The organism is Pseudomonas sp. BO3-4 (assembly GCF_034044115.1).
GTDB lineage: Bacteria > Pseudomonadota > Gammaproteobacteria > Pseudomonadales > Pseudomonadaceae > Aquipseudomonas > Aquipseudomonas alloputida.
Genome location: NZ_CP139018.1, coordinates 125,001 through 355,686, shown reverse-complemented (window position 1 = coordinate 355,686; position 230,686 = coordinate 125,001). Strand labels below are relative to the sequence as shown.

Annotated in this window: 185 protein-coding genes, 5 tRNA genes, 6 rRNA genes and 6 pseudogenes (2 of these 202 only partly in view); 97 read left to right on the top strand and 105 right to left on the bottom strand. The window is 60.6% G+C overall.

All coding sequences use genetic code 11. The features are described from left to right. The 3 genes from REH59_RS01590 to REH59_RS01580 form a co-directional block, all read left to right on the top strand. Positions 1-838, top strand: partial view of a putative bifunctional diguanylate cyclase/phosphodiesterase gene (locus tag REH59_RS01590; protein WP_014860927.1) — the 3' end only. 1,853 nt of this gene lie to the left of the window's left edge; only the last 838 of its 2,691 coding nucleotides appear in the window; the start codon falls outside the window, past its left edge; its stop codon occupies positions 836-838. 168 nt (positions 839-1,006) lie between these two features. Then, positions 1,007-1,675: a peptide-methionine (S)-S-oxide reductase MsrA gene (gene msrA / locus REH59_RS01585; RefSeq protein ID WP_003255654.1), complete on the top strand. Its 669-nt coding sequence runs from the start codon at positions 1,007-1,009 to the stop codon at positions 1,673-1,675. Between the two features lie 3 nt (positions 1,676-1,678). Continuing rightward, positions 1,679-2,302, top strand: coding sequence for a glutathione S-transferase (locus REH59_RS01580; RefSeq protein ID WP_003255655.1), 624 nt, complete (start codon positions 1,679-1,681; stop codon positions 2,300-2,302). A 165-nt stretch (positions 2,303-2,467) separates the two neighbouring features. On the opposite strand, the gene creD is transcribed toward REH59_RS01580, so the two are convergent. The 4 genes from creD to REH59_RS01560 form a co-directional block, all read right to left on the bottom strand. Beyond that, positions 2,468-3,796: a cell envelope integrity protein CreD gene (creD, locus tag REH59_RS01575; protein WP_003255657.1), complete on the bottom strand. Its 1,329-nt coding sequence runs from the start codon at positions 3,794-3,796 to the stop codon at positions 2,468-2,470. A 107-nt stretch (positions 3,797-3,903) separates the two neighbouring features. Then, positions 3,904-5,340, bottom strand: coding sequence for a two-component system sensor histidine kinase CreC (gene creC / locus REH59_RS01570; RefSeq protein WP_003255662.1), 1,437 nt, complete (start codon positions 5,338-5,340; stop codon positions 3,904-3,906). Then, positions 5,340-6,020, bottom strand: a complete 681-nt coding sequence (creB, locus tag REH59_RS01565; protein WP_014860929.1) for a two-component system response regulator CreB — start codon at positions 6,018-6,020, stop codon at positions 5,340-5,342. Before creB ends, creC begins: the two co-directional genes overlap by 1 nt. A 147-nt stretch (positions 6,021-6,167) precedes the next feature. Then, on the bottom strand, positions 6,168-6,668 hold the full coding sequence (locus tag REH59_RS01560; protein WP_014860930.1) for an ATP-dependent zinc protease: 501 nt from the start codon (positions 6,666-6,668) through the stop codon (positions 6,168-6,170). A 181-nt stretch (positions 6,669-6,849) separates the two neighbouring features. Here REH59_RS01560 and REH59_RS01555 point away from each other — a divergent pair, with 181 nt between their 5' ends. Both REH59_RS01555 and REH59_RS01550 read left to right on the top strand, forming a co-directional pair. Beyond that, a complete protein-coding gene (locus REH59_RS01555) occupies positions 6,850-7,737 on the top strand; it encodes an acyltransferase (protein WP_014860931.1) in 888 nt (295 codons plus the stop codon). A 211-nt stretch (positions 7,738-7,948) separates the two neighbouring features. Next, the gene (locus REH59_RS01550) at positions 7,949-8,698 is read left to right on the top strand and encodes an RHS repeat-associated core domain-containing protein (protein WP_128573748.1); all 750 of its coding nucleotides are present in this window, start codon (positions 7,949-7,951) and stop codon (positions 8,696-8,698) included. A gap of 20 nt (positions 8,699-8,718) precedes the next feature. Here REH59_RS01550 and REH59_RS01545 read toward each other — a convergent pair whose 3' ends face one another. Beyond that, positions 8,719-9,294 (bottom strand): DUF2780 domain-containing protein, encoded by a 576-nt coding sequence (locus tag REH59_RS01545; RefSeq protein ID WP_014860933.1) that lies wholly within the window; start codon positions 9,292-9,294, stop codon positions 8,719-8,721. 193 nt (positions 9,295-9,487) lie between these two features. On the opposite strand from REH59_RS01545, the gene REH59_RS01540 reads away from it, so the two are divergent. Then, positions 9,488-10,411 (top strand): RHS repeat-associated core domain-containing protein, encoded by a 924-nt coding sequence (locus tag REH59_RS01540; protein WP_320450382.1) that lies wholly within the window; start codon positions 9,488-9,490, stop codon positions 10,409-10,411. Positions 10,412-10,614: 203 nt separating this feature from the next. On the opposite strand, the pseudogene REH59_RS01535 reads toward REH59_RS01540, so the two are convergent. Next, positions 10,615-10,863 (bottom strand): annotated as a pseudogene (locus tag REH59_RS01535) (formaldehyde dehydrogenase, glutathione-independent); the annotation flags it as partial. Between the two features lie 256 nt (positions 10,864-11,119). Between REH59_RS01535 and REH59_RS01530 the strand changes: the two are divergent. Beyond that, complete coding sequence (locus REH59_RS01530) at positions 11,120-12,094, top strand: RHS repeat-associated core domain-containing protein (protein ID WP_320450381.1); 975 nt, start codon at positions 11,120-11,122, stop codon at positions 12,092-12,094. A gap of 55 nt (positions 12,095-12,149) precedes the next feature. On the opposite strand, the gene fdhA is transcribed toward REH59_RS01530, so the two are convergent. From fdhA to REH59_RS01495, 7 genes are all read right to left on the bottom strand, one after another. Next, positions 12,150-13,349: a formaldehyde dehydrogenase, glutathione-independent gene (fdhA, locus tag REH59_RS01525; protein WP_003255673.1), complete on the bottom strand. Its 1,200-nt coding sequence runs from the start codon at positions 13,347-13,349 to the stop codon at positions 12,150-12,152. A 296-nt stretch (positions 13,350-13,645) separates the two neighbouring features. Beyond that, positions 13,646-14,503, bottom strand: coding sequence for a formyltetrahydrofolate deformylase (purU, locus tag REH59_RS01520; protein ID WP_003255675.1), 858 nt, complete (start codon positions 14,501-14,503; stop codon positions 13,646-13,648). 11 nt (positions 14,504-14,514) lie between these two features. Next, the gene (locus REH59_RS01515; RefSeq protein ID WP_003255677.1) at positions 14,515-15,147 is read right to left on the bottom strand and encodes a sarcosine oxidase subunit gamma; all 633 of its coding nucleotides are present in this window, start codon (positions 15,145-15,147) and stop codon (positions 14,515-14,517) included. Positions 15,148-15,317: 170 nt separating this feature from the next. Beyond that, positions 15,318-18,332, bottom strand: a complete 3,015-nt coding sequence (locus REH59_RS01510) for a sarcosine oxidase subunit alpha (protein ID WP_003255678.1) — start codon at positions 18,330-18,332, stop codon at positions 15,318-15,320. Further along, positions 18,329-18,664 (bottom strand): sarcosine oxidase subunit delta, encoded by a 336-nt coding sequence (locus REH59_RS01505; protein WP_003255679.1) that lies wholly within the window; start codon positions 18,662-18,664, stop codon positions 18,329-18,331. Before REH59_RS01505 ends, REH59_RS01510 begins: the two co-directional genes overlap by 4 nt. A 14-nt stretch (positions 18,665-18,678) precedes the next feature. After that, positions 18,679-19,929 carry a sarcosine oxidase subunit beta family protein gene (locus REH59_RS01500; protein ID WP_003255680.1) on the bottom strand — a complete coding sequence of 417 codons (1,251 nt, stop codon included), beginning with the start codon at positions 19,927-19,929 and terminating at the stop codon, positions 18,679-18,681. Positions 19,930-19,944: 15 nt separating this feature from the next. After that, positions 19,945-21,198: a serine hydroxymethyltransferase gene (locus tag REH59_RS01495; protein WP_003255681.1), complete on the bottom strand. Its 1,254-nt coding sequence runs from the start codon at positions 21,196-21,198 to the stop codon at positions 19,945-19,947. Positions 21,199-21,522: 324 nt separating this feature from the next. Between REH59_RS01495 and REH59_RS01490 the strand changes: the two genes are divergently transcribed. Further along, positions 21,523-22,563: a low specificity L-threonine aldolase gene (locus REH59_RS01490; RefSeq protein ID WP_014860938.1), complete on the top strand. Its 1,041-nt coding sequence runs from the start codon at positions 21,523-21,525 to the stop codon at positions 22,561-22,563. 34 nt (positions 22,564-22,597) lie between these two features. Here the strand turns inward: REH59_RS01490 and REH59_RS28695 are convergent, their stop codons facing one another. From REH59_RS28695 to REH59_RS01470, 4 genes and pseudogenes are all read right to left on the bottom strand, one after another. Next, the gene (locus tag REH59_RS28695; protein ID WP_370688745.1) at positions 22,598-23,302 is read right to left on the bottom strand and encodes a methyl-accepting chemotaxis protein; all 705 of its coding nucleotides are present in this window, start codon (positions 23,300-23,302) and stop codon (positions 22,598-22,600) included. A 207-nt stretch (positions 23,303-23,509) separates the two neighbouring features. Further along, positions 23,510-24,352 (bottom strand): annotated as a pseudogene (gene mcpH, locus REH59_RS28690) (methyl-accepting chemotaxis protein McpH); the annotation flags it as partial. Between the two features lie 524 nt (positions 24,353-24,876). Continuing rightward, a complete protein-coding gene (locus REH59_RS01475) occupies positions 24,877-25,179 on the bottom strand; it encodes a cell division protein ZapA (protein WP_003255684.1) in 303 nt (100 codons plus the stop codon). Next, positions 25,176-25,406 (bottom strand): hypothetical protein, encoded by a 231-nt coding sequence (locus REH59_RS01470; protein ID WP_003255686.1) that lies wholly within the window; start codon positions 25,404-25,406, stop codon positions 25,176-25,178. Before REH59_RS01470 ends, REH59_RS01475 begins: the two co-directional genes overlap by 4 nt. Before the next feature lie 266 nt (positions 25,407-25,672). Here REH59_RS01470 and REH59_RS28685 point away from each other — a divergent pair. Beyond that, positions 25,673-26,395, top strand: a pseudogene (locus REH59_RS28685) (MCP four helix bundle domain-containing protein); the annotation flags it as partial. Between the two features lie 30 nt (positions 26,396-26,425). Then, positions 26,426-27,298, top strand: a complete 873-nt coding sequence (locus REH59_RS28680; protein ID WP_414003953.1) for a methyl-accepting chemotaxis protein — start codon at positions 26,426-26,428, stop codon at positions 27,296-27,298. A 108-nt stretch (positions 27,299-27,406) separates the two neighbouring features. On the opposite strand, the gene gbcB is transcribed toward REH59_RS28680, so the two are convergent. Continuing rightward, positions 27,407-28,507, bottom strand: coding sequence for a glycine-betaine demethylase subunit GbcB (gene gbcB, locus REH59_RS01460; protein ID WP_003255691.1), 1,101 nt, complete (start codon positions 28,505-28,507; stop codon positions 27,407-27,409). A 295-nt stretch (positions 28,508-28,802) separates the two neighbouring features. Here gbcB and gbcA point away from each other — a divergent pair, with 295 nt between their 5' ends. Further along, positions 28,803-30,095, top strand: coding sequence for a glycine-betaine demethylase subunit GbcA (gbcA, locus tag REH59_RS01455; RefSeq protein WP_014589386.1), 1,293 nt, complete (start codon positions 28,803-28,805; stop codon positions 30,093-30,095). Between the two features lie 43 nt (positions 30,096-30,138). On the opposite strand, the gene REH59_RS01450 is transcribed toward gbcA, so the two are convergent. The 7 genes from REH59_RS01450 to REH59_RS01420 form a co-directional block, all read right to left on the bottom strand. Next, on the bottom strand, positions 30,139-30,918 hold the full coding sequence (locus REH59_RS01450; protein WP_245150136.1) for an RHS repeat-associated core domain-containing protein: 780 nt from the start codon (positions 30,916-30,918) through the stop codon (positions 30,139-30,141). Positions 30,919-31,651: 733 nt separating this feature from the next. Further along, positions 31,652-32,422, bottom strand: coding sequence for an electron transfer flavoprotein subunit beta (locus REH59_RS01445; RefSeq protein ID WP_003255694.1), 771 nt, complete (start codon positions 32,420-32,422; stop codon positions 31,652-31,654). Positions 32,423-32,432: 10 nt separating this feature from the next. Next, positions 32,433-33,665, bottom strand: a complete 1,233-nt coding sequence (locus tag REH59_RS01440; protein WP_265536583.1) for an electron transfer flavoprotein subunit alpha/FixB family protein — start codon at positions 33,663-33,665, stop codon at positions 32,433-32,435. Then, entirely contained in the window at positions 33,665-35,617 is a 1,953-nt protein-coding gene (gene dgcB, locus REH59_RS01435; protein WP_004575952.1) for a dimethylglycine demethylation protein DgcB, read from the bottom strand. Before dgcB ends, REH59_RS01440 begins: the two co-directional genes overlap by 1 nt. Before the next feature lie 178 nt (positions 35,618-35,795). Further along, entirely contained in the window at positions 35,796-37,856 is a 2,061-nt protein-coding gene (gene dgcA, locus REH59_RS01430; protein WP_003255697.1) for a dimethylglycine demethylation protein DgcA, read from the bottom strand. A 15-nt stretch (positions 37,857-37,871) separates the two neighbouring features. After that, complete coding sequence (locus tag REH59_RS01425; protein WP_003255698.1) at positions 37,872-38,402, bottom strand: DUF5943 domain-containing protein; 531 nt, start codon at positions 38,400-38,402, stop codon at positions 37,872-37,874. Positions 38,403-38,478: 76 nt separating this feature from the next. Next, positions 38,479-39,456 (bottom strand): dipeptidase, encoded by a 978-nt coding sequence (locus REH59_RS01420; protein WP_003255700.1) that lies wholly within the window; start codon positions 39,454-39,456, stop codon positions 38,479-38,481. Between the two features lie 285 nt (positions 39,457-39,741). Between REH59_RS01420 and REH59_RS01415 the strand changes: the two genes are divergently transcribed. The 3 genes from REH59_RS01415 to REH59_RS01405 all read left to right on the top strand — a co-directional run bounded on the left by REH59_RS01415 (position 39,742) and on the right by REH59_RS01405 (position 41,678). After that, entirely contained in the window at positions 39,742-40,158 is a 417-nt protein-coding gene (locus REH59_RS01415) for a lysozyme inhibitor LprI family protein (RefSeq protein WP_014860397.1), read from the top strand. 138 nt (positions 40,159-40,296) lie between these two features. Next, positions 40,297-40,989 carry a hypothetical protein gene (locus REH59_RS01410; protein ID WP_003255705.1) on the top strand — a complete coding sequence of 231 codons (693 nt, stop codon included), beginning with the start codon at positions 40,297-40,299 and terminating at the stop codon, positions 40,987-40,989. Between the two features lie 71 nt (positions 40,990-41,060). Further along, positions 41,061-41,678 carry a hypothetical protein gene (locus REH59_RS01405; protein ID WP_014860396.1) on the top strand — a complete coding sequence of 206 codons (618 nt, stop codon included), beginning with the start codon at positions 41,061-41,063 and terminating at the stop codon, positions 41,676-41,678. 3 nt (positions 41,679-41,681) lie between these two features. Here REH59_RS01405 and REH59_RS01400 read toward each other — a convergent pair whose 3' ends face one another. Further along, positions 41,682-42,629, bottom strand: a complete 948-nt coding sequence (locus REH59_RS01400; protein ID WP_128573673.1) for a GlxA family transcriptional regulator — start codon at positions 42,627-42,629, stop codon at positions 41,682-41,684. Between the two features lie 144 nt (positions 42,630-42,773). Here REH59_RS01400 and choX point away from each other — a divergent pair, with 144 nt between their 5' ends. From choX to REH59_RS01380, 4 genes are all read left to right on the top strand, one after another. After that, the gene (gene choX, locus REH59_RS01395; protein WP_003255708.1) at positions 42,774-43,718 is read left to right on the top strand and encodes a choline ABC transporter substrate-binding protein; all 945 of its coding nucleotides are present in this window, start codon (positions 42,774-42,776) and stop codon (positions 43,716-43,718) included. Positions 43,719-43,841: 123 nt separating this feature from the next. Then, the gene (locus REH59_RS01390) at positions 43,842-44,726 is read left to right on the top strand and encodes a 3-keto-5-aminohexanoate cleavage protein (protein WP_003255710.1); all 885 of its coding nucleotides are present in this window, start codon (positions 43,842-43,844) and stop codon (positions 44,724-44,726) included. Between the two features lie 162 nt (positions 44,727-44,888). Next, on the top strand, positions 44,889-45,854 hold the full coding sequence (locus REH59_RS01385) for an L-carnitine dehydrogenase (RefSeq protein ID WP_014755071.1): 966 nt from the start codon (positions 44,889-44,891) through the stop codon (positions 45,852-45,854). Between the two features lie 10 nt (positions 45,855-45,864). Beyond that, positions 45,865-46,335, top strand: coding sequence for a thioesterase family protein (locus REH59_RS01380; protein WP_014860394.1), 471 nt, complete (start codon positions 45,865-45,867; stop codon positions 46,333-46,335). Between the two features lie 99 nt (positions 46,336-46,434). On the opposite strand, the gene REH59_RS01375 is transcribed toward REH59_RS01380, so the two are convergent. After that, positions 46,435-48,015, bottom strand: coding sequence for a zinc-dependent metalloprotease family protein (locus REH59_RS01375; RefSeq protein WP_014860393.1), 1,581 nt, complete (start codon positions 48,013-48,015; stop codon positions 46,435-46,437). Positions 48,016-48,353: 338 nt separating this feature from the next. Here REH59_RS01375 and REH59_RS01370 point away from each other — a divergent pair, with 338 nt between their 5' ends. Then, complete coding sequence (locus REH59_RS01370) at positions 48,354-48,611, top strand: hypothetical protein (protein ID WP_003255717.1); 258 nt, start codon at positions 48,354-48,356, stop codon at positions 48,609-48,611. 119 nt (positions 48,612-48,730) lie between these two features. Here REH59_RS01370 and REH59_RS01365 read toward each other — a convergent pair whose 3' ends face one another. Further along, positions 48,731-49,837 carry a GlxA family transcriptional regulator gene (locus REH59_RS01365; protein ID WP_003255719.1) on the bottom strand — a complete coding sequence of 369 codons (1,107 nt, stop codon included), beginning with the start codon at positions 49,835-49,837 and terminating at the stop codon, positions 48,731-48,733. 493 nt (positions 49,838-50,330) lie between these two features. Continuing rightward, on the bottom strand, positions 50,331-51,707 hold the full coding sequence (locus REH59_RS01360; RefSeq protein ID WP_003255722.1) for an L-serine ammonia-lyase: 1,377 nt from the start codon (positions 51,705-51,707) through the stop codon (positions 50,331-50,333). Between the two features lie 452 nt (positions 51,708-52,159). Here REH59_RS01360 and REH59_RS01355 point away from each other — a divergent pair, with 452 nt between their 5' ends. The 3 genes from REH59_RS01355 (at position 52,160) to choV (ending at position 55,212) form a co-directional block, all read left to right on the top strand. Continuing rightward, positions 52,160-53,107 carry a choline ABC transporter substrate-binding protein gene (locus REH59_RS01355; protein WP_010951661.1) on the top strand — a complete coding sequence of 316 codons (948 nt, stop codon included), beginning with the start codon at positions 52,160-52,162 and terminating at the stop codon, positions 53,105-53,107. An 81-nt stretch (positions 53,108-53,188) separates the two neighbouring features. Continuing rightward, positions 53,189-54,037: a choline ABC transporter permease subunit gene (choW, locus tag REH59_RS01350; protein WP_172830946.1), complete on the top strand. Its 849-nt coding sequence runs from the start codon at positions 53,189-53,191 to the stop codon at positions 54,035-54,037. Further along, on the top strand, positions 54,034-55,212 hold the full coding sequence (choV, locus tag REH59_RS01345) for a choline ABC transporter ATP-binding protein (RefSeq protein WP_003255727.1): 1,179 nt from the start codon (positions 54,034-54,036) through the stop codon (positions 55,210-55,212). Before choW ends, choV begins: the two co-directional genes overlap by 4 nt. 175 nt (positions 55,213-55,387) lie before the next feature. Here choV and hisF read toward each other — a convergent pair whose 3' ends face one another. The 6 genes from hisF to REH59_RS01315 form a co-directional block, all read right to left on the bottom strand. Then, positions 55,388-56,158, bottom strand: a complete 771-nt coding sequence (gene hisF / locus REH59_RS01340; protein ID WP_003255729.1) for an imidazole glycerol phosphate synthase subunit HisF — start codon at positions 56,156-56,158, stop codon at positions 55,388-55,390. Between the two features lie 10 nt (positions 56,159-56,168). Next, positions 56,169-56,906, bottom strand: a complete 738-nt coding sequence (gene hisA, locus REH59_RS01335) for a 1-(5-phosphoribosyl)-5-[(5-phosphoribosylamino)methylideneamino]imidazole-4-carboxamide isomerase (protein ID WP_003255731.1) — start codon at positions 56,904-56,906, stop codon at positions 56,169-56,171. A 27-nt stretch (positions 56,907-56,933) separates the two neighbouring features. Then, positions 56,934-57,194, bottom strand: coding sequence for a DUF2164 domain-containing protein (locus REH59_RS01330; RefSeq protein ID WP_003255734.1), 261 nt, complete (start codon positions 57,192-57,194; stop codon positions 56,934-56,936). Then, positions 57,195-57,833, bottom strand: coding sequence for an imidazole glycerol phosphate synthase subunit HisH (gene hisH, locus REH59_RS01325; RefSeq protein ID WP_003255735.1), 639 nt, complete (start codon positions 57,831-57,833; stop codon positions 57,195-57,197). Continuing rightward, the gene (gene hisB, locus REH59_RS01320) at positions 57,834-58,427 is read right to left on the bottom strand and encodes an imidazoleglycerol-phosphate dehydratase HisB (RefSeq protein ID WP_003255736.1); all 594 of its coding nucleotides are present in this window, start codon (positions 58,425-58,427) and stop codon (positions 57,834-57,836) included. Between the two features lie 271 nt (positions 58,428-58,698). Further along, on the bottom strand, positions 58,699-60,360 hold the full coding sequence (locus REH59_RS01315; RefSeq protein WP_014860392.1) for an OFA family MFS transporter: 1,662 nt from the start codon (positions 60,358-60,360) through the stop codon (positions 58,699-58,701). 268 nt (positions 60,361-60,628) lie between these two features. On the opposite strand from REH59_RS01315, the gene REH59_RS01310 reads away from it, so the two are divergent. The 4 genes from REH59_RS01310 (at position 60,629) to REH59_RS01295 (ending at position 64,374) form a co-directional block, all read left to right on the top strand. Continuing rightward, positions 60,629-62,875 (top strand): AsmA family protein, encoded by a 2,247-nt coding sequence (locus tag REH59_RS01310; protein ID WP_014860391.1) that lies wholly within the window; start codon positions 60,629-60,631, stop codon positions 62,873-62,875. Next, positions 62,872-63,939, top strand: coding sequence for an A/G-specific adenine glycosylase (mutY, locus tag REH59_RS01305; RefSeq protein ID WP_003255741.1), 1,068 nt, complete (start codon positions 62,872-62,874; stop codon positions 63,937-63,939). Before REH59_RS01310 ends, mutY begins: the two co-directional genes overlap by 4 nt. Then, complete coding sequence (locus tag REH59_RS01300; RefSeq protein WP_003255742.1) at positions 63,936-64,208, top strand: oxidative damage protection protein; 273 nt, start codon at positions 63,936-63,938, stop codon at positions 64,206-64,208. Before mutY ends, REH59_RS01300 begins: the two co-directional genes overlap by 4 nt. Before the next feature lie 90 nt (positions 64,209-64,298). Beyond that, positions 64,299-64,374: transfer RNA gene (locus REH59_RS01295), tRNA-Phe, on the top strand. 187 nt (positions 64,375-64,561) lie between these two features. Here the strand turns inward: REH59_RS01295 and REH59_RS01290 are convergent. Further along, the gene (locus REH59_RS01290) at positions 64,562-64,789 is read right to left on the bottom strand and encodes a hypothetical protein (RefSeq protein WP_003255743.1); all 228 of its coding nucleotides are present in this window, start codon (positions 64,787-64,789) and stop codon (positions 64,562-64,564) included. Positions 64,790-65,028: 239 nt separating this feature from the next. Between REH59_RS01290 and REH59_RS01285 the strand changes: the two genes are divergently transcribed. After that, positions 65,029-65,466 (top strand): hypothetical protein, encoded by a 438-nt coding sequence (locus REH59_RS01285; protein ID WP_003255744.1) that lies wholly within the window; start codon positions 65,029-65,031, stop codon positions 65,464-65,466. Positions 65,467-65,715: 249 nt separating this feature from the next. Here the strand turns inward: REH59_RS01285 and gabP are convergent, their stop codons facing one another. Next, entirely contained in the window at positions 65,716-67,101 is a 1,386-nt protein-coding gene (gabP, locus tag REH59_RS01280; RefSeq protein WP_003255745.1) for a GABA permease, read from the bottom strand. Positions 67,102-67,732: 631 nt separating this feature from the next. Here gabP and REH59_RS01275 point away from each other — a divergent pair. The 5 genes from REH59_RS01275 to REH59_RS01255 all read left to right on the top strand — a co-directional run bounded on the left by REH59_RS01275 (position 67,733) and on the right by REH59_RS01255 (position 72,023). After that, positions 67,733-68,506, top strand: a complete 774-nt coding sequence (locus tag REH59_RS01275) for an ABC transporter ATP-binding protein (RefSeq protein ID WP_003255746.1) — start codon at positions 67,733-67,735, stop codon at positions 68,504-68,506. Positions 68,507-68,517: 11 nt separating this feature from the next. Then, on the top strand, positions 68,518-69,270 hold the full coding sequence (locus REH59_RS01270; RefSeq protein ID WP_003255747.1) for an ABC transporter substrate-binding protein: 753 nt from the start codon (positions 68,518-68,520) through the stop codon (positions 69,268-69,270). 54 nt (positions 69,271-69,324) lie between these two features. Continuing rightward, complete coding sequence (locus REH59_RS01265; RefSeq protein ID WP_003255749.1) at positions 69,325-70,017, top strand: ABC transporter permease; 693 nt, start codon at positions 69,325-69,327, stop codon at positions 70,015-70,017. Next, a complete protein-coding gene (locus REH59_RS01260; protein WP_014589362.1) occupies positions 70,017-70,706 on the top strand; it encodes an ABC transporter permease in 690 nt (229 codons plus the stop codon). Before REH59_RS01265 ends, REH59_RS01260 begins: the two co-directional genes overlap by 1 nt. A 111-nt stretch (positions 70,707-70,817) precedes the next feature. After that, positions 70,818-72,023 (top strand): methyltransferase, encoded by a 1,206-nt coding sequence (locus REH59_RS01255; RefSeq protein WP_004577127.1) that lies wholly within the window; start codon positions 70,818-70,820, stop codon positions 72,021-72,023. Between the two features lie 352 nt (positions 72,024-72,375). Here REH59_RS01255 and REH59_RS01250 read toward each other — a convergent pair whose 3' ends face one another. After that, positions 72,376-72,666 (bottom strand): DUF3077 domain-containing protein, encoded by a 291-nt coding sequence (locus REH59_RS01250; RefSeq protein ID WP_003255753.1) that lies wholly within the window; start codon positions 72,664-72,666, stop codon positions 72,376-72,378. A 525-nt stretch (positions 72,667-73,191) separates the two neighbouring features. Here REH59_RS01250 and REH59_RS01245 point away from each other — a divergent pair. The 3 genes from REH59_RS01245 to REH59_RS01235 all read left to right on the top strand — a co-directional run bounded on the left by REH59_RS01245 (position 73,192) and on the right by REH59_RS01235 (position 74,229). Continuing rightward, the gene (locus REH59_RS01245; protein WP_014860386.1) at positions 73,192-73,440 is read left to right on the top strand and encodes a hypothetical protein; all 249 of its coding nucleotides are present in this window, start codon (positions 73,192-73,194) and stop codon (positions 73,438-73,440) included. Between the two features lie 98 nt (positions 73,441-73,538). Continuing rightward, positions 73,539-73,614 (top strand) — tRNA-Thr (locus REH59_RS01240). Positions 73,615-73,905: 291 nt separating this feature from the next. After that, a complete protein-coding gene (locus tag REH59_RS01235; RefSeq protein WP_011953230.1) occupies positions 73,906-74,229 on the top strand; it encodes a helix-turn-helix domain-containing protein in 324 nt (107 codons plus the stop codon). Here the strand turns inward: REH59_RS01235 and REH59_RS01230 are convergent. After that, positions 74,226-74,576: a type II toxin-antitoxin system RelE/ParE family toxin gene (locus REH59_RS01230; protein ID WP_128573919.1), complete on the bottom strand. Its 351-nt coding sequence runs from the start codon at positions 74,574-74,576 to the stop codon at positions 74,226-74,228. The genes REH59_RS01235 and REH59_RS01230 overlap by 4 nt on opposite strands. 173 nt (positions 74,577-74,749) lie before the next feature. Between REH59_RS01230 and REH59_RS01225 the strand changes: the two are divergent. From REH59_RS01225 to REH59_RS01190, 8 genes and pseudogenes are all read left to right on the top strand, one after another. Further along, positions 74,750-75,070 (top strand): annotated as a pseudogene (locus tag REH59_RS01225) (tyrosine-type recombinase/integrase); the annotation flags it as partial. 261 nt (positions 75,071-75,331) lie between these two features. Further along, positions 75,332-75,709 (top strand): hypothetical protein, encoded by a 378-nt coding sequence (locus REH59_RS01220; RefSeq protein WP_245150127.1) that lies wholly within the window; start codon positions 75,332-75,334, stop codon positions 75,707-75,709. Between the two features lie 499 nt (positions 75,710-76,208). Next, the gene (locus REH59_RS01215) at positions 76,209-77,414 is read left to right on the top strand and encodes an ABC-three component system protein (RefSeq protein WP_265536580.1); all 1,206 of its coding nucleotides are present in this window, start codon (positions 76,209-76,211) and stop codon (positions 77,412-77,414) included. A 2-nt stretch (positions 77,415-77,416) separates the two neighbouring features. Further along, complete coding sequence (locus REH59_RS01210; RefSeq protein ID WP_209019177.1) at positions 77,417-77,989, top strand: ABC-three component system middle component 4; 573 nt, start codon at positions 77,417-77,419, stop codon at positions 77,987-77,989. A gap of 2 nt (positions 77,990-77,991) precedes the next feature. Beyond that, positions 77,992-79,971 carry an ATP-binding protein gene (locus REH59_RS01205; protein ID WP_014860382.1) on the top strand — a complete coding sequence of 660 codons (1,980 nt, stop codon included), beginning with the start codon at positions 77,992-77,994 and terminating at the stop codon, positions 79,969-79,971. 272 nt (positions 79,972-80,243) lie between these two features. Next, positions 80,244-81,149: a putative phage abortive infection protein gene (locus REH59_RS01200; RefSeq protein WP_128573672.1), complete on the top strand. Its 906-nt coding sequence runs from the start codon at positions 80,244-80,246 to the stop codon at positions 81,147-81,149. An 89-nt stretch (positions 81,150-81,238) separates the two neighbouring features. Next, entirely contained in the window at positions 81,239-81,673 is a 435-nt protein-coding gene (locus REH59_RS01195) for a hypothetical protein (RefSeq protein WP_135007153.1), read from the top strand. A gap of 97 nt (positions 81,674-81,770) precedes the next feature. After that, complete coding sequence (locus tag REH59_RS01190) at positions 81,771-82,403, top strand: hypothetical protein (RefSeq protein WP_128573671.1); 633 nt, start codon at positions 81,771-81,773, stop codon at positions 82,401-82,403. 559 nt (positions 82,404-82,962) lie between these two features. Here the strand turns inward: REH59_RS01190 and REH59_RS01185 are convergent. From REH59_RS01185 to REH59_RS01175, 3 genes are all read right to left on the bottom strand, one after another. Continuing rightward, positions 82,963-83,415, bottom strand: a complete 453-nt coding sequence (locus REH59_RS01185; protein ID WP_014860380.1) for a DUF2442 domain-containing protein — start codon at positions 83,413-83,415, stop codon at positions 82,963-82,965. Between the two features lie 50 nt (positions 83,416-83,465). Further along, complete coding sequence (locus tag REH59_RS01180; protein ID WP_135007152.1) at positions 83,466-83,630, bottom strand: DUF4160 domain-containing protein; 165 nt, start codon at positions 83,628-83,630, stop codon at positions 83,466-83,468. 107 nt (positions 83,631-83,737) lie between these two features. Further along, the gene (locus tag REH59_RS01175; RefSeq protein WP_014860379.1) at positions 83,738-85,345 is read right to left on the bottom strand and encodes a GGDEF domain-containing protein; all 1,608 of its coding nucleotides are present in this window, start codon (positions 85,343-85,345) and stop codon (positions 83,738-83,740) included. Positions 85,346-85,528: 183 nt separating this feature from the next. Here REH59_RS01175 and REH59_RS01170 point away from each other — a divergent pair, with 183 nt between their 5' ends. After that, positions 85,529-85,735, top strand: coding sequence for a DUF3079 domain-containing protein (locus REH59_RS01170; RefSeq protein WP_014860378.1), 207 nt, complete (start codon positions 85,529-85,531; stop codon positions 85,733-85,735). Positions 85,736-85,885: 150 nt separating this feature from the next. Here REH59_RS01170 and REH59_RS01165 read toward each other — a convergent pair whose 3' ends face one another. Further along, positions 85,886-88,183 (bottom strand): TonB-dependent siderophore receptor, encoded by a 2,298-nt coding sequence (locus REH59_RS01165; protein WP_014860377.1) that lies wholly within the window; start codon positions 88,181-88,183, stop codon positions 85,886-85,888. A 140-nt stretch (positions 88,184-88,323) separates the two neighbouring features. On the opposite strand from REH59_RS01165, the gene REH59_RS01160 reads away from it, so the two are divergent. The 3 genes from REH59_RS01160 (at position 88,324) to REH59_RS01150 (ending at position 92,234) form a co-directional block, all read left to right on the top strand. Continuing rightward, on the top strand, positions 88,324-89,043 hold the full coding sequence (locus REH59_RS01160; protein ID WP_014860376.1) for a response regulator: 720 nt from the start codon (positions 88,324-88,326) through the stop codon (positions 89,041-89,043). A gap of 1 nt (position 89,044) precedes the next feature. Continuing rightward, on the top strand, positions 89,045-90,412 hold the full coding sequence (locus REH59_RS01155) for an ATP-binding protein (RefSeq protein ID WP_014860375.1): 1,368 nt from the start codon (positions 89,045-89,047) through the stop codon (positions 90,410-90,412). A gap of 151 nt (positions 90,413-90,563) precedes the next feature. Continuing rightward, on the top strand, positions 90,564-92,234 hold the full coding sequence (locus REH59_RS01150) for an FMN-binding glutamate synthase family protein (protein WP_014755044.1): 1,671 nt from the start codon (positions 90,564-90,566) through the stop codon (positions 92,232-92,234). A gap of 153 nt (positions 92,235-92,387) precedes the next feature. Here the strand turns inward: REH59_RS01150 and REH59_RS01145 are convergent, their stop codons facing one another. After that, a complete protein-coding gene (locus REH59_RS01145) occupies positions 92,388-93,707 on the bottom strand; it encodes an OprD family porin (RefSeq protein WP_003255784.1) in 1,320 nt (439 codons plus the stop codon). 474 nt (positions 93,708-94,181) lie between these two features. Between REH59_RS01145 and REH59_RS01140 the strand changes: the two genes are divergently transcribed. Further along, positions 94,182-96,251 (top strand): TonB-dependent receptor, encoded by a 2,070-nt coding sequence (locus REH59_RS01140; RefSeq protein WP_014860374.1) that lies wholly within the window; start codon positions 94,182-94,184, stop codon positions 96,249-96,251. Between the two features lie 133 nt (positions 96,252-96,384). On the opposite strand, the gene REH59_RS01135 is transcribed toward REH59_RS01140, so the two are convergent. Next, positions 96,385-96,582 carry a hypothetical protein gene (locus tag REH59_RS01135; RefSeq protein WP_128573669.1) on the bottom strand — a complete coding sequence of 66 codons (198 nt, stop codon included), beginning with the start codon at positions 96,580-96,582 and terminating at the stop codon, positions 96,385-96,387. A gap of 194 nt (positions 96,583-96,776) precedes the next feature. Then, positions 96,777-97,883 carry an agmatine deiminase gene (gene aguA, locus REH59_RS01130; protein ID WP_014860373.1) on the bottom strand — a complete coding sequence of 369 codons (1,107 nt, stop codon included), beginning with the start codon at positions 97,881-97,883 and terminating at the stop codon, positions 96,777-96,779. A 277-nt stretch (positions 97,884-98,160) separates the two neighbouring features. On the opposite strand from aguA, the gene rfbC reads away from it, so the two are divergent. Genes rfbC through REH59_RS01110 form a run of 4 tightly spaced genes read left to right on the top strand, consistent with a single transcriptional unit; the run spans position 98,161 to position 102,421 of the window. Continuing rightward, positions 98,161-98,706, top strand: a complete 546-nt coding sequence (gene rfbC / locus REH59_RS01125; protein ID WP_003255787.1) for a dTDP-4-dehydrorhamnose 3,5-epimerase — start codon at positions 98,161-98,163, stop codon at positions 98,704-98,706. A 42-nt stretch (positions 98,707-98,748) separates the two neighbouring features. Further along, a complete protein-coding gene (locus REH59_RS01120) occupies positions 98,749-100,563 on the top strand; it encodes a sensor histidine kinase (protein ID WP_004575931.1) in 1,815 nt (604 codons plus the stop codon). After that, positions 100,560-101,966, top strand: a complete 1,407-nt coding sequence (locus REH59_RS01115; RefSeq protein WP_014589347.1) for a sigma-54-dependent transcriptional regulator — start codon at positions 100,560-100,562, stop codon at positions 101,964-101,966. Before REH59_RS01120 ends, REH59_RS01115 begins: the two co-directional genes overlap by 4 nt. Further along, positions 101,966-102,421, top strand: coding sequence for a YiiD C-terminal domain-containing protein (locus tag REH59_RS01110; RefSeq protein ID WP_014860372.1), 456 nt, complete (start codon positions 101,966-101,968; stop codon positions 102,419-102,421). Before REH59_RS01115 ends, REH59_RS01110 begins: the two co-directional genes overlap by 1 nt. Before the next feature lie 151 nt (positions 102,422-102,572). Here REH59_RS01110 and cysQ read toward each other — a convergent pair whose 3' ends face one another. Both cysQ and nudE read right to left on the bottom strand, forming a co-directional pair. Continuing rightward, a complete protein-coding gene (gene cysQ / locus REH59_RS01105; RefSeq protein ID WP_003255792.1) occupies positions 102,573-103,391 on the bottom strand; it encodes a 3'(2'),5'-bisphosphate nucleotidase CysQ in 819 nt (272 codons plus the stop codon). Next, entirely contained in the window at positions 103,388-103,954 is a 567-nt protein-coding gene (nudE, locus tag REH59_RS01100; RefSeq protein WP_003255794.1) for an ADP compounds hydrolase NudE, read from the bottom strand. The genes cysQ and nudE overlap by 4 nt, the downstream gene beginning before the upstream one ends. A gap of 64 nt (positions 103,955-104,018) precedes the next feature. Here nudE and yrfG point away from each other — a divergent pair, with 64 nt between their 5' ends. Next, positions 104,019-104,681 (top strand): GMP/IMP nucleotidase, encoded by a 663-nt coding sequence (yrfG, locus tag REH59_RS01095; RefSeq protein WP_003255795.1) that lies wholly within the window; start codon positions 104,019-104,021, stop codon positions 104,679-104,681. A gap of 111 nt (positions 104,682-104,792) precedes the next feature. Here the strand turns inward: yrfG and lysM are convergent, their stop codons facing one another. Beyond that, positions 104,793-105,233 (bottom strand): peptidoglycan-binding protein LysM, encoded by a 441-nt coding sequence (gene lysM, locus REH59_RS01090; protein ID WP_004575933.1) that lies wholly within the window; start codon positions 105,231-105,233, stop codon positions 104,793-104,795. A gap of 175 nt (positions 105,234-105,408) precedes the next feature. On the opposite strand from lysM, the gene fdhD reads away from it, so the two are divergent. From fdhD to REH59_RS01075, 3 genes are all read left to right on the top strand, one after another. Continuing rightward, positions 105,409-106,239: a formate dehydrogenase accessory sulfurtransferase FdhD gene (gene fdhD / locus REH59_RS01085; protein ID WP_003255800.1), complete on the top strand. Its 831-nt coding sequence runs from the start codon at positions 105,409-105,411 to the stop codon at positions 106,237-106,239. 5 nt (positions 106,240-106,244) lie between these two features. Next, a complete protein-coding gene (locus REH59_RS01080; protein WP_003255801.1) occupies positions 106,245-108,590 on the top strand; it encodes an FdhF/YdeP family oxidoreductase in 2,346 nt (781 codons plus the stop codon). Between the two features lie 196 nt (positions 108,591-108,786). Continuing rightward, entirely contained in the window at positions 108,787-109,269 is a 483-nt protein-coding gene (locus tag REH59_RS01075; protein ID WP_003255803.1) for a glycine zipper domain-containing protein, read from the top strand. A gap of 55 nt (positions 109,270-109,324) precedes the next feature. Here the strand turns inward: REH59_RS01075 and REH59_RS01070 are convergent, their stop codons facing one another. Next, positions 109,325-109,765: an acyl-CoA thioesterase gene (locus REH59_RS01070; RefSeq protein WP_003255804.1), complete on the bottom strand. Its 441-nt coding sequence runs from the start codon at positions 109,763-109,765 to the stop codon at positions 109,325-109,327. Positions 109,766-109,920: 155 nt separating this feature from the next. Here REH59_RS01070 and REH59_RS01065 point away from each other — a divergent pair. After that, positions 109,921-111,290, top strand: a protein-coding gene (locus tag REH59_RS01065; protein ID WP_128573916.1) for an IS3 family transposase whose coding sequence is annotated in 2 segments (ribosomal slippage) — positions 109,921-110,400 and positions 110,403-111,290 — 1,368 coding nt in all. Because the reading frame shifts where the segments join, the coding sequence is not laid out codon by codon here. A gap of 344 nt (positions 111,291-111,634) precedes the next feature. Here the strand turns inward: REH59_RS01065 and REH59_RS01060 are convergent. Beyond that, the gene (locus tag REH59_RS01060; RefSeq protein ID WP_003255806.1) at positions 111,635-113,176 is read right to left on the bottom strand and encodes a phosphoenolpyruvate carboxykinase; all 1,542 of its coding nucleotides are present in this window, start codon (positions 113,174-113,176) and stop codon (positions 111,635-111,637) included. A 179-nt stretch (positions 113,177-113,355) separates the two neighbouring features. Then, complete coding sequence (gene hslO, locus REH59_RS01055; protein WP_003255808.1) at positions 113,356-114,255, bottom strand: Hsp33 family molecular chaperone HslO; 900 nt, start codon at positions 114,253-114,255, stop codon at positions 113,356-113,358. Between the two features lie 120 nt (positions 114,256-114,375). Between hslO and REH59_RS01050 the strand changes: the two genes are divergently transcribed. Then, complete coding sequence (locus REH59_RS01050; protein ID WP_004576368.1) at positions 114,376-115,170, top strand: phosphatase PAP2 family protein; 795 nt, start codon at positions 114,376-114,378, stop codon at positions 115,168-115,170. Positions 115,171-115,197: 27 nt separating this feature from the next. Here the strand turns inward: REH59_RS01050 and REH59_RS01045 are convergent, their stop codons facing one another. After that, positions 115,198-115,599: an RNA-binding S4 domain-containing protein gene (locus REH59_RS01045; protein WP_014755033.1), complete on the bottom strand. Its 402-nt coding sequence runs from the start codon at positions 115,597-115,599 to the stop codon at positions 115,198-115,200. 175 nt (positions 115,600-115,774) lie between these two features. Here REH59_RS01045 and REH59_RS01040 point away from each other — a divergent pair, with 175 nt between their 5' ends. Both REH59_RS01040 and rimK read left to right on the top strand, forming a co-directional pair. Beyond that, positions 115,775-116,191, top strand: coding sequence for an ATP-dependent zinc protease (locus REH59_RS01040; RefSeq protein WP_371321092.1), 417 nt, complete (start codon positions 115,775-115,777; stop codon positions 116,189-116,191). Then, entirely contained in the window at positions 116,188-117,093 is a 906-nt protein-coding gene (gene rimK, locus REH59_RS01035) for a 30S ribosomal protein S6--L-glutamate ligase (RefSeq protein WP_003255817.1), read from the top strand. The genes REH59_RS01040 and rimK overlap by 4 nt, the downstream gene beginning before the upstream one ends. 97 nt (positions 117,094-117,190) lie before the next feature. On the opposite strand, the gene REH59_RS01030 is transcribed toward rimK, so the two are convergent. Together REH59_RS01030 and ompR are read right to left on the bottom strand one after the other, a co-directional pair. After that, positions 117,191-118,504 (bottom strand): ATP-binding protein, encoded by a 1,314-nt coding sequence (locus REH59_RS01030; protein WP_003255819.1) that lies wholly within the window; start codon positions 118,502-118,504, stop codon positions 117,191-117,193. Positions 118,505-118,517: 13 nt separating this feature from the next. Further along, entirely contained in the window at positions 118,518-119,258 is a 741-nt protein-coding gene (ompR, locus tag REH59_RS01025; protein WP_003255821.1) for a two-component system response regulator OmpR, read from the bottom strand. Positions 119,259-119,475: 217 nt separating this feature from the next. Between ompR and REH59_RS01020 the strand changes: the two genes are divergently transcribed. The 4 genes from REH59_RS01020 (at position 119,476) to REH59_RS01005 (ending at position 124,546) form a co-directional block, all read left to right on the top strand. Beyond that, positions 119,476-121,800, top strand: coding sequence for a Tex family protein (locus REH59_RS01020; RefSeq protein ID WP_014860602.1), 2,325 nt, complete (start codon positions 119,476-119,478; stop codon positions 121,798-121,800). Further along, on the top strand, positions 121,800-122,183 hold the full coding sequence (locus REH59_RS01015; protein WP_003255824.1) for a PaaI family thioesterase: 384 nt from the start codon (positions 121,800-121,802) through the stop codon (positions 122,181-122,183). Before REH59_RS01020 ends, REH59_RS01015 begins: the two co-directional genes overlap by 1 nt. 153 nt (positions 122,184-122,336) lie before the next feature. Beyond that, positions 122,337-123,914: a glutamate--cysteine ligase gene (gene gshA, locus REH59_RS01010; protein ID WP_029380490.1), complete on the top strand. Its 1,578-nt coding sequence runs from the start codon at positions 122,337-122,339 to the stop codon at positions 123,912-123,914. Next, positions 123,914-124,546: a TetR/AcrR family transcriptional regulator gene (locus tag REH59_RS01005; protein ID WP_014860604.1), complete on the top strand. Its 633-nt coding sequence runs from the start codon at positions 123,914-123,916 to the stop codon at positions 124,544-124,546. Before gshA ends, REH59_RS01005 begins: the two co-directional genes overlap by 1 nt. Before the next feature lie 142 nt (positions 124,547-124,688). Here REH59_RS01005 and REH59_RS01000 read toward each other — a convergent pair whose 3' ends face one another. From REH59_RS01000 to REH59_RS00965, 8 genes are all read right to left on the bottom strand, one after another. After that, positions 124,689-124,904, bottom strand: a complete 216-nt coding sequence (locus REH59_RS01000) for a TOBE domain-containing protein (protein ID WP_003255829.1) — start codon at positions 124,902-124,904, stop codon at positions 124,689-124,691. Between the two features lie 27 nt (positions 124,905-124,931). Further along, positions 124,932-125,744: an aliphatic sulfonates ABC transporter ATP-binding protein gene (ssuB, locus tag REH59_RS00995; protein ID WP_010951617.1), complete on the bottom strand. Its 813-nt coding sequence runs from the start codon at positions 125,742-125,744 to the stop codon at positions 124,932-124,934. Continuing rightward, a complete protein-coding gene (gene ssuC / locus REH59_RS00990) occupies positions 125,741-126,538 on the bottom strand; it encodes an aliphatic sulfonate ABC transporter permease SsuC (protein ID WP_003255831.1) in 798 nt (265 codons plus the stop codon). The genes ssuB and ssuC overlap by 4 nt, the downstream gene beginning before the upstream one ends. Positions 126,539-126,548: 10 nt before the next feature. Beyond that, a complete protein-coding gene (ssuD, locus tag REH59_RS00985; protein WP_004576374.1) occupies positions 126,549-127,697 on the bottom strand; it encodes an FMNH2-dependent alkanesulfonate monooxygenase in 1,149 nt (382 codons plus the stop codon). Positions 127,698-127,756: 59 nt separating this feature from the next. Next, a complete protein-coding gene (locus tag REH59_RS00980; protein WP_010951615.1) occupies positions 127,757-128,722 on the bottom strand; it encodes a sulfonate ABC transporter substrate-binding protein in 966 nt (321 codons plus the stop codon). 85 nt (positions 128,723-128,807) lie between these two features. Beyond that, complete coding sequence (ssuE, locus tag REH59_RS00975; RefSeq protein WP_128573703.1) at positions 128,808-129,401, bottom strand: NADPH-dependent FMN reductase; 594 nt, start codon at positions 129,399-129,401, stop codon at positions 128,808-128,810. Positions 129,402-129,619: 218 nt separating this feature from the next. Next, positions 129,620-130,258: a peroxiredoxin gene (locus REH59_RS00970; RefSeq protein ID WP_003255836.1), complete on the bottom strand. Its 639-nt coding sequence runs from the start codon at positions 130,256-130,258 to the stop codon at positions 129,620-129,622. A 165-nt stretch (positions 130,259-130,423) separates the two neighbouring features. Continuing rightward, positions 130,424-131,758, bottom strand: coding sequence for an OprD family porin (locus REH59_RS00965; RefSeq protein WP_014861471.1), 1,335 nt, complete (start codon positions 131,756-131,758; stop codon positions 130,424-130,426). Between the two features lie 518 nt (positions 131,759-132,276). Between REH59_RS00965 and tauA the strand changes: the two genes are divergently transcribed. From tauA to tauD, 4 genes are read left to right on the top strand one after another with little or no spacing between them, the layout of a single operon-like run. Beyond that, a complete protein-coding gene (gene tauA, locus REH59_RS00960) occupies positions 132,277-133,248 on the top strand; it encodes a taurine ABC transporter substrate-binding protein (protein WP_003255840.1) in 972 nt (323 codons plus the stop codon). Positions 133,249-133,261: 13 nt separating this feature from the next. Beyond that, positions 133,262-134,050: a taurine ABC transporter ATP-binding subunit gene (gene tauB / locus REH59_RS00955; RefSeq protein ID WP_010951613.1), complete on the top strand. Its 789-nt coding sequence runs from the start codon at positions 133,262-133,264 to the stop codon at positions 134,048-134,050. Then, positions 134,047-134,886 (top strand): taurine ABC transporter permease TauC, encoded by an 840-nt coding sequence (tauC, locus tag REH59_RS00950; RefSeq protein ID WP_003255842.1) that lies wholly within the window; start codon positions 134,047-134,049, stop codon positions 134,884-134,886. The genes tauB and tauC overlap by 4 nt, the downstream gene beginning before the upstream one ends. Before the next feature lie 48 nt (positions 134,887-134,934). Then, complete coding sequence (gene tauD / locus REH59_RS00945) at positions 134,935-135,768, top strand: taurine dioxygenase (protein ID WP_014861472.1); 834 nt, start codon at positions 134,935-134,937, stop codon at positions 135,766-135,768. Positions 135,769-135,888: 120 nt separating this feature from the next. Here the strand turns inward: tauD and betT are convergent, their stop codons facing one another. Both betT and epsC read right to left on the bottom strand, forming a co-directional pair. Next, positions 135,889-137,850, bottom strand: coding sequence for a choline transporter BetT (gene betT / locus REH59_RS00940; protein ID WP_010951610.1), 1,962 nt, complete (start codon positions 137,848-137,850; stop codon positions 135,889-135,891). 310 nt (positions 137,851-138,160) lie between these two features. Continuing rightward, positions 138,161-139,093 carry a serine O-acetyltransferase EpsC gene (gene epsC, locus REH59_RS00935; protein WP_003255846.1) on the bottom strand — a complete coding sequence of 311 codons (933 nt, stop codon included), beginning with the start codon at positions 139,091-139,093 and terminating at the stop codon, positions 138,161-138,163. Positions 139,094-139,400: 307 nt separating this feature from the next. Between epsC and tcyJ the strand changes: the two genes are divergently transcribed. The 9 genes from tcyJ to REH59_RS00890 all read left to right on the top strand — a co-directional run bounded on the left by tcyJ (position 139,401) and on the right by REH59_RS00890 (position 148,426). Beyond that, positions 139,401-140,195 carry a cystine ABC transporter substrate-binding protein gene (tcyJ, locus tag REH59_RS00930; protein WP_003255847.1) on the top strand — a complete coding sequence of 265 codons (795 nt, stop codon included), beginning with the start codon at positions 139,401-139,403 and terminating at the stop codon, positions 140,193-140,195. Continuing rightward, a complete protein-coding gene (gene tcyL, locus REH59_RS00925; protein WP_003255849.1) occupies positions 140,192-140,860 on the top strand; it encodes a cystine ABC transporter permease in 669 nt (222 codons plus the stop codon). Before tcyJ ends, tcyL begins: the two co-directional genes overlap by 4 nt. 2 nt (positions 140,861-140,862) lie before the next feature. Then, positions 140,863-141,621, top strand: coding sequence for an L-cystine ABC transporter ATP-binding protein TcyN (gene tcyN / locus REH59_RS00920; protein WP_003255850.1), 759 nt, complete (start codon positions 140,863-140,865; stop codon positions 141,619-141,621). 317 nt (positions 141,622-141,938) lie between these two features. Then, positions 141,939-143,180: an SfnB family sulfur acquisition oxidoreductase gene (locus REH59_RS00915; RefSeq protein ID WP_014861473.1), complete on the top strand. Its 1,242-nt coding sequence runs from the start codon at positions 141,939-141,941 to the stop codon at positions 143,178-143,180. 141 nt (positions 143,181-143,321) lie between these two features. Continuing rightward, complete coding sequence (locus tag REH59_RS00910; RefSeq protein ID WP_014861474.1) at positions 143,322-144,503, top strand: SfnB family sulfur acquisition oxidoreductase; 1,182 nt, start codon at positions 143,322-143,324, stop codon at positions 144,501-144,503. Beyond that, positions 144,503-145,888, top strand: a complete 1,386-nt coding sequence (locus tag REH59_RS00905; RefSeq protein WP_014861475.1) for an LLM class flavin-dependent oxidoreductase — start codon at positions 144,503-144,505, stop codon at positions 145,886-145,888. The genes REH59_RS00910 and REH59_RS00905 overlap by 1 nt, the downstream gene beginning before the upstream one ends. Next, entirely contained in the window at positions 145,881-146,681 is an 801-nt protein-coding gene (locus REH59_RS00900) for a MetQ/NlpA family ABC transporter substrate-binding protein (protein WP_014861476.1), read from the top strand. Before REH59_RS00905 ends, REH59_RS00900 begins: the two co-directional genes overlap by 8 nt. Before the next feature lies 1 nt (position 146,682). Continuing rightward, positions 146,683-147,792: a methionine ABC transporter ATP-binding protein gene (locus tag REH59_RS00895; protein WP_014861477.1), complete on the top strand. Its 1,110-nt coding sequence runs from the start codon at positions 146,683-146,685 to the stop codon at positions 147,790-147,792. Next, the gene (locus tag REH59_RS00890) at positions 147,782-148,426 is read left to right on the top strand and encodes a methionine ABC transporter permease (protein ID WP_014861478.1); all 645 of its coding nucleotides are present in this window, start codon (positions 147,782-147,784) and stop codon (positions 148,424-148,426) included. Before REH59_RS00895 ends, REH59_RS00890 begins: the two co-directional genes overlap by 11 nt. A gap of 28 nt (positions 148,427-148,454) precedes the next feature. On the opposite strand, the gene dibA is transcribed toward REH59_RS00890, so the two are convergent. Beyond that, positions 148,455-150,350 (bottom strand): phosphodiesterase DibA, encoded by a 1,896-nt coding sequence (gene dibA / locus REH59_RS00885; RefSeq protein WP_014861479.1) that lies wholly within the window; start codon positions 150,348-150,350, stop codon positions 148,455-148,457. Between the two features lie 146 nt (positions 150,351-150,496). On the opposite strand from dibA, the gene desA reads away from it, so the two are divergent. Then, the gene (gene desA, locus REH59_RS00880) at positions 150,497-151,681 is read left to right on the top strand and encodes a delta-9 fatty acid desaturase DesA (RefSeq protein WP_014861480.1); all 1,185 of its coding nucleotides are present in this window, start codon (positions 150,497-150,499) and stop codon (positions 151,679-151,681) included. Between the two features lie 99 nt (positions 151,682-151,780). Then, on the top strand, positions 151,781-152,809 hold the full coding sequence (locus tag REH59_RS00875; RefSeq protein ID WP_003255864.1) for a GGDEF domain-containing protein: 1,029 nt from the start codon (positions 151,781-151,783) through the stop codon (positions 152,807-152,809). Positions 152,810-152,911: 102 nt separating this feature from the next. Here the strand turns inward: REH59_RS00875 and REH59_RS00870 are convergent, their stop codons facing one another. The 4 genes and pseudogenes from REH59_RS00870 to REH59_RS00855 form a co-directional block, all read right to left on the bottom strand. Then, on the bottom strand, positions 152,912-154,171 hold the full coding sequence (locus REH59_RS00870; protein ID WP_003255865.1) for a response regulator: 1,260 nt from the start codon (positions 154,169-154,171) through the stop codon (positions 152,912-152,914). A gap of 137 nt (positions 154,172-154,308) precedes the next feature. After that, on the bottom strand, positions 154,309-155,586 hold the full coding sequence (gene gabT / locus REH59_RS00865) for a 4-aminobutyrate--2-oxoglutarate transaminase (protein ID WP_003255866.1): 1,278 nt from the start codon (positions 155,584-155,586) through the stop codon (positions 154,309-154,311). Positions 155,587-155,768: 182 nt separating this feature from the next. After that, positions 155,769-157,211, bottom strand: a complete 1,443-nt coding sequence (gene gabD / locus REH59_RS00860; RefSeq protein WP_003255867.1) for an NADP-dependent succinate-semialdehyde dehydrogenase — start codon at positions 157,209-157,211, stop codon at positions 155,769-155,771. 222 nt (positions 157,212-157,433) lie between these two features. After that, positions 157,434-157,547 (bottom strand): annotated as a pseudogene (locus REH59_RS00855) (aryl-sulfate sulfotransferase); the annotation flags it as partial. A 132-nt stretch (positions 157,548-157,679) separates the two neighbouring features. Here REH59_RS00855 and REH59_RS00850 point away from each other — a divergent pair. The 3 genes from REH59_RS00850 (at position 157,680) to REH59_RS00840 (ending at position 160,257) form a co-directional block, all read left to right on the top strand. Further along, positions 157,680-157,756: transfer RNA gene (locus REH59_RS00850), tRNA-Arg, on the top strand. A gap of 162 nt (positions 157,757-157,918) precedes the next feature. Continuing rightward, the gene (locus REH59_RS00845) at positions 157,919-159,649 is read left to right on the top strand and encodes a dipeptidase (protein ID WP_320450380.1); all 1,731 of its coding nucleotides are present in this window, start codon (positions 157,919-157,921) and stop codon (positions 159,647-159,649) included. A gap of 170 nt (positions 159,650-159,819) precedes the next feature. Continuing rightward, the gene (locus REH59_RS00840; protein WP_003255870.1) at positions 159,820-160,257 is read left to right on the top strand and encodes a CBS domain-containing protein; all 438 of its coding nucleotides are present in this window, start codon (positions 159,820-159,822) and stop codon (positions 160,255-160,257) included. Positions 160,258-160,263: 6 nt separating this feature from the next. Here REH59_RS00840 and REH59_RS00835 read toward each other — a convergent pair whose 3' ends face one another. The 3 genes from REH59_RS00835 to REH59_RS00825 form a co-directional block, all read right to left on the bottom strand. Next, positions 160,264-160,902, bottom strand: a complete 639-nt coding sequence (locus REH59_RS00835) for a hypothetical protein (protein ID WP_003255871.1) — start codon at positions 160,900-160,902, stop codon at positions 160,264-160,266. Between the two features lie 69 nt (positions 160,903-160,971). Continuing rightward, entirely contained in the window at positions 160,972-161,214 is a 243-nt protein-coding gene (locus tag REH59_RS00830) for a DUF2789 domain-containing protein (protein WP_014861484.1), read from the bottom strand. 61 nt (positions 161,215-161,275) lie between these two features. After that, positions 161,276-161,734, bottom strand: coding sequence for an aminoacyl-tRNA deacylase (locus REH59_RS00825; protein ID WP_014861485.1), 459 nt, complete (start codon positions 161,732-161,734; stop codon positions 161,276-161,278). Positions 161,735-161,832: 98 nt separating this feature from the next. Between REH59_RS00825 and REH59_RS00820 the strand changes: the two genes are divergently transcribed. Together REH59_RS00820 and REH59_RS00815 are read left to right on the top strand one after the other, a co-directional pair. Next, entirely contained in the window at positions 161,833-163,179 is a 1,347-nt protein-coding gene (locus tag REH59_RS00820; RefSeq protein WP_014861486.1) for an NfeD family protein, read from the top strand. Between the two features lie 2 nt (positions 163,180-163,181). Further along, a complete protein-coding gene (locus tag REH59_RS00815; protein ID WP_014861487.1) occupies positions 163,182-163,937 on the top strand; it encodes a slipin family protein in 756 nt (251 codons plus the stop codon). 45 nt (positions 163,938-163,982) lie between these two features. On the opposite strand, the gene REH59_RS00810 is transcribed toward REH59_RS00815, so the two are convergent. From REH59_RS00810 to REH59_RS00800, 3 genes are all read right to left on the bottom strand, one after another. Continuing rightward, a complete protein-coding gene (locus REH59_RS00810) occupies positions 163,983-164,615 on the bottom strand; it encodes a LysE family transporter (protein WP_003255879.1) in 633 nt (210 codons plus the stop codon). Between the two features lie 198 nt (positions 164,616-164,813). Beyond that, positions 164,814-165,401, bottom strand: a complete 588-nt coding sequence (locus REH59_RS00805; protein WP_003255880.1) for a mechanosensitive ion channel family protein — start codon at positions 165,399-165,401, stop codon at positions 164,814-164,816. Next, positions 165,401-167,311, bottom strand: a complete 1,911-nt coding sequence (locus tag REH59_RS00800; protein ID WP_320450379.1) for an ATP-binding cassette domain-containing protein — start codon at positions 167,309-167,311, stop codon at positions 165,401-165,403. The genes REH59_RS00805 and REH59_RS00800 overlap by 1 nt, the downstream gene beginning before the upstream one ends. 50 nt (positions 167,312-167,361) lie before the next feature. Here REH59_RS00800 and REH59_RS00795 point away from each other — a divergent pair, with 50 nt between their 5' ends. Continuing rightward, positions 167,362-167,841 carry a TIGR02444 family protein gene (locus tag REH59_RS00795; RefSeq protein WP_014861489.1) on the top strand — a complete coding sequence of 160 codons (480 nt, stop codon included), beginning with the start codon at positions 167,362-167,364 and terminating at the stop codon, positions 167,839-167,841. Here the strand turns inward: REH59_RS00795 and REH59_RS00790 are convergent. Further along, positions 167,820-168,848 carry an AlgP family protein gene (locus REH59_RS00790; protein ID WP_265536578.1) on the bottom strand — a complete coding sequence of 343 codons (1,029 nt, stop codon included), beginning with the start codon at positions 168,846-168,848 and terminating at the stop codon, positions 167,820-167,822. The two genes, REH59_RS00795 and REH59_RS00790, sit on opposite strands and share 22 nt — an antisense overlap. Positions 168,849-169,026: 178 nt before the next feature. On the opposite strand from REH59_RS00790, the gene REH59_RS00785 reads away from it, so the two are divergent. After that, positions 169,027-169,665 carry an FKBP-type peptidyl-prolyl cis-trans isomerase gene (locus REH59_RS00785; protein ID WP_004576399.1) on the top strand — a complete coding sequence of 213 codons (639 nt, stop codon included), beginning with the start codon at positions 169,027-169,029 and terminating at the stop codon, positions 169,663-169,665. Positions 169,666-169,673: 8 nt separating this feature from the next. Here REH59_RS00785 and REH59_RS00780 read toward each other — a convergent pair whose 3' ends face one another. The 7 genes from REH59_RS00780 to REH59_RS00750 form a co-directional block, all read right to left on the bottom strand. Then, positions 169,674-170,144: an Rsd/AlgQ family anti-sigma factor gene (locus REH59_RS00780; RefSeq protein ID WP_003255887.1), complete on the bottom strand. Its 471-nt coding sequence runs from the start codon at positions 170,142-170,144 to the stop codon at positions 169,674-169,676. A 231-nt stretch (positions 170,145-170,375) separates the two neighbouring features. Further along, positions 170,376-170,882: a disulfide bond formation protein B gene (locus REH59_RS00775; RefSeq protein ID WP_004576400.1), complete on the bottom strand. Its 507-nt coding sequence runs from the start codon at positions 170,880-170,882 to the stop codon at positions 170,376-170,378. 222 nt (positions 170,883-171,104) lie between these two features. Then, positions 171,105-172,343 (bottom strand): heme biosynthesis protein HemY, encoded by a 1,239-nt coding sequence (locus REH59_RS00770; RefSeq protein WP_003255891.1) that lies wholly within the window; start codon positions 172,341-172,343, stop codon positions 171,105-171,107. Beyond that, complete coding sequence (locus REH59_RS00765; RefSeq protein ID WP_004576401.1) at positions 172,340-173,440, bottom strand: uroporphyrinogen-III C-methyltransferase; 1,101 nt, start codon at positions 173,438-173,440, stop codon at positions 172,340-172,342. The genes REH59_RS00770 and REH59_RS00765 overlap by 4 nt, the downstream gene beginning before the upstream one ends. A 45-nt stretch (positions 173,441-173,485) precedes the next feature. Next, positions 173,486-174,253 carry a uroporphyrinogen-III synthase gene (locus tag REH59_RS00760; RefSeq protein ID WP_003255894.1) on the bottom strand — a complete coding sequence of 256 codons (768 nt, stop codon included), beginning with the start codon at positions 174,251-174,253 and terminating at the stop codon, positions 173,486-173,488. Then, on the bottom strand, positions 174,250-175,191 hold the full coding sequence (hemC, locus tag REH59_RS00755) for a hydroxymethylbilane synthase (RefSeq protein WP_014861055.1): 942 nt from the start codon (positions 175,189-175,191) through the stop codon (positions 174,250-174,252). The genes REH59_RS00760 and hemC overlap by 4 nt, the downstream gene beginning before the upstream one ends. Positions 175,192-175,309: 118 nt before the next feature. After that, positions 175,310-176,053, bottom strand: a complete 744-nt coding sequence (locus tag REH59_RS00750) for a LytR/AlgR family response regulator transcription factor (RefSeq protein ID WP_010951571.1) — start codon at positions 176,051-176,053, stop codon at positions 175,310-175,312. Positions 176,054-176,350: 297 nt separating this feature from the next. On the opposite strand from REH59_RS00750, the gene argH reads away from it, so the two are divergent. Further along, positions 176,351-177,745, top strand: a complete 1,395-nt coding sequence (gene argH / locus REH59_RS00745; RefSeq protein ID WP_014861057.1) for an argininosuccinate lyase — start codon at positions 176,351-176,353, stop codon at positions 177,743-177,745. A 106-nt stretch (positions 177,746-177,851) separates the two neighbouring features. On the opposite strand, the gene REH59_RS00740 is transcribed toward argH, so the two are convergent. Beyond that, positions 177,852-178,514 (bottom strand): glutathione S-transferase, encoded by a 663-nt coding sequence (locus REH59_RS00740; RefSeq protein WP_014861058.1) that lies wholly within the window; start codon positions 178,512-178,514, stop codon positions 177,852-177,854. Between the two features lie 148 nt (positions 178,515-178,662). Between REH59_RS00740 and REH59_RS00735 the strand changes: the two genes are divergently transcribed. Then, positions 178,663-178,965: a hypothetical protein gene (locus tag REH59_RS00735; protein WP_010951568.1), complete on the top strand. Its 303-nt coding sequence runs from the start codon at positions 178,663-178,665 to the stop codon at positions 178,963-178,965. Positions 178,966-179,034: 69 nt separating this feature from the next. Then, a complete protein-coding gene (locus REH59_RS00730; protein ID WP_003255900.1) occupies positions 179,035-179,280 on the top strand; it encodes a TIGR02647 family protein in 246 nt (81 codons plus the stop codon). A 62-nt stretch (positions 179,281-179,342) separates the two neighbouring features. Here the strand turns inward: REH59_RS00730 and REH59_RS00725 are convergent, their stop codons facing one another. The 7 genes from REH59_RS00725 to REH59_RS00695 all read right to left on the bottom strand — a co-directional run bounded on the left by REH59_RS00725 (position 179,343) and on the right by REH59_RS00695 (position 187,431). Beyond that, on the bottom strand, positions 179,343-181,286 hold the full coding sequence (locus REH59_RS00725; RefSeq protein ID WP_014861059.1) for an FTR1 family protein: 1,944 nt from the start codon (positions 181,284-181,286) through the stop codon (positions 179,343-179,345). Between the two features lie 110 nt (positions 181,287-181,396). Next, entirely contained in the window at positions 181,397-182,815 is a 1,419-nt protein-coding gene (locus tag REH59_RS00720; RefSeq protein WP_014861060.1) for an efflux transporter outer membrane subunit, read from the bottom strand. After that, entirely contained in the window at positions 182,812-183,687 is an 876-nt protein-coding gene (locus REH59_RS00715) for an HlyD family secretion protein (RefSeq protein ID WP_003255903.1), read from the bottom strand. Before REH59_RS00715 ends, REH59_RS00720 begins: the two co-directional genes overlap by 4 nt. After that, on the bottom strand, positions 183,684-183,896 hold the full coding sequence (locus tag REH59_RS00710; RefSeq protein ID WP_003255905.1) for a DUF1656 domain-containing protein: 213 nt from the start codon (positions 183,894-183,896) through the stop codon (positions 183,684-183,686). Before REH59_RS00710 ends, REH59_RS00715 begins: the two co-directional genes overlap by 4 nt. Then, a complete protein-coding gene (locus REH59_RS00705) occupies positions 183,893-185,980 on the bottom strand; it encodes an FUSC family protein (protein WP_004576404.1) in 2,088 nt (695 codons plus the stop codon). The genes REH59_RS00710 and REH59_RS00705 overlap by 4 nt, the downstream gene beginning before the upstream one ends. Further along, on the bottom strand, positions 185,977-186,429 hold the full coding sequence (locus REH59_RS00700) for a MarR family winged helix-turn-helix transcriptional regulator (RefSeq protein WP_003255908.1): 453 nt from the start codon (positions 186,427-186,429) through the stop codon (positions 185,977-185,979). Before REH59_RS00700 ends, REH59_RS00705 begins: the two co-directional genes overlap by 4 nt. 207 nt (positions 186,430-186,636) lie before the next feature. Continuing rightward, positions 186,637-187,431: a tetratricopeptide repeat protein gene (locus REH59_RS00695; protein WP_003255910.1), complete on the bottom strand. Its 795-nt coding sequence runs from the start codon at positions 187,429-187,431 to the stop codon at positions 186,637-186,639. Between the two features lie 207 nt (positions 187,432-187,638). On the opposite strand from REH59_RS00695, the gene REH59_RS00690 reads away from it, so the two are divergent. Further along, positions 187,639-188,199: a WYL domain-containing protein gene (locus REH59_RS00690; RefSeq protein WP_003255912.1), complete on the top strand. Its 561-nt coding sequence runs from the start codon at positions 187,639-187,641 to the stop codon at positions 188,197-188,199. Between the two features lie 282 nt (positions 188,200-188,481). After that, positions 188,482-189,432: an RHS repeat-associated core domain-containing protein gene (locus REH59_RS00685; RefSeq protein WP_128573761.1), complete on the top strand. Its 951-nt coding sequence runs from the start codon at positions 188,482-188,484 to the stop codon at positions 189,430-189,432. A 187-nt stretch (positions 189,433-189,619) separates the two neighbouring features. On the opposite strand, the pseudogene REH59_RS00680 reads toward REH59_RS00685, so the two are convergent. The 3 genes and pseudogenes from REH59_RS00680 to REH59_RS00670 all read right to left on the bottom strand — a co-directional run. Then, positions 189,620-189,732 (bottom strand): annotated as a pseudogene (locus REH59_RS00680) (ABC transporter permease); the annotation flags it as partial. A 79-nt stretch (positions 189,733-189,811) separates the two neighbouring features. Continuing rightward, on the bottom strand, positions 189,812-190,153 hold the full coding sequence (locus REH59_RS00675; RefSeq protein ID WP_003255921.1) for a hypothetical protein: 342 nt from the start codon (positions 190,151-190,153) through the stop codon (positions 189,812-189,814). 324 nt (positions 190,154-190,477) lie between these two features. Then, complete coding sequence (locus REH59_RS00670; protein WP_320450378.1) at positions 190,478-211,183, bottom strand: retention module-containing protein; 20,706 nt, start codon at positions 211,181-211,183, stop codon at positions 190,478-190,480. A 997-nt stretch (positions 211,184-212,180) separates the two neighbouring features. On the opposite strand from REH59_RS00670, the gene REH59_RS00665 reads away from it, so the two are divergent. Further along, the gene (locus tag REH59_RS00665; protein WP_003256004.1) at positions 212,181-214,337 is read left to right on the top strand and encodes a type I secretion system permease/ATPase; all 2,157 of its coding nucleotides are present in this window, start codon (positions 212,181-212,183) and stop codon (positions 214,335-214,337) included. A gap of 7 nt (positions 214,338-214,344) precedes the next feature. Beyond that, on the top strand, positions 214,345-215,703 hold the full coding sequence (locus tag REH59_RS00660; protein WP_014859068.1) for an HlyD family type I secretion periplasmic adaptor subunit: 1,359 nt from the start codon (positions 214,345-214,347) through the stop codon (positions 215,701-215,703). Between the two features lie 155 nt (positions 215,704-215,858). On the opposite strand, the gene lapD is transcribed toward REH59_RS00660, so the two are convergent. Next, positions 215,859-217,805, bottom strand: coding sequence for a cyclic di-GMP receptor LapD (gene lapD, locus REH59_RS00655; protein ID WP_014859069.1), 1,947 nt, complete (start codon positions 217,803-217,805; stop codon positions 215,859-215,861). Between the two features lie 10 nt (positions 217,806-217,815). After that, positions 217,816-218,577, bottom strand: a complete 762-nt coding sequence (lapG, locus tag REH59_RS00650; protein ID WP_011953175.1) for a cysteine protease LapG — start codon at positions 218,575-218,577, stop codon at positions 217,816-217,818. Positions 218,578-218,780: 203 nt separating this feature from the next. Here lapG and REH59_RS00645 point away from each other — a divergent pair, with 203 nt between their 5' ends. From REH59_RS00645 to REH59_RS00630, 4 genes are all read left to right on the top strand, one after another. Further along, positions 218,781-219,470 (top strand): GntR family transcriptional regulator, encoded by a 690-nt coding sequence (locus tag REH59_RS00645; RefSeq protein ID WP_003256010.1) that lies wholly within the window; start codon positions 218,781-218,783, stop codon positions 219,468-219,470. 106 nt (positions 219,471-219,576) lie between these two features. Then, positions 219,577-220,080 (top strand): sigma-70 family RNA polymerase sigma factor, encoded by a 504-nt coding sequence (locus tag REH59_RS00640; RefSeq protein WP_014859071.1) that lies wholly within the window; start codon positions 219,577-219,579, stop codon positions 220,078-220,080. Positions 220,081-220,084: 4 nt separating this feature from the next. Further along, complete coding sequence (locus REH59_RS00635) at positions 220,085-221,041, top strand: FecR family protein (RefSeq protein ID WP_080637304.1); 957 nt, start codon at positions 220,085-220,087, stop codon at positions 221,039-221,041. 165 nt (positions 221,042-221,206) lie between these two features. Further along, on the top strand, positions 221,207-223,621 hold the full coding sequence (locus REH59_RS00630) for a TonB-dependent siderophore receptor (protein ID WP_128573549.1): 2,415 nt from the start codon (positions 221,207-221,209) through the stop codon (positions 223,619-223,621). Between the two features lie 66 nt (positions 223,622-223,687). Here REH59_RS00630 and rrf (REH59_RS00625) read toward each other — a convergent pair. From rrf (REH59_RS00625) to REH59_RS00590, 8 genes are all read right to left on the bottom strand, one after another. Beyond that, a 5S ribosomal RNA gene (gene rrf / locus REH59_RS00625) occupies positions 223,688-223,803 on the bottom strand. 109 nt (positions 223,804-223,912) lie between these two features. Next, positions 223,913-224,028: ribosomal RNA gene (gene rrf / locus REH59_RS00620) — 5S ribosomal RNA — on the bottom strand. 130 nt (positions 224,029-224,158) lie between these two features. After that, positions 224,159-227,051, bottom strand: a 23S ribosomal RNA gene (locus REH59_RS00615). A 243-nt stretch (positions 227,052-227,294) separates the two neighbouring features. Beyond that, a tRNA-Ala gene (locus tag REH59_RS00610) sits at positions 227,295-227,370 on the bottom strand. A 24-nt stretch (positions 227,371-227,394) separates the two neighbouring features. Then, positions 227,395-227,471, bottom strand: a tRNA-Ile gene (locus REH59_RS00605). An 85-nt stretch (positions 227,472-227,556) separates the two neighbouring features. Continuing rightward, positions 227,557-229,093 (bottom strand): 16S ribosomal RNA (locus REH59_RS00600). A 446-nt stretch (positions 229,094-229,539) separates the two neighbouring features. After that, positions 229,540-229,655 (bottom strand): 5S ribosomal RNA (gene rrf / locus REH59_RS00595). Positions 229,656-229,786: 131 nt separating this feature from the next. Further along, positions 229,787-230,686: ribosomal RNA gene (locus REH59_RS00590) — 23S ribosomal RNA — on the bottom strand (it continues 1,993 nt past the right edge of the window). Together the 16S, 23S and 5S rRNA genes with 2 tRNA genes alongside form the textbook arrangement of a ribosomal RNA operon.

The following is a 230,686-nucleotide window of genomic DNA, read 5'->3' as shown; positions in this document are numbered from 1 at the left end:
CGGTAAACACCAGGTACAGGTGTTTACCGAAGTGCTCAACGCCGAAGCCAGCTACAAGCTGTTCGTCGAGAACAACCTGCGCCGTGCCCTGACCCAGAATGAGCTGGACGTGTTCTACCAGCCCAAGCTGTGCCTGCGCAGCGGTCGCCTGCTGGGCCTGGAAGCGCTGCTGCGCTGGAACCACCCCGAACGCGGCATGATCCGCCCGGACCAGTTCATCAGCGTGGCCGAGGAAACCGGCCTGATCATCCCTATCGGCAAATGGGTAGTGCGCCAGGCGTGCTGCATGAGCCAGCAACTGCGCAAGGCCGGCCTGGGCAACCTGCATGTAGCCATCAACCTGTCGCCCAAACAGTTCTCCGACCCGGACCTGGTGGCGTCGATCAGCACCATCCTCAAGGAAGAAGCCCTGCCCCCGCACCTGCTGGAGCTGGAGTTGACCGAAGGCCTGCTGCTGGAAGCCAGCGAAGACACCCACCGCCAGCTGGACGAGCTGAAGGCCCTGGGCCTGACCTTGGCCATGGACGACTTTGGCACCGGTTATTCGTCGCTGAGCTACCTGAAGAAGTTTCCGATCGACATCCTCAAGATCGATCGCAGCTTCATCAACGAAATCCCCGACAACCAGGACGACATGGAAATCACCTCGGCGGTGGTGGCCATGGCCCACAACCTGAAGCTGAAGGTGGTGGCCGAAGGGATCGAGACGCCGGAGCAACTGGCGTTCCTGCGCCGCCACCGCTGCGACGTGGGCCAGGGCTACCTGTTCGACCGGCCAATTCCCGGGCGCGAGCTGGCCGAGCGGCTGAAGCGCTATCCGCGTGGCCCGGTGGCCTGACAGCTGCGTAATCCTCGGGCACTATAGAAGCCATTCGGGCCCTTTCGCGGGCACGCCCGCTCCCACAGAAACACCACAACCTTTGAAACCTGTGCTGTACCTGTGGGAGCGGGCATGCCCGCGAAGGCCCAACCCCCTACCCCACTGAATAAACACAGAGGAACGGCCATGGTCCTGCGTTCGGAAATCCTGGTGAACAAAAACGTCATGCCAACTGCGGAACAGGCCCTGCCTGGCCGCGAAACGCCAATGAGCCTGCCCGAGTTCCACTACGTCTTCAAAGACACCCCGCTGCTCGGCCCGTTCTTCGAAGGCGCCATCGACTTCGCCATCTTCGGCCTGGGTTGCTTCTGGGGCGCGGAGCGCCGCTTCTGGCAGCGTGAAGGTGTGGTCAGCACCGTGGTCGGCTACGCCGGCGGCTTCACCCCGCACCCTACCTACGAAGAAGTCTGCTCGGGCCTGACTGGCCACACCGAAGTGGTGCTGGTGGTGTTCGACAAGGACAAGGTCAGCTACCGCGAACTGCTGGCAATGTTCTGGGAGCTGCACAACCCGACCCAAGGCATGCGCCAGGGCAACGACATCGGCACCCAGTACCGCTCGGCCATCTACTGCACCAGCCCGGAACAGCTGGAACAGGCCAAGGCCAGCCGCGACGCCTTCCAGGCCGAGCTGAGCAAGGCCGGCTTCGGTGAAATCACCACCGAAATCGACCAGGCACCGACCGTCTATTTCGCCGAGGCCTACCACCAGCAGTACCTGGCCAAGAACCCGGACGGCTACTGCGGCATCGGCGGCACCGGCGTGTGCCTGCCACCCAGCCTGCAAGGTAACTGAAGCATGAGCACGATGACCCTGTTCCACTCGCCGTTGTCGCCTTTCGTGCGCAAGGTCATGGTGGTGTTGCACGAGACCGGCCAGCTTGAGCGTGTGCAGCTGCAGCCGGTGAACATCAGCCCGGTGAGCGGCGACCCGCAGCTCAACCAGGACAACCCGATCGGCAAGATCCCGGCCCTGCGCCTGGAAGACGGCACCGTGCTGCACGACAGCCGGGTGATCTGCGAGTACCTCGACCTGCAGCACGTTGGCCTGCCGCTGCTGCCGCGTGAAGGTTCGGCGCGCTGGCGGCGCATGACCTTGGTATCACAGGCCGATGCGATCATGGATGCGGCGGTGTCGAGCCGGTATGAGAGCTTCCTGCGGCCAGAGGACAAGCGCTGGGATGGCTGGCTGCAAGCGCAGGGTGACAAGATCCGCCGTAGCCTGGCCAACCTGGAGCAGGAGCACTTGCCGGAGCTGATCTCCGGCTTCGACCTGGCGGCGATTGGTGTGGCCTGTGCGCTGGGCTATCTGGATTTGCGTCAGCCCGGGTTTGGCTGGCGTGAGCGCCAGCCTGGGTTGGCGGCGTGGTATGCCGAGGTGGTCAAGCGGCCATCGATGGTCGCTACAGCGCCAGTGGCCTGAGGGCCCCTTCGCGGGTAAACCCGCTCCTACAAGGTTTTCCACAGTGTGCGCTATCTGTGGTGGGCTTGTGGGAGCGGGCGTGCCCGCGAAGGCCTCACCTCGGTATCACAGGAAACAACAGCCCGATCCTGAGCGCCAACCAGCGCCCGATCTCTCTATCCTCCCTCATGCCGCCCTCCCCACACGCGCCCAGTCCAGCCGCCGGGTCAGCACCATGAACACCCCAAGCAAGCCGAAACACAACAGCGACCCCATCAGCAGCGCATAGTCTTCGGCACTCAGCAGCCCGAAGAGCAGCGCGTACAACGCCGCCAAACCCGCTGCAAAACCCACCCCTCGCACCAGGCTGCGCAACACATGGCTCAGGTAGAAGCCGATCAGCAGCACACAGGCTGAAGCCGACAGCCCATACGCCAGACCAAAGCCAATGTGCTCGGACAACGACAGCAGCAGCAGATAGAAGAACGCCAGCGCCACGCCAACCAGGATGTACTGCACGGGGTGCACGCTCAGGTTCTTCATTACCTCGAACAGGAAGAAGCCGGCAAAGGTCAGGGCAATGAACAACAACGCGTATTTGATTGCCCGCTCGCTTTTCAGGTACTGGTCCACCGGGTCTATAAAACTCACGCCAAAGCTACGCTCACTGAAATCCGTACACTGCCCGGCGTTAGCGCACTGGCGTATGGCATCCTCAAGGTTGGTGGCAAAGAACGAGGTTTGCCAATGGGCACTGAAGCCTTGAGCATCGATTTCGCGGCGGTTGGGCAAGTAGTTGCCGACGAAGCTCGGGTGCGGCCAGTTGGCGCGCATGTCCACGCTGCTGGTACGGCCCACGGGGACCACGTGCAACTGGCCGGTACCTTGCAGCGCCAGGTCAAAGCCATAACTGAACGCTCGCGCCTGTAGCCCGTCCAGCCCCGGCAGGCTGGCGTGTACGCCGCCGCGCATCCAGTCGAGCTGGGTGCCGGGCTCGAACGGCACTTTTTGCTCGTCCATGCTCAGCTCCAGAGCACTTTCGATACCGCGGATATCACTGATGCCCACCACCAGGAACGGCGTGTCGAAGCGGTAGTCGTCAAAGTCCTTGTCGATGCCCCAATGCGCCGGGAGCTTGAAGCGGCCGCTGATACGGCCTTTGGTGTGAAACAACCGCGCCTGGTAGATGCCTCGGGCGCGCAGTTCGGTGTCCACACCCAGGTCGGCGTCGAAGGTTTCCGGCAGGAAGTACAGGTGGCCGGCGATGGTGCTGGTTTCCTGGGTACGCTCACCGTCCTTTTCGATCCAGCGGCGCTGGTACTTGCGGTACGGCACCACCAGCAGCGGGCCGCTGAGTTGCTGGTCGAAGCTGGTGCTCTGGGCAATATCGCGCAACACGCCGTCGCGCATGGCCTGGCGTTCGTCGATCAGGCCGTTGATCAGCAGTAGCGGGATGAGCAGCAGCAACATCAGCATGGCGATCATGCCGAGTTTGAAACCGAGGGTCTTGTTCATGTGGCCTCCTGTGGCAGTGGGCGCAGTGTCTGCGCCTTGCGTGGAGGCTTTGTGGAGCGCGTGTGTGATTTACGTGTATTTGGGGCTGCTGTGCAGCCCCGGCTGTCTCAGCTGATGCGCCGCACCGGCAGCCACAACCGCACCCGCACCCCGCCATCGACGTTGTCCACCGCCAAGGCTCCGCCATGCAGCTGCATCACCTCGGCCACGAAGTTCAGCCCCAGCCCGGTACTCTTGCGCCCGCTCCCGGGCCGCGGCAGCGAGTAGAACCGCTCGCTGACCCGCCCGATGGCGTAGGCCGGTATCGCTTGCCCCTGGTTGAACAAGCTCAACGCCACCCGTTCGCCATCGCGCTCCAGGTCGAACAGCAGCGTGCCACCTTCCGGAGTGAAGTCCAGTGCGTTGTCGAGCAGATTGGCCAACGCCTGGCGCATCAGAAACGGATCGCAGAGCAAGCGCAAAGTGGCAGGCACCCGCTGACGTACCTGCAAACGGGCGCCTTCGATACGCGCCGCATGGGCCAGCAGCAACTCATCGACCAACGCCGCCAGCGCCACCTGCTGCTCGTCCTCCAGCGCCTGCATCTGCTCGACCCTGGCCAGGTTGAGCAGCCGCTCGATCATCTGTTGCAACCGCTCGCTCTCGCGCTCGATATTGCCGGCAAAGCGTGCCCGCTGATCAGCGGGCATATCCTCGCCCTGCAACAGCTCGGAAGCACCACGGATGGCCGCCAGCGGGCTTTTCAGCTCGTGAGTCAGGGTGTGCACGTAGCGCTCGACATAGGCCTTGCCTTCCAGCTGGGTGCGCATGCGTTCCACTGCCTGTGCCAGGTTCGCCAGCTCGCCGCCCTTGTAATGCGGAAGCTCCGCACGTTCCCCTTCGCTGACCGCCTGCGCATAACCTGCCAACTTGCGCAGCGAGCGCGCAAGCCACCACGACAGAGCCGCGCCGATCAGCAAGCCCAGGCCGATCAGCCCTAGCCCCAGGGTGAGCAGGCGCCGCTCGGAGCGGTCGATGTAGGGTTGCAATGAGCTATTGGGCTTGGCGACGGTGACAACCCCGATGATCTTGCCGTTGTCGATGATCGGCGCGCCAACGTGCATCACCGAGGTGCTTTCGTCGTTGGGGTCGCTGCGGGTGGAGCGGGCGCCATACTGGCCTCGCAGGGTCAGCAGCACGTCATTCCACTGCGAGTAATCCTTGCCCAGGGCCTCGCCACTGGAGTCCAGCAACACGATGCCCTTGGCGTCAGTGACGTAGATGCGGTGGCTGACCTGGTTCTTGGCCAGCCCCCAGATCTGTGCACCCGGGCTGCGCGAGCCGTAGGCCTCGAGCACCTCAGGCAGGCGGCCCTGGTTCAGGGTGCCGGCCTTGACGTCATCACGCAGGATTTCTGCCAGCAGGTTGGCAGTGTCTACCAAGGTTTCTTCGGAGGATTGGCGCACTACCGGGCGAATCTGTTCGCGTACAGTATTGAGCAAGAAGTAACCGGCCAAACCGACGAACAGGAAGTACACCAGAAAGATGCGAATACCCAAGCGCATCAGGCGTGCTCCGGGCTATAGCTGTAACCGAGGCCGCGATGGGTCTGGATCGGCTCGGCATCACCCGCTACCCGGCGCAGTTTGGCGCGCAGGCTCTTGATATGGCTGTCGATGGTGCGCTCATAGCCCACGTCGGAGGCCACGCCCAAAGCGTCGAGCAGCTGTTCGCGGCTGAACACCCGCTGCGGTTGTTCGAGCAGGCTTTGCAGCAAGCGGAACTCATGCCGGGTCAGCGTGAGCGGCTGGCTGCGGTAGGTAATCTGCATGCGCAAGGTGTCGAGCTGGAACAAGGTGGTTCCGCCGACAACCTCGGCCCTCGGGGCCATGCGTTTGAGGATCGCCCGAACGCGCGCTGCCACTTCACGAGGGCTGAATGGTTTTACCACGTAGTCGTCGGCACCGATTTCCAGGCCCACGACGCGGTCGATTTCACCGTCCCGCGCGCTGAGAAACATCACCGGCACCTCGGTGAACCGACGCAGCTGGCGACAGGTTTCGAAGCCACTGATGTCGGGCAGGCCGATGTCGAGGATGACCAGATCGGCCGGGCGCTGGCGCTGCTGGTCGAGGGCGGCACTGCCCAGGGTTACCCACTCGGTGCTGTGACCGTCGGCCTGCAGGGCGTAGACCAGGGTGTCGGCGATGGCGGCTTCGTCTTCGACGATGAGGATATGAGGCATGGCGTCCGGCCTTGCGGTTTTGAAGGTTGGCACATTTCAGTGTAGGAGCGGGCTTGCCCGCGAACACCGGCGAAGCCGGTGCCTGACACCCCATTATGTGTGTTCGCGGGCAAGCCCGCTCCTACATTGTATGGCGCACGCTTCAGATCAGCAGCCTGGCTTGCCAGCAGTGAACTTCTTCGCCGGGTTGACCGCCGCCTTGAACTCGCGCAGCGCCTTGGAACCCACCAGCAGCGGGTAGTTGAAGTTGCTGCGGTCCACCAGATTCACCTCGACGGTGCGCTTCACATCCCCCAGGCACAACTCCAGGTCGACCACCGGGCGCTTGGAGATCTCTGGCGCATCCCCTTCGTCCTCTTCATCGGCACGGCCCTTGATCTTGCTGATGCGCGAGACCTTGTGCTCGTACACCTTGCCGTCCGATTCCTTGGTCGCCAGGCGGAAGCGCACCCACTCGTCCCCATCGCGGGTGAACAGCTCGATATCCTTGGCCGACAGCGACGCGGTGAAGGCGCCAGTGTCCATCTTGGCTTTCAGGGTTTCGCCCAGTTCAGGCAGGGCAATATTCTCGTAACGGCCGTAGATAGTGGGTTCGGCGGCCATCACCGGCAGCGCCAACAGCGACAACATGGCTAAAAGAGATTTCACAAGCAGGCTTCCTTGAGAGGGTCAATGCTTAGACTGCACTGGGCAGATAGGTTCGCTGTCACGAGCCTAACCAACATAATGTGAAACATTTGTCCCCGCCGTCGGGCATTGGACATTTGGCGTAGGCCACCGCCCTGCTTATCATTGCCAACCGTTTATCTCCCACAACAAGAGTCTCTTTATGCGTCGCCTGCTGACCGGCATTCTCACTACCACCCTGCTGCTGCTCAACACCGTGGTGTTGATCTGCCCGCTGCTGGTCTTCGCCCTGCTCAAGCTGGTGCTGCCAGGCCGTGGGCGTGACTATGCCTCGTGGGCAGTGATGTGGGTGGCCGAAACCTGGTCGGAAATCGACAAAGCCATCTTCGCCCTGTGCATCCCTACCCAGTGGGACATCCGCGGTGTGGAAAACCTGCGCAAGGACACCTCGTACCTGGCCGTGAGCAACCACCAGACCTGGGTCGACATCCCGGCGCTGATCGAAAGCCTCAACCGCCGTACACCGTTCTTCAAGTTCTTCCTGAAAAAGGAGCTGATCTGGGTGCCGTTGCTGGGCCTGGCCTGGTGGGGGCTGGATTACCCGTTCATGAAGCGCTACAGCAAGGCGTTTCTGGAAAAGCACCCGGAGCTCAAGGGCAAGGACCTGGAAATCACCAAGGCGGCCTGCGAGCTGTTCAAGCGCCAGCCGGTGACCGTGGTCAATTACCTGGAGGGCACGCGGTTTACTGAAGCCAAGCGCCTGGAACAGCAGTCGCCGTATCGCTACCTGCTCAAGCCCAAGGCGGGTGGTGTGGCGTTTGTGCTCGCGGCATTGGGCGAACAGCTGGATGCCCTGCTGGATGTGACCATCGTGTACCCCGGCAACAAGGCGCCGGGGTTCTGGGACTTGCTCAATGGCAGCATCAGCCGGGTGATTATCGACATTCAGGTGCGGGAGCTGGACCCGGCGTTGTGGGCGGGGGATTACGAGAATGATCCCGAGTTTCGTCAGGCGGTGCAGGCTTGGGTGAACCAGCTGTGGGTGGCGAAGGACCAGCGGATCGAGCAGCTGCGGGCGGAGATGGGCTGAGACCTCTGCCGCCTGAACTGGCCTCTTCGCGGGTAAACCCGCTGCTACGCGGATTACCACATCCCCAAGGATAGGCTCTACCTGTGTAGGAGCGGGTTTACCCGCGAAGAGGCCGAAGCAGGCAGCCGGTTGACATCAGCACAGTTACGTTGCGCCCCCTGATAATACTGCTAGTTGTGCGCGGTGTCGCAAAGACGAAGACTTGAGCAGCATGTCGCTTGCGAGCCGCTCTCAAGTGAAAATCACCGCCCTGGTCTACAGCCCTTACGGGCACATCGGCAGCCAAGCAGGTAGAGCCACGATAATAGGCTTCAAGGATGAACTATTTGATCCGCTCCTTGGCACCTATGCATTGGGGCGAGGATACCGAAGCTATAGTCCAGCCTTGATGCGCTTCCTCAAGCCCGATGATCTCAGCCCGTTCAGCGACGGTGGCTATAACGCCTACGCATACTGTGCCTGTGACCCCATCAATTACCGTGATGATACAGGGCAACAGCGGGAATTCGCCAATTTACAAAAATTTTGGGAGCAAAAGTCTAACCCGAAACCTCAACGAACAGCACCGCTGACAAAAAAGCCTGCGGCGCAGGTAATAGAGCCCCCTCTGTTGAACGCCAGGCACTCGGTCTCACACCATCTGGCGAAAAAGAAGACTGTTGCCTTTCACAAAGACATAACGATCAAGAGGTACCCGAAGGAACAGGTCACCCACAAAAACAGCCTTCTCAAAGAAAGACGATCATTAGCCATCTATGTAAAAAATCTTACGAAACGCGCAGCACGAAAAAAGCAAGACTACGACGAACTTTTGGAACCTTCTTCGAAAGCCTTTGCCAGAAGCCAAGGGATCAGTGACCAACAATACCTTACAGAAGTGGAATCACTCCGAGACTGGCTGACTGAAGCACAATATCGAATCAGAGCCCTGGAAGTGACGCTCAAGACCTTCGATGTATGACGTCTGGCCTTGTGATAATCTCAAACCGATGGCGTGCTCACTGGCGCTGGGGTGGTCCACAGGCTACCCAGGTTCTGCAGCAACGACCCGGCGATGCCCTGCTGGCCGAGGTACTGCAGGATCAGCGGGGCAAACTGGCCGATCATTCCGGTGTCCATACCCAGTGCCTTGAACGCATTGTCCAAGTCATTACGGCTCTCCACGTGGTTGCCCAGCGCGTTGCTCAATGCCGACTGACTTTCGCTGTTCTTGCCTAGCAAATCGCCCAACCCGCTCAAACTACCGAGCATATTGGCACCGGACAACAGGTCCAGACCCGGCACGGCCTTGGTCAATTGGCCATAGTCCTCACTGCTCAGGTTGTTGCGCGCCAACCCCAACATCGCCCCTGCGCCGCCCACGGCCTGTTCGGGGGTGATCTTCAATTCGCTGCCCAAGGTGTTGAGCAGATTGGCCTGCGCCTCGGGGGCCTGCACCTGGCCTTGCTGTTTCGGGTTCTGCATGGCGGACACGGCATTGGCGGCGTCGCTGAGGTTGAAGGCGAACACCGGGCTGGCGGCCAGGGTCATCAGGGTTGCCAAGGTGAGTGCTTTCATCGGAAGGGACCTCGTCGGCCGGGATGGCCTGGAAAACGAAGGGTTTGACTGGAAATCTGAGGGATTGTTCCGGGCCCCAACAGGCGCATACCTGATATTTCTGCCAGTAGTCAATTGCTCAAGACACTCCAGATAATCGTAGTGCCCACGCCATCCATTTCCGGGGCCAACTGCAGACAACGGGAGCACGTCGGTGAAAAACAGTCCTGATACCCCTAAATATTTCTACCAGACCAACAAACTGACCACTGTCATTGGAAACGATCAGAAGCGTTCAATCCTGCGGATTGGAACGCTCCCTCTTGCTGAATCCGCTGGCAAAGAAGCAAAAAGCTCCCAGCTTCTCGCAACGGATGAGATGGACTCAGTGCTTGTCGTGAGCACGCCTGACGGAAAGCAAAACAATCACAACTATACCCCCTTCGGATACAACGACAAACTGCCATCAGGATCCACAGCGATGGGATTCAACGGCGAGTTCATATTGGAAAACATGCACCTTTATCTTCTGGGCCAAGGACACCGTGGCTTTAGCACCGAGATGAGACGGTTCATCGGACCGGACAATGCTGAAAGCCCATTCGCCCGAGGCGGGGTCAATGCTTTCGCGTATTGTGTGAACGACCCAGTCAATCGGAAAGACGAAACGGGGATGTGGGGTATTTTCAAGCCTAGAACGTGGTTTCGTAGTAACCAAGCAAAAATGGACCAGCGCCTGACAAGCATAAAGATCATTAATAAATCAATGCAAGAGCAAACCGACAAACTCAATGCATTAGTCAAGAAAAGAGAACACGGAGGAAAAACAGTCGCCCCAAGAATTGAGGCCACTAGAAAAACCCTCCAAAAAACGCTTGACAGGGGTTTGAGAAAGGCACGCGGCATAAATAAATACGTAGAAAGTAAAGATCACGCATACATTTTCTCCGAACATTACTACGCCAAAGAAGCTATACAAAATTCAAAACCTGATACTTACCGCCCAACGAGCGGGAACACCGATACTGAAAACATATTCTACGCTCCCAAAAAACATGACGATCCTTATGACGACAGAAACTACCAATTCGGGGCAACCGACGCAAACAATGAGACGCGCCGGCCACAATCGAAGTAATTAACTGTCTGCATGAAAATGACTGCGCAGTGGCCCTTCGCTCCAGGGCCACTCACCAGGCTTCGGAACTGATGAGGTATGTGCGGGCGGCGCTCGATTTCAAAAGCGATGAAAGGCTTATGACAAGCACCTCCGGCCGAGATGCCTTATCAGAATGGACAAAAAGCCCCTCGATGCGAGGGGCTCTTTTTACTCGACGCTGATTACGCCGCACCCCACATTTTGTGCGGGTCGATAACGAATTTCTTCGGCACACCTGCATCAAACTCGCCATACCCTTCCGGCGCCTGATCCAGGTTGATCACCTGCACCCCCACCAATTCAGCAATGTTGATGCGGTCCCACATGATCGCCTGCATCAGCTGGCGGTTGTAATGCTTGGTCGCTATCTGGCCGGTGTGGGAGCTGTGCAATTTGCTCCGGCTCAGGCCGAAGCGGATGCTCAGCGCGCGAATTTTGCTAAGACTTTCAGGCTTTTACATCGGGGCGACCGCTGCGAAATCAGCGACCGGTTTTGACAGGCTGCCTTGGTATGAATCACAAGGCTTCGCCTTCATGGCAGCTGTGCATGGGGCACTTCGTGTGCGCCGGGTTTTGGTTCACCTACCGATCTAAGACTGTTATTTCTGCCAGTATCCAAATTCCTGTGGCAATTCAGAATGGGTTGCATGCCGCCTTCATTCATCCAGCACGGTAGGGATTTGAATCATGAGCAAAGCATCGAACAGTTCCCTTTTCTTCTATTACGACAACAAGCTCGTAACTGTGAAACACGGGGACCAGCATCGCGCCATCTTGCGAAATGCAGAACAACCGCTGGCAGAGCTGAGCACAATCGACACCCACACCTGCAGCTTGCTGGCCACCGATGACAAAGGCTCGGTGCTGTCGGTACAACAAGCGGATGAAGACGGGCAGCACACTTATTCGGCGTATGGACACGATCCAGGATTGCCTTCCTCGCGTACGCAGCTGGGCTTCAATGGCGAGGTTTTGCTTGCGGCGCCGAACAGCTACCTGCTGGGCAACGGCTATCGGGCCTACCACCCAGCCTTGAGGCGGTTTGGTTCCCCTGACAGCTGGAGCCCCTTTGAAGGTGGTGGCGTAAACGCTTATGCCTATTGCAGCGGGGATCCGATCAACCGCATCGACCCAAGCGGACATGTAGTGGCGCTTGTTCAACCTGCTAGCCAGCAGCTACTCATCCCTAAGCCTAAGCTACCCGCACACATCTTCACCACGCAAAAGTCGCCCATCGTGCGGCGTTATGAGGTCGAACACTATGAAACCGCAAGCAATACCGTCATCCAGACTGTGGGAACACAGCGCAACAGCAAAACCATGGCCGTCACCTCGACGCGCCGAACGTTGCGCACAACCGAGCTTATTGAGGTAGTTGCTGATCCGCACAAGGGACCAGCAACGGTGCATGTCACTCGTACCAGCCTCGATAGCTATCTGGAGGCCAGCAGGAATTTGCATGCCGCCGAAGCGGCGAACGCGCTCGGGGATCCAACGTTCGCAGCGGACCCGGCTATTATCAACAATCTGCAAAAACGTCGCGAGGGGCTGGTAATGATAGGTGAGTGGTTGGCCCGCAGGGCGGCAGATCCGTCCGACCTGACTGCGTACGATAAAGGCACGTTTCGGGTGAGCAGTGGGGCATCGGCAGTGCGCCGCTAGCCCCACAGCCCCAAAAAAAAACGCCCCTCTCAGCGAGGGGCATCATGGGCTGCGATCAAGCCGCGCCCCACATCTTGTGCGGGTCAATCACAAACTTCTTAGGCACACCCGCATCAAACTCGCCATACCCTTCCGGCGCCTGATCCAGGTTGATCACCTGCACACCCACCACTTCAGCAATGTTGATGCGGTCCCACATGATCGCCTGCATCAGCTGGCGGTTGTATTTCATGGTCGGGGTCTGGCCGGTGTGGAAGCTGTGCGACTTGGCCCAGCCCAGGCCAAAGCGGATGCTCAGCGCGCCGATCTTGGCAGCGGCATCCACTGCGCCTGGGTCTTCGGTTACATACAGGCCCGGGATACCGATGTTGCCGGCCACGCGGGTCACTTGCATCAGCGAGTTCAACACGGTGGCCGGGGCCTCGTGCTTGGCACCTTCATGGCCGTGGCCACGGGCCTCGAAGCCTACGGCGTCGACAGCGCAGTCCACTTCCGGCTCGCCGAGGATGTCGACGATCTGCTCGTGCAGCGGGGTGTCCTTGGACAGGTCGACCACTTCGAAGCCCTGCGACTTGGCGTGTGCCAGTCGGGCCGGGTTGAGGTCACCGACGATTACGCAGGCGGCGCCCAGCAGGCGCGCCGAGGCAGCGGCGGCCAGGCCGACCGGGCCGGCACCGGCAACGTAGACAGTGCTGCCTGGGCCGACGCCAGCGGTTACGGCACCGTGGTAGCCGGTGGGCAGGATGTCGGACAGGCAGGTCAGGTCACGGATCTTTTCCATGGCCTTGTCGCGCTCAGGCAGCTTCAGCAGGTTGAAGTCGGCGTACGGCACCAGCACGTATTCGGCCTGGCCGCCGGTCCAGTCGCCCATGTCGACGTAGCCGTAAGCACCGCCGGCGCGGGCCGGGTTGACGGTGAGGCAGACACCGGTGTGCATCTCTTTGCAGGAACGGCAGCGGCCGCAGGCGACGTTGAACGGGACCGATACCAGGTCGCCGATCTGCATGCGCTCGACATCGCGGCCCTTCTCGACGATTTCACCGGTGATTTCGTGACCCAGGACCAGGCCGACCTGGGCAGTGGTGCGGCCACGGACCATGTGCTGGTCAGAACCGCAGATGTTGGTGGAGACCACCTTCAGGATGACGCCGTGTTCGATTTTCTTGCCGCGCGGGTCCTGCATTTTCGGGTAGTCGATCTTCTGTACTTCGACCTTGCCAGCGCCGAGATACACCACTCCACGATTGCCAGACATGCTCTTACCTCGCTTGATTTTTATTTATGCAGCGGTGGTTGAACGCGCCGCCATCCGTGGGCGGCATGTGTTTCTGGAATGAGGGAATTGTGGGCCGGATGGGGAGATCTGCACTGACTGGGAGCGACAGAGAGATGCCTTTTAGCGGCAGGAGTGTCGTTGGGGAATTTGGGCAAACAGAGCGGCGGCTTGTGCGGGTCTCTTCGCGGCTAACGCCGCGCCTACAGGGACCGCACCCATCCAAGGGCCAGTACCTGTAGGCGCGGCTTTAGCCGCGAAGAGGCCGGTACTGGTTATTACAGAACGACAGTCCGGTTGGCGTTCAGGAACACCCGCCGCTCGATGTGATACCCCACCGCCCGCGCCAGTGTCAGGCATTCGATATCCCGCCCTTTGGCAATCAGGTCTTCGGGATAGTGGCTGTGATCCACCACCTCGACACCCTGGGCAATGATCGGCCCTTCATCCAGGTCGTTGTTGATGTAGTGCGCCGTGGCACCGACCATTTTCACGCCCTTGTTGTAGGCCTGGTGATAAGGCTTGGCGCCTTTGAAACCCGGCAACAGCGAGTGGTGAATATTGATCGCCCAACCATCCAGACGGCGGCAAAGCTCGGGCGACAGTACCTGCATATAGCGGGCAAGAATGACCAGTTCGGCGCCAGTCTCCTCAATTACCTGCAGTACCTTGCGCTCTTGCCCAGGCTTGTCCTTGGGGTCGAGGGCGAAGTGGTAATAAGGAATCTTGTGCCAATGCGCCAAGGGTTCGAGGTCCGGGTGGTTCGACACCACCGCGACCACATCCATACCCAGTTGCCCAATACGCTGACGATACAGCAGGTCATTCAGGCAATGGTCAGCCTTGGACACCATGATCACCACCTTGGGGCGGTGGTTGGGCGCGGTCAGCTCGAAGGCCATGCCGAACGCTTCGCTGCGCTCGGCGAGGCCGGCCCGGAAGCCCGCCTCGTCAAAATCGTCCGGCTGACGGAACTCGACGCGAATGAAGAAGCGTCCCGACTGCCGGTCATCGAAGGAGTGGTGCTCCGTCACGTAGCAGCGCTGCTCGAAGAGGTAACGCGTCACCACGTCGACGGTGCCGAGCATGCTCGGGCAGTCGGCGGTGAGAATCCAGGTATCCGGTGCCCGACTCATGTTCTTGCTCCTTAGGCTTCGATGCTCAGGCCGTATTCGGCAGAAGCGTCCTGCAGCCACAGCCACCAGTAATCGGCGAAGCTGCGGCGAATTACCAACTCCCAAGTGTCTTCTGCAGTGCGGCGGATCACCAGTTGCGACTTGGCGAACACGGTGCCCACGGCCTTGCCCACCGGGAAGTTGTTCGGGTGAACATCATAGCTGGTGGACTTCATCAGCACGTCGCGCACGTTCGGGCCGCGCAGTTCCAGCAGGCTTTGCCCGCCACTGACATTGACGACCTGAATGTGCTGGCCTTCAAGGGCCGCGCGCAGCTTTTGCTCCGCTGCCAGCTCCTGGCCGCCGGGTACGATCAGCAGCCACTCATCTGGGCCGACCCATTGCAGCGACATGTCCTTGTTGGCGACCACGGTCAGCGCCACGGGCAGCTCCAGGCCAAGGGCCTTGTGCACGCCAGCGGCGAATTCCGGGTTGTGGCCATCACCACGCAGGGTGAGGTGACCGAGGAACTTGCGTTCACGCAGGGTCACGCCTGCGTTCTTGCGGCCTTTGCCTACCAGGCTGGCCAGGTCGGCATGGTGCAGTGGCGACTGGGCTTTGGCCTCGGCGCCGGGGTTTTGCTGGAAGACGTTGATAGCGCTCATTTCTTACCTGCCTTGAATTCTGGATTCGACCACGATGCCTGCGGGAGACGGCCATCCTGTGGGAGCGGGCATGCCCGCGAATGCGATGTTGAATTCACCGCCCTCTTCGCGGGCACGCCCGCTCCCACAGAGACCTCATTCCACGCTTGGCACCGGTTGGACCGGGGGCCTTAGACGTTCTGCCGCTCACCCTTCGGATCGAAGAACACCGAAGACACGATTTCCGCCTCGATCACGCTGCCATCCGCCTGCGGCGAGTAGACACGCTCGCCCATGCGCTTGAGGCCGCCTTTGACCACACCCATGGCGAACGAGTAGCCCAGGGAGTTGGACGCGTAGCTGGAGGTGACGTGGCCGACCATGTCCATCGGGATCGGCTGTTTCGGGTCGAACACCAGTTGGGCGCCTTCCGGCAGCCACTTGGTCGGGTCGACCGGTTTCAGGCCCACCAGCTGCTTGCGGTTCTCACGTACGCAGTCTTCGCGGTTCATGCCACGCAGGCCGATCCACGAGAACGGCTTGTTGCGGCCAACGCACCAGCTCATGTTCAGGTCGTCCGGGTTCATCGAACCATCGGTGTCCTGGCCCACGATGATGAAGCCCTTCTCTGCACGCAGTACGTGCATGGTCTCGGTGCCGTACGGGGTCAGGTTGTACTTCTTGCCGGCCTCGATGATCTGTTCCAGCACGCCCATCGCGTAGTTGGCCTGCACGTTCACTTCGTACGACAGCTCGCCGGTGAACGAGATACGGAACACACGGGCCGGCACGCCACCGACGTTGCCTTCCTTCCAGGTCATGAACGGGAAGGCTTCCTTGTCCATGTCGATGTCGGTCAGCTCGCTCAGCAGCTTGCGGCTGTTAGGGCCGGACAGGGTCATGGTGGCCCAGTGGTCGGTGACCGAAGTGAAGTACACCTTCAGCTCTGGCCATTCGGTCTGGTGATACAGCTCCATCCACTGCAGCACGCGGGCAGCGCCGCCGGTGGTGGTGGTCATGATGAAGTGGTTGTCGCCGACGCAGGCGGTTACGCCGTCGTCGAAGACCATGCCGTCTTCCTTGCACATCAGGCCGTAGCGGGCCTTGCCCACGTCGAGCTTGGTCCAGGCGTTGGTGTAGATGCGGTTGAGGAACTCGCGCGCGTCCGGGCCCTGGATGTCGATCTTGCCCAGGGTCGAGGCGTCCAGCAGGCCCACGCTGTCGCGTACGGCCTTGCACTCGCGAGTCACGGCAGCATGGATGTCTTCACCGGCTTTCGGGAAGTACCACGGGCGCTTCCACTGGCCGACGTCTTCGAACTCGGCGCCGTTCTTCACGTGCCAGGCATGCAGGGCAGTGAAGCGCACGGGCTCGAACAGGTGACCACAGTGACGGCCCGCTACCGCGCCGAACGTCACCGGCGTGTAGTTGGGGCGGAACATGGTGGTACCCATTTCCGGGATGGTGATGCCGATCGAACGGGCGGCGATGGCCAGGCCGTTGATGTTGCCCAGTTTGCCCTGGTCGGTACCGAAGCCCAGCGCGGTGTAGCGCTTGACGTGCTCGACCGACTCGAAGCCTTCACGGGTGGCCAGCTCGATACCGGCTGCGGTCACGTCGTTCTGCTGGTCGACGAACTGCTTCGGCCCCTTGGTGCCTTTGTCGTGCGGTACCAGGAACAGTGCCACGGTGGCCTCTTCCTTGCGCGCCACGGTTTTTGGCAGGGTGCCGACAGTGGCCTTGAAACCGGCCTCGGTGGCTGCGCGGACGCCGCCTTCGAAGCCATCGGCAATCACATCGCCCAAGGCATACACGCCGTTGATACCACCGACGCACTCACGCTTCTGCGGCGCATCGCCCGGCACGAAGCCAAGGATATCGTCACGCCATACCGGGCGACCGCCCAAGTGCGAAGCCAGGTGCACGATCGGGCTGTAACCGCCCGAGGACGCGATCAGGTCGCACTCGAGGACTTCGCCTGGGCTGGTGACTTTGTGTGCCTGCACATCAATCGCCGCCACACGGGCGCCGGTGACGTGCTTGCTGCCTTTGGCCTCGACCACGGCGCTGGAGGTGAGGATGCGAATGCCTTTGGCACGCGCTTCTTCAACCAGCGAGCCACGTGGGTTGTGGCGGGCGTCGGCGATGGCGACCACTTGCAGGCCCGCGTCGTGCCAGTCCAGCGCGGCGCGATAGGCGTGGTCGTTGTTGGTCGACAGTACCAGCTTGCGACCCGGGGCCACGCCATAGCGGCGAACATAGGTGGAAACAGCACCGGCCAGCATGTTGCCCGGCACGTCGTTGTTGCCGTACACCAGCGGGCGCTCGTGGGCGCCGGCAGCCAGTACCACGCGCTTGGCGCGAACGCGGTGCACGCGGTGGCGAACCTGGCCGATCGGGGCGCGGTCGCCGAGGTGGTCGGTGAGGCGCTCGTGAATGGTCAGGAAGTTATGGTCGTGGTAGCCGTTGACCGTGGCACGTGGCAGCAGGGTCACTTCCGGCAGGCCTTCCAGCTCTTTGACCACGGCGTTGACCCACTCGGCAGCAGGCTTGCCATCGAGGGTTTCGCGGGTGTCGAGCAGGCTGCCGCCGAACTCTTCCTGCTCGTCAGCCAGGATCACGCGGGCACCGCTGCGCGCAGCGGCCAGTGCGGCAGCCAGGCCAGCAGGGCCGGCGCCGACGATCAGCACGTCGCAGTGCCGGTTCATGTAGTCGTAGCTGTCAGGGTCGTTCTGCAGCGGCGCACGGCCCAGGCCGGCGGCTTTACGGATGTACTTCTCGTAAGTCATCCAGAACGATTTGGGGTACATGAAGGTTTTGTAGTAGAAGCCCGGCGGCATCATGCTGCCGCCAACCTTGCCGAGGATGCCCATGACGTCGTTGTTGACGTTCGGCCAGCCGTTGGTGCTGGTGGCGACAAGGCCCGCGTACAGTGCCTGCTGGGTAGCGCGCACGTTGGGGATCTGGGTTGCTTCGCTGGAGCCGATCTGCAGGATGGCGTTCGGCTCTTCGGTACCGGCGGCGATGATGCCGCGCGGGCGCGAGTACTTGAAGCTACGGCCGACAATGTCGACGCCGTTGGCCAGCAACGCGGCGGCCAGGCTGTCACCGGCATAACCCTGGTAGGTCTTGCCGTTGAAGGTGAAGTTCAGGACCTTGCTGCGGTCGATACGGCCGCCGCTGGCGAGGCGATAGGTCTGGCTCATACTTTTTCCCCTTGGCCTTTGACGGTCGACGTGGCGCTGGCGGCTTTGCCATTGGCGGTCACTTGCGGCTTCTCGCCAATCTTGTAGGTTTCCAGAATTTCGTAGGTCACGGTGTCACGGGTGACGTTGAAGTACTGGCGGCAGCCGGCAACGTGGTCCCACAGTTCATGGTGAATACCGCGTGGGTTGTCACGGTAGAACATGTAGGTACCCCACTCCTCGTCGGAGCAGGCGTTAGGGTCCAGCGGGCGGGCGATGTGTGCCTGGCCAGAGGCGTGGAACTCTTCTTCGGAGCGCAGCTCGCCGCAGTGGGGACAGAAAATATGCAACATGACGGTGTCTCCGGTTAGTGGGCGACGGCGGCGGCGCCGTGTTCGTCGATCAGTGCGCCGTTGTAGAAACGGTCCATGGAGAACGGCGCGGCCAGTGGGTGCATTTCGCCCTTGGCCAGGCTCGCGGCGAAGACGTTGCCCGAACCGGGGGTCGCCTTGAAGCCGCCAGTACCCCAACCGCAGTTGAAGAACATGTTCTTGACCGGGGTTTTGGTGATGATCGGGCAGGCGTCCGGCGAGGTGTCTACGATGCCGCCCCACTGGCGGTTCATGCGAACACGCGAAAGGTTGGGGAACATCTCGACGATGGCCTGCAGGGTGTGCTCGATCACCGGGTACGAACCGCGCTGGCCGTAGCCGACCCAGCCGTCGATACCGGCACCGATCACCAGGTCGCCTTTGTCGGACTGGCTGATGTAGCCGTGCACGGCGTTGGACATGATCACGCTGTCGATGATCGGCTTGATCGGCTCGGATACCAGCGCTTGGAGCGGGTGCGATTCCAGCGGCAGGCGGAAGCCGGCCAGCTTGGCCATGTGCCCGGAGTTACCGGCGGTGACCACGCCGACGCGCTTGGCGCCGATGAAGCCTTTGTTGGTTTCCACGCCGATGACCGCGCCGTTTTCCTTGCGGAAGCCGATCACTTCGGTTTGCTGGATCAGGTCGACGCCCAGGGCGTCGGCAGCGCGGGCGAAGCCCCAGGCCACGGCATCGTGACGGGCAACGCCACCACGGCGCTGTACGGTGGCGCCGAGGATCGGGTAGCGGGTGTTCTTCGAGCAGTCCAGGTACGGGATTTCGGCCGCAACCTGGGCAGTGTTCAGCAGCTCGCCATCCACGCCGTTGAGGCGGTTGGCGCTGACCCGACGCTCGGAGTCACGCATGTCCTGCAGGGTGTGGCACAGGTTGTAAACGCCGCGCTGGGAGAACATCACGTTGTAGTTCAGGTCCTGGGACAGGCCCTCCCACAGCTTCATGGCGTGCTCGTACAGGTGCGCCGACTCGTCCCACAGGTAGTTGGAACGCACGATGGTGGTGTTACGGGCGGTGTTGCCGCCGCCCAGGTAGCCCTTCTCGATCACGGCAACGTTGGTGATGCCGTGCTCTTTGGCCAGGTAATAGGCCGTGGCCAGGCCATGACCGCCACCGCCGACGATGACCACGTCGTAAACCTTTTTAGGGGTTGGCGTGCGCCACATGCGCTGCCAGTTTTCGTGGTGGCTGAGGGAGTGCTTGAAAAGGCCGAAGCCCGAGTAACGTTGCATGGTGTGTGACTCCACTCAGCGGTAGACAGGGAAATCTGCGCACAGGGCCGCGACGTTCTTCGCCACATCGGCTTCGACGTCTGCGTCACCGAGGTTGTCGAGGATGTCGCAAATCCAGCCAGCCAATGCCACACACTGAGCGACCTTGAAGCCGCGGGTGGTGACGGCCGGGGTGCCGATACGCAGGCCCGACGTGACGAACGGCGACTGCGGGTCGTTCGGCACGGCGTTCTTGTTGACGGTGATATGCGCACGACCCAGGGCGGCGTCGGCGTCTTTGCCAGTCAGGCCCTGACGGATCAGGCTGACCAGGAACAGGTGGTTGTCGGTGCCACCGGAAACCACATCGTAGCCACGGTCGATGAACACCTGGGCCATGGCCTGGGCGTTTTCGATCACTTGCTGCTGGTAGGCCTTGAATCCGGGCTCCAGCGCTTCCTTGAAGCACACCGCCTTGGCAGCGATCACGTGCATCAGCGGGCCACCCTGGGCACCCGGGAATACAGCGGCGTTCAGCTTTTTCTCGATCTCTTCGTTCGACTTGGCCAGGATCAGGCCGCCACGCGGACCGCGCAGGGTCTTGTGGGTGGTGGTGGTGACCACATCGGCGAACGGGATCGGGTTCGGGTACAGGCCAGCGGCAACCAGGCCGGCAACGTGGGCCATGTCGACGAACAGCAGTGCGCCCACTTTGTCGGCGATGGCGCGGAAGCGTGGGAAGTCGAGGGTCTTGGAGTAGGCCGAGAAACCGGCAACGATCATTTTCGGCTTGTGCTCGACCGCCAGGCGCTCGACTTCGTCATAGTCGATCAGGCCGGTGTTGGTGTCGATGCCGTACTGGACAGCGTTGTACAGCTTGCCCGAGGACGACACTTTGGCGCCGTGGGTCAGGTGGCCACCGTGGGCCAGGCTCATGCCCAGGATGGTGTCACCGGCTTGCAGCAGGGCCAGGTAGACGGCGCCGTTGGCCGACGAGCCGGAGTGTGGCTGGACGTTTGCGTAGTCGGCACCGAACAGCTGCTTGGCGCGCTCGATGGCCAGGGCTTCTACCTTGTCTACGTGCTCGCAGCCACCGTAGTAACGCTTGCCAGGGTAGCCTTCAGCGTACTTGTTGGTCAGGCCGCTGCCTTGGGCCTGCATGACGCGCTTGCTGGTGTAGTTCTCCGAGGCGATCAGCTCGATGTGATCTTCCTGGCGCTGTTCTTCGGCATTCATCGCCGCCAGCAGTGCATCGTCGTAACCCTGGATCTGGTCTTGCTTGCTGAACATTGTGTATCTCCCGGCAGCGATCGTTTTTTGTCGTGGGGCACTGTGGCCCTTTGTGGCGATGTTATGACTGGCGGGGCCGGGTCAGATGCCTGCGCACGCCTTGCAATGGCGCGTTTACGACATTCTCTTTGTGCCACCCATGCGGGCCCCTTCGCGGGCGCGCCCGCTCCCACAGTGATTGGCGTTTGCAGGACCATTGTGGGAGCGGGCGTGCCCGCGAATAGGCCGGCACAGTAATGAACAGAAATCGCTGCACGGGTTGTATAGGCAAGTGCTGAATCGATGGTTTAGAGTGCTGATCTGCGTCGTTCACAGGACCGTGCCATGACAGACAAGAGCCAACAATTCGCCAGCGACAACTATTCCGGCATCTGCCCCGAAGCCTGGGCGGCGATGGAAAAAGCCAACCGCGGCCACGACCGCGCCTACGGCGACGACCAGTGGACCGAGCGTGCATCGGAGTACTTCCGCAAGCTGTTCGAAACCGACTGCGAAGTGTTCTTCGCCTTCAACGGCACCGCGGCCAACTCCCTGGCCCTGGCGTCGCTGTGCCAGAGCTATCACAGCGTGATCTGCTCCGAGACCGCCCACGTCGAAACCGACGAATGCGGTGCGCCGGAGTTTTTCTCCAACGGCTCCAAGCTGCTGACAGCGGCCAGCGTCAACGGCAAGCTGACGCCACAGTCTATTCGTGAAGTGGCGCTCAAACGCCAGGATATCCACTACCCCAAGCCGCGCGTGGTGACCATTACCCAGGCCACCGAAGTCGGCACGGTGTACCGCCCCGACGAGCTGAAGGCGATCAGCGCCACCTGCAAGGAGCTGGGCCTGAACCTGCACATGGACGGCGCACGCTTTACCAACGCCTGTGCTTTCCTGGGCTGCAGCCCGGCCGAACTGACCTGGAAGGCCGGTGTGGATGTGCTGTGCTTTGGCGGCACCAAGAACGGTATGGCGGTGGGCGAGGCGATTCTGTTCTTCAACCGCCAGCTGGCCGAAGACTTCGATTATCGCTGCAAGCAGGCCGGGCAACTGGCGTCGAAAATGCGCTTCTTGTCGGCGCCATGGGTCGGGCTGCTGGAAGATGGCGCCTGGTTACGCCATGGCAACCACGCCAATCATTGCGCGCAGCTGCTGGCATCGTTGGTCAGTGACCTGCCGGGGGTAGAGCTGATGTTCCCGGTGGAGGCGAACGGGGTATTCCTGCAGATGCCGGAGCACGCCATCGAGGCGCTGCGGGGCAAGGGCTGGCGCTTCTATACCTTTATCGGCAGCGGTGGCGCGCGCTTCATGTGCTCGTGGGATACCGAAGAAGCGCGGGTGCGTGAGCTGGCGGCGGATATCCGCGCGATCATTGGTGGCTGAGCGAGAGCCGGGGCCGCCTTGCGGCCCCCGCGATCTAGAGCCTGAACCCACCCATCTGCCGCGCCAGGTCATCAGCCAACCCACGCAACGCCTGACACTCCTCGCGGCACCCTTGCACCTCCGCCGCCGTCTCACGCGCCAAATCGGAAATCCCCTGCACCGTCCGATTGATTTCCTCGGTCACCGCCGACTGCTCCTCGGTAGCCGTGGCCACCTGGTGGTTCATGTCACTGATGTGCTCTACCTGGTCGGTAATCGCGCTCAGTGATGCCCCGGTGCGCTGGCTCGATTCCACGCCACTGCCGGTCGCCTGCTGCCCTGCCTGCATTGAACTCACCGCCGAACCTGCACCCAGCTTCAGGCGCTGGATCATCTGCTGCACTTCATCGGTGGACAGCTGTGTGCGCCGGGCCAGCGTACGTACTTCATCGGCCACCACAGCGAACCCGCGCCCCATCTCCCCTGCCCGCGCGGCCTCGATGGCAGCGTTCAACGCAAGCAGGTTGGTTTGCTCGGAAATGCTGCGGATTACCGCGAGCACTTCATCGACCGAGGCGACTTCGTCGGCCAGCTGGCTGACCGCATCGGCCGCCTTGCCGATGTCGCCCGACATGCCCTCGATGCCACGAATGGATCGTTGTACCACCTCGCGGGCCTGCAACGCCTCGTCTCGTGCCGACTGCGACGCCTGGGCCGCATCGCCGGCATTGCGGGCGATGTCCTGCACGGTCAGGCCCATCTCGTGTACAGCAGTGGCGACCATCTCGGTCATCTCCTGCTGGCGCCCGGAGCGCTCAGCGGTATTGTCCACCACCTGGGTTACCTGCTCCACGGCCCGCCGTAGCCGCTCGGAGGTACTCAACACCTCGCCGATCAGGCTGCGCTGGCTGTCCAGGAAGCGGTTGAAACCACGGGCCAGGTCACCCAGCTCATCCTGACGCGAATCGTCCAGCCGATGGCTGAGATCACCCGCTCCCCCGCCAATCTGAACCAATGCGGCGGTAACGCGGCGGATCGGCCGCACCAGGCCACGCGCCAGCAGTACCACCAACAGCAGCGACACCAACGCGACGGCGCCACCGATCAGGCTGGTCAGCCAGACGGCCTGATGCATTTGCGCGTAAATTTCCGACTCTGGCACTTCGGCCACAAGGGTCCAGTTGAGGTCGCGCAGCGGCAGGCCCAGCGCCAGGTAGCGCTCACCGTCACGGCTGAAGCGGCTGCTACGCAGGCTCTCGCCTCCGGTCATGACGCCTTTGGCTGCGTCCGCGCCAAGCTGTTCGGCAAGCTGACGCTTGCCACTGAAGGCAGCATCGGGATGCACCTGGATCAGGCCATCGTTGCGCACCAGAAACACCTTGCCGTGCTCGCCAAAGCTGAAGTCGTGGATCAGCTTCGATAATTCGGTCATGCGCAGGCCCATGCCGGCCACACCCACCAGCTTGCCTTCCTTTTCCACGCGATAGTCGATGAACAGAGCCAGTTCGCCGGTGGCACCATCGATGTCGATGTTGATGAAACGCTCGGCGCCGCTGTCGATGTAACCGTAAAACCACTTGTCCTTGGGGTTGCTGCGGCTGAGGGTGCGGTCCAGGCCGTTCTCGTTGTAGTAGTGGCCGGTTTCAGTCGAGGCGAACAGCGTAGTAAAGGCGTGGTTGCGCTGTTTGGCGGCGGTCAGGTATTCGATGAATTGGGGCGCCTGCGCGGGATCTTCACCGGCAGCAAGCCAGTCGCGCAGCAGGGTGTTACCGGCAATGTCCGCGGCAGCGACCAACGGTTGGCCCAGCATACGCTCGATGTCGTTGCGGATGGCTTCGATGCTGGCTGGCAGGGCAGTGTCGACCAGGTAGCGGTCGGTGAGGCGGTTGAGCGCCACGGTGAAGATAATGACCACCACCAGGATGCTCGCCAGCAAGGCAGCACCCATGCTGGTGATCAATTGCAACTGGATGCTCTTACGCCAGATACGCATGCCCTACTCCCCGCACATTATTGTTTTGCGGAAAGTGTATACACTTGCGTATCCAGTTAATCCAGTGATCTGAAGCAATCAGATGCACCCTGTAGGAGCGGGTTTACCCGCGAATGCGGTATTGAAGCCTCTGACGCATTCGCGGGTGAACCCGCTCCTACGGGGGGGACGGTGTACGGCCTTATTGCTCAGCGATGGTCCGCACCGTGGCGTCGATCTGCGCTTGAGTTCGCGCAAGGGTCTGCTGATGCCTGTAGGAGCGGGTTTACCCGCGAATGCGGTGTTGAAGCCACTGACGCATTCGCGGGTGAACCCGCTCCTACAGGGGAAGGTGTGCGGTCTTATTGCTCTGCAATGGTCCGCACGATGGCATCCACCGTGGCGTCGATCTGCGCTTGAGTTCGCGCAAGGGTCTGCTGATGCTCTTTCTGCAGTTCAACCTGTTTGGAGCACAGGTTAAGGGCAGCCAGCACCAGCAGTTTGTCACCGATCAAGGTCGGGTACTGACGCTTGGTCTCGTTAAGGGCTTTGTTGAGCATCCGTACCGCCTGGGCCAGGGTTTCTTCCTGGCCTTCGGGCGCCTTGATCGAATAGTCGATGCCGAGAATCGACACGACATTGATCGGCTGCTCTTGCAGTCTCATGCGCCAACAACGCCCGCGCTGGCGCGCTCGACCAGGGCCTGGATGCGTGCTGCGGTAGCGCCGTTCTTCTCTTCCTGTTCCATCAGCGACAGCTGCAGGGTTTCGTTCTCTTCCTTGGCCTGGGCCAGCTCCTGGCCAAGGGCGGTGTTCTGCTCGATGAGTTGAGCGTTTTTCTGCATCAGGTCGCTGACCAGTTGCTCGATTTGATTCAGGGAAGCTTCCAGCATGGGTCTATCTCAGGTTGTTGCGAGGGGCGCACACGATAAAGAAAAGTGCGGCCCATCGCCATTAAATATCGGATTCATAAGGTGTCTGACCCGCAGATTGACAGGGTAATCGACCCCTTGTTCCGACCTGGATCAACCGCCGGTCAGGAAAAGGTTCGCGGTTGCACAATTTTCCCCGGTCCCATTCAAGACTAACCAGTCACGACCGATAGCCCGGCAAGTCATGTTTTGTCGCTCTTTCCCCACTTGCCTGGATCCTGCTCTCCATGTCCCTACGCAACATGAATATCGCCCCGCGCGCGCTTCTCGGCTTCGCGCTCATCGGCCTGCTGATGCTCGGCCTTGGTATCTTCTCCCTGGTACAAATGGGCAACATCCGCCAGGCGGGCGTTGCCATCGAGCAAGTCAGCGTGCCCAGCATCAAGATCCTCGACGAACTCACCGCGCTGAACCTGCGCATGCGCACGCTTTCCTACCGCCTGCTGCTCAACCGCGAGCCGGCAACCCAACGCGATACCCTCGATCTGCTGGACCAGCGCAACAGCCAGATCGACCGTGCACGCCAGGCCTACCTGCCAATGATCGTCGCCGCCGACGAACAGGCAGCATTCGACCAGTACGGTCAGTTGCTCAACCAATACCGCCAGCTGGAATCGCGCATGCGCACACTGAGCCAGGCCGATCGCCTGGACGAATTGCGTGACCTGCTCAACCGCGACCTGCTGGCCAACTCCGAGCAGATCAACAAGGTCATGGACACCTTGGTACGCATCAACACTGACCAGACTCGCGCCACCAACGAAAAAGCCGCCAACCAGTATGCCGGCGCTTTCGCCCTGGTGATCGGCCTGCTGGTTGCCGCCACCGTACTGACCTTCACCTGTGCTTTCCTGCTGACCCGCAGTATCGTCAAGCCGATCGAAGAAGCACTCAAATGCGCCGAGCAAGTCGCCGACGGCGACCTGACCCACGTCATCCGCGCAGAGGGCACCGACGAAGCCGCCCGGCTGTTGCGCGCCATGGCGCGCATGCAGGACAAGCTGCGCGACACCTTGCAGCAGATCGCCGGCTCCGCCACCCAGCTGGCCTCGGCGGCAGAAGAGTTGAATGCCGTCACCGACGAAAGTGCCCGTGGCCTGCAGCAGCAGAACAATGAGATTGAACAGGCCGCCACTGCTGTCACCGAAATGACCAGCGCAGTGGAAGAAGTGGCGCGCAATGCCGTGAGCACATCAGAAGCGTCCAGTGAAGCCAGCCGCTCCACCGGCGATGGTCGTGACCTGGTGATGGAAACCGTGGGTGCGATCGAGCGCATGAGCGGTGATGTGCAGGCCACCGCCAAGCTGATTACTCACCTGGCCGAACAGTCGCGCGACATTGGCAAGGTGTTGGACGTGATCCGTGGCCTGGCCGACCAGACCAACCTGCTGGCGCTCAACGCAGCCATCGAAGCCGCGCGGGCCGGTGAAGCGGGCCGTGGTTTTGCCGTGGTCGCCGATGAAGTGCGGGCATTGGCCCATCGTACACAACAGTCGACCAGCGAAATCGAGCGCATGATCGGCAGCATCCAGGGCGGTACGGAAGAGGCGGTAGAATCGATGCGCACCAGTACCGAGCGCGCGGAGTCGACACTGAACATCGCCCGTGGCGCGGGCATGGCACTGGACACCATCGCCGGCGCGGTGGCGCAGATCAACGAGCGCAACCTGGTGATCGCCAGCGCAGCGGAAGAGCAGGCGCAAGTGGCGCGAGAGGTGGACCGTAACCTGGTCAACATCAATGACCTGTCGGTGCAGAGTGCTACCGGGGCGCATCAGACCAGCGCGGCGAGTGCCGAGCTGTCGCGCTTGGCGGTAGACCTCAATAGCCTGGTAGCCCGGTTCCGCACCTAGAAGCATTCGCGGGCACGCCCGCTCCCACAAGGTTCACCGCAGTCCTGAAGATAGCGATGGCCCTGTGGGAGCGGGCGTGCCCGCGAAGAATCCAGACTGGCCACTGGATCAGTAATCGATCCGCACATCCCCTTTCGGCACACTGCAGCACGACAGGATGTAGCCCTCGGCCTCGTCATCTTCGGTGATGCCGCCGTTGTGCTCCATCTCTACTTCGCCGCCCAGCTTGAGCACTTTGCACGTCCCGCAAATGCCCATGCCACAGGCTTTCGGGATCATCAGGCCGACCTTGGCCGCGGCCGCATGCACGGTCTCGCCCGGGGCGATGCGGATGCTCTTCTCGCTGCCGATGAACTCCACCAGATTGAGGTCGGAAACGTCCAGCTCAGGTGCATCGGCCGCCTGCTCGGCGTGCTCCACGGCGTCGGCTTTGGCTTCCGCCGGCGTCGCGCCGAACGACTCTTCGTGATAATTCTTCATGTCGAAGCCGACCGCTTCAAGCATGCGCTTGACCGCCGTCATGTACGGCGTCGGGCCGCAGCAGAACACAACGCGCTCCATGTAGTCGGGCGCAATCAACTCCATTAGCCGCTGGTTCAGGTAACCGCGGTAACCCGCCCACGGCTCGCCCAGGCCATGCTTTTCGCAAATGATGTGCAGGCTGAAGTTGGGGATGCGCGAAGCCATCTGTTCCAGCTCGCGGTGGTAGATGATGTCTTTCGGCGAACGGGCGCTGTGGACGAACACCATGTCGACGTTGGCATTGGTGTCGTAGAACCAGCGCGCCATCGACATCACTGGGGTAATACCGACGCCGCCCGACAGGTACAGCACCTTGCCAGCAGGGAAGTCGATGGCGTTGAACAGCCCCACCGGGCCGTGCACCGGCAGCTCGGCGCCTTCGTGCATGGTGTCGTGCAGGAAGTTCGACACCAGGCCACCCGGCACGCGCTTGACGGTGATCGAGAAGCTGTAGGGCACTGACGGCGAACTGGAGATGGTGTAGGACCGCATCACGGGCTTGCCTTCGATCTCCAGCTCCAGGGTGACGAACTGCCCCGGCTTGAAGAAGAACATGATCGGCTGGTCGGCCATGAAGCAGAAGGTGCGCACGTCCCAGGTCTCCTGGATGACCTTGACGCAGCGCACGATGTGGCGGCCGTTGGCCCAGGTCTGGGTAGTGACCGGATTGAGGAAGGTATCGGACATGTTCATCTCCAGCGGCCGACTATGGCCCTTTTCATGGCTGCGATAATGCGCAAGCTGAAGACGACGTACATTCCTGCCTGCGACATCGACGTGCTTATCGCGACCAGCCCCGTGGCACAAGGGCTGGCGCGTCGTTATTCAAATCGGCCATGTCGCCCATGGATACGGTTCGCGGCGTCTTCGGACGCACACTCCACGGCAAAAGAACTAGCTGTTTTATCTGAAGCAGCCTTGCGGCACCACAACAACGATTAGCCACCTTTTGCCGGCCGCATACGGCCCCGAGGAATACACGATGGACGTCACCGCAACCCTGAGCCTGGGCGATCCACTTGAACCTGCACGCAAGGCTACCGCCGAGATGTTGCAGACCCGCGAGCGCACCTACTCGCTGCCCCAGCCTTTCTACACCGACGAGCGTCTGTTCCAGATCGACATGCAGGAGATCTTCCATAAAGAATGGCTGATCGCCGGCATGACCTGCGAGATCCCGGCCAAGGGCAACTACATCACCCTGCAGATCGGCAAGAACCCGATCATTGTGGTGCGCGGTGCCGAAGGCAAGGTGCATGCCTTCCACAACGTCTGCCGCCACCGCGGTTCGCGCCTGTGCGTCAGCGAGAAAGGCAAGGTGGCCAAACTGGTGTGCCCATATCACCAGTGGACTTACGAGCTGGACGGCCGCCTGCTATTCGCCGGCACCGAGATGGGTGCTGACTTCGATATGAACCAGTACGGCCTCAAGCCCGTGAACGTGAAGGTCGCCGGCGGCTACATCTTCATCAGCCTGGCGGAAAACCCGCCTGCCATCGACGAGTTCCTGGCCACGCTGGACCATTACATGGAACCGTACGACATGGAGAACACCAAGGTGGCGGTGCAAACCACCTTGATGGAAAAGGCCAACTGGAAGCTGGTGCTGGAAAACAACCGCGAGTGCTACCACTGCAACGGTTCGCACCCGGAACTGCTGCAAACCCTGCTGGAGTGGGACGACACCAACGACCCGCGTGCCAGCCAGGAATTCAAGGACCACGTGGCCGCCTCCGCCGCTGCCTGGGAAGCCGAGAAGATCCCTTACCTGCACAAGAGCCACGGCCTGCGTAACCGCATCGTGCGCATGCCGCTGCTCAAGGGCACCGTGTCGATGACCATGGACGGCAAGCAGGCCTGCCAGAAGCTGATGGGTCGCATCAAGAACCCGGACCTGGGCTCGATGCGCATCCTGCACCTGCCGCACTCGTGGAACCACTGCATGGGCGACCACATGATCGTGTTCACGGTGTGGCCGATCAGCGCCCAGGAGACCATGGTCACCACCAAGTGGCTGGTGCACAAGGATGCCGTCGAAGGTGTGGACTACAACCCCGAGAACATGCGCAAGGTGTGGGACGCCACCAACGACCAGGACCGCCGTCTGGCGGAAGAGAACCAGCGTGGGATCAACTCCACGGCGTATCAGCCTGGCCCTTACTCGAAGACTTACGAGTTTGGTGTGGTGAACTTCATTGACTGGTACAGCGGGCGGCTACTGAACAACCTGGGAGCAGAGCCTGCGCCGTATCTGAAGGAAGTGCAGGCGCAGTAACCCGTACCCCCCACTGGCACGGCAAATTGCCGTGCCAGTGGGTTTATGGTCGCCTTATGTCCCGATTCGGAGACGGAGGCGGCGCACTGGGTTCAGTGCCCCAGCGACGCCACGCATCCGCAGCTGCTCGACCTGCCGAAGCGATCCTGGCCCCGAGTGCCGTGCCTCTGCCCCACACGTACGAAGCCCCTTCGACGACCATGCGCACACCGGTGACTTCATAGAATGTCTCCCAGGCTACCCTTACCCCCGACACTCCGGGCTGTCCTACCCCCCTCCACACAGCCTGTGCCGCCTCGGCGTTGGAGAACAAGCCACCGCTGATGTTCCCAATTGCGTTGCCCAGCCCCAGGCGACGGCCGTGACTGGTCAGTACATTACCAATCCACCCTTGTTCGACTCCGCTCATTGCGGTGCCTGCAACCCCCATTACTCCTGTGTAGAAAAGGCTAGTATTACCAATCCGGGCTCTTAGGCTCGGCGCGGTATATTCCGGACCGGAATGCGGTCTTTGCAACTCGGCGACCACGTTTCTGGCCGTTCGCGCGATAGCCCCGCCCAGCGTCACCGAACTTGAAAACATGCTTATGCCACTGATCGCCGGGCTAATCACGTCGACCTGGGGGCGGGCGGACTGGGTGGCCGGGACGGCGCCACTGGGGTCGACCCGGTTGATCGGGTCGCCACCGCAGTAGGCATAGGCATTCAGCCCACCCTCCGAGAAAGGGCTGAGTGAGTCGGCAGAGTGAAAGCGCATCAGCACAGGGTTGTAGGTTCGCCGGCCATTGCCCAGGTGATAGCAACCCGTCAGGCGATCGACCATCTGCCCGGCGAAGGCAATATTTCTTGCACCAGCATAGGCCCCGTATGCTGAATACGACCTTGGAATCCCGCCCATGTGGGTAGGGATAACGGGTTGCAGCATGCCATGCATGATGAACGCTCAGCCGATAGTGAGCGCTCATTCTACCCGCCTGAAACAGGACTGCTAACTGATAGAAATGATAGGTTCTTGGTACTTATTCACAGGTTTTGACTTGGGTGATCCTGAGTTTTTACCTGCACTCACCAAGAACGTAAGCCAGAGCAGCGTTAGAGCCCGATTGGCTGTTTTCTGATCAAAGCATTCGAAGACAGGAACGGCGGGGCCTACAGCCGCTCTCAAACAGATTATCCACAGAGCGGCTAACAGAGATTGTGGGAAAGCCCCGACAAGAACCAGCATCGACCGCATCAAGCGAAGCCGACGGAAGCTGATCACTTTATGATCTAAACCGTGTAAGCACCGTTATATAAGGCTCCCAGCCATGAACCAACAATTTATCCACACCTTGGCGAACAGATTCCGTGGGCAAAACGGAGCGTACCTGACGGTTCGTCCAGTTTGCTGGAATCCAGGCATGTGACGGGGGAAATGAATAACTTATACACAGGGGACTGGGCTATGGATTGTGTCGCAGGGGCCGCAGCGGGCCCCAGGATCTCGAGTCTGGCTCAGGATTGTCAGGGGGCTGCCAAGCGGCCCATCGCGTCACACAGGCCGCTCCCAGGGGGACTCAGCGCAGTACGCCCTCTTCCACCAGCAGCTTGAGGATCGCCTCAGCGCCTTCCTGCGGCGAAACGTCCTTCAGCACCTTGCCACCACCGCCACTGGCCTTGGCCGTCGCGGCCTTCATGCGGTCGGCGCCACTCTTGGCCTTGATCACCTTCAAGCGCTTGGGCCGTGGACGGGCCGGTTGCAGCTCGGCTTCAGCCAACAGCTCATCTTCGACAATAGCCACGTTACGCGCCGCCAATACCCCCCGACGCGCAGGCCCAAAAGCGCTCTGGCGCGGCTTGGGCGCCGCGTTATCCACAGTCGCCAGCAATGGCAGACGCACCTTCAAGCGACGCCGCTGACCACGCGGCAGAGCCTGCAACACCTGGGCGGTACCGTTGTCGATCGACTCCACCTCAGCCAACCCGACAATCAGCGGCCAACCGAGCTTTTCGGCCAGCAGGAACGGCAACATGCCCGAACCCTCGCCAGTCTCGGCCTGGCTGCCGGTCAGCACCAGCTGGGCCCCGGCGTCGCGCAGATAATCGCCCAGCACGCCCAGCACATCGGCACCGGCCGGTTGCTCCAGCACGTCCAGGTGGTCCAGGCCCATGCCCAGGTAAGCGCGCAACGCCTCTTCCTGTGGATCGCCAGCATGCACCACCTGCAAGTTATCCCCAGCCAGCTGCAAACCCAACTCCACGGCACGGGCATCCTGCTCGGCGCGGCGGGCGCGGCCAGAGCTGGGGTGGGCACCAATGGAAACCAGGCTGATCACTTTCGTACTCATGCTCGTGCCCTTATGCCGCGTCGCGCTGGCCGCCGCTGCGGTAGTTGTCCACAGCCTCGATCAGCGCCTTGAGAATCGCCGAGCTGTCGCCAATCACCGACAGGTCAGCCCGTTTGATCATGTCGCAGCCCGGATCCATATTGATCGCCACCACCTTGTCGCAGGCACCGATACCCTGCAGGTGCTGGATCGCGCCCGAGATACCCACAGCCACGTAGACACGCGCGGTAACCCAGGTGCCGGTAGCCCCCACCTGGCGGTTGCGCGGCATGAAGCCATCGTCCACTGCCACCCGCGAGGCACCTTCGGTCGCGCCGAGGGCTGCGGTGGCCTTGTGGTAAAGGTCCCAGTCCTTGACACCGTTGCCGCCCGAGACGATGAACTCCGCTTCGGCCATGGCAATGGTGGCCGGGTCGACGGCCACCGAGCCAAGGTCTTCGATGCGCGGCAGGCTGCGTACCACGCTTGTGGACAACTCCACCGGCAGCGCTTCGTGACGGGTTTCGCTGACCGGCTCGGCGCACTCGGCCGCCGCCAGGATCAGGCGCGGCACAGTGCGTTGCAGGTCTTGCTGGCCGGCGCCGGCGCGGCCGATGCACTGGCCGTCCTTGACCTGCCATACCCGCGTTGCCGGGCGCTCGCCCAGCGCGGCGCTCAGGCGCCGACCCAGTTCGCCGCCACCGGTGCGGCTGTCGGGCAGCAGCCAGTGGCGCGGCGTGAACTGGTTATCCACAGCCCGCAGGCCTTGCACCAGTTGCTCCGGTGCATAACCTTCAAAGGCCTCGCCTTCGATAACCAGCAGCCGATCGACACCGGCTGTGGAAAAGTTGCTTTCCTTGTGCTCGTTGAACACCACGGCCAGCACCGCCCCGTCGTTGCCGGCCAGGCTGTGGGCCAGGCCAAGCAGGTCGCGGTCGTGGCTGCTCAGGCGGCCGCCAACCATGTCCGGCACGACGGCAATGTAGAACGCCGGCGCCGCCACCTGGTGCAGGGGCAACTTGACCTCGGCTGCTGCCGGGCGCCGCCCGCCCGCGCCGGTGCCCTGCTGGGCGCCGCTGCGGTCGATGCGCTTGATGCCGGCCGGGCCGACAAAGCCCGCGGCAATCGCATGTGGGTTCTTGCGGATGATGCCGTTAGGCCCCATCCAGCTGGTCTGTTGCGTCTGCATCGCGGCATGCAGCGGGTGCAGACGGTTACGGGCGATCCACTCGGCGCGTGGGTCGCGGCGGATAATGTCGCTCATCAGTGCACCTCCGCAGGTTCACGTTTAGCCGTTTGCGGCTTTGGGACAGTGGATGCGTCCTCCTCGATCAGCACGTCGGCCACCAGTTCGGCCAAGTCCTTGATCTGTGGGCGCGGCTCGACCACGCCTTCAAGCATGGCGGTGCACTGCGGGCAACCCACGGCTACCAGCTCGGCCTCGGTCTCACGAATGTCGTCCATGCGCATATCGGGAATACGCTGCTTGCCAGGGATGTCAGTGATCGGCGCACCGCCACCACCACCGCAGCAACGGGAACGGAAGCCCGAACGCTGCATCTCGCGCACCTCGATACCCAGCGCCTTGAGCACTTCGCGCGGGGCTTCGTACTCGCCGTTGTAGCGGCCCAGGTAGCACGGATCGTGGTAGGTGACGCTGCCGCCCTTGTGTTGGCCCAGGTTGAGCTTCTTGGCCGCGATCAGTTCGGCGATGTAGGTGCTGTGGTGCTGCACCTGGTAGTCACCACCCAGAGCGCCGTACTCGTTCTTCAGCACATGGAAGCTGTGCGGGTCGCAGGTGACGATGCGCTGGAACTTGTACTTGGCCAAGGTCTGGATGTTGCGCTTGGCCAGTTGCTGGAAGGTCGCCTCATCGCCCAGGCGACGCGCCACGTCGCCGCTGTCGCGCTCTTCCAGGCCGAGTACGGCGAAGTCCACACCCGAGGCTTTCAATACTTTGACAAACGAACGCAAAGTGCGTTGGTTACGCATGTCGAAGGCACCATCACCGACCCAGAACAACACTTCGGTCGCTTTCACTTCAGACAGCAGCCGCAGGTTAAGGTCGGCAGCCCAGTTCATGCGCCCGCCGGGGGCGAAGCCGCCGGGGTTGTCGGTGGCGATCAGGTTGTCCAGCACCTCGGCGCCCTTGTTCGGGGTTGCGCCCTTTTCCAGGGTGAGGTGGCGGCGCATGTCGACGATGGCATCGACGTGCTCGATCATCATCGGGCACTCCTCGACGCAGGCACGGCAGGTGGTGCAGGACCACAGCGTTTCGGCGTCGACCAGGCCATTGACGATCGGCTGGTGTGGATTGCCACCGTGTTCGCCGATTGGTTTGCCAGGGTATGGGCTACCGGCAAATTGCGCGTCAGTGCCACCGGCAAGGCCGATGACCATGTCCTGGATGAGTTTTTTCGGGTTCAGCGGCTGGCCAGCGGCAAAGGCCGGGCACATGGCTTCACATTTACCGCACTGCACGCAGGCATCGAAGCCCAGCAGCTGGTTCCAGGTGAAGTCCACCGGCTTTTCCACGCCAAGGGGTGCGTTCGGGTCTTCCAGGTCCAACGGCTTGAGGCCGGTGGAGCGGCCGCCGCCGAAGCGATCGGCACGGCGGTGCCAGGCCAGGTGCAAGGCACCGGCGAAGGCGTGCTTCATCGGGCCGCCCCAGGTCATGCCAAAGAACAGCTCCGACACACCCCACAGCACGCCCAGGCCCAGAACGGCGACCATCACCCAACCACCCGTGTTGGCCGGCAGGATACCGGCGACCGGCAGGGTGGCAATGAAGAAGCTCACGGCGAACGCCAGCAAACTCTTCGGCAGGCGCATCCACGGGCCCTTGGACAGACGAGAGGGCGGGTTCAGGCGGCGTTTGAAGACAAAGATGGCACCGGTGAACATGATCACCGTGGCTACCAGCAGTGCATAGCCGAGGATCTTGCTCTGCAGGCCAAAACCATGCACCAGAATGGCCAGCACAGCAGACAGCACAAAGCCGCCCGCAGTGGCCACGTGGGTCTTGGACATGTATTTGTCGCGCTCAACCACATGGTGCAGGTCCACCAGGTAGCGGCGCGGCATGGCCAGCAGGCCGCCGATCAGGTTGACCTTGGACGGCCGGCCACGGCGCCACATGCGCACCCGGCGCAAGGCACCGAGCACTGCCAGGCCAAGGGCAGCGAACAGCAGGATGGGTAGAAGGGTGTTCAACATGGGAGACTCCCACAAACAGCTGGATTCTTGCGCCGACCAGAGGGCGGGACTGGCCCCATGTAGGAGCAGGCTCACCCGCGAATGCGTCCGGTCAGGCAACAGTGTTGTCAGTGCTGACGCATTCGCGGGTAAACCCGCTCCTACAGGGATCGCGCCCGATGGCGGCGACTGTTAACGATCAGAAGTCCTTGCAGAGGCGCAAGGCGTCGTAGATCGCCGCATGCACGTTGCGCTGGGCCACGCAGTCGCCGATGCGGTACAGCAGGTAGCCTTCGCCCGGCTGGCTCAGGATCGGCTGTGGCTTGATGGCGAACAGCGCCTCCACGTCGATCTGGCCCTTGTTGCGCGAACCTTCCTTGAGCGCGTAGTACAGCTCTTCGTCAGGCCGCACGCCGTTCTCGACCACTACCTGATCGACCACGCGCTCTTCCTTGGCGCCGGTGTATTCGTTCTCCAGTACCGCCACCAGCTTGTCGCCTTCGCGGTAGACCTTTTCCAGCATCATGTCGCCGGTCATGATCACTTCTTTGGGGTACATGCTGCGGTAGTAGGTGGGGAAGGTGGTCCCCCCCATGGCCACGCCTGGCTTGATGTCGTCGGTGACGATCTCGACCTGGCTGCCCTTGTCAGCGATGAAGTCGGCGACCGACATACCGGTGAATTCGCAGATGGTGTCGTACACCAGCACGTTCTTGCCCGGCGCTACCTTGCCATCGAGCACATCCCAGCTGCTGACCACCAGCCCTTCAGCGGCGCCCCAGTGCTCGTTCTGCTCCAGGAACGAGTGCCCACCTACCGCCAGCACGATGACGTCCGGGCGCAGGTCCTGAATGGCGGCCACATCAGCGGCAGTGCCCAGGCGCAAGTCGACTTTCAGGCGAGCCAGCTCAAGCTGGTACCAGCGGGTGATACCGGCAATCTGGTCACGCTGCGGGGCCTTGGCGGCAATGGTGATCTGCCCGCCAATCTGGTCCCTCTTCTCGAACAGGGTCACGTCGTGGCCGCGTTCAGCAGCCACGCGGGCCGCTTCCATGCCGGCAGGGCCTGCGCCAACCACCACCACCTTGCGCTTGACGCCGGTGGTCTTCTCGATGATGTGCGGCACACCCATGTACTCACGGGAGGTCGCGGCGTTCTGGATGCACAGCACATCCAGGCCTTGGTACTGGCGGTCGATGCAGTAGTTGGCACCGACGCACTGCTTGATCTGGTCGATCTGGCCCATCTTGATCTTGGCGATCAGGTGCGGGTCGGCCATGTGCGCACGGGTCATGCCGACCATGTCCACGTAGCCGCCTTCAAGGATGCGCGTGGCCTGGTTCGGGTCTTTGATGTTCTGCGCGTGCAGCACCGGGACCTTGACCACTTCCTTGATACCGGCTGCCAGGTGCAGGAACGGCTCCGGCGGGTAGCTCATGTTGGGGATGACGTTGGCCAGGGTGTTGTGGGTATCGCAACCCGAGCCGACCACGCCGATGAAGTCGAGCATGCCGGTGGCGTCGTAGTAGGCAGCGATCTGCTTCATGTCCTCGTGGCTGAGGCCATCAGGGTGGAACTCGTCACCACAGATACGCATGCCCACGCAGAAGTCGTCACCCACTTCGGCGCGCACAGCTTTCAGTACTTCCAGGCCGAATTTCATGCGGCCTTCAAAGGTACCGCCCCATTCGTCGGTACGTTTGTTGACCCGTGGGCTCCAGAACTGGTCGATCATGTGCTGGTGCACCGCCGACAATTCCACGCCGTCCAGGCCGCCCTCTTTGGCGCGACGCGCAGCCTGCGCGTAGTTGCCGATTACCCGCCAGATCTCTTCCACCTCGATGGTTTTGCAGGTGGCGCGGTGCACAGGTTCGCGAATGCCCGATGGCGACATCAGCGTCGGCCAGTTGAAGCCGTCCCAGCGCGAGCGACGGCCCATGTGGGTAATCTGGATCATGATCTTGGCGCCATGCTTGTGCATGGCGTCGGCAAGGTTCTGGAAGTGCGGGATGATGCGGTCGGTCGACAAGTTGACCGATGCCCACCATTCCTGCGGGCTGTCGATGGCAACCACCGACGAGCCGCCACAGATGGCCAGGCCGATGCCGCCCTTGGCCTTCTCTTCGTAGTACTTCACATAGCGGTCGGTCGTCATGCCGCCGTCAGTGGCGTAGACCTCGGCGTGCGCGGTGCTGAGCACACGGTTGCGGATGGTCAGTTTGCCGATCTGGATCGGCTGGAACATTGCTTCGAATGCCATGACGCTATCTCCGGCTTACAACGGCTTTGTAACGAACAGGCCATCTTCGTGGCCTTCTTCCGACCCGCCATAGACCTGTTCGGCCACGGTGCGGATCTTGCTGCCGCGGGCAGCGAGAATCTGGTCCATCGCGCCAGCGAACCAGCCGGTGAACATGTAGTCGACCTTGCGGCCGCACTTGCCATAGACGTACACGAACGCAGAGTGCTTGAGCTTGACGCTGCAGGTACCTTTATCCAGGTCGATATCCTGGATCTCGAACAGCCCCCAGCCACGCTGGCTCAGGCGCTTCATGTAGTGCTCGAACACCGCGACGCCTTCCAGGCCATGGCACTCGGCCTCTTTTTCACACCAGTGCCAGGCGGACTTGTAGCCAGCCTTGTAGAGGATTTCGGCATAGGCGTCGGCGCCCAGCACTTCCTCGATGCCCATATGGTTATTGACGAAGAAATGACGAGGCACATACAGCATCGGCAAGGCGTCGCTGGTCCAGACACCGGTCTCGCTGTCGACTTCGATTGGCAATTGCGGGGCGATTTTGGCCATGGAAACTCAACTCCATAAAATTTTTTTGTGGGTGCCCCGGCGTTGCTGGCAGGGGCTATCAGGCTTGGAGAGCGGCTTACTCGCCCCAGACATCCTTGAGGACGTTGACCCAGTTCTCGCCCATGATCTTGCGCACCACACGCTCGGAGTGGCCGCGTTTCAGCAAGGTCTCGGTGAGGTTGGGGAATTCGCCGACAGTGCGAATGCCCAGCGGGTTGATGATCTTGCCGAAGTTGGTCAGGCGGCGGGCGTAGCCCTTGTCATGGGTCAGGTATTCGAAGAAGTCCTGGCCGTGCCCCTGGGTGAAGTCGGTACCGATACCGATGGCGTCTTCACCGACGATATTCATGGTGTACTCGATGGCCTCGGCGTAGTCATCGATGGTCGAGTCAATGCCTTTGGCCAGGAACGGCGCGAACATGGTGACGCCAACGAAACCGCCGTGATCGGCGATGAACTTCAGCTCTTCGTCCGACTTGTTGCGCGGGTGCTCTTTCAGGCCCGAGGGCAGGCAGTGCGAGTAGCACACCGGCTTTTTCGATTCGAGGATGACTTCTTCGGAAGTCTTGGAGCCGACGTGGGACAGGTCGCACATGATGCCGACACGGTTCATCTCGGCAACGATCTCGCGACCGAAGCCGGACAGCCCGCCGTCACGCTCGTAGCAGCCGGTGCCCACCAGGTTCTGGGTGTTGTAGCACATCTGCACGATGCCCACGCCCAGCTGCTTGAACACGTCCACATAAGCGATCTGGTCCTCGAACGCATGGGCGTTCTGGAAGCCGAAGAGGATGCCGGTCTTGCCCAGTTCCTTGGCCTTGCGGATGTCGGCGGTGGTGCGCACCGGCATCACCAGGTCGCTGTTGTCGCGGATCAGCTTCTGGCTGGACGCGATGTTGTCGACGGTAGCCTTGAACCCTTCCCAGACCGACACCGTGCAGTTGGCTGCAGTGAGACCGCCTTTGCGCATGTCTTCGAACAGCTCGCGGTTCCATTTGGCGATGATCAGGCCATCGATGACGATGCTGTCGGCGTGTAATTCGGCTGGGCTCATCAGGCTGTCCCCTTTTATAGAGTTGGGTCGCGCCAAACCTTCTGCCGGCGCTTTGAGGCCAGCATATGCCTGTGCCCCGAGGCGCCCCGGTGCAAAAACGACAGGGGGTTTGCCGAAAGCGTCAATGCGCGACAAGAGCGCGTTTGGCGCGTGTTCCGGGGATGCGAGACAGTCTCGATAACGACATTTGCGGCCGGTACATGAACATTTGGTCAGGGAGCTACCACCTGGCCTCTGGCTGAGCGAGAATCCTTGCGATTCGACAGCCTGTTGAGGAGAAAACGGATGAAATCAATGGCATGGCTGGTGCTGCTGGCCATCGTGAGCGGGGCCCAGGCCAGTGAGGACGAAAGCACACCTTGCGACAATGTGGAGACCGACCAGCAAACCTTCGCCTGTGCAGCATTCAACAAGCAGGTCGCCGAGCGTGAGCTGCAGTCGGCCTACGAAGACCTGGTCGCGCGCATGCGTGATCAGTTCGGCGACGAGGCAGGCCTGATGTCGCGAATAGAGGCAGCCGAGAAAGTCTGGAGCCAACTGCGCGATGCAGACTGCAAGGTCGAAACCCATGCTGACCAACCCGGCAGCAGGGCCTACCAGATCGCCTGGAACAGCTGCATTGCACAGCGCAGCGATGAGCGAGCCGAGTATTTGCGCAGCCTGGGCGCGCAAAACGGTGACGAGCCAGCACCCGAAGATTGATCAGCACGTGCGAGTGAAGGATCAACTCCAGAGGAACAACATGCCGCTGATGCCCCCTGCGTCATTGCTCGATAGTGCCCCCAGACCACGTGCTCACCATGTGTGTCTTGGAACTCACAACTATCAAGGAATTACAAAGTGGCTGACATCAAAGTTGAAATGGAAAAAATCCGCAAAGAGGGTCAAGAGCGCGTAGCCGCTACCGGCCAGACCATCTGCGTCTTCGCTGACAATGTCCCTGCCAACATTGCAGAAGACATCCTGGCCGGCATGCGTTTGATGACCGAACTGGCCAACAAGAAGTTCGACAAGGAGACCCAGCAGCGCGAGTGGTACAACTTCTACAACGATGGCCTGATCAAGTTTGGCTGGACCATGACGGGCGCAGCACATGCCGAAGATGCCATTGATGAGGACAACCTGACCCTGGCAGAGCTGATTACCAAGTCCGTCACCATCAGCGTCTCCGCGGACCCTCGTCGCGCCGCCTGCGCCAGGCGTGTTCTGCAAATTGTCGTGCAGAAGCCGGAAGTCAAGGCGCACCTGGAAAAGCACAGCCATAGCGAATCCGGCAAATCGAGCAACTTCGTGGTCGCCCAGTGCGAAATGACGCCACAAGGCCTGCCGGCGATGCACATGACCAGCTTCCAGGCCAGCTACGACTCGAAAGTCGAGCGTGAAGGCGCCCTGACCCGCAAGGTCGACAAAACCTCTACCCGCGTTTATCGCGCGTCGCAACAAGGCACGTTCAGCGTTCGTCACTTCGACGCTGCACGTGATCTTGTGAATGAGAAGATAAAAGGCGACATCGCCGCGTTTCTCGCTATCTGATTAGCGAGACCGGGTACCAGCTCTCTGGTACCCGGTTCTGGTCATCTGCATCCATCAAGGAGCAATGCCACATGGGCGATACGAACCTGGATACCCGTGTATTCGAGGAGCGGCTAAGCATCAAGCCTGCGCCCTGGCTGACACTTGAGACATGGGAAAACTTGCAGCTATGCCTGCGTTATTCACAAGCAGTGGCCAATGAAAAATTCTCGATGGAGACCCAGCCTCAGCAATGGTTCACTGTCGCTCTCGCCACCTTGCAATCATTGAAATTCACCCTGTTCGAACACACTCATAAAACCATCGTGTATGAGCCGCACTTGCTTGCATTAAGCGATGTTTACAGTGGCTATCTACCCCCGCCCCGCGAGAAAGGACCTTGGTTCAAGAGCCTAGAAGAAAATGTTCAAGCCGCTCTGCAGTCGGCCGGTACGCGTACCTTCACCGTCATGAACGCCTCTTCACATCTCAGTATCGAAATGGACCATGAAGGGGACCAGGTCCCGGTTGCGATCCTGTTTTATGCCTATTGCGTTACCGACCCGGTCGAGCCCACCAGAAAGTTGAACCTGATATTTGACCACCTGGGTGCACGCTTCAATGCAGCGGATTTCGCCCCGCTTCGCAAAGATCTGCAAACAAGGAATCGCGAAAAGCTAAGGGCCATCCTCGAGCGTGAACTGGATTGAAGCTCATTTTGTACCGCTGGGCCGTCGCTCCTCCCGCGGGCACCGTCCAAACCTCAGCTTGTAGCGCCGCGTGAAATAGGATGGCAGTTCAAACCCGCACGCAAGGCTGACTTCAGTCACCGACATGTCGGTCTGGGCCAACAGCTGGCGCGCCTTGTCCAGCCGTAACCCGAGATAGAAACCGCTCGGGGTTGCATCAAGGTGCATGCGAAACAAACGCTCCAGTTGACGCCGTGTCACCTTGATCGCGGCAGCCAGTTCCAGCGTACTCAACGGTGGCTCGATGTGTTTTTCCATTTCGCCAATGGCATGGACCAGCTTCTTGTTGCTGATGCCATAACGCGCACCGATCTGCATGCGCTGGTGGTCCTGGCGCTGACGGATACGACCCAGCACGAACTGCTCCGACACCTTGACCGCCAGTTCGCTGCCGTGAGACTGGGCAATCAGGTGCAGCATCAAATCGATCGAGGCGGTTCCGCCGGCACAGGTGATACGGCTGCGGTCAATCTCGAACAGCTCCTGGGTGGTTTGAAGGCCTGGATAGCGTTCCTTGAATGCCTCAAGCGCCTCCCAATGCAATGTCGCCCGGTAGCCCTCGAGCAGCCCTGCCTCGGCCAGCACCATTGCGCCCGTGTCGATGCCACCGAGCATGACAGCTTCGTGGTTGAGCCGGCGCAGCGCATGCAGCAGTTTGGGTGCGACATTGGCCAGTGGCTCAAAGCCCGCAACCACCAGCAGGATGTTGGCCGGCTCTCCTTCCCCCAGGGCGGCATCGGCATTGATCGACATGCCATTGCTCGCCAGCACCGCCTCACCGTCCAGGCTAAGCACCTGCCACCGGTACAACTGCCCACCAAAACGATTGGCCACCCGCAGGGGCTCCACTGCCGAAATGAACCCCATGGCAGAAAAGCCGGGCACCAACAGAAAGGCAATCGTCTCCATCATCCCCTCCTCCACAGAAACTGGTCGCCCCGGTGCTAATTCCTGTCGCTAGCGTGCGCTTGGGCAAGGTAGCGCCAGCGTAGCGTATTCACACGGTCCGCAGAGGCCGCCCTCAATAACAATATGCACTGCCGATGGAGAGCCACCATGCACAGCTTGATCCGCCGCAGCCTGTTGTCCCTTGCCCTGAGCAGCATCGTTGCCACCCCGCTTTTCGCCGCCGAGCCCGCCGCCTGCAAAAACGTGCGCCTTGGCGTGGTCAACTGGACCGACGTCATTGCCACCAGCGCCATGGCCCAGGTACTGCTCGACGGCCTGGGGTACCAGACCAAACAGACCAGTGCCTCGCAACAGATCATCTTCGCCGGCATACGCGACAAACGCCTGGACATGTTCCTGGGTTACTGGAACCCGATCATGACCCAGACCATTACCCCGTTCGTCGATGCCAACCAGGTCAAGGTGCTGGACAAGCCAAGCCTGGAGGACGCGCGCGCCACCTTGGCCGTGCCGAAATACCTCTACGACAAGGGCCTGAAGACGTTCGCCGACATCCACAAGTTCGAGAAAGAGCTGGGCGGCAAGATCTATGGCATCGAACCGGGTTCCGGCGCCAATACGCAGATCAAAGCGATGATCACCAAGAACCAGTTCGACCTGGGCAAATTCCAGCTGGTCGAGTCCAGCGAGGCCGGCATGCTCGCCGCCGTCGACCGCGCGGTGCGGCGCAAGGAGGCCGTGGTGTTCTTCGGCTGGGCGCCACACCCGATGAACGTGAACATCGACATGGCCTACCTGGGTGACAGCCAGGATGCACTCGGCCCTGACGAAGGCCGCGCGACGGTGTGGACGGTGACGGCGCCGGACTATGCCGAACGCTGCCCCAATGCCCACCGCCTGCTGGCCAACCTGAAGTTCAGCGCCGAGGACGAGAGTCGCATGATGCAGCCACTGCTCGACCACAAGGACGCGCTGGAATCGGCCCGCCAGTGGCTCAAGGACCACCCCGAGGACAAGGCGCGCTGGCTTGAGGGTGTGACCACCTTCGATGGCAAGCCGGCCGCGGACAACCTCAAGCTTACCGCCAACTGACAGGGCCCTTTCGCGGGCACGCCCGCTCCCACAGGTACAGCGCCACACTCGGGATCACATTGATCCTGTGGGAGCGGGCATGCCCGCGAAAAAGCCAACACCGACATCACAAGGAACTGCACCATGAACCACGACGTCATCATCACCTGCGCCCTGACCGGCGCCGGCGACACCGCCTCGAAAAGCCACCTGGTCCCGGTCACCCCCAAACAGATCGCCGAATCCGCCGTAGAGGCCGCCAAGGCCGGCGCCACCGTGGTCCACTGCCACGTCCGCGACCCGCAGACCGGCCGTTTCAGCCGTGATGTAAACCTCTATCGCGAAGTCATGGAGCGTATCCGCGAAGCTGACGTGGACATCATCGTCAACCTCACCGCCGGCATGGGCGGCGACCTGGAAATCGGCCCGGGTGAAACGCCGCTGGCGTTCGGCCCGGGCACCGACCTGATCGGCCCGCTGGAGCGCCTGGCCCATGTCGAAGCACTGTTGCCGGAAATCTGCACCCTCGACTGCGGCACCCTCAACTTCGGCGATGGCAACTCGATCTACGTGTCCACCCCGGCCCAACTGCGCGCCGGCGCCAAGCGCATTACCGAACTGGGGGTGAAGGCCGAGCTGGAAATCTTCGACACCGGCCACCTGTGGTTCGCCAAGCAAATGATGAAGGAAGGCCTGCTCGAAGACCCGTTGTTCCAGCTGTGCCTGGGCATCCCGTGGGGCGCACCGGCCGACACCACCACCATGAAGGCCATGGTCGACAACCTGCCTGCCAACGTCACCTGGGCCGGCTTCGGCATCGGCCGCATGCAGATGCCCATGGCCGCCCAGGCCGTGTTGCTCGGCGGCAATGTGCGGGTGGGCCTGGAAGACAACTTGTATCTGGACCGTGGCGTGCTGGCCAGCAATGGCCAACTGGTGGAACGCGCAAGCGAGATCATCACCCGCATGGGTGGCCGCGTGCTCAGCCCGGCAGAAGGCCGGGAAAAAATGAACCTCAAGCGCCGCTGATTCAACGATCGCAAATGCGCCGAAGACCCGGTGGGAGCGGGCGTGCCCGCGAAGCAGGCAACGCGATGGATGGCACCGGCCGCGCCGGTGTTCGCGGGCATGCCCGCTCCCACAGGGTTAGCCATGAACCCTGATGACTGTGTTTTACCCTGAGGACTAGCTATGCCCTTTATCACTGAAATCAAGACCTTCGCCGCCCTGGGTAGCGGCGTGATCGGCAGCGGCTGGGTCGCCCGCGCCCTGGCCCATGGCCTGGATGTGGTGGCCTGGGACCCGGCGCCCGGCGCCGAACAGGCACTGCGCAAACGTGTCGCCAACGCCTGGCCGGCACTGGAAAAACAAGGCCTGGCCCCTGGCGCATCGCAAGACCGCCTGAAGTTCGTGGCAACCATCGAGGAATGCGTGCGCAACGCCGATTTCATCCAGGAAAGCGCACCAGAGCGCCTGGACCTCAAGCTCGACCTGCACGCCAAAATCAGCGCCGCAGCCAAGCCTGATGCAATCATCGGCTCAAGCACTTCGGGCCTGTTACCCAGCGAGTTCTACGAGTCGTCGACTCACCCTGAACGCTGCGTTGTCGGCCACCCGTTCAACCCGGTGTACCTGCTGCCGCTGGTGGAGATCGTCGGCGGTAGCCGCACCTCACCCGAGGCTATTGAAGCTGCCAAAACCATCTACACCGCACTCGGCATGCGCCCACTGCATGTGCGCAAGGAAGTGCCAGGCTTCATCGCCGACCGCCTGCTAGAAGCGCTCTGGCGCGAGGCCTTGCACCTGGTCAACGACGGCGTTGCCACCACGGGCGAAATCGACGACGCGATCCGCTTCGGCGCAGGCTTGCGCTGGTCGTTCATGGGCACATTCCTTACCTATACCCTGGCCGGTGGCGATGCCGGCATGCGCCACTTCATGTCACAGTTCGGCCCTGCCCTGAAGCTGCCCTGGACGTACCTGCCAGCACCGGAACTGACCGACAAGCTGATCGACGATGTGGTGAGCGGCACTTCCGAGCAACAGGGCGAGCGCAGCATCGCTGCACTGGAGCGCTACCGTGACGACACCCTGCTGGCGGTACTGGAAGCGGTGAAGTCCAGCAAGGCCAGCCACGGCATGTCGTTCAGCGATTAAGGAGACCAAGATGCCTGCTCTGATCACCTACCGCACCCCGGTCCAGGAGGACTGGGTCGATTACAACGGCCACCTGCGGGATGCCTTCTACCTGCTGATTTTCAGCTACGCGACCGATGCCCTGATGGAGCGCATTGGCCTGGACGCCGACAGCCGCGGGCAAAGCGGTAATTCACTGTTCACGCTGGAGGCGCATATTAATTATCTGCACGAGGTGAAGCTGGGCACCGAGGTGTGGGTGCAGACGCAGATCATCGGCTTTGATCGCAAGCGTCTTCACGTGTATCACAGCCTGCACCGGGCAGGGTTCGACGAGGTGCTGGCGGCAAGCGAGCAGATGTTACTGCACGTGGACCTTGCGGGTCCGAAGTCAGCGCCTTTTGGGCACACGACTGTTTGCCGATTGAATCAATTGGTAGAGCAACAGGAGGGGGCGCAGGCGCCGCAATATATGGGGCGTACGATAAAATTTTCTGCTTGAAGAGCCAGAGAACCGGCGCCAAGGTCTCCATAGATACGAAGCACCTTGGCGCCTTCACTCGCAACAATCAGACAGCGTAGAAGTGGACAATCATAACGATCACTCGTATGACACCCTATAGACTGGCCCTATCAGTCTTCTTGTAAACTTGAACCCTTCTGGTTTACCACCGCCAGTATGTACACTCGTTATGACGAAATCCCCAGAAAAGTTACTTCCCGTATAGCAGCTATTTACCGTGTAAAAAATATTGGCGAAGCATAATTTTCTCGGGGTCGAACCACTGTAGAAGTCCTTTACCTCTACCCTTACGGGATTGACATCATTATCCTTGCATTCCGTAAACCATGAGAGCAGGGCTTGTTCACCCGGCTTCAAATCAATGAAGCAACCCCGGTTCGCCCCGTACAACCACAAACGAACGCGATGAGCAGGGTCCGGATAAAAATTGGCAACAGTGTCTCGATTTTCATTGAAAGTCCGCGCCACATCATTTTTATCTACCGTACCCATAGGAACCCCTTGATACTGCAACCGTGGGTTGGAAAAATACGGTATGGCGCCATGCGACGTCCGCATCTGCGTATGGAAATTTGGTGCTGTATGCTTGTAGCCATGAGCGTAAGGGAATACGCCCTGATCGGGAGACTCGTCACTATGCATAGCCCCCATGTTATGCCCTAATTCGTGGCCTAACGAACCAAAACAACTAATGGAAGAGAAAGCCGTCTCCCTGTACGCTGGCATGTTCGCTATACCGCAGTAAATACTATACGTGGCAAGCATCGAAACCAGATCGGCGCGCCCCTTTTCACGTTCGATATGAATTTTCGCCCCGAATGGTTTATCAGCTTTCATATCGCTGAGCTGTGTCTGTGGAGACTTGCCTGTCTCGTCGTAGTCAGAATCGTAAATATCAGACAGCTCGTACACGGCATCGACTTTACTATTGATCAAGTATTGGTTGGCGTTCTGTAACGCCTGAGCCAATTCGAGCTTGTAATTCGGAAACGTGGCCCTCGACTGCTGCGTTGTAACGAATAGCACCCTAATAGTGCTTTTTGGCGACTGAGACGTACTGAGTGACTTGGTTTTTGCCTGCGCTTGCACAGGAACAGCTATCGGCGCTGCTTCTGGTGGTAATTTTGATTCATCAACCTTGACCAAAACTTGCTGGCCTTTGCCAACCGTCGTTAATCGGTAGAGCTGCCCCTCCACCCGGATATCCCCAACGACCAGGTTGCCGTCGCTCACCAACGAAACCCAGTTGAGTGGATCCATATCGATTTCCGCAGGTGAGGGGTAGAGTTGTCTGCGATTGGAAGGCATATCGCCAACCCACCCTACCATTCCCGAAGCAACATTATCGCTTCTTGACAACTTGAAACTCACCGTTCGGCCGTCAGTCAGCGGCATTGATAGCATCGCCGTATCTTTCGATACAAGCCCCGGCTTGACCTGCACTTCTTTAACTTCAGCGTCTTCTGCCACATTCAACAAAAGCTTCAAATACTGGTCAGTACCCGACTGCCTCTCAAGGGCGGCGCGGTTCTGGTCTGGCTTGATCTGAAACAGCGTATCCGCCGAACTGTCGAGATGGTTTGTAGGGTCCGAAGCTGTGCATCCTCCAAATAGAAACACAGCACCTAGCAAGCAGAATTTCAATTGTTCCCGGTTCATGTTCATGCTCCAGATATCGGAGCCTTACTGGACCATGGGCATCGATCCCCAACAACTGACATAAATAACAGTTGCAAAAAAATAACCCCGGGAAGCCGTGAGCTACCGGGGCCAAGAGCGAGCAACATCCACTGCGTGTGAGCGAGGGTGACCAAACCCTCTGTACCGTGAATGGCCTCAGTGTGCGTGCTTGCCTGGCAGGGGATTTAGTCGTAAACGACCTGTTCTTAGCCAAAGCAGCCATGGCGGCATTCTGTCCTTGCGAGGCTGTCGCACACGTCACAGAATCGGTCGTAAATCACAGCAGCACTCTCTTAGCGATAAAAGGGACAACAGCCATGATGCATGCGGATTTGATTGATCAGGACGACCTCGCCGGCCATTTGCGCGCGCGCGGTTTCGATATTCCGGCCGGGGCCAGCGCCGAACAGGCGTGTGAAGCGGTGGTTCGTGGGCTGACCGAGCCCAATGCGCGGGCGCTGAAGGGGATGGTGGAGCAGATGTACACCGGCAGTGCGACGATCCTGCCGGCAGTGCGCCAGGCCATCGACAAGCAACTGTTGCCGGCATTGGCGCAGTTCAACAAACGCGCGTAATTCTTTTACCCAGGACCGACCCCTTCGCGGGACAAGCCCACTCCCACAGGTCACCGCTGACTCAGTTCAGCGGGTGACCTGTGGGAGTGGGCTTGTCCCGCGAAAAAGTCGACTCGGTATCAGAGCCTTACACTGGCAAATGTCGACTCGTTGCGTGCCTGGCTCAGGGCCGCCATCGGCCCGCTGTGCGGCGACAGGGTCATGGCCTGAGGAATCGGCATCATGGCCACCTGCTGCGCGGTGTTGGAGCCCACGCGCTCGTCACGCGGCGGAATGCCAAAGTACTCGCGATAGCACTTGGAGAAGTGCGGGGTCGACACGAAGCCGCACACCGATGCCACTTCGATGATCGACATCGGCGTCTGCTTCAGCAACTGCCGCGCACGGATCAGGCGCAACTTCAGGTAGTAGCGCGAAGGTGAGCAGTGCAGGTACTTCTGGAACAGGCGCTCCAGCTGACGCCGCGAAACCGCCACATAGACCGCCAGTTCGTCCAGGTCGATCGGTTCCTCCAGATTGGCCTCCATCAACGCGACGATTTCCTGCAACTTCGGCTGGTTGGTGCCAAGCATGTGCTTGAGCGGCACACGCTGGTGGTCCTGCTCGTTGCGAATACGCTCGTAGACGAACATCTCGGAGATCGCCGCCGACAACTCGCGGCCGTGATCACGGCTGATCAGGTGCAGCATCATGTCCAGCGGCGCGGTGCCACCGGAGCTGGTGAAGCGGTTGCGGTCAAGGGTGAACAGGCGGGTACTCATGTTCACCCGCGGGAAGGCTTCCTGCATCGCGGCCAGGCATTCCCAGTGCACGCTGCAATCGAAGCCGTCGAGCAGGCCAGCGCAGGCCAGTGCCCAACTGCCGGTGCACACGGCGCCCAGCCTGCGCGACTGACGGGCCTGGGCTTGCAGCCAGGTGACGTGTTCACGGGTGACGGAACGCTGGATGCCAACACCACCACAGACAATCACGGTGTCGATAGGCGGAGCATTGCTGATGGCAGCATCCGGTGTGATTTGCAGACCATCGCTGGCCCACACCTGGCCGCCATCGATGGTCAGCGTGTGCCAGCGATACAGCTCACGACCAGACAGCTGGTTGGCCATGCGCAGCGGCTCGACCGCCGATGCCAGGGAAATCAGGGTGAAATTGTCCAATAGAAGAAACCCGATGGACTGGGGTGCTGTGCGGTTCTGGGTTGGATTCCCGGAGGTGTACGACGTCATCGCGATTTCTCCTCACACAAATGCAGGGTGTGCCTCAGGCGGGCACTTACTTCTTGTTATGACCCCTCGGTCATTTTCCGGGGGTAGGCTTGCCAATCTCAACGCAAACGCCGTGCCTAAACTTGAACGGCCATCCAAAAAAACCTGAAAACGACGCCTTTATGGGGCAATTCAAGTGCTTGCATCGTGTTGGCCAGTCGTCCAGAACAGGCGAGCTAGCGCGTTGCCTGTAACGGTTGAGCAGTTTAGTGACACGCGCCGCGTGGGTTTCCCAGAAGCGACACCTTTAAGTGTCACCGACAACCCTCACACTGATCGCGACATCCGACGATCGGTAGCGTGGCGCCGCACCATAAAGAGGCATTGGCGGTTGTGTTGCACCTGCATCAGCCTCAAGGGCCTCTTCGCGGGCAAGCCCGCTCCTACAGGGATTGCACAGTTCCTGTAGGAGCGGGCTTGCCCGCGAAGAGGCCCAGAAGGTCAGTTCAGGAAATCAGCACTCGATAGCGCTGACCGCCAGGCCGCCGCGCGAGGTCTCTTTGTACTTGTCGTGCATATCGGCCCCGGTATCGCGCATGGTGCGGATTACCTGGTCGAGGGAAATGAAGTGCTCACCATCGCCGCGCAACGCCATCTGCACCGCGTTGATGGCCTTCACCGCAGCAATCGCGTTGCGCTCGATGCAGGGCACTTGCACCAACCCGCCAACCGGGTCGCAGGTCAGGCCGAGGTTGTGTTCCAGGGCAATTTCAGCGGCGTTCTCAACCTGTGGCGGGGTGGCGCCGAGCACTTCGGCAAGCCCCGCTGCGGCCATCGCGCAGGCCGAGCCGACTTCCCCCTGGCAACCCACTTCGGCACCGGAGATCGAAGCGTTCTTCTTGCACAGGATGCCCACAGCGGCGGCAGCCAGGAAGTAATCGACAACGCTGGACTCATCCACCGCATCGCTGAATCGCATGTAGTAATGCAGCACCGCCGGGATGATGCCTGCCGCGCCGTTGGTAGGCGCGGTCACCATGCGCCCGCCGGCGGCGTTTTCTTCATTGACCGCCAAGGCGAACAGGTTGACCCATTCCATGGCACTCATGGTCGAGCCGATCACGTTGGGCTTGCCGATTTCCTGCAGGCTGCGGTGCAGCTTGGCGGCACGGCGGCGCACGTTCAGCCCGCCGGGTAGCGTGCCCTCGTACTTGAGGCCGTTGTTGACGCATTCCTGCATGGCTTCCCAGAGCTTGTGCAGGCCAGCGCGGATGTCTTCCTCGCTGCGCCAGACCTTCTCGTTGGCCATCATCAATTGCGACACGCTGAGGTCGTTTTGCTTGCACAGGCGCAGCAGTTCAGCGGCGCTGTTGAAGTCGTACGGCAACACTGTCTGGTCAGCATCCAGCACACCGCTGGCGGCTTGGGCTGCATCGACCACAAAGCCGCCGCCCACCGAGTAATAGGTGTCGCGGTGCAACTCACCCTGCTCGCCTTCGGCAATCAGGGTCATGGCGTTAGGGTGATACGGCAGGTTCTCGTCCAGCAGCAGCATGTCGCGGGCCCAGACGAACTCGACAGGCAAGCGGCTATCCAGCTGCAGGGTGTTGGTTTCGCGCAGGTCAGCGATACGCGGCACGATCTGGGTCGGGTCAATGGCGTCCGGCCACTCGCCCATCAGGCCCATGATGGTGGCGTTGTCGGTGCCATGACCAATACCGGTGGCCGACAGCGAGCCATACAGGCGCACTTCGATCCGTTTTACACGCTCCAGCTCACCGCGTTCGCGCAGGCCCTGAACGAACAGGGCGCCAGCACGCATGGGGCCGACGGTGTGGGAGCTGGAGGGCCCGACACCGATCTTGAACAGGTCGAACACGCTGATGGCCATTGTCGAATCACCTCTTGCTGGGCTTGTCTCTGCGCGCCATGCGCAGGGCGGGGTAGCTGCTAGGCTCAAACAGCGGGCCGCCTTGAATGCCAGCATCATCGGGCTTTTACCGCCCACCTCGCCGTCTGCAACCGACGTACTTTTGTCCAGCAGCGCCGCGCTGTTCTCAACCAGAAACTGCGCCCACCGCGCCGTTTTCCAGCGGCCTGGTGACGCAAAAATGCGCGCGAGGGGGTGGAAAAATCCATAAGCGACATCGCCCATACTGGATACGACCCGTTCCGTACTGGATACGACCCAACCAGTAGGCGATTGCCCGGCGCTGGAGGATTATCGAAAGCGACTCGTAAAGCACGGCCACGCATCCTGCCCTCTGCAGGCCTGGTCGACCGGACCCTCAGAAAGCCCGGCGACCCACGCGAACCCGAAGACAATATCTCAGGAGTCCATCCATGAAAGGTTCACCCTCGCTGTTACTGGTTGCGTTGCTGTCCGCGCCATTGCTGGCCCAAGCAGCCGAACCCGAGCAATGTCAGACTGTACGCTTCTCCGATGTCGGCTGGACCGACATCACAGTCACGACCGCGACCACCAGCGTTGTGCTCGAAGCACTGGGTTACAAGACCCACACCACCATGATCTCGGTACCGGTGACCTACAAGTCGCTGGCCACCGGCAAGGACCTGGACGTGTTTCTCGGCAACTGGATGCCGACCATGGAGAACGACATCAAGCAGTACCGCGACGCCGGCACGGTAGAAACCGTGCGCGCCAACCTGGAGAACGCCAAGTACACCCTGGCAGTCCCCCAGGCGCTGTACGACAAGGGCCTGAAGGATTTCAGCGACATACCCAAGTTCAAGAAGGAACTGGACGGCAAGATCTACGGCATCGAACCGGGTAACGACGGTAACCGCACCATCCAGAGCATGATCGACAAGAACGCCTTTGGCTTGAAGGACGCCGGTTTCAAGATCGTGCAGTCCAGCGAGGCGGGCATGCTGTCGCAAGTTGACCGCGCGCAGAAACGCGGCGAGGCATTGGTGTTCCTGGGCTGGGAGCCACACCCGATGAACACCCGCTTCAAGATGCAGTACCTGACCGGCGGGGACGACTTCTTCGGCCCCGACTTCGGCAAGGCGACCGTGCTGACAAACACCCGCAAAGGATACACGCAGGAATGCAGCAACGTTGGCCAACTGCTTAAGAACCTGTCGTTCGAGCTCAAGGATGAAAGCACCATGATGGGCTATGTCCTGGACGACAAGATGAAACCCGAGGCCGCCGCCAAGAAATGGATCAAGGACAACCCAGGCAAGCTGGATGCCTGGCTGGCCGGCGTTACCACCGTTGATGGCAAGCCTGGCCTGGAGGCGGTCAAGGCCAAGCTTACGCAATAACGAACTACGCAGTAGCGCTACCTCGGGGCAGGACCGTGCCTGCCCCGGGTTGATTTCAATCTATGCAGGTGGAAGCTCGCTATCATGCTTATCGATCAGAAAATACCTCTGGGCCAGTACATCGCGTCGTTCGTCGAATGGCTGACCCAGAACGGCGCGAATTACTTCGACGCCATCGCGCAAGGCCTGGAGTTCATGATCCATGGCGTCACCAGCGCCCTGACTTTCTTCAACCCGTTCGTGCTTATCGCCCTGTTCGCCGCCCTGGCGCACTTCATCCAGCGCAAGTGGGCCCTGACCGCATTTGTCGCCCTGTCGTTCCTGCTGATCCTCAACCTGGGATACTGGCAGGAAACCATGGAAACCCTGGCGCAGGTCACCTTCGCCACGGTGGTATGTGTGGTGATCGGCGTGCCACTGGGCATCCTCGCCGCGCACAAGCCGATGTTCTATACCGCCATGCGCCCGGTGCTCGACCTGATGCAGACGGTGCCCACATTCGTCTACCTGATCCCTACCCTGACCCTGTTCGGCCTGGGCGTGGTGCCGGGGCTGATTTCCACCGTGGTGTTCGCCATCGCCGCGCCCATTCGCCTGACCTACCTGGGCATCTGCGACGTGCCACAAGAGTTGATGGACGCCGGCAAGGCCTTTGGCTGCTCGCGTCGTCAACTGCTTACCCGTATCGAACTGCCGCACGCGATGCCAAGCATCGCCGCCGGTGTCACTCAATGCATCATGCTGTCGCTGTCGATGGTGGTGATTGCCGCCCTGGTTGGCGCTGACGGCCTGGGCAAACCTGTGGTCAACGCACTGAACACCGCCGATATCTCCCTGGGCTTCGAAGCGGGCCTGGCGATCGTGCTGCTGGCAATCATGCTCGACCGTATCTGCAAGCAACCGGAACTGCCGGTAAGGGGTGAGGCATGAGTATCATTCGTTTCGAAGACGTCGACGTCATCTTCTCCAACAAGCCGCGCGAGGCACTGGCGCTGCTGGACCAAGGCCAGACCCGCGAGCAGATCCTCAAGCAGACCGGCCTGGTGGTGGGTGTCGAAAAGGCCAACCTCGATATCAACAAAGGCGAGATCTGCGTGCTGATGGGCTTGTCTGGCTCGGGCAAGTCGAGCCTGCTGCGCTGCATCAACGGCCTCAACACTGTCAGCCGTGGCAAGTTGTTCGTCGAGCACGAAGGCAAGCACATCGACATTGCCAACTGCTCCGCGGCCGAGCTGAAGATGATGCGCACCAAGCGCATTGCCATGGTGTTCCAGAAGTTTGCCCTGATGCCTTGGCTGACGGTGCGCGAGAACATCAGCTTTGGCCTGGAAATGCAGGGTCGCCCGGAAAAGGAACGGCGCAAGCTGGTCGACGAGAAGCTTGAGCTGGTGGGCCTGACCCAGTGGCGCAACAAGAAGCCGGATGAGCTGTCTGGCGGCATGCAGCAGCGCGTGGGCCTGGCCCGGGCGCTGGCGATGGATGCCGACATCTTGCTGATGGACGAACCGTTCTCGGCACTGGATCCACTGATCCGCCAGGGCCTGCAAGATGAGCTGCTTGGCCTGCAGGCCAAGTTGAGCAAAACCATCGTGTTCGTCAGCCACGACCTGGACGAGGCGCTGAAACTGGGTACCCGGATCGCGATCATGAAGGACGGGCGGATCATCCAGTACAGCAAGCCGGAGGAGATCGTGCTGAACCCGGCCGACGAATACGTGCGCACCTTCGTCGCCCATACCAACCCGCTGAACGTGCTGTGCGGGCGCAGCCTGATGCGCAGCCTGGACAACTGCAAACGGGTCAATGGCTCGGTGTGCCTGGACCCAGGTATCGATTCGTGGCTGGACCTTGGCGAAGGCGGCGCGCTCAAGCGTGCACGCCAGGGCCAGAACGGGCTGGATATGCAGAGATGGGCACCGGGGCAAGATGTGGAGCTGCTGGAGCGCAGACCGACCGTGGTGCACGCTGACATCGGCATGCGTGAGGCACTGCAGATTCGTTATCAAACCGGCAACAAGCTGGTGCTGCAGGATAACGACAGGGTGGTGGGGATACTCGGGGATACCGAGCTTTACCACGCGCTGCTCGGCAAGAACCACGGTTGAGGCAATTGGGGCCGCTTCGCGGCCCTTTCGCGGGCACGCCCGCTCCCACAGGTTTGTGGACTGCCCCCAAGAAGTTGGACACCAATCCAACTCTTGGGGGCAGTCCAGGTTTGCTGAGATCTCTGTGGGAACGGGCGTGCCCGCGAAGGGCTGCAAAGCAGCCCCGATCAATGGATCAGCGAACGACGATCCCGCGCGAAGCCATGTAAGCCTTGGCTTCAGGCACTGTGTACTCGCCAAAGTGGAAGATGCTGGCCGCCAGCACCGCGCTGGCATGCCCTTCCAGAATGCCGTCAGCCAAGTGCTGCAGGTTACCCACACCCCCCGAGGCAATCACCGGAATCCCCAGCGCATCACTGATAGCGCGGGTAACGCCCAGGTCGAAGCCGTTCTTCATGCCGTCCTGGTCCATGCTGGTCAGCAGGATCTCGCCAGCGCCCAGGCCTTCCATCTTCTTCGCCCACTCGACTGCATCCAGCCCGGTCGGTTTGCGCCCGCCGTGAGTGAAAATCTCCCAGCGCGGCGCTTCACCTGGCCCGGACACTTTCTTGGCATCGATGGCGACAACGATGCACTGCGAACCGAAACGGTCCGCCGCCTCGCCAACAAACTCTGGGTTGAACACCGCGGCGGTGTTGATCGAGACCTTGTCGGCACCGGCGTTGAGCAGGTTGCGGATGTCCTGCACGGTCCGCACGCCACCCCCTACCGTCAGCGGGATGAACACCTGGCTGGCCATGCGCTCGACGGTATGCAAAGTGGTGTCGCGGCCATCGACGCTGGCGGTGATGTCGAGAAAGGTGATTTCGTCAGCACCTTGCTCGTCGTAGCGACGGGCGATTTCCACCGGGTCGCCGGCATCACGGATGTTCTCGAACTTGACGCCCTTGACCACCCGGCCGTTGTCCACGTCCAGGCAAGGGATAATGCGCTTGGCCAGTGCCATGGTTCAGTCCTCAGCCTTGGTAGTTGTCACAGAAGGCCTGGGCCTCAGCAACATCCAGGGTGCCTTCGTAGATGGCACGGCCGGTGATGGCGCCGATGATGCCCGGGGCCTTGGCGTCCAGCAGCGCCTTGATGTCGCCCAGGTTGTGAATGCCGCCCGAGGCGATCACCGGGATACGGGTGGCTTCAGCCAGTGCCTTGGTGAAGGGCACATTGCAGCCCTGCATCATGCCGTCCTTTGCGATGTCGGTGTAGACGATCGCCGAGACGCCATCGGCCTCGAAACGCTTGGCCAGGTCGATGACCTGCACCGAGCTCACTTCGGCCCAACCGTCGGTGGCGACGAAACCGTCCTTGGCGTCCAGGCCGACGATGACCTTGCCCGGGAAGGCTTTGCACGCTTCAGCGACGAACTCGGGCTGCTTGACGGCCTTGGTGCCAATGATCACGTAGCTGACGCCAGCCTTGACGTAGTGTTCGATGGTTTCCAGCGAACGGATACCGCCGCCGATCTGGATCGGCAGGTTCGGGTAGCGCTTGGCGATGGCGGTAACCACTTCACCATTGACCGGCTGGCCTTCGAAGGCGCCGTTGAGGTCGACCAGGTGCAGGCGGCGGCAGCCACCCTCGACCCACTTGGCGGCCATGCTCACCGGGTCGTCGGAAAATACCGTAGAGTCTTCCATGCGGCCCTGGCGCAGGCGCACGCAAGCACCGTCCTTCAGATCGATAGCGGGGATAATCAGCATCTTGGGAACCTGTCTATTTGTTGGGTTTCAGGGCTTCTCGAGTGCCCACAGGTCGCTTTCGATGCTCTCGAACCGCTCCTTGAGGTGCAGCTGAACATCGGCAATCGCCCTGTTGTAGTAATGGGGTGCAATCTCTTTGCTGAACAGCTCGAGGACCTCGGCCACCTCGAACGACCCCAACTGCAGCTCGAAGCGGTCTTCGAGAAAACGCTTCAAGGTATCGAGCGCTTCGCGCTCCTGCTCGGGGGCCAGGGTGATGGTCGGGGCCTTGGTCTTCGACCTGCTCATTTACCAGCGCCCGTCCCAGGCGATGAAGTTCTGCAGCAGCTGCAGGCCATGGGTATGGCTCTTCTCCGGGTGGAACTGCACGGCAAAACGCGAACCGTCGGCCAGCGCTGCGGCGAAGTCGACGCCATAGTGACCGCGTCCCACCACTTGGCCCGGCTTGCCGGCATTGATGTAGTAGCTGTGCACGAAGTAGAAACGTGCGCGGTCAGGGATGTCGTGCCACAGCGGGTGGTCGATGGTCTGGCTGACTTCGTTCCAGCCCATGTGCGGCACCTTCAGGTGCTCGCCCTCTTCTTGCAGGTCTTTGCCGAAAAAGCGCACCTGGCCAGGGAACAGGCCAATGCAGTCGACGCCGTTGTTTTCCTCACTGTGCTCGAGCAGCGCCTGCATACCGACGCAGATGCCGAGGAACGGGCGGTCCTGGCTGACTTCGCGCACCAGGCTGTCGAAGCCCAGGCGGCGGATTTCGGCCATGCAGTCGCGAATCGCGCCCACGCCCGGGAACACCACACGGTCGGCCTCGCGGATCACTGAGGCATCGCTGGTCACCAGCACTTTACCGGCACCTACGTGCTCAAGCGCCTTGGCCACCGAGTGCAGGTTACCCATGCCATAGTCGATTACGGCTACCGTTTGCATTTACAGGCACCCTTTGGTGGAAGGCATCTGCCCGGCCATACGCTCGTCGAGGGTGATGGCCATGCGCAGGGCACGGCCGAAAGCCTTGAATACGGTTTCGATCTGGTGGTGGGTGTTGTGGCCACGCAGGTTGTCGATGTGCAGGGTTACCAGGGCGTGGTTGACGAAGCCCTGGAAAAACTCCTGGAACAGGTCGACATCGAAGCCGCCAACGCTTGCACGGGTATACGGCACGTGCATCTGCAGGCCTGGGCGGCCAGAGAAGTCGATGACCACGCGTGACAGCGCTTCGTCCAGCGGCACGTAGGCGTGGCCGTAGCGGAAGATACCTTTCTTGTCACCGATAGCTTGGGCGAATGCCATGCCCAGGGTGATGCCGACGTCTTCGACGGTATGGTGATCGTCGATATGCGTGTCACCCTTGCACTCGATATCCAGATCGATCAGCCCATGGCGGGCAATCTGGTCCAGCATGTGTTCAAGGAAAGGCACACCGATATCGAATCGGGCCTTGCCACTGCCATCGAGGTTGATCGAGCACTTGACCTGGGTTTCCAGGGTATTGCGCTCGACGGAAGCCTTACGTTCGACCATCACCAGCTCCGCAAAATCATTGGGCGAAAAGGGTTTCATTATAGGCCCAGAACGCGCCAGCTTGAAACGCGGATGACATATGGCAAAGCCAGGTTTTACGCTGGCTGGATGCTGCTACAGGTCTATACAACTGCGTAATGGGGGCTGCTTTGCAGCCCATCGCGACACAAGGCCGCTCCCACAGGGACCGCGCAACCCTGAAGCGTACGCGGTCCCTGTGGGAGCGGCCTTGCGTCGCGAAAGGGGCGCAAAGCGCACCCATGCAGTTACATCAATGGAACAGGACAGCAGTCTTCTGCAGTGTCACCCAAACACCCCAGGCCAACGGCACAACCACCACCGCCCAGGCCAGCAGCACCAGTGGCAGGCTGCCTGGCGCCGCCTTCCACTCCAGCGACCGCGCCCCATCGGCGCCCTTGTCATGGCTCAACGCACGCTCGGCCGCCAGTTCGGCATCACTCATGAAGTGCTTGTCGGCCACCGGGCGCACCAGCATGTTGCAGATAAAGCCCAGCACCAGCAGACCCGCGAGAATGTACAAGGTCATGTCATAAGCCGCCGCCCGCTCCACGCCCGCTGCCAGTTGATACTCGCGCAGGTAGGTGATCAGCACCGGCCCCAGCACCCCCGCTGCCGCCCAGGCGGTCAGCAGGCGGCCATGGATGGCACCCACCATCTGCGTGCCGAACAGGTCGGCCAGGTAGGCCGGCACCGTTGCAAAACCACCGCCATACATCGACAGGATGATGCAGAACGCTGCCACGAAAAGCGCCACGTTGCCCAGGTGCCCCATGTTCGGCACCAGGCTGTACAAGCCCACGCCCAAGGCGAAGAAGGCAAAATAGGTGTTCTTGCGGCCGATGTAGTCGGAGAACGATGCCCAGAAGAACCGGCCGCCAATGTTGAACAGGCTCAGCAGGCCGGTAAAGCCGGCGGCGATCGCGGCAATCTGCGCCAACTGCGCAGTGCTCAGCTGGCTGAAGGTCAGTTCGTTGCCCAGTAATTTACCGGCGAACACTTCCTGCAGCAGCGGTGACGCCATGCCCAAAATGCCGATGCCCGCCGACACGTTCAGGCACAGCACCAGCCAGATCAGCGCGAACTGCGGGGTCTTCCAGGCCACACTGACGTGCACGTGGCGGTCGGTGACCATGGCGTTACTGGCATTCTTCAACGGCGCAGCCCAGCCTTCAGGCTTCCAGCCGGTCGGTGGTACGCGATACGCCAGGGCGCCAGCGGTCATGAACACAAAGTAGATCGCCGCCATGGCGACAAAGCTCTGCCATACGCCAACTTCGTGCTCATTGCCAAAATGCCCCATAAGCGCGGTGGCCAGCGGCGCCCCGACCATGGCCCCGCCGCCGAAGCCCATGATCGCCATACCGGTGGCCATGCCACGTTTGTCCGGGAACCACTTGATCAAGGTCGACACGGGTGAGATGTAGCCCAGGCCCAGGCCGATACCGCCAATCACGCCGGAGCCAAGCCACATCAGCCACAATTGATGGGTTTTCACACCTATCGCCGAAAGCAGCATGCCACCGCACCAGCACAAGGCCGACACCAGGCCAGCCTTGCGCGGGCCGGCGTGCTCCAGCCAGCCGCCCAGCACCGCCGCCGAGCAACCGAGGAAGACGAAGAACAGGGTGTAGATCCAGCTCAGCATCGAGATTGGCCAGTCGCATTCGGCGCTGAACATACGGGCCATGAAGCCCATGTCTGCCGCACAGGCGACGGGGGCGGTGATCCCCAGGGCTTGCGACAAGGGCAGCCAGAATACCGAGAAGCCGTAGGCCATACCGATGCACAGGTGAATGGCCAAGGCAGCTGGCGGGACCAGCCAGCGGTTGAAGCCCGGGCGGGCGATTATGCGTTCCTTCGACAGGAAGCCTGGCTCACTGGCCGAGCTTCCCGTCGCGACGGTACTGGTCATGAATCTGATCCTTGTTATAGGGAGGGTGCTCGCGAAGCGGCGCAAGGGTAGCAGCATCAAGCAGCATGAAAGCAATCTGCCATCGTCCATTTTTGCCTAACTGAATCGGTCATGTCCCCGGCAAAAGCTCAGTATTAAGCTGTCGAAAGCCGTACCCTCTGATGCAGGCGTAGGAATTTTCTACATCTCTAGTCGTACAAGCAGGGGTAACCGCTACAGCGTTATACTCTGCCGCCTGAACTCACTAACGGACTAAAAGGACTCGCCCATGAAAGCGCTCGGCAAAATCCTGGGACTGGGGCTTCTCGGGTTACTGCTGATCATCGTGGCGCTGGGCTTCGCCCTGACCCACCTCTTTGATCCCAACGACTACAAAGACGAGATTCGCCAGCTGGCGCGCGACAAGGCCCACGTCGAACTGACCCTCAATGGTGACATCGGCTGGAGCCTGTTCCCGTGGCTGGGTCTGGAGCTGCACGAAGCCAGCATCGCTACCTTGAACAAACCCAAGGAACCGTTCGCCGACCTGCAGATGCTTGGCCTTTCAGTCCGTGTGCTGCCGCTGCTGCGCCGCGAAGTGCAAATGAGCGACGTACGTGTCGAGGGCCTGAACCTGACCCTGGCGCGTGACGAACAGGGCCATGGCAACTGGGAGGACATCGGCAAGCCGCTACCCGCGCAGAATGGCGCAGGCACCGATGCACAGGCACAGGCACCTGCCGAGCAGGCGCCTGCGACCACCGACAGCAACGACCGCGCCATCAAGCTGGACATCGACAGCCTGACCGTGAACAACGCCCGCGTGCAGTACACCGATGCCAAGACCGGCCAAAATTACAGCGCCGAGAGCATCCAGCTGAGCACCGGCCCGGTCCATGAAGGCGCAAACATCCCGCTCAAGGCCAGCGCCTTCGTCAGCGCCAGCCAGCCGAGCATCAAAGCCCGTACCGAGCTGGCCGGCGAATTGCGCTTCGACCGCAAGCTCAAGCGCTACAACTTCGAAGACATGCGCCTGTCGGGCGAGACCTCGGGTGAGCCTACCGGCGGCAAGACCGTGACCTTCGCCGCCCAAGGACAACTGCTGGTCGACCTGGCCGCCAATGTCGCCTCGTGGAACGGCCTGAAAGTCTCGGCCAACCAACTGCGCGCCCTCGGTGAGCTGAACCTGCGTGATCTGGACAAAGCACCCCAGCTGAGCGGCGGCCTGTCCATCGCCCAGTTCAACCTGCGCGCCTTCCTTGAAAGCATTGGCCACCCGCTGCCGGCCACCAACGACCCGGCCGCCTTCGCCAAGCTGGAGCTGGTGACTCGCCTGCAGGGCACGCCCAGCAGCCTGGCCCTGGAAGACCTGGCGGTGAAGCTGGACGACAGCACCTTCAGCGGCCGCGTGGCCGTCGAAGATTTCGCCAAACAAGCCCTGCGCCTGCAGCTTAAGGGCGACACCTTCGACGCCGACCGCTACCTGCCGGCCAAGAGCGAAGAAGCCAAGGGCGCCACCGCTGCGCGCCAGGCCGAGATCAAGCAACAAGAGGCCAGCGCCGTAGCCGGTGCTGGCACCACACCACTGCCCAACGCCCCAACACACGTGGCATGGAGCGACGACAAGCTGCTGCCGGTCGACCGTCTGCGCGCCCTCGACCTGCAGGCCGACCTGGCCTTCGGCTCGTTGACCCTGGACAAGCTGCCGATCGAGGACGCCCAGCTCAAGGCCGTTGGCCAAGGCGGCCTGCTGACCCTGCAAACCTTGCGCGGAGCGCTGTACAACGGCACCTTCGAAGCCAAGGGCACGGTCGACGTTCGCCCTGCCGTGCCACAGCTGGGTGTGAACACCAATATCCAGCGGGTGCCGGTGGAACACTTCATCAAGGCCGAAGGCAAGGAACAGACGCCGCCTGTCAAGGGCCTGCTGACCCTGACCAGTGATCTGACAGCCACCGGTAACAGCCAGAAAGCACTGGTCGACACCCTGAACGGCAGCGCAAACTTCGCCATCAACGATGGCGTGCTGGTCAATGCCAACCTGGAACAGCAGCTGTGCCAGGCCATCGCCACGCTCAATCGCAAGACGCTGAGCAGCGAACCACGCGGCAAGGACACCCCGTTCCAGGAACTGCGCGGCAGCCTGGTAGTACGCAATGGCGTCGCCAGCAACCCGGACCTCAAGGCGCGCATCCCGGGCCTCACCGTCAATGGCCATGGTGACCTCGACCTGCGCGTGCTGGGCATGGACTACAACGTCGGTGTAGTCGTCGAAGGCGACCAGCGTGCCATGCCGGACCCGGCCTGCCAGGTCAACGAACGTTATGTAGGTGTTGAAGTACCCCTGCGCTGCCGTGGTCCGCTGGAACTCGGCGCAAAGGCCTGCCGCCTGGACCAGAACGGCCTGGGCAAGGTTGCCGCCAAACTGGCCGGCAACCGCCTGAAGGACAAGATCGATGAAAAGCTTGATGAAAAACTTGGAGACAAAGTGAGCCCGGAACTGAAAGACGCGCTCAAGGGGCTGTTCAAGCGATGAGCCCCGAGCAGTTCTCCAGCGCAGTGCTGGACTGGTATGACGAGCACGGCCGGCACGACCTGCCCTGGCAACAGGGCATCACGCCGTACCGGGTGTGGGTGTCGGAAATCATGTTGCAGCAGACCCAGGTCAGCACCGTACTCAACTACTTCGACCGCTTCATGCAGGCCCTGCCAACCGTGCAAGCCCTGGCCGAGGCACCGGAGGACGAAGTGCTGCACCTGTGGACCGGCCTGGGTTACTACACCCGCGCACGCAACCTGCAAAAGGCCGCCAAGGTCGTCGTCGAGCAACATGGCGGCGAATTCCCGCGCAGCGTCGAGCAGCTTACCGAGCTGCCCGGCATTGGCCGCTCCACTGCCGGCGCCATCGCCAGCATCAGCATGGGCATCCGCGCACCGATCCTCGACGGCAACGTCAAGCGCGTGCTGGCACGCTACACCGCCCAGGCCGGCTACCCCGGCGAACCCAAGGTTGCCAATCAGCTATGGGCCACCGCCGAGCGCTTTACCCCGCAACAACGCGCCAACCACTACACCCAGGCGATGATGGACATGGGCGCCACGCTGTGTACGCGCAGCAAGCCCAGTTGCCTGATCTGCCCGTTGCAGCGCGGCTGCGAAGCGCACCTGCACGGCGAAGAAACCCGCTACCCCGAGCCCAAACCGCGCAAGGCGCTGCCGCAACGGCGCACACTGATGCCACTGCTGGCCAACCACGAAGGTGCCATCCTGCTTTACCGCCGCCCTTCCAGCGGCCTGTGGGGTGGTTTGTGGAGCCTCCCGGAGCTGGACGACATCGCCCAGCTCGACGACCTGGCCTACCAGCACGGCCTGCGCCTGGCTGGCCGCCACGCCATGGACGGCCTGACCCATACCTTCAGCCACTTCCAGCTGGCGATCGAGCCTTGGCTCGTGCGCGTCGACCCGGTCGGCGAGCACGTGGTCGAGGCCGACTGGCTCTGGTATAACCTCGCCACCCCGCCGCGCCTGGGCCTCGCCGCTCCGGTGAAAAAGCTGCTTGAACGCGCGACCGACGAACTGATTGCAGGAGACGCCCGATGACCCGCACCGTGATGTGCCGCAAATACCAAGAAGAACTGCCAGGCCTGGAACGCCCGCCCTATCCCGGTGCCAAGGGCCAGGACATCTTCGAACACATCTCGCAGAAAGCCTGGGCCGACTGGCAGAAGCACCAGACCATGCTGATCAACGAGAAGCGCCTGAACATGATGAACGCCGAGGACCGCAAATTCCTCCAGGCTGAGATGGACAAGTTTTTCGCCGGCGAAGAATACGCCCAGGCCGAAGGCTACGTTCCACCGGCCGAATGACCCCAAAAATCGTAAGCGACGGAATTAATTTAAAATTTTTTCAAAAAGTCGTTGACGAGCGGTCCGGAAATCTATTTAATTCACCTCGTCGCCCAGATAGCTCAGTCGGTAGAGCAGAGGATTGAAAATCCTCGTGTCGGCGGTTCGACTCCGTCTCTGGGCACCACCTTCAAGCTTCTGGTGGTTGCAAAGTTACCCGAAGCGACAACAAGAAACCCGCCTAGTGCGGGTTTTTTGTTGCCTGTGATTTTTAACTTCAGCAGCTTCGAAGAACACCAGATTTCACAACGCAACCTGAAGGCTCGCCATGCAATCGAGAAACCCGCAGCCATAAGCAGACTGCGGGCCAAACCTTACTCGTCCGACATGGAACGAAGATGATTGAATGCGTCCTCGGTCATGTGCCCCATGTAGGAGATGCTGTGCAACTGAAGGTGGCCGTGTTGCTTGCCTTTTTCGATAATGGCGGCGATGTCAGCCTTTGTAATCCTTTGCTCGTCGCAATCGGCGAAACCGGTTGGATAGTAAACCCTGCCATCGTCCGTGTAGCCGTACAGGGTGACCAGATAAAAGTGCTTCATGACTCCTCCTTTGTAGCGCAAACGTGCGCATCACTCACAGACGCCGAATTGGCGCAGTGACAGGCTGCCAGCCAGCATGGCTGGCAGCAGGAGAGAAGCTACGCAGGGCCCACGGTTCGCATAATCTGGATATGTATCCCACAGACATCTCAAGCTGCAGCGCCCAGGCGCACGGCTTGGGTTTATCGGGCAATTGCGCTTCAATACGCGCACTTTCAGACACACCCAAGGATTTCCCCATGGCCACCCCTACCAAGCAACAGAAACGCGCCAAGCGCGCCGCCAGCAAGGCCAAGCAGAACCGCATGGTACGCAGCGGCCAAGCGGTCAAGGCCAGCGCCGGCGACAGCGCCAGCGTCGAGCAGGTGTACAACAAGGCCATGGAGTCGGGCAGCTACGACGCGATGTTCAACAAGATGAAGGAAGCCCAGGAAGGCGGCCTGGTGCCAATGATCTCGGTGTTCCTGGTGGATCCGCTGCTCGCCCTGGTGCTCAAGGGGCACAAGGAAGAACACGCCACCGACTACATCGTGCTGGTGTTCAACGCCTACCGCAAATGGCTGGACGGCGCTGACGAAGAGACCACCATGGCCTGGCTGGAGAGTGATGAGTTCCAGGACGCCTATATCGCTGCTTCCGAACTCGTGGCCAAGCAACAGCAGAAGCAGTTTGGCTGACAGGGCCATGTAACCCGTTGTGGCCTCCGCGCGGCCCCTGTAGGAGCGGGTTTACCCGCGAATACGATGGCGGCTGCGACGGTGATAAGCCAGGGAAATTGGCCAGCAGGCCCGGCCCTTTCGCGGGTAAACCCGCTCCTACGGGCCTGTGGCGAACCTGCGGGCTTGCCCACGAAAGGGCCATCACAGGCAACAAAAAAAGGCCGCACCCTTCACAGGGCGCGGCCTTCTCATTTCAGCCAGCGCGGATCAGCTGTCCAGCGCCGCCCGCCCGGCAGCCTCGCGCTTGCGGTGCACCAGCAAGCCAGCCGCCACCACACCAATACTCAGCAACGCAGTCGCAATGATCTCCGCACGGTGATCCTCACGCAGCGCCATCACCACCAGAATGGCAACGATGAAGGCAATGGTCGCCCAGGTCAGGCCCGGGAACAGCCACATCTTGAAGGTGATCTTCTCGCCGCGGGCTTCACGCTGGGCGCGCATGCGCAGCTGCGACACGGCAATCACCAGGTACACCAGCAGCGCGATGGCGCCAGAGCTGGCCAGCAGGAACTCGAACACCTGGGCCGGTGCCACAAAGTTGGCGAACACGCAGAGAAACGCAGCCGCGGTGGACAGCAGTACCGCCACATGCGGGGTCGCCGCCTTGGTGGTGCGCTGGGCGATGGCCGGGGCGTCGCCACGCTTGCTCAGCGAGAACAACATGCGCGAAGAAGTGTACAGCGCCGAGTTCAGGCAGCTGGTCACGGCAATCAGCACAACAATGTCGACGATCAGCTTGGCATTCGGCACACCAATACGGCTCAGCACGGTCTGGTAGGAGCCCGTCTCGGCCAAGGCCGGGTCGTTCCACGGCACCAGGGCCACGACCAGGAAGATCGACACCAGGTAGAACAGGCAGATACGCCAGATTACCGAGTTGGTGGCACGGCTGATCTGTTTGCCCGGGTCCTTCGACTCGGCAGCGGCGATGGTGACGATTTCGGTACCCATGAACGAGAACATGGTGGTCAGCATGGCTGCCAGCACTGCGCCCAGGCCGTTGGGCATGAAGCCCTGGGTATCGAACAGGTGGCTGGCACCGCTCACCTGGCTGCTCGGTACAAAGCCGAACAAGGCAGCACAGCCCACGGCGATGAAGCCGATGATCGCCAGCACTTTGAGCAGGGCAAACCAGAACTCGAACTCACCGTAGTTCTTCACGCTGCACAGGTTGGTAAGTGTCAGTGCCAGGGTAATGATGAGGGAGAACGCCCACAGGTCAACCGCCGGGAACCAGGCATGCAGAATGGCCGCGGCGGCGTTGGCCTCCAGCGGAATTACCAACACCCAGAACCACCAGTACAGCCAGCCAATGGTGAAACCGGCCCAGCGCCCGATGGCACGGTCGGCATACGTAGAGAACGAACCGGTGTCAGGCGAGGCGACTGCCATTTCACCCAGCATACGCATGACCAGCACGACCAGCGTACCGGCGGCAGCGTAAGCCAGCAGCACGGCAGGGCCGGCAGCTGCGATGGCGTGGCCGGAGCCTACGAACAGGCCGGCACCGATGACGCCAGCGATGGACAGCATGGTCACATGCCGTTGTTTGAGCCCCTGAGCGAGGTCATTGGAATTGTTACCGCTCATTGAAACTACCTTTGTAAGGAGTGGACCACGCCGACTGCGGGTACAGAGCGCGCCAGGGGATGACCCAGGCGTCGCTGCAATCGGCGGTTTCCAACTGGCAATAAGCGCGCCACATGCCGAATACACCCGTCAGAAAATTCTGCAGGCCTTTTAGGATGCGGCTTGGAGGGCTTTCGGCCATTGCATGACCGAAAGGGCATCAAATCATCGGATTACTGAAATACCCACTTACAAATGCACCAAAGGTGCTCCTCGGTAACACCTGTGCACCACCGCAATGCCAAAAAGTGCAACCCATAGGTACAACCTTGTGACATCAACATGGCATTCGTGGGTGAACCCGTTTGCACTGGCAAAAGGTCGGGTTTACCCCTCCAATGGGTCAAAACAGCTTCCATGCGCCGGCCAAAGCTGGCACCATCGCGCCTTTTTTCATCAAGGCTCTGGTGCTGGGCGACACCTTCGCGGACATCTGCGCGACGTTACGCTGTAGCGATGCGACAAACTGCCCCACCAGCGCCCCCAGTCCCCGGCGACCCTGTTGGCCGTCATAATGCCGCTATGCTAGCTTGGCGCACGCCAGGAAGGCCGCCAACAGCTGGGAACGCACCCGAACACATGAGGACCGCACATGGCTCAGGCCACGCCCGCGCTGGAAATCCGCAATTTGCACAAACGCTACGGCGAGCAGGAAATTCTCAAGGGCATTTCGCTGACCGCTCGCGACGGTGACGTGATCTCCATCCTGGGGTCGTCCGGCTCCGGCAAGTCCACCCTGCTGCGCTGCATCAACCTGCTCGAGAACCCGCACCAGGGCGAAATCCTGGTCGCCGGCGAAGCCCTCAAGCTCAAGGCCGCCAAGAATGGCGACCTGATCGCAGCCGACAACCGCCAGATCAATCGCCTGCGCAGCGAAATCGGCTTTGTCTTCCAGAATTTCAACCTGTGGCCGCACATGTCGATCCTCGACAACATCATCGAGGCGCCACGCCGCGTGCTCGGCCAAAGCAAGGCCGAAGCCATCGAAGCCGCCGAAGCGCTGCTGAACAAGGTCGGCATCTACGACAAACGCCACAGCTACCCCGCCCAGCTTTCCGGTGGCCAGCAACAGCGCGCCGCCATTGCCCGTACCCTGGCCATGAAGCCCAAGGTCATCCTGTTCGACGAGCCCACTTCGGCCCTCGATCCGGAAATGGTCCAGGAAGTGCTTAACGTTATCCGCGCATTGGCCGAAGAAGGCCGTACCATGCTGCTGGTGACGCACGAGATGAGCTTTGCCCGCCATGTGTCCAGTGAAGTCGTCTTCCTGCACCAGGGCCTGGTCGAAGAGCAGGGATCGCCGCAGCAGGTCTTCGAAAACCCGACCTCGGCGCGTTGCAAGCAATTCATGTCCAGCCACCGCTAACGGAGCAATACATGCACACCTACAAGAAGTTTCTCCTGGCAGCTGCTGCCACGCTGGTGATGTCGGCAAACGCCATGGCCGCAGAAAAACTGCGCATGGGCATCGAAGCCGCCTACCCACCGTTCAACAACAAGGATGCCAGCGGTAACGTGGTTGGCTTCGACAAAGACATTGGCGACGCCCTGTGCGCCAAGATGAAAGTCGAATGCTCGGTCGTTACCTCCGACTGGGACGGCATCATCCCGGCCCTGAACGCCAAGAAGTTCGACTTCCTGGTGTCGTCGCTGTCGATCACCGACGAACGCAAACAGGCTGTGGACTTCACCGAGCCGTACTACTCCAACAAGCTGCAGTTCATCGCGCCGAAAAACGTCGACTTCAAGACTGACAAAGAGTCGCTGAAAGGCAAGGTCATCGGCACCCAGCGCGCAACCTTGGCCGGCACCTACCTTGAAGACAACTTCAAGGGCGTCGACGTCAAGCTGTACGACACCCAGGAAAACGCCTACCTCGACCTGGTCTCCGGTCGTATCGACGGCATCCTGGCCGACAAGTACGTGCAGTACGAGTGGCTGAAAAGCAAAGACGGCTCGAACTTCGAGTTCAAGGGCGAGCCGGTGATGGACAGCGACAAGATCGGCATTGCCGTGCGCAAAGGTGACACCAAGCTGCGCGACGACCTGAACAAAGCCCTGGCAGAAATCAAAGCCGACGGCACGTACAAGAAGATCAACGACAAGTACTTCCCGTTCAGTATCGAATGACCCGCCCTGACCGGCGCGCCCAAGTGGCGCGCCAGTCCCTAAAATGACCTGCCCATGAATATCGACCTGCACGGATTCGGTCCGGCCATGATGGCCGGCACCCTGATGACCGTAAAACTGGCGCTTTGCGCCTTGCTGCTGGGGCTGGTCCTGGGCCTGCTCGGCGCCCTGGCCAAGACCTCCCCGCTCAAGCCGCTGCAATGGCTTGGCGGCTTCTACTCGACCCTGGTTCGCGGCGTGCCCGAACTGCTGTGGGTACTGCTTATCTATTTCGGCACCGTCGGGCTCATGAACAGCCTCGGCGAAGCCCTGAACATGCCGGGCCTTGAGCTAAGCGCCTTCGCCGCGGGCGTGATCGCCCTGGGCCTGTGCTTTGGCGCCTACGCCACCGAAGTGTTCCGTGGCGCTATCCTGGCGATCCCCAAAGGCCACCGCGAAGCTGGCCTGGCGCTGGGCTTGTCCAAGGGCCGCATCCTCTCGCGGATCATCCTGCCGCAGATGTGGCGCATCGCCCTGCCCGGCCTTGGCAACCTGTTCATGATCCTGATGAAGGACACCGCCCTGGTATCGGTAATCGGCCTTGAAGAAATCATGCGTCATTCGCAGATCGGCGTGACCGTGACCAAAGAGCCGTTCACCTTCTACATGGTCGCAGCCTGCATCTACCTGGGCCTGACCGTGCTTGCCATGACCGGTATGCATTTCATGGAAAAACGCGCCGCTCGCGGCTTTGCGAGGGCTGAATAATGAATTGGGAAGTCATCTTCAAATGGCTGCCACGCCTGGCCGAGGGTGCGGTCCTGACCCTGGAGCTGGTGGCCATTGCCGTGGTTGCCGGGTTGATCCTGGCCATCCCGCTGGGCATCGCCCGTTCCTCGCGCCACTGGTACGTGCGCGCGGTGCCGTTCAGCTACATCTTCTTCTTCCGTGGCACGCCGCTGCTGGTGCAACTGTTCCTGGTCTATTACGGCCTGGCGCAGTTCGATGCGGTGCGCTCCAGTTCGCTGTGGCCGTACCTGCGCGATCCGTTCTGGTGCACGGTGCTGACCATGACCCTGCACACCGCCGCGTACATTGCCGAGATCCTGCGTGGCGCGCTGCAGTCGATCCCCAAAGGTGAGATCGAAGCGGCCCGGGCGCTGGGCATGTCGCGTGGCAAAGCGCTGTTCTACATCATGCTGCCACGCGCTGCGCGCATCGGCCTGCCGGCGTACAGCAACGAAGTGATCCTGATGCTCAAGGCCAGTGCCCTGGCCAGTACCGTGACCCTGCTGGAGCTGACCGGCATGGCCCGTACCATCATCGCCCGCACCTACCTGCCGGTGGAGATCTTCTTCGCCGCAGGCGTGTTCTACCTGGTGATCTCGTTCATGCTGGTGCAAGGCTTCAAGCTGCTGGAGCGCTGGTTGCGCGTGGATGCCTGCCAAGGCCGCTGACATCTCCTAGCCTTCTTCGCGGGCACGCCCGCTCCTACAACAGGCCTATGCTGAGCCTTCGTAGGAGCGGGTTTACCCGCGAACAGGCCCTCAACCCCAACACACATCCACATGCCCAGCCCCCTCCACAGCCACCACCTAAGCACCCGCTTCCAGGCCCTCGACCAGTTCCTGATCGAGCACCAACAGCTGTGGAAACCCCGCCCCTTCACCACCCTGCAACTGCCTTGGGAAACCACCCACCCAGAGCTTGCCGCCCACCTGCGCCAATGTTCCCTGGCAGACGCCGAAGCCGACAGCGCCGCTGACCGCTTGCCTGCCCCATTCCCGCAACTGGCCGAACAAGCCCGACAGCTCGCCACGCTCGGCAGCCTTGCGCAAACCAATCTACCGCCTGCCGCCCACCGCCTGGACGTCGCCGTCCCCGGCCGCAAATGGCAGCAGATCGAAGCCTTCGCCAGCCACCTGGCCTTCCGCGAGCAGCCCCGGCACTGGCTGGACTGGTGTTCTGGCAAAGGCCACCTCGGCCGTCGCCTGCTGCAACCTGGGCAACACCTGACCTGCCTGGAGTACGACGCCGACCTGGTCGCTGCCGGTCAGGCCCTGAGTGCACACCACCACTTGCAAGCACAGCACGTACATCAGGATGTGATGGCCAGCGACAGCGCTCGCCACCTGGCTGACGATAAAAGCGTGGTTGCCCTGCATGCCTGTGGCGATCTGCATGTACGCCTGATGCAACTGGCCAGCCAGCAAGGTTGCCGGCAACTGGCCATAGCCCCCTGCTGCTACAACCGCATCGCCGCGCAGCAATACCAGGCGTTATCCACAGCCGCGCAGGCGTCGAGCCTGCAGCTGTCGCTGGACGACCTGGGCCTGCCCTTGAGCGAAACCGTCACTGCCGGCGCCCGCGTGCGGCGCCAGCGCGACACCTCGATGGCCCGGCGCCTGGGCTTCGACCTGCTGCAACGCCAGCAGCGCCAGAGCGATGAATACCTGCCGACGCCTTCCCTGCCGGTGGCCTGGCTGGAGAAGCCCTTCGAGCAATACTGCCGTGACCTGGCTGAACTGAAGCAATTGCCAGTGAGCGGCAACCCGGACTGGGCAATGTTGGAAGCTGCGGGCTGGCAACGCCTGGCCGAGGTTCGGAACCTGGAGCGCGTACGCAACCTGTTCCGTCGGCCACTGGAGCTGTGGCTGGTACTCGATCGCGCCCTGTTCCTCGAAGAACAGGGTTATGACGTGCGCCTGGGCCTGTTTTGCGATTACCCACTGACCCCGCGCAACCTGCTCATTCTTGCGGAACGCGACGGTTAGCCGCATCACAACCTGTGGATAAGTCTGTGAACAAGCTTGTGATTACCTGTTGGATCCAAGCGCTATTTCAAGCGCTTGGCTTATTCCTGCTTGCGGCTGCAGCCCAGTAAAAACAGGCGTTTGCGCAAAGACCAGCGGCGTAGCGATCCGGCATGCCTTTCGCTCAGGTCGCCGATGCCACTTGTGCATAAACATTTCTTGTGGTTAGCGCAAGCGGCTTTTGTGGGAGCGGCCTTGCGTCGCGAATGGGCTGCAAAGCGGCCCCCGTTTTCGGCACAATCTCTGAAATCGCCGGGGCTGCTTTGCAGCCCATTCGCGACGCAAGGCCGCACACAAATGACCGCGTCAATGCCTAATGCGCCTTACCCTTGGCGATCTCGATATCGTTCATCAGCGCCTTGGCCATGTCACACAGGTAATCGGCTGCGCCCAGGAATTTATGGTCGTCCTCCATATCCCCCTCGCGCACCAGGTGCTTGATGTAGCCCATCAGGATCGAGACATGCTCGTAGGCCGCGTCGACGGGAACGCCGGGCTCTACGCGCAGGAGATTGAGGGATGGGTTACCGGCTGCGAGGAAGGTTTCCACGCCTGCGGTTGTGATTGGTTTGGGGCTGTTGGGATCAGAATCGATCGTTTTCACTTTTCAAACTCCCTAGTTCAAAAGGAGTTGCCGTGTTCATTCTTTCTCACGGAACAAAGGCGGCAACCGTGCACGAGGTGAGAAACCGAGTGAACGTAGGAAGCTCGGCCAGACCAAGGTCTGCCCGCGCACAGTCGCCATTACGCAGCCGATACGTTCAAAGTCGGGTTCTCACACCCGGTCGCCAGAGCGACCCGAAAACGGTATCCGTGAGCCACTTCCCCGACAACAGCGTTACTTCGGCGGCGCGCGTAGGATACTTCCGAAGCATCCAAACCCTGAAGCTTTTGACCCCATGGTTCAGAATTCCCTTACACAGATAACCCGGCTTACCCGCCCCCGTGTAGGAGCGGGTTCACCCGCGAAGAGGCCATACCAGACAACACAAGGCTAATGCTCCACCCCCGCAACGGTGTATCATCCGCCCCTTAAATCATTAAAAAGTGACGTCGCGCGCTGCCCGCCAGCCCCGCGACCTTCTGGCGTTGCGCCAGAACCGACAATGGACCACCGGACCTGAGCATCGTGACCCGAGCCAACCCCCTCGCCCTGCTGACCTTCGCCCTGACCCTGACCGGCTGCGCCGGCGGCACCTCGCCCCACCCCAACAGCAACCTGGGCTGGAACCACCCCGGCATGCAACTGGGCGGCGACAACGGCCTGCCCCTGCGCGCAGAAGCCCCATGCCGCAAGCGCGGCTGCGACAACGACAAGCTGTTCTTCAACCCGGGTAAAAGCGAGCCTAGCGTCACCACCATGCACCGCGGCTGGTAGGAAAATTCTTCTTTTAGGCCGGTGACTTAGGTCTTTTGCGAACATTCGCAAGGAAGTGGTTTACAGGCGCCAAACGATCGCTATAATGACGCCCCATTGCCGGTATAGCTCAGATGGTAGAGCAACTGACTTGTAATCAGTAGGTCCCGGGTTCGATTCCTGGTGCCGGCACCATACGCAGTATCAAAAAAGGCTCACCGAAAGGTGGGCCTTTTTTGTTTCCCCCCCCCGCAGCCCCCAATCCCCTGCCTTACAGATGCCCTGAAGCCACCACGATCGGTGTAGGAGCTGGCTTGCCTGCGATGGGCTGCGCAGCAGCCCCAACCCCCCCCCAAGCAGATGCAATTCTCTGATCACAGCCCAGCTCAAAAACAGACACACCCTCCAACACAAACGCTTTGACTCGCCAACCAATCCCCACTACGATTTATCGCAAATTTTAGATATTTCCGCCGAGGCAAGCCAATGGCGCTTCAATTCCACGAAAGCCCTTTCCACGCCACCCACGACGCAGATACCGCCAGCAAAATGGCCTTGAAAATGGACTTGTCCATTTTCATCACTGACTGCATCAAAAAAATGGGCCTCAAGCAGCATGATGCCGCGGCCAAGTTGAACGTGACCCAATCCCGCATATCCGAGCTTGCAAACGGCAAGATCGAGAAATTCACCTTGGACGCCATGATGGACATGCTGGACAAGCTAGGCTTTCGCACAACCCTGACCCTGCCCTCGAACGATGCCGGTTCACCGCCCCAGATCGTGATCACTCAAACGCCTGGCAGCTAAACCCTGTATCCCATTTTTCTCAGTTCTTGCTTCAACTCCTTCATCCGCTCTTCGGCGACCTGCATCGCGTGCCGGTCGGACCTGTTGGTCGTTTTTACGAACGAATGCAACACGACGACCATGTCTGCAAACTTGGCCACGTACACGCGTCGGAATGCAGGGCTGCCGTTGATGATGAGCTCAATCGCACCCGCCCCTACCGACTCGATCAACGACTTGATCGGCCGCTCTGGGTTCTGACCATACTGGATGCGTCGCAGGTCTTTACCAAAATCGTCCTGAACGTCCTTGGGAAGGTCTTTGTATTCACGCTCAGCAGCTGCACTCACAAACGCAAACTTTTTCAACGGTCTACCCACGGCGAGATGCTGGATTGGGGACGGCATGGATGCCAGGAGGAGGGAATCTAGCGCAGTGGCTTGCAGTTGGCGGAATTAGAAATGTTTCGCGGTTTGACCCTGAAATATCGTGTTTCTCTCGCCCGCTGAAATCAGTTCGACCTCATTTGGGGCCGGGGTTTGCCGCACTCAGGACGATGGGCTACGACACCAAGGTGGATATCTGCGGCCACGGGTTCCGGGCCATGGCGTGCAGTGCGCTGGTCGAGTCCGGGCTGTGGTCGGAGACGGCTATCGAGCGGCAGATGAGCCACAAGGAACGCAACAACGTGCGGGCCGCTTATACCCACAAGGCCGAGTTCCTCGAAGAGCGCCGAATGATCATGACTTGGTGGAGCCGGTTTCTGGAGGCGAACCGCGAGGACCATGTGACGCCGCATGAGTTTGCCAAGCAGACGGGCGAGAACGTCACGCGCCTTCGCAGTGCCAAGAGGACCGAGTAGCCCGCCGCACCACCACCTCAAACTCGCTGTGAAGTTACCCACAGCACCGCAATCCACGCGGGTCCTTTCAAACGGGGCTGCAAAGCCGCCCCGTTTGAAAGGACCATACCTAAGAAAAAAACCGCTGGCACAGCGTACGTCTGTGGAAAACCAGTGATGTCCACCGGGGGATAGCTTTATCCACAGGCGCTAAATCCCTGAAATCGCTTTGCTTGACGAACATTGTCCATAAGCGTGGACCGGGAGTCGCAAGAGCTGTCGATGACAGCACCCCAGGTGACCCGAACCTTTAAGGTCACGTCGCTCCCGCGGTGGTTCACCCGCAAGTACGATTCGCGTCCGGCAGCTCGTACGGTCACTACCCATGTGATGGATGCCAACTCAATATTGTTGCCCCTGCGGCAACCAACCTACCCATCTGCTCAGCAGCAGCCTATTCGCTTGGCCATTTCACGTGCGCCAACCTGCGCCCGTCTCTTTCACCGGAAAGAGACGGGCGCTCCTGACACTGCTGCAGCCCTCATCGCATTTGGCTTTGCGGCAACCTCACTCGTGACAATCGGCGTGACAAACGCCGATGTCATCAGCAACAGCGCTGCAGATGATGGTGCCGCAGACCAGGGAATGGACTGCACCTGACTGACAGTCAGGCACGCCCCGGTCATCGCATTGCTGCTTGCACCTGGCTCAGGATCTCGCGGCACTGGTCTCGTCAGCCAATGCAGCCTCCACCCGCCCACCGCTATCGGTGCTCAGGAGGCCAGATCATGAGATGCCCTTGCTCCCGGACGTAAGGAGCCGCCAGTCCCGCGTAGAGGACATTCCCCACAGGTCGCAGGGGCCTTGATCCCTGATAACACTCAACATTCTTGGCGGGATGACGTGGGGTGCTGTAGCGATGGTGCTGCTGTTGAAGCCTGTAGCTGCATCGCTGCAGTGATGGCATTATGCTTTTAAAATCCAACGAGCTCTACTTTTGGAATCTCAAGCAACATAGTTGATCCATGGCGAGACATCTAGAGACCCGGTGGCTTTGACCTTGGAGCAAATGGAATCGTGGGGTGATTCGCCAAACCGAGCGAGTGAGGGTTTGACGCTATCCCATGCCTCTAACAGCAGGTAATTAAGGAATTTTGAAATGAGCATGATTGATTGGGTCAGAAGGGAAAACAAACCCAATGTTATCCTGTTTGTACACGGACTGAAGGGAGGGATTGAAACATGGTCTCATGATGAAAACACATCTTTCCCTAGTTTGTTAGCCTCTGAGCCGCAGCTCGCTGAACATTACGACATTGCGTGCTTTAATTACTTCACCACATTCACAACTACATATGGCGTTTCAAAAAGCTTTTTCTCAAGAGTTTTTGGCTCCTTAAATAAACTCAGAAAGAACTTACCGATCACTGAGCTTGCCGAGCTACTTCGCACTGAGTTTGAAGTAAACCTAAGCGATTATAGTCGAGTAATAATTATCGCTCACAGCATGGGCGGGCTCATATCAAAAGCTTGCATACTTGGACACCTAAAAGAAACCCAAGCAACCTCTGTAAAAGGCTTTATATCTCTTGCCGTACCCCATTCAGGGGCCAAAATAGCAAATATAGGATCATTGATCTCCTCTAACGTTCAACTGAAAGATCTCAGTGTACTAAGCGATGCCGTAGACCAGTTTAGTAGAGATTGGCTGAACGCAACGAACCCGCCACCCGCAAAATACATCTACGCAGCACATGATTTAGTGGTCGACAAGAAAAGTGCTCTCGCTATCGAAAGCCAGAAAAAAGATTCTATTGCGGTTGACGAAGATCACTTTAGCATCTGCAAACCAAAAAGCCAAAACGAAACAGTATATAAAGCGGTCCTAAAATACATATCTGAATTTCATTCACTGTATAAAGAACCACTGTTAATACACAAATTTGAAGACAACAACCAGTATGATGATCACTTTTTCGTTCTAAAAATGGTAATCGCGGAAGTGCATGAAGCCATTACCGGCCATGCAAAGGGCTACTTCTTCAATGCTGAGGAAGCACGCAAGATATTTACCAGCGACCACGACAAAAAACTTCTCGAGGTGCTTTATAGCAAAGTGAGAGAAGTCTATCAGCAAGAATACGAGTACCACATTGCTAATGCGACAACAGCAGACCAGTTTGTGTCTAGCGTGCATTCGAAGATCATGAGCGAAGATAACGGATATCTAAAATCGCTGCTTACCGATTTAGATAGTGTGCATAAAAAAGGAATGATACATCAATTAGCGAACAAGGGAGATACCACTGTCGTTTGGTCATCAAAAACCAAGCTTGACACCTTGCTCGACAAGAAAGGAGTTTAGTATTGAATACTTCACTTCCTTACATCTCAATCGATGATGACTTTAGCCTTAACCTTTCCTTAACTGCTCTAATCATAGAAAAGCTAGGCTTGAATTCAAAAAAGAATGCAGTTTTAGATTTTGAAAAAATTCAAATATTTCTTTATTTAGTAAAAAATCCATCAAAAATAAATATCATACTAAAACTTGCAGACAAAAAATTTACACCAATCAATGCACAATACACCTTTACGATTGAAAGCTTATCGACAAACGTCGATATTCTTTTTGATCGAGGAAAGTTAAAACATCTCATCAAAGAGCTTGCTGCCCGCGGAATGTTAATTTGTGAGAAAGCTAAAAGCCAGGACTCCATAAAGTACTTGCTGAGCGAACAAGGGAAGGTGTTCGCACAGGGTTTGGAAATACAAGAACACACGAACCCACTCGAGACCTTAAATTCGACAAGCACCCAAACTACCACATCACATTATTTCTCAGCAGCAGCGGAAGTAATAGCGAGCCTATCGGCCCTGCAGTCCCAGACCAATAGCAAGCTAAACTCTTATTTGAATGCTGCATTCAAAAGGATTTGAAAGTGAAACCAAACATTAGCATCAACAGCTTAAATCTTGTTGGCCATCGTAAAACTTACACTATACCTTTCTTCCCGGGTGTGAATATCATATATGGTGATTCCGACACAGGGAAATCCAGCATCCTAGAGTTCATTAGCTATCTACTTGGAGCAAGCAAGATAGAGCTGGCGGATGAGGTTAAATCTTCAGTTAGCTTTGCAGCATTAGAACTAGAAATAAACAACATACAATACACAATCAAAAGAAATATATATGACCCATCTGAATACATAGAAGTATATCCATGTATTTTCAGTAAATGCAGTGAATTTTTTCCCAAAAAATACTGCCCAACCTTTGTAGACTCGAACGCGCCTGACGGTTTTTTCTCAGATTTCCTTCTGGATAGTTTAGGTTTCCCAAAGGTCAAAATCAAAGTCTCACCTTCCAAAGCAAATTCGGATGTTAAAAGACTAGGTTTTCGGAGTCTATTTAAGTATGTGTACGTCAATCAAGATGACGTGGGCAGCAAAAGCTTCTTAGACCTGAACAACAACTGGGCTAAAGCAACAAGCAATCGAGAAGTACTAAAATACATATTCAACGTACTCGACTCAAGCATCACCGAAATTGAGGTTCAAATATCTGAGCGAACGAAAGAAAGTAACAGCCTGCTTCAGAAATACAATTCCGTCTCTGAATTTCTGAGGGAAACAGATTATGAAAGCCGCGATTCGATAGACGACGCCATCACAGAAATTGAAAAAACAATAACCGTACTCGAAAAAGAACTCGACGCAGTCAATACGACTATGACCTCCAATTCGCAACATCATAGCGAATTGAAATCAATATTCAATGAGCTTGCGCTGAACGAAAAAAGAGCATCTCAAGACATCTTTAAAACTCGCGAGCAAATCGAAAAGTATTCGAGATTAAAAAATGACTACGATAATGATATTGCGAAAATCAATAGCATTATTATTGCGCAAACTAGAATTGGTGAGGCCGCGATAACAGTCAATCCATGCCCAGTCTGCGACACACCTTTAACACCTTCTACTGCAAGCGAGCATTTCAATCTTACTGAATTAGATTCTTTAACGGATGAACTCAGTTCGCTTCAGAAAAAGAAAAAAAGCATTCAGGCGCTGATAGATGAACTCGCGCAGAAGTACAGAGAGCTATCTCAGGAGCAGGCAGCATATAGAATTGACCTTGACCGTGCGCGTGAGATGATAGACACCGAAGCTAAAGAAATGATTACACCATTTCTTACTCAACGAGATACATTAATCAAGCAGATTGCGTCTAGTAAGCAAGAAAAAAATCAACAAGTCGGAAACATCCGCATCCGAAATCAGCAGCAAAAAATCCACGACGCGTATACTCATTCGCTACTAGCAATTAAGCAACTTCAGGAGAGACTTGCAGAGCTTAAAATATCAGCACCTAGCATTGCTGAGGTTTTAAACAAGCTCAGCGACTACCTGAAAAAATATCTTAACACTGTCAATATCAAGAGGCGAGAAGGCATTAGTATCAGTCCCAAAAGCTTCGCTCCTGTAATCAGGGATCGGGACTACGTTGACATCACATCCGGGGGGTTGCGAACCATTGCATCTGTGGGGTTTATGCTTTCACTGCTTGAGTACTCTATCGATTCTGAAATCAATCACCCAAGGTTTCTGATGATTGATACAGTTGGTAAATATCTTGGGAAAACAACCAAAGATAAGTATATCGCGCAGACAAGCCATACAGCTGATGAACAAGAAGGAATATCTGACCCACTGAAATACCAGAACATGTATGAGCATATTCTCGAGATTGCTATGAGGGCGGAGGAAAAAGAAGTACCGTGTCAGATAATTCTTGTTGACAATGACGTACCCGAAACTTTCGTAAATCGGTATAAAGCGTTTATTGTTGCGCATTACAGTTCTAAAGGGGAAGATGGCCTGAGCGTTGGCTTGATTGATGACATTGGAAAGAGCTAAACCACAGAGAACAGGCTCTTTATTCCGGGACAAAAAAAGCAAGAAAAGGGGACAGATTTATTTTTCGATGCTGGTTGATGCGCGAATAAATAAGTCCGCCCCTTTTTCCAGAAAATTGCAATTGCAACAGGGCTTGCAGAAGCATAGTAGAGTTAATGTGCTTTTAGAATTTCAGTCTAACAACTCGTTCAAGTCGCTTAATACGCTCACTGGTACAGTTTAAAGCCTGCACATTAACCAAATGGCTACACCGCACAAGGAGGCGTAACAAATTGAAACTAGATGAAAAGCTTGAGAGTATAACCCCTCGAGCCTTAGTCAAATGGATAGCTTGGATACTGGGGATTGCAACAGGCCTCTTCGGCTTTGTGCTTGCCTTGTATCTTATGGAGTTCAACAACGGGTTCAGCAATGAAAATTCAGATTGGGGGACATTTGGAGACTTCCTCGGCGGGACATTAAATCCCATATTTGGCTTTTTAAGCCTGATTGCGCTTTTATTAACAATCGTATTACAAAGCAAAGAGCTTGAGTCAACCAGAATCGAGCTTGAGCGATCTGCATCTGCGCAAGAAAAAACCGAAGCAGCGCTAAATAAACAATCCGACACACAAGTAAAACAGCAATTTGAAAACACTTTCTTTTCGTTACTCGACCAACACAACAAAGCTCTCGAAAAAATATCCACACCAACTGGAAAGTATACAGACGGCCAATCAGACTTAGACATGGTTAGACTTTCCGTATTTTCGGAGAGAAACTCAAATCTGCAAGACGCGAAAAATTCGCTAGAAAAACACAATGGTGTTTGCGGTCACTATTTTAGAGTCTTATATCAAGTCCTAAAATTTATTGCCACAAACGTGCCTGATGGAAACATTGGCTCAGAATTCAACCAAGACACAATATCTAAATACAAGCTTGCACCAAGTGAGAAAATGTACAGCAATATCGTAAGATCATTTCTCAGCTATGACGCAACCCAGCTCCTAGCCATTAACTGCTATTGTGCAAACAGCTCCGACACCTACTGGAATTTTAAGTTACTTATCGAGCGCTACTCATTCCTTGAACACATGCCATTCAAAATCAAAGAAAATGATCATGTGCTATTAGTTTCCACCAAAGAGTTTTATGAAAAAAATGCTTTCGGGCGTACCCAGTTCAAAATCACTTAGAAAAAACATAACCTGCATCACCGTTTCCGAAAAATCTAGCTTTTTGCAAAATGGGCAACTTAATTTTTTGTATCCAGGAGATACCACAATTGGGCAATGAACGCTTCGTAAGGTGGCAAGGGCAAACTATCAGCCAGCTCTCTACTGCCCTCGCCTTGTTTTCTGGCCTATCGGTGGGAGGCCTAGGCTTTCTCTTTTCTCTTCTGCGTGATGCTTCATTCAAACCCACAGGAATACTGGCTTTACTATTTCTACTCGCCATCCTATCGCTGCTTGTTGCTTCTACTTCTGGCTCTGCAGCCGTGGTAACACGACTGCTCGACTTCCGTCTTACAGCTCAAAAGTTGCGCAAGACGAATAATGAACCGCTAACACTATTTGGTACAAACGCCTCAGGGTATGGCAAAGCCACATGGATATTGTTCTGGGTTCTCTTAGTGTCCTTCACTACTGGTATCTTATTAAGCAGTGCCGTAATAGTAACCTTTTATTTAGCCCGCATGTTTTGTGCCATTGCCCCTTAAGGATTCGCCCCAAACCCTCTCAATTAGTCAATAGGATAGCCAGCAGCCATGCCTTTGGCTACTTGTTAGCTTAATTATTATACCCAAAGGTGATCCTGTGCTACTCAGCCAAGAAGCGCATAAATTTCTGACAAATGAAATGTGTATAGACATCCAAAATTTGACAGAGAAGATCAACAGTTTAGATTGCGACAGTCAGGTGCGCGACATTTACACAATGATCGAGAACTTCTTCATCTCTTTAAATAAAGAGGATGCCGAAGAGGAAATTCAGAGAATCTTTTTAAATTACGAGCACCTCTTTGACAATGAGCATGCTTACGCACTCATCGATCCAATTCGGCATGCATTTTCTGGATTTTCGCACGGAGGGCTTCTCCAACTCTTCACTAGACAAGAGAACGAAGCATGGTACCCAAGAGTAATTTTAACCACAGAGCTAAAGCCTAACGACATCGCAAACCTTGGGGAAACTATTGAAATTTATCGAGGGTGCAGCATGAACGAACACATAACCCAGAAATATGGCCAATCTTGGTCTACCTCTAAGGATGTAGCTGAACAATTTGCTTATTTTCACTATCAAAATCAACCATGGTTTAACCTCCAAGACCGCGTAGTATTGCAGTCCAAAGTTCCTAAGACAGCTATTTTCTACTCTAAGCAGGAGTGTGAGTTCGAGATTGTGGTAAACGTGAATTTACTAGGCCAAGTTCTAGTATGCCCATAACAATTCGCTCAACTATATAAAGTCAAGGGCTACGCTTTGCCTTGCCGATAGAAGCTTTAATTAACTGTACCTGGGTCGTTTAATGCTGCTTAGCATAGCTTGAAAGGCGCCCCATTTACTCAAGCACAACATTCTGCCGCGTCGTTAGGGCAATAGATAGTGATTTGACCTTGCCTGCATCCATTTAAGATAGAATGAAAGCTAAAGGATAGTTTTAGAGATACAAAACCCAACGCCAAAAAATTAATTACTACAAAACAAATGCTTAAATATATCTTCGACTCCTGGTGTCGCACCCTACGCAGTATCAAAAAGGGCTCACCGAAAGGTGGGCCTTTTCGGCTTTCAGCTACGGCGTTCTCAAAGGTGTTCCGGCAACCCCCTCCGCGATGGTTTGCGTTCCGCCTGTTCTCCAACGTCGCGCAGAGAACTGGATTCGCCAGTAAGTCGCGTCTTCTGTGGGAGCAGCCTTGCGCCGCGATGGGCCGCAAAGCGGCCCTGGCAATCTCAGACCGGAACAGCGAAACCTCAGCCCTCCCACAAGCGTTAGAAAGCCCTATCAGGCGGCTCTTTGCTCCAGGCTCTCCCAACCCAGGCAAGCCAGCGCCAATGTGCGTGGTACCGCTTCACGACCACTGCTGTAGCGGCTGATGCTGCGGGGGCTGACTACCAGCGCTTCGGCAGCCTGGCCGAGCGTCATCCGGTGCCGCAAGCGCCAGCGAATGAAAACTCGGGTGTTTTCATCAGGTGCGCTCTGGGCAAGCGCGTCCAGTAGCAGGGTATCCGCACCAATCTGAATATCCAGCGCTGGCCACTCCACCAACCATCCTCCGTCGCCCAATACGACGCCTTCAAACGCTTTTCGCTTGGACAGTGGCGCCAACCCAGGATACGTCTTGAGCGCATCGCTCATATCCAGGGTGAAATGCTGACCATTGGTAAAGGTAAGCTCAAGGCTGGCGCCCGATCGTGGCTGTACCCCCTTCAGACGGGGACGTTTCATCGATGCCATTTCATCCACTCCTACAAATCGGCCTGATGGGCCGCGACCCAGGCCAGGGCTTATTGCACCACTTTCGCAGGTGCCCTGCCTTGGCTAACAGTCACAGATTCCAGACTGATCACCACATCCACCCCACCGCCCGTAAGGTGAACGTGAGGTGGTAGATGATCCCTTTCCCTTGGCTCGATGCGATACTTGTCGCGAAATCGGTATTTGGTAGACATGGCATGATCGTATCGCCAATTTGGCGATACGATAACCGACCGGCTGTGAAGTTACCCAGAGAACTCTCACCGAAAGGTGGGTGCCGTTATGCCCGCCCTCCCCCCTCTCAAACCCTCCGCAACCCCCGCCGCACCTCTTTATCGGCATACATCAACTGATCCGCCGCTTTAAGCGCGGCCTGCAGCGAAGTCGCAGCGGGATCAACACTGGTAATACCAAAACTCGCACCCGCGTAATCGAACCGGCAGTCGTCAAACTCGTAGCTACCAATCAGCAGCGGCACCAGCCGCCTGCGCATCGCTGCGGCAGTTTTGGCCATTTCGTCCAGGTGGATCGAAGCGGTCAAGCCGATCACAACGAACTCGTCACCACCCCAGCGCCCAAGTTCATCCGTTGCCCGCAACCCGCCCTGCAAGCGCCGGCTGCCTTCGATCAGGAACTTGTCCCCCACCTCGTGCCCGTAGGTGTCGTTGATCGCCTTGAATTCGTCGAGGTCGATAAATGCCACCAGCACCCCCTGCCCCGTTCGCTTCGCCAACGCGAAATGCCGATGCAAGGCAGCCAGGATCGCGCGCCGGTTCTTCAACCCGGTCAGCGCGTCATAGTTGGCTGCATAGCGTTCTTCCTGGCGGCGCAATAGCATCTGCCCGGCCACACGGCTGGAGAGCAAGATCAAGATCAACCCGAGTGCTGCCACAGAGGCTCCGGTCCAGTAGTACTGCTGACGCATCGGCTGCAGGTGATCAAGCTTTGCCAGCGTCAGCAGCTGATATTGCGCGTCGTTCAGAGGCTGGCGATGCACCAGATAAGGGTGCCCGTCAATGAGCCATTGATTGGCCTGACCCGCGTCTGCCACAGCGCGGATATCCATGGGCTCGCCCGGCTCTTCGTCGCCATCCAGAGGCCTGCGAATATCGGGCGGGAGCAGTGCCGCCACGTTACGCAGCATGAAGGGTTCGCTGGACGCGGTGGTCACGCGCCCCTGACGGTTCACAATCAAGGCAATGTGACGCCCTGTCAGGTAAAGGGCGATGTCCGGGGCATCGAACTTGACCGTGACAGAGCCGAGTGGCTTGCCGTCAGCATCGTCGATGCGGCTGGCTACGAAATAGGAGGGGGTTTTGTTCAGGCGGGCAATGCCGAACATTTCACCACTGCCGGTGCGCAATGCGTCGAGGAGGTAGGCCCTGCCCGTATAGATCTGGCCAACGATGCTGAATGACTCCGCCCAGTTGCTGGCCGTCACCGTATCGTCTGAGAGGTTGTTCATGTAGATACGGGCATAGTGAAGATCACTGGCCAATCTATCCATGAAATCACCCACGCTTCGCACCAGCGGGTCACGGGTGAATTTCGAAGCGCGCTCCTCACGCGTGAGTGCCGCGAAGCCAGGCGGATCATGGCGATATCGGGCAGCGAGTTGGATCACCTCACTTTGACGGGCCACCATGTTGGCCACGCTGGCCATCTCGGTGAACAGGCGGTCTACGACTCGCCCCGTGATCTGGGCTTCGTATTCGGCGCCTGCCGCCAGGTTGTCGAGTTCTTCTGCCGTAAGGCGCTGCGCTACCCACCCGCTCAGGCTTGCCACAAGTGCCAACCAGACGACCACAACGCCTAGCGTCACCCGGCGCACGATGGATGGAATGTCCCTGCGTTGCCGCCGTTGCGACGGATCGTAACTCACGCCGCGCTTGCCGGTTGAATGGGGCACCAAAGCAACTCCTTTTGCGATACAGCAATGTGCATCATCGACCCTGCGATACCCCGCCAAGGCGAGGCTCGCTAGATTGTAAGACATTCACCTCAGTGGATCGCCAATGGATTGATGGCGGTCAAACGACGGGCTGGGCGAGGAGTTTACGTTCAGAACAGGCAGCCCTGAGGGAGGATGAGCATGGCCAAGAGATTCCCCACAAACCCTCGCCACCCCGAGCGTATCTGCTGGGGTTGCGACCTGTACTGCCCTGCCAAGGCGCTAGCCTGTGGCAATGGCGCAGACCGGACCATGCATCCGGTGGAGCTGTTTGGCGAGGATTGGGATAGCTTCGAGGGCCAGCTGGAGAAGCCGGTTGATCCAGGGCAAGCGGTAGAGCCCAGGTAAGAAAGGGCCGCTTGGCGGCCCTGCGCAGGCCTTGAACCCAGCGCTGGCTCTGTGGGAGCTGGCGATGCGCGTGCAGGCACCGGCTTCGCCGGTGTTCGCGGGTGAACCCGCTCCTACAGGTACAGCGCCAGGCCTTGTGGAAGGGCTTGATCAGAACGCGGTGCTTACCGTCAACGACAGGTTACGCGGGTCGCCGTAGATCGCCCCGGCATAGAACCCGTACTGGCTGTAGTAGTGCTTGTCGAACAGGTTGTTGGCGTTGAGGCTGACACTGGTGTCGTCGGTCAGCTGGTACTTGGCCATGGCATTCCAGATGGCATAACCGGACCAGTTCACGTCAGTGGCACCATTGCTCACACCGTTCGTAGGCTGGCCAGCCGGGCTGGAGATGGCGCGGATGTTGGTCTGCGCAGTCACGCCGGCGCCCAGGGTCAGGCGGTCGAGCGGGCCGCTCAGGCGGTAGGTGGTGGAGGCCTTGAACAGGTGCGACGGGTCGCTGCGGCCGTCGCTGTCGACGCGGCGGAAGTGCAGGTAGGTGTAGCCGGCGTAGACGTTCCAGTTGGGGGTCAGGGCGCCTGCGACTTCCAGGTCGATACCGTCGGTTTCCTGCCCGGAGCCGGCCTTGTAGGCACTGCCGCCGGTCGGGGTGGTCAGGTCGCCGTCCAACACGGCCTTGTTTTCCTGCTTGGTGCGGAAGTAGGCCGCCGTGGCGTTCAGACGGCCATCGAACCACTCACCCTTGATACCGGTCTCGTAGCTTTGCCCACGAATCGGCTCGACCTTGCTGCCGCTGCTGGTTTCAGAGGTTTGCGGCGTGAAAATATCGGTGTAGCTGGCATACACCGAGTAGTTGTCGTTGAGGTCATACACCGCGCCCAGGTAGGGGGTGACGATGCCGTTTTCTTCCTGGCTGCTGCGCTCGCCAGCCACGCTGCGGGTGACCGAGGAATAGTTGCTGGTGCGCACGCCCACGATTACCGATAGCGGGTCGGTGATGCTCAGGCGGGTGGCGGCGTACATGCCCTGCAGACGGGTGGTGGTCTTGCTGTGAAGACCGGTGCGCGAGGCGATGAGGTCGTAGTCGTCATCCACGCCATTGTGCCAGTCGGTCACCGGGAAGCCGTTGTTGGCGCGGAACTGGCAACCCAGTGCAGGCGCGCTGGTCATGCCGTCGCCGACCATGGTGCAGGTGTACTGAGGCGACCAGCCGACGGTGCGGCTGTCGTTGTAGCCGACCATGGCCTGGTGGGTGCGGCCGAACAGCTGGAACGGGCCAGACAGGTCGATTTGCGCGGACTGCTGGGTGGTGTCGCTGGAGCTGTGCAAACCATTCAGTACGGCGCCGCTGCCGTCCTGGTCCCAATAGCCGCCGTAGCTGCCGCGTCCAGCCGAGTTCACCTTGGCAAGGCCGCGATGGTTCAGGGCTTCGGTGGTGGCCTGGGCGGCTTTCAGGTCCAACGTCCAGTCGTTGTCGAAGCGGTGCTCGAGCGAACCGAACGCAGTGCGGGTGGTGTACTCGCCAAAGCTCCAGCTGGGCACCACGTTGGTGCTGCGCGGCAAGTCGGTCTTGCTGCCGTCGCGGTACCAGATCGGGATGTTCGCGCCCCAGCCGCCACCCACGACCTTGTTGTATTCATACTGGTAACCGGCGCCCAAGGTAGTGGCGTCGTCCAGGTCGAACTCGAAATTGGCCAACGCGGCGCGGGAACGTTCGGACTGGTTGTCGCGGAAGGAGTTGGCATCCTGCTGGGTCATCACGAAGCGCGAACGCAGGCGGCCATCTTCGGACAGCGGCAGGTTCAAGTCCGCCCCCAGACGACGCTTGTCCCAGCTGCCGTAAGTGGCATAGGCACTGCCGCCGAAGGTTTTGGTCGGTGCCTTGCGGATCAGGTTGACGGTGGCCGAGGGGTCGCCGGTGCCGCCCAGCAGGCCGTTGGCGCCGCGCACGATGTCGATGCGTTCGTACAGGTCCATGTTCAGCGCATTGCCGCTGCCACTGAAATCGGAGCCGCCCTGGGTCTGCAGGCCATCAACCTTCCAGTTGCTGATCGAGTATCCACGCGCGCGGTAGTCGGTGCGCCCACCCACCTCGGACTTGTTGGCCGTTACGCCTGGGGCGGTTTCCAATGCCTGCTCGATGGTATGGATGTCGCGGTCATCCATCTGCTGGCGGGTGATGGTGGTAACCGATTGCGGTGTCTGCCGTGGCGTCAGTGCCAGGCCAGTGGAGCTGCGGGTGCTCTCGACCGTGTAGCCCAACTGGCCGGCATCGTCGGCAGGCAGTAATGCACTGTCTTCGATCTGTGTGGCGTCGAGTTCAAGGGGTTTGCCGTCGGCAGCCACTGCACCACCGCTGATGGCGACGGCGACGCAGAAGGCCAGCGGCTTGAGGCAATTGCCGCTTTGACTGAAGGGGGTGAACACTGTCGTGATGCTTTGGGGATTCATTTGGGAAGGCTTCGTATTTGCAGATGATTTTTTGTTAGGATTCTAGGGATCAGCCCTCCGGGCTCCAGACCCGACATGTACGGGGATGTAATTGAACGTAACGAGCGCCGCCGGCCCTCACCTAACAGGTGTTTTTCTGCATGAGCACGACCCTGCTGGTTGTCGATGATGACGACGAGATCCGCGAACTTCTTTGTGATTACCTGACCGATGCCGGCTACAGCGTGCTGGCGGCAGCCGACGGTCAACAGATGCGTGACCAGCTGGCCCGGCACAAAGTGGAGCTGGTGGTGCTCGACCTGATGCTGCCGGGTGAGGACGGCCTTAGCCTGTGCAGGCAGTTGCAGGCCACACCTGGGTTGGCAGTGATCATGCTGTCAGCCAAGGGCAGCACGCTGGACCGCATCATCGGTCTGGAAGTAGGCGCCGACGACTATCTGGCCAAGCCCTTCGAACCACGCGAACTGATCGCCCGGATCAAAGCCGTACTGCGTCGTCCGCAACGCCTGGGCACCTCTGCCGAAGAACCTATGGTGGACGCCCAGCTGTTCGCAGGCTTTCGCCTGGAACACGTCAAGCGCCTGCTCACCCGCCCGGATGGCGAGACCCTGACCCTGCCGCGCTCCGACTACCGCGTGCTGCGCGAACTGCTGGAAGCCAACAACCGAGTGGTCTCCCGTGACCAACTGACCCGCAGCGCGTTCGGCCGCGACCACCTGCCCGACGACCGTTCCGTGGACATGTGTGTCAGCCGCCTGCGCCAGCAGCTGCGCCGGGCGCCGGCGGGGGCCGCGCAAATCCTGACCATCCGTAACGAAGGCTACCTGCTGAGTCTCGCCCCCCTCGCGGCTGGTGTCTGACATGCGCTGGTTTCACCGGCTATGGCCCCGCACCTTGTTTGGTCAACTGCTGCTGATCATGGTCAGTGGCACGCTGGTGATCCAGTTGATGTCGAGCAGCATCTGGTTCGACGTGCGTTTCGCTCAGGCGCTAGAGGTGCCCGTACGACTGGTTGCTGCACGCAGCGCCCCCCTGATTGCCCAGGCCGACTGCCACGGCGGTACGCTGCAGGCGCCAGCCCACTACCAGCTTCACTGCGTCGAAAGCCCGCCTGCGCAAGAGCATGACGAGCGCCGCGGGCACAGGCGGGTCGAGCTGTTGTTGCAGCAGGCCCTGAAGTACGAGCTGGGGCATGCCCAGGACGTGCGCCTGATGAACGTGCAACTCACCGACGAACTGGGCCAGCCGATCGTCTGGCGCAGCCTGTTCGGCCTGCGCACGGCCCAGGCGCATATCCAGTTCGCGGTGCCGCTGGCCGATGGCCACTGGCTGACCGTTGCGGGCCAGGAACTGCAGGGCTGGAGCGGCGAGTCGGCCTGGGTGCTGATCAGCGATTACCTGCTGCGGGTGTATGCGCTGCGCATCGTCGCGGTGCTGCTGGTATGCCTGGTTGCCGTGCGCCTGTGCCTGCGCCCGTTGCGGCGCCTGGCCGATGCCGCACGCGGCCTGGGCAGCAACCTCGAGCAGCCTCCCCTGGCGCTGGATGGCCCGGAGGAAGTGCGCCAGGCGGCGCAGGCGTTCAACGCGATGCAGCAGCGGCTGATTGCCATGGTCAACGACAAGGCCTACTTCCTGGCCGCCGTGTCTCATGACCTGCGCACCCCACTGACCCGCATGCGCCTGCGTCTGGAGCGATTACCCGATGACGAACACCGCCAGCGCCTGCGGCAGAACATCACGCAGATGGACGATATGATTGGTCAGGTTCTGGACTACCTGCGTGCGGGGGAGCAGCGGAATCTGCAGCAGGTGGACCTGGACCGATTGGTCGCGCGCCAGTGTGCGGACCTGGCCACTGCCGCAGAACCACTTCCGGTGCACGGCAAGGCGGGCAGCTTGCGGGTAGATGCCTTGCTGTTGCAGCGCTGCCTGCAAAACTTGTTGGTCAACGCGTTGCGCTACGCCAAGAACATTTCAGTCACGTTGGAACGGGCCACTACAGGTGTATTGATCCATATCGACGACTGCGGGCCAGGGATTGCCCCGGGCCTGCTGGCGACCATTACCGACCCCTTCGTGCGCGGTGACGGGTCGCGTAACCAGGCGTCCGGCGGATATGGGTTGGGGTTGAGCATTGCCCAGCGGATCGCCACCAGCCATGGGGGTGAGCTGATGCTGTCGAACCGTGAGAGCGGCGGGTTGCGGGTCAGCATACTGCTGCCAGGCTAACGCGATCTTCTGTGGAAGCGGCCTTGTGTCGCGATGGGCTGTGCAGACCTGGGAATTCGCAATCAGGTAACAGTCTTTTACCGATTACCCAGGTTTTCCGTCCCCTGCGTTTGCCTATCCTATGCCCGGTCATCCTGCCTGCGATGGACCCATGAAACACTCTCTTCCCAGCCGCTACGCCTGCCTCGTACTCTGCCTTGTCTTCACTTTCGCCAGCCTGCCCCTGCTGGCCCAACATGCCTGGCTGTGGCCGGTAACGCTGATCACCGCGCTGCTCAGCCTGGTCGGCCTGAATGACCTGCGCCAAAGCCACCATGCGGTGCGACGCAACTACCCGATCCTGGGCAATATCCGTTACCTGATCGAAACCATCCGCCCGGAAATCCGCCAGTACCTGATCGAAGGTGACGACGACAAGCTGCCGTTCTCCCGCTCGCAACGCTCGCTGGTCTACGCCCGCGCCAAGAACGAAAGCGCCGAGAAAGCGTTCGGCACACTCAACGACGCCTACAAACCTGGTTTCGAATTCATCAGCCATTCCATGCTACCGGTGGCCACGCCAGACCCTGCGTCGTTCCGCATTGCCATCGGCGGGCCGCAATGCCGAGTGCCCTACTCGGCCTCGATCTTCAACATCTCGGCGATGAGTTTCGGCGCCCTCAGCGCCAACGCCATCGCTGCGCTCAACCGCGGCGCGCGCATGGGCCGGTTTGCCCATGACACCGGCGAAGGCAGTATCAGCCCGTACCACCGTGAACACGGCGGCGACCTGATCTGGGAAATCGGCAGCGGCTACTTCGGCTGCCGCACTGAGGACGGTCGTTTCGACCCACAGCGCTTCGCCGAACAGGCCCGCTCGGCACAGGTGAAGATGATCGAGATCAAGCTCAGCCAGGGCGCCAAGCCTGGCCACGGCGGCATTTTACCGGGGCACAAGGTCAGCCCCGAAATTGCCGAGACCCGTGGCGTACGTGTAGGCGAGGACTGCATCTCGCCGGCGGCGCACAGCGCCTTCCGCACACCGGTCGAGCTGCTGCAGTTCGTAGCCGGCCTGCGCGAGCTTTCGGGCGGCAAACCCGTGGGCTTCAAGTTCTGCCTGGGCCACCCTTGGGAATTCATGGGCATTGCCAAGGCCATGCTCGCCACCGGCATCACCCCTGACTTCATCGTTGTCGATGGCAAGGAAGGCGGCACCGGCGCGGCACCTCGCGAGTTCAGCGACAACATGGGCGTGCCAATGCGCGAAGGCCTGATGTTCGTGCACAACACGTTGGTCGGCCTGAACCTGCGCTCCAGCATCCGCATTGGTGCGGCGGGCAAGATCGTCAGCGCCTTCGACATTGCCAGCGTATTGGCCATCGGCGCTGACTGGGTCAATTCGGCACGCGGTTTCATGTTTGCCATTGGTTGTATTCAGTCGCAGAGCTGCCACACCAACAAGTGCCCGACCGGCGTGGCGACCCAAGACCCTCTGCGCCAGCGCGCCCTGGTGGTGCCAGACAAGGCCGAGCGGGTGGCCAGCTTCCACCGCAACACACTGCACGCGCTGGCCGAGATGTTGGCTGCCGCAGGCCTGGAGCACCCTTCGGAGCTCAAGCCCAAGCACCTGGCACGGCGCATCAGCCCCAGCGAAATCGGGTTGTTTTCGGACTTGCACACATTCCTCAAGCCGGGCGAATTACTCAGTGGCTCGATCGAAAGCGAGTTTTATGCGCGGATGTGGCGGATGGCGCGTAGCGACAGTTTTGCGCCGGAGACGGGGGACACTGCAACACGAACTGTGGCATCAAGACTGCGCCACGAAGAGACTGAACCTGCATGACAAACATGACTGGGGCTGCCCTGCAGCCCTTCGCGGGCGTGCCCGCTCCCACAAGTGCAGCGCCAGACTCGAATACGGCGCGGTACCTGTGGGAGCGGGCAAGCCCGCGAAGGGCCGCAGCGCGGCCCCAGCACTCATGCAAGCAACTGCAGATCAGAAGATGCTGATCGGGTACTCGACGAATACGCGGACTTCGTTGCCGTCGTCGTTGTAACCGTTCTGCTGCACGGCGTTATTGGTACGCAAGAACGAGCTACGCAGCTTGATCGACAGGTCCTTGGCCGGGCCGTCCTGCACCACGTAACGGATCTGGTTGAAGATCTCGCGCTCTTTACCTTCGCCGAAGCCTTGCGGGTTGGCGACGTTACGGGTGTTGATGTTGTCACCCACCACGTAAGCCAGCTTGTAGGTCAGGCCCGGAATGCCGTAGGCACCGAAGTCCAGGCCGTAGCCCAGCTGCCAGGAGCGCTCGTCTTCGGCGTTGAAGTCGGACCAGTACGAGTTGGCCAGGTAGATGGTGGAACCACCGTCACCCACGCCGCCGGCGTTCTGGTAAAAGCCGTAGTTGTAGCCAGTGCTGCCGGTGCTGCGCTGGTGAGCGAGGGTGAACGAGTGCGCACCGTACGCGTAGGTGGCTGCAAGGCTCCAGATGGTGTTGGAGTCGCCGTTCAGGCCTGCGGCTTTTACGTACTTGTTGTTGATGTCCGACTTGTAGCCGTTGAAGTCCAGGGTCAGGGACTGGTCGCTGGCGATCGGGAAGACGTAGTTCAAGCCCAGGTAGTGCTTCTTCATCACATCTTCGTTGTCGGCGGTGTACAGCGAAGCGGTGAAGTTGTCGGTGAACTTGTAGCTGCCACCTAAGACGTTGATCGACTTCAGGCCACCACCATCACGGCGCTCGGCGCTCTTGCGCGCTTCCTGGGTGAAGCGGCCGGCGTTCAGTTCCAGGCCCTGGATCTCTTTGGAGGTGATCAGGGTGCCGGTGAAGCTTTCTGGCAGCAGACGTGCATCGTCGTACTGCAGCACTGGCAGTGCTGGCATCTGGTCACCGTACTTCAGCACGGTGTTGGAAATGCGGAACTTCACAGCAGCACCACCACGCGCCAGGTTGTGCGGCGAGCTGGCGTTGCCTTCGGCATTGGTGGTTTCGTGCGGTTTGAAGAAGTCGACGCCGCCACCACCGTTGTGGCCTTTGCCGCCATCCAGGCGCACGGCGTACAGGCCGAATGCGTCAACACCGACGCCAACGGTGCCTTGGGTGAAACCGGAGGAGAAGTTGGCGATGAACGCCTGGCCCCATTCGATCTGGTCGTCGGTGCCATGCTTCTTGTCACGGTTGATGTAGGCGTTGCGCAGAAGGACGTTGGCGTGACTGTCCTCGATGAAGCCCTTGCTGTCAGCCTGGTCATTGGCCTGAGCCTGGGTCGCGGCGATCATCGCCAGGGCGACCAGGCTGATCCTGGTTTTCAACATGTTGTTTTCCTTATTTCTTAATCAAAAACGCTCTGCAATATGACGCCAGGAACCAACGCCCCTTCGTAGGTTCGACGCTATGCGGATCCAGCCGGGCGGGCCGACCGGTAAGTTTACGGCGGCCCTTGGCAGCAGCTTGGCCAATAACATGGCCAGCTGGCGTTGGCCGAATCCTAGCCGTGTGCGATTACAAATGTCAAAAAGTCGTGAAATGCAGGTTGATATAACCAAAATTACCGGCCTGTCTGGTGCATTTCCATGCAGGTTTGCGCTATCAGCGGGCAATTTATCTTGTGTAGGAAATTGCCTTTTGATCGAGCGGACAATTTCCTGAAAGCAGGCAAAGCGTGGCCGTAGAGGTAGTTACAAACTGACACATATGTAAAGACAACCCTTTACAAATAGCCGAGCAAGAGCAAATAACAAGCATTACCATCCGCACTTTATTTTCAACTGCCCGCTCCGGATGTGCCCATGCTTGTACCCTGCCGCCTTTCACCCCTGACGCTCGGCCTGTCGCTGCTGTTCAGCGCCAGCCTGGCCAGTGCCGCCACCACCACATTGCCGGAGTCGTCGGTAACCGCCGACAGCGAGCGCGAGAAGGACAACCCGCGGGTCAAGGAGGTGAGCACCGCAACCCGCACCTCGACGCCCGTGCGTTATGTGCCGCAGGCCATCGATACGGTGAAAACCGCCAATGTGCTGGATTACGGCAGCAACACGCTGGGCAAGGCGCTGGAGGGTATCCCCAACGTCAGCAGCGGCGCCGACACCCGTTTTGACAGCGTACGCATCCGCGGCTTCGAGGCCAGCAACGACTTCTATCTGGACGGTATCCGCGACGACAGCCAGTACATCCGCGACCTGCACAACATCGAGCGGGTCGAAGTGCTGAAGGGGCCTGCAGCGGTACTGTATGGCCGTGGCAGCCAGGGCGGCATCGTCAACAGGGTCAGCAAGGCACCAGAGCCGGGTCGCCGCTCGACCATCGAAGCGCAGGCCGGCAGCGAAGACCTGCGCAGCCTGTATGCCGACCTCAGCGCCGACCCCAGCGACACGGTCAGCCTGCGCCTGAACATGGGCAACCAGGACAACAACAGCTTTCGCGAGGGTATCGACGGCAGCCGCCAACTGTTCGCCCCGTCGATCAGCTGGCAGATCACCCCCGACCTGAACTGGCTGGTGCAGTATGAATACAGCCGCTACAACCGCACACCAGACCGCGGCATCCCGAGTGTCAACGGCCGCCCGGCAAACGTCAGCCGCAGAGCCACCTATGGCGACCATCGCGACTACATTGACGACCGCGCCCAGTCGCTGCGCTCGCGCCTGAACTACCAGTTGAACGAAACCTGGCAGCTGCGCCACACCCTGGGCCTGTTCAAACTCGACAGCGAGTTCGACAACACCTATGTCACGGGCTACAACGCCGGCACCAATACCTTGACCCGCCAACGCTGGCAGCAGGACCTGAACACCCGCAACCTGTTCAACAACCTGGAGGCCGAGGGCGACTTCGACACCTTGGGCCTTGAACACAAGCTGCTGCTGGGCCTGGAGTTCGGCAACCAGCGGCGCGACCCGCTGCTATACAGCGCCGGCAGCCAGAACCTGCCAGGCCTGGGCAAACCCAGCCAGCCGCACACTGGTACATTGGCGCTATCGAGCAACAACCACACCGTGGTCGACAGCCGCGGGGTTTATCTGCAGGACCAGATTCGCCTGAACGATCAGTGGCAGGTTCTCGCCGGCGTGCGCTTTGACCAGTTCGAAGTGGAAACCACCAACAAAGATGGCTTGCGCGAATCGCAGGACAGCAACAGCACCAGCCCACGCCTGGGCGTGGTCTACACGCCATGGCGCGACCATTCGTTCTACGCCTCGTGGAGCAAGACCTTCTCGCCGGTGGGCGGAGGCTTGATCGGCATCACCCCGGGGGCGTCGGGCAACACCAACGACACCCGTCCGGAGCAGACCCGGCAGAAGGAAATCGGGGTGAAAAGTGACTGGCTCGACCAGCGCCTGACCACCAGCCTGGCCATCTACGAGCTGGAGCTTTACAACCGCCGCACCCGCGACCCGAACGACCCGAACATCATCTTGCTCAGCGGCATGCAGCGTTCGCGCGGCATCGAACTGACAGCCACCGGCAACATCGTCGGCAACTGGTATGTACGCGGCGGCATTGGCCTGCAGGATGCGACCATCGTCAAGGACAATAACGGCCAGGAAGGCAACCGCATCAATGACGTGGCCAAGCGCAATGGCAGCCTGTTCGTGACCTGGAAACCTGAGCTGGGCTGGTACGCCGAAACCGGGCTCACACTGGTGGGCGAGCGTTATGCGGACAACCAGAACACCACGGTATTACCGGGGTATGGCCGTTGGGATGCACTGGCGGGGTATCGGACCCATGACTGGGATGTGCGGGCGGCATTGAGCAACATTGCTGACAAGACCTACTACAGCTCGGCGACCAGTGCGGCGCAGATTCAGGTGGGGGACCCGCGTAGCCTGGTGGTCACGGGTAGCTACAGCTTCTGATCGTTGTTGACTGTACGGGCCTCTTCGCGGGCGCGCCCGCTCCCACAGGTGTTTCACAGGTTTCGAGCCATGTGGTGACTCTGTGGGAGCGGGCATGCCCGCGAAGAGGCCGGTACAAGTAATACCGATCCGATCAGTGCCACACTGCCATCAGCGCCTGCATCTCTGCTTCGCTGATCAACCCTTGGGGGTATCGCCCGGCAAGCAGACGTCGTGGGTCGGTCGTCCTGACCCTGATGCTTCCATGGTGTTTCAACCGCTTCGCCAAAAGCCTGAGCGATTGGTGATCAACTGCCGATGGGCGCAAAGCCGACTCACTTGCTGCGTTCATGTCCACACGTACTCCCTGGCCCGTGAGCGGCTAATTTACGTAGGTATTGTTACAGATCAGAGGCGCGGCCTGACCGTGCCATCTCGCTATCTGCTTGAAAAACAATACAAAACGTATGCCAGCTCGGGCCTCCGGGCGTCGCCCGCGCAAAAAAGAGGCCCGTCACATGACGGGCCTCTTCATTCATTACGCGCTCAGCCCTTGACCGGCGCCGGCTGCTGTTGGGTCAGGCAGTGAATGTTGCCGCCACCCAAGAGCAGCTCGCGGCCCGGGATCATTACCACCTCATGGTCGGGGAAGATCCTTGCCAGGATCGCTCTGGCTTCGGCATCTGCCGGGTCGTCGAAGCTTGGGGCAATGATGCCACCGTTGACGATCAGGAAGTTCACGTACGAACCCGCCAGGCGCACCGACGGGTCACGCTCCTGGCTGCCGGCGACCTGGTCGACACCGGCGCACTCTTCGGCGGTGGCGAACAGCGGGCCCGGGATCGGCATCTTGTGCACGATGAACTCGCGGCCCTTGGCGTCGCGGGTGTTCTTCAGCACATCCATGGCCGCGTGGCAGCGCGCATAGTTGGGGTCGTTGGAATCATCGGTCCAGGCCAGTAACACTTCGCCCGGGCGCACGTAACAGCAGAAGTTGTCGACGTGGCCGTCGGTTTCGTCGTTGTACAAGCCATCAGGCAGCCATACCACGGTGTCGACCGCCAAGTGATCGCGCAGCACCGCTTCGATCTGCTCGCGGCTCAGGTGCGGGTTGCGGTTGCGGTTGAGCAGGCATTCCTCAGTGGTGATCACGGTGCCTTCACCGTCTACGTGGATCGAACCACCTTCAAGCACAAAACCTTCGGTCTGGTAGCGCTGGCAGCGCTCCATTTCCAGCACCTTGGCGGCCAGTTCCTCGTCGCGGTTCCAGGGTGCGTACAGGCCGCCGTCGAAGCCGCCCCAGGCATTGAAGCCCCAATCTACGCCGCGCACTTCGCCATGGTCGTTGATGACGAAGGTAGGGCCGGTGTCACGCACCCAGGCATCGTCGTTGCTGATTTCAACCACACGAATGTTCGGCTGGTCGAGTTGGCGCCGGGCGTTTTCGTACTGGCCGGCGGAGGCCGCGACGGTCACAGGTTCGAAACGGGCAATGGCTTTGGCCAGGGTTACGTGGGCAGCCTGCGCCGGCTTGCCGCCCAGGCGCCAGTTGTCCGGGCGCTCCGGCCAGACCATCCACACCTGAGTCTGCGGGGCCCACTCGGCGGGCATGTGGAAACCATCGGCACGGGGCGTGGAATTGAGGGTTTTCATGGGTGACCTCTGTGATGGCCCTGAGCCGGGTGTGCTGGGGCGTTTGCCAATTTATAACCGATATATATCGATATTTGAAGCCTGATAATCGAAGAATGCCGCGCCATTCGGCGAATTTAAATCGATAACAATCGATACCAGTCAGCGCTGGTCTGGTGAAAGGAGCGGCCTGCTGTCTACCATAGCCACACCTTATGCATCCTGTTACAGCTACGCGCGGAAATTTCCGGCAAGGCCGACTAGGGTCAATACTTGAACGACGGGCCAGCGAGCCGCTATGAACATCATCCCTACAGCAATCCCTGAAGTACTGATCATCGAGCCGAAGGTGTTCGCTGACAGCCGTGGTTTTTTCTTCGAGGCATTCAACGCCCGTGAGTTCTCACAGCAAACCGGCGTGAACGTGGAGTTCGTTCAGGACAACCACTCGCGCTCCATCAAGGGCGTGCTGCGTGGGCTGCACTACCAGGTGGCAAACACCCAGGGCAAGCTGGTGCGCGTGGTGCACGGGGAGATCCGCGATATCGCCGTGGACGTGCGCAAAAGCTCGCCAACATTCGGCAAATGGGTCGCGGTGCACCTGTCAGCCGACAACCATCGCCAGCTGTGGATTCCGCCTGGCTTCGCCCACGGTTTTGCGGTGATGAGTGAATCGGCCGAGTTCCTCTACAAGACCACCGACTACTACAACCCGGGCGCCGACCGCTGCATCCGCTGGGACGACCCGCAACTGGCCATCGACTGGGGGCTGCAGCAACCACCGCTGTTGTCGGACAAGGACAAGGTAGGCCTGCCATTGGCAGAGGCGGAACTGCTGCCTTAACTAGCGCATAATTGCGTCAGACTTTTCTGGCGCATTTACCTGATGATTGCAAAGCCCACGCCCCCACGCCGTCCCCGCTGGCGCAGCCTGGCCCTGCTGGCGCTGATCTTGGCCCCATTACTGTGGCCCCTGCATCACTTGGCCGAACGCTATTACCAGGAAGAACTGGCCTCGCAGAACCGCCAGACCCTCGACCTGTATGTGGCCAACCTGCTCGGCACCCTGCACCGCTACGAGACCTTGCCGCAAATTCTCGGCGACTTGCCGGCGCTGCGTGGCGTGCTGGCCGACCCTTTCCGCCTGGAAGCGGTGACCAACGCCAACCGCCTGCTCAAGGACATCGTGCAGCAGACCGGTGCCGAGGTGATGTACCTGATGGACGTCAGCGGCAACACCTTGGCCGCCTCGAATTGGGACAAGCACGACAGCTTCGTCGGCCGAAACTTCGCCTTCCGCCCCTACTTCAACGAAGCCATGGCTGGCCACCTGGGCCGCTTCTTCGGCCAGGGCACCACCTCGGCCAAGCGCGGCTACTTCTTTGCCGCGGCCGTGCGGGACCGCGAGCGGATCGTCGGGGTGCTGGTGGTCAAGGTCGATCTCGACCACACCGAAACCCTGTGGGGCCGTACGCCCGAGCAGCTGCTGCTGACCGATCACAATGGCGTGGTCATCCTGACTTCACGGCCCGACTGGCGCTTCCGTGCTACCCGCACGCTGACCGACGCCGAGCGCCAGGCCATCATCGCCATCCAGCCCTATCCGACCCAGGCCCCACAGCCGCTGGTTCTCAACCCGCAGGCCTGGATCACCCAGACCCGCGACATCAAGGAAACTGGCTGGCAAGTCAGCATCCTTGCCCCGCGCACGCTGGTTGATCGCTCGGTGCAGACGGTAATGGCCATCGGTGCCGGCACGCTGCTGGTACTGATGTTGCTGGCAGGCCTGGTGATGCAACGGCGGCGCCATTACATCGACCGCATCGACTTCGAAGCCCGTGGCCGCCAGGAACTGGAAAAGCGCGTGGCCGAACGCACCGCCGACCTTGAAGGCCTGAATACCCGCCTGAAAAATGCCGTGCTGGAGCGCGAAAACGCTCAGCAAGAGGCAGTGCGCGCACAGGACGAACTGGTGCAGGCCGGCAAGCTGTCGGTGCTCGGCACCATGTCGGCCAGTATCAGCCATGAGTTGAACCAGCCCCTGGCCGCCATCCGCAGCTACGCAGAAAATGCCGAGATCCTGCTCGACCACCAACGTACCGAAGACGCCCGCGGCAACCTCAAGCTGATCGGCGAGCTGACCGGGCGCATGGCCTCGATCATTGCCCACCTGCGTGCCTTCGCCCGTCGTGACCGCCATGCCCCGGAGAGCGTTGCCCTGCAGCCGGCCCTGGACGATGCCCTGGCGCTGCTTGCCAAGCGCCGCCGGGCGATGGCCGTAGAGCTGATCCGCGACCTGCCGGAAGCCACCTTGTGGGTACAGGCCGGCGAAACGCGCCTGCGCCAGGTGCTAGGCAACCTGCTGGCCAATGCCCTCGACGCCCTGACTGAAAAAGCCAACCCGCGCCGCCTGTGGCTAAGTGCCGAGCAGCGTGATGACTGCGTCTACCTGTACATCCGTGACAACGGGCCCGGCTTCAGCCGCCAGGCTCTGGAGCACGCCAAGGAGCCGTTTTTCACCACCAAGACCCGTACCCAGGGCTTGGGCCTGGGGCTGGCCATCTGTGAAAGCCTGATGCGCGCCCTGGGCGGTGAACTGCTGCTGGCCAACCACCCGGAAGGTGGTGCAATGCTGACCCTCCAGCTGCGTGTGGCCGCATCTGGCGCTACTTTGCCCAATTCGGAGGACCCCTCGGCATGACCACCGAGACACTGATCGACAGCCGAGCCCAGGTCATCCTGGTCGACGATGACCCCCACCTGCGCCAAGCCTTGAGCCAGACCCTGGACCTGGCCGGGCTCAAGGTAGTCGCCCTGGCCGAGGCCCAAGGCCTGGCCGAACGTATCGAGGCCGACTGGCCCGGCGTGGTGGTCAGCGACATCCGCATGCCGGGCATCGATGGCCTGCAGTTGCTGGAACAACTGCACGGCCGCGACAGCGAACTGCCGGTGCTGCTGATAACCGGCCATGGCGATGTGCCGCTGGCGGTGCAGGCGATGCGTGCCGGGGCTTATGACTTCCTGGAAAAACCCTTTGCCACAGACGCCCTGCTCGACAGCGTACGCCGCGCCCTGGCCTTGCGCCGACTGGTGCTGGACAACCGTAGCCTGCGCCTGGCACTGAGCGACCGCCAGCAACTGGCAACCCGCCTGGTCGGCCATTCACCGGCCATGCTGCGCCTGCGCGAGCAGATCGGCGCCTTGGCCGGCACCCGCGCCGACGTGTTGATTCTGGGTGAGACGGGCGCTGGCAAAGAGGTGGTGGCCCGCGCGCTGCACGACCTGTCCAGCCGCAGCGAAGGGCCGTTCGTGGCGATCAACGCCGGCGCGCTGGCCGAGTCGGTGGTCGAAAGCGAACTGTTCGGCCACGAGCCCGGTGCGTTCACCGGCGCGCAGAAACGCCGTATCGGCAAGTTCGAATTTGCCAACGGCGGCACGCTGTTCCTCGACGAAATCGAGAGCATGAGCCTGGATGTACAGGTGAAGCTACTGCGCATGCTGCAGGAGCGGGTGGTCGAACGCCTGGGCGGCAACCAGTTGATCCCGCTGGACATCCGCATCATAGCCGCCACCAAGGAAGACCTGCGTCAGGCTGCCGACCAAGGGCGTTTCCGCGCGGACCTGTATTACCGCCTGAACGTGGCGCCGCTGCGTATTCCGCCACTGCGTGAACGCGGCGACGACATATTGGTGTTGTTCCAGCATTTCGCCGATGCTGCCAGCCAACGTCATGGCCTGTCGCCGCATGCGCTGCAACCCGCGCAACGCGCCCTGCTGCTGCGTCATGACTGGCCAGGCAACGTCCGCGAGCTACAGAACGCCGCCGAGCGTTTCGCCCTTGGCCTGGAACTGGCACTCGATGGCCAGGCACCCTCGGCAGCAGCGCCGGCAGCGCCCATGCTCAGCGGCAACCTCAGCGAACAGGTCGAGCAGTTCGAACGTTCGCTGATCGCCGCCGAACTGGCCCAGCCACACGGCTCCATGCGGAGCCTGGCCGAAGCACTGGGTATCCCCCGCAAAACCCTGCATGACAAGCTGCGCAAGCATGGCTTGAACTTCGACGGCGGCAGCGGCGGGCATGACGATCAAGAGGACAACCGTTAATGAGCACCAATAGCCAGTACCTGCAGTCCGTACTGCACAGCGACATCCCCCTGACACGCGAGATGGGCCTGGAAGTGATCGATTGGCAGCAGCACACCCTGCGCCTGCAGCTGCCGCTGGCGGCCAACGTCAATCACAAAAGCACCATGTTCGGCGGCAGCCTGTACTGCGCAGCCGTGCTGGTGGGTTGGGGCTGGCTGCACCTGCGCCTGCGTGAACTGGGGATCGATGACGGGCATATCGTCATCCAGGAAGGGCAGATCAGCTACCCGTTGCCAGTGACCGGCACGGCAGTGGCGCGTTGTGCCGCGCCAGACGAGAAAACCTGGGAGCGGTTCCTGACCCTGTACCAGCGCCGTGGGCGGGCGCGGTTGACGTTGGAAACCACCGTGAGCCATGCCGGAAGTGACGAGCCTGCAGTGAAATTCAGCGGCCAGTACGTTCTGCACCGCTAGTACGACTAACGCGGCCTTTGTGGGAGCGGCCTTGCGTCGCGACAGGGCCGCAAAGCGGCCCCAGGATTTCAGCTTCGCCGCCAGAATTGCCGGGGCCGCTTTGCGGCCCTTTCGCGACGCAAGGCCGCTCCCACAGGATCGTGCCAGGCAGTTAGATGAGGTTCAGGAAGGCCTGGCGCCATGCAGCATTGGCAGGCAATGCCAGGAAATGCGGATTGAGCAGCGACTCGCGTGGCGGATACCGGAACGGCAAGCCATCCAGCCCGATCACTTCGCCACCGGCCCCCTCCACCACACCCTGCGCCGCAGCAGTGTCCCACTGCGAAGTCGGCGCCAGGCGCGGATAACAATCGGCGCTGCCCTCGGCCAGCAGGCAGAACTTCAACGAGCTGCCGATATTGGCCAGCTCCAGTTCGCCCACCGCAGCCCCAAGGCCGGCCAACAGCGCTTCCTGCTCCGGGCTGGAATGCCGACGGCTGGCCACCACGGTAAAACGCTCGCCCTGCGCGGGTGCGTTGCGTACTTGGATCAGCTGGGCTGCCTCACCGGCATCTGCACGCCAGGCCCCCATGCCGCGCCCACCAAAATAGCAGCGCCCATTGGTGGGCATCGACACCACGCCAAACACCACCTCGCCGTTCTCGATCAGGGCGATGTTGACCGTGAACTCTTCACTGCCGGCAATGAATTCCTTGGTGCCATCCAGCGGATCGACCAGCCACCAGCGGCTCCAGCTTTGCCGCTCGGCCAGCGCAATATTGCAGTCCTCTTCGGACAGCACCGGAATCTGCGGCGCCAGCGCCAGCAGACCATCGGCAATTACCCGGTGCGCGGCCAGGTCGGCGGCGGTAACCGGCGAATCGTCGGCCTTGTTGGTTACCGCGACATCGGCGCGCCAGAATGGCAGGATCGCCTCGCCTGCCGTCAGCGCCAGCTTGACCACTTCGTGCATCAGTTGCAGGTCGTTCATAGCTCCAGCAGCCCCCGCTGAATCAGCAGGTCACGGGCCAGGTACAGCGCCGCCAGGGCGCGGCCCTCGGTGAACTGCGGATGCATGGCCAAGGCCGACAACTCACGCAGGTTGACCTTGTCGACCCGCATCGGCTCGGGCTCGTCGCCTTCCAGGCGCTCTTCGTACAGGTCGCTGGCCAGCACCACCTGAATCTTCTGGCTCATGTAGCCCGGCGACAGCGACAGTTCCGTCAGGTGCTCCAGCTGGCGTGCGCCAAAACCGGCTTCTTCCTTGAGCTCCCGGTCGGCTGCCGCCAGCACGTCTTCGCCCGGCTCGATCAGGCCCTTGGGCAACGACAGCTCGTATTCATCGGTGCCACCGCAGTATTCCTCCACCAGCACGGCGTGCTCGGCATCGAGCATGGCCACGATCATCACCGCGCCGTAGCCGTTACCCCGGCCCACCAGGCGCTCATAGGTGCGCTCGGCGCCATTGCTGAAGCGCAGCTGTACGGCTTCGACGCGGAACAGGCGGCTACTGGCGACAATTTCGCGGCTGAGTACGGTGGGTTTCTGGCGCATGGGGCGGCTCCTTGGCGTGAACGGGTTACTATACCGTGGCTTGCCGACTGATCGAGAGTTTCCCATGCCTGTTCTTCCCTGGTCTGCCATCGATACCGTCCTGCTGGACATGGATGGCACCCTGCTCGACCTGCATTACGACAACCGCTTCTGGCTGGACCACCTGCCCCAGCGCTATGCCGAGCTGCACGGTGTTAGCCGGGCCATGGCCGAAATGGAGCTGCAACCGCTGTTCGAACGCAATGCCGGCACATTGAACTGGTACTGCCTGGACTTCTGGAGCCGCGAGCTACGCCTGCCCATTCGCGAGCTGAAGCGGGAAATTGCCGACCTGATTGCCCTGCGCCCGGATGCCGATACCTTCCTGGCGGCGATTCGCCAGGCCGGCAAGCGTGTCGTGATGATCACCAATGCCCACCGTGACTCGCTGTCGCTGAAGCTGGAACGGGTGGAGCTGGCACCGTACTTCGAGCGGCTGATCAGCTCGCACGACTATGGCTACCCGAAGGAAAGCCCGCAGTTCTGGGATGCCCTGCAGGCGGATATCGGCTTCGAACCAGAACGCAGCCTGTTCATTGATGACACGCTGGCGATTCTGCGCAGTGCACGGCGGTTTGGTGTGGGGCACTTGCTGGCGGTGCGCCAGCCAGATAGCAAAGCAGGGCCGCGGGATACTGAAGAGTTTGCGGCGGTCGAGGATTACCGGGAGTTACTGGTAGGCCTATGAGGCCCTCTTCGCGGGTGAACCCGCTCCTACAGATACTGCGCCAGCCGTGAGAGGGCGCTCAACCTGTGGGAGCGAGCATGCCCGCGAAGAGGCCGGCACAGACTTCAGCGATCAGTCAGGAATACGCAGCACCTGCCCCGGATAGATCTTGTCCGGGTGCTTGAGCATCGGCTTGTTGGCCTCGAAAATCTTGTTGTACTGGTTGGCACTGCCATACACGACCACGGCAATGGCTGAAAGTGTGTCACCCGATTTCACAGTGACGAACCTTGCCGCCTGGACTACCGGCCCGGTCACGGTGATCTGGTCCTCGACACTGGCCACGCCGCTGATGTTGCCCGCCGCCAGGATGATCTTCTCCTTCTCTTCCTGGCTGGCCACTTCACCCTTGAGGATGATCTTGTCTCCTTCTACAGTGGCCGTGATGTTGGGGTTGCCCAGGCCGACAGCTTCCACGTGTTTTTTAAGCTGCTCTTCGGCATTGGCGTTGCCAGGGGTCAGCAGGTCGATCAACTTCTCGCCGGCTTCCTTCACGAAACTGAACAGGCTCATTGCGCTCTCCTTGTTGACGAAACCTTGGACACAGGAGTCTAGGCCAGCTTTACCACTCCCGCCCTGCGCGACCAATCGACGCGGTCTATCAAGGCATAGACCCTAGCGATTAGACGCCGCCGGCCCGCACGCCTAGGCTTGTGCTATCAGAAAGCCGCCGGTATTCAGCGCCCCGATGAACAGCAAACCTCCGGTCTGCGCGGCCTCATCGCCCTTGTCCATGCCCGCCGCCAGCAACACCTACGATTACGTCCAGCTCAGCGACGCCAAACGCGACAGCACCCCGCTGGCCGAGGAAGTGGCCCTGGCCATTGTCTATAACGGCCTCAACCAGGCGGTGATGCTGGTCAGTCCTACCGATCTGGAAGACTTCGCGGTCGGTTTCAGCGTCGGCAGCGGCATTGTCGAAGGCACCGCAGAAATCTACGACCTCAAGCTTTCCGGCAGCGGCTCGGCAATGTACGCCGACCTGGAAATCTCCAGCCGGGCGTTCTGGAACCTGAAAAACCAGCGTCGCCAACTGGCCGGCACCAGTGGTTGCGGCCTGTGTGGGGTCGAGGCGCTGGAGCAGGCGCTGCCGGATCTGGCCGTGTTGCCGGGTGCGCCCCTGCCCCCGGCCCAGTGGCTGGTCGGCCTGCGCGAGCGCATCGACGCCTTCCAGCCACTGGGCCAGCATTGCGGCGCCGTACATGCAGCACTGTTCATGGACCGCCAAGGTGAACTGCTGCTCGGCCGCGAAGACATCGGCCGGCACAACGCCCTCGACAAACTGATCGGCGCCCTGCTGCGGCAACGCATCGACAGCCAGGGTGGCTTGGCCATCGTCACCAGCCGCTGCAGCCTGGAGCTGATCCAGAAAGTACTGCGTGCCGGCATCCAGACCCTGGTCAGCCTGTCAGCGCCCACCGGCCTTGCCCTGCAATGGGCACGCAAGCACAACCTCAACCTTATCCATTTGCCCAAGCACAGCGCACCGCGGGTCTACAGCCCAGCGGCGGAGTCGTAACAGTCGTGACCTCGTACCAACATCTTCCGGACAACGCCCCAGCCTCCCCTCCTCGCTACAAGCCCTACCACGGCCCCGCCGGCGGTTGGGGCGCACTGCGTAGCGTGGCCAAGGCATGGGTCGGCAGCGATAACGCGCTGAAGAACATTCGCGCCCTGCTCAAGACCAACCAGAACGGCGGTTTCGACTGCCCCGGCTGCGCCTGGGGGGATTCGCCGGAAAGCGGCATGGTCAAGTTCTGCGAGAACGGCGCCAAGGCGGTGAACTGGGAAGCTACCAAGCGCCGTGTCGATGCAGCCTTCTTCGCCCGTTACAGCGTCACCTCGCTGCTGCAGCAGAGCGACTACTGGTTGGAGTACCAAGGGCGCCTGACCGAACCGATGGTCTACGACGCACCCAGCGACCGTTACCTGCCGATCAGCTGGGATGCCGCCTTCGCCCTGATCGCCCGCGAACTGAACAAGCTGGCCAACCCTGACCAGGCCGAATTCTATACCTCGGGACGTGCCAGCAACGAAGCGGCGTACCTGTACCAACTGTTCGTGCGCGCCTACGGCACCAATAACTTCCCTGACTGCTCGAACATGTGCCATGAGGCCAGCGGCGTGGCATTGGGGCAAAGCGTCGGGGTCGGCAAGGGTACAGTCACCTTCGACGACTTCGAGCACGCCGACTCTATTTTTGTCTGGGGCCAGAACCCCGGCACCAATCACCCGCGCATGCTCGACCCACTGCGCGATGCGGTAAAACGTGGCGCCCAGGTGGTGTGCATCAACCCGCTCAAGGAGCGTGGTCTGGAGCGCTTCCAGCACCCCCAGAACCCACTGGAAATGCTGACCAACAGTGACCGTCCGACCAACACCGCCTTCTTCCGCCCGGCCCTGGGTGGCGACATGGCGATGCTGCGTGGCATGGCCAAGTTCGCCCTGCAATGGGAACGCGAAGCCCAGGCCAACGGCGAACCGGCCGTGTTCGACCACGCCTTCATCGCCGAACATGGCCATGGCGTCGACGAGTACCTGGCCGTGGTGGACGCCACGCCGTGGTCGCACATCCAGGCACAGTCCGGCCTGACCTTGGCCGATATCGAACTGGCCGCGCGCATGTACTGCCGCGGCAAGCGGGTGATCATGTGCTGGGCGATGGGCATCACCCAACACCGTCATTCGGTGCCGACCATTCAGGAAATCGTCAACCTGCAGATGCTGCGTGGCAACATCGGCGTGCCCGGCGCCGGCCTGTGCCCGGTGCGTGGCCACAGCAACGTGCAGGGTGACCGCACCATGGGCATCAACGAGCGCCCGCCAGAGGCGCTGCTGGATGCCATCGAAAAGCGCTTTGGCTTCCCCGTGCCGCGGCGCAATGGCCATAACACCGTCGAAGCCATTCACGCGATGCTCGATGGCCGGGCCAAGGTTTTCATCGGCTTGGGCGGCAACTTCGCCCAAGCCACACCCGACACTGAGCGTACCGCCCAGGCGCTGCGCAACTGCGAGCTGACCGTGCACATCAGCACCAAGCTCAACCGTAGCCACCTGGTCCATGGCAAGCAGGCACTGATCCTGCCGTGCCTGGGCCGCACCGACATCGACCTGCAGGCCGACGGGCCGCAGGCAGTCACGGTGGAAGACTCGTTCAGCATGGTCCACGCTTCCAACGGCCAGCTGAAGCCGCTGTCGACGCAAATGCGCTCGGAACCTGCAGTGATCGCTGGCATCGCCGCCGCCACGCTGGGCAAGCAACCGGTGGACTGGCACTGGCTGGTGGCCGACTACGACCGCATTCGCGATCTGATCGGCGACACCATTGCCGGTTTCAGCGGCTTTAACCAGCGCCTGCGTAATCCGGGTGGCTTCTATCTGGGCAACAGCGCGGCCAGCCGCGAATGGGCGACCAGCACCGGCCGCGCCAACTTCAAGGCCAACCTGCTGCCCGACACGCTGCTTGACGAACGCGTACGGGCCAGCGGCCAGTTGCCAGACTTGATCATGCAATCGATGCGCTCGCACGATCAGTACAACACCACTATCTACGGCCTGGACGACCGCTACCGCGGTGTGCGCGGCCAACGCGAGGTGCTGTTCGCCAACGAAGCCGACATCATCCGCCTGGGCTTCCAGCCGGGGCAGAAGGTCGACATCGTTTCGCTGTGGGGGGATGAACATGTGCGCCGGGTGCAAGGCTTTACCCTGCTGGCCTTCGACATACCTGCCGGGCAGGCGGCGGCGTATTACCCGGAGGTGAACCCGCTGGTGCCACTGGAGAGCATTGGTGTTGGTAGCCATACGCCAACATCGAAGTTCATTGCCATCAAGCTGGAGCGTGCGCGCGAGGACGGGCGTATCCTGTAAAAATGAAAAAAGCCCTGTTCCGTGGCGGCTCAGGGCTTTGTCATAAAGGTCTCAGACAGCCTAAAAACGATAAAGTTTCATAGTAAATACAGCAAGTTAGAGAATTGTGTACAACTCGTGTTACTCGTCGGATTTCCGTTGCCAGCCACGTCTCTTAGCCTCAAATTCGCCTCGTCATCCCTATGAGGCTCTCTTGATGAAGAAGTACTCCTCGATTCTGTTGTTGTCTTTCAGCTTGCTCAGCGGCGTTGCCATGGCAGGCGGCACCACCGAGGCCGGCATTGGCGGCGCATTGGGTGGGGTACTGGGCTCTGTCGTGGGCAACTCCATCGGTGGCAGCACCGGCGGCGCCATTGGTGCCGGTCTGGGCGGTGCGGCAGGTGGCGCCCTGGGCGCAGACAAACGCCAGCGTGGTGAGGCCGCTATCGGCGGCGCGCTGGGCGCTGCAGGTGGTAACGTGGTCGGTCGCTCCGTGGGCGGCACCACGGGTAGCTACATTGGCGCGGCAGCCGGCGGTGGTGCCGGTGGTGCGCTGGGTAACTACCTGGGCAAAGAGGCCGACGAAGACGATTACCGCGATGGCCGCCGCTATCGTCGCGGCTACGACGACGACCGTCGTCACTGGGACCGTGGTCACCACTATGGCCACCGCAAGCACAAGCGCCACTGGCGCGACTAACGCCTGAGGGCCCTGCCCCGGCAACAAAAGCCCCGCCCCTGCCAGCGGGGCTTTTTTATGCCTGCCGCTCCAGCACGAGGCCGGACAGAATCACCTGCAGCGCCTCTGGCAACGCCACAGGCCGGCCACTGTCGCGCTCGATGAACACCTGCACTACCGTGCCTGCTGCGCACGCCTCCGGTTCGCCCGGGCGATACAGCGCCAGCCGGTACTCTACCGTGCTGCCCGCCAGTCGCGTCACTCCCAACCCCACCTCCAACAAATCCGGGAAGCCCGGTAGCGCGTAGAAATCCGCAGCCGAACTGACCACGAAGGCGGCCAGTTCACCGTGCCGCAGGTCCAGTTCGGCCTGCTCGACGAGAAACGCCTGGATCGCGGTTTCGAAAAAACCGTGCACCGTTGCACCGGCGATGTGGCCGTTCAGGTCGTTGTCCTGGGGGCGGGTGAGGATCGGGTGGAAGTGGGAGAAGGCAGTGCGCTGAGGGGCTTCGGTCATCTGGCTGGCTCTTGTCTTCGCTATGGATGCCGACAGTGAAACAGAAAAAACAGACTTTCGCTGCCTATGCGGGCCCCTTCGCGGGCAAGCCCGCTCCTACAACGGCCTGAGCTGCGCCCCAGATGTTGGACATCTGTCCATCATCTGGGGTTTTTATGAGCAAGTACTCAACACAATTCAAGCAGTCAGCCATCCAGGCTTTCCTCAAGCGTGGCCGAGGCTTTCGCCACATCGCGGCGCTGTTTCAAATCGATCCGACTTTGCTGCGCCGTTGGGTCATGTCCTATCAGTTACATGGTGAGGCCAGCTTCGAGAAGCCTGGCGGTCATTACAGCAGTGAGTTCAAGCTTTCTGTGCTCTACCGTATGTGGCGCGAGAAGCTGTCGCTCCGGGCCACCGCAGCGTTGTTCAACCTGGGTAACTCATCTCAGGTGCGGCGCTGGGAGGAACAGTATTACAGTGGCGGCTTCCAGGCCCTGTCCTCAAGCAAAAAGATATTGGTCACCCCTATGCCTAAAGCCCCGCGCAAGCCCGAAGAGACCGCTCCCAAACCTATCGAGGAGCTTACCCATGCGGAGCTGCTCAAGAGACTTCGCCAGCTTGAAGCGGAGAACGCCTACCTAAAAAAGCTCGAGGAGCTCGACGAGGAGAAGGCGAGGCTGAAGAAAGCCAGGAAAAAACCCGGCTAGTAAGGGCTTTGCGCGAACACTACCCGTTTGCCGATCTGCTCAAGGCTGCCGGCCTGCCACGCAGTACTTACTATTACCAGCTAGGGCTGCTTGAGGCCGGGGATAAGTGTGCCTCTCTCAAAATCTCGATCCAGGAGATCTGCGACCGACATCGCGGTCGTTATGGTTATCGGCGGGTTACCTCTGCGCTGCGCAGTTCTGGGCAGTTGGTTAACAGTAAAAAGGTGCGCCGGCTGATGGCTGCTCTAGACCTCAAGTGCACGGTCCGCCCGAAGAAGTACAAGGCGTATCGGGGCCTGATGGGAGAAGCCGCGCCTAACATTCTCAAGCGTAATTTCCAGGCTGATCAGCCTAACCAGAAGTGGGTTACCGATGTCACTGAGTTCAAAGTGGCGGGTGAAAAGCTGTACCTCTCGCCTGTAATGGATCTGTACAACGGCGAAATCGTGACGTATCGCACCGACACCAGACCGCGCTTCACCTTGGTCGGCGAAATGCTGGAGCGCGCGATTCAACTGCTTCCGGCGGGCAACAAACCACTGCTGCACTCGGACCAAGGATGGCACTACCGATACCCTGATTACTGTGCACGTGTGAAGGAAGCAGGGCTTGAGCAAAGCATGTCACGCAAAGGTAACTGCCTGGACAACGCCGCGATGGAGAGTTTTTTCGGCACGCTGAAGTCGGAATACTTCTACCGTGAGCGCTTCAAAAGCGTCGCAGAGCTACAGGCGGGACTGGATGAGTACATCCACTACTACAACCATGACCGCATTAAAATGAAACTCAACGGCCTGAGTCCTGTGGCTTACAGAACTCAAGCTGAGGTAGCCTAGCACCGACCGTCCAACATCTGGGGCGCAGCTCAGCCTGCGCTCACCACCGATCAGTGTGTAGGAGCGGGTTTACCCGCGAATACGATGGCGGCTGCGACGGTGAACCACGGGTGGACATTGGCCAGCAGGTCCGGCCCTTTCGCGGGTAAACCCGCTCCTACACGACGGCCTGCGCCCACCACCGATCAGTATGTAGGAGCGGGTTTACCCGCGAATACGATGGCGGCTGCGACGGTGAACCACGGGTGGACATTGGCCAGCAGGTCCAGCCCTTTCGCGGGCAAGCCCGCATCCACAAAAAAGCCGCCCCTGGGGGCGGCTTTCTCGTTGCGGCTGGGCTCGGCTTACAGCTGCGGGCCAGCGGCTTTGATGGCGTCGGAAACTTCGAACTTCTTGAAGTTTTCGATGAACAGCTTGGCCAGACCTTTGGCAGCCTCGTCGTAGGCCGCTTTGTCAGCCCAGTTGGTGCGCGGGTTGAGCAGTTCGGTTTCAACGCCCGGAACGGCCTTCGGCACGTCCAGGTTGATGATGTCCAGGTGCTCGGTTTCGGCACCGACCAATGCGCCGCTCTGGATGGCAGCGATCACGGCACGGGTAGTGGGGATGCTAAAGCGCTTGCCAACGCCGTAGCCACCACCAGTCCAGCCGGTGTTGACCAGGTAGACCTTGGAGTTGAAACCGTTGATACGCTTGATCAGCAGCTCAGCGTACTCGCCAGCCGGACGCGGGAAGAACGGTGCGCCGAAGCAGGTGGAGAAGGTCGACTTGATGCCGCCGCCCGAGCCCATTTCAGTGGAACCGACCAGCGCGGTGTAGCCGGACAGGAAGTGGTAGGCCGCCTGCTCGTTGTTCAGGATCGAAACCGGAGGCAGAACACCTGTCAGGTCGCAGGTGAGGAAGATCACTGCGTTAGGCTCGCCGCCAAGGTTCGCTTCCGAACGCTTGGCAACGTGCTCCAGCGGGTAGGCCGCACGGCTGTTCTGAGTCAGGCTGACGTCGGTGTAGTCGGCGTGCTTGTTGGCGTCGAGAACGACGTTTTCCAGTACTGCGCCGTGCTTGATGGCTTTCCAGATGACCGGCTCGTTCTTTTCGGACAAGTCGATGCACTTGGCGTAGCAGCCGCCTTCCATGTTGAAGACAACGCCTTCGCCCCAACCGTGCTCGTCGTCACCGATCAGGTAACGGCTTTCGTCAGCCGAAAGGGTGGTCTTGCCAGTACCGGACAGGCCGAAGAACAAGGTCACATCGCCTTCTTCGCCGATGTTGGCTGCGCAGTGCATTGGCAGTACGTCGGCAGCCGGCAGCAGGAAGTTCTGCACCGAGAACATGGCTTTCTTCATTTCGCCGGCGTAGCGCATGCCAGCGATCAGCACTTTCTTCTGGGCGAAGTTGATGATCACGCAACCGTCGGAGTTGGTGCCGTCACGCTCAGGCTCGCACACGAAGTTGGCGACGTTGAGGATCTGCCACTGGTCGCGGCCAGCCGGGTTGAACTGCTCCGGGTTGATGAACAGGCAACGACCGAACAGGTTCTGCCAGGCAGTCTGGGTGGTCATCTTCACCGGCAGGTAGTGCTCGGCTGCGGCCCCTACGTGAACATAGGAAACGAAGTGATCCTGGGCGTTGTTGAACGCCTCGACGCGAGCCCACAGGGCATCGAACTTGTCAGCCGGGAACTTGCGGTTGATCGGGCCCCAGGAAATGGCGTCCTGGGTGGAAGGTTCTTCGACGATGAAACGGTCAGCCGGCGAGCGGCCAGTACGGTGACCAGTCTCCACGACCAGTGCGCCAGTATCGGCTAGTACGCCTTCACCGCGTTGCAGCGCTTCTTTTACCAGCTCATCGACGCTCAGGTCGGTGTACACGGTGTTGTTGGCTTGCGTCATGAGATACCCCATCCGGCCCGAGGCCGAGTGCTCCAAACGTTTTGTAGTTGTCTTGAAAAAACTACTACAGCGAAAAAAGTGGCCGGATTATGCCAGAAACGCCCAAAAAAAGTAGGCCCCTCCTGTCAGAACTGCGCTTTTGCGCAATTCGACAGGAGATTATCCTGTGATTTAACGTTTCAGTGACGAGTTTCTGAGGCCACGTCAGTACCGCCACCCGCAAACAGTTGCGCCACATCGCTGGCATCGAAGAAGTAGCGCTCGTTGCAGAACTGGCAATCGATCTCTACCGTCCCGCCACATTCGTCCACCAGCGCCTTGGCGTCGTGTTCGCCCAGACTGACCAGCGCATTGCCGGAGCGTTCCCGCGAACAGCTGCAATTGAAGCGCAGTGGCTGGATATCGAACAGGCGCACGGCGTCTTCGTGGTACAGGCGGTGCAGCAGGGTTTCGTTGCCCTCTGTCCACTCTTCAGGCTTGAGCGTCTTGGCCAGGGCCACCACGTGCTGCCAGCTGTCTTCGCGCTCTTCATCATCCGGCTGGCGATCACGCGGCAGTTGCTGCAGCAACAGCCCACGGGCCTTGCCGCCTGCGGCATTGAGCCAGAAACGGGTATTGAGCTGCTGCGACTGGACGAAGTAGCTGGTGAAACATTCCGACAGGTTGGCGCCATCGAGGTCGACGGTCCCCTGATAGCGCTGGCCCTTGACCGGGTCGATGGTCAGGGTCAGGTGGCCGTCGGGCATCAGCTGCGACAGGGTGGCATCAGCCGAAATCTGGTCCGCTTCGTAGCGGGCCATGCCGCGGATCTCGCGGTCGCTGGAGCATTCCACCATCAGCAGCGGAATGGGCCCAGCCGAACGCGCCTGCAGAATCAGCAAGCCATCGAACTTCATCGCACCCACCAGCAAGGCGGTGGCGGCCATCAACTCACCGAGCAGCACCTTGACCGGCTGGGGGTACTCATGACGCGCCAACACTGCGGCGTAGCTGTCATCGAGAGACACCCACTCGCCGCGCACATCGCGCTCGTCGAAGAGGAAACGTTGGGTGAAATCTGTATCAGGCAAATCGCTCATAGGTTTCGGCTATCTAAAAAATGATGACAAAATGGTTACAAGGGTTGTCGAGAATCGGCGAGAACCCGTGACAGAGCGCTCACAAGGCGCTCCGATTCCTGTTTGCAATAGAGGTATTTTATGGACAATCGACCACTGTTCCAAGCAAGGTGGTCCTGGGGGCCATTGGCAGCCTGTACGCTGCTTCCCATTGCTCTACTGTGTTTCTGGTTATGGCCTTTTGGCCAGATCCTGTGCCTGACTTTCGACGAGTGGCTGTTCCGCAGCCTGAACGCGCCGCTGGCCGATAGCACCACCTGGCGCTACATCTGGACCATCGGCAGCCTACGCCCGTTCGACATCGTCGTCGGCCTGATCCTGCTCGCTGTGCTCATTCGTGGTGACTGGGTGTTCAAGGCCGCTCAGGTTCGCCAGGCATTTTTCGGCTTTCTGGTCACGCTACTCCTCTTAGTGGTGATTCGCGCGCTGTTTTCCAAGTGGGTGGATGCAGCCGGGTGGCAACACAAGAGCCCATCGATGATCTTCGACGACGTCGTGCACCTGAGTGACTATTACCCGAACCTGGAGGCGGCCTGGGAACTCAAGGACCGTTCCAGCAAAAGTTTCCCGGGTGATCACGCCTCGGTGCTGCTGATCTGGGCGCTGTTCATGAGCGTGTTCAGCCGCCGCCTTGTGCAATACCTGGTGGTCTGGGGGCTCGCAGCGCTGTTCATGCTGCCGCGCCTGGTGGCCGGTGCCCACTGGGGGCAGGACGACTACATCGGCGGCTTGCTGATGGCCGTACTGGCGTTGGGCTGGAGCTACTACACGCCCCTGGCGGCCAAAGGCAGCGAGGCGTTGATGCGCTGGACAGCGCCGTTGTTCAAGCTGCTGTCCACGTTACCGTTGGTCGGACGAATGGCGGTGTTGCGCTAGATTCCTGGGGCTGCGCAGCAGCCCCATTCAATCGTAACTTCCATGCAGCTGGTGAATCTGCCGCCGCTGCTTCTTGGTCGGCCGGCCATCGGTGGTCACGCCCATGGCCCCGGCCTTACGCATCTCAGCCGCCTGTTCACGGCGACGCACACTTTCTTCGGTTTCCTCGTACAACGCCTGCGCCTCTGGGGCACCTCGACGCACCACCGACAGCGCCTTCACCACCACCGTGCGCTCATCGAAGCCGGTACGCAGCACGAACGCGTCGCCCACTCGCGGCTCTTTGCCCGGCTTGCAACGCTCGCCCCGGCAATGCACCTTGCCACTCTCGATCGCCGCCTTGGCCAGCGCTCGCGTCTTGTAGAAGCGCGCCGCCCACAACCATTTGTCCAGGCGAACCTTGTCGTCGTCTTCGGCTTTTTGTGCCATCCCGTTACCTCGGATTCTGTCTTTCATCGAACTGTACTACCTTCACATACGGATGCAAAAAGTCCCCGCCGTGCTTAAAGTTCTCCACCTCATTCGCAGGGTGCGCTTCGTGAAGACATTTGACCATTTGACTGTGATCGGCCTGCGCGAGTGGGTCGCCCTGCCTGACCTCGGCGTGGCCGGGCTGCGCGCCAAGATCGACACCGGTGCCAGCACGTCGAGCCTGCATGCCACCGAAGTGGAACCCTTTGAGCGCGACGGCCAGCCCTGGGTTCGCTTCACTGCGCACCTGGGCTCGGTGGTGCAGTTGCGCCACCGCCGCTGCGAGGCACCGTTGGTGACGATGAAGACCATCAAAAGCTCCAACGGCCACGCCCAGACCCGCTACGTCATCCGCACGTCACTGGCGCTGGGTGATGGTGTGTGGGAGGTGGAGTTCACCCTGGCCTGCCGCAAGAACATGCGCTACCGCCTGTTGCTTGGCTCCAAGGCCCTGATACACGGCCAGCTGGTAGTGAACCCAGGCCTGAAATACGTACAAGACAAACCGGCCTTCCCGGCCACCCTTTCCCCTGTCACAGGTGCTGCATGAAGATCGCTGTGCTGTCGCGCAATCCGCGTCTGTATTCCACCCGCCGCCTGGTCGAAGCCGGTACCCAGCGTGGCCACGAAATGGTGGTGATCGATACCCTGCGGGCATACATGAACATTGCCAGCCACAAGCCGCAGATCCACTACCGCGGCAAGCCGCTGGAAGGCTTCGATGCCGTGATCCCGCGCATAGGTGCTTCGGTTACGTTCTATGGCTGCGCGGTGCTGCGCCAGTTCGAAATGATGGGCGTCTACCCGCTCAACGAGTCGGTAGCCATTGCCCGCTCGCGCGACAAGCTGCGCTCGTTGCAGCTGTTGTCGCGGCGCGGCATAGGCCTGCCGATCACCGGTTTCGCCCACTCGCCGGACGACATCCCCGACTTGATCCAGATGGTCAACGGTGCCCCGCTGGTGATCAAGGTACTGGAAGGCACCCAGGGCATTGGCGTGGTGCTGTGCGAAACGCCCCAGGCGGCCGAGTCGGTGATCGAAGCGTTCATGGGCCTCAAGCAGAACATCATGGTGCAGGAGTACATCAAGGAGGCCGGTGGCGCAGATATCCGATGCTTCGTGGTAGGCGACAAAGTAATTGCCTCGATGAAGCGTCAGGCCAAACCGGGCGAGTTCCGCTCCAACCTGCACCGGGGTGGCGTCGCCAGCCTGATAAAAATCACCCCAGAAGAGCGCATCACCGCCATCCGGGCGGCCAAGGTGATGGGGTTGAGCGTGGCGGGTGTGGATATCCTGCGTTCCAACCACGGGCCGTTGGTGATGGAGGTAAACTCGTCGCCAGGGCTGGAGGGCATTGAAGTCACCACCGGCAAGAACGTCGCCGGGATGATCATCGAGCACCTGGAGAAGAATGGCGGGCCCAATCAGACCCGGACCAAGGGCAAAGGCTGATTCAAGCCTGTGCCCGCCTCTTCGCGGCTAAGCCGCTGCCACAGGTATTGCAGAGTCCCTGTAGGAGCGGCTTTAACCGCGAAGAGGCCAGTGAGCCTCACACAGCATTACGCGGCAGCAGCAGCCCCAGCGGCAACCTGACCCGCGCCTCGATCCCGCCGCCAGACCGGTTACGCAACTCCACGTTCCCGCCATGTTGCGCAGCAATCCGCTTCACGATCGCCAGCCCCAACCCGGTGCCCTTGCCGCCCCGCGCCCGGTCACCGCGAATGAACGGGTTGAAAATGGTTTCCAGCTCCGACTCGTCAATACCGGTGCCCCGGTCCAGCACACTGAGCACCACATACGGCGCACTCTCATCACCTGACACATAGGCAGCCACCTCGACCCCCTTGCCAGCATGGTGCAGGGCGTTGCCGATCAGGTTGCCCAGCATGCGCTTGAGCGAAACCCGGCGCAGCGGGAACGGTGGAATCGGCTCCAGGCACAGGCGCACACGCTCTTCCGGCTGGTTGTACGGAGCCACCACCTCACGCACCAAGTCAGCAAGGTCGACCTCTTCCACCGGCTCGTCACGGCCATCGCGGATGAAGGCCAGGAACTGATCGAGAATCGCGTCCATGTCCTCGATATCGCGAACCATGTCATCGCTCAGCTCGTTGTCGCTGTTCAGCAAGGACAGCGACAGACGCAGGCGCGTCAGTGGCGTGCGCAAGTCGTGGGAAACCCCGGCCAGCATCAACTCGCGCTCGCGCCCGGCCTGCTCGACATCCTCGGCCATCTGGTTGAACGCCTTGTACACCTCGGTCATCTCGCTGGGGGTATCGCTGATCGGCAGGCGCACACTGCGCCCCTGGCCAAGCTGGCGGGCGGCGAACACCAAGCGTTTGAGCGGCTGGTTGAGCTGACGCACAAAAATCCACGCCGATGCTGTGGACAACAAGCCAATGGCCAGGAACCAGCCCAGCACGTTCCAGATCTTCTGCCCACGCAATGGGTGCGGGTACAGCGGCACTTTCAGCCAACCCGGCCCCAGGCTTGGCGCATTGACCCACAACGCGGGCGGTGCATGAATGCGCAGCCGCACTTCGGTGTCGTCACCCAGCTCGGCCTGCATCTGCCGTTGGTAGATTTCACTGTAGGGCCAATGCTGCTCGCCTTCGGGCACACCCGAGCCGGTCACCCGGATAAGGCCTGCCGCCTCGGCGATCTTGTCGCGGTTTTCTTCGTCGGCGGCCCAATAGGCGCGCAAGGTCAGCGCTACACCATGGCTGTACTGACGGTCGACCAGCACGTCCTCGTTCATCAGCAGGTAGACCAGGGTCAGCGCCTTGGAGAACAGAACGACGATCAACACCAGCCACAGGGTGCGGGCGAAGAAACTTTGCGGAAACCAGAGCGGTGTTTTCATCGACGTTCAGGCATCATTTTCCGGCGTTTCCGTCCGGTACGAACACGTAGCCGACGCCCCAGACGGTCTGGATGTAACGCGGCTTGGACGGGTCCGGCTCGATCATGCGACGCAGGCGTGAGATCTGCACATCGATGGAGCGCTCCAGCGCATCCCATTCGCGGCCGCGCGCCAGGTTCATCAGCTTGTCGCGGGTCAACGGCTCACGGGCGTGCATCACCAGGGCCTTGAGCACGGCGAACTCGCCGGTGGTGAGCATGTGCACTTCGTTGCCGCGCTTGAGCTCGCGGGTGGCCAGCGACAGCTCATAGTCGCCAAAGGTGACCGACTCGTCTTCGCTGCCCGGCGCTCCCGGCACGCTCGGCGCCTGGCGACGCAGCACCGCCTTGACCCGGGCCATCAGTTCGTCCGGGTTGAACGGTTTGCCCAGGTAGTCGTCGGCGCCCAGCTCCAGGCCCTTGATGCGGCTGAGCTCGTCGCCCTTGGCGGTCAGCATGATGATCGGGATCTGGTTGTTCTGCTGGCGCAGGCGCTTGCAGGCGGACAGACCATCCTCGCCTGGCAGCATCAGGTCGAGCACCACCAGGTTGAACACCTCGCGCTGCAGCAGGCGATCCATCTGCTCGGTGTTGGGCACTGCACGGGCACGGTAGCCCTTGCTGGTGAAGAAACGTTCCAGCAGGCTGCTAAGCCCCGGATCGTCGTCGACGATGAGAATCTTGTCACCTTCAGCGGTGTTTGGCGTGCCGGTCATGAATAACTCCTCTGATATCGCCGCGCATTATGGCGTAGCCATTGCTGCACGTTGCGTGAGCATTGTTAGCAGATTTTTCCCCCGGCGCCAGTTCCGGCTGGCCGGGCGCCATCACCGCAAGCCGTTTGCGATGGGTATAATGCGCGGCTTTCATCCAGCGCCGCCGGGCAAAAAGCCCACAGGCGACCCCCGTATTCACAAATGTCAGGTGGTTTACATGGACAGCATCAACAGCCGTATCGCCGAGGAACTGGGCGTACGCCCGCAGCAGGTCGAGGCGGCCGTGAGCCTGTTGGACGAAGGCTCGACCGTGCCCTTCATCGCCCGCTACCGCAAGGAAGTGACCGGTAGCCTTGACGACACTCAGTTGCGCCACCTGGAAGAGCGCCTGCGCTACCTGCGCGAACTCGACGAGCGCCGCGCCAGCATCCTTTCCAGCATCGAGGAACAGGGCAAGCTGACCCCGGAACTGGCCCGCGAGATCAAGCTGGCCGACACCAAGACCCGCCTCGAAGACCTTTACCTGCCCTACAAGCAGAAACGCCGCACCAAGGGCCAGATCGCCCTGGAAGCCGGCCTCGGCGAACTGGCCGATGGCCTGTTCAACGACCCGACCCTGGCCCCGGAAAGCGAAGCCGCACGCTTCGTCAACGTCGAAAAGGGCGTGGCCGACGTCAAGGCCGCGCTGGAAGGCGCCAAATACATCCTGATGGAGCGCTTTGCCGAAGACGCCGCCCTGCTCGACAAGCTGCGCAGCTATCTCAAGCAGGAAGCCGTGCTCAGCGCCCGCGTCGTGGCTGGCAAGGAAGAAGAAGGCGCCAAGTTCCGCGACTACTTCGCTCATGACGAGCTGCTGCGTACTGCGCCATCGCACCGTGCCCTGGCGATCTTCCGCGGGCGCAACGAAGGCGTGTTGAGCGTCTCGCTGAAGGTCGGCGAAGAACTGCCCGGCACCCTGCACCCGTGCGAACTGATGATCGGCAACCACGTCGGCATCGAAAACCGCAGCCGACCCGCCGACAAGTGGCTGGGAGAAGTGGTGCGCTGGACCTGGAAGGTCAAGCTGTACACCCACCTGGAGACCGACCTGTTCGGCGAGCTGCGTGACAATGCCGAAGGCGAGGCGATCAACGTGTTCGCCCACAACCTGCACGATCTGCTGCTGGCCGCACCGGCCGGCCCGCGCGCCACCCTGGGCTTCGACCCAGGCCTGCGTACGGGCTGCAAGATCGCCGTGGTCGACGCAACCGGCAAACTGCTGGACCACACCACGGTCTACCCGCACGCGCCGAAGAACGACTGGGACCGCACCATTTCCATCATGGCCGCACTGTGCGCCAAACACTCGGTGGAGCTGATCGCCATCGGCAACGGTACCGCCAGCCGCGAAAGCGACAAGCTGGTGGCCGAGCTGGTCAAGAAATATCCAGCCCTGAAAATCACCAAGATCATGGTCTCCGAAGCCGGTGCTTCGGTGTACTCGGCATCGGAACTGGCCGCCCGCGAGTTCCCGGACCTGGACGTGTCGATCCGCGGCGCCGTGTCGATCGCCCGCCGCCTGCAGGATCCGCTGGCCGAACTGGTGAAGATCGATCCGAAATCCATCGGTGTCGGCCAGTACCAGCACGACGTGTCCCAGCTGAAACTGGCACGTGGCCTGGACGCGGTGGTCGAGGACTGTGTGAACGCCGTGGGCGTGGACGTGAACACCGCTTCGGTGGCGCTGCTGACGCGCATCTCCGGCCTCAATGCCATGCTGGCACAGAACATCGTCGCCCACCGCGATGCCAATGGTCCGTTTGCCACCCGTGCAGCGCTGAAAAAGGTTAGCCGCCTGGGTGAGAAAACCTTCGAGCAGGCCGCCGGCTTCCTGCGTGTGATGAACGGCGACAACCCGCTGGACGCCTCTGCGGTGCACCCTGAGGCTTACCCGCTGGTGCAGCGCATTGCTGCCGATACCGACCGCGACATCCGCTCGCTGATTGGTGACAGCAGCTTCCTCAAGCGCCTGGACCCGAAAAAGTTCACCGACGAAACCTTCGGCCTGCCAACTGTCACCGACATCCTGCAAGAGCTGGACAAGCCCGGCCGCGACCCGCGTCCGGAGTTCAAGACCGCCACCTTCCAGGACGGCGTCGAAGACCTCAAGGACCTGGAACCGGGCATGATCCTCGAAGGCGTGGTGACCAACGTTACCAACTTCGGTGCCTTCGTCGACATCGGCGTGCACCAGGATGGCCTGGTGCATATCTCGGCGCTGTCGGAGAAGTTCGTCAAAGACCCGCGTGAAGCGGTCAAGGCCGGCGATGTGGTCAAGGTCAAGGTCATGGAAGTGGACATCCCGCGCAAACGCGTCGGCCTGTCCATGCGCATGAGCGACACCCCGGGCGAGAAGGTCGAAGGCAACCGCGGTGGTAACCGCGGCAATGGTGGCAGCCGCCAGCAGCAGGCACCGCGCCAGCGTGAAACCGCCACGGCTGCGCCGGCCAACAACGCCATGGCCTCGCTGTTCGCCAACGCCAAGCAATTGAAGAAGAAGTAATGGACGTACCACGCGAATACGTCGAAAGCGCCTTCAGCCAACTGCTGGGCTGCCGCCTGCAACACCTGGACACAGGTGTTGCCGAGGTAGCCCTGGCGCTGGAGCCCCAGTTGCGCAACCGTGGCCAGAAGCTGCACGGCGGGGCGATCTTCAGCCTGGTGGATATCGCCATGGGCCTGGCCTGCTCGGCCAGCCATGGCTTTGACCAGCAAAGCGTCACCATCGAGTGCAAGATCAACTACATGCGTGCCGTCAGCGACGGCGAAGTGCTGTGCACCGCCCGCGTGCTGCACGCCGGGCGGCGCACCCTGGTGGTCGACGCTGACGTAGTTCAGGGCGACAAGCTGGTGGCCAAAGCGCAAGGAACCTTCGCGGTTCTCTAGCTCACCAAGCAGTATCTGCGGTATTTTCAGCAGTGCGCTGGCACTGCTGGAACCGCGTAAACCAGGCGACAACGCCAGTTCCTTTCTTCCTACCCTTGTAGACCGTTATCTCTACCCCCATATTGGGGCGACTGACGCGTGAAGGAATACATCTTGAGCGAACTCCTCAACCGCCGCCTGAGCCTGCTCGGCGCCAATCTCCCCCTGCTCAAGCAGTGCCTGCACGGTATTGAGCGCGAATGCCTGCGCGTGACCGATGAAGGTCGCCTGGCCCAGACCCCGCACCCGGAAGCACTGGGATCGGCGCTGACCAACGAGCAGATCACCACCGACTATTCCGAGTCGCTGCTGGAGTTCATCACCCCGGCCCTGGCCGATCCGGCCAAGGTGCTCGAAAGCCTCGAAGAGACCCACCGTTTCGTCTACAGCAAGCTGGGCGACGAATACCTGTGGAGCCCGTCAATGCCGTGCACGCTGCCGGCCGAGGAGGACATCCCGATCGCCGAGTACGGCAGCTCGAATATCGGCAAGCTCAAACACGTCTACCGCAAGGGCCTGGCCCTGCGTTACGGCCGCACCATGCAGTGCATCGCCGGTATTCATTACAACTTCTCGCTGCCCGAAGCGCTTTGGCCACTGCTGCGCGAAGCCGAAGGCAGTACGGAAAATGACCGCGACTACCAGTCGTCGGCCTACATCGCGCTGATTCGTAACTTCCGCCGCTACAGCTGGCTGCTGATGTACCTGTTCGGCGCCTCGCCGGCCCTGGACAAAGGCTTCCTGCGTGGCCGCCCGCACCAGCTCGAAGAGCTGGATGCCGAAACCCTGTTCCTGCCTTATGCCACCAGCCTGCGCATGAGCGACCTGGGTTACCAGAGCAACGCCCAGGCCGGCCTGACGCCCTGCTACAACAACCTGGCCAGCTACACCGACAGCCTGCGCAAGGCCGTTGGCACGCCCTACCCGCCTTACGTTGAAATCGGCACGCATGTGGATGGCGAGTGGGTTCAGCTGAACACCAACATTCTGCAGATCGAAAACGAGTACTACTCGAACATCCGCCCCAAGCGCGTCACCTACACCGGCGAGCGGCCGATCCAGGCCCTGACCTCGCGGGGCGTGCAGTATGTGGAAGTACGTTGCCTGGACATCAACCCGTTCCTGCCGGTCGGTATCGACCTGACCGAGGCGCGCTTCCTCGACGCATTCCTGCTGTTCTGCGCCTTGGAAGACAGCCCGCAACTGGACAACGGTGAGTGCGGCCAGTGCACCAGCAACTTCCTGACCGTGGTCAAGGAAGGTCGTCGTCCGGGCCTGGAGTTGCACCGCAATGGCCAGCCGATCAGCCTGAAAGACTGGGCCAGCGAGCTGATCGAGCGTATCCGCCAATTGGCCAATCTGCTCGACCAGGCGCAAGGTTCTGATGAGCACGCCAAGGCCCTGGATGCGCAGCAGGCCAAGGTCGACGACACCTCGCTGACCCCGTCGGCCCAGGTGCTGGCACGCATGACCGAGCATGACGAGAGTTTCGTCCAGTTCTCGCTGCGCCAGAGCCGTGTGCACGCCGAGACTTTCCGCGAGCAACCGCTGAGCAACGAAAAGCAGCAAGCATTCGAGACGCTGGCCCGCGAGTCGCTCACCAGGCAGTCCGAGCTGGAGCGAGACGAAGTCGGTGATTTCGACCTGTTCGTCGGCGCCTACCAGGCCAGCATCCTGGCAATCAGCAGCTGATGAACCGCACCACCACCCCGCGCAAACCGCGCGCCAGCAGCCAGGCCAGGATCGAGGCGATCCTGGCGGCTGCGCGTGAGCTGTTGGCCGAGCAAGGGGTGGCAGCACTGTCTATCTACAGCGTGGCCGAGCGGGCGCAGATTCCGCCTTCGTCGGTGTATCACTTTTTCGCCAGCGTGCCGGCCTTGCTGGAGGCACTTACTGCAGATGTGCACCGGGCGTTTCGCGAAGCCCTGAGCGCACCGATCGACAGCAGCGCGCTCAGCACCTGGCACGAACTGTCACGGCTGATCGAACAACGCATGCTTGATATCTATCACGAGGATGCAGCAGCGCGGCAGTTGATCCTGGCGCAGCATGGGCTGAGCGAGGTGGTGCAGGCCGACCGGCAGCACGACATGGAACTGGGCGACTTGATGCACACGTTGTTCGACCAGCATTTTCACCTGCCGGTGATGCCACTGGATGTGGACGTGTTTGCCTTGGCCATGGAATTGAGCGACCGGGTGTATGCGCGGTCGGTGCAGTTGCACGAGGCGATCACCCTGCGCATGGCCGAGGAAGGCAAGCGGGTGTTCGAAGCGTATCTGGGGTTGTACCTGCCGCCGTTTCTGGCCAAGCGTTCCCGCTGAGAAATCTGGGGCCGCTTGGCGGCCCTTCGCGGGCAAGCCCGCTCCCACAGAGCCCGCGCGCACCCTGGAGCTTGCGAAGTATCTGTGGGAGCGGGCTTGCCCGCGAAGGGCTGCAAAGCAGCCCCAATATCGACCCGCCGCATCACAGCTTGGCGATAGACACTTCAGTCGACTTCACAAAGGCAATCACTTCACTGCCCACCTGCAACTCCAGCTCACGCACGGAACGGGTGGTAATCACCGAAGTGACGATACCCGAAGCCGTCTGCACGTCGATTTCCGACAGTACCGGGCCTTCGAGGATTTCTTTCACAGTACCTTTGAACTGGTTGCGAACATTGATGGCTTTGATAGTCATGGTTTGCTTCCTTTTGGCTTTTGGGATTCAGTGCGCCCAGCGCAGTTGCGTGGGCAGAGGGGCTACAGGATCCGGCTCGGGCGCAGTGCCCGGGGTGGACAGAACACGGTTGAGCACTTCGCTTTCCAGCGCGGCCAGACGGTGCGAACCACGCGCCCGGGGCCGTGCCAGGTCAACAGTGAGGTCGAGCCCGACCTCGCCGTCCTCGATCAGGATCACCCGGTCAGCCACGGCAACCGCCTCGCTGACGTCGTGGGTGACCAGCAGCACAGTGAAGCCGTGCTGACGCCACAGGCGTTCGATCAGTTGCTGCATCTCGATACGGGTCAATGCATCCAGCGCCCCCAGTGGCTCGTCCAGCAGCAGCAGGCGGGGCTGGTGAATCAAGGCTCGGGCCAAAGCCACGCGCTGCTTCTGGCCTCCCGAGAGCGCTGCCGGCCATTCGTTGGCGCGGTCGGCCAGGCCAACCGCATCCAAGGCCTCCAGCGCACGCGGGCGCCAGTCGCCAGACAGCCCAAGGCCAACGTTGTCGATCACCTTCTTCCACGGCAGCAGCCGCGCGTCCTGGAACATCAGGCGGGTTTCTTCACGGGCCTCTTCCAGCGGCGCGGCACCCGCCAGTAGCTGCCCGGCAGTGGGCTGGTCCAACCCGGCCAGTAGCCGCAGCAAAGTGCTCTTGCCGCAGCCGCTGCGGCCGACAATGGCCACGAACTGGCCGGCCGGAATGTGCAGGTCGATACCCTTCAAAACTTCGCGTTGGCCAAAAGTCTTGCGCAGGCCCTTGGAGGCCAGCGGGGTGCCACGCAGCAGGCGTGGCGGCTGTTCCTTGAGCACGGTCATGCGCCCTCCTTCCTGGCAACTTGATAGGCCGGGTGCCAGCGCAACCACACGCGCTCCAGGCCCCGGGCCGCAAGGTCGGCAAGCTTGCCGAGTACGGCATACAGGACGATGGCCAGCACTACCACGTCGGTTTGAAGAAATTCGCGAGCATTCATTGCCAGGTAACCGATGCCAGCGTTGGCCGAAATGGTTTCGGCAACAATCAGCGTCAGCCACATGAAGCCCAAGGCGAAACGCACGCCCACCAGGATCGAAGGCAGCGCCCCCGGCAGGATCACCTGGCGGAACAGGCCGAAGCCGGACAAGCCGTAACTGCGCGCCATTTCCACCAACGCTGGGTCAACGTTGCGAATGCCGTGGTAGGTGTTCAGGTAGATCGGGAACAACGTGCCAAGCGCGACCAGAAAGATCTTTGCCGACTCGTCGATACCGAACCACAGAATCACCAGCGGTATGAGCGCAAGGTGCGGCACGTTGCGGATCATCTGTACCGAGCTGTCGAGCAGGCGTTCACCCCAATTCGACAAGCCGGTGATGAAGCCCAGTACCAGGCCGATGCTGCCGCCGATGACAAAGCCCAGGCCTGCACGCCAACCGCTGATGGCCAGGTGGGTCCAGATTTCGCCGCTGCGCACCAGTTCGACGCCCGCGCTTACCACTGCGCTAGGTGCCGGCAGGATACGCGTCGACAGCCAGCCAGCGCTGACGGCCAGTTGCCATATGGCCAACAGCAGCACCGGCAGCGCCCACGGCGCCAGGCGCTGGGTCAGATTCGAAGAAGTTGCACGACTCATGGCCAGGCCCTCAGCTCTGCGACACAGATTTGGGCAGGATGTCGTTGGCCACCATTTCGCCGAACGGGCTTACATAACCACCAGTTTTCGGCTGCTCTGGGCGCTGCACATCAAGGTGCGGGAACAGCAGCTCCGCCACGCGGTAAGACTCTTCCAGGTGTGGATAACCCGAGAAGATGAAGGTATCGATACCCAAGTCGGCATATTCCTTAACCCGTGCTGCCACGGTGGGGCCATCGCCCACCAGTGCGGTGCCCGCCCCGCCACGTACCAGGCCAACACCTGCCCACAGGTTGGGGCTGACCTCCAGGTTGTCGCGGTTGCCGCCGTGCAGGGCAGCCATGCGTTGCTGGCCCACCGAATCGAAACGCGCCAGCGAGGCCTGGGCGCGGGAGATGGTGTCATCGTCCAGGTGCGAGATCAGGCGCTCGGCAGCGGCCCAAGCCTCTTCGTTGGTTTCCCGCACGATCACGTGCAGGCGGATACCGAAGCGTACTTCGCGCCCTTGAGCAGCCGCTTTTTCGCGCACCTGTGCGATCTTCTCGGCAACGGCTGCCGGTGGCTCGCCCCAGGTCAGGTACAGCTCGACCTGTTCGGCCGCCAGGTCCTGAGCGGCCTCGGAGGAGCCGCCGAAATACAGCGGTGGGCGTGGTTGCTGAATCGGCGGGTAGAGCAGCTTGGCGCCCTTTACCTGGATGTGCTTACCGTCGTAATCGACGTTTTCGCCTTCCAGCACCTTGCGCCAGATACGGGTGAACTCGACCGAAGCTTCGTAGCGCTCCTGGTGGTTCAGGTGCAGGCCATCACCCGCCAGCTCGTCCGGATCACCACCGGTCACCAGGTTGAATAGCGCACGGCCATTGGACAAGCGATCGAGGGTGGCCGCCTGGCGTGCTGCCACGGTCGGTGAAATGATGCCCGGACGCAGGGCTACAAGGAACTTCAGGCGCTGGGTCACGGGGATCAGCGACGCGGCCACCAGCCAGGAGTCCTCGCAGGAACGCCCGGTCGGGATCAGCACCCCACCAAAACCAAGGCGGTCGGCGGCCTGCGCGATCTGCTGCAGGTAACCGTGGTCGACCGCACGTGCGCCTTCGGAAGTGCCCAGGTACTTGCCGTCACCGTGGGTGGGGAGGAACCAGAAAATGTTAAGGCTCATTGGAGTCGTCTCCTCAAGGGTGGCTCTAGCCGGAGCGGCGCCCCGGCACTGGCAGTCAATCAAGGCGCGCTAGCGACTTTGGCAGGGGGTGTCCAGATCACGTCCTTGATGCTCAGCGGCTTGGGTATCAGCTTGAGCGCCTGGAAGGTGTCGGCGATCTTCTGTTGCGCGGCCACCACCTCTGGGGTCAGCGGCGCAGCGCCGTAGCCTTGGCGTTTGACAGAGGTCAGGGTGATGCCGGCAGGCAGGCCGAGCAGCGGGGCAACCTGGTCGGTCACCTCCTGCGGGTTGGCCTGGGACCATTCACCCACGGCGCGCACTTCCTCGATCACGGTGTTGATCACCGCTGGGTGCTGTGTCGCATAGTTGCGGGTGGCGAGGTAGAACTGGTGGTTGTCGACCAGGCCCTTGCCGTCACGCAGGGTGCGCGCTTGCAGCTGCTGCTCGGCGGCGGCCTGGTAAGGGTCCCAGATCACCCAGGCATCCACGCTGCCGCGCTCGAAGGCGGCGCGGGCGTCGGCCGGCGGCAGGTAGACAGGCTGGATGTCGCTGTACTTGAGGCCGGCGTCTTCCAGGGCGCGGACCAGCAGGTAGTGCACGTTGGAGCCTTTGTTGAGGACGACCTTTTTACCCTTGAGGTCCTTCACCGACTGGATCGGCGAGCCCTTGGGCACCAGGATCGCTTCGCTGTGCGGCGCTGGCGGCTCGTAGGCCACGTAGAGCAGGTCGGCGCCAGCGGCCTGAGCGAACACAGGAGGCGTCTCGCCGGTTACGCCGAAATCGATGGAGCCGACGTTCAGCCCTTCAAGCAGCTGCGGGCCGCCGGGGAATTCGGTCCATTGCACCTGTACTCCCTGCTCGGCCAGGCGCTTCTCCAGCGTGCCCTTGGCCTTGAGCAGCACCAAGGTGCCGTATTTCTGGTAACCGATACGCAGGCTCTCGGCCTGGGCTTGGGTAATGGCGCCGAAGGACACAGCCGCCGCAAACAGGGCGACCAGACCACGACGCAAGAAGACTGTGCGCATGGCGCTCTCCTGTGCGAATGGGGTTCGGGTTGCACCTGCTTGCCTCGTTAACGGGCGAGTAAGGTGGTGAAGCGGGGAATGCCGTTCAGATGCTCCAGCGAGCGCTGATCAGACGTTCGTTCAGTACGCCAGGGGCCACGGGGCGCGGCCGACGGGCCAGGGCGACGTGGAAGGTTTCCAGCGAGTCGTGCAGGCGTTCTTCCAGCGCCTGTACCAACTGCGCGGGCTTTGTGCCTTCTGCGTAAGCCACCTGGCTGTCGTCGGCAAAGATCCCTTGCAGGGTCTCTTGTGCCTTGAGTGCCGACAGCACCGGCTTCAATGCGTAATCCACCGCCAGCATGTGGGCGATGCTGCCGCCAGTGGCGATGGGCAACACGATCTTGTGGGCCAGGGCGCGCTCGGGCAGCAGGTCAAGCAAGGTTTTCAGGGCACCGGAAAACGAAGCCTTGTACACCGGGGTGGAGACGATCAGGCCATCGGCCTGGGCCACCAGCTGCTGAAAGTGTTGCACATGCGGGCTGTCGAAACGGGCATGCAGCAGGTCTTCGGCGGGAAAGTCACGCACTTGGAATGTCACCACTTCAACGCCGCGATCCTGCAGCCACTGGCGCGAATGCTCGAGCAGCACGCCGGAGCGTGAACGGAGACTTGGGCTACCACCGATTGAGACGACCAGCATTGCTGCGCTTCCTTGTGTTCTGTGGAGGTGACATTAACAGTTGCTACATATATCTAGAAATCATATTTTTTCATTTGTTTATTCCATTATTGTCTTTGCCCATAAGGGCCTCCTCGCGGGCGCGCCCGCTCCCACAGGTTTTTTACAGGCATAAAAAAGGGCCGTCGAAACGGCCCGAAAATCCCTGCTTGGCTAAGAGCAATGCAACGAGGAATCCATTAACGATTGGGTTGAGGGGTCAGGCGCAGATAGGGTTTGACCGCCCGGTAACCTTTGGGGAAGCGCTGCTTGATCTCCTCCTCGTCTTTGAGCGAAGGCACGATCACCACTTCATCGCCGTCCTGCCAGTTACCCGGTGTGGCGACCTTGTGGTTGTCGGTCAGCTGCAGCGAGTCGATCACCCGCAGAATTTCGTTGAAGTTGCGCCCGGTACTGGCCGGGTAGGTAATGGTCAGGCGCACCTTTTTATTCGGGTCGATGATGAACAGCGAGCGCACGGTCAGGGTGTCGCTGGCGTTCGGGTGGATCAGGTCGTAAAGGTCGGACACCTTGCGGTCAGCGTCAGCAATGATCGGGAAGTTGACCACGGTATTCTGTGTTTCGTTGATGTCATCGATCCACTTGTGATGCGAGTCGACCGGGTCCACCGACAGGGCGATGGCCTTGACCCCGCGCTTGGCAAATTCGTCCTTCAGCTTGGCGGTCAGGCCCAACTCGGTGGTGCACACTGGGGTGAAGTCGGCCGGGTGGGAGAACAACACCCCCCAGCTGTTGCCCAGCCACTCGTGGAAGCGGATCTTGCCTTCGCTGGAATCCTGTTCGAAATCGGGGGCGATATCGCCGAGTTTGAGGCTCATGGGCTGCGGCTCCTGGGCTGGGTTCTGTACCGTATGGGCTCAATGTGCCTGCATTCAGTTAAAAACAAAAAGAATAAATAACGATTTATTTATAACCATAACGCATACGAATTAGCAGGCACAAAAAAGCCTCGCATCACGCGAGGCTTCTTGTTCAGCTACCGCTTACAGGAAGTTGTAAGTGTAGTTCACGATGAAGCGAGTCTGGTCTTTGTCCAGAGCGCTTTCGCCGCTACCACGGTAGACGCCTTGACGCAGGCTGAAGCCTAGGCCTTTGAGAGCGCCTTCCTGAAGGGTGTAGTCGACGCGGGCGTCACGTTCCCATTCGTTGTAGGTGCCGTCACCCGACCTGTTGCGAACATCATCACCACGCAGGTAGGCCACCGAAGCCTTCAGGCCTGGAACACCCAGCGCCGCAAAGTCATAGGAGTACTGACCAAAGGTCGTGTTCTCACCGGCGCGGGCAAACTGGTTGATCATGCTATCGGTGAACAGGTAGAAGCTCGCGCCGCCGTTACCTTCCAGAGAGGAAGTGGAGCCGTCTTTACGGACGCTACCTTGGTTCAGCCAGACGAAACCACCATCATCACCCACTTGCTGGTGACCGAGCATCAGCGCGTGGCCACCCAGGGTGTAGGTGAACATGGCGCTCCAGGTCTTGTTGTCGACCTCGCCCGAGTTCTTCGCATAGCCATTGTTGTTGTCGAAGGCATAGCCAGTCTGGCCATTCTTGCCGTCGCTGCTGCTGTCGAAGTAGCGCAGGTCAGTCTTGAACGACTGGTTATCGGCAATCTTGAATACGTGGGTCGCACCCAGGAAGTGCTGCTTGTAGAAGTCTTCCAGGTTCGAGTAGTAGTACTGCAGGGTCAGGTCTGGAGTGAGCTTGTAATCACCGCCGGCGAACTGGAACTTGTTACTGTCGCGGAAAGCGCCGGAAACGGAGAGACCGGTACGGTTGCTCGAAGCACGACCCATGGCGTGGGTCAGTTGACCCGCGTTGATGGTCAGGTTGTTGATTTCCTTCGACTGGAGGGTGCCACCCTCGAAGGTCTGCGGAAGCAGACGACCATCGTTGGAGACTAGGATCGGCAGCATAGGCGCCAAGGCGCTACCGTAGTGGACCTCGGTTTTGGAGAAGCGGGCCTTGGCGTTACCACCAATGCGTGCCCAATCGTGGACTGCCGAACCATCGGAGTCACTCGGGAAGAACGTGTTGTTGGCATCTGGACGGCTACCACGGCCACCATCCAGGTGAATGCCCCACAGCGCTTGAACATCAACACCAAAGCCTACGGTGCCTTGAGTGAAGCCAGACAGGTAGTCGAGCTTGAAACCCTGTCCACTTTCTTTCTGGTCAATACCGCTTTCGCGGTTGTCATCGTTGAAGTACATGGTGCGCGAGCTGAGCGACAGTTTGCTGTCCTCAACGAAACCGGCAGCGCCTGCTTGTTGGGCGAGAACCCCCAGTGCCACGGCCAGAGCCAGGCTGGACTTGTACATGTTTTGCTCCTCTACGTTCTAATTTTTGTGTATCTCTGGCGGAGGGGTCTGATGCCCCGCTCACCGGGATGGGCGATTTAGTCCCAAAGCGTGACTGTTAAGTCAATCGTTTCTAAACGTTTCGCGACTTTGGTCTAAGACGCCACCTGCGCTACAGGATAATGACAATCCTATAAATCCAAAATGACTGTTTTATGAATTTGTAAGACTTTTAAGGAATATATTAGGAACCTTTACTGCCATTCGTTGTAGCTGCGACTCGTTTAATAACTTTTGGTTATTTGCAAGCGTTTGCTCATAACCTAATGCCAAATCGTTCTATCGGGCCTAGAACGCCTCGCACGCCTCTCTGATTTCGCCACGGGTCATGGCGCACTCACCCCTTGTTCGCCTGCGAAACGCCTGGCTTTAAAGCGTTTGGCTCCTAAGCTAATGCAAAAAAGTTATTTATTTTAATTTTCTTAGATCATTTAGCCTTCACGTCATCCAACCCGACTTGCCTGACGAGAGGTTCAACCATGATCCCGCACGCTCCGCTGCGCCTGTTCGCCGCCCTGACCCTCGCCAGCACCAGCTGGTTGGCCCAGGCAGCCGACCTGACAGTGGCCTACCAGACCACTGTCGACCCGGCCAAAGTGGCGCAGGTCGATGGCGACTACGAAAAAGCCAGCAAGGCCAGCATCGACTGGCGCAAGTTCGATAACGGCGCAGACGTGATCACTGCGGTGGCCAGCGGCGACGTGCAGATCGGCTACCTGGGTTCCAGCCCGCTGGCCGCTGCCGCCACCCGCAAGCTGCCGGTTGAGACCTTCCTCATCGCCACCCAGATTGGCGCGGGTGAAGCGTTGGTGGCCCGTGACAGCATCAAGTCGCCGCAAGACCTGATCGGCAAGAAGGTCGCCGTCCCGTTCGTGTCCACCGGGCATTACAGCCTGCTTGCCGCACTAAAAAGCTGGAATATCGACCCTTCCAAGGTACAGATCCTCAACCTGGCGCCGCCGGCCATCATTGCCGCCTGGAAGCGCGGCGACATCGATGCGACCTACGTGTGGGACCCGGCCCTGGGCGTGGCCAAGGAAAACGGCAAGGTCCTGATCACCTCTGGTGAGCTGGCACAGAAAGGCGCGCCTACCTTCGATGCCTGGATCGTGCGCAAGGACTTCGCCGAGAAACACCCTGATGTGGTCAAGGCCTTTGCCAAAGTCACCCTCGATGCCTACGCCGACTACCGCAAGGACCCGAAAGCCTGGCTGGCCGACAAGGGCAACGTAGACAAGCTGGTGAAGCTGTCCGGTGCCAAGGCCAGCGACATCCCGGTGCTGCTGGAGGGCAACGTCTACCCGCTGGCCGCTGACCAGGCCAACGCCCTGGGCGCGCCGACCACCCAAGCGCTGACGGACACCGCCAACTTCCTCAAGCAGCAAGGCAAGGTCGAAGCAGTGCTGCCGGACTACTCGCCGTACGTCAGCGCCAAGTTCCTTCCAAACTGATCCGGAGCCCGTCATGGCCTTGCTCGAGCTGGAGCGCATCAGCGCACAGTACCCAGGCGCCAGCACCCCGGTGCTGGCCGACATCAACCTGAGCCTGGGACCACGCCAACTGCTGGTGGCCCTGGGGCCTTCCGGCAGCGGCAAGACCTCACTGCTCAACCTGATCGCCGGCTTCGTCGCCCCCAGTGGCGGTCACATCACCCTCGATGGTGTGCCGGTGCAGGGCCCCGGTGCAGAACGCGGCGTGGTGTTCCAGGACGATGCCCTGCTGCCATGGCAGAACGTGCTGGGCAACGTCGCCTTCGGCCTCGAACTGGCCGGCGTACCCCGCGCCCAGCGTGAGGCCAAGGCCCGCGAAATGCTCACACTGGTCGACCTCGATGGCTTCGGCGAACGGCGTATCTGGCAATTGTCCGGTGGCCAGAAGCAGCGCGTGGGCCTTGCCCGGGCGCTGGCGGCTGACCCTCGGGTACTGCTGATGGATGAACCGTTCGGTGCCCTCGATGCCTTCACCCGTGAGCAGATGCAAGAGCTGCTATTGCAAGTTTGGCAACGCACCGCCAAGCCGGTGTTCCTGATTACCCACGACATCGAAGAAGCGGTGTTCCTCGCCAGCGAACTGGTACTGCTGGCGCCCAACCCGGGACGCGTAGTGGAACGCCTGCAGCTGAACTTCGGCCAGCGCTATGCCGCTGGCGAATCGGCCCGGGCCATCAAGTCCGATCCAGCCTTCATCGAAACCCGCGAGCATGTGCTGGCGCGGGTGTTTTCCCAACGCCAAAGCCTGCAGGAGCGCGCATGAGCAGCCTGGACCTGCCGGTCGCCGGCAAACACAACACCCAAACCCGGCCAGCCGCCACGCTACGCCGCCCACTGTCCACCCGCTGGATCAGCACCCTGACCCTGGCCAGCCTGCTACTGGTCTGGTGGCTGGTGACGGCTGCCGGTTGGGTAGAGCCCCTGTTCCTGCCCTCGCCCGGTGACATCCTGGCCAAGGCATGGACCTTGCTGACCCAAGGCTACATGGATGCCAGCCTGTGGCAGCACCTGGGCGCAAGCCTGGGCCGCATCGGCCTGGCGCTGGTGGCTGCGACCCTGACCGCAATACCCGTCGGCATCGCCATCGGCTACAACCGCGTAGCCCGCGGCATTCTCGACCCGCTGATCGAGTTCTACCGGCCCATCCCGCCGCTGGCCTACCTGCCGCTGATCGTCATCTGGTGCGGTATCGGCGAGTTGTCGAAAGTGCTGCTGATCTACCTGGCAATCTTCGCCCCCATCGCCATTGCCACAGCCACCGGTGTGCGCACGGTAGATCCGGCCAAGCTGCGCGCGGCGCAGTCGCTGGGCGCAACCAAGGCCCAACTGATCCGCCACGTCATTTTGCCCAGTGCATTGCCTGACATCCTTACCGGCATCCGCATTGGCCTGGGGGTCGGCTGGTCGACCCTGGTGGCCGCTGAACTGATCGCCGCCACCAGCGGCCTGGGCTTCATGGTGCAATCGGCGGCGCAGTTTCTGGTCACCGACGTGGTGGTGCTGGGCATCCTACTGATCGCCCTGATCGCCTTCGCTCTGGAAATGAGCCTGCGTGCCCTGCAACGCAAGCTGGTGCCCTGGCATGGGCAGATTCACTGAATTCCATTGTCCACGCCAGCACACTGGCGCCCGATTGAAGAGACCGACATGAGCCTGACCATCACTCCCCTAAGCCCAGCACTCGGCGCCCAGATCAGCGGCGTGGACATCAGCCGCGATATCAGCGCAGAAGAGCGCGATGCCATCGAACAGGCACTGCTCCAGCACCAGGTGCTGTTCCTCCGTGACCAGCCGATCAACCCGGAACAGCAGGCGCGCTTTGCCGCACGCTTCGGCGACCTGCACATCCACCCGATTTACCCCAACGTGCCGGACACCCCGCAGGTGCTGGTGCTCGACACGGCGGTTACCGATGTGCGCGACAACGCCGTGTGGCACACCGACGTGACCTTTTTGCCGACCCCGGCACTGGGCGCGGTACTCAGCGCCAAGCAATTGCCTGCTTACGGTGGCGATACCCTTTGGGCCAGCGGCATTGCGGCCTTCGAGGCCTTGTCGGCGCCGCTGCGTGAAATGCTGGACGGGCTGACCGCTACCCACGACTTCACCAAGTCGTTCCCGCTGGAGCGCTTTGGCACCACGCCGGAAGACCTGGCGCGCTGGGAGGCCACCCGGCGCAACAACCCGCCGCTGTCGCACCCGGTGGTGCGTACGCATCCGGTGAGCGGGCGCAAGGCGTTGTTCGTCAATGAAGGGTTCACTACACGCATCAATGAACTGAGCGAACTGGAAAGCGATGCGCTGCTGAGGCTGCTGTTCGCCCATGCGACGCGACCGGAGTTCAGCATTCGCTGGCGTTGGCAGGAGCATGACGTGGCGTTCTGGGACAACCGCGTGACCCAGCATTTTGCGGTGGATGATTACCGGCCGAACCGGCGGGTGATGCACCGGGCAACCATCCTTGGGGATGCCCCCTTCTAGCGGTTGCCCGTCCTGACCTCTTCGCGGGCCGCTCCCGCAGGTACAACACAGGGTTCGAAACCGGTGCCGTGCATGTGGGAGCGGGCAAGCCCGCGAAGAGGCCAGGACAGGAGAGCTTGGTCAGCGGACCAGGTGCAGGTACTGCATGTGCCGCTCGTACTGGTCGAGGATGTCGTTGATGATCTGCTCCTTGCTGTAGCCCACCAGGTCATAGTTCTGGCTGCCTTCGCTCAGGTGCACCTCCGCCCGGTAATAGCGGCGGTTCTTCAACTCCTGCGTACCCAGCCCCCCCAAGGCGAACGATGGTGTGAAATAGCCACGCATCTGCACCTGGTAAATGAACGGCTGTTCCTCGCCATGGCCAATCTTCAGGCTGACGTTGTCATGGCTAGGGTCGTCCTGGGTAATCAGCACCAGGCCTTTCTGCTCGAACACTTCACGCACATCGGCAATCGCCGGGCGCACCACATCATCCATGAAACGGTACACCTCATCACGTGACGGGAAGTGCACCGCCTGGCTCAGGCGCTGGCGCCAGCCGCCACGGCCGCGACGTGACTGGGCGAACGGGGCCAGCGAGTGCATCTGCGCGATCTGCCGCTGCGACTCCAGGTAGAACGCCTTGTGCAGCCCCCACATCATGCACAGCAGAATGAGCGAGAACGGCAGCGACGTCAGCACCACTGCCGACTTCAGCGAATCGATGCTGCCAGCGAACAACAGCGCACTGGTGATCAGCGCAGTCATCGCCCCCCAAAAGATACGCAGCCAGTTCGGCCCATCCTCATCAGCGTCACCGCCCTTGGCCGACAAGGTCGACAGCACCACGGTGCCCGAGTCGGCCGAGGTGACGAAGAACACGAAGCTGATGAACACCGTGGTGGCGATGACTGCCTTGCTCCAGGGGTAGGTTTCCAGCAGCAGGTACAGGCTCATCGACGGGTTGTCCAGCGCCGACTGGCCCAGTGCGGTCATGCCGTGGTTGATCACCTGGTCCAGGGCGCTATTGCCGAAGATCGACATCCACGCCAGGGTGAAGCCCAGCGGAATCAGCAGCACGCCAAAGACGAACTCGCGGATGGTACGGCCACGGGAGATGCGGGCGATGAACAGGCCCACGAACGGCGCCCAGGCAATCCACCAGGCCCAGTAGAACACGGTCCAGCCGCCCAGCCAGCCGCGGTTTTCACCATAGGCATACACGTCGAAGCTCTTGCGCGGCAACGCACCCAGGTAGTCGCCCAGGTTCTGGATCAGCGTGTTGAACAGGTGCTGGGTAGGCCCGGCGAACAGCACGAACAGCAGCAGCGCACAGGCCAGGAACAGGTTGATGTCGCTCATCACCCGCACCCCCTTCTCCACCCCGGCCACGGCTACGGCCACAGCCGCGCCCATCATCAGGGTGATGAGGATCACCTGCACCCACTGGCTGTGGCTGATGCCGAACAGGTAGTCCAGACCGGCGTTCAGATGCAGCACCCCAAAGCCCATGTCGGCGCCCAGGCCGAACACCGTGGCGATGATGCCGAAGCCATCCACCGCATAACCGATCGGGCCGTTGATGCGCTTGCCAATCAGCGGGTACAGCGCCGAACGCAGGGCCAGCGGCAGGTTATGCCGGTAGGCGAAATAGGCCAATGCCATGCCGACGAAGGCGAACACCCCCCAGCCATGCAGGCCCCAGTGCAGGAACAGGATCTGCATCGCCTGGCGCCCGGCCTCGACCGTGCCGGCTTCGCCTTGGGGCGGTTGCAGCATGTGGGTCAGCGGTTCGGAGACACAGAAGAAGAACAGCGTGATGCTGATGCCGGCGGCGAACAGCATGCCGGCCCACGACAGGTAGCTGAACTCGGGTTCGTCGTGGTCGGCACCGAGTTTGATCTTGCCGTAGCCAGACAAGGCGGTGACCACCACGAAGACCAGGTACAGCGTCATCGCCAGCATGTAGTACCAGCCGACCGTGTTGGCCGCCCAGTTCTGCGCCGCCAGCAACCAGTCACCTGCGGCTTGCGGGTTGGAGATGACTACCAGGCCAAAGATGAGGATGAAACTCGCCGCAAAGTAGAACACCGGGGGGTTCATGCGGATTTTGCCGTTGGCAGCGGAAGGGTTCGGTGCACTCATAGGGCGTGCACCTCGTCGAATGACGTGAGGTTCGGAATGAACGGGTTCAGCAAAGGAATCCTCCTGTTGAACACCGGCAGCGGACCAGCGTTTTTCATTGAACAAGCGTTCAAGTTAAACATGGATCGGATTTCAATGCGAATTGGGGCGCCGATTGGTGTCGTCCTGTTCCGGCCTCTTGCGGGTAAACCCGCACCTACATCTGGTACGTCCGTCGTAGGCGCGGGCTTGCCCGCGAAGAGGCCAGCAAGGCAATCGCAATGCGGGATCAGTTCTTGTCCTGGCAATCCAGTTGCAGGTTGGCCTGAGTAATGTTGCTTTCAGCCGGCACACTGCGCGTCAGCCACACATTACCGCCAATGGTCGAACCCTTACCGATGGTAATACGCCCCAGCACCGTGGCCCCGGCATAGATCACCACATCGTCCTCGACGATCGGGTGGCGTGGCAGGCCTTTATGCAGCGTACCCGACTCATCGCTGGGGAAACGCTTGGCGCCCAGGGTCACCGCCTGGTAGATGCGCACGCGCTCGCCGATGATCGCGGTTTCACCAATGACCACACCCGTACCATGATCGATGAAGAAGCTCGGGCCGATCTGCGCCCCCGGGTGAATGTCGATACCGGTGGCCGAATGCGCCAGCTCCGAACTGATCCGCGCCAGCAGCGGCAGCCCAGCCTTGTACAGGTGGTGTGCCAGCCGGTGATGGATGATCGCCAGGATGCCCGGGTAGCACAGCAGCACTTCATCGACGCTGCGCGCTGCCGGGTCGCCGTGGTAGGCGGCCAGCACATCGGTGTCGAGCAGAACGCGCAGTTCCGGTAGCGCAGCTGCAAAGCCCTGGATCAGGCTCAGCGCACGGGCGTCGACGCCCGCCAGCTCAGCCTTGCTTTGCCGTGCCGCGTAGCGAAGTTCAAGACGAGCCTGGGCCAGCAAGGCGGTCAGCGCGGCATCCAGGGTATGGCCGACGTAGAAGTCTTCACTTTCTTCGCGCAGGTCGACTGGCCCCAGGCGCATGGGGAACAGCGCCCCGCACAGTTGCTCCAGAATCTGTCGCATCGCTTCACGCGACGGCAGCTCGCGCCCGCCCTGCTCGCCAATACTGCGGCCATTACGGGTGCGCCATTGCTCACGGGCCCCGCGCAGGCCAGTGACAATGCTCTGCAACTGCCAATGCGCGGATGAAGGTTGTTCGCTCACGGTGTTCTCCTGCCGTATAGGCCATCTGATTTTGTTGCCAGGCCCGCGAAAAGGCCGAACCTGCCTGCTGCAATCCACTTTACGGCAAATCTGAGGCTTGGAAAAAACAACGCTTTATTCCATCCTGCACTAAGTCAGGCATAAGCCGCGATGACGGAGTGGGTATCGTCGCCTACCCTCAAAGCAGCCAGCACCTGGCGCAAATCAAAAAAGGAATATTAAAGTTATTTTTTAGTATTTCCCGGCCTAATCAGCCAACCCTATAGTCGCCACCTCACTACCTAGACAACAAGCGCGGGGCTCTGACATGTCGAAATTCGCCAAACCGCTACTCAACGCCAGCCTGGCCCTCCTGCTGGGTGCCGGCCTGCTCAGCCAGGCTTTCGCCGGCGAGCAATTGAAGACCATTCAGGAAAAAGGCGTCATCAACGTCGGCCTCGAGGGCACCTACCCGCCATTCAGCTTCCAGGACGAAAACGGCAAACTGACCGGCTTCGAAGTGGAGCTGTCTGAGCTGCTGGCCAAGGAGCTGGGGGTCAAGGCCAAGATCCAGCCGACCAAGTGGGACGGCATCCTCGCCGCGCTGGAATCCAAACGCCTGGATGTAGTGGTCAATCAGGTGACCATTTCCGAAGAGCGCAAGAAAAAGTACGACTTCTCCGAGCCCTACACTGTCTCCGGCATCCAGGCACTGATCCTGAAGAAGAAAGCCGAGCAGCTGAACATCAAGGGCGCACAGGACCTGGCCGGCAAAAAGGTCGGCGTAGGCCTTGGCACCAACTACGAACAGTGGGTGAAAAAGGACGTGCCGCAAGCCGATGTGCGCACCTATGAAGACGACCCAAGCAAGTTCGCTGACCTGCGCAACGGCCGTATCGACGCCATCCTGATCGACCGCCTGGCGGCGCTGGAATACGCGCAAAAAGCCAAGGACACCCAACTTGCTGGCGATGCCTTCTCGCGCCTGGAAAGCGGCGTGGCCCTGCGCAAAGGTGAGCCGGAACTGTTGGCAGCTATCAACAAGGCCATCGACAAGCTAAAAGCTGATGGCACGCTGGCCAAGCTGTCCGAGAAGTACTTCGGTGCCGATGTCACCAAATGATCGCTGAAAGCCTGCAACTCGTTGTCGATTCCGCGCCCTTCCTGCTGAAGGGCGCGGGTTATACGGTGCTGCTCAGTGTCGGCGGCATGTTCTTCGGTCTGGTGCTGGGCTTTGCCCTGGCGCTGATGCGGCTGTCGAAGATTCTGCCGCTGAACTGGCTGGCGCGGGTCTACGTGTCGTTCTTCCGCGGCACGCCGCTGCTGGTGCAGCTGTTCGTGATCTATTTCGGCATGCCGCAAATCGGCATCGAGCTCGACCCAATCCCCGCTTCGCTGATCGGCCTGTCGCTGAACATGGCGGCCTACATCTGCGAGATCCTGCGCGCAGCCATTTCCTCGATCGACCGTGGCCAGTGGGAAGCAGCCGCCAGCATCGGCATGACCCGCGTGCAAGCCATGCGCCGGGCGATCCTGCCACAGGCCTTGCGCACCGCGCTGCCACCGCTGGGCAACAGCTTCATCTCGCTGGTAAAGGACACTGCCCTGGCGGCAACCATCCAGGTGCCCGAGCTGTTCCGCCAAGCCCAGCTGATTACTGCGCGCACGTTCGAAGTGTTCACCATGTACGTGGCGGTCGCGGTCATCTACTGGGTGCTGTGCAGCATCCTTGCGCACTTCCAGAACCGCATGGAAGCGCGGGTCAACCAGCATGACCAGGAGCATTGAGCATGATTGAAGTCAAAGGCCTGACCAAGCGGTTCAAGGGCCAGACCGTGCTCAACGGTATCGACCTGACCGTGCAGCCCGGTGAAGTGGTGGCCATCATCGGCCCCAGTGGCTCGGGCAAAACCACCTTCTTGCGCTGCCTTAACCTGCTGGAAACCCCCGATGCCGGGCAGATCCAGATCGGCGCCATCAGCATCGATGCCAACCGCCCTTTGGGCGGGCAGCAGGGTGCGATTCGCCGTTTGCGCCAGCAAGCCGGGTTCGTGTTCCAGAACTTCAACCTGTTCCCCCATCGCACTGCCCTGGAGAACGTGATCGAGGGGCCGGTGATCGTCAAGAAGACGCCTCGCGAACAGGCCATCGAGCTCGGCCGGCGCCTGCTGGCCAAAGTCGGCCTGGCGGGCAAGGAAGACGCCTACCCACGGCGCCTGTCCGGCGGCCAGCAGCAACGCGTGGCCATCGCCCGTGCCCTGGCCATGGAACCAGAGGTAATCCTGTTCGACGAACCGACCTCGGCGCTGGACCCGGAGCTGGTCGGTGAAGTATTGGCGACCATCCGCGGCCTGGCCGAGGAAAAGCGCACCATGATCATCGTCACCCACGAGATGAGCTTTGCCCGGGACGTGGCGAACCGGGTGATCTTCTTCGACAAGGGCGTGATCGTGGAGCAGGGCGAAGCCAAGGCGCTGTTCGCGGCGCCGAAGGAAGAACGTACCCGGCAGTTCTTGCGCAAGTTCCTCGGGACTGCGGCCTCCGAGTAAACCTGTTCCGGCCCTTTCGCGGGTAAACCCGCTCCTACAGCGAATGCACAGATCTTGAGGCATGTGTAGGAGCGGGTTTACCCGCGAAGAGGCCAGCACGCCCTTAACAAATCCCCCCTTCTATAAATATTCCAAAAAGTTAGTTCATAAAATTTTTATAAATCATTAGGGTATATAAACCGGACCACCGGACCAGCACACATCTGTCGCGATCAGCTGTAGCGACATAACTATTTTGTGAGGTCAGGAATGGTCAGGATCACAATCACCCCAGTGCGTAACGCCAGGGCATTGAGTGCAGCCAAGGAGCGGCACTGATGCCCAGCCAAGCCAACACCCAATTCCATAGCGATCTGGACAGCTCGCCCCCGCTGCTGCCGGCCAAGGTACTGCGCAACGACGCCGAAGCCCTGCAAGCGGCCCGCGAACTGGCCGAGGTCGCCCGTGAGCAAGCTGCCCGGCGCGACCAGCAACGCAAACTGCCCTGGGCCGAAATCAAGCTGTTTACCCGCAGCGGTCTGGGCAGCATCAGCGTACCCAAGGCCTACGGTGGCCCCGACGTATCGTTCGCAACCGTCGCCGAAGTGTTCCGCCTGATCAGCGCCGCCGACCCCGCCCTGGGGCAGATCCCGCAGAACCAGTTCGGCATGCTGCAACTGCTGCGCCTGACGGCCAGCGAGGCGCAGCAAGCGCGGATCTTTCGCAGCGTGCTCGACGGCTGGCGCATCGGCAATGCCGGGCCTGAGCGTGGCACCAGGGATACCCTCACCCTCAAGGCCCGAATCACGCGCGCCGGCGACAGCTACCGCATAAGTGGCGAGAAGTTCTACTCCACCGGTGCCTTGTTCGCCCATTGGGTGGCGGTAAAAGCCCTCGACGACGAAGGCCGCCAGCGCCTGGCATTCGTGCGCCGGGGCAGCCCGGGGTTGCGCATTGTCGATGACTGGTCCGGGTTCGGCCAGCGCACCACCGCCAGCGGTACCGTGCTGCTGGACCAGGTGCCGGTGGACGCGGAACTGGTAATCGACAACTGGCGCCAGCGCGATATCCCCAACATTCAGGGCGCCGCTTCGCAGCTGATCCAGGCGGCGATCGACGCTGGCATCGCCGAAGCAGCTATCGATGATGCGATCACCTTCGTGCGCGAAAAGTCCCGGCCGTGGATTGAAGCCAACGTCGACCGTGCCAGTGACGACCCTTATGTAATTGCCGACATCGGCCGCCTGAAACTCGAGCTGCACGCCGCCGAAGCGCTGCTGCGCAAAGCCGCTCGGGTACTCGACGAGGTCAATGCTGCGCCTATCGACGCAGCCAGTGCGGCACGTGCCTCGATTGCGGTGGCCGAGGCCAAGGTGCTGACTACCGAAATTGCCCTGCAGGCCAGCGAAAAGCTGTTCGAGCTGGCCGGCAGCCGCGCCACCCTTGCCGAGTTCAACCTCGACCGCCACTGGCGCAATGCTCGGGTGCACACCCTGCACGACCCGGTGCGCTGGAAGTACCACGCGGTGGGCGCTTACTACCTTAACGGCACCCTGCCTGCACGGCATTCCTGGATCTGATTTGCTGCCTTTGGGGCTGCTGCGCAGCCCTTCGCGGGCTTGCCCGCTCCCACAGGATTGCCACCGTCTGAACGGGCATCACTTCACCTGTGGGAGCGGACAAGCCCGCGAAGGGCCACAAAGCGGCCCCCGGAGAACTCCATGACAATCGCTATCATCACCAGCGACGCCCAAGCCCTGGCCGTCGCCGAAGACATCGCCCAGCAACTGCGCCGCGACAGCGCCTTGCGCGACCGCGAGCGCCGCCTGCCGCTCGCCGAACTCGAGCTGTTCACCCGCTCCGGCCTGTGGGCCATCAGCGTGCCCAAAGCCTTCGGCGGTGCCGGCGTATCCAACGTCACCCTGGCCAAGGTCATCGCCCGTATCGCGCAGGCCGACGGTTCGCTCGGGCAGATTCCGCAGAATCATTTCTACGGTCTGGAAGTGCTGCGGGTAAACGGCAGCCCCGAACAGCAACAGCGCCTGTACACCGAGGTACTGGCCGGCCGCCGTTTCGGCAATGCCCTGGCCGAGCTGGGCACCAAGACCGCCCACGAGCGCACCACCCGCCTGAGCCGTGACGGCGACGGTTTCCGCATCAACGGGCGCAAGTTCTATTCCACAGGCGCCATCTATGCCCAACGCATTCCAACCTCGGTCGTGGATGAACAAGGCATACAACAGTTGGCCTTCGTCCCGGCCGACAGCCAGGGGCTGCAGGTGATCGACGACTGGAGCGGCTTCGGCCAGCGCACCACCGGCAGCGGTTCGGTGGTGTTCGATAACGTGTACGTCAGCGCAGCCGACGTGGTGCCGTTCCAAAGCGCCTTCGAGCGCCCTACCCCGGTCGGCCCGCTGGCGCAGATCCTCCATGCCGCCATCGACACCGGTATTGCCCGCGCCGCCTATGAAGACGCCCTGCACTTCGTGCGCACCCGCAGCCGTCCGTGGGTCGACTCCGGCCTGGACAAGGCCACGGATGACCCGCTGACACTGAAAAGCTTCGGCCATCTGGCGATCCGCTTGCATGCGGCCGAAGCCCTGCTGGAGCGCGCAGGCGAATACCTCGACCGCGCCCGCGACGACAGCACTGCCGACAACGTGGCCGCCGCCTCCATTGCCGTGGCCGAAGCACGCGCCATCAGCACCGAAATTTCCCTCACCGCCGGTACCACCCTGTTCGAACTGGGCGGCAGCCAGGCAACATTGGCCGAACACAACCTCGACCGCCACTGGCGCAACGCTCGCGTGCACACCCTGCACGATCCGGTGCGCTGGAAGTACCACGCCATCGGCAACTACTACCTCAACGATGCCAACCCGCCGCGCCGGGGGACCATCTGATGGCCAAGCAGATTCTGCTCAATGCCTTCAACATGAACTGCATCGGGCACATCAACCACGGTCTGTGGACCCACCCACGGGACACTTCAACCCAGTACAAGACCCTGGACTATTGGACCAACCTGGCACGCCTGCTGGAGCGCGGCCTGTTCGACGGGCTTTTCATTGCCGACATCGTCGGCACCTACGACATCTACGGCAAGTCTCTGGACGTCACCCTCAAGGAGTCGATCCAGCTGCCTGTCAACGACCCGCTGCTGCTGGTCTCCGCCATGGCTGCAGTCACTCGTCACCTGGGTTTTGGCCTTACCGCCAACCTCACCTACGAGGCGCCGTACCTGTTCGCCCGGCGACTTTCCACACTCGACCACCTGAGCAATGGCCGGGTGGGCTGGAACATTGTCACCGGCTACCTCGACAGCGCTGCCCGGGCCATGGGCCTGGCGCAGCAACCGGCGCATGATCGCCGCTACGACCAGGCCGATGAATACCTGCAGGTGTTGTACAAGCTGCTGGAAGGCAGTTGGGCCGATGACGCAGTGGTCGCCGACCGCGAGCATCGCGTCTATGCCACGCCCGACAAGGTGCGCAAGGTTCAGCACCAGGGCGAGTTCTACAAGGTCGAAGGCTACCACCTGTGCGAGCCCTCACCCCAGCGCACCCCGGTGCTGTTCCAGGCTGGCAGCTCTGCGCGTGGCTTGGCCTTCGCCGGCAACCATGCCGAATGCGTGTTCATCAGTGGCCAAGACAAGGCAGCCACCCGTGCCCAGGTCGACAAGGTTCGCGCGGCCGCCCAGGTCGCCGGCCGCGACCCGCAGGCAGTCAAAGTGTTCATGGGCATCACGGTGATCGTCGCGGCCACCGAGCAACTGGCCCAGGCCAAACATGCCGAGTACCTGCGCCACGCCAGCGCCGAAGCGGGCGTCGCGCACTTCGCCGCGTCCACTGGCATCGACTTCGCCGCCTATGAATTGGACGAACCCATTGCCTTCAACCAGGGCAACGCCATCCAGTCAGCCACGCGCCAGTTGCAAGACAACGCCTGGACCCGCCGGCGCCTGTTGCAGCAACACGCCCTGGGCGGCCGCTACGTAACCCTGGTCGGCGCGCCGGAACAGGTGGCCGAGCAGTTGATCGCGTGGATCGATGAAACCGGCCTGGACGGTTTCAACCTGACCCGCACCGTCACCCCGGAAAGCTTCGAGGACTTCGTCGAGCTGGTCATCCCGCAACTTCAGCTGCGTGGCCGCTACAAGACGGCCTACACCGAAGGCACCCTGCGCGAAAAACTGTTCCATACCGACCACCCGCACTTACCCGCCGACCACCCTGGCTCGGCTTACCGCTTTACCCCTACCCCGACTGGAGCCCTGCACCATGCTTGAGAAACTGTTCCGGCCCGTCGCGGCCATTGCCATCACCCTCGGCCTGTGCGCCGGTGCCCTTGCTGCCGAGCCGTTGAAGATCGGCACCACCTCGGCCTTTGCCATTCCGCTGGAAGCCGCGGTGGAAGAAGCCCACAAGCAAGGCCTGGAAGTGAAGCTGATCGAGTTCAGCGACTGGATTGCGCCCAATGTCAGCCTCAACAGCGGCGACATCGACGTGAACTACTTCCAGCACATCCCGTTCCTGGAAAACGCCAAGGCTGCTGCAGGCTTCAACCTCGTGCCTTACGCCCCGGGCATCATCAACAACGTTGGCCTGTACTCGAAAAAGTACAAAAGCTTTGCCGAGCTGCCTGAAGGCGCCAGCGTGGCCATCGCCAACGACCCGATCAACAGCGGCCGTGGCCTGCTGCTGCTGGCCAAGGCCGGGTTGATCACCCTGAAGCCCGGCGTGGGCTACAAGGCCACCGAGGATGACATCGTCGCCAACCCTAAAAAGCTGAAGATCCTTCAGGTCGAGGCGGTGCAACTGGTACGCGCCTACGACGACGCCGACCTGGTGCAGGGTTACCCGGCCTACATCCGCCTGGCCAACACCTTCGATGCCACCTCGGCGTTGCTGTTCGATGGGCTGGAAAACAAGGAATACGTGATCCAGTTCGTCATTCGCCCGCAAAGCAAGGACGACCCACGCCTGGCCAAGTTCGTCGACATCTACCAGCATTCGCCAGCGGTGCGCGCTGCGTTGAACAACGCTCACGGCAAGCTCTACCAAGCCGGCTGGGAAGGCTGACATGAGCCAGGCCAGCGCGCTCAGGGCGCCTACACCCCAAGCACTGCCGCCAATGGCCAGGGAACAGGCCCTGCGCCCCGAGGTCAATGAAGCCCACGTGCGCTTCATCGGCCTGGGCAAGACCTACCCGGGCCAGGCGCAACCGGCCTTGCAAGGCATTGACTTGAACATCCGCCATGGCGAGATCTTCGGCATCATCGGCCGCAGCGGCGCCGGTAAGTCATCACTGCTGCGCACCATCAACCGCCTGGAGCAACCCAGCCAGGGCCGCGTATTGATCGACCAGGTGGATATCGCGCCTTTCGATGAGGACCAGCTTGTGGCCCTGCGCCGGCGCATCGGCATGATCTTCCAGCACTTCAACCTGATGTCGGCCAAGACCGTGTGGCAGAACGTCGAGTTGCCGTTGAAAGTCGCCGGCGTGGCAAAAGCCGAACGCCAGCGCAAGGTGCGCGAGTTGCTGGAACTGGTCGGCCTGCAGGAAAAACATCACGTGTACCCGGCGCAACTGTCCGGCGGGCAGAAACAGCGCGTGGGCATTGCCCGGGCACTGGTGCACACCCCCGAGATCCTGCTGTGCGACGAGGCCACCTCGGCGCTGGACCCGGAAACCACCGCCTCGATCCTGGAGCTGCTGCGCGATATCAACCAGCGCCTGGGGCTGACCATCGTGCTGATCACCCACGAAATGGCGGTGATTCGCGACATCTGCCACCGGGTTGTGGTGCTGGAACGCGGCGCAGTGGTCGAGCAGGGCGAGGTCTGGCGGGTGTTTGGTTCACCTCGTCACGAGGTTACCCGCACCCTGCTCGCCCCTTTGCAGGCCAAGCTACCCGCCGCACTGCAAGCCAGCCTCCAGGCCCACCCGGCGAGCGGCAACAGCGCCGTAGTGCTGAAACTGACGGTACTTGGCGAGCCAGAGCTGTCTGCCCTGTTCAACGACCTGGGCGGGCGTGTGCGTCTGCTGCAGGGCGGCGTGGAAACCATCGGCGAACATGCCTTGGGGCAACTCATCCTCTCGGTGCAACACTCGCCGCACGACACCCATCAATTGCTGGAACGTGCCCGCCGTTGGGCCGAGGACGTGGAGGTATTGGGCCATGTGGTTTGATCGCCTGCTGGAAGGCTTGCTTGATACGCTGCTGATGGTTGGGGTTTCGTCACTGATCGCCCTGCTGGTGGGTGTACCCATGGCGGTGCTGCTGGTCACCAGCGACAAGGGTGGGATCTTCGAGGCGCGGCCGCTGAACCGGGTGCTGGGCGCCTTCGTCAACCTGTTCCGCTCGATTCCGTTTCTGATCCTGATGGTTGCGCTGATTCCTTTCACCCGCCTGGTGGTGGGTACCACTTATGGTGTGTGGGCGGCAGTGGTGCCGCTGACCATTGCCGCCACACCGTTCTTTGCGCGGATTGCCGAGGTCAGCCTGCGTGAGGTCGACCATGGTCTGGTGGAAGCCGCACAGGCCATGGGCTGCCGGCGCTGGCACATCGTCTGGCATGTACTGTTGCCCGAGGCGCTGCCGGGGATCGTCGGGGGCTTCACCATTACCTTGGTGACCTTGATCAACTCGTCGGCGATGGCCGGGGCGATTGGTGCCGGCGGGCTGGGGGATATCGCCTATCGGTATGGCTACCAGCGTTTCGACAGCCAGATCATGCTGACCGTGATCGCCATGCTGGTAGCGTTAGTGGCGTTGATCCAGCTGGGCGGGGACCGCCTGGCGAAGGGTTTGAACAAGCGTTGAAATCTGAGGGCTGCTTTGCAGCCCGGTCTCAATCCCAGCGAAGATCCGCAGCCGGCACTGGCCGCCCGAACCAGTACCCTTGCCCCAACTGGCACTCCTCCTGCAACAGGAAGCTGGCCTGTTCCGCCTGCTCGATGCCCTCGGCATGCACCTGCATACCCATGCTACGGGCCAAGGCGATAATCACCCGCACAATGGCGATGTCGTCCTCATCCACTGGCAACCCAGCCACAAACCCTTGGTCGATTTTCAGCTTCTGCACCGGCAAACGCTTGAGCCGCAGCAGTGACGAATACCCCGTGCCAAAGTCGTCGATGGCCAGGGTCACCCCCAGTTCGCGCAAGCGGTGCAGTTGCTCCAGCGCCACCTCAGGGTCTTCCATCACCGCGCTTTCGGTCACTTCCAGCTCCAGCAAGGCCGGGGCCAGGCCGGTGTCGTGCAGCACTTCGGCTACCTGCCGATACAGCTCATGCTGGCCAAACAGGCGACTGGAGATGTTCACCCCAACAAATGCCAGCTGCCGGCCTTCAGCCTGCCACTGCACCATTTGCCGACAGGCCTGTTGCAGCACCCAGGTATCGATCTCGGCAATCAGGCCGGTGCGTTCGGCAATCGGGATGAACTCACTCGGCGGTACCAGGCCGCGCCCGGGGTGCTGCCAGCGCACCAACGCCTCGACCCCGACCTGCCGGCCCGTCGCCAAGTCGTGTACCGGCTGAAAGTACACCCGCAGTTCATCCTGCTCCAGGGCCCGACGCAATTCGGCGGCGGTCTCGACCCGATGCTGGGCGTGGGCGGTCAGCTCTTCGGTGTACAGCGCATAACAGGCCCGACCGTTGCTTTTGGCCTTGTACAACGCCGAGTCGGCATTGCGCAGCAACTGCTCGGCACTCAAGGCATCGCTGGGGAACAGGCTGATTCCGACGCTGGCGCTGATGAACAGACGATTACCCTCGAACTGAAACGGCTCACGCATGCGCTCGATGATGCACTGCGCCAGCTTGCCCGCCTGGCCAACCTGCTGGCAGTTTTCGGCCAGCACGCCGAACTCGTCGCCGCCCAGACGCGCCAGGGTCATGCCGTTACCCAACACCTCTCCCAGACGCTCGCCTACCAGCTTCAGCAACTGATCGCCAATGGTATGGCCCAGGCCGTCGTTTATGCTCTGGAAATGATCCAGGTCCAGCAGCAACAGGGCGCAACCGCGCTTGTTGGCCTGCGCCGCCGCCAATGCCTGTTCCACCCGGTCGGTAAACAGCAGGCGGTTGGGCAGGCCGGTCAGCGGGTCGTGGTGGGCGAGGTAGGCAAGCTCTTGTTCCGAATGCTTGATGGCGCTGATGTCACTGAACACCGCCACGTAATGGCTGAGCTCACCTTCGTCATCACGAATGGCGCAAATGGTCTGCCACTGCGGGTAGATTTCCCCGCTTTTGCGCCGGTTCCAGATTTCACCACTCCACTCGCCCTTCTCGGCCAGGGTGGCAAAAATTTCCTGATAGAAGGCCAGGCCATGGCGACCCGACTTGAACTTGCTCGGGCGCTGGCCGATGACCTCATCCTGCTGGTAGCCGGTGATGCGCATGAAGGCACGATTGACGTGCACGATCAGGCCTTGGCGGTCGGTCACCAGCACACCCTCGAGGGTACTGTCGAACACCGCGGCAGCCATGCGCAGCCGTTCACGGTCTTCGCAACGCAAACGCGCGCCATGGCCGATGAAATTGAGCAGGCGCACACGCGACACGTAGATCAGCACGGCACTGAGCAGCACCCAGACCACCACGTTGATCTGCCGCCCCACAGTCAATGCCAAGGGGTCGTCAGTCATGCTGTGCAGCATCACCTCTGCCAGCGCAAGCCAGAGGATCGAGAGCACCACATACAGCGCAGCCATGCGCAAGGCGTCGCGAACGGAAACAGACATGTCGGGTGGGAAAGGCCATCAAAAAGGAGCGGGCATTATAAAGGCTGAAACATGTCGTGACCTCCTATCTCAACGGTTGACTGGTTTTATTTCCCCGCCAAGGGATAATCAGCCCTTCCCCCTGCATTTCGAGGGTATTTGCACCTATGTGGTATAACGGCCTGCTCGACCTGTCGGCCTGGCAACTGGTCGGCATCACTCTGTTGATGACCCACGTGACCATTGTCAGCGTCACGGTCTACCTGCATCGCTACTCCGCGCACCGGGCCCTGGAGCTCAACGGCGCGCTCAAGCACTTCTTCCGCTTCTGGCTGTGGCTGACCACGGCGCAGAACACCCGTGAGTGGACCGCCGTCCACCGCAAGCACCACGCCAAGTGCGAAACCCCCGACGACCCGCACAGCCCGGTGTACAAGGGCCTGGGCACAGTGCTGCGCAAAGGTGCCGAGCTGTACCGTGAAGAGGCGCGCAACCCCGAAACCCTGCGCATCTATGGCAAGAATTGCCCGGATGACTGGATCGAGCGCAACCTGTACTCGCGTTACAAACTGGGCGGTATCGCACTGATGGCGGTAATCGACCTGCTGCTGTTTGGCACCATAGGCATCACCATATGGGCGGTGCAGATGATGTGGATTCCGTTCTGGGCCGCCGGTGTGGTCAACGGCCTGGGCCATGCCCTGGGCTATCGCAACTTCGAATGCCGCGACGCCGCCACCAACCTGGTGCCCTGGGGCATCATCATCGGCGGTGAAGAACTGCACAATAACCACCACACCTACCCCAACTCGGCCAAGCTCTCGGTCAAACGCTGGGAGTTCGACATGGGCTGGGCGTGGATCCGCTTGTTCTGCCTGCTGCGTCTGGCCAAGGTACAGCGCGTGGCGCCCATCGCCCACCGGGTGGCCGGCAAGGCCAGCCTGGACATGGACACCGCCATGGCCATCCTCAACAACCGCTTCCAGATCATGGCCCAGTACCGCAAGCTGGTGATCGGCCCGCTGGTGAAACAGGAACTGGCCCGTGTCGACGCCTCGGTGCGTTACCGCTTCCGCCGTGCCAAACGGCTGCTCTCGCGCGAAACCAGCCTGCTGGAAGACCGCCACCACGTGCGCATCGAGTCCATGCTCGCGCACAGCCAGGCACTGAAAACCATCTACGAAAAACGCCTGGCCCTGCAGCAGATCTGGGCGCGCACCAGTGCCAACGGCCACGACATGCTGGCTGCCATGAAAGACTGGGTACACGAGGCCGAAACCAGCGGCATCCAGGCACTGCGCGACTTCGCAGCACAACTCAAGACTTACTCGCTGCGCCCGACCGGCGCCTGACCGCCGTTGATCGGCACGCCCCGCAACGGGGCGTGCCGTTCGGAACTTCGCCCCCGCCTCTCCACTCGAATTCGGAATATCGCCTGCGTGGCGGGCCGGATGTTGGCCGCACGCTTTCACGTTGAGACCTGCTCCGTGCACATGGCCAAGAACATTCCAACGATTTTCCCCGGCACCCCTCCTCCCGAAGCTGCCCAGACTTTACTGGCGTTGCTCCACGCCCAAGGTGAGGTTGCCCGCCTGAGTGAGCGTGATCAGCTGTTCAGCTCGTTGCTCGACAGCGTCAACGCAGTGCTTTGGGCCTTCGACTGGGAAACCCGTCAGGTGCTGTACGTGAGCCCAGCCTACGAGCGCATCTTCGGCCGCCCGGTCAGCCTGGTGCTGGCTGACTACAACGAATGGCGTGACAGCATCTACCCCGACGACCTCGAGTTCGCCGAGCGTAGCCTGGCCCAGGTACTGCTCAAGGGCGCGGTGGAAGACCGCGAGTACCGCATCCTCAATGCCGATGGGCAACTGCGCTGGCTGAGCGACAAGTGCTACATCAACCAGCAGCACGATGGCGACCGGGTAATCATTGTCGGTATCGCCGAAGACATCACCGAGAAGAAGCAGCTTGAAGGCGAACTGCAGCGCCTGGCCACCACCGACGTGCTGACCCAGAGCAGTAACCGCAGGCACTTTTTCGAATGTGCCCAGCAAGCCTTCGACAGTGCACGCGAGGACGGTACACCGCTGGCTTTCCTGCTGTTGGATATCGACGACTTCAAACGCATCAATGACAGCTATGGCCACCAGGAAGGTGACCAGGTGCTGCAACACATCGCCGACAGCGGCAAGGCCGTGCTACGCCGGGGCGACCTGTTCGGACGCATTGGCGGCGAAGAATTTGCGGCGGTGTTTCCGGGCTGCAACGCCCAGGTCGCGGAGCAGATTGCCGAGCGCTTGCAACGGCAGATTCAGCACTTGAGCTTCAGCCATGGCCAGCAGACGTACGGGGTGACGGTGAGCCAGGGGCTGACCGAGCTGACCGATGAGGATGTGGCGCTGGACAGCCTGTATGCGCGGGCCGATGCGGCAATGTACCAGGCCAAGCGGCAGGGCAAGAACCAGATAGTCCGCGGCTGATCAGGCGGCAAGGGCACCGGCTTTGGCCGGTATTCGCGGGCCCGGCGCCACACCTGTGGGAGCGGGCAAGCCCGCGAAGGGCCGCAATGCGGCCCCCGAATCTCAGCTGGAAACCTCGGCCCCAGCCACCGGCGGTTCTTCCTGCGGTTTTACTTCCGGGTTCTCCTCTTTGCGCAACCGCCTCAGCTCCGGCAGGCCAAGCTTGAGCAGGCGCGCCGTCTTGCCGCTGGCCACCTTCTCCAGCCCCTGCCCAGCCGGCAGCCGCGACAACTGCCCAGCCAGGTTCATGGCCAGGATCTCCCGCGAGTAAACGCCACCGCCCAACTGGTAGATCGCAGCGATCAACTCGCGCAGTGCCAGCGGCAAACGCCAGCGAGTACGCAGCGCCGAGCCGAACGCCGCACCAAACTCTTCCAGCGATTGCTGCACATTGCGCTCGTCCAGGTCTCCCCCGGCCAACCGCCACTCTTGCAGGCAGCGCAACACCGCCAGGTCGCCCAGGCAATGCAGCAAGCCCGCGCAATAACAACGGCCCTCGTCCAGCTCGAGCATGCGCGCCAAGGTGCGGCCATATTCGGCAGTGTGCAGTGACAGGTCCCAGTAACGGGCTGCGTGCTCTGCCAACAGTGGGTCGCTGAGGCGTGCGCTGCGCTTGAGGGTCATGCCCAGGATCAGGTTCATGCTTTGGGTACTGCCAAGCTTGTTCAGAGCCTGCAGCAACGTCTGCACCGGGGCTTCACGGTGCAATGCCGCACTATTGGCGGCAGCGATCAGCACCGCCGTCACCTGCGGGTCGTTACGCACCTCCTCTTCGAGCACCCTGAGGTTCAGGCCCTGAGGGTTTAGCGCTCGATTGATCGCTACCTGCACATCGGCCAGCAGCGGCCCGCCATCGGCGGTAGCGCGGCGCTGCTCAAGGTAGGCTGGCAGGCTGGCTCCCGCCTGCAACGCCGGTACCGGGCAGGCAATCTCCTCGCCAACGGCCAGCAGCAACTCTTGCAGGCGCTTGCGCAGGTTATCCAGGTTCAGTGGCTTGCTCAGGTAAGCCGTGGGGTGCAGGGGCAGCGCTTCGCGCACACTGGCGCTGTCATTGCGGTTACTCATGAGAATGAACGGCACCCCTGGCCCTTTGGCGCGTACCTTGCGCAGCAGGTCGAGGCCGTCGACACCGGCCAGCTCGCGGGCAGCGATGATCAGGTCCGGCTTGCTGGACAGGGCACTGAGCGCCTGCGCGCCGTCAGCGCATACCTGCAGGCGGGCGTCACAGCGCACGCTGAGCAGCATCTCGCTGAGCATGTCCCGTACCCAAGGATCGCCTTCGACAATCAGTACGCTTGGTGGGGTGGGGGCTGCAGCGCTCATCACCAACTACTCCTGAATACCCTGACACACAGTCCGTCGCAGCTTCCAAAGCCAGTCCTCCGATAACCATAGCGCCACATGGCTTATCTGGGCATAAAAAAACCCGCCGAGGCGGGTTTTTTCTGAAGCGCGTCACATCAGGCGATTTCAGCGAAGCACTCTTCGATGATGGCCAGGCCTTTGTCCAGCAGCGCGTCTTCGGCGGTCAGCGGAACCAGGATACGCAGGACGTTGCCGTAGGTGCCGCAAGACAGCAGGATCAGACCCTTTTCACGAGCCTTGGCGACAACCTGGCCAACAGCAGCAGCGTTCGGGGTGTGAGTGCCTTTCTCGAAGACTTCGACGGCAATCATCGAGCCCAGACCACGGACGTCGCCGATGATCGGGTACTTCTTCTGGATTTCGCGCAGGCCGGCGGTCAGGCGCTCACCCACAGCCTTGCTGCGGTCCAGCAGTTTTTCTTCTTCGAACACTTCGATCACGGCCAGGGCTGCGGCGCAAGCGATCGGCGAACCCGCGTAGGTACCGCCCAGGCCGCCAGGCGCGATGGCGTCCATGTATTCGGCCTTGCCGCACACACCGGCCAGCGGGAAGCCGCCAGCGATGGATTTGGCGAAGGTGGTCAGGTCAGGCGCAACGCCCATCTGTTCCATGGCGAAGAAGGTGCCGGTACGGCCAGCGCCAGTTTGTACTTCGTCGGCGATCAGCAGGATGCCGTGCTGGTCGCACAGGGCGCGCAGGCGTTTCATCAGCTCTTTCGGCGCTGGCAGGAAGCCGCCTTCGCCTTGTACTGGCTCGAGGATGATCGCGGCGATGTCGCGCGGCTCGGCGTCGTTCTTGAAGATGCGCTCGACCGAGGCGATGGCGTCGTCAACGCTGATACCGTGCAGTTCGCTCGGGAACAGGGCGCGGAAGATGCCGCCTGGCATCAGGCCCATGCCAGCGGAGTACGGCACGACCTTGCCGGTCAGGCCCAGGGTCATCATGGTACGGCCGTGATAACCGCCGGTGAAGGCGATGACGCCAGCGCGGCCAGTGGCAGCACGGGCGATCTTGACGGCGTTTTCAACGGCTTCGGAGCCGGTGGTGACCAGCAGGGTCTTCTTGTCGAAGTCGCCTGGGACCAGCTTGTTGATCTTTTCGCACAGCTCTACGTAGGGCTCGTAAGCCAGCACCTGGAAGCAGGTGTGGCTGACCTTGGTCAGCTGCTCTTGCACGGCTGCAACCACTTTCGGGTGCAGGTGGCCGGTGTTCAGTACTGCGATGCCGCCGGCGAAGTCGATCAGTTCGCGGCCTTCAACGTCGATCACGGTCGAGTTCTTCGCGGTGTCGACGAAGATCGGGTGGATCTGGCCGACGCCACGTGGGACGGCAGCTACACGACGTTGCATCAAGGATTCGTTGGTTTTGCTCATAATGCCCTCATTGCGCCGACAGGAATGGCGCTTTTATTCGGGGGCGGCTGGGAGTGCTCGCGAACAGTATTCGTTGATCGACTGTCGTGAACGCCCTGGCCACCAGGTACTGCAATGTAAAAAAGGCCAGCGAGACGTCGCTCTCGCGCCCCGCTGGCAGAGGTAAAGCCTTTACCGTGCTATCAGACGCTGATGCACAGGTATTTGATTTCGAGGTAGTCCTCGATACCGTACTTGGAACCTTCGCGGCCCAGGCCCGAAGCCTTGATACCACCGAACGGCGCCACTTCGTTGGAGATCAGGCCGGTGTTGATACCCACCATGCCGTACTCCAGGGCTTCGGCGACACGGAACACACGGCTCATGTCGCGGGCGTAGAAGTACGAGGCCAGGCCGAACTCGGTGTCGTTGGACATGGCGATGACTTCGGCTTCGTCTTTGAAGCGGAACAGCGGCGCCAGTGGGCCGAACGTCTCTTCCTTGGCGACAGCAGCGGTCTTCGGTACGTCAACCAGGATGGTCGGCTCGAAGAAGTTGCCTTCGATCAGCTTGCCACCGGACAGCACTTTGGCGCCTTTGCTGACGGCGTCCTCGATGTGCTCCTGGACCTTGGCGACAGCCTTGCCGTCGATCAGCGGGCCAGTGGTGGTGCCTTCTTCCAGGCCGTTACCGATCTTCAGCTTGGCAACTGCAGCGGCCAGCTTCTGGGCGAACGCGTCGTAGACGCCGTCCTGCACGTAGATACGGTTGGCGCAGACGCAGGTCTGGCCGTTGTTACGGTACTTGGAGATGATCGCGCCCTCGACCGCCTTGTCCAGGTCGGCGTCGTCGAACACGATGAACGGGGCGTTGCCACCCAGCTCCAGGGAAACCTTCTTGATGTCCTTGGCGCATTCTTCCATCAGCTGGCGACCGATTTCGGTCGAGCCGGTGAAGGACAGCTTGCGTACCAGGGAGTTGCCGGTCAGTTCGCCGCCAACTTCGCCGGCGCTGCCGGTCACCACACTCAGCACGCCAGCCGGGATGCCGGCACGGTGGGCCAGCTCGACCAGGGCCAGAGCGGAGTATGGGGTTTGCGAAGCCGGCTTGAGGACCATGGTGCAGCCAGCGGCCAGGGCCGGGCCGGCTTTACGGGTGATCATGGCGGCCGGGAAGTTCCACGGGGTGATGGCCGCGGTAACGCCGATTGGCTGCTTGATGACAATCAGGCGCTTGTCTGGCTGGTGGCCTGGGATGGTGTCACCGTAGATGCGCTTGGCTTCTTCGGCGAACCACTCGATGAACGAGGCCGCGTAGGCGATTTCGCCCTTGGCTTCGGCCAGCGGCTTGCCCTGTTCGGTGGTCATCAAGCGAGCCAGGTCGTCCTGGTTCTCGATCATCAGTTCGAACCAGCGACGCAGCTTGGCCGAGCGCTCTTTCGCAGTCAGGGCACGCCAGGCCGGCAGGGCCTTGTCGGCGGCTTCGATGGCACGGCGAGTTTCCGCGGTGCCCATCTTCGGCACGGTACCGATGACTTCGCCGGTGGCCGGGTTGGTCACCTTGATGGTCTGGCCGTTGTCCGCATCCAGCCACTCACCATTGATATAGGCTTGCTGGCGGAACAACTGAGCGTCTTTGAGCTGCATGTCGGCTTCCCGAATTGTTGATTGTTGAAAAGCGCCCAAGGCAGGGCATCGAGCGTTTGAAATCTCAAACGAATGCTAAGCGGCTGCTGGGGTGTTGGACAATAGGCTGTTCGAAAAAAAGAACGAATGGTTGAACAGCCCATCTGAAATCGCCCGCAGAATGGCCGCTAAAGGGTAGACGATGCGGCGGCCGGACTCGGGGCGACGCCAAAAATCGTTTCACTGCTTGTCACGGCCAATGTTCAACACACCCTGATGGTGGGCTGAAACGATGATGCTGTCGCCATCGGCAGCGTAGTCGACGGCATTGACGCGGGTCCAGTTACGGCCGGTTCCACCCTGGCCGACAGTTTGATCGGTATTGTCGTGTATCCGGCCCCGGGGATCTGCACAGCCAACACGGTAAAAACAGCTACAGATCAAGGCGATGGACGTCAACGATACAGATGGGTATCATGCGTGCGCGTTGCACTCGTAGCTCAGCTGGATAGAGTACTGCCCTCCGAAGGCAGGGGTCGTGGGTTCGAATCCCGCCGAGTGCGCCATATCAAGAAAGCCCTGGGCCTGAGCCCGGGGCTTTTTCGTTTGTGCGCCATGTCACCTTTCTGGTACTCCCGTGCCACGGGTCATTGATGTTAGCGTGGGCGTCTTCCCGTTCTCCGAACGGGTAACCCATAACAATGATTGGCAAAGGAATGCGCACAACCATGCAGTTGAAAAAACTCACCGCCACCACCCTGCTGCTGGCCAGCATCGGCCTGTTCACCCAGCCTGCCCAAGCCAACCTCACCCAGCAGCAGTCCGCAGCTATCGTCAAAGCCTTCGACGGCAGCGACCCAAGCGATTTCAGGCAATTCCTCGGCAAGCTCAAAGGCAGCGACCTGGGCAAGGCCGACAACCTCGAGGCAACCGTCGACGCCTACCTGGCCAACAAGCCATTGGCCGCCGAGCAACAAGACGAGATCAACCGCCTGCTCGGCCTGTATACCCGCATCAAGTATGGCAAAGCCGCTACCGAAACCCTGCGTGAACTGGTAGCCATCCCCACCTTCAACGTCGAGGGCACACCGCAGTACGAAAACCCTGAATTCCTCAAGATCGCCGACAAGATCAAGGCCTTGGCCGAGCGCTTCGGCCTGGCCTTCCGCAACATCGACAACCGGGTGTACGAGATCTCGCTGGGCAGCGGGAAGGAAGTGATCGGTATCCATGCCCACGCTGACGTCGTGCCGGTCAACCCGGACAACTGGAAGCTGGCCGACGGTACGCGCCTGGACCCGTTCAAGGTCACCCTGGTGGGTGACCGCATGTACGGCCGCGGCACCGAAGACGACAAGAACGGCATCGTGGTGGCGATGTACGCGCTGAAAGTGGCCAAGGACGAAAACCTGCCGCTCGCCCGGCAGTTCAAGCTGCTGATCGACACCACCGAAGAAACCAGCGGTGATGCCATCCCCTACTACTTTGAGCGCAACCCTACGCCCGATTACAACCTGGCCCTCGACGGCGGCTACCCCGTAGTGATTGCCGAGAAAGGCTACGGCACGGTCATGGCCAGCTTCACCAAACGCCCGGCCAGCGGCAAGGGTGCCGAGATCGTCAACCTGACCGGCGGCCTGGCCACCAACCAGATCCCGACAACTTCGGTTGCGACCCTGATTTCTGACAACCCGGCACAGCTGGCCAAGCACCTGCAGCAAGCCGGCGCCAGATATGTGAAGCAGCATGGAAGCGACTTCAGCATCGACGCCAAGGCCGACGGCAAGCAAGTCTTGCTCACCGTGACCGGTGTTTCCGCACACTCTTCGGAGCCGGAATCCGGCATCAACCCGGTGGCGCGTATGCTCGACTTCATTAATGGCCTCGGCCAGCAGGTGTCGCTCAAGCACAACCACTTTACCGACGCGGCCCGCTACGCCGCCGAAAACTGGGGCCTGGACTACCTGGGCAACACGCTAGGCGTGGCCTTCAAGGACCCGTTCATGGGCCCGCTGACCACCTCGCTGACTTTTGTCGGGGTGGATGACAAAGGCTTGAAACTGGCGGTGAATCTGCGCATTCCCAAGGGGAAGCCGATCGCCACGATCAAGGACGAACTGGCCGACAAACTGGGCAAATGGACCCGGCAAAGCAACACCTCGGTGGCGTTCGACTTCAGCCTGGACGAGCCGATGTACCGCAACCCTGAAGGCGAATGGGTAACGGCCCTGCTCGCTGTGGCCACCGAGAACCTGGGGATGAAGCATGAGTTCGGTACCTCGGCCGGCGCGACTTCGGTGCACGATCTTCCCAACGGTGTGCAATTTGGCCTGGCCATGCCGGACGTGAAGTACACCGGGCACAACGACAACGAGTTCAAGACCGTGGAGCAGTTCATGCTGGACTTGCAGGTGGTGAGCGAAATGGTGGCGCGGATCGGGCAGATGCCGAAGCTTTGATCGGCAGTACCGGCCTTTTCGCGGCTTTAGCCGCGAAAAGGCCGCTACAAGCGAACAGCCATGACGTTTTTCAATCGCCTCCATGCCGTTTCCTGCATTGCCGTGCAGAGCGCCGTACCGGATGCTTTAGTTACACCGAGACAGTGCTTTTTTCACCCGCAGAGGCCCGTATGAAGACCGTCGAACAAATCCTCAAGACCAAGTCCCAGCACCAGACCGTGTACACCATCGGCCCGGATGACTCGGTGCTCGACGCCCTGAAACTGCTGGCGGAGAAAAACATCGGTGCGCTGCCCGTGGTCGAGGGTGGCCAGGTAGTGGGCATCGTCAGTGAGCGGGACTACGCGCGCAAACTGGTCCTCAAGGGCCGCTCTTCCGCCGCTACGCCGGTACGCGAAATCATGAGCGCACCGGTAGTCACTGTGGATCCCAAGCAAAAGCTCGATTTCTGCATGAACCTGATGACCGACCGGCACCTGCGTCACCTGCCGGTGGTCGACAACGGCAGATTGCTCGGCCTGTTGTCGATCGGCGACCTGGTCAAGGAAACCATTGACGAACAGGCGAGCCTGATCAAGCAAATGGAGCAGTACATCCGCGGCGAATGAAACGCCTCAATGGTAGGCGCGCTCCAGCTCGTCCAGCTGATGGTCGAAGCTACGCAGGCGCGCCGACCAGGTGTATACCAGCACTTCCAGGTCACGGTTGAGCACTGCCGTATTGCCGTGGCCGCTGTGCGTGGGCTCGCCGAGGTCCAGTTGGTAGCGTTCGCGGGCCATCGCCTGGGCCACGCTGGACAGGTCGCGAGCGTTGGCCAGCCAGTGGTGATGGCGGTCATGGATTTCGCGGTCGAGCACCCGGCACTGGCGCTTCAGCGCATCCAGGCTCTGCTCCAGCGGAGTGCCCCTGAGCTCGCCCATGACCTCTTCGAAGGTACGCCCCGAATGCCAGTAGCTGCCCCAGAAATAACGGTCGAAAACCGTCTCGACGCGGCGTAGCGCAACCTTGGTATTCCAGATGGTCAGCAACGTTCGCCCCTGCACCACTTCGCGCTTGTTAAGGCGCAACTGCTGCCAGGCGATCCATGTCAGCGCCACCAGTGCAACCGCTACAGTGACTGCGGCAGCGGCGTACAGGAAATGCACGGCCTGGTTCATCTGTTGCGTCTGCCTGATGCCATAGAAGTAACTGGCCGTCAGGGTGCCCAGGATCGTCACGGAACACCAGAAACCTGGTGCGTAGGGATCTTTCATCGCGCTATCCCCTTATTGTTTTCCTGAGCATAGCAACGGCCGATCACTCGTCAGGTGCCGCTCGGCGCTTTATTTTCGGGGGCGGCGCAAGGCTTCGTTGAGTTGATCGAAGGGCACGGCCCAATCGGAATCTTCAATGATGATGTCCTGGAGAAATGCACGCTGTGAGTCGGTCCAGAACGGCGCATCCACCAGCTTTATTTCGTTCTTCAGCGGGGAATGGCTGGTGATGAACTGATCGATACTCGTGGGATCGTCGGGCAAGCCCAACTGCTTGAACAGTTCGGCAAAGGGATGGATCGGCGCTTCCATGGTTCCTCCTTAGCGCCAGGCAAGCCGTCCACGACGCCCGCCTGGCATTGGTTTGAAAACATCAGCACAGCTCGCGCACTTCGGCGTGCGGCACCAGTTTCATGTACTGCTCCATGCTCATGTGAATCAGGTGATCGTGGTCACCCGCCTCCAGGTAGACATCGCCTTGGCGGGTAAGACTCGGGTCGAGCAGCATTTTTATCTGGTAAGCATCGCCAAAGGCCGGCACCGCACCGCGTTCGCAGTCATTGAACAGGCTCGGCAGACCGCTTTCACGGGTCAGATGCCAGGCCCCGGACATACGCACCTTGGTCATGTCCAGGTGCCGGTTGGCCGGTAGCACGGCCATGATGTAGTTGCCATGACGGTCATCGAGCATCACCGACTTGGCGACCCGCTCGGCGGGCACGCCGGCCGTTCGGGCCGACTCCAGGCTGGTGGCCGAATGTGGGTGGGGAATGATGTCGTAGTCGCAGTTGGCCTTGTCCAGGCGGGCCTGCAGGGTCTTTGCCATACGCATGATGCACCTCCGGTTTCGCCCCCCAATTCTCAATTTTAGGCCGGGTACGGGTGGTCGGGGCTAAACTTGTGTAATACGCGCAAATGAGGTGACGACAGGTGATCGCCCGCTGCTGGCGCTGGCTGTTGCTGCTGTTGTTGCTTGGCATCACGCCAGGTGGCCAGGCAGCGCCCGGCGCGGTGTGGGTGCTGGGCATCGACGACGCCATCGGCCCAGCCAGCGCCGACTACCTGGTGCGCAGCCTCAGCCAGGCCCAGGCGCAAGGCGCGCAACTGGTGGTTATCCGCATGGATACCCCGGGCGGGCTGGACAGCGCCATGCGCCAGATGATCAAGGCGATTCTCGCCAGCACCGTACCCGTCGCCAGCTACGTTGCCCCCAGCGGCGCCCGTGCCGCCAGCGCCGGCACCTATATTCTCTACGCCAGCCATGTCGCGGCGATGGCGCCCGGGACCAACCTGGGTGCTGCCACGCCAGTGCGGATCGGCGGCCCGCCTGGCACGCCCAGTGACGACAAAGCCAAAGGCGGCGACGATGAAACCCTCGCACGCAAACAGGTCAACGACGCAGCCGCCTACATCCGTGGCCTGGCGCAGATGCGCGGCCGCAACGCCGACTGGGCGGAGAAGGCCGTGCGCGAGGCGGTCAGCCTGTCCGCCAACGAGGCCTTGCGGCTGAACGTGATCGACCAGGTGGCCGATGACCTGCCTGACCTGCTGCGCGAGCTCGACGGCAAAACGCTCCAGGTGGCCGGCCAGCCACGCCAGTTGCAGACCGCAGGCGCCAGCGTGGTCGAGCACCTGCCGGACTGGCGCACACGGGTTCTGGCGGTAATCACCAACCCCAGCGTAGCGCTGATTCTGATCATGATCGGCGTTTACGGCCTGTTGTTCGAATTCATGAACCCCGGTTCTGCGGTGGGCGGTGTGGTCGGTGGTATCTGCCTGCTGCTGGCGCTGTATGCGCTGCAGCTATTGCCGGTGAGTTTTGCCGGGGTGGCGCTGATCCTGCTTGGCATCACCTTCATGATCGCCGAAGCCTTCTTGCCCAGTTTCGGCGTGGTCGGCTTCGGCGGCATCGTTGCCTTTGTGGTCGGCGCATTGATCCTGATCGACACCGACGCCCCCGGTTTCGGCATCCCGCTGGCCTTGATCGGCACCTTGGCGCTGCTCTCGGCACTGCTGATCGGTGGCGTGCTGGGCATGGCCCTCAAGGCCCGCCGACGGGCACTGGTCAGCGGCGACGCCGGCCTGGTCGGCAGCCTGGTCACCGTCACCCAGGTGATGGCAAGCGACCCCTTCTGTGGTGTTGTGCTGGCTCAGGGCGAGCAATGGCAAGTGCAGTGCGCAACGCCGCTGCAAACTGGCCAGAACGTACGGGTGACCGCGCGCCATGGCGTGATGCTGGAAGTGAGCGCCGCCGCCCCAGCGACGCAAGGAGAATGACCATGTTCATGCAAGTCGGTTTCGGCGCTGTGCTGATTGTGCTGGCCATGCTGGTGCTGTCGGCATTTCGCATCCTGCGCGAATACGAGCGCGGCGTGGTGTTCCAGCTGGGGCGCTTCTGGCAGGTCAAAGGGCCGGGGCTGATCCTGTTGATCCCGGTGATCCAGCAAATGGTGCGGGTCGACCTGCGCACAGTGGTACTGGATGTGCCGCCGCAGGATGTGATCACCCGCGACAACGTTTCGGTCAAGGTCAACGCAGTGTTGTACTTTCGCGTACTCGACCCGCAGAAAGCGATCATTCAGGTTGAGGATTTTCTAGTGGCAACCAGCCAGCTGGCCCAGACGACCCTGCGTGCGGTGCTGGGCAAACACGAGCTGGATGAGCTGCTGGCAGAACGCGAGCAACTGAACCTGGACATCCGCCAGGTGCTGGATGCGCAGACGGATGCCTGGGGCATCAAGGTGGCCAACGTCGAGATCAAGCACGTTGACCTGAACGAGTCGATGGTACGCGCCATCGCCCGCCAGGCCGAGGCCGAGCGCGAACGTCGGGCCAAGGTGATTCATGCCGAGGGTGAACTGCAGGCGTCGGAGAAACTGATGCAAGCCGCACAAATGCTGAGCAAGGAGCCGGGGGCGATGCAGTTGCGCTATATGCAGACGCTGGGGACGATTGCCGGGGACAAGAGCTCGACCATCGTCTTTCCGCTGCCGATAGATCTGCTGAAGGGTTTGGTGGACAAGGAGAAAGAGTGATGGGCCAATCGCGGGCTTGCCCGCGAATGGCCTGTATGCGGCCTGTCAGACCGGCGCGCGGCGCAAGGTCGCAAGGAAGGTGGCTGCACCAATGAACAACCCGGCAAAGGTGCGGTTCAAACGCTTCTGCTGTTTGGGTGTGCGCAACATGCGCAACACATGCGAAGCCAACCCGGTGTACCCCGCCATCACCAGCAGGTCGACCGTGACCATGGTCACGGTGATCGCCACATATTGCGGCAGCAGCGGCGCATGGGGATTGAGAAACTGCGGCAGCACCGCCAGCATGAACACCAGCGCCTTGGGGTTGCTGATGTTGACCAGGAAACCACGGAACACCAGGCTCAACGGCTTGCCGATCGGGCGCACGCCTGATTCATCGCTCATGTCCATCGGCAGGGCACGCCACTGCTTGTAGGCCAGGTACACAAGGTAGGCGACGCCAAACCACTTGATGACCTGGAACGCCGTGGCCGAGGCGGCCAGGACGGCACCGACGCCGGCGGCGATGATGGCGATCTGCATGATCAGGCCCAGCTGCAGGCCCAGGGCGTTCCAGTAACCACGCCAGAAGCCGTATTGCAGGCCGCTGGACATTGAGGCAATCGCCCCGGCACCGGGTGAAAGGCTGATCACCCAGCAAGCGGCAAAGAAGCCTAACCAAACTTCCATCGACATCACACACCTCGCTCGAACATTTGTTGCAAAACGTTAAGCTAAGGTTTTGGCGAAAAAATAACCAGTGCTTTCTGATGGATTTGTGGTGCCTGGCCTGACCTCTTCGCGGGCACGCCCGCCCCCACACCTACAGTGCATTTTCAGACGCTTTGGAATACCTGTGAGAACGGGCGGTCCCGCGAAGGGGCCAGTACAGGTTCAGTCCGCTTCGGCAGCTGTTTCTTTGTGCAGGGCCTGTACCTCGGCACCGCGCCAGCGCCGCACCGACTTCTGGAAGAACTGACTATTGGGCACCTGCACCAGCGCCCCGCCCGCTTCGGGCACTTCCAGCAGGGTGGTGAACAGCAGGTTGATAGCAATCACCCGGCCTTTCACGCCTGGCTTGTCGAGGGTGTCGACCAGCTCGACCACATCGCCGATGCGAAACGGCCCGACCGTGAAAATCAACACCGCGCACAACAGGTTGGACAGCACGCTCCACATGGCGAAGAAGGCCACCGCCGCTACCGCTACGAAGCCGGAAAGTGCTGTCCACAACACGGTTGCCGAAACGCCCATGCGCTCCAGCACGAACAGCAGCGCGCTGCCCATGATCAGCCAGCGCAGGCCACCGCGCACGGGCACCAGCAGCTCCGGCGGCAACGGGTAACGCTGGCCCAGGCGGCTCAGCCCGCGAGCAATGATGCGCTGCAGGACGAACGCCGCGGCCAGGATCAAGAGGATCTGCAAACCCAGCCAGAAGGTGTCCATCCATTGCCCTGGCAGCAGCGAACGCAGTTCCTCCATCAGGACAACGCCTCGAGTTCGGCCTGCATGCTTTCAAGGGTTTCCAGCGCTTCCATCCAGGCCTCTTCCAGCTCGCCTTCGCGTTGCTTGAGCTTGGTCTGGCGCGCCAGCAGGTCGCGCAACTCGTCCTTGCGCGCCGCCTCGTAAAGGCCACCATCACCCAGCGCGGTCTCGATCTCGGCCAATTGCGTGTGCACCTGGTTGAGCTCGGTTTCCAGCTTGTCGGCAGCCTTCTTGTGCGGTGCCAACTGCTGACGCAAGGCTGCGGCAGCCTGGCGCTGGGCTTTCTTGTCGGTCTTGTCCGGGTTGGCCGGTGCAGTACTGGCCGGCGCACTGCGCTGGCGGTACTCGACCAGCCAGCGGCTGTAGTCCTCCAGGTCACCGTCGAAGGTGTCGACCTTACCGTCGGCCACCAGCAGGAAGTCGTCCGTGGTGCTCTTGAGCAAATGACGGTCGTGGGACACCACCACCACTGCACCGGCAAACTCCTGCAAGGCCATGGTCAGTGCCAGACGCATTTCCAGGTCCAGGTGGTTGGTCGGTTCGTCAAGCAGCAGCAGGTTTGGCCGCTCCCAGGCAATCAGCGCGAGTGCCAGGCGGGCCTTTTCGCCACCGGAGAAGTTAACCACCGGCTCGTCGCAGCGGGCACCATGGAAATCGAAGCCGCCGAGGAAGTCGCGCAGCGTCTGCTCACGCTCGGCAGGGGCGATGCGCTGCAGGTGCAGCAGCGGGCTGGCCTTGTCGTCCAGCGAGTCCAACTGGTGCTGGGCAAAGTAGCCTACAGCCAGGTTCTCGCCACGAACCAGACGGCCCGACAACGGCTCCAGTTCACCTGCAAGGTTCTTGATCAGGGTCGACTTGCCGGCGCCGTTGGGCCCGAGCAGACCAATACGAGCGCCTGGGGTGAGCTGCAGTTTGACCTTGTCGAGGATGGCCTTGTCGCCATAACCCAGGCGACCTTCGGAAAGGCTCAGCAACGGGCTGGAAATTTTCTGCGATTCACGGAAGACAAAGTCGAACGGTGAATCGACATGCGCCGCCGACAGCTCTTCCATGCGCTCCAGGGCCTTGATTCGGCTTTGCGCCTGGCGGGCCTTGGTGGCTTGCGCCTTGAAGCGGGCAATGTACTTCTCCATGTGCGCGCGCTGCGCCTGCTGCTTCTCGTAGGCCTGCTGCTGCTGCGCCAGGCGCTCGGCACGGGTGCGCTCAAAGGCGGTGTAGCCGCCTTTGTACAAGTTGAGCTTGCGTTGCTCGACGTGCAGCACATGGTCGACCACGGCATCGAGGAAGTCACGGTCGTGGGAGATCAGCAACAACGTGCCGGGGTAGCCCTTGAGCCAGTCTTCCAGCCACAGGATCGCGTCGAGGTCGAGGTGGTTGGTGGGCTCGTCGAGCAGCAACAGGTCGGACGGGCACATCAGTGCCTGGGCCAGGTTCAGGCGCATCCGCCAGCCACCAGAGAAATCGCCGACACGGCGGTCCATCTGTTCGTTGGTGAAGCCCAGCCCAGCCAGCAACTTGCGCGCACGGGCATCGGCGATATAGCCGTCGGCGCTTTCCAGCTCACTGTGCAGGCGCGCCAGGGCGGTGCCGTCGTGGGCGTGCTCGGCCGCGGCCAGTTCGGCCTGGACCTTGCGCAGGCGCACGTCGCCGTCAAGCACATAGTCCACAGCCAGGCGGTCGAGGGTGTCGACCTCTTGGCGCATGTGGGCGATGCGCCAGTCGCCGGGCAGTTGGCAGTCACCGGCATCGGGCGACAGCTCACCGCGCAGCAAGGCGAACAGGCTGGATTTTCCGGCGCCGTTGGCGCCGATCAGGCCGGCCTTGTGACCGGCGTGCAGGGTCATCTCGGCGCCTTCTAGCAAGCGCTGCGGACCACGCTGTAAAGTGAGGTTGGATAGTCTGATCATGATGGTCGCGGAGTCTACCAGCTTCCTCGGCCCATAGCGCGAGTGGAACCATGCACACCGACCTGTGGAATTACGCCCTGACCTTGTATGCCAGGCCCGGCGTGGAGGCCGCCTGCCTTGAACTGCAGGCACTGGGTGGCGATGTCTGCCTGCTGCTGTGCGCGACCTGGCTGCAAGCACGTGGTGTGGCCGTACTGGGCGAACGCGCGCAAGCACTGCAAGAACTTGCCGAGCCCTGGCAGCGTGACGTGGTCACTCCGCTACGCAGCCTGCGCCAGCAATGGCGAGCCACAGCAACGGGTGATACACAACTGGCGGCATTACGTGAGCAGGTGAAGGGGTTGGAGTTGCGGGCTGAAAAAGCCTTGCTGGAGCGCTTGCAGGAACGCTCACAACAGTGGCCCGTGGGCTCCCATGAGCCCGCGGACGACTGGCTGGCCCGGCTGGCACCGGACCAGGCTCTGCATCATGACGCGCTAGTTCAGTTGCGCGTCGCAGCGGCTGCGCTTCAGGACGCCGAAGGTGCCTGAGCCGGAGTACTCACAGGTGCCGACGGTGCAGCAGCAGCCGGGCTCACCGAGTTGGTTGTGGCCGCCGGTGGTGTAGCGGGCTTGGCTTCAGCAGGCTTGGCGGCGGGTTTGGCGGCCGTGCGTGCAGGTGCCTTGGCGGCAGCTGGTTTTGCGGCCGGCTTGGCAGCAGGGGCTTTGGCAGCTGGCTTGGCCGCAGGTTTGGCTGCCGCAGTCGCCTTGGCAGCCGGTTTGGCTGCAGGCTTGGCAGCAGCGGTCGCCTTGGCCGCCGGTTTGGCCGCAGGCTTGGCGGCAGCGGTCTCCTTGGCAGCCGGTTTGGCCGCAGGTTTGGCAGCAGCGGAGGCCTTGGCAGCCGGTTTGGCCGCAGGTTTGGCGGCAGCGGTCGCCTTGGCAGCCGGTTTGGCCGCAGGCTTGGCGGCAGCGGTCGCCTTGGCAGCCGGTTTGGCCGCAGGCTTGGCGGCAGCGGTCGCCCTGGCGGCTGGTTTGGCCGCAGGCTTGGCGGCAGTGGTCGCCTTGGCGGCTGGTTTGGCCGCAGGCTTGGCGGCAGTGGTCGCCTTGGCAGCTGGTTTGGCCGCAGGTTTGGCAGCAGCGGGCTTGGTGGGTTTAGCCGCACGCAGATCAAGGGCCTTGGCTGCAGCTTCGCGTACCTTGCCTACACCCTGAGCCAGCTTGAGGCTGTCCTGAGCATCGCGTTTGAGTTGCTGAATGTAAGAGCGCGTCTGGGTTTGACGCTCCTTGAGAGACTCGAGCAGCTCTTCAAGTTCACCGATGGCTTTTTGCGCCTTGCTTTGCGCCTTGGCTTTACCTGCCTTGGCCGCGTCTTGCAGTTTCAGGCGACCGTTGTGCAGTTTTTCCTGCGCCTTGCCACGCTGCTTTTCCAACTTCGCCAGCAGTTTTTCCGCATCAGCCAGCGCTTGCGAGCAGGCCTCTTCCAAGTGTTCGAGCAAGCTGCCCGAAAGTTGCTGGAGCAGGTGTAACGGCGTACTTACTGGCTTCTTTTTGGCCGACATGGTTTACCTCCTGGCTGACGAGATTGCGGCTCATACTATGCTTCTGCTGCTACCGCCGCTAGGGCATGTTGACCGTAATGTTTACGCCGCGTTGCATGCCTGGGCAAAGTTGTTATCTTGCAGCTGCGTGAAAGTGTAGTTGCTGAATTAATCATTGCTGGTATTTGGGAGTCAGGCGTTGCCTCGATATCTTGTTTTGGGTTTATGCCTGATGGCACCCCTCGCCTTGGCCGCCAACGACGACCACGATTTGGCCTACAGCCTGGGTGCCAGCCTGGGTGAGCGCCTGCGCCAGGAGATGCCGGGCTTGCAGCTGGATGCACTGGTCGAAGGCCTGAAGCAGTCCTATCAGGGGCAACCCCTGAAACTCGACAAGGCACGCATGCAGGCGGTGCTGCAGCAGCATGAGGCCCAGGAAGGCGACGCCGCTGTGCAAAAGCTGCAGGCCGCCGAAACGCGTTTCATGGCTAATGAACGTGGGCGTTATGGGGTGCACGAACTAACGGAAGGTGTGCTGTACAGCGAATTGCAACCAGGCACGGGTGTGCAGCCGAAAGCGGGCGGCAAAGTGCAGGTGCGCTATGTGGGCAGATTGCCGGATGGCTCAGTCTTCGACCAGAACCAGACCCCCCAATGGTTCAACCTGGATTCGGTTATCGAAGGCTGGCAGGTCGCCTTGCCGAACATGCACACTGGCGCCAAGTGGCGCCTGGTAATTCCTTCAGCGCAAGCCTATGGCGCCGAGGGGGCGGGAGACCTGATTGCACCCTACACCCCCTTGGTATTCGAGATCGAACTGCTGGCGGTTGGCGACTGACGCCAACCTCAGGCCTGCACTGCACCCTCTTCCTTGTGTGCGTTGTGCAGCACTTCGATCAGGCAGTCTTCAAGCTCGAAGCGCTCATGCAACAACCCGCCCAATTTGGCCAGCTTCTCGGCAAAGCGTTCGGTGTCCTTGCACTCCCCCTTGGTGCAATGGTCATTGAAGGCCAGTGCGATCTGAGTACTGTCGTTGATCCGTGGGTTGATCTCTTCGGCCAGCTTCAGCGCCTTCTTGTCTCCGAACGCCTTGGCCTCGCTGACCAGTTGCTCGCAGACTTCGAAGTGCCACGCCGAAACGTAGTCGACCAGAAGGGCGCAAAAGTCCCCGTTGGTGTCCTTGTCGGCGAAGGCTGGCCTCACATCGCGCAGGGCGCGAAAAGCCTGCACCAGTTCCTGGCGCTCCTCCAGCCAACGGTCGATCAGCTTGTGAACCCCACCCCAGCGTTCCTGGGCGTTCTGACAACTATCGAGCATGGCGATCTCTTCCCTTCTGGGTAGATGCCGCTGCACCTCGCACCACGACCGCGCAGCACAAAGGTGACATCAGCAGGACGGCATCGAGCAGTTGTTTTTCCGGTATGCGTGCTGGGAGATTATTCCCGCGCGTGCTGCCCTTCAAGGTACGCAGCACACAAAGTTCATACAAGTGTTTAATACCCTGTTACATCACCATTGGTCGCGCTAATGGCACAACCTTGCGCCAGGTCATGTTCTTGCCAGGGTGCGGAAACGATACGCCAGCAGGCAACTCAAGGGCACCACCGCCAGCAGCAGGAAGGCTAACAGGCTCCATTCCGGCAGTGTCAGATCGAGAAAGCTCCAGGCAAGCGAACGACAATCCGGGCCACCCAGCAACAGTTGCCGTGCCGCCTCACCCCAGGATTGCTCGAACACTCGCCCGATCGGCACCGGGCATACCTCATTGACCCCCTCAGCCCCCTGCAACCAGACATGCCGTGCTGCCAGCAATGCGCCGGCCAACGAGCAGCCCAGCACCAGGCGAGCATAACGAAGGATGCCCCGCGTGCCCGGCGCCTGCAGCACGGCTGCGAAGCACAGCAGCGCGTACACGCCAAGCAGCAACCGTTGGCTGAGGCACAACGGGCACGGCATCAGCCCCACTGTGTTTTCCAGACGGAAAGACGCAACCAGTACCGCCAGTGCGACCAGGCAGGCAGGAAGAAAAAAGGTGCGCAAACGGGCCGGCAGCATGGGCGGTGAAGGTCCCGGGGAAAAAGTAGTGGCTTGAAACGGTAGAGGAAAGACACGCTTTGTTTCAAGGCACGACAGCAACGACAAGTCACTGAATCGCGTAGGAAATTTCCAGATATGCCGTAGGAGGCGACTGAAGAAATAGACTTCAGATCAAACTGACAGCGAAAGATAAATTACCTGCCCCCAAAGCCCGCACCTTTGCGCGGGCCTTGGGGTAGGTCAGGCGCGCACGCCTTCTGGCAAAGGCAGCGCCAGCAGGCGCTCGTCCAGCAGGCCAAGGCCCTCCTGGAACAGCTGGTTGCTGCGCTCCGTCTCGCCCAGCCCCGCGAGCAGGCGAGCCAGCTCTGCACAGGCCTCGGGGTTGCGCTCCATGCGCAGGCTGCTTTCAAGGTAGTCACGCGCCTTGCCCCACAAGCGGTTCTGCAGGCTAAGACGACCCAGGGTCAGCAGCAGGCTGGCGTCTTGCGGGTGAGCCTTGAGCCAACCTTCAGCGGTTTGCAACTGACGTACCGGGTCATCACCACGCACCAGCCCGTAAAGGCGGGCCAGATGGCTTTCGTAGTCGCGCTTGAGGGCCGTGCGCAGCACCTGTTCGGCCTCGTTCTGGGCACCTACCTGGCGCAATTGCTCGGCGTACGCCAGCACCAGTTGCGGCTCCTGGCGCTGGGCTGCGGTCAACTGCTGCCAGGCACGCTCCAAGGATTGGCGTGCACTGTGCGCATCTTCGCCACGGGTGGTCGCCAGGCTCAGGTTCTGGCCCCAGGCGCGCTGTTCCAGAGCAGCCAGCTCTGCGGCCGGCAGCACCTTGCCCTTGCGCAGGTCGGGCATCAGGCGGATCAGTGCAGACCAGTCGCCGCGCTCCACGTAAAGGCGTTGCAGCAAGCGCAGCACCTGGCCGTTGTGCGGGTGGCGTTCCTGCATGGCCAGCAGGGTTTCCAGGGCTCCATCGTTTTCGCCACGGTCCATTTGCAACTGGGCATGGGTCAGGGCAATGGCCAGCTCGGCTTGCGGCTGGCGCTCCAGGGCACGCTCCAGCAGGTTGTCACTGTCTTCGGTGCGGCCTTGCTCGTTGGCGGCACGCGCGGCACCAAGGTAGTACAGCAACGGCTGGCGCTCAGCCTCGGCGGCACGGTGCAAGTGCCGTTGGGCACTGGCCCAGCGGCCCTCGGCAAGATCGAGCTGGCCCTGTTCGATCGCCAGGCGGATACGTCGGCTGCGGTTACGCCGTGACCACGGGTTGACCACACCACTGGAAGTCAGCACCAGGCCGACCAGATAGCGCAGCAACCACAGCAGCAGGACGACCGCCAAAATACCCGCCAAGGCAGCCCACAGCCCCGACTGATAACGGAAGCCACCATAGGAAATCAGTACATAGCCGCTGTGCTTGGCGACCGCGATGCCCAGTGCCGCAGCAACCACGATCGCAAGCACGGCCAACAGGTAGACACGCTTCATGGCTTGCCCCCTTCAGCCTCGGCCGGCAGGTGACGGCGCTGAATATAAGCCTGCACTGCCGCCAGGCTTTCACTAAGGTCAGGGGTAACCACCGACACCGGCTGATCGGCCAACGCATTGAGGCTGTCGAGCATGGCCTTGCTTTGCGGGTTGTCTGCATTGAAGTTGGCCAGCAGTACGCTGCGGGCGTCGTCCAGCGCCTGCGTGTAAACCTTGGCCTCACCATTGAGCGCCGCCCACTGGGCCTGCTCGATAGTCAGGCTCAGGGCCAGGCGCAGCTGGTTCAGTTGCTGCCCGGCCAGCAACGGACGCACGTTTTCATCAGCGTTGAAGTCGATCTGGAAGTACTTGGATATTTCTGCCCACCACTGCGACAGCCTGCTGGCACCATCACCGTCGGCGGTCAGGGCGCCAAGCGCATCGGCGTTACTGTCAAACTCGGGGGACTGGGCGCTCAACTGCTGTACCAGCTCACGCTGCGCAGCCAGCTTCAAGAACAGGCCTGTGCGGTCCGGTTGCTGAGTGCTGTTGAGCGTGGCCAGGCTGCGTGCCAGTTGCTCGCGGGCGGCGAAGGCACCCGGGTCGCTCTGCTCGCGCAGGATCTCGTCGGCGCCTTCGACCAGGGCTTTGGCACTGGTGATGTCCTGCAACGCGGAAAGGCGCAGGGTAGCCAAGCGCAGGAGGTGCTCGGCTTCGGCCAGGCGCCACTCTTTGCGGCTTTCTCCCAGCACGGTTTCCAGGCGCTGACTGAGCCGCTGCTGGTCGCCCTGCAGTTGGGCTACCAAACGCCGACGGTCTTCCAGCTCGCTGGCGGCTGGCAGACTGGCCAGTTGCGCACTGATCTGCTGTTCACGTTGCTGCAACGCCTCGGCGCGCTGGGTCAGCGCCTCGATGTGCTGGCCCTGGTTGAACTCACTGCCCTGCAGTTGACGCACCTGCCAGACACCCCAGCCACCTACCGCCACCCCGGCCGCACCCAGCAGCAAGGCCAACGCTGCCAGGCCACTGCCGGAGCGCTTGGCAGGTGGGGTGGTAACGGGTTCCGCAGGCGCCTGTGCCGACGGTTGATCGTTATTGGACAAGACAGTCTCGCTCACGTATCCATCCTTTGCATGGGGGCGCACCGCATTCAGCTTAGCGCCTTAAGAGGCAGGTGCAGCGCTACGCTGCACGGCTGCCAGCAAGGCCGTGGCACTGGCGCCACGGCAATCCACAACCTGTTGGGCCCCGGCGGCCTTGGCCTGCTCGGCGACCCGCGGGCTGGGCACGAACAGCGGCAACTGGGCCAGCCGCAGCCAATCGGCACCGGCCATCTGCTGCAAATGTTCAAAACCCTGCCCACTGCTGACCACCAGGCCATTGAGGCGTTCCGCTTCAATGCGGCGCATCAGCGTACCCGCCGGGTAGGCCGGCAGGCAGCGACGATACAGTTCCAGATATTCGACACTAGCACCTTGCTCTGCAAGACGCTCTGCCAGCAGTTCGCGACCTCCGACGCCGCGAACGATCAAGACACGCGGTGCCGGCTCGGTAAGTGCCTGGCGCAGGGCCGGCAATGCCAGCAAGGCTTCGCTGTCATCGCCACGCGGCGGAAAGCTTACCTCCAGCCCTGCACCCTGCAGCACCCCAGCGGTTGCCTCACCTACGGTGAACCAGCCTCGCTGCGGAGGCTGGATGCTGGTCTCGGCCAGATGCTCAAGCAACAGCCGGGCGGCCGGCTTGCTGACCACAATGATCGCCTGGAAGTCATGCAAGCCCTCCAGCGACAGTCGCTGTGGGGCTTGCACGGTAATAGGTTCAATTTCCAGCAGTGGCAGGCAACTGCTGCCCACTCCCGCTGCCGCCAGGCTTTGCGCCAGCGCCGCGCAGTCCTCGGCAGGCCGGGTCAGCAACAGGCGCCATTGGCTCACGGGTGACCAGCCTCGCCGTAGGCTTCCTTCAGAATGGCCTCGGCGCCCTGCCCCAGCAGGTCTTCGGCCACCTGTACGCCCAGGGCCTCGGCAGCGGCACGGGGTGCACGGGCATCGGCCACCAGCAAGGTCCCGCCGCTAGGCTGGCCGACCAGGCCACGCAGCCACAGCTGGTCACCTTCAAGGACCGCGTAGCAGGCGATCGGGACTTGGCAGCCACCATTCAGGCGTTTGTTCAGGGCGCGCTCGGCGATCACCCGGTCAGCGGTGTCGACATGGTGCAGTGGCGCCAGCAGTGCATGGATCTCAACGTCGGCACTGCGGCACTCGATGCCCACCGCGCCCTGACCACCTGCCGGCAGGCTGTCATCGACGCTGATGGTGGAGGTGATGCGGTCCTCGAAGCCCAGACGGATCAGGCCCGCCGCGGCGAGGATGATGGCGTCGTACTCGCCGGCATCCAGCTTCGCCAGGCGGGTGTTGACGTTGCCGCGCAGAAAGCGGATTTGCAGGTCTGGGCGGCGCGCCAGTAACTGGGCCTGACGGCGCAGGCTTGAGGTACCGACGATACTGCCGGCGGGCAGTGCTTCGAGGCTGTCAAAGGTATTGGAAACGAAGGCATCACGCGGGTCTTCACGCTCGCAGATGCAGTACAGGCCCAGGCCCTCGGGGAAGTCCATGGGCACGTCTTTCATCGAGTGCACGGCGATGTCGGCTTCGTTGTCCAACAGCGCGGTTTCCAGTTCCTTGACGAACAGCCCCTTGCCGCCGATTTTTGCCAGCGGCGCGTCGAGCAACTTGTCACCGCGGCTGACCATGGGCACCAAGGTCACCTGCAGACCGGTGTGGGCCTGCTCGAGGCGGGCCTTGACGTATTCGGCCTGCCACAGGGCCAAAGCACTTTTACGGGTGGCAATGCGGATTTCGCGAGTGGACATGAAACGCCCCGATCCAGAGAAATACCGCCGATCATAACAGCATCGCCGGTATCGCTTGCAGATACGGATCAACAGGCCACACGCAGTCAGGTGCAGGAGCGGCCCGAGTCCAAGGGCCTCAGAGGGTCTGCATCATCTTGCGCACACCGGCCACATGGCGACGGCTGACGGTCAAGGCATCGCCGTCCAGGCCTTTCAGATACAGCTGAAAGTGCCCCAGCGGGGTGCGCTGCAAGCGTTCGATGCGCTCGCGGGCGACCAACGCATTGCGGTGGATGCGCACGAAGCGTTCGCCAAATTCGTCTTCCAGGGCTTTGAGTGGCTCGTCAAGCAGCACTTCACCGGCTTCGTGACGCAAGGTCACATACTTGTGGTCGGCAATGAAATAGATCACCTGGGGTAACGGGATCAGTTCGATACCTTTGCGCGTGCGGGCGCTGATATGGCTGCGTGGGCCGCCGCCTTCATTGGCCGGCCGGGTAAGCGCGGCCAATTGGGCGCGGTTGGGTTTTTCGGCCTTGCGCAAGGCATCGCGCAAGGCGTGGGCCTGGAAGGGCTTGGTCACATGGCTGAGGGTACTGTCCTTGAATGCCTCTGCACCGTATTCATCATCCCCGGAGCAAAACACCACCGCGGGCGGCGCCTCGCGTTCGCACAGGCGAGCGGCAACCTGCAGGCCATCCAGGCCTGGCATGCCGATGTCCAGCAGGACCACATCGGGCTTGAGGCTTTCAATCAGCGCCAAGGCCTCATCGCCGTTGGTGGCGCTGGGCTCCAGCACAGTGTAACCCTCCAGTTCGCCGAGCAGCCGGGTGAGGCGTTCACGGCCTTGGGGTTCGTCATCAACGATCAGGACATTCATAATTGCGCTGGATTCCTGAATGAGTCTCGCACAGGTATAGCGTAGACAGGTGTGGTTCGAGCGACACTGCGGTCACGCTCTAGACCGGTGCGATGGCCAAAGATTCACTCGGCCCGGCAGATTCACTGCCAGTCCTTTGTCCAACTGTAGACGGTCCGTGGAACACTGCCGTTCATTCCTTGAAATCCTTCTCTGCGATTTTCCGGGCATTTCTCTCGACCGGCGCCCTGCGGCAGCCAGCCCAACCCTGCTATCATCGACGCCACTTTTTCGTTCACGCCTGCAATGAGTGAATCCATGAGCACCGACAAGACCAATCAGTCCTGGGGCGGCCGCTTCAGTGAGCCCGTCGACGCCTTCGTCGCCCGTTTCACCGCCTCGGTAGATTTCGACAAGCGCCTGTACCGTCACGACATCATGGGTTCGATTGCCCATGCCACCATGCTGGCGCAGGTCGGCGTGCTCAGTGATGCCGAGCGCGACACCATCATCGATGGCCTGAAAACCATCCAGGGCGAGATTGAAGCCGGCAACTTCGACTGGCGTGTCGACCTTGAAGACGTGCACATGAACATCGAAGCACGCCTGACCGACCGCATCGGCATCACCGGCAAGAAGCTGCACACCGGCCGTAGCCGCAACGACCAGGTGGCCACCGACATCCGCCTTTGGCTGCGCGACGAAATCGACCTGATCCTGGCCGAAATCACCCGCCTGCAGCAGGGCCTGCTGGAGCAGGCAGAGCGTGAAGCCGAAACCATCATGCCTGGTTTCACCCACCTGCAGACGGCGCAGCCGGTCACCTTTGGCCACCACCTGTTGGCGTGGTTCGAAATGCTCAGCCGCGACTATGAGCGCCTGGTCGACTGCCGCAAGCGCACCAACCGCATGCCACTGGGCAGCGCCGCGCTGGCCGGCACCACCTACCCGATCGACCGTGAACTGACCTGCAAGCTGCTGGGCTTTGAAGCCGTGGCCGGCAACTCGCTGGATGGCGTGTCGGACCGTGATTTCGCCATCGAATTCTGCGCCGCTGCCAGCGTGGCGATGATGCACCTTTCGCGCTTCTCCGAAGAGCTGGTGCTGTGGACCAGCGCGCAGTTCCAGTTCATCGACCTTCCGGACCGCTTCTGCACCGGCAGCTCGATCATGCCGCAGAAAAAGAACCCGGACGTGCCAGAGCTGGTACGCGGCAAGAGCGGCCGCGTGTTCGGCGCCCTGACCGGCCTGCTGACCCTGATGAAAGGCCAACCACTGGCCTACAACAAGGACAACCAGGAAGACAAGGAACCGCTGTTCGACGCCGCCGATACCCTGCGCGACTCGCTGCGGGCCTTTGCTGACATGATCCCGGCGATCAAGCCCAAGCACGCCATCATGCGTGAAGCGGCCCTGCGTGGCTTCTCCACCGCGACCGACCTGGCCGACTATCTGGTTCGCCGTGGCCTGCCGTTCCGTGACTGCCACGAGATCGTTGGCCACGCGGTGAAGTATGGTGTGGACACTGGCAAGGACCTGGCCGAGATGAGCCTGGACGAACTGCGCCAGTTCAGCGATCAGATCGAGCAGGACGTGTTTGCCGTGCTGACGCTGGAAGGCTCGGTGAATGCGCGTGACCACATTGGTGGTACGGCGCCGGCGCAGGTGCGTGCTGCTGTGGTTCGTGGCAAGGCCCTGTTGGCGTCTCGCTAACTCCCGGGGCGAGGGCTTCGCCCTCGTTCGCGGGTAAACCCGCTCCTACAGCGGTTGTGCTGTACCTGTAGGGGCGGGTTTACCCGCGAATGACCCAACACAGATCCTAGCGCTTGCCGCTGCGGATCATCTCCATGAAGGCCGGCATCGACGCTTCCTTGTCCGCCAAGATCCGCGGCATGTGCGGGTTTTCCCCCATCAGTTGCAGCAACGCCTTGGCCTGCGGGAAGTCCGCCAGGAAGTCGATGCTCAGCACCTTCTTGCCCACCGCGTTGGCCAGGTCGACCGAGAAGCAGAACATCAGGTCTGCCAGCGTCAGTTGCTCGCCCGCAACATAGGGTGCAAAGCGCCCATTGCGCTTGAGCGTGGCAAACCCGGCCAGCAGGTCCGCACGCGCTTTCTCTTTGATCAGCGAGTCGACCGACATGCCAAAGAACGACTCGGCATAACAGGTACGCGCAGGCAGCTCGATGTACAACTCGATTTCCTTGAGCAGCTCCCGCACCTTGGCTTGGCCGAACGGGTCGGCTGGCAGCAGCGCCTTGCCGCCCTGGGTCTGCTCGATATAGTCGAGGATCACACTGGTTTCGCTGAGGAAGCCATGTTCGGTTTCAAGCACCGGCACCTTGCCCCGCGGGCTCACTTCCAGCGCCTGTGGCGCCTGGCCGCCATAGAAGGTGACTTCCTCGAAAGGCAGGCCTTTTTCGAGCAGGGCCAGCTTTACCATGTTGTAGTAGTTGCTGACCGAGAATCCATAAAGCTTGAGCATGACGAAACAGCCTCCAGGCCGTAAGGGGTTGGCGTGGACTTTATAGACTGAACACCTGCCACTGACCAGCGTCATGCACCCCGTCAATGCCCGGGCATTGCCGCCACAGGCATGGCACACTGTTGCATCCCATCCTAGGAGTACCGCGATGAGCGAGCCCACCGACATCGACAATGACGACGACGAAGCCTTCGCCGAGGCAACGCTGACCCAGGCCATCGAAAACCAGATCGAAAGCGGCGAGCCGCCTGCAGCAAAGGCCACTTTCAACAAGCTGACGCTGGTCGGCTATGAGCGTGAAGACATTCTGAACCTGATGGCCCATGTGCTGGCCTTCGAGATCGACAACATGCTGGTAGAGGACCGTGCGTTCAACGGCGAGTGGTATGAGAACGCTCTGCGGGCACTGCCGGAGCTGCCGCCTGAGATGGATCAAGGCGACGACGAATAACCCGGCTACACTCGAAGATCAGGCACCGTAGAAAGTGCCGCAATCCTTGTCTGGAAGTCAGGAGTCGCCATGCCTTTTACCCCCGATTTGATCGACGAAATGGAAGTACTCGCGCTGTTCAAACACGACAGCAGCCAGGAAGGCATCAAGATAACCAGCACCGCATCCCCTGCCCTGATCGCGGCTGCGCAACGCCTGCATGAGAAGGGGCTGACCGATCAGCCGGATGGCGGCTACCTGACCAGCCTGGGTCATGACGCCGTTGAAAGTGTCCAATTGCTACAGAACATTCTCAAGGCGCCACAGCCGGCCTGAGCATCAGGCTTGCGCAAGATCTGAGACCTTGCGCGGTCCCTGCAGGACCGCGCAGGCTCCAGTCAGTTGGCCGCAGTACTGCGCTTTTCCGCCAGCCACGAGCGGCCGTAAAGGAACACGATGGCCAGCAAGGCCACCGCTTGCGCCGACAGCGAGTAGGCATCGGCATGAATCCCCAGCCAGTCGAACTCAAAGAACGCCACTGGCCGTGTGCCCAGCACACCGGCCTCTTGCAGCGCCTTCACGCCATGCCCGGCGAATACTACCGACAGCGCGCACAGCAGTGCGGCGTTGATGCTGAAGAACAGCGATAGCGGCAACTTGGCCGAGCCCCGCAGAATCACCCAGGCCAGGCCCACCAGCAGCAACAATGCCGTCGCGCCACCCGCCAGCACCGCCTGATGCCCGGCAGGGCCTGCCTGCAGCCACAGGGTCTCGTAGAACAGGATCACTTCGAACAATTCGCGGTATACCGAGAAGAATGCCAGCACAGCAAAGCCGAAGCGCCCGCCACCGCTGACCAGGCTGCTCTTGATGTAGTCCTTCCAGGCGGCGGCGTGGCGGCGGTCATGCATCCACACACCCAGCCATAGCACCATCACAGCAGCGAACAGTGCTGTGCAGCCTTCCAGGAGCTCGCGCTGAGCGCCCCCCACATCGATCACATAGGCCGCCAGCGCCCAGGTGGCGAAGCCGGCAACCAGCGCCAGGCCCCAACCAGTGTTGACGCTACGCACTGCCGACTGCTGCCCGGTATTGCGCAGGAAGGCCAGGATCGCCGCCAGCACCAGAATCGCCTCTAGGCCTTCACGCAGCAGGATCAGCAAACCGGAGATATAGCTCAGCGTCCAGCTCAGGCCATCGCTGCCCAGCAGCTTGGCCGCCTGCTCGAGCTTGGTTTTGGCGTCGGCCAGACGCTGTTCGGCCTGGGCCACGGGCAAGCCGTCCTGCAAGGACTGGCGGTAGGCCATCAACGTTTTTTCGGTGTCCTTGCGCGCCTGGGTGTCGATGTTGTCCAGCGAGCTTTCCACCAGCTCGAAACCCTCCAGGTAGGCCGCCACCGACAGGTCATAAGCCTGATCGTGGTCGCCTGCGCGGTAGGCCGCCAGGCTCTTGTCCAGTGTGCTGGCCGTGTATTCGAGCAATTGCGCCGGGCCGCGCTTTACCTGCGGCGGCTGGGCACGCTGGGCACGGAATGCCTCGACGGCCGCAGTGCCTTCGTTGGCGGCGACTTCGGCCGGCGTCTGGCGAGCCAGGTCGGCGAGGTTCCAGGTCTTGTCACCCTTGCCCGCTTCCGGCTTGGCGGTGAAGCTGGCGATGTACGCGGCCACGTCCCAGCGCTGGCGGTCGTCCAGCTGGTCGGCAAACGACGGCATTTCGGTGCCGTCGATACCCAGGGCCAGCGTGTTGTAGAGGTCGAACAGGCTCAACTGGTCCAGGCGTGAGGCATCACGCAGGTTGGCGGGTGCAGGCTCCAGGCCCACGCCAGCCGGGCCATCGCCGGCGCCGGTGTCGCCGTGGCAGATCGAGCAGTTCTGTGCGTACAGCGCAGCGCCGCGGGCGGGGTCCGGGGTAATCACCGGAGCCTGGCTGACCTCGTAAGCCACCGCCAGTCGCGCACCCAGCTGCCGGGCCTGTTTAGCGACCGCGGTACCTTCCTGACGCTGGTCGATGGCCTGGCGCAGCGCCTGGACGCCCTGTTCCAAAGCCGCTTGTTCAGTATTTGCGGGCAGGCCTTTGACCAGGTCAGCCAATACCGCGCTGAACTCCTGTTGCTCGCGGTATTCGCCCTCGTCGATCACCTTGCCGTCCTGCACGGTCGGCGGGTAGTCGGCACCAATGTAGTCCAGCAAGTGATGGGCTTTGGCAGCTTCGGCGGGGGACTCGGCCAGCGCCAAGGAGCTGCACAGCGCCAGCACCGGGCCGAGCAATGCAGCCGGCAGCCAGGCAAGCAGGCGGGAACGGGTTTTCATGGCCAGTCTCGAAGGAAATGCGAAAGAGAACATTGTTCACTTCCACTTTGCTTCACTCAAGGGTGCTGGGCGGATTTCATGAAAAATCTTGCTACAAATCCGATGAAGTGGAGGGCATAGAGGAACAGCCCTAAAGGATCGCATCAGGGCTTGGCGGTACCCTTCCAACCCCCACCCAACGCCAGGAACACGCCAATTTGCCCTAGCGCCACTTGGCTATTGGCCGCAGCCAACTGCGCACGCATATCGGTATAGGTCCGCGTCGCCTGCAAATCCGCCAGGAACGACTCACGCCCCGCCTGGTAATACCGGTGCGTCTGGTCCGCCGCTTCCTTGGCCGATTTCTCCGCCTCGGCCAGCGCATCGCGCCGATCGAGCAAGGCGCTGTATTGCGCCAGGCGGGTCTGGGTCTCGCGGATGGCGTTCAGCACAACCCCATCGAAGTTCGCCAGTGCCGCCTGGGTCGAGGCCTCGGCCATGCGAATGCGGGCACGGGTGCCGTTGGTGGGGATGGTCCAGCTGATCTGCGGGCCAAAACCCCAGCGGTTGGTCGAAGGCTCACCAAGGTTCTCCAGGATACCGATGGTGCCAACCTGGGCGCCAATGCTGATGTCCGGGTACAAGGCGCCAGTGGCCACGCCAATATAGGCGGTGGCGGCAGCCAGCTGGCGTTCGGCCTGGCGCACGTCGGGGCGGCGCTTGAGCAAGGCCGCGCCATCGCCCACCGGGACCAGCTGGTTCAGGTGCGGCAGCTCGGCGCAATCGGCGGTACCGGCAGGCAACTGGTCGACCGGCTTGGCCAGCAGCGCAGCCAGGGTGTACATGCCCGTCTCGCGTTCGGCCTTGAAGCGTGGCAGTTCGGCACGCAACGATTTGAACTGGGTCTGCGAGCGGGTGACCTGGGTTTCATCACCACGCCCAGCATCGCGCAGGCGCTGGTTGAGTTTCACGCTTTGCTCCTGCAAATCGAGGGACTCACGGGCAATGTGGTATTCCTCGTTGGCCGAGCACACCTGGGTATAAGCCTTGACCACGTCCGCCACAAGCGTGATGCGGGCAGTGTCGGCAGCCGCCTGCACCGCGTCGGCATTTGCCTTGGCAGCCTCGGTACCACGCTTGAAGGTGCCCCACAGGTCGAACTGGTACGAGGCACTGATGATGGCCTCACCGATGTTGGCTACCGGCACCTTCTCAGGCTGCAGGAAGGCTTCGCCCGACTCCTGCAACCGCTGAGCGCCGAGTTTGACGCCACCGTTGAAGCCGCCTTGCGATTCAGCCACCTCCACCTGGGCGCGAGCTTTGGCGATGTTGGCCGCCGCCACGCGCAATTCGGTGTTGGCACTCAGCGCCTGGCGCACCAGTTCATTCAGCCGCTGATCCTGATACAGCTGCCACCAGTCCTCGGGGACCGGCGCCGACACGACGCTGTCGGCATCCTGGCGCAGCGGGCCGTTCAAGTCATTGCGTTGCACGGCCGCATCCCCAGGCACCTCATAGTCGGGGCCCACCATCATGCAGGCCCCCAGCGACAGGCACAGGCCAGCCAGGATCAGCTGTTTCATGGGCGCTGGCCCTCGATGATCGACACCGTGGCAGTGCGCCCGGCGATCATGCGGAAGTCTTGCGGCACTTCGTCAAAGGCGATGCGCACAGGAATGCGCTGGGCCAGGCGTACCCAACTGAACGCCGGGTTAACGTTAGGCAGCAGGTTGGCGCCACTGCTGCGGTCGCGGTCTTCGATGCCAGCGGCAAAGCTCTGCACATGGCCGCGCAGGCGGGTATTGTCGCCCATCACACGGATGTCCACGGCATCGCCGATGTGTATACCGCCAAGCTTGGTTTCCTCGAAGTAGCCATCGACATGGTACGAGGCGCTATCGACCACCGACAGCACCGGGCGGCCGGCGGTGACGAACTCGTGGTTACGCGGCGCGCGGTCGTTGAGGTAGCCGTCTACCGGGCTGCGCACCACTGAGCGGTCAAGGTTGAGCTGGGCAGTGTCGACAGCCACTTGCGCCTCGCTGACGGCTGAACGGGCACGGGCCTCGCGGGACTGGCTTTCTTCCAGTTGCTCGGCGGCCACCAGGTTGCCCAGCTTGCGGTTGCGCTGCGCTTCGCGGGAAGCCTGGGCGAGGGTCTCCTGGCGCTCGCCCAGGGTTGCCTTGGCTTGACGCAGGGCCAGCGTGAAGCGGTCCTGGTCGATGGTGAACAGCACGTCGCCGCGTTTGACGGTCTGGTTGTCGCGCACCTCGACCTTCTGGATCAGTCCCGACACATCGGGGGCGATCTGGATCACGTCGGCGCGAATGTGGCCGTCACGGGTCCAGGGGGCAAACATGTAGTAGACCACCATCTGCCACACGAGCACGGCGGCGAAGGTCACTACCAGCAAGGTCAGGACCACACGGCCCAAGGTCAGCATAGGTTTTTTCATGGCAGCATCAGGTTTCGGCAAAAGTGGTCCACCGCACCAAGCAGCACGGCATACAGAGCAACGTTGAACAACGCCCGGTGCCAGACCAGGCGGTAGAAATGCAGGCGCACCAGCACCGCGTGCACCCCAAGGAACAGCAGGTAGGTGCCAAACATCATCACCAGCAGCGTGGGCAGGAACACCCCGCTGATATCCAGTTCACCAATCACAAGGGCGCTCCGTCGAGCCCGGGGGGCAGTTGCGGTTGTTCGGCGGGTTCGAGCATCACCTCCACCCCCGGCAGTAGCGCCAGGCGCAGGCCACTCAGGGCATGCAGCAGGTGGGTGCGGGCATCACCGCGCTCGTACAGCTCGTCCAGGTTCAGCGCCAGGCGAGCGCGTTCCATGTTGCGTAACAGTGCGGCCGGGGCATGCAGGCGTTCGCCAGCACGCAGGCAGGCGGCGTAGTGCGCACCGACTTCCTCGACCACAGTGTTCAGGCGCTCGCGAGCCTGCTGGCCGGCGCGCGGCATGTACGCCAGCAGGTCGAGCAGGTTCAACCCTACGCGCAGGTCGCGCAGTGCCACACCACTGTCCTGGCCGGTTTGCGACAGGCGTGGCAGGTGCTGCATCAGGCGGTCGAGCATCTGTACGCCAACCTGGCGGTGCTCGGCCAAGGTCGCAGGCTCGGTCATTTCGACGATGTCGCGCCAGGCGAAGCGGGTCATGCGCTTGGCCGCCAGCTCCACGCCGAACGGGCGCATCACGAGGGTCCAGATAAAGGCGAACAGAAGGCCCGCGGGGCCGGCAAGGTTGGAGTTGAGGAAGGTGAAGAAGTCGGCGTCGTAGGCGCCCTGGATGCTGATGAAGGTCGACGTGTTGACGATGGTCAGCAAGGTGCCCAGGTAGAAGCGCGGCTGTACGGTCAGAGTGCCTATGCAGATGAACGGCACGGCAAAGGCCAGCACCAGCATCGGGAAGTCGTGCAGGTTGGGCAGTACCAAAAACAGGTACAGACTGGAGAAGATGACCGACATCAGCGTCCAGAAAAAGAACCGGTAGATCTGCGGTGCCGGGTCGTCCATGGCGGCGAAGAAGCTGCACGCAACTGCCGCGAGGATTACCGCACTGGCGCCGTCGTTCCAGCCCAGTCCGATCCACAGGCCGCAGGCGACCACGATCGCCAGGACCGTGGAGGCTACCGAGTACAGCATCAGGCCACGATCAAAAAACGCTGTCAGACGGCCCAGCCGCCAGTGGCGATACACCGCACGCCAAGGCTTGGCATCATCGGTACGCAGGGCGTGCTGCAGGGTGCAGCAGTCCTGCCACAGGTCGGCCCATTCGGTCAGGCGGTACAGGGCGTTGGACAACAGCAGCTCGGCGCGCTGATCGAGGGCGGCTGTAGCGGGCTGCAAGCGGCCGATCTGCTCGTGCAACGTGGCCCAGTGCGCTACCGAAGCGCTGTCGGCAGTGCCTTTGAGCCATTCACGAGCCGCTTCAAGCACGGGTTGAAGCTGGGCGAACTGGGCCGGGGCGCGGCCTTCCAGGGCTACCAGTGCGTCGTCGAGGGCGTCGATCACCGGCAGCAGATGGATCATCCGCCCGCGCAATTCGCGGGCGTTCTTCAGGGTATGCGGGCCGGCACCTTCGTGGGCGAGCTGACCGATCATCAGCTCCAGCGAGTTGAAGGTGGTGACCATCGCCCCGCGCATACCACCGACCTTGTCAGCGCTGGCATCGCGGGCCAGGTAGGTGTCGCTGTAGCGAATCGCCTCGGTGAACCAGTTTCCGGTGGCACCGACTACCACCGGCGCCAGCCGTCGTGGCCAGAAGATAGCCCCGACGACTGCCGCGCAGACAATTCCCAAACAGATTTCCTGCGCGCGAGAAGAGGCCACATCGAACACTGCCAGCGGGTTATCCACCACGGCCAAGGCAATCATCGGCAGGGTATAACCGGCCAGCATCAGCACGTAGTTGTTGGCCGTGCGCAGGTTCAGCGAAAGGAACAGCAAGGTGCCGGTCCACAGGGCAATGGCGATGCTCAGCAGCAACGGTGACTGCACCAGCGGCGGCACCAGGAAGATTGCCCCGCCAGCGCCGAGCAACGTGCCGACGGCACGGTACAACGCCTTGGAGCTGGTCGGGCCGACGAAGGGGCTGGAGACGATGTACACCGTCGCCATGGCCCAGTAGGGACGCGGCAGTTGCATGAGCAGGGCAATGTACAGGGCAATCATGGACGCGCCGAAGGTGCGCACGCCGTAGAACCAGTCACGGGCCGGAGGGACAGAGCTGAAGAAACCGTTCATGCCACCCCGCCTGCGCTGCCCAGGCCGGCAGCCTCGAAGGCACGAAGCACACGCAAGGCAGCTTCCAGGTCGGCCTGATCGATACCGCCGAGCACATCGCGGCGCAAGCGCACCAGTTCGGCTTCAATGGCTTCGGCCAGGGCACGGCCTTCGGCAGTCAGGCTCAGTGCCTTGGCGCGGCGATCCAGTGGGTCCTCGCTGCGGCACACCAGGCCAGCTTTGCACAGTTGGTCAAGCAGGCGTACCAGCGACGGGCTTTCCAGGCCGGCGGCCTGGGCCACAGCCACCTGGTGCACGCCGTCGCCCAGGCGCACGATCATCAGCAACGGCGCAGCGCAGGCCTCGGAAATGCCGTAGCCGGTCAAGGCGGTATGACAGATGCGCCGCCAGTGGCGGGCAGCAACTACCAGGCCACTGCTGACTTGCAGGCGCAGGAAATCAAGGGACATGAAGAGAACCAAGTATATTCATAGTTTGCTAACTATCAATATACGCCCCGACATCCCCCTGTCGTCAACAGGGGGCGACGGATAGCCGGGGTGAAATGTTGTTCATTTTTCAGCCAGTGCTGGCGCGCTTCGCGGGTAAACCCGCACACAGGGGCTGCACCGGGTTCGGGATCTACGCAATCCCTGTGCAGCACTGGAGAGAAATACTCAGGGCTGGATCTGGTCTTCCAGCTTCATGGTCAAGGCCAATGTGCTGCCCATTTGCACCGCCCGGTCCCGCCACTCCTGATACCGCACCGCATCACGGCTGCTGAAATGCACCGCCAGCTCCTCTGCCGCTTGCACCACTCCCGCCGCTGCTGCCAGCTCAAGCCAGTACAGCGCTGCCTTGAGGTTGGCCTCTACGTGCAGCCCATGCATCAACCGGTAGCCCACTTCAAAACGACAACGCGCCTCGCCCTGTTCGGCGCCACGCATGAACCACTGGTAGGCCTGCACCAGGTCAACCTGCCACTCCAGGTCGCCGTCGCACACCTCCTCCTCGTACAGGTCACCCAGTGCGGCGGCGGCATGCAGCATGCCGCGGTCGAAGGCCTGCCGGTAACACTCCGCCGCCTGCACATAGGAAGGGTCGATGCCTTTGCCGAAGTAGTGCTGCTGGCCAAGGTTGAACCAGGCAGCAGCATTGCCCTGCAGGGCCGCCATGCGCAACAGGTGCCCGGCCAGCACGGTATCGGCCCGCCAGTACTTGCCGTTGAGCCAGATCCAGCCGAGGTCGTTCAATGCTGGCACACTGCCTTGCAATGCCTGGCGGCGCAGGTCGACATACACCGCCTGCAGGTCGTTGGCCTCATCCAGGCGGTTGACCAGCAGCGACCGCTGGCTGGGCAAGCCCACACCGGAGAACAGCCGCTGTCGCTTTCCTACAGGAGCCGGAGGGGCGATGACCCGCTCGGGCAGAAGGCGGGCAAGTAGCGAATGGATATTGCTGGCAACAGACATGTTCATCCTCATTGAACGACGCACAACCCCAACCTTCGGCTGTGATGAGGCGTGATTCTGCGTGATGTCACGTCAAAACCTGTCGCGAACGAACCGGCACGAGGCAACCAAATGCGACTTCCTTGATCTGAGCAGGCTGTGGCCAATTGCCATGCCCCTCGCATGCCGCCATCCTATTGCGGCAAGCCTAGACAAGGACGTTATCTTTTGCCGTTCGCCACCACTCGCGCCACCCTTAGCCGACAGTGGGCGCTGCTGCGCCAGTTGCCCAGCCGTTCCCCAGGCATAACCAGCGCCGAGCTGGTCTGGCGCCTGCGTGACGTGGGGTTCACGGTCAGCAAACGCACTGTCGAGCGTGACCTCAACGAGCTTTCGCTGATATTCCCGCTGGAGCGCAATGACAAGAGCATTCCGTTCGGTTGGCACTGGTCGGCCAGTGCCGTGGGCGAATTGCGCGGTAATTTCGACTTGCTGACACATCTGCGAGGGGATGCGTTGCAGCCATCGCAGGGTGAGGGCGTGGAGCTGGTGGCGCGAATCAGCGATGCACTGGCGCGGCAGTTGCGGGATGCGCCATTGAGCAGCGACATGCAACTGACGGCGCTGGAGCATGGGCATCGGTTACGCGGCACGGTAAGTGACGGTTGGCCATTACGCTGGTGGCTGTTGAGCCATGGGGACAGGGTGGTGGTAGAGCAGCCTGCCGGCTTGCGGGAGGAGATTGGCAGGATTCTGAGCAATGCGGCAGCTCAGTATCAGAATTTGTAGCCTGTACCGGCCTCTTCGCCAGTAAACCCGCGCCTACACAAGTTGATCCGATACTTATAGACGCGGGCTTTCCCGCGAAGAGGTGTAAACAGGATTACAAATTAGTTCTGCATCTTACCGTATCTCAGCTGCTCAATATTTTGAGCACAAGACTGCAAACAATCAAAGTTCGACAGAAATTCACTCTCCTGCGCATTGAAACTGGTATTTTTACCAGTTGTTCGAAATGGCGTCTGCATCCATGCTGTCTTTGCAGCCCTACCGAATCACAGGAGATTAACAATGTCACGTCACGACCAGATTTTCAGGCGTTTCTATCAAGGCCAACAGCTGTGCACATTGTTGACGCAAGACGAAGCCTGGATGGCATCACGTGCCAATAGAGAGCTCATCAGCGAACAGCTCCTCCCGCAAGGGAGGGCACCTTACACCATTTTACCGGGTGCTGACTCAAGCCGGAGTGTCATTTGCACAAAAAATGCCAAAGCGTTAACGAACCTAGCCTACACGCCATACGGTTACGCTAAAGAACGATTCCAGAGCAGTGGTCGGTTGCGATTTAATGGGCAGCTACCCGAAGCCTCGATAAGCTGCTATTTGCTGGGCAGTTACAGACTGTTCAGCTCGTGTTTAATGCGTTTCTTTACTCCTGATGCCTGGAGCCCCTTTGGCGCTGGCGGTCTCAATGCCTACGCTTATTGTGAAAATGATCCACTAAACCACTCGGACCCTAGCGGGCACGGTAAAGTTCCTAACAAAAGCGCTCGTCCCTCTAGCCCCACTCTAAAATTACTTAAAGAAACTACTGGCAAGCTCAAGACTTACAATAGACGGAAGGCCCGCCTCGAAGCCAAGATTGCCTTACAAAGAAAAGGGATCAATACAGAAGCGATTGACACTCCGCCATATCCAAAACTTCAACCTGTCGTAAACCAAATAAACTCTCATAAAAAGCTAATTACCTCGATCCAGAACAGCGAGCTAGAAAATAAGAATGACCACGTAGACCTTGTGGCCGCATCAATGTGGGCAATGGCATTCAAACACGATTTAGGCACAACAACCGTTACGGGCATACCGTCCAAATCCATCTATGCCAAACACATAAACAAATTGGCAGGCGATCTAAATGAAGCCCCAATAAATACCATTAAAAACATGACTGGCATACACGATTCTATGCATTATGATGAATTTAAATTTAATGCAAGTGCCATCAGGCAAGAACCGTGAGACTTTACTTATCCTTGCACGTCAAGTTTAGACAGCTGCACTTAAGAATCCATCTTCAATTTTTCTGAAGATGACGGCTTCAGCATACGTATGTAACCACCCCATCCTTTTGCTCCGTGGAAGGGACCTGCGCGAGGGGCTGGCGTATATTGATAAGTTTGATTTACCGCTTCGCTGCTTGTGCGGGTCATCCACGCGGCGTCTCCCAACGCAGCACGGTCAACCCGCCAGGTTATTGAACACCAGCCCTTCCGCCAGAAGACCGATCAGGATCACCACCGCCAACCCGGCAAACAGCTTGATTGACGGCAAGGCCGCAAGCACCAGATACCCTTGAAGTACAACCATATAACTGTCCTGCCGCGGGGACCGCCTGCAGTCAGATCAGCCCGCCCTGCTCTTCTTCGTCAATCAGGTTATTGAGGCTGCTGAGCGCCTTGCGCGCCGTGGAACGGTTGAGCAGCTTGGCCTGCGCACCGGCGGGCAGGTCGGTGATCTTGAACACGCCCTTGGCGGTCAGCACGTCGATCAGGTCCTCAAGCACGCGGATCATGTCCAGGTCGCTTTGTTTGAGCTGGTTGAGGCTGTTTTCCACGACATCATCGGCAAACCATTCCTGGATATCGGCATGGTCTGAAGGGAGCATTTCGGTGAACTGATCAAACGCGGCTGCTTCCACCCGCAGCAACTGGCCGGCGGCGTTGCGTTGCACGTAGAACATGGCGATGTCCCTCGTCACGTTGGTTCCTTGTTGGTAGACAGCAGCATAGGCAAAGATCGCCGGGCGCGCAGGCCCGGCGCCAGAGTATGCGCTGTGGTGGGGGTTGCGGGAAAGAGCTGGTAATGGCCTTGCCTGCCTGATGCCATCCCTGTAGGAGCGGCCTTGTGTCGCGAACGGGGCGCGAAGCGGCTCCAGCGATCTCGGCATTGCTGCTGAAACCGTGGGGGCCGCTTCGCGCCCCGTTCGCGACACAAGGCCGATCCTACAACGGACCAGTGTCAGCCAGTGATGAGCGATTGGGCTGCAGAGCAGCCCGCTAGCGCATCAGTTGTCCTTGTTGTCGATGCGGATCAATGGGTCGCTACCGGTGATTAACGAGTTGATCGAGTTGCCCGACCAGTTCACACCCTCAAGTTTGATGGTTACGTCCGCGTTGGCAACACCACCCGCAGCGTTGAGCTTGCCTTCGCTGCTGATCTGCAAAGTGGTAGAGCCGTCTGCGAAACTCATCTTCAGGTAGTTGTCGATGGTCTTGCCGGTTTCATTGACAAGCAAATCCTTCAGGTCGATCCGGTCACCTTCAGCGACCTTGAAGTCCTTGATTACGTCATTGCCGTAATCGCCGGCCTTCCAGATGAAGGTGTCCTTACCTGCTCCACCGTTCAAAGTATCGTCGCCATGGCCACCAATCAGGAAGTCATCGCCGCTGCCACCCAACAGAATGTCGTTACCTCTGCCACCATCGAGCCTGTCGATGCCGCCTTGCCCGAAGAGGATATCGTTGCCATTTCCGCCTGTGAGGATGTCATCACCGTCGTTGGCACCCGAGATATCAAATTCGGTGTAGTGCTCGGCGATGTACTGATGCACGTTCTTGGCAGTGATGGTGCTGACATCCACATTACTCTTCTGCGCGACGTACTCCTGCAACCCTTGATAACCCTCGCTGACAACGCCGTTGAGGGTAATCAAGTCACCGAAGATGATGTCATTGCCATTGCCACCATCGATGCTATCCGAGCCCGGAACGGTGGCCTCGGTATGTCCGAGAATTGCCGCCGCCAGTTTGGACGGGTCGATATTGGTTTGTGGTTTACCGGCGCTGTCATAGTCCTTGAGATCGCTCCAGCTGACATCGTTGTTAAGCCCGATAGCCTGAACTTTAGTCAAGCCAGAAAGCAGCTTGAAGCTGGCCGCCGAACCGTCACTCGCGCTATCCCAACTGCTCGAGTTACCGGAGCCCGCCCGAGAAGAAATCTCGTAGGTACCATCCCCTTGAGCATGGATCGTCCCCAAGGATTTGTAAGAGTTGTTGACGTAAACATCACCGCTGGAGGTAATAGTAAGTCTTTGACCGTCGATCACCTTGTCGAAATAGTCACCGATCTTAAAGTTGTTGACGTTCACAACATCATCCAAATACATGCCGCGCCACAGCCGAGGATTAGTATCCTCATGGTTCTGCCAGAGGGTCGGCTTACCATCGGTGATGAAATACGTCAGGTTCTCCGCCCCTGTGTTACTGGTGGCCATGGTGCTCTTGAAGAAGTTGGCCGTTGCCTTGAACACATCTTCATAGTTGGTACCGCCACCATAGTACTCACCGCCCACCATCGAATTGAGCACCGCCTGCAGCTTGCTGAGGGCATTCGAATCGGCAAGGTTGACCGAGACGTTCTTGTTAACCTGACTGTCGAAGTCAGCCAGGAAGATGTTCACCGTACCCGAGACATCAGATCCCAAGCTGGCTTTGAGTGAATTGAACACCGATGCAAGCTGTGCCTTGGCATCGGCAATCGATTTTTCGCTCATACTGCCGGAGCTGTCGACCATGAATGCGATGTTGTAGTTTTTGCCCTGAACCACGTTCAAGCCAGATACATCTGCCACGATGATATCGTTGCTTTCGCCACCCGTGAGTGTGTCGTTGCCCGTGGTGCCGACTGTTGGCTTGTAGTCAGCCTTGTAGACCGTAACCGGAATCTGGCCGGGGGTGCTATCCGAACCACCAAGGCTTTCAGTAGCGGTAGCGGTTACTGCGATAGTGAACTTGCCCTCGTAGTAGGCTGGCGGCGTCAGTGTCAGGCTGCTGAGTTTCCAGCCAGTCACATCTACAGGCGTACCGCCCACCTTAATCGTGTGGCCCGCACCATCGCTCAGCACCGAACCAGCCGGAATGCCACTGAGGGTTACGCTCAAGCTTTCAGAGCCGTCGGTGTCAGTAAGACCAGCAGTAATGCCAACCAACTTGACCGAGCCACCTTCCGGCCCTTCGTTCAGCTTGTAGCCGTCGTAGTAGCTCTGGCCATTAACAGTGTGCAAGTCAGACACGGTCAGGCCTGCGGTGGCCATGTCCGCCACGCTCTGGTACATCGGGATGTTGGCACTGCTCAGGTCAACCGCAGTACCCGAACCCACCTTGATATTAAGGTCATAGCTACCAGGACCTGCCTGGTTAGCATGGTAAACCTCGATCGGGTAGTAGCCGCTGGCTTTAGCCGTGAAGGTACCCGAAATCTGTCCACCGCCACCCCAAGTGGTGGTTACGACCGTAGTACCGCCCACGGTGACCACCAAACTATCATCGGCAGTGCCGCTGAAGGTGTAGGTTTTGCCTTCTTCCAGATAGATCAGGCCAGAGGTTTTCGAGCCACTGCCAGCGTTGACGCTGCCATCAGACTGTACATTCGTTGTAGAGCCCGTTGAGGTCGCGGTACCCGAGTTGGCGAATACGGTCTTCAATGCGTCGCCCGTAATGCCATTGCCATCGGTCCCCAGTCCTTTCAAAGAAGTCCAAACTTCCTTGATCAAAGACTTGGACACGACATCGGCGCTGCCGATGCTCAGGGTGGGTTTATCAACCTGCGGAGCGATGTCGACTTTCATGGTCACTTCGCTGCCGGTATTGGTGCCATCGTTCGGTTTGTACTTGAACTGGGCGTAGTCAGCCTGCTTGTTACCAACGCCGGCACCACCGTATCCATCAATACCCGACTCGTTCAACTTTGGTACGAACTTGAGGTAGCCCTTATCAATATCCGCCTGGCTGACAACCTGTCCTGAAGTCACGTTGTTCCAGGTGTTGGTAGTGCTGTTGTAGGCCTTGAGGCTGCCGTCGACCGGGAGCGATGTGATAGTCACTGACAAGCCGGTGTTACCATCGACATCGGTGACTTTGAAGTCGCTCCAATTAAAGAGGTACTCGGTATCCTCTACACCTTCGACGGCACCGCCAGTCGAGACAGGCAGATGGTCGTTGTCGAGGACCTTGGTGGTGGCCGCAGCCGGATCCAGAGTCAGTTTCTCGAACTTGCCGTCATCTGCACCGCCAACGGTAGCGATCGAGTTGACCACTGCCGAGTTGGTACCGACGTAGACGTTGTCCGGGGCAATCACAGTAGCCGAGCCGGTGGTGCTGTTGGCCGCCACGACAATTGTGGTCTTGTCGCTCAGGGTGAAGGTCAGTTCACCGTGGTTGTTGATCGGCAGACCGTCTTTGTTGGTCAGCGTGATGGTGTAGGTGATCTCGCCGCCTTCGGTCACCGAAGGCGTCGCGGTCAGCTTGGCCACTACTTCGTCAATGGTATCGGTCACCTGGACAGTGGCCTCACCACCCAGTTGCAGGTTCTCGAAGGTCGCGCCGGTAGCGTCTACCGCCGACTCGATACCCAGCTTGATGGCACCCTTGTCGATGTAGACGTCTTCGCCTTGCTCGTCATGGATGTACGGCGCGCTGGTCTCGCCGGCCTTGATGGTGACCTGGGCGTTGTTGCTCAGGGTCACGACCAGGTCGTGGGCCAGCTTGGTGTTGATGTGCACGGTGAACGCCGCTTTGACGTTCTCGGCCACCGAAGTCTGATCGGCGGTGATGGTCACCAGGACCAGATCGCCTTCGTTACCGTCTGGGACACCCGGAGTGCCTGGCTCGTCGGTAACCTGGGTTTTGACCTCGGTCTTGTCCAGAGTCAGTTTCTCGAACTTGCCGTCATCTGCACCGCCAACGGTAGCGATCGAGTTGACCACTGCCGAGTTGGTACCGACGTAGACGTTGTCCGGGGCAATCACAGTAGCCGAGCCGGTGGTGCTGTTGGCCGCCACGACAATTGTGGTCTTGTCGCTCAGGGTGAAGGTCAGTTCACCGTGGTTGTTGATCGGCAGACCGTCTTTGTTGGTCAGCGTGATGGTGTAGGTGATCTCGCCGCCTTCGGTCACCGAAGGCGTCGCGGTCAGCTTGGCCACTACTTCGTCAATGGTATCGGTCACCTGGACAGTGGCCTCACCACCCAGTTGCAGGTTCTCGAAGGTCGCGCCGGTAGCGTCTACCGCCGACTCGATACCCAGCTTGATGGCACCCTTGTCGATGTAGACGTCTTCGCCTTGCTCGTCATGGATGTACGGCGCGCTGGTCTCGCCGGCCTTGATGGTGACCTGGGCGTTGTTGCTCAGGGTCACGACCAGGTCGTGGGCCAGCTTGGTGTTGATGTGCACGGTGAACGCCGCTTTGACGTTCTCGGCCACCGAAGTCTGATCGGCGGTGATGGTCACCAGGACCAGATCGCCTTCGTTACCGTCTGGGACACCCGGAGTGCCTGGCTCGTCGGTAACCTGGGTTTTGACCTCGGTCTTGTCCAGAGTCAGTTTCTCGAACTTGCCGTCATCTGCACCGCCAACGGTAGCGATCGAGTTGACCACTGCCGAGTTGGTACCGACGTAGACGTTGTCCGGGGCAATCACAGTAGCCGAGCCGGTGGTGCTGTTGGCCGCCACGACAATTGTGGTCTTGTCGCTCAGGGTGAAGGTCAGTTCACCGTGGTTGTTGATCGGCAGACCGTCTTTGTTGGTCAGCGTGATGGTGTAGGTGATCTCGCCGCCTTCGGTCACCGAAGGCGTCGCGGTCAGCTTGGCCACTACTTCGTCAATGGTATCGGTCACCTGGACAGTGGCCTCACCACCCAGTTGCAGGTTCTCGAAGGTCGCGCCGGTAGCGTCTACCGCCGACTCGATACCCAGCTTGATGGCACCCTTGTCGATGTAGACGTCTTCGCCTTGCTCGTCATGGATGTACGGCGCGCTGGTCTCGCCGGCCTTGATGGTGACCTGGGCGTTGTTGCTCAGGGTCACGACCAGGTCGTGGGCCAGCTTGGTGTTGATGTGCACGGTGAACGCCGCTTTGACGTTCTCGGCCACCGAAGTCTGATCGGCGGTGATGGTCACCAGGACCAGATCGCCTTCGTTACCGTCTGGGACACCCGGAGTGCCTGGCTCGTCGGTAACCTGGGTTTTGACCTCGGTCTTGTCCAGAGTCAGTTTCTCGAACTTGCCGTCATCTGCACCGCCAACGGTAGCGATCGAGTTGACCACTGCCGAGTTGGTACCGACGTAGACGTTGTCCGGGGCAATCACAGTAGCCGAGCCGGTGGTGCTGTTGGCCGCCACGACAATTGTGGTCTTGTCGCTCAGGGTGAAGGTCAGTTCACCGTGGTTGTTGATCGGCAGACCGTCTTTGTTGGTCAGCGTGATGGTGTAGGTGATCTCGCCGCCTTCGGTCACCGAAGGCGTCGCGGTCAGCTTGGCCACTACTTCGTCAATGGTATCGGTCACCTGGACAGTGGCCTCACCACCCAGTTGCAGGTTCTCGAAGGTCGCGCCGGTAGCGTCTACCGCCGACTCGATACCCAGCTTGATGGCACCCTTGTCGATGTAGACGTCTTCGCCTTGCTCGTCATGGATGTACGGCGCGCTGGTCTCGCCGGCCTTGATGGTGACCTGGGCGTTGTTGCTCAGGGTCACGACCAGGTCGTGGGCCAGCTTGGTGTTGATGTGCACGGTGAACGCCGCTTTGACGTTCTCGGCCACCGAAGTCTGATCGGCGGTGATGGTCACCAGGACCAGATCGCCTTCGTTACCGTCTGGGACACCCGGAGTGCCTGGCTCGTCGGTAACCTGGGTTTTGACCTCGGTCTTGTCCAGAGTCAGTTTCTCGAACTTGCCGTCATCTGCACCGCCAACGGTAGCGATCGAGTTGACCACTGCCGAGTTGGTACCGACGTAGACGTTGTCCGGGGCAATCACAGTAGCCGAGCCGGTGGTGCTGTTGGCCGCCACGACAATTGTGGTCTTGTCGCTCAGGGTGAAGGTCAGTTCACCGTGGTTGTTGATCGGCAGACCGTCTTTGTTGGTCAGCGTGATGGTGTAGGTGATCTCGCCGCCTTCGGTCACCGAAGGCGTCGCGGTCAGCTTGGCCACTACTTCGTCAATGGTATCGGTCACCTGGACAGTGGCCTCACCACCCAGTTGCAGGTTCTCGAAGGTCGCGCCGGTAGCGTCTACCGCCGACTCGATACCCAGCTTGATGGCACCCTTGTCGATGTAGACGTCTTCGCCTTGCTCGTCATGGATGTACGGCGCGCTGGTCTCGCCGGCCTTGATGGTGACCTGGGCGTTGTTGCTCAGGGTCACGACCAGGTCGTGGGCCAGCTTGGTGTTGATGTGCACGGTGAACGCCGCTTTGACGTTCTCGGCCACCGAAGTCTGATCGGCGGTGATGGTCACCAGGACCAGATCGCCTTCGTTACCGTCTGGGACACCCGGAGTGCCTGGCTCGTCGGTAACCTGGGTTTTGACCTCGGTCTTGTCCAGAGTCAGTTTCTCGAACTTGCCGTCATCTGCACCGCCAACGGTAGCGATCGAGTTGACCACTGCCGAGTTGGTACCGACGTAGACGTTGTCCGGGGCAATCACAGTAGCCGAGCCGGTGGTGCTGTTGGCCGCCACGACAATTGTGGTCTTGTCGCTCAGGGTGAAGGTCAGTTCACCGTGGTTGTTGATCGGCAGACCGTCTTTGTTGGTCAGCGTGATGGTGTAGGTGATCTCGCCGCCTTCGGTCACCGAAGGCGTCGCGGTCAGCTTGGCCACTACTTCGTCAATGGTATCGGTCACCTGGACAGTGGCCTCACCACCCAGTTGCAGGTTCTCGAAGGTCGCGCCGGTAGCGTCTACCGCCGACTCGATACCCAGCTTGATGGCACCCTTGTCGATGTAGACGTCTTCGCCTTGCTCGTCATGGATGTACGGCGCGCTGGTCTCGCCGGCCTTGATGGTGACCTGGGCGTTGTTGCTCAGGGTCACGACCAGGTCGTGGGCCAGCTTGGTGTTGATGTGCACGGTGAACGCCGCTTTGACGTTCTCGGCCACCGAAGTCTGATCGGCGGTGATGGTCACCAGGACCAGATCGCCTTCGTTACCGTCTGGGACACCCGGAGTGCCTGGCTCGTCGGTCACCTCGGTGCTGACCGGGGTCTTGTCCAGGTTCAGGTTTTCGAACTTCCACGCATCTGCGCCGCTGACCGCGTCGATGGCATTGACCACCGGCGCGTTGGTGCCGACATAGACGTTGTCCGGGGCAATCACAGTAGCCGAACCGGTGGTGCTGTTGGCCGCCACGACAATTGTGGTCTTGTCGCTCAGGGTGAAGGTCAGTTCACCGTGGTTGTTGATCGGCAGACCGTCTTTGTTGGTCAGCGTGATGGTGTAGGTGATCTCGCCGCCTTCGGTCACCGAAGGCGTCGCGGTCAGCTTGGCCACTACTTCGTCAATGGTATCGGTCACCTGGACAGTGGCCTCACCACCCAGTTGCAGGTTCTCGAAGGTCGCGCCGGTAGCGTCTACCGCCGACTCGATACCCAGCTTGATGGCACCCTTGTCGATGTAGACGTCTTCGCCTTGCTCGTCATGGATGTACGGCGCGCTGGTCTCGCCGGCCTTGATGGTGACCTGGGCGTTGTTGCTCAGGGTCACGACCAGGTCGTGGGCCAGCTTGGTGTTGATGTGCACGGTGAACGCCGCTTTGACGTTCTCGGCCACCGAAGTCTGATCGGCGGTGATGGTCACCAGGACCAGATCGCCTTCGTTACCGTCTGGGACACCCGGAGTGCCTGGCTCGTCGGTAACCTGGGTTTTGACCTCGGTCTTGTCCAGAGTCAGTTTCTCGAACTTGCCGTCATCTGCACCGCCAACGGTAGCGATCGAGTTGACCACTGCCGAGTTGGTACCGACGTAGACGTTGTCCGGGGCAATCACAGTAGCCGAACCGGTGGTGCTGTTGGCCGCCACGACAATTGTGGTCTTGTCGCTCAGGGTGAAGGTCAGTTCACCGTGGTTGTTGATCGGCAGACCGTCTTTGTTGGTCAGCGTGATGGTGTAGGTGATCTCGCCGCCTTCGGTCACCGAAGGCGTCGCGGTCAGCTTGGCCACTACTTCGTCAATGGTATCGGTCACCTGGACAGTGGCCTCACCACCCAGTTGCAGGTTCTCGAAGGTCGCGCCGGTAGCGTCTACCGCCGACTCGATACCCAGCTTGATGGCACCCTTGTCGATGTAGACGTCTTCGCCTTGCTCGTCATGGATGTACGGCGCGCTGGTCTCGCCGGCCTTGATGGTGACCTGGGCGTTGTTGCTCAGGGTCACGACCAGGTCGTGGGCCAGCTTGGTGTTGATGTGCACGGTGAACGCCGCTTTGACGTTCTCGGCCACCGAAGTCTGATCGGCGGTGATGGTCACCAGGACCAGATCGCCTTCGTTACCGTCTGGGACACCCGGAGTGCCTGGCTCGTCGGTAACCTGGGTTTTGACCTCGGTCTTGTCCAGAGTCAGTTTCTCGAACTTGCCGTCATCTGCACCGCCAACGGTAGCGATCGAGTTGACCACTGCCGAGTTGGTACCGACGTAGACGTTGTCCGGGGCAATCACAGTAGCCGAGCCGGTGGTGCTGTTGGCCGCCACGACAATTGTGGTCTTGTCGCTCAGGGTGAAGGTCAGTTCACCGTGGTTGTTGATCGGCAGACCGTCTTTGTTGGTCAGCGTGATGGTGTAGGTGATCTCGCCGCCTTCGGTCACCGAAGGCGTCGCGGTCAGCTTGGCCACTACTTCGTCAATGGTATCGGTCACCTGGACAGTGGCCTCACCACCCAGTTGCAGGTTCTCGAAGGTCGCGCCGGTAGCGTCTACCGCCGACTCGATACCCAGCTTGATGGCACCCTTGTCGATGTAGACGTCTTCGCCTTGCTCGTCATGGATGTACGGCGCGCTGGTCTCGCCGGCCTTGATGGTGACCTGGGCGTTGTTGCTCAGGGTCACGACCAGGTCGTGGGCCAGCTTGGTGTTGATGTGCACGGTGAACGCCGCTTTGACGTTCTCGGCCACCGAAGTCTGATCGGCGGTGATGGTCACCAGGACCAGATCGCCTTCGTTACCGTCTGGGACACCCGGAGTGCCTGGCTCGTCGGTAACCTGGGTTTTGACCTCGGTCTTGTCCAGAGTCAGTTTCTCGAACTTGCCGTCATCTGCACCGCCAACGGTAGCGATCGAGTTGACCACTGCCGAGTTGGTACCGACGTAGACGTTGTCCGGGGCAATCACAGTAGCCGAGCCGGTGGTGCTGTTGGCCGCCACGACAATTGTGGTCTTGTCGCTCAGGGTGAAGGTCAGTTCACCGTGGTTGTTGATCGGCAGACCGTCTTTGTTGGTCAGCGTGATGGTGTAGGTGATCTCGCCGCCTTCGGTCACCGAAGGCGTCGCGGTCAGCTTGGCCACTACTTCGTCAATGGTATCGGTCACCTGGACAGTGGCCTCACCACCCAGTTGCAGGTTCTCGAAGGTCGCGCCGGTAGCGTCTACCGCCGACTCGATACCCAGCTTGATGGCACCCTTGTCGATGTAGACGTCTTCGCCTTGCTCGTCATGGATGTACGGCGCGCTGGTCTCGCCGGCCTTGATGGTGACCTGGGCGTTGTTGCTCAGGGTCACGACCAGGTCGTGGGCCAGCTTGGTGTTGATGTGCACGGTGAACGCCGCTTTGACGTTCTCGGCCACCGAAGTCTGATCGGCGGTGATGGTCACCAGGACCAGATCGCCTTCGTTACCGTCTGGGACACCCGGAGTGCCTGGCTCGTCGGTAACCTGGGTTTTGACCTCGGTCTTGTCCAGAGTCAGTTTCTCGAACTTGCCGTCATCTGCACCGCCAACGGTAGCGATCGAGTTGACCACTGCCGAGTTGGTACCGACGTAGACGTTGTCCGGGGCAATCACAGTAGCCGAGCCGGTGGTGCTGTTGGCCGCCACGACAATTGTGGTCTTGTCGCTCAGGGTGAAGGTCAGTTCACCGTGGTTGTTGATCGGCAGACCGTCTTTGTTGGTCAGCGTGATGGTGTAGGTGATCTCGCCGCCTTCGGTCACCGAAGGGGTGGCGGTCAGTTTGGCCACCACCTCGTCGAGGGTGTCGGTGACATCCACCTTCGCAGCACCGCCCAGCTCCAGGTTTTCGAAGGTGTGACCGTCTACATCCACAGCGGACGTGATGCCCAGACTGATCTGGCCAGCGTCCTGGTAGACGTCATCGCCTTGCGCGTCGTGGGTGTACGGCGCGCTGGTCTCGCCGGCCTTGATGGTGACCTGGGCGTTGTTGCTCAGGGTCACGACCAGGTCGTGGGCCAGGGCGGTGTTGATGTGTACGGTGAAGGTCGGTTTGACGTTCTCGGCCACCGAGGTCTGGTCGGCCGTGATGGTGACCTTGACGATGTCGCCTTCGTTGCCTGGGGTACCCGGCTCGTCGGTCACCTCGGTGCTGACCGGGGTCTTGTCCAGGTTCAGGTTTTCGAACTTCCACGCATCTGCGCCGCTGACCGCGTCGATGGCATTGACCACCGGCGCGTTGGTGCCGACATAGACGTTGTCTGGTGCGGTTGCAGTGGCCGAACCGGTGGTGCTGTTCGCTGCCACGACGACGGTGGTGCCGTCGGTCAGCTTGAAGTACAGCTCCGAGTGGTTGTTGATCGGCAGACCGTCTTTGTTGGTCAGCGTGATGGTGTAAGTGATCTCGCCGCCTTCGGTCACCGAAGGGCTGGCGGTCAGCTTGGCCACGACTTCGTCAAGGGTGTCGGTCACTTGAACCGAAGCGTTGCCGCCCAGTTCCAGGTTCTCGAACGCAGCGCCAGTGGCGTCTACTGCCGAGTTGATACCCAGGCTGATCTGGCCAGCGTCCTGATAGACGTCATCGCCCTGCGCGTCGTGGGTGTACGGTGCGCTGGTTTCGCCAGCCTTGATGGTGACCTGGGCATTGTTGCTCAGGGTCACGACCAGGTCGTGGGCCAGGGCGGTGTTGATGTGTACGGTGAAGGTCGGTTTGACGTTCTCGGCCACCGAAGTCTGGTCGGCCGTGATGGTGACCTTGACGATGTCGCCTTCGTTGCCTGGGGTACCTGGCTCGTCGGTGACCTGGGTGCTGACCGGGGTCTTGTCCAGGTTCAGGTTTTCGAACTTCCACGCATCTGCGCCGCTGACCGCGTCGATGGCATTGACCACCGGCGCGTTGGTGCCGACATAGACGTTGTCCGGGGCGGTTGCAGTGGCCGAACCGGTGGTGCTGTTCGCTGCCACAACGACAGTGGTGCCGTCGGTCAGCTTGAAGTACAGCTCCGAGTGGTTGTTGATCGGCAGACCGTCTTTGTTGGTCAGCGTGATGGTGTAGGTGATCTCGCCGCCTTCGGTGACCGACGGGGTGGCGGTCAGCTTGGCCACCACTTCGTCGAGGGTGTCGGTCACTTGGACCGAAGCCGCACCGCCCAGCTCGAGGTTCTCGAAGGTCGCACCAGTGGCGTCTACCGCCGAGTTGATGCCCAGGCTGATCTGGCCAGCGTCCTGGTAGACGTCATCGCCTTGCGCGTCGTGGGTGTACGGTGCGCTGGTTTCACCGGCCTTGATGGTGACCTGGGCATTGTTGCTCAGGGTCACGACCAGGTCGTGGGCCAGCGGCTGGTTGACGTGCACGGTGAAGGTTGGCTTGACGTTCTCGGCCACCGAAGTCTGGTCGGCCGTGATGGTGACCTTGACGATGTCGCCTTCGCTGCCTGGGGTACCTGGCTCGTCGGTGACCTCGGTGCTGACCGGGGTCTTGTCCAGGTTCAGGTTTTCGAACTTCCACGCATCTGCGCCGCTGACCGCCTCGATGGCATTGACCACCGGCTGGTTAGTGCCGACATAGACGTTGTCTGGTGCGGTTGCAGTGGCCGAACCGGTGGTGCTGTTGGCTGCCACGACGACGGTGGTGCCGTCGGTCAGCTTGAAGTACAGCTCCGAGTGGTTGTTGATCGGCAGACCGTCTTTGTTGGTCAGGGTGATGGTGTAGGTGATCTCGCCGCCTTCGGTCACCGACGGAGTGGCTGTCAGCTTGGCCACCACTTCGTCGAGGGTGTCGGTCACTTGAACCGAAGCGTTGCCGCCCAGTTCCAGGTTCTCGAACGCAGCGCCGGTGGCGTCCACCGCCGAGTTGATACCCAGGCTGATCTGGCCCGCGTCCTGATAGACGTCATCGCCTTGCGCGTCGTGGGTGTACGGCGCGCTGGTCTCGCCAGCCTTGATGGTGACCTGGGCATTGTTGCTCAGGGTCACGACCAAGTCGTGAGCCAAGGCGGTGTTGATGTGTACGGTGAACGTCGGTTTGACGTTCTCGGCCACCGAGGCCTGGTCGGCCGTGATGGTGACCTTGACGATGTCGCCTTCGTTGCCTGGGGTACCTGGCTCGTCGGTGACCTGGGTGCTGACCGGGGTCTTGTCCAGGTTCAGGTTTTCGAACTTCCACGCATCTGCGCCGCTGACCGCGTCGATGGCATTGACCACCGGCGCGTTGGTGCCGACATAGACGTTGTCCGGGGCGGTTGCAGTGGCCGAACCGGTGGTGCTGTTCGCTGCCACAACGACAGTGGTGCCGTCGGTCAGCTTGAAGTACAGCTCCGAGTGGTTGTTGATCGGCAGACCGTCTTTGTTGGTCAGCGTGATGGTGTAGGTGATCTCGCCGCCTTCGGTGACCGACGGGGTGGCGGTCAGCTTGGCCACCACTTCGTCGAGGGTGTCGGTCACTTGGACCGAAGCCGCACCGCCCAGCTCGAGGTTCTCGAAGGTCGCACCAGTGGCGTCTACCGCCGAGTTGATGCCCAGGCTGATCTGGCCAGCGTCCTGGTAGACGTCATCGCCTTGCGCGTCGTGGGTGTACGGTGCGCTGGTTTCACCGGCCTTGATGGTGACCTGGGCATTGTTGCTCAGGGTCACGACCAGGTCGTGGGCCAGCGGCTGGTTGACGTGCACGGTGAAGGTTGGCTTGACGTTCTCGGCCACCGAAGTCTGGTCGGCCGTGATGGTGACCTTGACGATGTCGCCTTCGCTGCCTGGGGTACCTGGCTCGTCGGTGACCTCGGTGCTGACCGGGGTCTTGTCCAGGTTCAGGTTTTCGAACTTCCACGCATCTGCGCCGCTGACCGCCTCGATGGCATTGACCACCGGCTGGTTAGTGCCGACATAGACGTTGTCTGGTGCGGTTGCAGTGGCCGAACCGGTGGTGCTGTTGGCTGCCACGACGACGGTGGTGCCGTCGGTCAGCTTGAAGTACAGCTCCGAGTGGTTGTTGATCGGCAGACCGTCTTTGTTGGTCAGGGTGATGGTGTAGGTGATCTCGCCGCCTTCGGTCACCGACGGAGTGGCTGTCAGCTTGGCCACCACTTCGTCGAGGGTGTCGGTCACTTGAACCGAAGCGTTGCCGCCCAGTTCCAGGTTCTCGAACGCAGCGCCGGTGGCGTCCACCGCCGAGTTGATACCCAGGCTGATCTGGCCCGCGTCCTGATAGACGTCATCGCCTTGCGCGTCGTGGGTGTACGGCGCGCTGGTCTCGCCAGCCTTGATGGTGACCTGGGCATTGTTGCTCAGGGTCACGACCAAGTCGTGAGCCAAGGCGGTGTTGATGTGTACGGTGAACGTCGGTTTGACGTTCTCGGCCACCGAGGCCTGGTCGGCCGTGATGGTGACCTTGACGATGTCGCCTTCGTTGCCTGGGGTACCTGGCTCGTCGGTGACCTGGGTGCTGACCGGGGTCTTGTCCAGGTTCAGGTTTTCGAACTTCCACGCATCTGCGCCGCTGACCGCGTCGATGGCATTGACCACCGGCGCGTTGGTGCCGACATAGACGTTGTCCGGGGCGGTTGCAGTGGCCGAACCGGTGGTGCTGTTCGCTGCCACAACGACAGTGGTGCCGTCGGTCAGCTTGAAGTACAGCTCCGAGTGGTTGTTGATCGGCAGACCGTCTTTGTTGGTCAGCGTGATGGTGTAGGTGATCTCGCCGCCTTCGGTGACCGACGGGGTGGCGGTCAGCTTGGCCACCACTTCGTCGAGGGTGTCGGTCACTTGGACCGAAGCCGCACCGCCCAGCTCGAGGTTCTCGAAGGTCGCACCAGTGGCGTCTACCGCCGAGTTGATGCCCAGGCTGATCTGGCCAGCGTCCTGGTAGACGTCATCGCCTTGCGCGTCGTGGGTGTACGGTGCGCTGGTTTCACCGGCCTTGATGGTGACCTGGGCATTGTTGCTCAGGGTCACGACCAGGTCGTGGGCCAGCGGCTGGTTGACGTGCACGGTGAAGGTTGGCTTGACGTTCTCGGCCACCGAAGTCTGGTCGGCCGTGATGGTGACCTTGACGATGTCGCCTTCGCTGCCTGGGGTACCTGGCTCGTCGGTGACCTCGGTGCTGACCGGGGTCTTGTCCAGGTTCAGGTTTTCGAACTTCCACGCATCTGCGCCGCTGACCGCCTCGATGGCATTGACCACCGGCGCGTTGGTGCCGACATAGACGTTGTCCGGGGCGGTTGCAGTGGCCGAACCGGTGGTGCTGTTGGCTGCCACGACGACGGTGGTGCCGTCGGTCAGCTTGAAGTACAGCTCCGAGTGGTTGTTGATCGGCAGACCGTCTTTGTTGGTCAGGGTGATGGTGTAGGTGATCTCGCCGCCTTCGGTCACCGACGGAGTGGCTGTCAGCTTGGCCACCACTTCGTCGAGGGTGTCGGTCACTTGAACCGAAGCGTTGCCGCCCAGTTCCAGGTTCTCGAACGCAGCGCCGGTGGCGTCCACCGCCGAGTTGATACCCAGGCTGATCTGGCCCGCGTCCTGATAGACGTCATCGCCTTGCGCGTCGTGGGTGTACGGCGCGCTGGTCTCGCCAGCCTTGATGGTGACCTGGGCATTGTTGCTCAGGGTCACGACCAAGTCGTGAGCCAAGGCGGTGTTGATGTGTACGGTGAACGTCGGTTTGACGTTCTCGGCCACCGAGGCCTGGTCGGCCGTGATGGTGACCTTGACGATGTCGCCTTCGTTGCCTGGGGTACCTGGCTCGTCGGTGACCTGGGTGCTGACCGGGGTCTTGTCCAGGTTCAGGTTTTCGAACTTCCACGCATCTGCGCCGCTGACCGCGTCGATGGCATTGACCACCGGCGCGTTGGTGCCGACATAGACGTTGTCCGGGGCGGTTGCAGTGGCCGAACCGGTGGTGCTGTTCGCTGCCACGACGACGGTGGTGCCGTCGGTCAGCTTGAAGTACAGCTCCGAGTGGTTGTTGATCGGCAGACCGTCTTTGTTGGTCAGCGTGATGGTGTAAGTGATCTCGCCGCCTTCGGTGACCGAAGGGCTGGCGGTCAGCTTGGCCACCACCTCGTCGAGGGTGTCGGTCACTTGAACCGAAGCGTTGCCGCCCAATTCCAGGTTCTCGAACGCAGCGCCGGTGGCGTCCACCGCCGAGTTGATACCCAGGCTGATCTGGCCCGCATCCTGATAGACGTCATCGCCCTGCGCGTCGTGGGTGTACGGTGCGCTGGTCTCGCCAGCCTTGATGGTGACCTGGGCGTTGTTGCTCAGGGTCACGACCAGGTCGTGAGCCAAGGCGGTGTTGATGTGTACGGTGAACGTCGGTTTGACGTTCTCGGCCACCGAAGTCTGGTCAGCCGTGATGGTGACCTTGACGATGTCGCCTTCGCTGCCTGGGGTACCTGGCTCGTCGGTGACCTCGGTGCTGACCGGGGTCTTGTCCAGGTTCAGGTTTTCGAACTTCCACGCATCTGCGCCGCTGACCGCCTCGATGGCATTGACCACCGGCTGGTTAGTGCCGACATAGACGTTGTCCGGGGCGGTTGCAGTGGCCGAACCGGTGGTGCTGTTGGCTGCCACGACGACGGTGGTGCCGTCGGTCAGCTTGAAGTACAGCTCCGAGTGGTTGTTGATCGGCAGACCGTCTTTGTTGGTCAGGGTGATGGTGTAGGTGATCTCGCCGCCTTCGGTCACCGACGGAGTGGCTGTCAGCTTGGCCACCACTTCGTCGAGGGTGTCGGTCACTTGAACCGAAGCGTTGCCGCCCAGTTCCAGGTTCTCGAACGCAGCGCCGGTGGCGTCCACCGCCGAGTTGATACCCAGGCTGATCTGGCCCGCGTCCTGATAGACGTCATCGCCCTGCGCGTCGTGGGTGTACGGCGCGCTGGTCTCGCCAGCCTTGATGGTGACCTGGGCATTGTTGCTCAGGGTCACGACCAAGTCGTGAGCCAAGGCGGTGTTGATGTGTACGGTGAACGTCGGTTTGACGTTCTCGGCCACCGAAGTCTGGTCAGCCGTGATGGTGACCTTGACGATGTCGCCTTCGCTGCCTGGGGTGCCTGGCTCGTCGGTGACCTCGGTGCTGACCGGGGTCTTGTCCAGGTTCAGGTTTTCGAACTTCCACGCATCTGCGCCGCTGACGGCCTCGATGGCATTGACCACCGGCGCGTTGGTGCCGACATAGACGTTGTCCGGGGCGGTTGCAGTGGCCGAACCGGTGGTGCTGTTCGCTGCCACGACGACGGTGGTGCCGTCGGTCAGCTTGAAGTACAGCTCCGAGTGGTTGTTGATCGGCAGACCGTCTTTGTTGGTCAGCGTGATGGTGTAAGTGATCTCGCCGCCTTCGGTGACCGAAGGGCTGGCGGTCAGCTTGGCCACCACCTCGTCGAGGGTGTCGGTCACTTGAACCGAAGCGTTGCCGCCCAATTCCAGGTTCTCGAACGCAGCGCCGGTGGCGTCCACCGCCGAGTTGATACCCAGGCTGATCTGGCCCGCATCCTGATAGACGTCATCGCCCTGCGCGTCGTGGGTGTACGGTGCGCTGGTCTCGCCAGCCTTGATGGTGACCTGGGCGTTGTTGCTCAGGGTCACGACCAGGTCGTGAGCCAAGGCGGTGTTGATGTGTACGGTGAACGTCGGTTTGACGTTCTCGGCCACCGAAGTCTGGTCAGCCGTGATGGTGACCTTGACGATGTCGCCTTCGCTGCCTGGGGTGCCTGGCTCGTCGGTGACCTCGGTGCTGACCGGGGTCTTGTCCAGGTTCAGGTTTTCGAACTTCCACGCATCTGCGCCGCTGACGGCCTCGATGGCATTGACCACCGGCGCGTTGGTGCCGACATAGACGTTGTCCGGGGCGGTTGCAGTGGCCGAACCGGTGGTGCTGTTCGCTGCCACGACGACGGTGGTGCCGTCGGTCAGCTTGAAGTACAGCTCCGAGTGGTTGTTGATCGGCAGACCGTCTTTGTTGGTCAGGGTGATGGTGTAGGTGATCTCGCCGCCTTCGGTCACCGAAGGGGTGGCGGTCAGTTTGGCCACCACTTCACTGATAGTGTCCGAGATCTCAACGGTAGCCGGGCCACCCAAGGCCAGCTTCTCGAAGGTGGCACCCGGAACTGTAGCGTCGGTAACACTGAGCGTGATGGAGCCTGCATCAAGATAGACGTCATCGCCTTGAACCGAGGTCTTGTACTCGACTTCGGTCTTACCGGCTTCGATCGTCACGGTGTCGCCGTTCGACAGGGTTACGGTCAACGGACGGTCCAGCGCCTGGCTAACTTTCACAGTAAAGGAAGGTTGCTGGTCTTCGGTCACATTTCCATTGCTGACAATGCTTACGGTGACGGCATCGATGCTGTCATTGATGACAGTCGAGGCAGGGGTCGGGTTCGGGGTCAGTTGCTCGAAGTTGCCACCCGTGGCGTTCTCGATGGTGACGCTGACGGTCGAGCCGTTGTTGTAGACGTCATTGGCCGGGGTCTGGAAATCAACGCTGCCCTGGGTTTTACCGGCTTCAACGGTAATGGTCTGACCGTTGGACAGGGTCACGGTCACCGGCGTCTGGGCAGGATTGCTCAGGGTCACGGTGTAGGTGATCACGCCGCCTTCGGTCACGCTTGGCGAGGCGGTCAGGGTTGCAGTGGTGGTATCGACCGAGTCGTTGATCGTGGTCTGAGCCGGCGTCGGGTTCGGGGTCAGCTGCTCGAAGTTGCCGCCCGTGGCGTTCTCGATGGTGACGCTGACGGTCGAGCCGTTGTTATAGACGTCATTGGCCGGGGTCTGGAAATCGACGCTGCCCTGGGTTTTGCCGGCTTCAACGGTGATGACCTGGCCGTTGGACAGGGTCACGGTTACCGGCGTCTGGGCAGGGTTGCTCAGGGTCACGGTGTAGGTGATCACGCCGCCTTCGGTGACCGACGGGCTCGCCGTCAGGGTCGCGGTGGTGGTGTCGACTGAGTCGTTGATCGTGGTCTGAGCCGGCGTCGGGTTCGGGGTCAGTTGCTCGAAGTTGCCGCCCGTGGCGTTCTCGATGGTGACGCTAACGGTCGAACCGTTGTTGTAGACGTCATTCGCCGGGGTCTGGAAATCAATGCTGCCCTGGGTTTTACCGGCTTCAACGGTAATGGTCTGACCGTTGGACAGGGTCACGGTCACCGGCGTCTGGGCAGGGTTGCTCAGGGTCACGGTGTAAGTGATCACGCCGCCTTCGGTCACGCTTGGCGAGGCGGTCAGGGTTGCAGTGGTGGTGTCGACCGAGTCGTTGATCGTGGTCTGAGCTGGCGTCGGGTTCGGGGTCAGCTGCTCGAAGTTGCCGCCCGTGGCGTTCTCGATGGTGACGCTGACGGTCGAACCGTTGTTGTAGACGTCATTCGCCGGGGTCTGGAAATCAATGCTGCCCTGGGTTTTACCGGCTTCAACGGTAATGGTCTGACCGTTGGACAGGGTCACGGTTACCGGCGTCTGGGCAGGATTGCTCAGGGTCACGGTGTAGGTGATCACGCCGCCTTCGGTCACGCTTGGCGAGGCGGTCAGGGTTGCAGTGGTGGTGTCGACCGAGTCGTTGATCGTGGTCTGAGCCGGCGTCGGGTTCGGGGTCAGTTGCTCGAAATTACCGCCCGTGGCGTTCTCGATGGTGACGCTGACGGTCGAACCGTTGTTGTAGACGTCATTCGCCGGGGTCTGGAAATCAATGCTGCCCTGGGTTTTACCGGCTTCAACGGTAATGGTCTGACCGTTGGACAGGGTCACGGTTACCGGCGTCTGAGCAGGGTTGCTCAGGGTCACGGTGTAGGTGATCACGCCGCCTTCGGTGACCGACGGGCTCGCCGTCAGGGTCGCGGTGGTGGTGTCGACCGAGTCGTTGATCGTGGTCTGAGCCGGGGTCGGGTTCGGGGTCAGCTGTTCGAAGTTGCCGCCCGTGGCGTTCTCGATGGTGACGCTGACGGTCGAGCCGTTGTTATAGACGTCATTGGCCGGGGTCTGGAAATCAACGCTGCCCTGGGTTTTGCCGGCTTCAACGGTGATGACCTGGCCGTTGGACAGGGTCACGGTTACCGGCGTCTGGGCAGGGTTGCTCAGGGTCACGGTGTAGGTGATCACGCCGCCTTCGGTGACCGACGGGCTCGCCGTCAGGGTCGCGGTGGTGGTGTCGACTGAGTCGTTGATCGTGGTCTGAGCCGGCGTCGGGTTCGGGGTCAGTTGCTCGAAGTTGCCGCCCGTGGCGTTCTCGATGGTGACGCTGACGGTCGAACCGTTGTTGTAGACGTCATTCGCCGGGGTCTGGAAATCGACGCTGCCCTGGGTTTTGCCGGCTTCAACGGTAATGGTTTGGCCGTTGGACAGGGTCACGGTCACCGGCGTCTGGGCAGGGTTGCTCAGGGTCACGGTGTAGGTGATCACGCCGCCTTCGGTGACCGACGGGCTCGCCGTCAGGGTCGCGGTGGTGGTGTCGACTGAGTCGTTGATCGTGGTCTGAGCCGGCGTCGGGTTCGGGGTCAGTTGCTCGAAGTTGCCGCCCGTGGCGTTCTCGATGGTGACGCTGACGGTCGAACCGTTGTTGTAGACGTCATTCGCCGGGGTCTGGAAATCGACGCTGCCCTGGGTTTTGCCGGCTTCAACGGTAATGGTTTGGCCGTTAGACAGGGTCACGGTTACCGGCGTCTGGGCAGGGTTGCTCAGGGTCACGGTGTAGGTGATCACGCCGCCTTCGGTGACCGACGGGCTCGCCGTCAGGGTTGCAGTGGTGGTGTCGATTGTATCGGTCACTTGGGTAACCGCTGGCGTTTGCGGCAATGTCACCGTCAGCCCGCCACCACCGGTACTACCTGTCACGGTCGCCGAAATCTGGCCCCCGTCGATGTAGGGCGTGTCGTTTGCCGGAACTACGACGTTGACACTACCACTGGTCTGCCCAGCCGGAATAACGATCACGGCACCGTTGGACAGCGTAATTACCAGGTTGGTGGTCGGCGCCTGACCAACGGTGGCGGTATAAACGATTACGCCACCCGCTTCACTGATAGAAGGGGTTGCGCCAAGCGTCAGCTCAGTAGCAACGTTGGTATCCGTCGGTGTGGTCACCAGGTTGTTGCCGTTAGTGTCCAGCAGGCCCACTTCTTCGTTATCGAGCACGCCCGCAAAGCCCAGCCCGTCAGTCGGGAAACCAACCGTCGGGTCAACACGGCCAGCCGTTTCTTCGAGCATCACGAAGCTGTGGCCACCGCCCAGCGCACCACCACCCGCTGATGACGGGCCAGCGGCGGTAGCTTCAAGCTCAGTAGTCGGGTCAACACCAGCAGCAATAGCCTGCTGCAGCTCTTCCACCGAAGGCGCGGCCTGGGCTGCCGCCTGGCTCAGGTCGGTGCTGCTGTCAGGCGCATCGGCGCTCCATTGGCTGTCACGGCCCAGATCGAGCGTACGGCCATCAGCCAGCTCCAGAGTAACTGCGCCACCAGGACCGGTGAGCACTTCCTCACCGGTCAACAGGCGGTCACCTTCGATAAGTACACGCCGGATGCCCTCTGGGGATACCGCAATAACCTGGCCGACAATGCTTTTGACGATGGCTACAACGCTGCTCATTGGACTCTCCGTGTGACCCGATGGGTACTTCCCTGCCAGAGCGGCGCTTGCTAGCCACTTCAGGCGGAACTATGTCGATGATCTCTTGACGATTTTTGACGTCAATATTCCGTCTATAACTTTTTGGAATTGCCTAACTGCCAAACTATTGACCTTATACATGCCATCCTAAACAATCGGCAATGTAATGTCACATTGATATTTGTACCTTAGCCAAGCGTTTCCTTAGGACAAATGTCTTACATCATCTAAAGGGTGTTAAGCCGTCAGCTCCAGCACTTTTTCATACACCTCAACACCCGTAAATCATGCGGCGAGACTGTCCTCCTTCGGCAATGTCAGCATTACTGGCGTCAATATCCAGATCACTGTCAAATGCCCGGACACTGATTGCCGAATAAGCACAAACCTTGCCGGAATGCGGCCAGGCAGAGGTCGATAACCAGCCTGACCCGGGAGCGCTTGCTCGCTCGAGGCACACCAGGCTTTCAACGCTGCGCAAGCCACAAGCAGCGATTTGTCGCAAATCAAAGACATGGCGTACGAGTGCGCAAATACTGGCCTCCCTATCATGGGAAATCGCTTGCGAATATTGAATGCAAGAAAGCAAAGGATCTGCTTTCTATAGATGAATTTTGACTAACAAGCCACGGATATGCGCCAACAAACCAGCGCCTGTTTACTGACAATGACTAAGCTGGAACCCACAGCCCTTGCTTCCCTTGGCTGAGTGGCAGGCTATGCTGCAACAAGCCGGATGATGGCTGGATCAAAAATGAAACAATCATTGCCCCGCTAAGTCTGGTGAAAATGAAGCACGTAGAATTGTTTACTCAACACCGATTCAAGGCGAACATTGGCCAGCTGCTCAAGCACCGGGGCGTGATAACCCTAATCAGCACAGCTTTGCCGTACCAATAGAGAGCCAGGGTGAGCCGACCCGACCTTAACGACGGCACACCCACCCCACCCACCACAAGGATGAAGAGAGCGCCGCGTGGAATCCGAAGTCAGTCGAGTCCAACTCAGCCACGATCCACGCAGTCAGCATGACGATCCCCTGCTGGATAGTCTGCTGAGCCTGTGTGTCCTGCACCAGAAGCCCGCCAGCCGGGTCATGCTGACAACAGGCCTACCGCTACCCGCCCAGCGCCTGAGCCCTGAACTGCTGCCCCGCGCTGCAGCCCGGGCAGGCCTGCAGGGGCGCCTGCTTCAGCGAAAGCTGGAGCAGATCCCAAGTATCGCCATGCCGGCCATGCTGCTGCTCAAGGAGGGCCGCAGCGCCGTCCTGCTCGGCTGGGAGAACGATGACACCGCGCGCCTGCTACTCAGCGAGAGCGACGGTGGCGAGGTGCACGTCAGCCGCGAAGCACTGCTAAGCGACTACAGCGGCCGCGTGTTCTTCGCGCAGCCGCAGCACAAGTTCGATGTCAACCACGGCAACCTCATCCCCCGCGCGAAGTCGTGGTTCCGCGACACCCTGCTGCGCAGCAAGTGGTTGTATATCGACGCTATCGCCGCCAGCCTGGTGATCAACCTGATCGCCTTGGCCGCGCCGCTGTTCGTGATGAACGTGTATGACCGGGTGGTGCCAAACCAGGCCACCTCGACGCTCTGGGTACTGGCCATCGGTATCGCCGGCGCGTACATCTTCGACCTGATCCTCAAAGGCCTTCGCGGCCTGTGCCTGGACCTGGCAGGCAAGAAGACCGACCTGATCATCTCGGCAACGCTGTTTGAACGTATCGTCGGCATGTCGATGAAGTACCGGCCGGCGCGGGTCGGCAGCTTTGCCCAGAACATTCACGAGTTCCAGGGCCTGCGCGACTTCCTCGCCTCGCTGACCCTGACCAGCCTGATCGACCTGCCCTTTACCATCCTGATTTTGATCGTCATCGCCATCATTGGCGGGCACCTGGTGTGGATACCGATCATCGCTTTCCCGCTGGCTCTGGGCATCGGCTACGCCCTGCAGCGGCCACTGATGGCGACCATGGAGCGGACCATGGCTTTGGCATCAGAGCGCCAGTCCAGCCTGATCGAAACCCTGGCGGGTCTGGATGCGGTAAAGGTCAACAACGCCGAAAGCGAACGCCAGTATATGTGGGAGCAAACCCTCGGCACCCTGAGCCGGCTGGAACTGCGCGTGAAAGTGCTGTCGAGCCTGGCGATGAACATCACCCTGCTGATCCAGCAACTGGCAGGCGTGGCAATGATCTGCGTCGGCGTGTACCTGATCATCGACGGCAACCTGAGCATGGGCGGCCTGGTGGCTTGCTACATGCTCAGCGGCCGCGCCCTCGGCCCGTTGGGCCAACTCAACGGCCTGCTCGCCCGCTACCAGCAAGCCAAGGTGACCATGGTCTCCACCGACCACATGATGGATCTACCGCAAGAGCGCAACTTCGAAGAGCGCCCGCTGAGCCGCAAGGTGCTACAGGGCAGCGTCGAGTTCCGCGGTGTCGACTTCACTTATCCGAACCAGCAGAACCTGGCCCTGAAGAATATCAACCTGACCATCCGCCCTGGCGAGAAGGTCGGCATCATCGGTCGCAGCGGCTCGGGCAAGAGCTCGCTGGCCAAGCTCATTGTCGGCCTGTACGAGGCCGATGGTGGCTCGCTGCTGGTCGATGGCGTCGACATTCGCCAGATCGATGTCAGCGAACTGCGCCACAACATCGGCTACGTCCCACAGGACATCCAGCTGCTGGCCGGCACCTTGCGTGACAACCTGGTCAGCGGCGCCCGCTACATCGAGGACGAATTGATCCTGCAGGCCGCTGAATTGGCGGGCGTACATGAATTCGCCCGGCTGCACCCCGACGGCTACGAGCTGCAAGTGGGTGAACGCGGGCAGAACCTGTCCGGCGGCCAGCGGCAGAACGTCGCCTTGGGCCGTGCGCTGCTGCTCAACCCGCAGATCCTGCTGCTGGACGAGCCGACCAGCGCCATGGACAACACCGGTGAAGAACGCCTCAAGCAGCGCCTGCAAGCGGTGGTGGAGGGCAAGACGGTACTGCTGGTCACGCACCGTGCCTCGTTGCTGTCACTGGTAGACCGGCTGATCGTGATCGATCGCGGGCAGATTGTCGCCGACGGCCCGAAAGCCGCGGTCATGGATGCACTGAAGAAGGGGCAGATCAGTGTTGCATAAGCTGGATATGGGGCAGTTCAAGGACGGCCTGCGGCGCTATTTCAAAGGCAGCGACTCGCTTGGCGGCCAGCCGCTGCCCGAGGTAAACAAAGCCCTGATCGAAGATGCACCGCGGGTGGTGCGGCTGACCATCTGGGGCGTGATCCTGTTCTTCGTGTTCTTGATTGTATGGGCCAGCGTTGCGCCCATCGACGAAGTTACGCGGGGTGAAGGCAAGGCTATTCCCTCTTCCAAGGTACAGAAGATCCAGAACCTGGAGGGCGGCATCGTCGCCGAAATCTTCGCCAAGGAGGGGCAGATCGTCGAAGTGGGCCAGCCATTGCTGCGCCTGGATGAAACCCGCTTCGCCTCCAACGTTGGTGAAACCGAAGCTGACCGCCTGGCCATGGCCCTGCGGGTCGAACGTTTGAGTGCCGAGGTACAGGACAGCCCGCTGATAATCGACGAAAAGCTGCGTAAAGCCGCGCCAAACCAGGCGGCCAGTGAGGAGTCGCTGTACCAGAGCCGGCGCCAGCAACTGCAGGATGAAATTGGCGGCCTGCAACAGCAGTTGGTCCAACGCCAGCAGGAACTGCGCGAATACAGCTCCAAGCGCACCCAGTACGCCAACAGCCTTGAGCTGCTGCGCAAGGAAATCAGTATGTCCGAACCGCTGGTGGCGACCGGCGCGATTTCCCAGGTTGAAGTGCTGCGCCTGCGCCGTGCTGAAGTGGAGAACCGCGGTCAGCTGGACTCCACTGCGCTGGCGATCCCGCGCGCAGAGGCGGCCATCCGCGAGGTGCAAAGCAAGATCGAAGAGACGCGTGGCAAGTTCCGAAGTGAAGCGCTGACCCAGCTGAACGAGGCACGCACCGAACTGAACAAGGCTACCGCCACCAGCAAGGCGCTGGACGACCGGGTGCACCGCACACTGGTCACTTCGCCAGTACGCGGTATCGTCAAGCAACTGCTGGTGAACACCATTGGCGGGGTAATCCAGCCAGGCAGCGATATCATCGAAGTCGTGCCACTGGACGACACGCTGGTCATCGAGGCAAAGATCCTGCCCAAAGACATCGCCTTCCTGCACCCTGGCCAAGAAGCGACGGTCAAGTTCACCGCGTATGACTACACCATCTACGGTGGGCTCAAGGCCAAGCTGGAGCAGATTGGCGCCGACACCATTACCGATGAAGACAAGAAGACTACGTATTACCTGATCAAGCTGCGCACCGATCGCAGTCACCTAGGGACCGACGAGAAGCCACTGCTGATCATTCCGGGGATGGTGGCGACGGTGGATATCATGACAGGCAAGAAAACCATCATGAGCTACCTGCTCAAGCCGATCATGAAGGCGCGCTCGGAAGCGCTGCGCGAGCGGTGATAGCCGACCTGCTGGTTTCACCATTGCTGTAGGAGCGGCCTCGTGTCGCGACAGGGCTGTACAAGCAGCCCTGCACATCGCTACCTGAACCTGGGGCCGCTACGTGGCCCTTTTGCGGCTCTAGGCTGTTCCTACAGCGGCGCGCGAGAGGCCATTCAGCGCCAAGGCGCAGGCTCACCCACCAGTTGCCCCTGAATCCCGCCTACTCCCATCTCCAGCAACACCAACCGCTCCCCTTCCGTCTCGACTCGCTCGGCAATCAGCGGCAGGTCGATGCTATGCGCCGCACGCTGGATCGCTTCGATGAACAGCCGCTTGTGCTGCTCATGATCGATGTTGCGGATGTAACTGCCGTCAATCTTCAGGTACGCCAGGCCCAAGTGCGCCAGGTTGCCAATCATGCTGAAGCGCCCACCAAAGCGCTGCAAAGCCAACCCGAAGCCAAGCCCATGCAGGCGCCGGGTGAGTTGCTCCAATGCTGCCTGCTCAGGCAACTGCTCCTCGCCAATTTCAAAAACCAGCCGCGGGCCGAGCGCCGCATTCTGGCCCAGCAGCTCGAAAATGCGCTGAAGGGCCTTGGGGTCGGCCAGGGTGGCGGCAGACAGGTTCAACGCCAGCACCTGGTCATGCCCTCGCAGATGCGCCAACACTTTCTCCAGCACCAGCACATCCAGCCGCGGCATCCAGCCGAAGCGCTCCAGCCAAGGCAGGAAGCGGCCCGCCGGCAAGGCCTCGCCCGGGCCATCGCGCAAACGCGAAATAACTTTGTGGTGCAGTACCCGTTGCGAGGAAGCGCACTCCATCACTGGCTGGAAGAACAACTCGAAATGCCCATTGATAAACGCCTGGTCGAGCCGTTCGTGCCAGGCATGCTGGCTATCTGCGGCAACCGCAGCAACACCTTGCTCAAGGCATACCCAGCCCGGCGTTGGCTGGTTCTCAGCGCGGGCCAGAGCCTCGTCGGCAAGCTTCAGCAACGCCTGTGGTGAATCACCAGGGCTGAATGGTGCCAGGCCTATACAAGCCACCGGGTCGATATCACTTGCCCCCGTTTCGTGCAGGCTCTGCAACGTTGCCTCCAGGGCCTGGGCAAGGTGTACGGCCTCCTCATGCACCATGCCCGGTGCCAGCACTGCAAATTCACCGCCGCGGCTGCGGGAAATGAGGTCGTTGGTTTCCGGGTAGCTGGCACAAGTACGACGCAGCTGTTCACCTACCGCTTGCAGCAACTGGTCGGTACGCTGGCCGCCAAGGCGGGCGTTCAGGCCAGCCAGGCCCTGAACCCGCAGCAACAGCAGGTAGCCGGCGCGCGCGTCTTCCAGGTTGCTTACCCGATTGTTCAGCTGCATTTCAAAATAGCGGCGGTTCGACAGCCCGGTCAGGCTGTCCTGGTAGGACTCCGCACGCAGCCGCTCACTGCGCTCGGCCTGCTCGGTGAACAGGGCTTTGAGTTTCTCGACCATCTGGTTCATCGCTTGCACTACGCGGCGTAGCTCCGGCGTGCGTGGCAACTCTGGCAGGCTGAGAAATTCGCGGCGAGCAATAGCGTGGGATTGCTCGACCATGTAGTCCAGCGGCCTCAACTGGCGACGCAACAGCAAAGCACCGAGCACGGCACTGGCCGCACCGCACAACAGCAACCAACCCAGGCTGCCCAAGGCACTTTGCCAAAGCTTGGCAATGGCGAACATCGGGTGGCTGATCACTTCAACGCGCGCGGCCTGCTGCCAGCCACGACTGACGATTGCATCGCCGCCGGCGGCCTCAAGGCCGATCAGGCGCACGAACCAAAGCGGCACACCGCCAGGGTCTGGCTCGGCATGACGCTCCACCAGCACGGCATTGGAACCCAGGTCGACGACCTTGATGCTTGCATAGTAACCACTGTCGAAAATCGAGCTGACCATCAGCTCGACCATCGCTGGGTCGTCGATATTCGGCGTCAGCGAAAGCGCCAGCGCGGTGGCCGCATCCTGGGCGTGCGAGCGCAGCTGGTTGACGTATTGGCTGCGCGAGCTTTCCAGGCTGACCATGAAACTGCCACTGAAGGCGACCACCAGGAACAGGCAAATGGCCAACAGCAATTGTTTGAACAGTGACATCTGTGCTCCTTCAGTAAACCGGCTCGGCCGGGAACCCTTCGGCCTGCATTTTCTTCAACAAATCCTGCCAGCGTGACAGCCGCTTGGTATCACCAACCTTCTTGTTCCCTGCGGCGCCCGTCAGCCACAACCCCTCGCCATTGAAGGCGTACACCGGCAGCAGGTCGGTACGCTGGCTTGCCGGCTTGATGGCATCCATCAGACTGTCCAGCACCAAAGGCTGGGCCTGTGGGCTTGAATAATAGGTCAGGACCATGTGTGCCCGGTTCTGCCGCAGCGCCTTGACGTAGGTGATGCGCAGTTTTTCGCTGGGGATTCCCATGCGCCGTAGACTGAAATATTTGGCGATGGCGTAATCCTCGCAGTCCCCTGCACCTTTGATCAGTGCCTGCACAGGTGTGGCCCAGTAGTCGACCTCATGCCACAGATCGATATCCTCGACATAACGCAATTGCTGGTTGAAGAAGCGGTTGACCACTTGCAACCGTTCAAGCTCGGTACCCTGCTTCTGCGTGGCCATCAGGCTCTGCCAGGCATCGATGCGCCCCTGCCCGGCACCTAGTGGGCCGTACAGAGCCTGCGACTTGCGGCTGATCTGGGAGAAATCCCAATCCGCGTGCAAGCCGCCCAGCAGAAGACTGCCCAGCAGCGCGGCAAAGCCGACATATCGCACTACGGTTTTGAGCAACCAGGATATCGCCACTGCGAAGCCCTGTTCAGACCAGTCGAAAGCAGCGATGGTGGGGCTTGCCACCGCAAAAGACAATGGCACCCTGCAATCACGCACCCGGCTGTCAGCCCGCCTATACTTTCTGCTTACATCTTTCTATAGGCAGCTTCCTTTGACGTGCGACTTCCTCCACCATAGCCGCGCTTTTGGGGCGCCCGTACCAGTGTGGGTGCAGGTTTGACACCCTCACAAGCTGTTACTAGTGTCATTGGATCCAATATAGTCATCGTTGAGGCAGGCGTCGCGTGGCCAAGAAAATCAAATTGAGCAATGTGCTGGCCAGCGAGCAGTTGTTGCCGCATCAGGCCCGTGCCGTGATCGAAGAACGCCTGCGCAGCGCCATTCTCGATGGGCGCTTGCCCCCTGGTACTGCGGTTCGCCAACAAGAGCTCGCCACCTTGTACGGCGTTAGCCGCATGCCCGTGCGCGAAGCCCTGCGCCAACTCGAAGCGCAGTCCCTGCTGAAGGTGGAGATGCATAAGGGCGCCGTCGTTGCACCGCTGATCGGCGAGGATGCAGTGGACACCTATGCCCTTCGCGTATTGCTCGAGAGCGAGGCGCTGCGCCAGTCTATCCCGCTGCTTGATGCCAGCGACATCGCCAGCGCCCGCGGGTATATCCAGCAACTGGAGAACGAGACCAGCCACACCGAAATTGGCCGCCTCAACCGCCTGCTCCACATGGCGCTGTACAGCAAGGCGCCGAACAAGAAACTACTGCGCCTTATCGAGAACGAACTGAACGAGGAAGAACGCTTCCTGCGTTTCCATCTTTCGTCCATGGGCCTGGGCAAGCTCACTCAGGACGATCACAACGCACTGGTAGATGCAGCCAGCGACAAGCTGGTGGACGAAGCGGTAGCGGTGCTGGAACGGCACCTCAATGGCGGGGCGCGGGTGATCCGCAATTACCTGGATACGCAATTGGGGCGTTAGCCCATTACCGGCTTTACGCGGTAATTGATGGGTTGCAAATTAATCTTGCTCCGCCAACAATGAGACTAATTATCATTAACGTCCATTGATGCCGGCGCCCTCCTCCATGCCCAGCAACGATTCCGTGCAAACGCTCTACAGTGACCACCACGGCTGGTTGCATACCTGGCTGCGTAGCAAGCTCGGCAACGCAGCCGATGCGGCTGACCTCGCCCAAGATACCTTCGTCCGCTTGCTACAGCGTCGTGAACAATTGCAGCTGAATACTCCCAGGGCCTTCCTACGCACGGTAGCGCGTGGGTTGGTGATCGATCATTGGCGCCGCGAGGAACTGCACAGGGCCTACCTGGAGGCTTTGGCCCATGTGCCGGAAGCCCTGGCCCCCTCAGTCGAGACCCGCGAGCTGCTGCTGGAATTGCTTGAGCGTATTGCACGCATGCTCGACGGCCTCAAACCCAAGGTCCGTCGCGCATTCCTGCTGGCTCAATGCGAGGGGCTGAAGCATCAGGCCATCGCCGAACAGATGGGGATCTCCGTGCGCACCGTTGAGCGCTACATCGCCGATGCGCTCTATCACTGCTACGTGCTGCGCTATGAAGACGACTGCTGAATCCATGACCGTCGCACGCCCTGATACAAAAACGGTCAGGCAGGCCATTCAGTGGATGCTGCGGCTGCGTGAAAGCGGGCACGATCCAGCTCTGCAACAACAGTGCGCGCATTGGCGCAGCAGCCACCACGAAAACGAACAGGCCTGGCAGCGTGTGGTTCACCTTCATCAGGACCTTGACCTGCGCGCTATTCCCGGTGCCGGGCTGGCATTGCAGACACTGGAAACCAGCCAGCAGCGCCTGCGCCGCCGACAGGCGCTGAAGCTGCTTGGCGGCGTTGTCATGGCAGGATCTGCGAGCTGGCTGGCCAAAGACCTCGATACTGTGAGTGCCTGGACGTCAGACTATGCCACCGGCACGGGCGAGCGACGCGTCTTCACCCTGCCCGATGGCTCACTGATGCAACTCAATACCTGCAGTGCCGTGGACCTGGCCTTCCATGATCAACAGCGTCTGGTCCGCTTGAAGCATGGGGAATTGATGATCAACTGCAACCCCCGGCATCCCCTGCTGGTACAAACCCGCGACGCGCTGCTGGAAGGCTTCGAAGGACGCTTTGTGGCCTATCAGGATAGCGACTGCACACGTGTCAGCGTCAGCCACGGCAAAGTGGCGATACACCGGCCTGGTACTGGCCAACTTCAGTGGATCGAAGGTGGCCAGAACTGGCGCCTGGATGCTCAAGGTGCGCACCGGCTCGCGCACATGGAGATGGATGCGATGGCCTGGACTGAAGGGTTGATCGTCACTCAGGACATGCGCCTCTCCAACTTCCTCGCGCAGGTCAGCCGCTATCGCCATGGTTACCTGGGCTGCAGCAATGAGATTGCCGACCTGCGCCTGTCGGGGGTGTTCCGCCTCGAAGACCCGGAACAACTGCTTCGGCTGCTACCGCAGACGTTGCCTGTACGACTTCGTCGACGTACACGCTGGTGGGTGCATGTAGAGAGCATGACCTGATAAGGCGTTATCGATTTCTGGCGGGTTTTGAATCCAGGTCCGGCTAGGACAGTAAGCAACACTTTCTGCCCTCGACACTTTAACGGACCCTTCATGCCTACCAACCCGGTGTTAACCCACACTTTCAGCCCGAATGATATTCGTCCAGTCCTGCAATCAGCTCACTTGCGCCACGCCATCCGGGCTGTTCTGTTTGGTACCGCCCTGGGCCTGGCAACTGCTCCGCAACTTTCCGTAGCGGCCGACACAGCCGAAGTGAGCCATGACTATGCAATACCGGCTGGCCAACTGACCGATGTGCTCAACAAGATCGCTCGTCAGGCCGGCATCACCCTATCGAGCACGCCTCAGCTGACCGATGGCCTGCATTCCAACGGACTGCAGGGGCAGTACACCACCGATCAGGCGCTGCGCCAGTCGCTAAATGGCAGCGGGCTGGAAGCCGTCAGCCAGGGGGGACGTAACTATGTGCTGCAGGCACAGCGTCAGAACGCCGCCCTGGCATTGCCAGACACCGACATCCGTAGTTTCTCCCTCGGCAACGCACTGGGCAGCATGGAGGGTTACAACGCCACACACAGCCAGGTGGCGACCAAGACCAGCATGCCCTTGGTGGAGACATCCCAATCGGTCTCGGTAGTCACTCGCCAACAAATGGACGATCAGGGCTCTCAGACCGTTGCCCAGGCCATGCGCTACACGCCAGGAGTACTGACCAACCCCTACGGTGCCACTCATCGCTATGACTATGTAGCCATGCGCGGCTTCAACGACGGATCGGTGGACAACATCTACGTCGATGGGCTCAAGTCAATGGGCGACAACGGCACCTACAGCACGATGCAGGTAGACCCATACTTTCTTGAGCGCATCGACATTCTCAAGGGACCGTCTTCGGTACTGTACGGGCGAAGCTCGCCGGGTGGCCTGGTAGCCCTGACCACCAAGAAGCCACTCTTTGCCCCTTACCATCAGGTTCAGGCCACGGTAGGTACTCAGGGCCAGCGTGGCGTGGGCTTCGACTTCAGTGGTCCTGTGGATGACGACAAACGCATTGCGTATCGCCTGACGGGTTTGGCGGATGCTTCCGACACTCAGTTCGACCACAACAAGGAAGAACGTTACGCCATCGCCCCTGCTATCAATGTCGACTTCACCGAAGACACCTCACTCACGCTGCAGGCCTATTTGCAGCACGACCCTGACGGTGGGTACCACGGCGGTAACCCTGCTGATGGCATGCTGCACAAGCGCAACGGTTTGCGCCTGTCAGACCATTTCTTCGAAGGCGAGCCGAGCATCGACAACTACGAGCGCACGCAGCAATCCTTCAGCTACCAGTTTGAGCATCGCTTCAATGATGTGTTCACAGCGCGGCAGAACTTCCGTTATCAGGATTCCGACGTGTCGATGGACCAGGTGTACTCCGCCGGCTGGGCAGATGTTGACAGCAACATGTTAAATCGCGCCTATACCGGCGGCGACGAGCGTCTGCATTCGTACATCATTGATAACATGCTGCAGGCAGAATTCTTTACCGGGGCGGCCAAACACACCTTGCTACTGGGGGCTGACTACCAGCGGCGCAAAGCCGACGTGGCATGGCGTTATGGCACCGTCGGCCCACTGGATGCCGGCAATCCACAGTACGGCAATGGCAATCTTCAGGTACTGGGCGAGAACCGCTACCAGCGGCGCTTGCAACAAACGGGTGTGTACCTGCAGGATCTGGTGGAGCTGGACCAGTGGCGCTTTTCATTGGGGCTGCGCCAGGACTGGGTGAAGGTGTCCGAAGAGAACCGTGACAGCGACAGCAAGGTCAGTGATCAACGCTCCAGGTTCACCTCCCGGGCAGGGGTGCTCTACCTGTTCGAGAACGGCATTGCGCCCTACATCAGCTACTCGGAGTCGTTCAACCCGAACACCGTGTCCGACCAGCAAGGCCGGCCGCTGGCACCGACAGAGGGCACTCAGTGGGAAGCCGGCATCAAATATCAGCCACCAGGGAGCGACAACCTGTTCACCGCATCGGTGTTCCGCATCGAGCAGGAGAATTTGGCGTCTAAACAGCCTGACGAAGACTTCTATCGCCCTGTCGGTGAAGTCCGCTCGCAAGGGCTGGAGCTTGAGGCCCATGTACAGCTGACCGACAGCCTCAAACTGCTGAGTAGCTATACCTTCACCGATATCGAGTATTCGAAGTCAATGCCGAGCCTTATCTCAGGCAACGTGGACAACAAGGGTAATTCGCCGACTCAGGCGCCGAAACAGATGCTCTCGCTGTGGGCCGACTATATCTTCCGCCAGGGGGCACTGGATGGCCTGCGGCTGGGCGGTGGGGTGCGATATGTGGGGTACAGCTGGGTCGATGCGGAAAACAGCATGAAGGTGCCTTCCTACACCCTGTTCGACGCCTCTATCGGCTATGACCTGGGCAAGGTCGGCCTGACGGGTGTGGATGTGCGCTTGAACGCCAACAACCTTACCAATGAAAGCTACATCACCTCATGTGCCAGCCTGAACTACTGCTACATGGGTGAAGAGCGCAATGTGAGCGCCACAGTCAGCTATCAGTTCTAACCGATATTGAAACCCGAAAAAAACAAAGCCCCTGTCTGCATCGCAGACAGGGGCTTTGGGTTTGAATCTTGACGATGACCTACTCTCACATGGGGAAACCCCACACTACCATCGGCGATGCATCGTTTCACTGCTGAGTTCGGGATGGGATCAGGTGGTTCCAATGCTCTATGGTCGTCAAGAAATTCTGTGTGCTGGCTCGTCTCTCGGACGCGCCTGCGAATCTCTGTAGTTCCTACTTAAAGACAAAACCCCTACCTGCATGTGCAGATAGGGGTTTTGCGAAATGAATCTTGACGATGACCTACTCTCACATGGGGAAACCCCACACTACCATCGGCGATGCATCGTTTCACTACTGAGTTCGGGATGGGATCAGGTGGTTCCAATGCTCTATGGTCGTCAAGAAATTCTGTTGCCAGAATGTCCAGATGGACAGCCCAGCGAATCCGGATATGCGATATTTGTGGTCTTACGAATTTTCGGGTCTTTCGTCTTCACCACCACAATCTGCGTAGCAGATTGCTTGGGTGTTATATGGTCAAGCCTCACGGGCAATTAGTATTGGTTAGCTCAACGCCTCACAGCGCTTACACACCCAACCTATCAACGTCGTAGTCTTCGACGGCCCTTTAGGGGATTCAAGATCCCAGTGAGATCTCATCTTGAGGCAAGTTTCCCGCTTAGATGCTTTCAGCGGTTATCTCTTCCGAACATAGCTACCCGGCAATGCCACTGGCGTGACAACCGGAACACCAGAGGTTCGTCCACTCCGGTCCTCTCGTACTAGGAGCAGCCCCTCTCAAATCTCAAACGTCCACGGCAGATAGGGACCGAACTGTCTCACGACGTTCTAAACCCAGCTCGCGTACCACTTTAAATGGCGAACAGCCATACCCTTGGGACCGGCTTCAGCCCCAGGATGTGATGAGCCGACATCGAGGTGCCAAACACCGCCGTCGATATGAACTCTTGGGCGGTATCAGCCTGTTATCCCCGGAGTACCTTTTATCCGTTGAGCGATGGCCCTTCCATACAGAACCACCGGATCACTAAGACCTACTTTCGTACCTGCTCGACGTGTTTGTCTCGCAGTCAAGCGCGCTTTTGCCTTTATACTCTACGACCGATTTCCGACCGGTCTGAGCGCACCTTCGTACTCCTCCGTTACTCTTTGGGAGGAGACCGCCCCAGTCAAACTACCCACCATACACTGTCCTCGATCCGGATAACGGACCTGAGTTAGAACCTCAAAGTTGCCAGGGTGGTATTTCAAGGATGGCTCCATGAGAACTGGCGTCCCCACTTCAAAGCCTCCCACCTATCCTACACAAGCAAATTCAAAGTCCAGTGCAAAGCTATAGTAAAGGTTCACGGGGTCTTTCCGTCTAGCCGCGGATACACTGCATCTTCACAGCGATTTCAATTTCACTGAGTCTCGGGTGGAGACAGCGCCGCCATCGTTACGCCATTCGTGCAGGTCGGAACTTACCCGACAAGGAATTTCGCTACCTTAGGACCGTTATAGTTACGGCCGCCGTTTACCGGGGCTTCGATCAAGAGCTTCGCTTGCGCTAACCCCATCAATTAACCTTCCGGCACCGGGCAGGCGTCACACCCTATACGTCCACTTTCGTGTTTGCAGAGTGCTGTGTTTTTAATAAACAGTCGCAGCGGCCTGGTATCTTCGACCGGCATGGGCTTACGGAGCAAGTCCTTAACCCTCGCCGGCGCACCTTCTCCCGAAGTTACGGTGCCATTTTGCCTAGTTCCTTCACCCGAGTTCTCTCAAGCGCCTTGGTATTCTCTACCTAACCACCTGTGTCGGTTTGGGGTACGGTTCCCAGTTATCTGAAGCTTAGGAGCTTTTCTTGGAAGCATGGTATCAACCACTTCGTCGCCTAAAGGCAACTCGTCATCAGCTCTCGGCCTTGAAATCCCGGATTTGCCTAAGATTTCAGCCTACCACCTTAAACCTGGACAACCAACGCCAGGCTGGCCTAACCTTCTCCGTCCCTCCATCGCAATAACTGGAAGTACAGGAATATTAACCTGTTTTCCATCGACTACGCTTTTCAGCCTCGCCTTAGGGACCGACTAACCCTGCGTCGATTAACGTTGCGCAGGAAACCTTGGTCTTTCGGCGTGCGAGTTTTTCACTCGCATTGTCGTTACTCATGTCAGCATTCGCACTTCTGATACCTCCAGCAAGCTTCTCAACTCACCTTCACAGGCTTACAGAACGCTCCTCTACCGCATCATCATACGATGATACCCGTAGCTTCGGTGCATGGTTTGAGCCCCGTTACATCTTCCGCGCAGGCCGACTCGACTAGTGAGCTATTACGCTTTCTTTAAAGGGTGGCTGCTTCTAAGCCAACCTCCTAGCTGTCTAAGCCTTCCCACATCGTTTCCCACTTAACCATGACTTTGGGACCTTAGCTGACGGTCTGGGTTGTTTCCCTTTTCACGACGGACGTTAGCACCCGCCGTGTGTCTCCCATGCTCGGCACTTGTAGGTATTCGGAGTTTGCATCGGTTTGGTAAGTCGGGATGACCCCCTAGCCGAAACAGTGCTCTACCCCCTACAGTGATACATGAGGCGCTACCTAAATAGCTTTCGAGGAGAACCAGCTATCTCCGAGCTTGATTAGCCTTTCACTCCGATCCACAGGTCATCCGCTAACTTTTCAACGGTAGTCGGTTCGGTCCTCCAGTCAGTGTTACCTAACCTTCAACCTGCCCATGGATAGATCGCCCGGTTTCGGGTCTATACCCAGCGACTAAACGCCCTATTAAGACTCGCTTTCGCTACGCCTCCCCTATTCGGTTAAGCTCGCCACTGAATATAAGTCGCTGACCCATTATACAAAAGGTACGCAGTCACCTAACAAAGTAGGCTCCCACTGCTTGTACGCATACGGTTTCAGGTTCTATTTCACTCCCCTCTCCGGGGTTCTTTTCGCCTTTCCCTCACGGTACTGGTTCACTATCGGTCAGTCAGTAGTATTTAGCCTTGGAGGATGGTCCCCCCATATTCAGACAAAGTTTCTCGTGCTCCGTCCTACTCGATTTCATTGATAAGAGATTTTCGTGTACGGGGCTATCACCCACTATGGCCGCACTTTCCAGAGCGTTCCACTAATCTCAAACCAACTTAAGGGCTGGTCCCCGTTCGCTCGCCACTACTAAGGGAATCTCGGTTGATTTCTTTTCCTCAGGGTACTTAGATGTTTCAGTTCCCCTGGTTCGCCTCTTGCACCTATGTATTCAGTACAAGATAACCAGCTTATGCTGGCTGGGTTCCCCCATTCAGAGATCTCTGGATCACAGTCTGTTTGCCGACTCCCCAAAGCTTATCGCAGGCTACCACGTCTTTCATCGCCTCTGACTGCCAAGGCATCCACCGTATGCGCTTCTTCACTTGACCATATAACCCCAAGCAATCTGGTTATACTGTGAAGACGACATTCGCCGAAAATTCGTACGTTGCTCTTTCGAGCAGAACTCACAAATTTTACCTTAGCCTGATCCACCAGCAGTGAAACTGGTGTTCAGTCTATATCTATCACATATCCGAATTTTTAAAGAACGATCTGACAAAAGTCAGAAATCAACATTCAATATGAATGTTCATTTCTAAGTTCTGACAAGTTACTGTGTACGGCGAAAGTGGTGGAGCCAAGCGGGATCGAACCGCTGACCTCCTGCGTGCAAGGCAGGCGCTCTCCCAGCTGAGCTATGGCCCCGTATTCTACGGCTGAACCATGTAATGGTAGGTCTGGGCAGATTTGAACTGCCGACCTCACCCTTATCAGGGGTGCGCTCTAACCAACTGAGCTACAGACCTATAACAGGGTCGCGTTACAGCATCGTCTTTTACAATGAATCAAGCAATTCGTGTGGGAGCTCATCAGCAGGCTGATGTCGTCGATTAAGGAGGTGATCCAGCCGCAGGTTCCCCTACGGCTACCTTGTTACGACTTCACCCCAGTCATGAATCACACCGTGGTAACCGTCCTCCCGAAGGTTAGACTAGCTACTTCTGGTGCAACCCACTCCCATGGTGTGACGGGCGGTGTGTACAAGGCCCGGGAACGTATTCACCGCGACATTCTGATTCGCGATTACTAGCGATTCCGACTTCACGCAGTCGAGTTGCAGACTGCGATCCGGACTACGATCGGTTTTGTGAGATTAGCTCCACCTCGCGGCTTGGCAACCCTCTGTACCGACCATTGTAGCACGTGTGTAGCCCAGGCCGTAAGGGCCATGATGACTTGACGTCATCCCCACCTTCCTCCGGTTTGTCACCGGCAGTCTCCTTAGAGTGCCCACCATAACGTGCTGGTAACTAAGGACAAGGGTTGCGCTCGTTACGGGACTTAACCCAACATCTCACGACACGAGCTGACGACAGCCATGCAGCACCTGTGTCAGAGTTCCCGAAGGCACCAATCCATCTCTGGAAAGTTCTCTGCATGTCAAGGCCTGGTAAGGTTCTTCGCGTTGCTTCGAATTAAACCACATGCTCCACCGCTTGTGCGGGCCCCCGTCAATTCATTTGAGTTTTAACCTTGCGGCCGTACTCCCCAGGCGGTCAACTTAATGCGTTAGCTGCGCCACTAAAATCTCAAGGATTCCAACGGCTAGTTGACATCGTTTACGGCGTGGACTACCAGGGTATCTAATCCTGTTTGCTCCCCACGCTTTCGCACCTCAGTGTCAGTATCAGTCCAGGTGGTCGCCTTCGCCACTGGTGTTCCTTCCTATATCTACGCATTTCACCGCTACACAGGAAATTCCACCACCCTCTACCGTACTCTAGCTTGCCAGTTTTGGATGCAGTTCCCAGGTTGAGCCCGGGGCTTTCACATCCAACTTAACAAACCACCTACGCGCGCTTTACGCCCAGTAATTCCGATTAACGCTTGCACCCTCTGTATTACCGCGGCTGCTGGCACAGAGTTAGCCGGTGCTTATTCTGTCGGTAACGTCAAAACAGCAAGGTATTAACTTACTGCCCTTCCTCCCAACTTAAAGTGCTTTACAATCCGAAGACCTTCTTCACACACGCGGCATGGCTGGATCAGGCTTTCGCCCATTGTCCAATATTCCCCACTGCTGCCTCCCGTAGGAGTCTGGACCGTGTCTCAGTTCCAGTGTGACTGATCATCCTCTCAGACCAGTTACGGATCGTCGCCTTGGTGAGCCATTACCCCACCAACTAGCTAATCCGACCTAGGCTCATCTGATAGCGCAAGGCCCGAAGGTCCCCTGCTTTCTCCCGTAGGACGTATGCGGTATTAGCGTTCCTTTCGAAACGTTGTCCCCCACTACCAGGCAGATTCCTAGGCATTACTCACCCGTCCGCCGCTGAATCAGGGAGCAAGCTCCCGTCATCCGCTCGACTTGCATGTGTTAGGCCTGCCGCCAGCGTTCAATCTGAGCCATGATCAAACTCTTCAGCTCAATACTGCTTGGGTTTTTAAGAAACCCTAAACTTGGCTCAGCAATCTCAAATGACTACGTGATTTCTCGCATGGTCACTTGTGATGCTGATAATCTTTTTGACTATCAGTCCATACTCACAAGCACCCACACGAATTGCTTGATTCAATTTGTTAAAGAGCGTTTGGTTAAGAGCTTTTCGTCTCAACCGAGGCGCGCATTCTACGCTTTCCTCAGAGTCTGTCAAGTGTTTATTTTGAAGCTTTTCGAGAAACTCGTTTAACTTCAGACACTTGGCTCGCTTCGATGTCTCGTCGCGGGAGGTGAATAATACAGCATCCAAAAACGCTGTCAACCACCTTTTTACCACCACCAGCTGGCTGTTCAGCCTACCAGGAGAAGCGATAGCTTCTACTTAAAGACAAAACCCCTACCTGCATGCACAGATAGGGGTTTTGCGAAATGAATCTTGACGATGACCTACTCTCACATGGGGAAACCCCACACTACCATCGGCGATGCATCGTTTCACTACTGAGTTCGGGATGGGATCAGGTGGTTCCAATGCTCTATGGTCGTCAAGAAATTCTGTTGCCAGAATGTCCAGATGGACAGCCCAGCGAATTCGGATATGCGATATTTGTGGTCTTACGAATTTTCGGGTCTTTCGTCTTCACCACCGCAATCTGCGTCAGCAAATTGCTTGGGTGTTATATGGTCAAGCCTCACGGGCAATTAGTATTGGTTAGCTCAACGCCTCACAGCGCTTACACACCCAACCTATCAACGTCGTAGTCTTCGACGGCCCTTTAGGGGATTCAAGATCCCAGTGAGATCTCATCTTGAGGCAAGTTTCCCGCTTAGATGCTTTCAGCGGTTATCTCTTCCGAACATAGCTACCCGGCAATGCCACTGGCGTGACAACCGGAACACCAGAGGTTCGTCCACTCCGGTCCTCTCGTACTAGGAGCAGCCCCTCTCAAATCTCAAACGTCCACGGCAGATAGGGACCGAACTGTCTCACGACGTTCTAAACCCAGCTCGCGTACCACTTTAAATGGCGAACAGCCATACCCTTGGGACCGGCTTCAGCCCCAGGATGTGATGAGCCGACATCGAGGTGCCAAACACCGCCGTCGATATGAACTCTTGGGCGGTATCAGCCTGTTATCCCCGGAGTACCTTTTATCCGTTGAGCGATGGCCCTTCCATACAGAACCACCGGATCACTAAGACCTACTTTCGTACCTGCTCGACGTGTTTGTCTCGCAGTCAAGCGCGCTTTTGCCTTTATACTCTACGACCGATTTCCGACCGGTCTGAGCGCACCTTCGTACTCCTCCGTTACTCTTTGGGAGGAGACCGCCCCAGTCAAACTACCCACCATACACTGTCCTCGATCCGGATAACGGACCTGAGTTAGAACCTCAAAGTTGCCAGGGTGGTATTTCAAGGATGGCTCCATGAGAACTGGCGTCCCCACTTCAAAGCCTCCCACCTATCCTACACAAGCAAATTCAAAGTCCAGTGCAAAGCTATAGTAAAGGTTCACGGGGTCTTTCCGTCTAGCCGCGGATACACTGCATCTTCACAGCGATTTCAATTTCACTGAGT

What these genes read in the sequence shown, in the direction of transcription:
- REH59_RS01270 (WP_003255747.1), top strand. Translation starts at nt 68,518, where the DNA reads ATGCACACCTACAAGAAGTTTCTCCTGGCAGCTGCTGCCACGCTGGTG.
- fdhA (WP_003255673.1), bottom strand. Translation starts at nt 13,349, where the DNA reads ATGTCTGGCAATCGTGGAGTGGTGTATCTCGGCGCTGGCAAGGTCGAA.
- REH59_RS00910 (WP_014861474.1), top strand. Translation starts at nt 143,322, where the DNA reads ATGACAATCGCTATCATCACCAGCGACGCCCAAGCCCTGGCCGTCGCC.
- argH (WP_014861057.1), top strand. Translation starts at nt 176,351, where the DNA reads ATGAGCACCGACAAGACCAATCAGTCCTGGGGCGGCCGCTTCAGTGAG.
- REH59_RS01140 (WP_014860374.1), top strand. Translation starts at nt 94,182, where the DNA reads ATGCTTGTACCCTGCCGCCTTTCACCCCTGACGCTCGGCCTGTCGCTG.
- dgcA (WP_003255697.1), bottom strand. Translation starts at nt 37,856, where the DNA reads ATGGCATTCGAAGCAATGTTCCAGCCGATCCAGATCGGCAAACTGACC.
- REH59_RS00835 (WP_003255871.1), bottom strand. Translation starts at nt 160,902, where the DNA reads ATGAAAGATCCCTACGCACCAGGTTTCTGGTGTTCCGTGACGATCCTG.
- REH59_RS00750 (WP_010951571.1), bottom strand. Translation starts at nt 176,053, where the DNA reads ATGAATGTCCTGATCGTTGATGACGAACCCCAAGGCCGTGAACGCCTC.
- creD (WP_003255657.1), bottom strand. Translation starts at nt 3,796, where the DNA reads ATGAACAAGACCCTCGGTTTCAAACTCGGCATGATCGCCATGCTGATG.
- REH59_RS01120 (WP_004575931.1), top strand. Translation starts at nt 98,749, where the DNA reads ATGATTGCAAAGCCCACGCCCCCACGCCGTCCCCGCTGGCGCAGCCTG.
- REH59_RS01405 (WP_014860396.1), top strand. Translation starts at nt 41,061, where the DNA reads ATGGGCGATACGAACCTGGATACCCGTGTATTCGAGGAGCGGCTAAGC.
- REH59_RS00780 (WP_003255887.1), bottom strand. Translation starts at nt 170,144, where the DNA reads ATGCTCGATAGTTGTCAGAACGCCCAGGAACGCTGGGGTGGGGTTCAC.
- ssuC (WP_003255831.1), bottom strand. Translation starts at nt 126,538, where the DNA reads ATGAGTCGTGCAACTTCTTCGAATCTGACCCAGCGCCTGGCGCCGTGG.
- REH59_RS00890 (WP_014861478.1), top strand. Translation starts at nt 147,782, where the DNA reads ATGTGGTTTGATCGCCTGCTGGAAGGCTTGCTTGATACGCTGCTGATG.
- REH59_RS01050 (WP_004576368.1), top strand. Translation starts at nt 114,376, where the DNA reads ATGGACAATCGACCACTGTTCCAAGCAAGGTGGTCCTGGGGGCCATTG.
- yrfG (WP_003255795.1), top strand. Translation starts at nt 104,019, where the DNA reads ATGCCTGTTCTTCCCTGGTCTGCCATCGATACCGTCCTGCTGGACATG.
- msrA (WP_003255654.1), top strand. Translation starts at nt 1,007, where the DNA reads ATGGTCCTGCGTTCGGAAATCCTGGTGAACAAAAACGTCATGCCAACT.
- REH59_RS01060 (WP_003255806.1), bottom strand. Translation starts at nt 113,176, where the DNA reads ATGACGCAAGCCAACAACACCGTGTACACCGACCTGAGCGTCGATGAG.
- REH59_RS01420 (WP_003255700.1), bottom strand. Translation starts at nt 39,456, where the DNA reads ATGAGCCCAGCCGAATTACACGCCGACAGCATCGTCATCGATGGCCTG.
- REH59_RS00770 (WP_003255891.1), bottom strand. Translation starts at nt 172,343, where the DNA reads ATGAAGCGTGTCTACCTGTTGGCCGTGCTTGCGATCGTGGTTGCTGCG.
- REH59_RS01155 (WP_014860375.1), top strand. Translation starts at nt 89,045, where the DNA reads ATGCGCTGGTTTCACCGGCTATGGCCCCGCACCTTGTTTGGTCAACTG.
- REH59_RS01515 (WP_003255677.1), bottom strand. Translation starts at nt 15,147, where the DNA reads ATGAGCGCTATCAACGTCTTCCAGCAAAACCCCGGCGCCGAGGCCAAA.
- gbcA (WP_014589386.1), top strand. Translation starts at nt 28,803, where the DNA reads ATGGACGTCACCGCAACCCTGAGCCTGGGCGATCCACTTGAACCTGCA.
- gabT (WP_003255866.1), bottom strand. Translation starts at nt 155,586, where the DNA reads ATGAGCAAAACCAACGAATCCTTGATGCAACGTCGTGTAGCTGCCGTC.
- REH59_RS00870 (WP_003255865.1), bottom strand. Translation starts at nt 154,171, where the DNA reads ATGAGCGCTGCAGCCCCCACCCCACCAAGCGTACTGATTGTCGAAGGC.
- REH59_RS01260 (WP_014589362.1), top strand. Translation starts at nt 70,017, where the DNA reads ATGAATTGGGAAGTCATCTTCAAATGGCTGCCACGCCTGGCCGAGGGT.
- REH59_RS01005 (WP_014860604.1), top strand. Translation starts at nt 123,914, where the DNA reads ATGAACCGCACCACCACCCCGCGCAAACCGCGCGCCAGCAGCCAGGCC.
- REH59_RS00815 (WP_014861487.1), top strand. Translation starts at nt 163,182, where the DNA reads ATGTTCATGCAAGTCGGTTTCGGCGCTGTGCTGATTGTGCTGGCCATG.
- REH59_RS01580 (WP_003255655.1), top strand. Translation starts at nt 1,679, where the DNA reads ATGAGCACGATGACCCTGTTCCACTCGCCGTTGTCGCCTTTCGTGCGC.
- REH59_RS01135 (WP_128573669.1), bottom strand. Translation starts at nt 96,582, where the DNA reads ATGAACGCAGCAAGTGAGTCGGCTTTGCGCCCATCGGCAGTTGATCAC.
- tcyN (WP_003255850.1), top strand. Translation starts at nt 140,863, where the DNA reads ATGATTGAAGTCAAAGGCCTGACCAAGCGGTTCAAGGGCCAGACCGTG.
- REH59_RS01495 (WP_003255681.1), bottom strand. Translation starts at nt 21,198, where the DNA reads ATGTTCAGCAAGCAAGACCAGATCCAGGGTTACGACGATGCACTGCTG.
- REH59_RS00775 (WP_004576400.1), bottom strand. Translation starts at nt 170,882, where the DNA reads ATGCTGCCGGCCCGTTTGCGCACCTTTTTTCTTCCTGCCTGCCTGGTC.
- REH59_RS01115 (WP_014589347.1), top strand. Translation starts at nt 100,560, where the DNA reads ATGACCACCGAGACACTGATCGACAGCCGAGCCCAGGTCATCCTGGTC.
- REH59_RS00800 (WP_320450379.1), bottom strand. Translation starts at nt 167,311, where the DNA reads ATGATCAGACTATCCAACCTCACTTTACAGCGTGGTCCGCAGCGCTTG.
- REH59_RS01290 (WP_003255743.1), bottom strand. Translation starts at nt 64,789, where the DNA reads ATGAAGCACTTTTATCTGGTCACCCTGTACGGCTACACGGACGATGGC.
- ssuD (WP_004576374.1), bottom strand. Translation starts at nt 127,697, where the DNA reads ATGAGCCTTAACATTTTCTGGTTCCTCCCCACCCACGGTGACGGCAAG.
- dibA (WP_014861479.1), bottom strand. Translation starts at nt 150,350, where the DNA reads ATGTCTGTTTCCGTTCGCGACGCCTTGCGCATGGCTGCGCTGTATGTG.
- fdhD (WP_003255800.1), top strand. Translation starts at nt 105,409, where the DNA reads ATGAACAGCAAACCTCCGGTCTGCGCGGCCTCATCGCCCTTGTCCATG.
- hslO (WP_003255808.1), bottom strand. Translation starts at nt 114,255, where the DNA reads ATGAGCGATTTGCCTGATACAGATTTCACCCAACGTTTCCTCTTCGAC.
- REH59_RS01530 (WP_320450381.1), top strand. Translation starts at nt 11,120, where the DNA reads ATGAGCAAAGCATCGAACAGTTCCCTTTTCTTCTATTACGACAACAAG.
- rimK (WP_003255817.1), top strand. Translation starts at nt 116,188, where the DNA reads ATGAAGATCGCTGTGCTGTCGCGCAATCCGCGTCTGTATTCCACCCGC.
- REH59_RS01490 (WP_014860938.1), top strand. Translation starts at nt 21,523, where the DNA reads ATGACAGACAAGAGCCAACAATTCGCCAGCGACAACTATTCCGGCATC.
- REH59_RS01255 (WP_004577127.1), top strand. Translation starts at nt 70,818, where the DNA reads ATGCCCAGCCCCCTCCACAGCCACCACCTAAGCACCCGCTTCCAGGCC.
- choV (WP_003255727.1), top strand. Translation starts at nt 54,034, where the DNA reads ATGAGTATCATTCGTTTCGAAGACGTCGACGTCATCTTCTCCAACAAG.
- REH59_RS01150 (WP_014755044.1), top strand. Translation starts at nt 90,564, where the DNA reads ATGAAACACTCTCTTCCCAGCCGCTACGCCTGCCTCGTACTCTGCCTT.
- REH59_RS00875 (WP_003255864.1), top strand. Translation starts at nt 151,781, where the DNA reads ATGTTGGCCGCACGCTTTCACGTTGAGACCTGCTCCGTGCACATGGCC.
- gbcB (WP_003255691.1), bottom strand. Translation starts at nt 28,507, where the DNA reads ATGTCCGATACCTTCCTCAATCCGGTCACTACCCAGACCTGGGCCAAC.
- REH59_RS01045 (WP_014755033.1), bottom strand. Translation starts at nt 115,599, where the DNA reads ATGGCACAAAAAGCCGAAGACGACGACAAGGTTCGCCTGGACAAATGG.
- REH59_RS00965 (WP_014861471.1), bottom strand. Translation starts at nt 131,758, where the DNA reads ATGTACAAGTCCAGCCTGGCTCTGGCCGTGGCACTGGGGGTTCTCGCC.
- REH59_RS01300 (WP_003255742.1), top strand. Translation starts at nt 63,936, where the DNA reads ATGACCCGCACCGTGATGTGCCGCAAATACCAAGAAGAACTGCCAGGC.
- REH59_RS00725 (WP_014861059.1), bottom strand. Translation starts at nt 181,286, where the DNA reads ATGTTCTCTTTCGCATTTCCTTCGAGACTGGCCATGAAAACCCGTTCC.
- REH59_RS01275 (WP_003255746.1), top strand. Translation starts at nt 67,733, where the DNA reads ATGGCTCAGGCCACGCCCGCGCTGGAAATCCGCAATTTGCACAAACGC.
- REH59_RS00740 (WP_014861058.1), bottom strand. Translation starts at nt 178,514, where the DNA reads ATGCTCAAGCTTTATGGATTCTCGGTCAGCAACTACTACAACATGGTA.
- hemC (WP_014861055.1), bottom strand. Translation starts at nt 175,191, where the DNA reads ATGTCCACTCGCGAAATCCGCATTGCCACCCGTAAAAGTGCTTTGGCC.
- lysM (WP_004575933.1), bottom strand. Translation starts at nt 105,233, where the DNA reads ATGAGCCTGTTCAGTTTCGTGAAGGAAGCCGGCGAGAAGTTGATCGAC.
- tcyJ (WP_003255847.1), top strand. Translation starts at nt 139,401, where the DNA reads ATGTCGAAATTCGCCAAACCGCTACTCAACGCCAGCCTGGCCCTCCTG.
- REH59_RS01500 (WP_003255680.1), bottom strand. Translation starts at nt 19,929, where the DNA reads ATGCAACGTTACTCGGGCTTCGGCCTTTTCAAGCACTCCCTCAGCCAC.
- cysQ (WP_003255792.1), bottom strand. Translation starts at nt 103,391, where the DNA reads ATGAACGACCTGCAACTGATGCACGAAGTGGTCAAGCTGGCGCTGACG.
- tcyL (WP_003255849.1), top strand. Translation starts at nt 140,192, where the DNA reads ATGATCGCTGAAAGCCTGCAACTCGTTGTCGATTCCGCGCCCTTCCTG.
- ssuB (WP_010951617.1), bottom strand. Translation starts at nt 125,744, where the DNA reads ATGACCGTGCTCAAGGAACAGCCGCCACGCCTGCTGCGTGGCACCCCG.
- REH59_RS01165 (WP_014860377.1), bottom strand. Translation starts at nt 88,183, where the DNA reads ATGAATCCCCAAAGCATCACGACAGTGTTCACCCCCTTCAGTCAAAGC.
- REH59_RS01015 (WP_003255824.1), top strand. Translation starts at nt 121,800, where the DNA reads ATGGACGTACCACGCGAATACGTCGAAAGCGCCTTCAGCCAACTGCTG.
- REH59_RS01220 (WP_245150127.1), top strand. Translation starts at nt 75,332, where the DNA reads ATGACAGCACCCCAGGTGACCCGAACCTTTAAGGTCACGTCGCTCCCG.
- REH59_RS01310 (WP_014860391.1), top strand. Translation starts at nt 60,629, where the DNA reads ATGAAAGCGCTCGGCAAAATCCTGGGACTGGGGCTTCTCGGGTTACTG.
- REH59_RS01400 (WP_128573673.1), bottom strand. Translation starts at nt 42,629, where the DNA reads ATGATGGAGACGATTGCCTTTCTGTTGGTGCCCGGCTTTTCTGCCATG.
- desA (WP_014861480.1), top strand. Translation starts at nt 150,497, where the DNA reads ATGTGGTATAACGGCCTGCTCGACCTGTCGGCCTGGCAACTGGTCGGC.
- REH59_RS00970 (WP_003255836.1), bottom strand. Translation starts at nt 130,258, where the DNA reads ATGAGCCTCAAACTCGGCGATATCGCCCCCGATTTCGAACAGGATTCC.
- creC (WP_003255662.1), bottom strand. Translation starts at nt 5,340, where the DNA reads ATGCGCTTGGGTATTCGCATCTTTCTGGTGTACTTCCTGTTCGTCGGT.
- mutY (WP_003255741.1), top strand. Translation starts at nt 62,872, where the DNA reads ATGAGCCCCGAGCAGTTCTCCAGCGCAGTGCTGGACTGGTATGACGAG.
- REH59_RS00730 (WP_003255900.1), top strand. Translation starts at nt 179,035, where the DNA reads ATGCCTTTTACCCCCGATTTGATCGACGAAATGGAAGTACTCGCGCTG.
- REH59_RS00695 (WP_003255910.1), bottom strand. Translation starts at nt 187,431, where the DNA reads ATGTCTGTTGCCAGCAATATCCATTCGCTACTTGCCCGCCTTCTGCCC.
- choX (WP_003255708.1), top strand. Translation starts at nt 42,774, where the DNA reads ATGCACAGCTTGATCCGCCGCAGCCTGTTGTCCCTTGCCCTGAGCAGC.
- REH59_RS01450 (WP_245150136.1), bottom strand. Translation starts at nt 30,918, where the DNA reads ATGGTCGATCGCCTGACGGGTTGCTATCACCTGGGCAATGGCCGGCGA.
- betT (WP_010951610.1), bottom strand. Translation starts at nt 137,850, where the DNA reads ATGAACCCCCCGGTGTTCTACTTTGCGGCGAGTTTCATCCTCATCTTT.
- REH59_RS01365 (WP_003255719.1), bottom strand. Translation starts at nt 49,837, where the DNA reads ATGACGTCGTACACCTCCGGGAATCCAACCCAGAACCGCACAGCACCC.
- REH59_RS01555 (WP_014860931.1), top strand. Translation starts at nt 6,850, where the DNA reads ATGCGTCGCCTGCTGACCGGCATTCTCACTACCACCCTGCTGCTGCTC.
- REH59_RS00660 (WP_014859068.1), top strand. Translation starts at nt 214,345, where the DNA reads ATGGGGCAGTTCAAGGACGGCCTGCGGCGCTATTTCAAAGGCAGCGAC.
- REH59_RS01375 (WP_014860393.1), bottom strand. Translation starts at nt 48,015, where the DNA reads ATGAACCGGGAACAATTGAAATTCTGCTTGCTAGGTGCTGTGTTTCTA.
- gabD (WP_003255867.1), bottom strand. Translation starts at nt 157,211, where the DNA reads ATGCAGCTCAAAGACGCTCAGTTGTTCCGCCAGCAAGCCTATATCAAT.
- REH59_RS01440 (WP_265536583.1), bottom strand. Translation starts at nt 33,665, where the DNA reads ATGAGCGACATTATCCGCCGCGACCCACGCGCCGAGTGGATCGCCCGT.
- REH59_RS00830 (WP_014861484.1), bottom strand. Translation starts at nt 161,214, where the DNA reads ATGGAAGCGCCGATCCATCCCTTTGCCGAACTGTTCAAGCAGTTGGGC.
- REH59_RS01185 (WP_014860380.1), bottom strand. Translation starts at nt 83,415, where the DNA reads ATGGCATCGATGAAACGTCCCCGTCTGAAGGGGGTACAGCCACGATCG.
- REH59_RS01415 (WP_014860397.1), top strand. Translation starts at nt 39,742, where the DNA reads ATGAAATCAATGGCATGGCTGGTGCTGCTGGCCATCGTGAGCGGGGCC.
- REH59_RS01550 (WP_128573748.1), top strand. Translation starts at nt 7,949, where the DNA reads ATGTCGCTTGCGAGCCGCTCTCAAGTGAAAATCACCGCCCTGGTCTAC.
- REH59_RS00675 (WP_003255921.1), bottom strand. Translation starts at nt 190,153, where the DNA reads ATGTTCTACGTGCAACGCAACGCCGCCGGCCAGTTGCTGCGGGTGGAA.
- REH59_RS01075 (WP_003255803.1), top strand. Translation starts at nt 108,787, where the DNA reads ATGAAGAAGTACTCCTCGATTCTGTTGTTGTCTTTCAGCTTGCTCAGC.
- REH59_RS01020 (WP_014860602.1), top strand. Translation starts at nt 119,476, where the DNA reads ATGGACAGCATCAACAGCCGTATCGCCGAGGAACTGGGCGTACGCCCG.
- REH59_RS01170 (WP_014860378.1), top strand. Translation starts at nt 85,529, where the DNA reads ATGGCCAAGAGATTCCCCACAAACCCTCGCCACCCCGAGCGTATCTGC.
- REH59_RS01360 (WP_003255722.1), bottom strand. Translation starts at nt 51,707, where the DNA reads ATGGCCATCAGCGTGTTCGACCTGTTCAAGATCGGTGTCGGGCCCTCC.
- REH59_RS28695 (WP_370688745.1), bottom strand. Translation starts at nt 23,302, where the DNA reads ATGGGCCTGACCGTGCAGGACATCGCCCGCAATGCCGGCGATGCGGCC.
- REH59_RS00980 (WP_010951615.1), bottom strand. Translation starts at nt 128,722, where the DNA reads ATGCGCACAGTCTTCTTGCGTCGTGGTCTGGTCGCCCTGTTTGCGGCG.
- nudE (WP_003255794.1), bottom strand. Translation starts at nt 103,954, where the DNA reads ATGCGCCAGAAACCCACCGTACTCAGCCGCGAAATTGTCGCCAGTAGC.
- REH59_RS01110 (WP_014860372.1), top strand. Translation starts at nt 101,966, where the DNA reads ATGAGCACCAATAGCCAGTACCTGCAGTCCGTACTGCACAGCGACATC.
- REH59_RS00790 (WP_265536578.1), bottom strand. Translation starts at nt 168,848, where the DNA reads ATGTCGGCCAAAAAGAAGCCAGTAAGTACGCCGTTACACCTGCTCCAG.
- REH59_RS01070 (WP_003255804.1), bottom strand. Translation starts at nt 109,765, where the DNA reads ATGACCGAAGCCCCTCAGCGCACTGCCTTCTCCCACTTCCACCCGATC.
- dgcB (WP_004575952.1), bottom strand. Translation starts at nt 35,617, where the DNA reads ATGTTGAACACCCTTCTACCCATCCTGCTGTTCGCTGCCCTTGGCCTG.
- REH59_RS00795 (WP_014861489.1), top strand. Translation starts at nt 167,362, where the DNA reads ATGCACACCGACCTGTGGAATTACGCCCTGACCTTGTATGCCAGGCCC.
- REH59_RS01385 (WP_014755071.1), top strand. Translation starts at nt 44,889, where the DNA reads ATGCCCTTTATCACTGAAATCAAGACCTTCGCCGCCCTGGGTAGCGGC.
- REH59_RS01505 (WP_003255679.1), bottom strand. Translation starts at nt 18,664, where the DNA reads ATGTTGCATATTTTCTGTCCCCACTGCGGCGAGCTGCGCTCCGAAGAA.
- REH59_RS00635 (WP_080637304.1), top strand. Translation starts at nt 220,085, where the DNA reads ATGACCGTCGCACGCCCTGATACAAAAACGGTCAGGCAGGCCATTCAG.
- tauA (WP_003255840.1), top strand. Translation starts at nt 132,277, where the DNA reads ATGATCCCGCACGCTCCGCTGCGCCTGTTCGCCGCCCTGACCCTCGCC.
- purU (WP_003255675.1), bottom strand. Translation starts at nt 14,503, where the DNA reads ATGAGTCGGGCACCGGATACCTGGATTCTCACCGCCGACTGCCCGAGC.
- REH59_RS01475 (WP_003255684.1), bottom strand. Translation starts at nt 25,179, where the DNA reads ATGAGACTGCAAGAGCAGCCGATCAATGTCGTGTCGATTCTCGGCATC.
- tauD (WP_014861472.1), top strand. Translation starts at nt 134,935, where the DNA reads ATGAGCCTGACCATCACTCCCCTAAGCCCAGCACTCGGCGCCCAGATC.
- REH59_RS00900 (WP_014861476.1), top strand. Translation starts at nt 145,881, where the DNA reads ATGCTTGAGAAACTGTTCCGGCCCGTCGCGGCCATTGCCATCACCCTC.
- REH59_RS00810 (WP_003255879.1), bottom strand. Translation starts at nt 164,615, where the DNA reads ATGTCGATGGAAGTTTGGTTAGGCTTCTTTGCCGCTTGCTGGGTGATC.
- tauB (WP_010951613.1), top strand. Translation starts at nt 133,262, where the DNA reads ATGGCCTTGCTCGAGCTGGAGCGCATCAGCGCACAGTACCCAGGCGCC.
- REH59_RS01180 (WP_135007152.1), bottom strand. Translation starts at nt 83,630, where the DNA reads ATGTCTACCAAATACCGATTTCGCGACAAGTATCGCATCGAGCCAAGG.
- lapD (WP_014859069.1), bottom strand. Translation starts at nt 217,805, where the DNA reads ATGTCACTGTTCAAACAATTGCTGTTGGCCATTTGCCTGTTCCTGGTG.
- REH59_RS01545 (WP_014860933.1), bottom strand. Translation starts at nt 9,294, where the DNA reads ATGAAAGCACTCACCTTGGCAACCCTGATGACCCTGGCCGCCAGCCCG.
- aguA (WP_014860373.1), bottom strand. Translation starts at nt 97,883, where the DNA reads ATGAAAACCCTCAATTCCACGCCCCGTGCCGATGGTTTCCACATGCCC.
- creB (WP_014860929.1), bottom strand. Translation starts at nt 6,020, where the DNA reads ATGCCTCATATCCTCATCGTCGAAGACGAAGCCGCCATCGCCGACACC.
- REH59_RS01380 (WP_014860394.1), top strand. Translation starts at nt 45,865, where the DNA reads ATGCCTGCTCTGATCACCTACCGCACCCCGGTCCAGGAGGACTGGGTC.
- rfbC (WP_003255787.1), top strand. Translation starts at nt 98,161, where the DNA reads ATGAACATCATCCCTACAGCAATCCCTGAAGTACTGATCATCGAGCCG.
- REH59_RS01445 (WP_003255694.1), bottom strand. Translation starts at nt 32,422, where the DNA reads ATGAGTACGAAAGTGATCAGCCTGGTTTCCATTGGTGCCCACCCCAGC.
- REH59_RS01235 (WP_011953230.1), top strand. Translation starts at nt 73,906, where the DNA reads ATGGCGCTTCAATTCCACGAAAGCCCTTTCCACGCCACCCACGACGCA.
- REH59_RS01370 (WP_003255717.1), top strand. Translation starts at nt 48,354, where the DNA reads ATGATGCATGCGGATTTGATTGATCAGGACGACCTCGCCGGCCATTTG.
- REH59_RS00720 (WP_014861060.1), bottom strand. Translation starts at nt 182,815, where the DNA reads ATGAAACAGCTGATCCTGGCTGGCCTGTGCCTGTCGCTGGGGGCCTGC.
- REH59_RS01030 (WP_003255819.1), bottom strand. Translation starts at nt 118,504, where the DNA reads ATGAAAACACCGCTCTGGTTTCCGCAAAGTTTCTTCGCCCGCACCCTG.
- tauC (WP_003255842.1), top strand. Translation starts at nt 134,047, where the DNA reads ATGAGCAGCCTGGACCTGCCGGTCGCCGGCAAACACAACACCCAAACC.
- REH59_RS00700 (WP_003255908.1), bottom strand. Translation starts at nt 186,429, where the DNA reads ATGTCCCTTGATTTCCTGCGCCTGCAAGTCAGCAGTGGCCTGGTAGTT.
- REH59_RS01285 (WP_003255744.1), top strand. Translation starts at nt 65,029, where the DNA reads ATGGCCACCCCTACCAAGCAACAGAAACGCGCCAAGCGCGCCGCCAGC.
- REH59_RS01425 (WP_003255698.1), bottom strand. Translation starts at nt 38,402, where the DNA reads ATGGCCAAAATCGCCCCGCAATTGCCAATCGAAGTCGACAGCGAGACC.
- REH59_RS01470 (WP_003255686.1), bottom strand. Translation starts at nt 25,406, where the DNA reads ATGCTGGAAGCTTCCCTGAATCAAATCGAGCAACTGGTCAGCGACCTG.
- gabP (WP_003255745.1), bottom strand. Translation starts at nt 67,101, where the DNA reads ATGAGCGGTAACAATTCCAATGACCTCGCTCAGGGGCTCAAACAACGG.
- hisH (WP_003255735.1), bottom strand. Translation starts at nt 57,833, where the DNA reads ATGCAAACGGTAGCCGTAATCGACTATGGCATGGGTAACCTGCACTCG.
- ssuE (WP_128573703.1), bottom strand. Translation starts at nt 129,401, where the DNA reads ATGCTGGTCGTCTCAATCGGTGGTAGCCCAAGTCTCCGTTCACGCTCC.
- REH59_RS00670 (WP_320450378.1), bottom strand. Translation starts at nt 211,183, where the DNA reads ATGAGCAGCGTTGTAGCCATCGTCAAAAGCATTGTCGGCCAGGTTATT.
- hisA (WP_003255731.1), bottom strand. Translation starts at nt 56,906, where the DNA reads ATGCTGATTATCCCCGCTATCGATCTGAAGGACGGTGCTTGCGTGCGC.
- REH59_RS01330 (WP_003255734.1), bottom strand. Translation starts at nt 57,194, where the DNA reads ATGAGCAGGTCGAAGACCAAGGCCCCGACCATCACCCTGGCCCCCGAG.
- REH59_RS00640 (WP_014859071.1), top strand. Translation starts at nt 219,577, where the DNA reads ATGCCCAGCAACGATTCCGTGCAAACGCTCTACAGTGACCACCACGGC.
- REH59_RS28680 (WP_414003953.1), top strand. Translation starts at nt 26,426, where the DNA reads ATGGCGCGCATGCAGGACAAGCTGCGCGACACCTTGCAGCAGATCGCC.
- REH59_RS00840 (WP_003255870.1), top strand. Translation starts at nt 159,820, where the DNA reads ATGAAGACCGTCGAACAAATCCTCAAGACCAAGTCCCAGCACCAGACC.
- REH59_RS00715 (WP_003255903.1), bottom strand. Translation starts at nt 183,687, where the DNA reads ATGAAAAAACCTATGCTGACCTTGGGCCGTGTGGTCCTGACCTTGCTG.
- REH59_RS00685 (WP_128573761.1), top strand. Translation starts at nt 188,482, where the DNA reads ATGTCACGTCACGACCAGATTTTCAGGCGTTTCTATCAAGGCCAACAG.
- hisF (WP_003255729.1), bottom strand. Translation starts at nt 56,158, where the DNA reads ATGGCACTGGCCAAGCGCATTATCCCTTGCCTGGACGTGGACAACGGC.
- REH59_RS01355 (WP_010951661.1), top strand. Translation starts at nt 52,160, where the DNA reads ATGAAAGGTTCACCCTCGCTGTTACTGGTTGCGTTGCTGTCCGCGCCA.
- REH59_RS01000 (WP_003255829.1), bottom strand. Translation starts at nt 124,904, where the DNA reads ATGACTATCAAAGCCATCAATGTTCGCAACCAGTTCAAAGGTACTGTG.
- REH59_RS00735 (WP_010951568.1), top strand. Translation starts at nt 178,663, where the DNA reads ATGAGCGAGCCCACCGACATCGACAATGACGACGACGAAGCCTTCGCC.
- REH59_RS01315 (WP_014860392.1), bottom strand. Translation starts at nt 60,360, where the DNA reads ATGACCAGTACCGTCGCGACGGGAAGCTCGGCCAGTGAGCCAGGCTTC.
- REH59_RS00905 (WP_014861475.1), top strand. Translation starts at nt 144,503, where the DNA reads ATGGCCAAGCAGATTCTGCTCAATGCCTTCAACATGAACTGCATCGGG.
- REH59_RS01265 (WP_003255749.1), top strand. Translation starts at nt 69,325, where the DNA reads ATGAATATCGACCTGCACGGATTCGGTCCGGCCATGATGGCCGGCACC.
- REH59_RS01160 (WP_014860376.1), top strand. Translation starts at nt 88,324, where the DNA reads ATGAGCACGACCCTGCTGGTTGTCGATGATGACGACGAGATCCGCGAA.
- REH59_RS01390 (WP_003255710.1), top strand. Translation starts at nt 43,842, where the DNA reads ATGAACCACGACGTCATCATCACCTGCGCCCTGACCGGCGCCGGCGAC.
- REH59_RS00915 (WP_014861473.1), top strand. Translation starts at nt 141,939, where the DNA reads ATGCCCAGCCAAGCCAACACCCAATTCCATAGCGATCTGGACAGCTCG.
- REH59_RS01215 (WP_265536580.1), top strand. Translation starts at nt 76,209, where the DNA reads ATGAGCATGATTGATTGGGTCAGAAGGGAAAACAAACCCAATGTTATC.
- REH59_RS00825 (WP_014861485.1), bottom strand. Translation starts at nt 161,734, where the DNA reads ATGCGTATGGCAAAGACCCTGCAGGCCCGCCTGGACAAGGCCAACTGC.
- REH59_RS01510 (WP_003255678.1), bottom strand. Translation starts at nt 18,332, where the DNA reads ATGAGCCAGACCTATCGCCTCGCCAGCGGCGGCCGTATCGACCGCAGC.
- hisB (WP_003255736.1), bottom strand. Translation starts at nt 58,427, where the DNA reads ATGGTCGAACGTAAGGCTTCCGTCGAGCGCAATACCCTGGAAACCCAG.
- REH59_RS01145 (WP_003255784.1), bottom strand. Translation starts at nt 93,707, where the DNA reads ATGTTGAAAACCAGGATCAGCCTGGTCGCCCTGGCGATGATCGCCGCG.
- REH59_RS00895 (WP_014861477.1), top strand. Translation starts at nt 146,683, where the DNA reads ATGAGCCAGGCCAGCGCGCTCAGGGCGCCTACACCCCAAGCACTGCCG.
- REH59_RS00805 (WP_003255880.1), bottom strand. Translation starts at nt 165,401, where the DNA reads ATGGAGGAACTGCGTTCGCTGCTGCCAGGGCAATGGATGGACACCTTC.
- REH59_RS00845 (WP_320450380.1), top strand. Translation starts at nt 157,919, where the DNA reads ATGCAGTTGAAAAAACTCACCGCCACCACCCTGCTGCTGGCCAGCATC.
- ompR (WP_003255821.1), bottom strand. Translation starts at nt 119,258, where the DNA reads ATGACCGGCACGCCAAACACCGCTGAAGGTGACAAGATTCTCATCGTC.
- REH59_RS00705 (WP_004576404.1), bottom strand. Translation starts at nt 185,980, where the DNA reads ATGAACGGTTTCTTCAGCTCTGTCCCTCCGGCCCGTGACTGGTTCTAC.